The sequence below is a fragment of the Moraxella bovoculi genome (assembly GCF_000988745.2).
In the GTDB taxonomy this organism is placed as follows: domain Bacteria; phylum Pseudomonadota; class Gammaproteobacteria; order Pseudomonadales; family Moraxellaceae; genus Moraxella; species Moraxella bovoculi.
Map to the genome: position 1 here is coordinate 1 of NZ_CP011381.2, position 230,686 is coordinate 230,686.

The following is a 230,686-nucleotide window of genomic DNA, read 5'->3' on the forward strand; positions in this document are numbered from 1 at the left end:
AAAGACTTGTTCTATGGCAGATAATAGAAGTTTATTTGAATCTAATCTTTTGATAGAATAGTTAACCGTAAAAGGTTTGATTTTAGTAGGGCTTTAAAAGTTATCCACAGATTTAATCGGAGTCAATTATTATATTATAAATATAAACATAGTAGATATAATGCGATAAAATTTATGTGGAAAACTCATAAAAAAATATAAAAATCATAAACTTAAATTGTGGAAAAATATGTTAATTAAATGTTTAAAGAATGTGAATAAGTTTAATTTTTAAGTTATCCACAGGATTTTCCATAAAGTTATCCACAGAAAAATTTGCTTTGAAATTTTAAATTTTTGTGCTAATATTCCCACACATTTGAAAAGATGGAAGGATTTTCCATTTGTTCAATTAAAATTAAAAAAATAATTAATTTAACTACATAAAATTTTACTTAAATGATAGTTTAATATTATTTAAGTAAGCCATTAAAGGTTGATCCAGCATGTCACTGTTTGATGAAGATGAGTTGGTGCCTATGAGCGCGCCAAGCCCTTCTGCTGATTTTTGGCAAGAATGTTTAAAAGAGCTGTCTTTTGAAGTTTCAGAGGCGGACTTTTTGCGTTGGTTGTCACCTATACAAGCGAGTGTTGATGGCGATGTGCTGGTGCTCTCTGCGATTAACCAATACTTTATCACGCACATTAAGGACAACTACATCGATAAGATTGAGCTGTTGGTAAAAAAACATGCGCCAGCAGGGATTGAAGGCGTGCGTCTTGAGACGCCCAAGGTGATCGATGTTAAGCCAAAAAGTGAAAAAACAGTCACAAAAAAAGCCAAAACCAATACTCAAATTGAAGAAAGCGAGCAACTTGAAGATAACTACACTTTTGATGCCTTTGTGAAGGGTAAATCCAATGCCTTTGCTTATAATGCTTGTTACGATCTGGGTAAAAAAGGCGGTGACAGCGCTTATCCTTTGGTGTTTTTGTATGGGTCGTCAGGCTTGGGTAAAACGCATCTTATGCATGCCGTGGCGCATCGCTATCAAAAAGCAGGATCAAGGTTCTGCTATATGACCAAAGATCATTTCTTTCGCATCACCAAAGACGCGTTTCGCGACAGAAAAGTTGATCAGTTGGTTAAAAAAATCTGCAAAGCGGATCTGTTAATTATTGACGATATTCATTTGATTAATGGTAAAAGTGCGCCGCACATCTCCGATTTACTCTTAACGATTTTTAGTGATTTTAGCAAAAACAAAAAAAATCGCATCATCTTGGCTTCTGACAGACAGCCGGCCCAGCTTAATAATTTTGATGAGCGATTTAAATCGCGTTTTTCAAGCGGTCTGAATGTATTGATTGAGCCGCCTGACATTGACATGCGCGTACAGATTTTGGAGAAAAAGGCGAGCGTTCTTGGCATGGATTTGCCAAAAGAATGTGCGCTGTTCATCGCGCAGAACGTTGCGCCAGATGTACGCCGTCTAGAAGGCGCGCTCAATCAGGTGCATGCTAATTTTGTCATGTCTGGAGAGCCTGTGACTCTGTCACTTGTTCGCCATGCCATCAAAGACCACATTGAAGCTCGCGCCCGTGCGGTCAACGCTGATAACATTCGTGACTTGGTGGCTCAGTATTATGGTATCTCTGCCAAAGATTTGATGAGTAAAAAACGCGCGCGTAACATCGCAAGACCGCGCCAGATGGCCATGGCGTTGATTCGCGAATTAACTCAAGACAGCTTCCCTGAGATCGGGCAGTTTTTCGGGGGTCGTGACCACACCACAGTCATGCACGCATGTAAGGCAATTGAAGAGCTAAGAGCGACAGATGTTAAGGTGGATAAGGCTTATCAAGCCTTAAAAGCAACATTGGAATTCGAGTGATAATTTTTGATTGAATAACTTGTGTTTGCCAAAAAAAGCAAGTACCATAAGCACATGAAATGACAGGATTATAACAATGAAATTAACCATAAAACGCGATGTATTAATAAACGCCATCAGCCTGGTTGCCAAAGCTGCTGATAAACATCACCGCATTGGACCTATCTTAGCTAATATTAAGTTTGTATTGGATCAAGATGTGCTAACCTTGGTGGCATCTGACTTAGAGGTGGAGCTGACTGCGACGATTGCACTGCCAGCAGGCGCATGCCAACAGACCGGCGAGACAACCCTGCCAGCTGAGAAATTATTCGTTATTTGTAAAGCGCTCTCAGATGAGATGGTGTCTTTGGATGCTGATGAGACGCGCTGTTTTATTGTGAGCGGCAAAGGGCGTTATACTCTAAAGACCCTACCTGCTAAGGATTTTCCAAGTATCGGCGCGCCAAGTGTTGCTGCAGCATTGAACATCAGTCGTGGCACTTTGTATGATTTGATCAGTCATACGCGCTTTGCCATGGCAACCCAAGACGTTCGTCATTATCTAACAGGCATGTTGTTTGAGATCAATGGTGACAAGCTTACCGCCGTGGCGACCGATGGGCATCGCTTGGCAGTGGCTCATCGTGCTCTAGACGCCAGTTATGATGATCGTCGTGTGATTATCCCAGGTAAGGCCGTGGCCGAGCTTGAGCGTCTGTTAGGCGAGCTTGTTAGATCTTCAGAAGATGATGTGGTCGCGCTCGGTTTTGATGATGAATTTTTACAGTTGTCATTAGGCTTTGGCGACGAGAGTGACTATAAAGGCATGCAAGTTGGTATGGTCGCGCGCCTAATTGAAGGTAAGTTCCCTGATTATCGCCGTGTACTGCCACCAAGCTACGATAAAGCTGCAATCTTTAATAAAGATGAAGCGGTAGAAGTGCTGCGCCGCCTGTCTGTGTTGAACAGCAAAGAAGCGCCTGGCGTGTTGTTTGATTTTAAAGAATCGGACAGGGTTCAGGTCAATGTTCGCAATCAGCGTGAACAAGATGAGGCAGAAGAGAACTTGGCGGTAAGTTATGAAGGTGAGCCGCTTGAAGTATCGTTCAATGAAGCCTATCTGCGTGCGGTATTGCGGGTACTAAATGGTGATGTGCGTATCGAGATGACTGAGGCGGTGAAACCTGCACTCATCTACCAAGTGGGCGATGAGATGAATCATCAATACGTCGTGATGCCGATGCGTGTGTAAATGATTCAAGAATTACGCATTCATGCCCTACGCAATATACAGCAAGCATCGTTAGAATTGCAGCAGTGCAATCTTTTTATTGGTAAAAACGGCAGTGGCAAAACATCGCTTCTTGAGGCGGTGTTTTTGCTTTCTCGGGGTAAAAGCTTTCGCCATCATGAACCTAAGCGTTACATCACACATCATGCCAAGACCTGTACTGTCTGGGCAAGGACTCACAATCAGACGCTGGCTATTCAAAAACAGCTTGATGCAGCAAATCTTGCCACCACAACTTTAAAGCTCAATAACAGCACCGTCCCTAGCCAAAGCGCTCTGTCTTTTGCATTACCTACTTTATTGATAGATCCGACCAGTATGGCACTGCTAGAAGAAGGCAGCGGAGTGCGCCGTCAGCTGTTGGATTGGCTATCGTTTCACGTGGAACCTGATTTTTATCCGCAGTGGTTGGCTTATCAAAGGCTGCTAAAACAACGTAATGCGCTTTTAAAATCATCATCTCTTACCCTGCATGAAGTCAGCGCATGGGATCATCAGCTGGCCATTCATGCAAAGGCGTTGCATCATTATCGCTTGGTGGTGTTTAATGAGTGGCAGGTGTTGTTTGATGAGATGCTTGCGCGTCTATTACCTGCTTATGAAGGTCAGATAACTTTGAGCTATAGTGCTGGCTTTGATACCCAAGCAGGCTTATTTGAAGTACTACAAAATCGCTTATCGCAGGACAAAGAGCTGGGCTATACCCGTGTTGGCGCGCATCGTGCGGATGTTGTGGCATCCTTGAAGAATATCAATGACAACGGCGATAAGTTAAGAGAACAGGCGGTGAACGTTCTATCACGCGGTGAGAAAAAACTACTGATTACCGCACTTAGACTCTCGCAGTTACGGATGATGTGCGCTAGGCTGCCTGACATCGAACCTGTGGTGTTGATTGATGACTTGGACGCTGAGCTTGATGATAGAGCGATTGATATTTTGCTTGATACACTTTTGGTGTTGCCATGCCAATTATTCATCTCAAGTTTGCAGACAGACACCATTGGCAAAATACAACAAAAAATGACTGTTTTGAATAATAATAACGATGCCTTAAAAGTGTTTCACGTGGAACAAGGAAAAGTTGCTGAACCGCTGTCATCAGCTCACTAAAATATTGATTTGATGGGCGTTTTCATGTTTAAATTTATGACTTTTTATAAAAAAAATGCTATAATAATGTGTAATTTTATCAATTAATTGCGCATTAAATTCTTAGTTGTGCGCAAGTTCTAAGGAAGTTTCATGACTGAGCAGGCGCAACACGACGAATCCGTTGATAACCAAAATAGCGAATACAGCTCAAAAAATATCCGAGTTTTGCGTGGACTTGAAGCGGTTCGCGTACGTCCTGGTATGTATATCGGTGATACCGATGATGGCACGGGCTTGCACCACATGGTGTTTGAGGTCGTGGATAATGCCATTGACGAAGCGCTGGCAGGTCATTGTGATGAGATTAACATCATCATCCACGAAGACGAATCGGTCTCGGTCATGGATAACGGACGTGGCATCCCTGTAGATATCCACCCAGAAGAAGGCGTATCAGCCGCGCAGGTCATCATGACGGTGCTTCATGCTGGCGGTAAATTCGACGACAATTCTTATAAAGTATCGGGCGGCCTGCATGGCGTGGGTGTGTCGGTCGTTAATGCGCTGTCTAAGAAACTAACCTTGAACATCTGGCGTGATGGCTATGAACACACCCAAGATTATACCGATGGCGTGCCTGACTTTGAACTAAAACGCTTGGGCGAGACTGACAAGACAGGAACGCAGGTCAGATTCTATCCAAGTCCTGAGATTTTTAGCGGGACGATTTTTGATTACGACATCCTTGCTAAGCGTTTGCGTGAATTATCTTTCCTAAACTCTGGTGTGCGCATCGTCCTAACCGACGAGCGTGATGATCGCGTACAAGTCTTTGAACACAAAGGCGGTCTGTCCGAGTTCGTTACTTTCATCAATGAAGGTAAGCAAACCTTAAACGACATTTTTCATTTTACCGCCCAAGGTTCAGATGGTATCGGTGTGGAAGTTGCCCTACAGTGGTCAGACAGCTATAACGAAAAAGTGCTGTGTTTCACCAATAACATCCCCCAAAAAGACGGCGGTACGCATTTATCAGGATTCCGTTCGGCACTAACTCGCTGCTTAAACCACTACATGGAATCTGAAAATATTGGCAAAAAAGAAAAAGTACAAGTCACGGGTGATGATGCTCGCGAGGGCTTGGTTGCCATTGTCTCAGTGAAAGTTCCTGATCCGAAATTTAGCTCACAGACTAAGGATAAGCTGGTATCTAGCGAAGTAAAAAGTGCGGTAGAGACCACCATGCATGAGCGTCTCAACGAATATTTGCTAGAGAATCCAGGTGCTGCCAAGTCGATCGCAGGCAAGATCATCGATGCTGCGCGTGCTCGTGAAGCTGCTCGTAAAGCACGTGAAATGACACGCCGCAAGACTTCACTAGACATCGCAGGTCTGCCGGGTAAGTTGGCAGACTGCCAAGAAAAAGACCCTGCTCTGTCAGAACTTTATATTGTCGAGGGTGACTCTGCGGGCGGTTCTGCTAAGCAGGGACGTAATCGTAAGATGCAAGCAATCTTGCCGCTAAAAGGTAAAATTCTAAATGTTGAGCGCGCTCGCTTTGATAAGATGTTATCGAGCGCTGAGGTCGGCACACTGATCACGGCGCTTGGCACGGGCATTGGCGCAGATGAATACAATGCGGATAAACTTCGTTACCACAAGATCATCATCATGACTGATGCCGATGTTGATGGCTCTCACATTCGTACACTGCTTTTGACTTTCTTTTTCCGTCAAATGCCAGAACTTATCGAGCGTGGTCACATCTATATCGCACAGCCACCGCTTTATAAAGTCAAAAAAGGCAAGCACGAATTATACCTAAAAGACGATGAAGCGCTCAAATCCTATCTGCTGTCATCGACCATTGATGAAAATCAGCTGTTCTTACACAAAGATGCACCCGCAGTAACTGGGGTTGCGCTTGAAAAACTGCTTAATGATTACAACCAATCACAGGGCATCAAGTCTCGCCTTCAGAATAAATACCCTTCTGAGCTGCTGGATGCGCTGACTTTCATTCCAAAGTTTGATGCAGAATTTCATGATAAGGCGGCTTTGCAGGCTTGGGCAGATTCATTGCAAGCTAAGCTGAACGAGCTGGCAGAGCATCTATCGCCCAAGGTTGAGCTTGTTGAAATAACTGGCGGCGATGAAGCGGGTAAGCAGCAATGGTTACCACGCGTGACGATTTTTGTGCATCGCTTGCCTCAGTATTATACATTAGATGCCATGTTCCTAAGATCATCAGAATACGCTCGTCTGCTTAAACTCTCTGGCGAGTGGAATACCATCTTAGGCGCGGATGCATTCTTGCGCCGTGGCGACAAAGACATGGCGATTAAGGATTTTCATCATCTGTGGACTTATATGATGAATGATGCACGCCGTGGCATGACGGTTCAGCGCTATAAGGGATTAGGCGAGATGAACGCTGATCAGCTGTGGGAGACGACAATGGATCCAGAGAATCGTCGCATGCTTAAAATTACTATTGAGGATGCCATCGCTGCCGACCACCTGTTCAACTGTCTGATGGGTGATGAAGTTGAGCCGCGTCGTATCTTTATTGAAGAAAATGCGCTCAACGCAGACATCGATACTTAAATAAAAGCAGGCTCAGCCCTGCTTTAACTCTTTTTGTTTTTGCGCTTAATTGCGTTTATTTTATTGGTTTTTTAACTGGAATAGCCATGACCAACATTACCCAAGACCGTATTTTAATCCTTGATTTTGGTTCGCAGTACAGTCAGCTTATCGCGCGCCGTGTACGTGAAGCAGGCGTATATTCTGAGATGTATGCTTTTGATATGTCTGATGAAGACATTCGCGCCTTTAATCCTAAAGGTATCATCCTATCTGGCGGCCCTGAGAGCGTTCATCAAGAAGGCAGTCCACGCGCACCAAAAGCGGTATTTGAATTGGGTGTACCTGTGCTTGGTGTGTGTTATGGTTTTCAGACGATGGCAGAACAGCTGGGCGGTAAGGTCGAAGCTGGTGATGTGCATGAGTTTGGTTATGCCAAAATTGACATCGTTCAGAATGACAAACTGCTAAATGACATCTCAGATGCCAATAACCAATCACAAGTATGGATGAGCCATGGCGACAAAGTATCGCGTCTGCCTGAGGGCTTTGTGACCACATCGAGCACGCCAAGCTGCCCATATGCCTCTGCCAGTGATGAAACACGTGGTTTTTATGGTGTGCAATTCCACCCAGAGGTCACCCATACAGAAAAAGGCGTTGAGTTTATTTCTAACTTCGTACATAACATCTGTGGCTGTGGCAACGCATGGAACTCTGAGAATATCATTGAGATGCGTATCGCCCAACTAAAAGAGCAGATCGGCGATGAAAAAGTACTACTAGGCCTGTCTGGCGGTGTTGACAGCTCAGTGGTGGCAGCACTACTGCACAAGGCGATTGGCGATCAGCTGACCTGTGTATTTGTGGACAATGGTCTGCTTCGTCTGAACGAAGGCGATCAAGTCATGCAAATGTTCGCTGAGAATATGGGCATTCGTGTGATTCGCGCCGACAGCGAGGATCGTTTTTTGGGCGCACTAGCAGGTGTTACCGATCCAGAGGCTAAGCGCAAGATCATTGGACGCGAATTCATCGAAGTGTTCTCTGAAGAAGCTCGTAAATTAGACGGTGTAAAATTCTTAGCCCAAGGCACCATCTATCCTGACGTGATTGAGTCAGCAGCAAGCAAGCAAGGCAAAGCGCACGTCATTAAGTCACACCACAATGTGGGTGGCTTGCCTGAAGATTTGGCATTTGAATTGGTTGAGCCGCTGCGTGATTTGTTTAAGGATGAGGTGCGCAAACTTGGCGTCGCGCTTGGTATCCCGCATCACATGATCTATCGTCATCCATTCCCAGGTCCAGGTCTAGGCGTGCGTATCTTGGGCGAAGTCAAGAAAGAATATGCCGATATCTTGCGTGTGGCAGATGATATCTTCATGCAGGAGCTGCGCGCATCTGGTTGGTATGATAAGACCGCCCAAGCCTTTGCAGTGTTCCAACCTGTAAAATCAGTTGGTGTGGTGGGCGATGGTCGCCGTTATGCGTGGGTGATTGCCTTGCGTGCGGTTGAGACAGTGGACTTTATGACTGCTCGCTTTGCTCATCTACCATATGATCTGGTGGACAAAATCTCAACTCGCATAATGAATGAGATTCGTGACGTATCTCGTGTGGTCTATGACGTATCGAGTAAGCCACCTGCGACCATTGAGTGGGAGTGATAAACGGCTAAAATAAATCCCCTATCAAGACATCTAGGGGATTTATTGTTTGGGGTGTTATTGCTGTAAAATTTCTTGTAAACGACTTTCAAATTCGGCTGAATTTTTTATCACCCCTTGCTCTATCAGTTGAATCAATTCTTTATCATTCAAAAAATCTGCCATCACATTATTAAGTAATTGTGATGCAATGTGAACCTCTTTCGCAATGATGCTTTGGCCAAGTGGCGTGTCATAAAATTTGATTAAGGCATCCACTTCTTCTTGATTATAATACTTCTTGGCAATCAGTAAATAATTGTCTACCACTTGTTGTGGTAGAGCACTGGTATCAACTTCCGCCCAAACTTTTTCGGCAAATTCTTGTGTCAGGGCTTCAAGCTGTGCCTGCTTGTCTTCTGACAAGCTTCGAAACATGGGGTTGTTTAGATTGTTCTGCGTAAATGAATTGATAAAACCAAATTTCATTCCTTCTTGAATATTTTGTTCTGCATTAACTATTTTTACTAACTTGAGTAAAGAGGCATCATTTGGAACTTTTGCTAGTGAGATATTTGATCCAAATAAAAGAGCAGTAGTCAAGCAGCCAGTCAGAATGCTTTTTTTTGATTTTCATGAGTTATCCCTAATTTGAATGATAATTATTATATGTTATCATTAAGGATTTTGACTGTCAAGTTGCTTTAAGAAAGCAGGCGAGATGATGTGTTAATCGGTATTTCATATAAAACACAATGTCATTTAAATTCCATGCCATGAATTTACTAATAAGTTTTGGCCATGTGATAAATTCAGATTATGTTATGATTGATGATTGGGGTGAAAAAGAAATTGCTAGATCGCACATGGTGAATAAGAAGGGGGTTGTGATGTTATTCATTGCACTTCCCCACGGAAACAATCAGAATTTCATTATTTATCAAATGGCAGCAGTGACAACAATTTCTACAAGCCAGTTTGGGTTGACTAGGTTTGCTTGTACTGTTGCACGAGTTGGCGGTGTGATCCCTGCCATCCATGCTGCATATTCATCATTGAATTGCTCAAAATCTTTCAAGTCTTTAATGAATACTTGGGCGGTGAGTAGTTTTGACTTGTCTGTGCCAGCTTTGGCGAGTGCCTTATCAATATTGTTCAATACTTCGCGTGTTTGTCCAATAATATCCAAGTCATCATTGTCTGGTACTTGACCTGCCAAATATACCACGCCATTATGGATGGCGATTTCGCTTAAGGTGTCGTTACTGTCTAGTTTGATGATGTTAGCCATGATGATTCCTTAGTGGTGATGGATGATTAATGATACCGTGCCAACGACAACCCGTCAAGGCTGATGTCTGGCGCGCGCTTGGTGATGATGTCCGCAATCAATTTCCCAGAACCGCACGCCATGGTCCAGCCGAGTGTGCCATGCCCTGTATTGATGAATAGATTGTTGAATTTGGTCTCTCCGATGATTGGTGTGCCGTCTGGTGTCATGGGGCGAAGACCCGTCCAGAAAGTCGCATTCGGTAAGTCGCCACCTGTGAATAAATCACGTGTAACCATCTCAAGCGTGGCTCGGCGAGCGGGATTTAACTTTAGATTAAAACCGCTTAATTCTGCCATGCCGCCCACACGAATACGATCATCAAAGCGTGTGATGGCAATCTTGAAGGTCTCATCTAACACGGTCGAGACGGGCGCATTATCAGGATCGATAATGGGCACAGTCAGAGAATAGCCTTTGACGGGATAAACAGGTAAATTAAGCCCTAAAGGCTTAGCAATGTCACGCGAGTAGCTGCTAAAGGCCAGCACATAATGATCAGCGGTAAGTAGCTCGCCATCAGCCAGAACGCCTGTGATGGCATTACCATCATGCTGAATTTGTTGCACGGTTTTATTAAATAAGAACTTCACGCCCAGATCTTTGGCGAGCGCGGCGAGTCTTTTGGTGAATAAATTACAGTCGCCCGTTTCGTCATTGGGCAGTCGAAGTCCGCCTACAAGTTTGTCCTTGGCGTGAGCTAGGGCAGGTTCGACTCGCGCTAGCTCATCTCTGCCAAGCAGTTCGTAAGCCACGCCGCATTCTTTTAGAACTTCGATGTCACGACCCACCACATCCAGCTGAGCTTGTTTTCGGAATAATTGTAATGTGCCTTTGGTGCGGTGTTCGTATTGAATTCCCGTCTCTTGGCGCAGATTTTGTAGGCAATCACGGCTGTATTCTGCGACTCGCATCATGCGTTCTTTGTTAAGAGCGTAGCGATCGGCATTACAGTTGGCGAACATCTTGGCTGCCCACTGCGCCTGCCAAAGGGATCCATCGGGACTGATGGCAAAGGGTGCGTGTTTTTGAAGTAGCCATCTGGCGGCTTTTAGTGGGATGCCTGGGGCTGCCCAAGGGGTTGAATAACCAGGGGAGATTTGACCCGCGTTGCCAAAGCTGGTCTCTTCGGCGACATCGTTTTGGCGTTCGATGACGGTGACATCTACGCCCAATTTAGCAAGATAATACGCTGACGTTACACCAATGATGCCGCCGCCAAGTACGATTGCTTTCATAACTGACTGTCCTTGAAAGTAATGATATAAACAATCGCTTATGATAACAATCGCTTGAATGAATAACAAGCGACATTCATGAGGTATGAAAATATTTTATGATAATGCCCAAAAAATGTTTTGCTTTGTTTGGATAAAAGCTGTGTTATAATGTTACCAACTTGACGGAGTGCAACCCAAAGTTGCCGAGATTGTGGTTATGCCACAAAATCCGTTGAACCTGATGCGGTTCGTACCGCCGTAGGAAATCAAGTTTTCAAAATCTTAAGAATTCTGTATATTATTGATTTATATCAATAATTCTTTTTCATCATAAGATTTTTGATGGCTTGATTTGTTTATTAGCCATTTAAAAAGGATATTATGATGAGCCAAATCGCAAATCAACCCCACACCCATTCCCCACAAGATGCCACAACCACAGAAGTTGGCTGGATATACGATAAAAACGAGCCAAGTTGTACAAATAGTACTACGAGTGAGTTTGACGAAGTAGAGCAAGCCAAGTTCGCAGGTTGTGAACAAGACGCCAAAGATTTAACTCGCATTCTACCTGCGTCCAAAAAGGTCTATGTGCAAGGCTCACAAGCCAACATTCGTGTGCCGTTTCGTGAGATTACGCTCACCGACACGCCCATAGGTCTTAGCCATGGCAAACAGGATGGTTTTGAGAAGAACGAGCCGATTTTGGTGTATGACACATCAGGCGTTTATACCGACCCGAGCGTTCACATTGACCTAAATCAAGGCTTGCCTAAACTGCGTGAGGCGTGGATTGCCGAGCGTGATGACACGGATGTTTTGGACGGTTTGACATCGGATTTTGGTAAGGCACGGCTTAACGACATTCGCACGGCGGACATTCGTTTTGCTCACATTGCCAGACCTAGACGAGCCAAGCGTGGCAAAAACGTTACCCAAATGCACTACGCCAGACAAGGCATTATCACGCCTGAGATGGAGTACATCGCCATTCGTGAAAATGGCAAGCAGCGTGATGGCGTGGATTTACGCCAACATCAGGGGCAAAATTTTGGGAAAACAGTGCGTAAGATTACCCCTGAATTTGTGCGTAAGGAAGTGGCAGAAGGGCGAGCGATTATTCCTTGCAATATCAATCACCCAGAGAGCGAGCCGATGATTATTGGGCGAAATTTTTTGGTGAAAATTAACGCCAATATCGGCAACTCCGCCCTAGGCTCGTCCATTGATGAAGAAGTGGCGAAGATGACGTGGGCGACACGTTGGGGGGCGGATACGATTATGGATTTGTCCACAGGCAAAAATATCCACGAAACACGAGAATGGATTATCCGCAACAGCCCTGTGCCGATTGGGACGGTGCCGATTTATCAGGCTTTGGAAAAGGTAAATGGTGTGGCGGAGGATTTGACGTGGGAGATTTTTAAGGATACGCTCATTGAGCAGGCAGAGCAGGGCGTGGATTATTTTACCATTCATGCAGGGGTGCTACTTCGTTATGTGCCACTCACCGCCAATCGCTTGACGGGCATTGTCTCTCGGGGTGGGTCAATCATGGCACAGTGGTGCTTGACTCATCACAAGGAGAATTTTATTTATGAGCATTTTGATGAGATTTGTGAAATTGCCAAAGCCTATGATGTGGCGTTTAGTTTGGGCGATGGACTAAGACCGGGCTGTATCCAAGATGCCAATGATGAAGCTCAATTTAGCGAATTAAAAACGCTTGGCGAGCTGACCAAACGTGCGTGGGAGCATGACGTGCAAGTGATGATAGAAGGACCCGGGCACGTTCCGATGCACATGATTAAAGAAAATATGGATATGCAACTCACGCATTGCCACGAAGCTCCGTTTTATACGCTAGGGCCTTTGACGACTGACATTGCCCCTGGCTATGACCATATCACAAGTGCAATAGGGGCAGCGATGATTGGGTGGTATGGTACGGCAATGCTGTGCTATGTTACGCCAAAGGAGCATTTGGGTTTGCCCAACAAAAAGGACGTAAAGGACGGTATCATCACTTACAAAATCGCCGCTCACGCCGCCGACCTTGCCAAAGGACACCCACTCGCCCAAGTGCGTGATAACGCCTTGTCTAAGGCACGGTTTGAGTTTCGTTGGGAAGACCAATTTAACCTTGCCCTAGACCCTGACACGGCAAGGGCAATGCACGATGAGACCATGCCAAAAAAAGCCCATAAATCGGCTCATTTTTGTTCTATGTGTGGCCCGAAGTTTTGTTCCATGAAAATCACGCAAAACGTTAGGGAGTACGCCAAAGGTCTGGAATATGAACAGCAGGCGGGCTTTGATGAGATGCGCCAAAAATACCACGAGACAGGCGCCAAGCTCTATCATCCATTGTAAATTCAATCAAAAACCGCACCCATGGTGTGGTTTTTTATTCTGTATCAAAAACCTTACCCATCAAAAAGCACCCTCAAAATCTGCTATAATAAGCAAATTTTTATAATAATTGTGAGTAGCATGTCTTTATTTTCTTATTTTGAACGCAAGATTGACCCTTATCCAAGCAGTACCATGCCTGTGATGACTCGTGGTAAATTGTTGTCGTTCCTGTGGGCATGTACCAAGGGTGCGCGTGGTTGGATTTTTGTTCGTATTGTGCTGTCAGTACTGCTTGGGGTGTTTGGTTCGTTGCTCTTTGCTTGGGCGGGGGATGTGGTTGATTGGCTAACCATCTACACACCAAGCACGCTTTGGCAAGAAAAAGGACAGACCATCATGATGATTTTGGGTCTGTGTGTCTTGTCGATTTTTGCAGAATTTTTTGGTAATTTGATTCGCTTTCAAGTGCTTCAAGGCGTTCTGCCAATGCGACTTCGTTGGTGGTTCCATAAGCACATGCTGGGACAGTCGATGCAGTTTTATCATGATGAGTTTTCTGGACGTGTCTCTGCTAAGGTCATGCAAACGGCGCTGGGTGTGCGTGATACGATCATGACGATGGCGGAGATGGTGTCTTTTGTGTCGGCATATCTTATTACCAGTGGCGTGATTTTGCTTGGGCTTGATTTTTGGTTATTTGTGCCGTTTGGGCTGTGGCTGATTACGGTTGTGGTGGTGATGAAATTTTTCTTACCAAGACTTAGAAAAACCGCCAGTGATCAAGCCGATGCTCGTGCACTGATGACAGGTCGTGTGACAGATGCTTATGCTAACATCAGTGCGGTGAAGCTGTTTAGTCACTCAAACCGTGAACTTGGCTATGCCAAATCTGCCATGAGTGAATTCATGACGACCGTGCATGCACAGATGCGCTGGGTGTCGCTGTTGGGCACGACGACCGAGACCATCTCGCTCATCATGATCGTTGGTAGTACCGCGATTGGCGTGTATCTGTGGATGGCAGGCGAGGTTACTGTGGGTGCGATCGCCATTGCCTCGGGCATCGCGCTTAGATTAAAAGGCATGATTCAATGGATCATGTGGGAGATGGCAAGTTTATTTGAGCACATCGGCACAGTCCAAGATGGCATGAGCACGCTGACCACACAGCACGCCATCGTTGATGATGCGGATGCAACTGAGCTTGTCGTGACCGAAGGCAGTATTGTCTTTGATGATGTGTCTTTTAATTATGGTAAATCAGATTCGCCAATCAAGCTGTTAGAGCAGTTTAATTTATCCATCAAAGCAGGCGAGAAAGTTGGTCTGGTTGGTCGAAGTGGTGCGGGTAAATCTACGCTTGTGAATCTACTGCTTAGGTTTTATGATGTTGATGGCGGTAAAATCTGTATCGATGGTCAGGACATTAAGCGCGTAACTCAGAACTCTCTTCGCCAAAACATCGGCATGGTCACTCAAGATACTGCGCTGCTACATCGTACCGTGCGTGAGAACATCGCTTATGGCAAGCCGAACGCCACAGATGAAGAGATCATCGCCGCTGCCAAAGCCGCACATGCGTGGGATTTTATTCAGACATTGCAGGATAAGTATGGTAATGTGGGACTTGATACGCAGGTGGGTGAACGTGGTGTGAAGCTCTCAGGTGGTCAGCGTCAGCGTATCGCCATCGCGCGCGTCATGCTAAAAAATGCGCCAATTCTACTGCTTGATGAGGCAACTTCTGCACTAGACAGTGAAGTGGAATTCGCCATCACCCAAAGCCTAGATGACATGATGTCTGGTAAGACGGTCATCGCCATCGCACACCGTCTATCTACCATCGCAAGTCTTGACAAGCTTGTGGTCATGGACAAAGGTCAGATCAGTGAGATCGGCAGCCATGATGAGCTCATCATCAAAGGTGGTGTGTACGCGCACCTGTGGGCGAGACAGTCTGGCGGCTTCTTAGGTGAGATGGACGAGTAACAAAAACCCCAAGTGATGAGCTTGGGGGTTTTTATTTGGCGTGTTTTAGCCTTTTTTGGCGATGACTTTGCGCACTTTATCGCGGGCGCGGTCTTGTTTGAGACGTGATAGATAATCAACGAATACGATGCCTTTTAGGTGGTCTAATTCGTGCTGAATGCACACCGCCAAAAGACCATCCGCCTCCACACTAAAATCTTCCCCATTCTCATCTTTAGCCTCGATGCGCACGCGAGCAGGACGCTCCACGGTGTCATAGACCTCAGGAATGGACAGACAGCCTTCTTGGTAAGGTGCCAGCTCTTCGGTTAGTGGTGTTACCTTAGGATTGATATATACTTTAGGCTGTGGCTCCTCACCTTCTTTGGCTAGATCCATGACCACCACCTGAACATGTCTGTCCACCTGGGTGGCAGCCAGCCCGATGCCACGAGCGTCGTACATGGTCTCGAACATGTCTTCGATGAGCGTTTTGATGGTGTTGTCAATCACTTCCACTTCTTTGGCGACGGTGCGCAGGCGTGGATCTGGATAATGCAAAATTGGTAAAATTGCCATAAATTTCTCATACTTTTGTTAAATTTATCACCATTATAATTCAAAGCCCTTTTAATGGCAAAATTTATGCAAAATAGGGCGGCTTTTTTGCCAAAATTTCCCCAAAAGCAACCAAATTTTGTGTAAAATGGTGTTTTTGTCTTTGAATCGCTGCGCTAAACCCAAGGAGAAGCCATGACCGCCCCACGTATCGCACAGATTAGCCGAAATACTGCCGAGACACAGATTTTTGTTTCTATTAATATTGATGGCACTGGCATCAGCAAGCTTGACACAGGTGTGCCATTTTTGGATCATATGCTTGAGCAGATTACACGTCATGGACTGTTCGACCTTGAGATCAAATGTACGGGCGATACGCACATTGATGATCATCACAGTGTTGAAGATGTTGGTATTGCGCTTGGTCAGGCGCTAAAGATTGCACTTGGCGACAAAAAAGGCATCCGCCGTTATGGGCATTTTTATGCGCCGCTTGATGAGAGCCTAAGCCGTGTGGTGGTGGACATCTCAGGTCGCCCAAGCCTTCACATGGACGTGCCATTTACGCGCGCATATGTGGGTAAGCTTGATGTGGATTTGTTCAGCGAATTCTTTTATGGACTGGTGAATAATGCTGCCATCACGCTGCACATCGACAACCTAAAAGGCAAAAACAGCCACCATCAGATTGAGAGTGTATTTAAGGCGTTGGCGCGAGCACTGCGTATGGCGTGTGAGATCGATGAGCGCGCAGGCGGTGTGCTACCATCGACGAAGAATGTACTATAAGGTTTTGATTGTATTATGAAAATTGCATTATTGGATTATGGCGTCGGCAATTTATATTCTGTCGCCAATGCCCTAAAAACCGTCGGTGCTGACGTCATCATCACCAATGAGCCTGATAAAGTCGCTGCTGCTGACAAGGTGCTGCTGCCAGGTGTTGGCGCGATCGGTGATGCGATGCACCACATGAGAGCGGCAGGCGTGGATGTCGCTGTCAAGCAAGCCTTAAAGGACAAGCCTGTGATGGCAATCTGTGTTGGCATGCAGGCGATGTTCGACTATTCTACCGAAGGTGGTCGAGTAGAATGTCTGAGCGAGATTGCAGGTGTTGTAGAGCGTTTCGATGAATCTTGGGTAGATAATAATCAGCCCATCAAGATCCCGCATGTTGGTTGGAACGTGGTGAAGACTGACACCGATCATATGCTATGGCTGGGCTGCGCGAATAAGCATTTTTATTTTACCCACAGCTATTACTGTAAGCCCGACATGACAGATGCGCGCAATGACGGCATCATCGTGGCGACGTGTGATTATGGTGTGGAGTTCTGTGCGAGCGTCATTAAGGATAATCTGTTCATCACTCAGTTCCATCCTGAAAAAAGCCATGAAGCAGGATTACAATTGCTATCTAATTTTATCAATTGGCAAATCTAATCCATCTTTGATGTATTATGTTCCACGTGAAACAAAAAAGCACGCTTATCAAAGCGTACTTTTTAATGGGATTAGTTTAGTCTTGCCAACGACCAAATACCAAGCTGCCATTCGTACCACCAAAACCAAAGCTGTTCGAGATGGCATAATTAACATTATCCACCTTACGGGCGGTATGAGCGATGTAGTCTAGCGTGCAACGCTCATCAGGGTTGTCTAGGTTGATGGTTGGGGGTAGCGTTTGGTTCTGTAGAGCGAGCACAGTGAAGATCGCTTCGATCGCTCCCGCTGCGCCCAGTAGGTGGCCTGTCATTGACTTGGTTGAGCTCACCAGAATGTCATCACCGAATAAACTCTGAATCGCACAGCTCTCAGCGACATCGCCTGCTGGTGTGCTTGTGCCATGTGCGTTGACGTAGCCGACTTGGTCGGCATCTAGACCTGCATCACGTAGCGCATTTTGTATCGCGCGGCGCGCACCTTCACCATCTTCTGGCGGGGCAGTGATGTGACTTGCGTCATCACTCATGCCAAATCCTACCAATTCAGCCAAGATGGTTGCGCCACGAGCTTTGGCGTGAGCTAAGCTTTCAAGCACCAGAGCGCCAGCACCATCACCCAGAACGAAGCCGTCACGATCTGTATCGAAGGGGCGGCTTGCACGTGTGGGTTCATCATTGCGTGTCGATAGGGCATGCATCGCGCCAAAGCCTGACATGCCCAGCGGTGTAGACGCTTTCTCGCTACCTCCGACTAGTACCGCATCCAGGTCGCCATAAGCGATGAGTCGAGCACCAAGTCCGATGGCGTGAGTCGATGTGGTGCAGGCTGTGGCTGTGGATAGGTTTGCGCCTTTTAAACCATGACGGATGGCGATTAGACCTGCAGGCATGTTCACGATGGCGCCTGGGATGATGAACGGCGAGACTTTCTTTGCGCCATGGGCCTTTAAGGTGTCTCGACTGCTCTCAATGGTTCCGATGCCGCCAATGCCTGAACCCATCACCACGCCAAATCGTTCACCATCGACATTAATCGGCAAACTGTCGCCTTTGATGTCATCAATCAGACCTGCGTGATGTAGAGCTTGTGCGGCTGCCACTTGCGCATAATGCACGAATTCATCATAGCGACGAACTTCTTTTGGGTTTAGGTAGTTTTTGGCATCGAAATCTTTAACAAGACCTGCGATTTGTGAGCGAAATTCAGCTACATCAATGTCATTACCAAAACTCTCAATCTTGGTAATGCCGCTTTTGCCATTGGTTAAATTCTCCCAAATGGTTGCAAGGTCGTTACCTACAGGTGTAATTGCGCCCATGCCTGTAATGACAACGCGTTCATGGTCTGGTCTTTGATGGTGAATGGGTTTTTGAGTCATGGTATCATCCGTCAATTCGTGCGAGCGCACATTTATTTTTTGTTACAAATTAAGCTATCTTAACATGATTTTTTCAGGATGAAAAGTTTACAACTGTATTTTTCTTGATTTGTGTTGCTTTGCCTGCAAGCTATGGCGATTATGTATATCTTATAAACACAAAATATATAATTTACCACGTGTGCTTATTATGATTTTTGCTTATGATTAATTCATAACATACCATAAATTTTAACTTTGTTTTATTTTTGGGGATTTCCCATCAAAATCATGATGCCAGTAATTTTAGTTGTTGCCTTGGCATTGGCAGGTTGTGCCACTAATAATGTCAGCGATGTTAAAGTACCAACTTCAAGCACTTATCAAGTACATTCTTCGAACTTCATCTGTGCAAATGGCATGACGCCAAAGCTGACTTATATTAATGAAAACCAAGCCCAGTTGATGTTAGAGGCACAACCACGACGCTGATGCTAGATACTGCTGGATCAGGCGAGCGCCATGTTTCACAAAATGGCATCTTAGGCCATGGCGGTGAATGGCATCAAAAAGGCGATGTAGCGACATTCGCTTATAAGAATATTCACGGTGTTCCTGCCGAAGTATCTTTTGAAGCTGAATAATTTATTTCAATAACAAAACCGCATTGATTTGCGGTTTTTGTGGGCGGATTTATTTAAGGAAAGCACACTTGCCCTAGTACGACCGATCTATCCGCCCCTGTAACGCTTGGTAAGTTACCTACTTGTGATAGCATGGTCTGACGAGCAAGCCAAGCAAAAGCCAAGCTCTCTACTAATGTCGGCGGAACACCAAGTGTGTCAGTTGATTGAACTTGCCAAGCAGGCAGATGATGTGATAGACGCGTCATGAGGTAGTCATTTAACGCGCCGCCACCGCAGACGAATAATTCACCGTCATCGGCTGAGACTTGAGTTAATGCATCAGCGACGCTTACAGCAGTCAGATCGATGAGAGTCGCTTGTACATCTTGTGGTGTGTACTCACTGTTATGCTGCGTACTGAACTTGGTTAATTCTGTATCCAGCCATTCTAAGTTAAACTCTTCACGGCCCGTGCTTTTTGGGTAAGGTTTTTTGAAGAAAGGGTGGCTTAATAGCTGCTCTAATAAAGATGTGATGATTTTCCCAGACTTAGCCCACGCACCATCTTTGTCAAAATCAGCACCGGTATGGCGTTTAGTCCAGCCATCTAGCAGAAGATTGGCACAGCCTGTGTCAAAGCCAATGACCTCGCGTTGACCATCAGATAGCAATGTGATGTTGGCGATACCACCCAGATTCAGAACGGCTTTGGTGCGTTTGTCATCAAAATCATTAAAGATGGCTTCGTGAAATGCTGGCGCAAGCGGGGCGCCCTGTCCGCCCACAGCCATGTCGCGGCGGCGAAAATCACTAACAACCGTGATGCCAGTACGCTCAGTCAGTACATTGGGGTCGAGCAGCTGTAAGCTAAATCGCCAATGTGGGCGATGGCGCACAGTTTGCCCATGACAGCCGATGGCGCATACTTCTTCGCTACTAATGCCTGATTTATCCAGCAGCTCTAACACAGCTTGAGCGCATAACTCACCATAAAACACACTCGCCCAGCCAAAGACATCAAGCTCACTTTCAAAGCTTAGCTCATTATCCTTAATATAGTCATCCGTGCCATTCGGCGCAGTTAAGGCAAGTAGCGCAGCTTTTAGATCATGGGGAAAATCAACGCCGTGGCTGGCAATAACAACAGGCTTTTCATCGTCAAATCGGCATAATACAGCATCAAGCGCATCGAGACTTGTGCCGCTCATCATGCCAATAAAATACGGCGCTTCTTCATTTTGCAATTCAAAATCATCAAAATTCATAATGTTCTTAGTCAAAAAATACAATATAGAATAGCAGAGTTTGAGAAATTTGTAACGACTTAAACTAAATGCAATAAAATATGTCGATAATTTGATAAACACAACTTATTCTCAAAAATAGCAACATATGATCATTTTGATGCTTGGCTATAATTTACTCATGGATTAATGTGATTCATATTTCATTAACCAAGCAATAAGAGAATAATAATGAAAACATTAAAATTAATAGCACCACTATTCGCTCTAGGCATCGGACTGTCTGTCGCTGCGCATATACAGGCTACCACCGCCGACAAAACCGCAGTTAAAGTTAGTCAAGTAACTTCTAAATGCACCACAGGCGGAACAACCAAGTTGACTTATGGCTTTAATACGCAAAAACTTCAACATATGCCGAGGCTAACCTAGGGTAAGACTTGCTTCCTGCCGATCAACATAGACCGATCTGATGTCGCAGGTATGTCCTTTGAAGATGAAGAAAGCTAGTAGATCAGTTCAGATGCACGAACGTTGGGTAATTATCATAAGTCTGATGTAGTGATTCAAGACCTATCAGCCAATACAGCTTATAAAGGCTGCAAAGTCTCTAAAGTGAAACGCATCAAAGGCTAAATTGATACTCAATATACAATAGACAAAAGCCGTGCGAAATGCACGGCTTTTATTATATGTATAATAGTAGATAAGAAGGCCGCAGAAGAGGGGGTAGTAAACTTATAAATAAAGATAAATAAAAATCCCCCACCAAATCAACCACTTACAAACTTTCTAAACTTTTTCTTAAATTCCCCCTTGACCAACCTCATTCCTCCCCCTATAATACGCACCACTCAAGCACAGCAAGTCATAAAAAACTTGTTTAAATTCAATAAGTTAAAGAATTTGAGACGAGAATTAACAAATCTCAAAAAAACTTTAAAAATTTTGAAAAAAACGCTTGACATTAAATTTTAAAAGCGTATAATACGCACTCATTCGCTGGACGACAGACGAATACACTATTTAAAATCCAAACTAAAGAACAACTTGTGTGGATTTTTGTCAATACAAGATAATTCAATAAATAATATATAAATATTCATTTATTAGTTATTAAGACAAAAATACTCAAAGTTAATTCATTTACACGATGAGCGGATGCTTGTTTCTTAATTTAATAAATTAAGTCATTAAGTATCAAATTTTGCTAGTAATATAATAAATGAGCCAAGTCCTAACTTATCTTAGTTTACTAAGATACTTAATAGGCATCTTAAAAAGATTAAACTGAAGAGTTTGATCATGGCTCAGATTGAACGCTGGCGGCAGGCTTAACACATGCAAGTCGAACGATGACTATCTAGCTTGCTAGATATGATTAGTGGCGAACGGGTGAGTAATGCTTAGGAATCTGCCTATTAGTGGGGGATAACCATCCGAAAGGATGGCTAATACCGCATACGTCTTACGAGAGAAAGGGGGCTTTTAGCTCTCGCTAATAGATGAGCCTAAGTCGGATTAGCTAGTTGGTGGGGTAAAGGCCTACCAAGGCGACGATCTGTAGCTGGTCTGAGAGGATGATCAGCCACACTGGGACTGAGACACGGCCCAGACTCCTACGGGAGGCAGCAGTGGGGAATATTGGACAATGGGCGAAAGCCTGATCCAGCCATGCCGCGTGTGTGAAGAAGGCCTTTTGGTTGTAAAGCACTTTAAGTGGGGAGGAAAAGCTTGTGGTTAATACCCACAAGCCCTGACGTTACCTACAGAATAAGCACCGGCTAACTCTGTGCCAGCAGCCGCGGTAATACAGAGGGTGCAAGCGTTAATCGGAATTACTGGGCGTAAAGCGAGCGTAGGTGGTCATTTAAGTCAGATGTGAAAGCCCCGGGCTTAACCTGGGAACTGCATCTGATACTGGGTGACTAGAGTAGGTGAGAGGGAAGTAGAATTCCAGGTGTAGCGGTGAAATGCGTAGAGATCTGGAGGAATACCGATGGCGAAGGCAGCTTCCTGGCATCATACTGACACTGAGGTTCGAAAGCGTGGGTAGCAAACAGGATTAGATACCCTGGTAGTCCACGCCGTAAACGATGTCTACCAGTCGTTGGGTCTTTTAAAGACTTAGTGACGCAGTTAACGCAATAAGTAGACCGCCTGGGGAGTACGGCCGCAAGGTTAAAACTCAAATGAATTGACGGGGGCCCGCACAAGCGGTGGAGCATGTGGTTTAATTCGATGCAACGCGAAGAACCTTACCTGGTCTTGACATAGTAGGAATCCTGCAGAGATGCGGGAGTGCCTTCGGGAATCTACATACAGGTGCTGCATGGCTGTCGTCAGCTCGTGTCGTGAGATGTTGGGTTAAGTCCCGCAACGAGCGCAACCCTTTTCCTTAGTTACCAGCGACTCGGTCGGGAACTCTAAGGATACTGCCAGTGACAAACTGGAGGAAGGCGGGGACGACGTCAAGTCATCATGGCCCTTACGACCAGGGCTACACACGTGCTACAATGGTTGGTACAAAGGGTTGCTACACAGCGATGTGATGCTAATCTCAAAAAGCCAATCGTAGTCCGGATTAGAGTCTGCAACTCGACTCTATGAAGTCGGAATCGCTAGTAATCGCAGATCAGAATGCTGCGGTGAATACGTTCCCGGGCCTTGTACACACCGCCCGTCACACCATGGGAGTTGATCTCACCAGAAGTGGGTAGCCTAACGCAAGAGGGCGCTCACCACGGTGGGGTCGATGACTGGGGTGAAGTCGTAACAAGGTAGCCGTAGGGGAACCTGCGGCTGGATCACCTCCTTAACGATATTATCTGATTGGCAAGAATTCACAACAAGTTGTTCTTTAGTAAGATGTTTAAAACGGGTCTATAGCTCAGTTGGTTAGAGCACCGTGTTGATAACGCGGGGGTCATAAGTTCAAGTCTTATTAGACCCACCATTAACAAATGGGGTTATAGCTCAGTTGGTAGAGCGCCTGCCTTGCACGCAGGAGGTCAGGAGTTCGACTCTCCTTAACTCCACCATTATTAAACATCAAAAGCATACATAAGCAATTTAAATAAGATTTCTTATTTATGCTTTAACTTTATAAACTGACGAAGTTTATATCACTATTTAACAACGTATATATGAGTCTGGGTTAATTATTTAATTCCAACAAATAATTAACCATGGTGATTGTACCCAATACAATCACCTAAAGTAAAGAGAACTGAATCAAGCGTAAACATAGGTGAATCGTTACACATTACCCATACATTAAAGACCCTTTGGGGTTGTATGGTCAAGTAATGAAGTGCACATGGTGGATGCCTTGGCAGTCAGAGGCGATGAAAGACGTGATAGCCTGCGATAAGCGTCGGTGAGGTGGCAATATCCTGTGACCCGGCGATTTCTGAATGGGGAAACCCAGCCAACATAAGTTGGCTATCCTAACCTTTGGTTAGGAGGCGAACCGGGAGAAGTGAAACATCTCAGTACCCCGAGGAAAAGACATCAATAGAGATTCCCCAAGTAGCGGCGAGCGAACGGGGAGTAGCCGATCAAACTTGTAGTAGCAAAATGGCGTGGGAAAGCCAACCATAGTAGGTGATAGTCCTGTATGCGAAACTGCAAATGCGACATATTAAGTAGGGCGAGACACGTGAAATCTTGTCTGAAGATGGGGGGACCATCCTCCAAGGCTAAATACTCCTGACTGACCGATAGTGAACCAGTACCGTGAGGGAAAGGCGAAAAGAACCCCTGTTAGGGGAGTGAAATAGAACCTGAAACCGTGTGCATACAAGCAGTCGGAGCCCACTTGTTGGGTGACGGCGTACCTTTTGTATAATGGGTCAGCGACTTATATTCTGTAGCAAGGTTAACCGTTTAGGGGAGCCGTAGGGAAACCGAGTCTTAATAGGGCGAATTAAGTTGCAGGGTATAGACCCGAAACCGAGTGATCTATCCATGAGCAGGTTGAAAGTGCCGTAACAGGCACCGGAGGACCGAACCCACTGTCGTTGAAAAGCCAGGGGATGACTTGTGGATAGGGGTGAAAGGCTAATCAAACTCGGTGATAGCTGGTTCTCCCCGAAAGCTATTTAGGTAGCGCCTCGGACGAACACCATTGGGGGTAGAGCACTGTTTCGGCTAGGGGGTCATCCCGACTTACCAAACCGATGCAAACTCCGAATACCGATGAGTGATATCCGGGAGACAGACGGCGGGTGCTAACGTCCGTCGTCAAGAGGGAAACAACCCAGACCGCCAGCTAAGGCCCCAAATTCCTAGTTAAGTGGGAAACGATGTGGGAAGGCACAGACAGCTAGGATGTTGGCTTAGAAGCAGCCATCATTTAAAGAAAGCGTAATAGCTCACTAGTCGAGTCGGCCTGCGCGGAAGATGTAACGGGGCTCAAACTAGGAGCCGAAGCTGCGGATTTAATTGTTTCAATTAAGTGGTAGGGGAGCGTTGTGTAAGCCTGTGAAGGTGTATCGTAAGGTATGCTGGAGGTATCACAAGAGCGAATGCTGACGTGAGTAACGACAAAACGGGTGAAAAGCCCGTTCGCCGGAAGACCAAGGGTTCCAGTCCAACGTTAATCGGGGCTGGGTGAGTCGACCCCTAAGGCGAGGCCGAAAGGCGTAGTCGATGGGAAATCGGTTAATATTCCGATACTTGTTTATGATGCGATGGAGGGACGGAGAAGGTTATGTCAGCCTGGCGTTGGTTGTCCAGGTGGAAGGATGTAGGTAGGTTTAGTAGGCAAATCCGCTAGACTATTACTGAGATCTGATAGCAAGCCAGTTTACTGGCGAAGTGGCAAATACCCTGCTTCCAGGAAAAGCTTCTAAGCGATAGTCATAAACAAATCGTACCCGAAACCGACACAGGTGGTCAGGTAGAGAATACCAAGGCGCTTGAGAGAACTCTGCTGAAGGAACTAGGCAAAATGGTACCGTAACTTCGGGAGAAGGTACGCTGCCGATGGTGATGGAACTTGCTTCCTGAGCTGTTGGCAGTCGCAGATACCAGGCTGCTGCAACTGTTTATTAAAAACACAGCACTCTGCAAACACGAAAGTGGACGTATAGGGTGTGATGCCTGCCCGGTGCTGGAAGGTTAATTGATGGGGTTAGCGTATGCGAAGCTCTTGATCGAAGCCCCAGTAAACGGCGGCCGTAACTATAACGGTCCTAAGGTAGCGAAATTCCTTGTCGGGTAAGTTCCGACCTGCACGAATGGCATAATGATGGCAGCGCTGTCTCCAGCAGAGACTCAGTGAAATCGAAATCGCAGTGAAGATGCTGTGTACCCGCGGCTAGACGGAAAGACCCCGTGAACCTTTACTACAGCTTTACATTGAACTTTGACCTAACTTGTGTAGGATAGGTGGGAGGCTTTGAAGTGGCGACGCCAGTTGCCATGGAGCCATCCTTGAAATACCACCCTGGTTATGTTGGGGTTCTAACTTGAGATTAACAGATCTAAGGACAATGTATGGTGGGTAGTTTGACTGGGGCGGTCTCCTCCTAAAGAGTAACGGAGGAGTACGAAGGTGCGCTCAGAACGGTCGGAAATCGTTCAAAGAGTATAAAGGCAAAAGCGCGCTTAACTGCGAGACCCACAAGTCGAGCAGGTACGAAAGTAGGTCTTAGTGATCCGGTGGTTCTGTATGGAAGGGCCATCGCTCAACGGATAAAAGGTACTCTGGGGATAACAGGCTGATACCGCCCAAGAGTTCATATCGACGGCGGTGTTTGGCACCTCGATGTCGGCTCATCTCATCCTGGGGCTGAAGCAGGTCCCAAGGGTATGGCTGTTCGCCATTTAAAGAGGTACGCGAGCTGGGTTTAGAACGTCGTGAGACAGTTCGGTCCCTATCTACCGTGGGCGTTGGAAATTTGAGAGGATCTGCTCCTAGTACGAGAGGACCAGAGTGGACGAACCTCTGGTGTTCCGGTTGTTTCGCCAGAAGCATCGCCGGGTAGCTACGTTCGGATGGGATAACCGCTGAAAGCATCTAAGCGGGAAGCCCACCTCAAGATAAGATTTCCCTAAAGAGCCGTTGTAGACTACGACGTTGATAGGTTGGGTGTGGAAGCATGGTGACATGTGTAGCTAACCAATACTAATTGCTCGTTTGGCTTGACCATACAACACCCAAGTGGTTTAGTATGAGATAAGTGTAAAGATTTTACCTAACAAGCTTGAATCAATCTTGAATAAAAACAAAACAACAGACTCATAAACAGCGTTGTTAATCCTTTTACGCTGACGACAATAGCAAGATGGAACCACCTGATCCCTTCCCGAACTCAGAAGTGAAACGTCTTAGCGCCGATGGTAGTGTGGTTCGCCCATGTGAGAGTAGGTCATCGTCAGCATCTTATTTGAGGCCACCCCTGTCATTGATAGGGGTGGTTTTTTAAGTTACAATTCATTACTTTAAACTTACTAAAACCCTACTGAATTTTGCTCAAAAATGGCTTATAATATACCATTAAATACTGAGGTATCGTTTTTTATTCATTTTATTGTATAGGATTCTAACTATGTCAATCTACACAACGAAAGCCAGACGCCCATCATGGCGTGGTATCCTTGCAGGACTTTTAATGGGTCTTGTGGTGTCTATGATCATGCTAGCATTGGCACTGGTGCTAAGCTCATTCTTGTCGCTAGACTTGCGTGGTGCTGGTATTGCAGCAGGTATTTATGCAGCGGTAACAGCATTGTTGAGCGCTTTTGTGGCAGGTTTTTTTGCTGTCAAAGCATCAGCGCCAGAAGCATTATTTGGTGATGGTACGGACATTTTGCCAAAAGACGCCGCATTGACTGGTATCTTGACAGCCGCCGCCATCGTGGTCATCACTTCTGTTTTTGCCATGAACAGCGTGTCAGGCATCGTAAGAACAGCAGGTAATGCGGTTGGCACGACAGCGAGCGCCATCGGTGGTGCTGCCAGTGCTGTAACCTCTACGGCAGCGACAGTAGCAGGTGCAGGTGTGGCAGCTACTAATTCTGACGGTGTCAATATTACTGACCGCGCCCAAGAGCTTTACCAAAAAGCGACTGGCAACATCAGCCGTCAAGACATCGAAGCGTGGGTGGCTAAAAATAACGACACCTTTGACCAAGCGCAAATCGGTGCAACAGTAAATGTGCTAGAAGGCATGCTTAACGAAACTAAAGCTGATTTGGCAGAGATGGATTTTACTAATCTAGACACCTGGAAAAACATTGACCAGTATGCTAAGCAGCGTGCTGACGAAGTTGAGGGTGTTTTGAAAGATCAAGAGCTTGTTAATCGTCTACAAGCTGAAGGTCTAAGCCAAGCTCAGGCGGTTGAAGTGCAACAAGAAACTTTGGCTTCTTATCATGAATACCGTGCAGCCACCGAGCAAGCAGTTGCTGATGCACGAGTAAAAATGGAACAAACACTACAAACTGCCGAAGAAACTGCTCGCAAAGCGGCTTTGTATTCAGGTCTGTTCTGGTTAATCAGCACGCTACTGACTTTCTTGGCGAGCATCGCTGGCGCACGCACTGCCGCTGCTAACTATCGCTTGGCTGCCGCACCAGTCGTACTGCGTGATGAGCACAAGTAATCAATTTTAAAATTGATCAAAAAACCTGCCAGCTGGCAGGTTTTTTTGAATTTAAATACAATGAAATTAAATTAAATCGAAAAGGACGAACCGCAGCCACAAGTGGTGGTGGCGTTGGGGTTATTGACCACAAAGCGAGAGCCTTCTAGCCCTTCGACATAGTCGATGGTTGACCCGTGCAGATATTGATAGCTTAAGCTGTCAACAACCAAGACTGCATCGCCATTTAGGAAAGTTGCGTCATCCTCCTCCATGTCTTCAGCAAAATCAAAGCCATAAGAAAACCCTGAGCATCCGCCGCCTGTCACATACACGCGCAGCATCAGCGCCTCATTGCCTTCGGCGGCTTTTAGCTTGGATAGTTTTTTGGCGGCATTATCGGTGAGAGTCATTACATTGTTCATTGTAGTCTCTTGATTTTATTTTGTTATTACAGTGATTATACCATAATTGGTGCAAATTTTATTTATGCAAGGGGTAGGTCTGCTATAATATGCAAATCTTATTCTTGGAAGATTTGTCGTGATTGAATTTAAAGATGTGGCGGTGCGCCGAGAAGGGCGATTGCTGTTTAGCGAAGTAAATTTACAACTTCACAAGCCACAAAAAATTGGTTTGACGGGTAATAACGGTACGGGAAAATCCACCTTGTTCGCCACCATCTTGGGTGAGCATCAGACGGATGTGGGTCAAATCGAAATGCCTAGTAATTGGCAAATTGCTCACATGGCGCAAGAAGTGCACGCCACGCAGATGCGCGCCATTGATTATGTATTATCTGGTGATGGCGAGTGGTATGAGCTTAATCAAAAGCTACAAAACCAAGACGAGCTTTCCGAGAGTGAGATTGCGCCGATTTATGGGCGTTTCGAGGAAATTGATGGTTTTCGTACGCCAACCAAGGCGGCGCAGATCTTATCTGGGCTCGGTTTTGGTGGAGATGAGCATAAGCGTGTAGTAGCGACATTCTCTGGTGGTTGGCGAATGAGGCTTAACCTGGCTCGCACACTCATGCACAGGGCTGATGTGCTGCTGCTGGATGAGCCGACCAATCACTTAGATTTGGATGCGATCTTGTGGCTCGAAGAATGGCTGTCGAAATTCGATGGGCTTATCATGCTGATCAGTCACGATCAGGAATTTTTGGACGTGGTTTGTGGGCATATTTTACACATTGAACATGGTAAGATCACACTATATACAGGTAACTACAGTCAATTTGTCCGTACGCGCAGCGAAAGGCTAGCACAGCAGCAGCAAGCCTTTGAAAAACAGCAAGCAACTCGGGCGCATCTAGAAGATTATATTCGCCGTTTTCGTGCGAAAGCAACTAAGGCAAAACAGGCTCAGAGTCGTATTAAGCAACTATCGCGTATGACTGAGCTGGCGCCTGTGATGGCGGACAGCGCATTTAGCTTCCAGTTTTATCCGCCCAGCCATATGGCAAGCCCATTGATTAGTCTTGAGAATGCATCGATTGGCTATGATGATAAAGCGCTGATTACCAAGGTTAATCTGCAGATTACCCCTGATGTTCGGCTTGGTATTCTCGGGGCAAATGGTGCGGGCAAATCAACCCTGATTAAGGCTTTGGTGGGTGAATTGCCGCTCATAGATGGTAAGCATAAAGTATCCGAAACCTTAAAGCTTGGCTATTTTAATCAACATCAGATGGATTCATTAGATGATAATGCTACGCCGATGGTCATGTTAAGACGTTTGGCAGGTGCGACTTCGGATGCAGATTTGCGCGCATTTTTGGGGAGTTTTGATTTTCGTGGTGATAAGATTGACACGGAATGCTGTCTGTTCTCAGGTGGTGAGCGTGCACGACTGACATTGGCGCTCATCGTGTGGCAGCGCCCTAATGTGTTGGTGCTTGATGAGCCGACGAACCATCTTGATTTACAAATGCGAAATGCGCTGATGCTCGCCTTGCAGAACTTTGAGGGTGCGCTGATTTTGGTATCGCATGATCGTGGATTGATTACATCGGTGTGTGATAGCTTGATCTTGGTTGCAAATGGTCGCGCTGATGAATTTACAGGCGACATGGCAGACTATGCTGAGCATCTAAAACAAGCCCGTCTTGAAAAACAAGCGCGTAGCAATGCTGTCTCTGAGAGTAAGCCTCCTAACGATACCAAAGAGCTGTCAAAGGAAGAAAAGCGCAAGCTTGCCGCCCAATATCGCAATAAAACCGCACCGCTGCGCAAACAGATTGACAAGCTCGAAAAGCAGCTAGTAAAACACAGCGAAAATTTGGCAAATATCGAGGTACAATTGTCAGATCAAAGTCTGTATGACGATACGAATAAAGATAAGCTGTTGGCGTTGTTAGCTGGGCAAACCGACGCCCAAAAACAGCTGGCAGAAGTTGAAGAGTCGTTACTCATGGCGCTGGATGAGCTTGAGAATCTGGAAGCGTCTTTGGAGATCTGATGTCAAGGCAGTCTGATTTGGTTGATTATTATCTGGTGCTTGGTGTCTCTAAGTCGGCAAGTCTGCCCGAGATTAAGCGCGCCTACCGTAGGCTTGCGCTCATCCATCATCCTGACAGACAGGGCGATCCTGCCCAGATTGTGCTGATTAATGAGGCTTATGCCACCTTAAAAGACACCCAAAAACGCGCCAAATATGACGTGATTCACGCCGTGCATTTTAGTGCAATGGGGCAGGTGACTGCCAAGGCCATGACACGCATCCGATCATCGCAGACCATCATGACTGGGCTTAGAAAATTTGAGTCTCATGCGCGAGCTTTGTCTAACTTTGCTCAAACACAACTACAAAAGAACGACGGCCAGCTCCTAAAAAATGCCAAAACCTTGCTGATGAGAATCAATCAGCTGTCCAAAATGGCAACCAATCAGATGCCAATCATCGCCATGGATGCCAAGATTGCCAGCCAAGGTGGCGATATTTATTTTAATCATCATGGGCAGATGGTGCGTGCAAGCTTGCCGGCGGGGCTGAGCGATGGCGCAAAAATTAAGCTGATGATTAAAGGTGAGCCCGTTTGGTTTGTAATTAAGATAAGAAATAATGAATAAAAATGAGAGAGCGTCATGAAAGAGAATCAATTTTTGCCACCGCTGTGGCTAAAAAATCCACATTTACAGACAATTTTACCGCGTTATCTGGTGAAATTTACACCAAATTATCAGCGCAAGCTATTAAAGGACTCTCTTGATGAGAGTGATGTGGCTTTTGACTTTCTGCCGATGGATGATAAACGTGGCGAAGATGGTCGATTAGCCACGCCGATCGTGGTTTTATTTCATGGCATGGAAGGCTCAAGCCAAAGCCACTACGCCAAAACACTTGCCAAAAATGTGCAGGCAGCGGGGTTTCATTTCGTGGTGGCGCATTTTCGCTCCTGTGGTGGTGTGGCAGTTTCTGGCAAAGTGTTTTATAATGCAGGCGACACGGCCGAAGTGCATCATTATTTAAAAAATCTAAACAAGGAATATCAAACAGTCTATGCCATCGGCGTGTCGTTGGGCGGTAATGCATTGGCCAAATACATGGGTGAATATGGTCACGACGCCATCTGCCAACGTGCGGTCGTGGTCTCTGCGCCGGTGGATCTGGCAAGTGCATCCATCGCCATGGAGCGATTGCTCGGCAAAAGAATCTATACCCCATATTTATTAAATCCGATCATCAAAAAAGCCTTAGAGAATCGCTTGACTGATGCAGAAATTACCGCATTAAAAGCTGCCAAACGAATGGGTGATTTTGATAATGTATTCACCGCACCAAGGCACGGATTTCATTCTAAGAATGACTACTACCGTCAAGCATCTGCATTGCCTTATCTTAGATCAATCAATAAGCCAACCTTAATTATCACCGCCAAAGATGATCCGTTTTTGGGTGTGACGGCAGAGGCGGGCGATGTGTCAGAGGATGTGAAATTGCTCGATACAGCCTATGGCGGGCACATCGGCTTTGTGGGTTATGATTATGCCACGCGCACGTTTGATTTGGATTTTGTGGCGAATCAAGCCCTAAGATTTTTTGGGGAAGGCTGATGCGTATTGTATTTATGTTAATCACGGTTGCTTTGTTTCAACTGTGTGCCTTTATGGTGGGTCGTGGGATATTTTGGTTGATCCAGCCTTGGCTGCCTAATGCGCGAACGTGGGTGGTGATTGCCACCTTGGTGGTGAGTAATCTATTTTTGGCGACGTTATTCCTTGGGCAATTTCGCATTGCGCTGGGTTATTTATCGGTGCTTTGGCTTGGTGTGCTGACCATTGCCGTGATTTGTGTGATGAATGTATTATGCCAGAAGCTAAGCCTTGCAAATGCGCAAGTTTATGACGTGGGCATTCGAGCGGCTGCGCTGTGCGGTTTCGTTGGGCTGATTGGCATGTCGCTTTATAATGCCTATACGCCGACAGTGCGCCATCTATCAATACAAATTGATAAGCCAATGGCTCATCCTGTGCGTCTGGCATTGGCGTCCGATCTGCACCTAGGGAGAATGTTCGGGGTGAATCAGCTTGAGCAGTTGGCGAATATTCTAAAGCAAGAACGTGCCGAACTACTCCTAATGCCAGGGGATATCATGGATGATAATACCCATGTGTATGAAGCGCAAAACATGCGTCCCGCCTTTGGTTCCGTAGTCTCTGCTGCCAGTAGCGGTGTGGTGGCGAGTCTTGGCAATCACGACCTGTATGATGTGTCATCTCGCCGCGCCATTGCCGAAGCGGTACGTGCCACAGGTGCGGTATTATTGGATGATCAGGTGGCTGTCATCAATGTAGGAGGTGTGCTGTTGTCCCTGATTGGTCGCTTTGATGATCATAAGACAGACAGAAAAACAACCGAGCAGCTATTGGCAGAACTACCCCAAGAAGCCCAAGAGTATCCTGTCATCCTGTTGGATCATCGCCCAAGTCAGGTTGATGAGAATGTGCAGCTGCCCATCGATGTACAGGTGTCGGGACACACGCATAATGGTCAGATTTTCCCTGCAAACTTCATCGTAAAAATTCTCAATCGAGTCAGCTACGGACATAAAGAAATTAACAATACGCACGTCATCGTATCGTCAGGCTATGGCTTTTGGGGGATTCCTTTTAGGCTTGGTTCGCAGTCGGAGGTTTGGGTGATTGAATTATCGGGTAAGAAATAATTGGAATCATAAAAAAAGCGTTCATTGAGAACGCTTTTTTTATTTGACTTAATTTAAGTCTTTAGACCTAGCACATCCTGCATGTCGTACAGTCCAGCAGGCTGACTGCTTGCCCATACGGCAGCACGGACAGCACCAGCTGCAAAGGTCATGCGGCTCATCGCCTTATGGGTGATCTCGATGATCTCGCCATCCATGATAAATCCAACCGTATGCTCGCCCACGATCTCGCCACCACGAATCGCATGCATGCCGATTTCGCCTGCGGTGCGCTTAGATTCACCTTGTCTTCCGTGTACGAGCGCTGTTTTTAGGCTTTGATTGCGGGCATCGGCGACAGATTTTGCCATCATAAGGGCGGTGCCTGATGGCGCATCAATCTTGTGCTTGTGGTGATGCTCGATGATCTCAACATCCGCATCCATACCAAGCACCTTGGCGGTGGTAGCAAGAAGATTTAGGCTCAAATTCACGCCAGTGGAGAAGTTGCCCGCATAGACGATCGGGATGAATTGACTGGCTTCTTTTAGCTTGGCTTCTTGATCTTCGGATAAGCCTGTTACACCCATCACCAGCGCAACTTTATTGATGACGCATTGCGCCAGCACTTCATCAAGCGCTTCTGGTAGACTAAAATCAATCAGCGCACCCAATTCTGCGACATCTAACGTCGATAATGCGATGCCATTTTTGTCAGAGCCGATAAATTCGCCTGCATCCACACCGATAAGGCTCGAGACACTACGCACGAATGCGCCTTTGAGGGTGGTATGTGGATTATCCAGCGTGGCTTGTAATAGCATTCTACCCATGCGACCTGATGCGCCCATGATACCGATGTTGATGCTGCTCATGATGATCCCTTATTACCAATTAAAAGTTTGTGAATTCACTTTGATTATACCCAAAAATTTCACAAATGAAAATGCAAAAAGCACGGCAATGATTTACCGTGCTTGTTTTGGGCGTGTTTGATTAATCAAAAAGGTCTTTTACGTCGTCTTTGATTTTGTCAAAAAAGCCTTTTTTCTTGGCAGAGGCTTGATTGTCTTTACCAAGGCTGGCTTGGAATCGACGCAGTAGCTCTTTTTGTTCGTGGGTCAGGTTGGTTGGTGTCTCAACGATGATGCGGCAGATCAGATCGCCTTGCATTCCGCCACGAACCGTGGTTACGCCTTTGCCACGCACGCGCAGCAGTTTGCCATTTTGAGTACCTTCAGAGACTTTAATCTTGAGGCGACCATCCAAAGTAGGCACTTCAACTTCATCGCCAATGGCAGCGGTGGCGATATCCACAGGAACATCCATGTGTAGATCGGCACCGTTACGTGTGAAGATCTCGTGCGGTTTGACATGGATTTCTACATACAGATCGCCATTTGGCATGCCTGCATCACCCGCTTCGCCTTTGCCTGATAGGCGCACGCGGTCGCCATCGTCCACACCGGCAGGGATGGAGACTTCTAGGGTTTGAGATTTTTGTTGTTTGCCTTCGCCGTGGCAGTCTGGGCAAGGGTTTTTGATGGTCTTGCCAGTGCCATGACAGTCTGGGCAAGTCTGCTGCATGACAAAGAAGCCTTGCTGCATGCGAACCTGACCTTGCCCATGACAAGTGCTACAGGTGGTGATGTCAGCGTCTGACTTCGCGCCTTTGCCGTTACAGGTGCTACAGCTGACTGATGAGCTAAATTGAATCTCTTTTTTGCAGCCTTTGACAGCCTCTTCTAGGCTTAGGCTTAGGCGATAAAGTAAGTCGGAACCCTTGCTGGCACGAGCGCGTGATGAGCGAGATCCACCAAAGAAGTCGCCAAATCCGCCACCAGAACCGCCGCCGAATGCCTGACCAAAGATGTCACCAAAGATATCGCCAAAGTCGCCATGGAAGCCACCAGCGCCGCCGAATCCGCCATTATTCATGCCTTGTTCAAAAGCATCATGCCCCATGCGATCATAGCTGGCGCGTTTTTGGGCGTCGGAGAGCACCTCATAAGCCATTGTCGCTTCTTTGAATTTCTCTTCAGCGCTTGGGTCGTCTGGATTTTTGTCAGGGTGGTACTTCATCGCCAAACGGCGGTAGGCTTTTTTGATTTCTTTTTCGTCAGCCGACTTGTCCACACCCAAAACGGTATAAAAATCTCTGCTCATATTAATTCCACAGTGTCAAAATAGTTTTGCCTTTTATGGTGGTTTTGCCTTATTTATCAAGTTAAAAGCGCCGAAAAATCGCAAATTTTTCTAAGGCTTTCACCAATTTATGGCAAAATAATGCATTCATTGTCATTTTGGATTTGTTTATGAAAACTGCCCTAAAAATAAGCCTTTTTCTGCTCGTTATTGTCTTGATCATCGCAGGCGTGTCACCGTATTATCGACTTTATCAGCTCAATCAGGCTTATGAGAGAGGTGATTATCTGCCCATTGTGCAGGCGGTGGATTTTGATACTCTGCGCAGCAATCTAAAGACACAGCTTTATACCAATGCGGATAACCTTGCTCAAGAAGTGCCAAAAGAGCTTGAATTTCTAGGAATTAATCAAGAAAAACTTAACAATATAGCTAAGACTATGATCGATGGTAGTATTGACAATGTCATTACATACGATAATGCCATTCGTCTAAGCAAGGGCGAGATACAAGCAACTGATGCCAGCATTGCTGATTTGGTCGTATTGGGCGATGCGTGGCAGTCATTGGATGATAGCGAGCCAAACCAAGCGACAGATGTCGATCAGAATAATGATAAAAATCATCAGCTTGGCTACCGCGGCATCAACTGCTTTTCTGTAAAGACAAGCGTGCAAGGCAAGGATGTCGATGTTCGACTGTCTCGGCATGGGCTGACGCAGTGGAAGATAGATAATGTTATCCTACCTTAATGGCAAGTATGAATGGACGGTAAACCTTGAGTAATTTACCGCCCATTTTTTCTATTTAATATTTAGAAATTCTAAAAATTCTTCGCCATTAAAATCACCTTGGAACAGCTCGCCTTGATCGTTGAAGATGGCAGGTGTGGCAAATATCGCCAAAGACTGTGCGGCGAGCTGGTTGTGGGTAAGGTTATTCTCGTCGCCTTGGCAGGTTGCTCTGATGCGGATGCCACGCATGGCTGCAGAGAGTAGAGAGGCGCGTTTGGTATTGTCGCTTTCGCACCAAATTTGTCGCATCGGTTCTGGTGATTCATCATAGACAGGGTAGCCGATCGCCTTAATGGTGATTCCTTTATTATTGAACTCATTGATTTTACTATGGAAAATCTTGCAATACGGACAGTTGATGTCGGTGGCAATATAGACCACAGCGCGCTCGGTGCCTTTGGCGGGGTAGATGGCTAAGGTTTCTTGATCGAGCTGGCCTAGGGCATGGCGATTCTTGGCGTATTCAAAGTCAGTGTCTAGACCTGCAAACAGACCATCTTCGATGACTGAAATCTCCCCATTGATGAAATAACGTCCATCACTGCTCACCAAAAATGGCGTTCCACTGGCAGAAACGCCCCACAGCAAGCCATCAACATTCGTGTGGTAGAAGGCGGCTTGTTGATCGATGTTTTTTAGAACTGTCATGTTGGCAAGCAGATCAGCCTTATGAGCATTCGTGATGGGTGTGCCGGCTTTGGCCTTTGGGTGGTTGCCTGTGGCTGCTTTTGGGCTTGGATTGGGCTCGATGTTGCCTTGAATGACATAGTTTAGGTCATGTGTGATGAGTAGGGGCTCTTGACCTTGCCCAAGGCTAAGCAGCAACAAGGAGCTGATCGGGCTCGGCTGTATGCTCTCAACAGGAATGCTAAGACCAGCGCCGTTAAGGGTGGCGCGAATCTGCGCTTCGTTAATGTTGGCGTGCGCCGTACCCAAAGATAGAATAACGGCTAGACTTAAAGATTTTAGTAAAGTTTTCATATTTTTGGTTCTTTAAAATTAAATGATAGCAATCTTAAAATTGCTCGATTTCATCAGCTGTTAAGAATCGGCTCTCACCCATCTCAAGCCCATCAAGTGTAATGCTACCAATACTGGCTCGGTGGAGCTCTACGACTTTATTGCCAAAATAACCCATCATGCGCTTGACCTGATGGTATTTACCTTCGGTTAGTATCAGCACAGCATGAGTCTCATCGATGAATGATAGCTCAGCAGGGCGCGTCTTTTCAGTATCGCCTTCTAACAATATCCCGTTGGCAACTTGTTTGATTGCGTGGGCTTGTTCGTCTGCGTTCATCGAATTGGCTAGAGTGATTTCGTAGCGCTTGGGTTGATGGCGCTTGGGGCTGGTCACACGATGCAGCCATGCGCCATCATCGGACAGCAGCAACGCACCTGTGGTATCTACGTCCAGTCGTCCTGCGATGCGAAGGCTGCCAATCTCTGGCACAGCGATGAGATCGGTGACGATGGGGTATTCTTTGGCTTTTAGAGTGCATTCAAAGCCATCTGGCTTATATAGTAGGATGTAACGATTCCCCTCTGCCACGCTTAAAGGCTCTCCCGCCCACAGTACTTCATCATCGGCTTGTATGTGTACGCTACCGTCTTTGATGATCTCATTATTGACGGTGATTTCGCCTGCATGCAGGACTTTTTTGGCTTCTTTACGAGACAGTTCAGTGGCTTTGCTTAGGAATTTATCTAATCTCATGTGTTGTCTTCATTTAAAAATCATGGCGTTTAGTGTATCATATTTGGCTTATTATATGAAAAAATTTCACATGAGCTACCATACCCTAGCCGCGCCATGCGATGCGGCTTATGAAATCAAAAAAAGCGAATTTCTTGCTTTTGCCTATCCGATCAACATCAAAGAAGACGTGATGTTTCACGTGGAACAATTAAAATCACGCTATCCAGACGCGCGCCATCACTGTACGGCCTACATCATTGGCGATCCACATAATACCACGCGCGCAGGCTTTGATGATGATGGCGAGCCCAATGGCACCGCAGGCAGAACGATTCTAAATGTCTTACAGCACAAGGGCATTGGCAATGCGTTGGTGGTTGTAGTTCGTTATTTTGGCGGGATTAAGCTTGGGGCAGGTGGTCTGACCCGCGCCTATGCGACAGCCACGCAGATGGTCGTGGATAAGATGGATTTGGTGGAATTTATCCCAAAATCTGTGGTGAAAGTGAGCACGGACTTTGCTAACGAAGCCCAAATACGCTATCTGGTGGGACAGGCGAGCGGTGAGATATTATCAGCAGAATACTCTGATAATGTGACGATGTCGGTGCAGCTAGACAGTGAGAAGGTTCAGGCATTTAGCGAGAGTCTAGGCATCTATGGAGAGATGAGCGAATAAACACAAACGATAAAGCCCTAACATCAGTTAGGGCTTACCGTATGGGGGTTTTGCTACTTGCGCTATCCTTAAATTCTATCCATAATATCAGCGTTCATCCATGTTGGCATATCCATTCGCCGTATTCCTTGCTGATGGGTGTATTATGCCAAGTTCTAGCAGGGATGAAAATACGCCAACCTCTCAAATGTGTGTAAGACATTGACTACAAACTTGTACCTATCCCACATCTATGTAAAAATATTATTCCAAATAAGAATAAAGAAACCTCTATGCCCGATTCATGACAGTGTTAAAATACCCCAAAGATTAACCAACCCGAGGTTCTTATGAATTTTACCAAGCACAGCACCACCGCATTGGCATTAGGTGTGATGTTAGCACTCACAGGCTGCGGTAATAAATCCGCCACAGACACCGCCACCAAAACAGACAAAACCACGCTCACCATTAACAATGGCGCTGAGATCAGCTCCTTAGATCCGCATAAGACAGGCGGTGTACCGGAGTCGGGTGTGGCGCGTCAGCAGTTCGTGGGGCTCACGACAACCGATGCTGATGGTAAGCTCATCGCAGGCATTGCTGAGAGCTGGGAGACTAGTGATAATATCACGTGGATCTTCAAGCTGCGTGATGCGAAATGGTCAAATGGCGACGCCGTCACTACCCAAGACTTTGTTTATAGTTTTCAGCGTATGGTGAATCCAGAGACTGCTGCCAACTTCGCCAACTTCGTGGCAGATGCTAAGTTCTTGAATGCTGGCGATATCATCGAGGGTAAGCGTAAGCCTGCAGAGCTGGGTGTCAGAGCGTTGGATGACAAGACCTTACAAATCACGCTGTCTGAGGCGGTGCCATATTTACCGCAGATGCTTGCTTATACCGCAATGCGTCCTGTTCCCCAAAAAGTCGTAGAAGCGCTTGGCGATGCTTGGGCAAAACCTGAGAACATTGTGGTTAATGGCCCGTACATCATCAAAAATTGGCGCGTGGGCGAGAGAATGAATTTCGTTAAAAACCCTCATTATTATGATGCGGATAATGTCGCCATTGAGAATTTGGTGCTGTTACCGATCGACAGCGGCCCTACGGATTATGCGCGTTATCAGGCGGGCGAGATTGATGTGACTTATACCGATGTGCCAAGCGACATTCTGACATCTGTCAAGGGTGATGACGTGAAGACGTCGCCATCGTTCTGTTCGTATTATTATGAGATGAACGTGAATAAGCCGCCATTTAACGATGTTCGTGTTCGTCGTGCCATGACCTTGGCGCTAGACCGTGAGACCATCGCCGAGAAAGTCGCCGCCCGTGGCGAGACGCCTTCTTATCAGATGACCCCAACGGTGGTGTCGAATAACCCAAATTACACCCCAGAGTGGCAAAAACTTGATAAGGAAGCGCGCATCGCAGAAGCCAAGCGTCTGTTAAATGAAGCAGGCTATAATGAGCAAAACCCGCTAAAATTCGACCTGCTGTATAACACCAGTGAGAACCATAAAAAAGTCGCCGTCGCAGCACAGTCTTTATGGCAAGAGGCGTTAGGCTTTGCCAAAATTACCCTTGTCAATCAAGAATGGAAAGCATATCTGGCCAGCCGCCGTAATCACGAACATCAGATGGCGCGTGCGGCATGGTGCGGTGATTATGACGATCCCGCAGCGTTCTTAAACGTCATGCGTACAGAGGGTTCGGGTAACTATGGCGATTATTCTAGCCAAGAATATGACAACCTATTAAAGACGTCTTTGAACAAGTCAGACGATGCTGAGCGTGCCAAGGTATACCATCAGTTAGAGGCGATCTTGGACAAAGATGTACCGAACGTTTGGGTGTATTATCAAGTGAATGCTCGCGTGGTTAAGCCTTACGTGGCAGGCTATTCGACTAACGACGCCTTGGGCAATTGGCAAGCCAAATATTGGTCGATTAAATAATCGAACGATTCATAAAAAAGACTTGGTGTGCGCCAAGTCTTTTTTTTACCCGTCAGAGTAGAACTATTGACCTCAATATAAAAAGACCGCAATTAATGCGGTCTTTTTAGGTGGGAGGGTTGTTACTACTTAACTACTTGTTGCATCATCCTTAACTTCTATCCATAAGCCACAGCATTCATCCATGCTAGCGCATCCATTTGCCGTCTTCCTTGCTGCTTGGGTGTATTATGCCAAGTTCTAGCAGGGATGAAAATACGCCAACTTCTTAAAATACTGTAAGTTTTAGCTTACATGCTATATCGAACGCACAACGTCAGCGAACAGCTCGTAGGAGTATTTTTGTTTGGCTTTGTCATGAATGTAGCTGACTGCCATTAGCTCATCTGCTTGAATGCGTGATTGTAGCTCTTCGATTTGTTCTTTGGCAGTGGCAGGCGAGCCAATGATGCTGCACGCCATCATGCTTTTTGCCATGTTTAGAACGTGAGGCGGCACATGACTTTCGATGTCCGCAACAGGTGGCTTCATGCCGGAGCGATCGCCCGTTACTACATTCAAGAAGAACTGAAGACTTGTCGTGGAGAGCAGTTCGGCTTCATCATCACTGTCTGCGATGATGGCGTTGATGCCTACGATGACCTGCGGGGCGTCGAGCACGGCAGATGGCTTAAAGTAGTTGCGATAAATGTCCAACGCCTGAGTCAAGAATCTCGGTGCAAAGTGAGAGGCGAATGCATAAGGTAAGCCCAATTCCGCCGCCAAATAGGCGCTCTCGGTGCTTGAGCCTAGGATATAAAGCGGCACATTAAGCCCCTTGGCAGGGTAGGCGCGAACCTTTTTGCCCTGATCATCATCGCCAAAATAAAATTGAAGCTCCTTAATGTCGTTAGCAAAGCTCATCGCGAAGTCATCTTGATGGCGACGAATCGCACGCGCGGTCTGAGGATCTGTACCCGGTGCACGACCAAGCCCTAGATCGATACGGTTCGGGTATAGGCTTGCCAGCGTGCCGTATTGCTCTGCGACGATGAATGGCGAATGGTTGGGTAGCATGACGCCGCCCGAGCCAACTCGGATCGTGTTTGTTTTATCAAGCACGCGCTGAATCAGCAGGCTGGTCGCTGAGCTTGCAAGATAGGGCATGTTGTGATGTTCGGCGATCCAGTAGCGTGAATAGCCTAGCTTCTCAGCGCGCTGCGCCAGATCAACCAAGTCGTCCACGGCGTCGGTAAAGGTCTCACCATCGCGAAATGGCGCTAGGTTTAGGATGGATACGTCAGTCATAATGGTTCTCTTATTTGTAAAATTTATAAATATCTATCAATATAGATATGAGCGATAAAGGTTTCTTTTCAAGGAAATATAAGCTTTGGGTAAATTTGGCTTAGCGATACTTTTGTTAATTTAGCTCATGTGTGATTTGGTGGATAAAATCACGCACGCCTTGAGCGCGATATCGATAGTAGGTCCATTTGCCTAGTCGTTTGCTCTCTATCAGTCCCGCATTCTGTAGATTGGCCAAATAGCTTGAGATGACCGACTGGGCCAGTCCTGACTTATCAGCGATCATGCCCACACAGATGCCGCCATCAAAACCTGTCTCAGCGCAGCGCAGTGCATCAGCACCGAAATGGGTCGCAGGGTCTTTTAACCACAATAGAATCTGGTAACGGCAGTCGTTGCCAAGCACCTTAAAAATCTCAGTTGATTTCATATATAAAATAACCAAATCTAAACTTACATATCATTATATCTGTAATTTTAGATATGTCAAGTTATTGGCATTAGATAAGTTCGAGACTAAGCAGACAATCATGCTACAATGCACATCCATCCTTAGCCATGACAATTAAACCCAGCCATGTCAGATTTTGTTCCGCCGATGATTGCTGGCGTATCACCAAGCACGATTTATCTTGAGAAATTGGTCAGTCCGCCTGTCGATTTATTTACTTTTTTATGCCAAAAATTCCCCCATGTGGGCATTTCGGAATGGCGCAGACGCTTTGATGATGGGTTGGTATTTTGGGAGGATGGCGAGACTACCACCATAGATGCGCCTTATTTACATGGGCGTTCGGTGTATTATTATCGATTTTTGGAGGATGAGGTTGTTGTGCCTTTTGCTCATGAGGTGCTTTATGAGAACGACAGATTCATGGTGGTGGACAAGCCGCATTTTTTGGCGGTGACGCCAGGCGGTGAGTACGTTCGTCAGACGCTGCTCACTCGGCTAAAGCAGCAGACCAATAATCCTGACCTCTCGCCCATTCATCGGTTGGATCGTGAGACGGCAGGGTTGATTCTGATCAGTAAAGATGTAAAGACTCGCGGTATCTATCAGTCGCTGTTCTCAGATAATGCCATTCATAAAATTTATCACGCCATCGCACCCTGCAATGCCGATATGACATTTCCTATGGATGTTCACTTACATCTAACGCGCGGCGAGCCATTTTATACGATGCGTGTCGATGTCAATACGCCACCGAACTCGCACACACTCGTTCATCAGCTGGAGACCCAAGGCGACTGGGCAAAGTATGAGCTGCACCCCACGACAGGCAAGCTGCATCAGCTACGAGTACATCTAAACCATCTGGGCATGCCCATCAAGAACGACCCCTATTATCCGCAGGTTAAGCACAAAGCGCGTGGCGAGTTCGATGCACCGCTACAGCTGCTCGCCAAATCGCTGTCATTTATCGATCCTGTCACGGGCGAGCAGATTGATTTTCATTCAAGGCGAAATCTTGATTTTTGATGGCGTGTGTCAGCTTTCGCGAATTGACAAATCAGGGCGAGAATGCTATTTTTGGTGAGATTATATCCGTTAAAGCCAATCGTTAGGCTTATCATCATTGAACAAGGAGTAAAAAATGAGCGAATTTGTAACCTGTGACCTGTTGGATGATAATGCGGATAAAGACATTCAGGTGGTCAGCCCAAGCATGGATGGGAAGTTTTTCCGTAGTTTTGGCGGCAAAAAAGCATTCGGCGGGCAGGCAGTTACGGTCAAGTGCTTCGAGGATAATTCACGTGTCAAAGAGCTACTTGCGACCGATGGTGCTGGCAAGGTGCTCGTCGTAGATGGTGGTGCCTCGATGCGCTGTGCGCTGCTTGGTGACATGATCGCTGAGAGCGCGGTCAAATATGGTTGGGCAGGCGTGATCGTCTATGGCTGTGTGCGTGATGTCGATGCGTTGACCGAGCTGGATTTGGGTGTGCATGCGCTCGGCTGCATTCCCCAAAAATCCACCCGCAAAGGCATCGGTGAGACAGGCGTGACGCTAAATTTTGGCGGGGTTAGCATCAAAGATGGCGCATACGTCTATGCTGATAATAATGGCATCTTGGTATCAGATACTGCTTTGATCTGAATGCAGCTGCTATATAAAAGCGTCCTTGGCGGGCGTTTTTTTGTGCTGATATGACTGTTGGTTTGGCTTAGGGCAACTATTTTACATGAATTGAATGCGAGAAATCGACTATAATTAATGCAGCTTTTATGGTCTTAAAACTTACTCAGATGTAAAGACTTTGTTTCCAATATTGCAAAAATGCTAGATTTATGGGCGATAAAAGTGGTATAGTAGAACAATTTTTAATTAAATTTTAAGCATTATCAATCATTATTTAACAATTTAGGAGTCTGTATGCGCTCGTTGGTGAATGCATACCTTAAAGCCGGATTGGTGCCGATGATCATCGCGGCGCTGATTTTAGGTGCGATTGTGGGCGCGCTGTTGCCGTCTGTAGGTATTTCTGTTGGTATTTTGGGTGCGATTTTTGTGGGCGCGCTAAAAGCGGTTGCCCCGATTTTGGTGTTTGTACTGGTGATTGCGGCGGTGACGTCTTATCGTGGCGGTGGCGATCTTCGTATCAAGCCAGTTTTTATTCTGTATCTATTTGGCACCTTTACCGCGGCACTGACGGCTGTGGTGGCGAGTTTTACTTTCCCAACGGAGCTTGTACTGGTGGCAGCAGAGAACATCGAACAGACACCGCCACAGGACCTAAAAGAAGTACTGACCACGCTGCTCATGAATCTGGTGGCGAACCCTGTTAAGTCATTGGCAGAAGCCAATTACATGGGCATCTTGACGTGGGCGGTGCTAATTGGTCTGGCGCTTCGCCATGTGAGTGAGACCACACGCCAAGTCGCAACAGACCTAAGTGCTGCCATCACCAACGTGGTGAAGTGGGTGATTGCCTTTGCACCGATTGGTATCTTTGGTCTGGTGGCGGCGACCGTCGCTGAAACTGGTCTGGATGCACTGCTGGGCTACGGTCATCTACTAATGGTATTGGTGGGCTGTATGCTGTTCATCGCGCTCGTGGCGAACCCTATTATCGTGCTTGCAATTACTCGTAAAAACCCATACCCACTGGTATTGGCCTGTCTGCGTGAGTCGGGCGTGACGGCGTTCTTTACGCGTTCATCAGCAGCCAACATTCCTGTCAACATGAACCTTGCGCGTAAGCTGGGTCTGAATGAAGAGACTTATTCGGTGACCATTCCGCTGGGCGCGACGATTAACATGGCGGGTGCGGCGATCACCATTAACGTGTTGACCCTGGCAGCGGCGCATACGTTGGGTCTGGATGTATCGTTCGGTTCGGCGTTATTGCTTGCCATCATTGGTAGCTTGGCAGCGTGTGGCGCATCAGGCGTGGCAGGCGGTTCATTGCTACTGATTCCGATGGCGTGTAGTTTGTTCAGCATTCCTAATGACATCGCCATGCAGGTGGTGGCGATCGGCTTCATCATCGGTGTCGTACAAGACTCGGCGGAGACCGCGCTAAACTCATCAACTGACGTGCTATTTACCGCAGCAGTCGATCCAAAATACGCCTACAAGGGCTAATATAAAAACCATCAAAAACCGATTTCTTAGGAAGTCGGTTTTTTATTGGCTGACGGTATTTGGTTGAATAATAAATACTTTGAAGTTCGATGTTATCTATTTGGTAGCTTCAATCAAATCATTGATATTTTTTAACTTTTTGCATATTCTCAATCTACAAACAGTAGAAATTAGTGGTGTCGTTAGACGGCTAAAATTATAACACAACACGTCATAAAATGATATTTTTATCATATAGTATATTCTCATAAAAAATATTGACAAGACAAATCGCCTTTCATAAGATACAACTGTACCAAAACAGCACCTAGCCACCACCAAACGGAGATTTTTATGTTGTTTCAAGACTTTACCCATTTATATCCCTTATCAAAAACCGTGCGTTTTGAATTAAAGCCCATTGGCAGGACATTAGAGCATATCCATGCCAAAAACTTTTTGAGCCAAGATGAGACCATGGCGGACATGTACCAAAAGGTGAAGGTGATACTCGACGATTATCATCGTGATTTTATCGCTGATATGATGGGCGAAGTTAAGCTAACTAAGCTGGCAGAATTTTATGATGTGTATTTAAAATTTAGAAAAAATCCCAAAGACGATGAATTGCAAAAACAGCTAAAGGACTTGCAAGCAGTTTTAAGAAAAGAGAGTGTGAAGCCCATCGGTAATGGCGGAAAATACAAGGCGGGTCATGACCGCTTGTTTGGGGCAAAGCTCTTTAAGGACGGCAAAGAGCTTGGTGATTTGGCAAAATTTGTCATCGCCCAAGAGGGTAAGTCATCGCCAAAGCTTGCTCACCTTGCCCATTTTGAGAAGTTTAGCACTTACTTTACTGGTTTTCATGATAACCGCAAAAACATGTACAGCGATGAGGATAAACACACCGCCATTGCCTATCGTCTGATACATGAAAACCTGCCACGTTTTATTGACAACCTACAAATACTGACAACCATCAAACAAAAGCACTCGGCGTTGTATGACCAGATTATAAATGAGCTGACTGCGAGTGGCTTGGATGTGTCGCTGGCAAGTCATCTGGACGGCTATCACAAGCTTTTAACCCAAGAGGGTATCACGGCTTATAATAGGATAATAGGTGAAGTGAATGGTTATACGAATAAGCACAATCAAATTTGCCACAAATCCGAACGTATCGCCAAATTACGCCCCCTACACAAACAAATCCTAAGCGACGGCATGGGTGTGTCATTTTTGCCAAGCAAATTTGCTGATGATAGCGAGATGTGTCAAGCGGTCAATGAATTTTACCGCCATTATACTGATGTTTTTGCCAAGGTGCAAAGCTTGTTTGATGGGTTTGATGACCATCAAAAGGACGGCATTTATGTTGAGCATAAAAATTTAAATGAACTATCCAAGCAGGCATTTGGTGATTTTGCCTTGTTGGGTCGGGTGCTGGACGGCTATTATGTGGATGTGGTGAATCCAGAGTTTAATGAGAGATTTGCCAAAGCCAAAACCGACAATGCCAAAGCAAAACTGACTAAAGAAAAAGACAAATTCATCAAAGGCGTGCATTCCTTGGCAAGCCTTGAGCAGGCGATAGAGCATCATACTGCTAGGCATGATGATGAGTCTGTGCAGGCGGGCAAACTTGGACAGTATTTCAAACACGGTCTGGCAGGCGTGGATAATCCAATCCAAAAAATACACAACAACCACAGCACCATTAAGGGTTTTTTGGAGCGTGAACGTCCAGCAGGCGAGCGAGCATTGCCCAAAATTAAGTCAGGCAAAAACCCTGAAATGACGCAGTTAAGACAGCTAAAAGAGCTGCTAGACAACGCCCTAAACGTGGCGCATTTTGCCAAGTTATTAACGACCAAAACCACGCTAGACAACCAAGACGGCAATTTTTATGGTGAGTTTGGGGTGTTGTATGATGAGCTTGCCAAGATTCCCACGCTTTATAACAAAGTGCGTGATTATCTGTCGCAAAAGCCATTTAGCACCGAAAAATATAAATTAAACTTTGGCAATCCGACATTATTAAACGGGTGGGATTTGAATAAAGAAAAAGATAATTTTGGGGTTATCTTACAAAAAGACGGCTGTTATTATTTGGCGTTATTAGATAAAGCTCATAAAAAAGTATTTGATAATGCTCCAAATACAGGCAAAAGTATTTATCAAAAAATGGTTTATAAGTATCTAGAGGTAAGAAAACAATTTCCCAAGGTGTTTTTTTCCAAAGAGGCTATTGCTATTAACTATCACCCTTCAAAAGAATTGGTGGAAATCAAGGATAAAGGCAGGCAACGTTCTGATGATGAAAGGTTAAAATTATATAGATTTATTCTTGAATGTTTAAAAATACATCCGAAATATGATAAAAAATTTGAGGGGGCTATTGGTGATATTCAGTTGTTTAAAAAGGATAAAAAAGGTAGAGAGGTTCCCATATCAGAGAAAGATTTGTTTGATAAGATAAATGGGATATTTAGTAGTAAACCAAAGTTAGAAATGGAAGATTTTTTTATTGGGGAATTCAAGCGATACAATCCAAGTCAGGATCTTGTAGATCAATATAATATCTATAAAAAAATAGATTCGAATGACAATAGGAAAAAAGAAAATTTTTATAATAACCACCCAAAATTCAAGAAAGACCTAGTGCGTTATTATTACGAATCTATGTGCAAGCACGAAGAGTGGGAAGAATCGTTTGAATTTTCTAAAAAATTGCAAGATATTGGTTGTTATGTTGATGTAAATGAATTATTTACAGAGATTGAAACTCGTAGACTGAATTATAAAATCAGTTTTTGTAATATCAACGCCGATTATATTGACGAGTTGGTTGAACAAGGTAAGTTGTATTTATTCCAGATTTATAATAAGGATTTTTCGCCCAAGGCTCACGGTAAGCCCAATTTGCATACTTTGTATTTTAAGGCGTTGTTTAGCGAAGATAACCTTGCCGATCCAATTTATAAATTAAATGGCGAGGCACAGATATTTTATCGTAAGGCGTCTTTGGATGTGAATGAAACCACCATTCATCGTGCAGGCGAGGTATTAGAAAATAAAAATCCTGATAATCCAAAAAAGCGTCAATTTGTCTATGACATCATCAAAGATAAACGCTATACCCAAGATAAGTTTATGCTACATGTGCCTATTACCATGAATTTTGGTGTGCAGGGCATGACGATTAAAGAATTTAATAAAAAAGTTAATCAAAGCATACAGCAATATGATGAGGTGAATGTCATAGGCATAGACCGTGGAGAGCGACATTTGCTATATCTGACCGTGATTAATAGCAAAGGTGAAATCTTAGAACAGCGTAGTCTCAATGACATCACTACCGCATCGGCAAATGGTACACAAATGACCACGCCTTATCATAAAATACTGGACAAGAGAGAAATAGAACGCCTAAATGCTCGTGTCGGTTGGGGTGAGATTGAGACCATAAAAGAGCTAAAATCGGGCTATCTAAGCCATGTGGTACATCAAATCAGCCAGCTTATGCTTAAATATAATGCCATTGTGGTGTTAGAGGATTTAAATTTTGGGTTTAAGCGTGGTCGCTTTAAGGTGGAAAAACAAATTTACCAAAACTTTGAAAACGCCTTAATCAAAAAGCTAAACCATTTGGTATTAAAAGATAAGGCAGATGATGAGATTGGCTCATACAAAAATGCCCTGCAATTGACCAATAATTTTACTGATCTAAAAAACATTGGCAAACAAACAGGCTTTTTATTCTATGTGCCTGCATGGAATACCAGTAAAATAGACCCTGAAACGGGCTTTGTGGATTTGTTAAAACCACGTTATGAAAATATCGCTCAGTCGCAAGCGTTTTTTGGTAAATTTGATAAGATTTGTTATAACGCAGATAAGGATTATTTTGAATTTCATATTGATTATGCCAAATTTACTGACAAAGCCAAAAACTCTCGCCAAACATGGACGATTTGCTCGCATGGCGATAAACGTTATGTGTATGACAAAACCGCCAATCAAAATAAAGGAGCGACCAAGGGTATTAATGTTAATGATGAATTAAAATCGCTATTTGCTCGTCATCACATCAATGACAAACAGCCAAATTTGGTCATGGACATTTGCCAAAATAACGACAAAGAATTTCATAAATCGCTGATGTATCTATTAAAGACATTGCTTGCATTACGATATAGTAACGCCAGTAGCGATGAAGATTTTATTTTATCGCCTGTGGCAAATGATGGGGGTGTGTTTTTTAATTCGGCATTGGCGGATGACACACAGCCACAAAATGCGGACGCCAATGGGGCATATCATATCGCATTAAAGGGCTTATGGCTATTAAATGAACTAAAAGACAGCGATGATTTGAATAAAGTCAAACTTGCCATTGATAATCAAACATGGCTAAACTTCGCTCAAAACCGCTAATCGCTAAAAGCTCAGTTTCGGCTGGGCTTTTTATTTGGGAGATGGCATGGAATATCATACATTAAACATCAGTCAATTAAATGATTTTATTTTTTGTCCCTATTCTATTTATCTACATAACGTCTATCAGACATTGGACGATGATACATATCATGATACGCCACAAGTCAAAGGCAAAATCGCTCATAAGGGCGTGGATAATGGCACATACAGCACCAAAAAGACCGTTATCACTGCCATGGCGGTGCATTCGGATAAATATGGCTTGACAGGTAAAATTGACCAATATTTTGCCGATAGCAAAAAACTCATCGAACGCAAACGCACGATTAAAACGATTTATGATGGTTATAAATTGCAGCTTTATGCCCAGTATTTTTGTTTGATAGAAATGGGGTTTGAAGTGGATTATTTGGGTTTTTATTCGATGACGGATAATAAAAGCCATGCTTTGGCTTTGCCTGATGATAAGATTATTGATTGGTTTGAAAATCATTTGTATAAGATACGCCATTATAATCCCATGACTGATGATATTTACATTAATGCCAATAAATGCACTCATTGTATTTATCAGCCTTTGTGTGATAAGACGGACTAAATAAGGACAATCTATGCTTAGCATTTCGGACATCAAAGAAAAACAGATGATATTATTAAATAACTTGGAGGGCGGCTATCATCTTTGTATCTCGCAAGGCAATATCATCATCAAAAACAAAGACAGCGATGAGACATTAACCAAAATCACCCGCCATAAAGCCATGGCTCTGATGATTATTGGGTATTGTACGCTGACCAATGTGTTGATTGAATTTTGTCAAAAATATGGCATTGCCTTGATTTTATTAAATTCAAGATTAAGACCGATTTTATTTGTCAGCTCTTTTGGTGAGGCAAATTATCTATTAAGACAAAGGCAATATGCCATTGGCGATAATCAAGCCTTGAATTTTGCCAAACATTTCATAGAACAAAAAGCCAATAATTCTATCACTTTATTAAAAGGCATTCGTAAAAAAGACGATGAATTACGCCAAATGATAGAGACATTGGCTGATTATCAAAGACAGATTGATCAAACCAAACGTTTGGATGAGTTAATGGGCATAGAGGGCAATATTGCCAAAAGTTATTTTAAATATCATTTTGGGCAATTAAAACATACCTCTTGGCAAGGCAGAAAACCACGCCTAAAAATAGACCCTGTTAATGTTGTTCTGGATATGGGCTATACGCTATTATTTAATTATATAGAGATAAATTTGAGATTATTTGGTTTTGATGTTTATAAAGGCATGCTTCATCAGCTTTGGTATAAAAGAAAATCTCTGGTATGTGATTTGGTTGAACCATTTCGCTGTATCGTGGATAAGCAGGTATTAACATCATTTAATCTTGGGCAATTTAAAACAGAGCATTTTAATCAAATAAAAATGCAATACCAACTAAAAACTGAACATCAAAGAATTTATAACGCCATTTTAATGCAGGCAATCATCGCCCATAAAGTGCCAATATTTGTTTATATCAGGGATTTTTATCGTGCCTATATGAAATATGCTGATAAAGATATGGCGTTTGATGAATTGGTTTTGATGTTGCCAAGCTTTGACATACAAGCAAATGGAGAAGATGTATGATAATCGTCAGTTATGATATCAGTGATAATAAAGTGCGTGGACGATTTGCCAAATTTTTAATGCAATATGGCGATAGATTGCAATATTCGGTGTATGAAATCCAAAACAGCGAACGCATTTTAAATATCATCACCGAAAAAATAAAAGCAGAATTTGAGCCTTTATTTACAGGGGCGGACAGTGTCATTATCTTTCGATTTACAGAACGTGAAGTATTAAGGTTTGGCCATGCCAAACATCGCAATGAGGATTTGTTGATTTTATAAAAAGTCTTGGAAAAAATGATGAGGTTTGTTATAATAAGAGAGCTAAAGCACGCTCAAATATTTACTTTGCAAACCTCAGTCTTAATGCGTGATTTATCATGTTTTGTCGGTAAAAATGATTATTTTTTGTGCAAAAAACTTGCTAATCTCTCAAAAAATCATTAAAAATACCCCAAAACGGGTCTAACGACCTTTTAAATTTCTACTGTTTGTAGATCCGTTAACGTCTATATCCAAAAAGCCCAGTCTAACGACCTTTTAAATTTCTACTGTTTGTAGATGGTAACACAGGTTACTTTCTCGGATGGTGTCTAACGACCTTTTAAATTTCTACTGTTTGTAGATCGTGTGTAAGCTTGATTGCTGCCGACGTGTCTAACGACCTTTTAAATTTCTACTGTTTGTAGATAATGAGCATTGAAAGTTTTTGCGCCACTTCGTCTAACGACCTTTTAAATTTCTACTGTTTGTAGATCCATTTTTAACTGTTATCAGACAAAAGTCTAACGACCTTTTAAATTTCTACTGTTTGTAGATTTATCGGTAAGTATGCTCTGCTCGTGTGTCTAACGACCTTTTAAATTTCTACTGTTTGTAGATCAGAAAAACGGAATTGCCAAGGATGGGTCTAACGACCTTTTAAATTTCTACTGTTTGTAGATTGATGTATGTTGGGGTTTTAAGCTCGCTCGTCTAACGACCTTTTAAATTTCTACTGTTTGTAGATGCATGAGCGATGGCATTTTCTTTGCTTGTCTAACGACCTTTTAAATTTCTACTGTTTGTAGATAATATTTATTTATCAGAATCGATGGTTCGTCTAACGACCTTTTAAATTTCTACTGTTTGTAGATGTAAGCCACGCCGTTGTCACAAAATCAGTCTAACGACCTTTTAAATTTCTACTGTTTGTAGATATGGCGATTGGGCGATACCAGCCAAGCGGTCTAACGACCTTTTAAATTTCTACTGTTTGTAGATATTGTCATTTTTTGGTGTTGCTCTAGGCGTCTAACGACCTTTTAAATTTCTACTGTTTGTAGATACGAAATAAGCGATGACGACGAGCTAAGTCTAACGACCTTTTAAATTTCTACTGTTTGTAGATAAACCTGTAAAATTTGTCCGATTTAGCGTCTAACGACCTTTTAAATTTCTACTGTTTGTAGATTGTAGTATGTCTGCTATTGGGTTGTACGTCTAACGACCTTTTAAATTTCTACTGTTTGTAGATATAGAGATTAAACCTACCCATGAAGATGTCTAACGACCTTTTAAATTTCTACTGTTTGTAGATAAGGGCTTTTTATGTATTGGCTCTTATGTCTAACGACCTTTTAAATTTCTACTGTTTGTAGATGAGATTAATGACATTACCGCCAAGAGTCTAACGACCTTTTAAATTTCTACTGTTTGTAGATAGGATTGTATTTGCTTAGCTTCTTAACTAGTCTAACGACCTTTTAAATTTCTACTGTTTGTAGATTGAGACCCCAATCAGTAACAAAAAATGTCTAACGACCTTTTAAGTTTCTACTGTTCTTCTAAGGTATGAGAATTTAAATGGCTGCGAAGATCAAAAGGCATTATTTCATTAAAATCCCAAAATCACAGATTTATTTTTCTAAAACACTTGTATCTTACGAATTATGATTTATAATATTAACTTATACATATATTACTAGGATTTATAATCGTGAGTACTACGCTGCGCCAGTTGCGCGCTTTTGTGTTGGTAGCTGAGCAGAACAGCTTCACAAAGGCCGCTGAGACATTATGCCTGACGCAATCCGCCTTAAGCGGTCTGATCAAGGAGCTTGAGCAGAATTTAGACGTTAAGCTGTTCGACCGCACCACACGAAAATTGCACCTATCCGATGCGGGCATGCGCTTATTGCCGCAGGCGCGCCGTGTGCTCAATGAGATGTCCGTGCTTAATGAAAAGGTCTCCAACCTAAAGTCCTTGCACCAAGGACACATTCGTCTGGCGGTCTCACAGCAGCTATCCGCATCGACGATGCCTAAGTTCATCGCTAAGTTCTGTGAGCTGCATCCGCACATTCAGGTCACGCTAACTGACTGCTCTGTGGATGATGTGGTGGAGCACATTGAGAATCTCGAGGCGGATTTGGGTGTGGCGCCTGAGCGTGTGCATTCTGATGACCTAAAGACCGATACACTATTTCGTTCACCGTTTTATCTAGTACTACCTAGCACGCACCCCTTCGCCAAAAAAGACGTGGTGCGCTGGGCGGATCTGTTGAACGAACGCCTGATTACCCTGAACGGACCTTTTATTAAGTCTTTGCAAAATGAGCTGCCTGCGAACATCTCGAACCGTATTTTCCACCCTGATTTTGAGATTAATTTCTTATCGACTGCGCTTGGCATGGTGCGCATGGGTCTGGGCGTGACGGTGTGTCTGCTGTATGCGGCAGAATGGGTAGAGCAGAACGGCTTGGTCATGCGCCCGATCGCAGAGCCTGTGGTGGAGCGTAATTTTTTACTTTACACCCACAAGAATCGTTCGCTGTCGCCTGCTGCGGTGGCATTTAAAGAATTTTTGATTGAGAATGCGCACGAATTTTTGGTGAGCAACCCAAAATAGATCGCATTTGATATATTTATCTGCACAAGGTGCGGATTTTCGGCTATACTGTCTTTGTTTTTAACGGCCTTTACTAACCTAAGGAAAATTGCCATGTTTAATCATGTTGAACACTATGCGGGCGACCCGATTTTAGGGTTGATGGATAAATTTGCGAACGACCCACGCACCGACATTAAGGTGAACTTGGGTGTGGGCGTGTACTACACCGAGGATGGCAAATTGCCTGTGCTTGAGTGTGTAAAAATGGCCGAAGCTCAGATCGCCAACCCACCACGACCACGTGGTTACCTGCCGATGGATGGTTTGGCCGGCTACAAAAAAGCATGCCAAGATCTATTGTTCGGCAAAGACAGCCAAATCGTCAAAGATGGACGTGTCGCCACCATCGCAACTTTAGGCGGCTCTGGTGCATTAAAAGTGGGTGCAGACTTCATTCATGAATGGTTCCCAAATGCCAAATGCTACGTGTCAAACCCAACATGGGCGAACCACATCAGTATCTTTGAAGGTGCTGGCATCGAAGTGGCAAAATACCCATATTATGATGCCCAGACGATCGGTGTAAAATTCGATGAAATGTGCGAATTCTTCAAAGGTCTGAACGAAAATGACGTGGTGCTACTGCACCCATGCTGCCACAACCCAACCGGTGTGGATCTGACCAATGATCAATGGGATGTGGTACTTGATATTGTCAAAGACAAAAAACTCATCGCGTTCATGGACATCGCCTATCAAGGCTTTGGCGAAGGCATGGAAGGCGACGTGTACGCCATCCGCCGCGCTGTGGACATGGGCTTGCCGATCTTTGTATCAAACTCATTCTCAAAAAACCTATCGCTATACGGTGAGCGCGTTGGTGGTCTGTCGGTGGTTGCACCATCAAAAGAAGAAGCCGACCGCGTACAAGGTCAATTAAAATTCACCGTACGCCGCATCTATTCAAGCCCACCATCACACGGCAACAATGTCGTGGACATCGTGATGAACGATGAAGCGCTGTTCGAGCAGTGGGTTGGCGAAGTGTATGAGATGCGTGACCGTATCCGTGAAATGCGCCAAAAACTACAAGACACTCTAACCGCCAAGCTGCCAGAGCGTGACTTTAGCTACTTTACCAAGCAACGCGGCATGTTCAGCTTCACCGGTCTGACCGCTGAGCAAGTCGTACGTCTACGTGATGAATTCGCGGTGTACATGGTTGAAAATGGCCGCATGTGTATCGCTGGCCTGAACAACAAGAACGTTGAATATGTTGCCAATGCAATGGCGGAAGTTCTAAAATAAGTCTAAATTAGCTCAACAAAAAGCCGCTTATGATTAAGCGGCTTTTTATCGCTCATCGTTAATTTGCCATAGTGGCAATCAGCGATTAGCTTATTATCAAAATAAAGAAAACGCCCACATCATACGGGCGTTTTCTTTGGATGGTTTATTGATTTTCTTGAGATTTTAGGAATTGTACCAGCATTGGTACAGGGCGACCTGTTGCGCCTTTATTTGCACCACTAAGCGATGCGGTGCCTGCGATGTCAAGGTGCGCCCATGCTTGACCTTCTTTGATGAAGTGCTGCAAGAAGCATGCTGCAGTGATAGAGCCGCCTTCGCGTCCACCGATATTCTGCAGGTCGGCGAAGTTTGATTTTAGTTGGCTTGCGTATTCATCATCAAGCGGCATCTGCCACAGTAGGTCGCCTGTATGTTCGCCAGCTGATTCTAGGGCGAATAGCGTATCTTCATCGTTACTGTACACGGCTGAACGCACGCTACCTAGAGCGATGACGCACGCGCCTGTTAAGGTTGCTGCATCCACGATGGTACGCGGCTTGTAGTTATCCTGAACATAGCACAAAGCGTCGCACAGCACCAAGCGACCTTCGGCATCGGTGTTTAGGATCTCGACGCTCGTGCCATCCATCGCATTTACGATGTCGCCTGGGCGGGTGGCTTTGCCTGATGGCATGTTCTCTGCGCAGGCGAGCACTGTTACTAGATCAATCTCAAGGCCTGCTTCGCATACTGCTTTAGTAGTGCCCAACATGGCAGCAGCGCCACCCATGTCGAACTTCATCTCGTCCATGCCAGCGCCAGGTTTTAGTGAGATGCCACCTGTATCGAAAGTAATGCCTTTACCGACCAAAGCGATCGGGTTGTCCAGCTTGGCTTTTTTGCTGCCTTTTTTGTTCTTGCCGTAGTATTCGATGACCACCAATTGACCTTCTGCGTCGGAGCCTTGGGATACCGACATAAAGCAGCCCATGCCCAGCTTGGTCATTTCTTTTTCGCCTAGGATGGTTACTTTGACTTTATCGCCGTATTCTTTGGCAAGCTTTTTGGCTTCTTTGGCAAGCGCCACTGGATTTAGATTGTTTGGTGCCTCATTTACCAAATCACGGGCGAAGCTTTGACCTGCGAATGTGGCTTTGGTCAGATCAAGTGCTGCCTGATAGTCGTCTTGGCTGTCTTTGTTGTTGATGAAGCTTAGGAAAGCCAATTTGTCGGCCTCTGCTTTTTTGGCGAAATAACGATCGAAGCGATAACTGGCTGCCAATAAAGACAGCGCAAATTGTGAGAAGTGTTTTTGACAAATCACATCGCCCCAAACGATGGCGGCTGATTTATGGTTTTTGATGGTTTTGTAGGTTGCCGCGCCAAGCTTTTGGATGTTTTTGGCAAGTTTTTCTGATTTGCCTGCGCCAATGATAGTGATGCCTACGCCATCATCTGATAAGGCGTAATCGCTCACCACGTCACACAGCTCACCCTTGAACCCTGATTTTTTGATAAGGTTTTCTGCGCGGGCGGTGTGTTCGCTTTGGGTGTTGCCAAGAAGTTTGCCTTCATTGTTGGCGAAGAATACCAGCTGTGGTAGTGGGTTGGATTTGGTGGCTTTTTTTAGGGTAATTTCTGAATGAACCGATAATTGAATTGACATGATCTTTCCTTGTGGGTTTTGTTGATGAATAAATAATGGTGTAAGCGGGCTTACAACAAGATTAGTTTAGCATATTTGCCATGCTTAATATATAGTGCGCAATGACAAAAAACAAGCCAAAACTACCAAAATCGCCTAAACATTTTGTTTAAAAATTCATTCAAAAGAAGCTCAAAATCCTCGCATCATCGCTAATCTTCGCCATGTTTTTTTGATATAATGAGAGGTTAATTTTCCTGGTTTTGGATGACGTCTTGATTTTACGCCGCTATATGATACGCGAGGTTGCTACGACCACAGCCCTGGTACTTGGGTTCTTGGTGGTGATGCTGCTTGGCGGGCGTTTGATTCGCTATTTTGGCATGGCGGCAGAGGGTGGGCTGGATGTGGGCGTGCTATTTACGCTCATCGGCTATAACCTGCCTTATTTTTTGGAGCTGATTTTTCCGCTGTCGTTTTTTATCGGGCTGATGCTTGTTTTTGGTCGGCTGTATGCTGATCATGAGATGGCGGCACTAAACGCCAGTGGCATCAGTCGGGGGCGCGTGTCGCGGCTGCTCATACCGCTTGTGTTGGTGGCTTTTTTGGCTCAAGGATTCATCACGCTTGTCGCCAAACCATGGGGTGTGGCGAAGGCAGCGAACATCTGGCAAGAGCAATCAGTCCTTGAGATCTTTGACATCATCACCCCAAGAAAATTCATCAGCAGTGGCGAATATCACCTCTATGTCGGTGAGATTGGCGAGAATCGTGAGTATCTACAGGATGTCATCGTCATCCAAATGGCGAAAAACCCTGACTCTAGAAGCGCCGCCAGCATGAGTGACATCGCTCATCAAGATGACCAAGCGGACAATGCCCAAAAAGCACAAGAAATCGCCACCAGAATCCCCCAAGAACTCATCTTTGAAAAAGACACCATCATCTTTGCCAAGTCTGCAACCCAAGTGGACACTGATGATGGGGTAATACGGCTCGATCTGCATCAGGGGCGGCGCTATGAAGTTGATGCCACCAGTAAGAAATACAGCCAGATTGGATTTGAGCGATATCGCATCAGTCTGGCAGCTAGCAGTAACGAAGACCTAAAACCCTTAAAGATCGAAGGTTGGCGGACTCAAGATTTGTTTGCAAACATGGATATGCCCAATCAAACTCCAAGTTCCCAAGAGATTCATGCTGAGCTTGGTTATCGATTCAGCTTGCCATGGCTGATCTTGATTGCAGCGATTTTGGCAGCACCATTGGCTCAGGTGAAGCCGCGCCAAGGCAGATGGTTAAAGCTTATTCCAGCGTTATTTATCTTCGTGGCGAATGTGCTGATTTTGATTTCCCTGAAGGAAACCATCGCTAAGGGTAAGGTTGGAGATTGGGCATATCCTGTGGTTCTTGCGGTGCTGTTTGCGGTGGCGATATACATCAATTATCATGAACGCATGATGGCAAAACTGCGTCTAAATCGTCAAGGAGGCGCGGCATGAAGTCACATATTTTAGCCAAATATGTCATCCGAGCGGCATTCTTGGCGATGCTTGGTGCGGTGCTTGGGTTGTGGTTGTTGCAGCTAATTTTTTCTTATTTAAATGAGCTTGAGGATCTAAACGACACTTATACGGTGATGGACGCGCTCAAATTCATCCTGTATCGTTCGCCGTATTTTTTGGTGCAGTTCATTCCAACCGGCGCGCTGCTTGGTGCGGTTGTGGGCTTGGGACTATTGGCGGGCAACAGCGAGCTTGTGAGTATGCAGGCGTCGGGCGTGAGCAAATATCGCATCATCAGCTGGGCGATGATCCCTGCCAGCGTGTTCGTGGTGTTGTCGCTTGCGGTGAATCAATACGTACTACCCATCACCAACCAAAAAGCCGAAGCCATTAATACGCGCACCCCTGAGACTAAGCTTGTGTCCGTGAATGGCTACTGGTCCGTGAATGAGCATGATGGTGGGCAAGACATCGTCCATATCAGCTATGCCGACAGCGATGGGGTGCTTGGCGAGACCAAGCGTTATACGCTAGATCAAAGTAGCAACCTAACAGGGGCGATGCGCGCATCGTCAGGCGTGTATGATGCCAAGAGCAGTGATGATCGCTATTCGTGGCAGCTGTCAGACATCGATGTGGTAAATATTAATGCATCAGGCGTAAGCCGCACCCATGAGAATGCGAAGATTCTGACACTACCCATCGCGCCCACTGATGTGCATTTATTGACCCGTGAGCCTGAGGACATGTCGCTGACTGACCTGTATGCCCATGGTCAGCTCATGAATCATCAAGGTTCATCATCAGCACGTCATGAGTTAAAATTCTGGCAAAAGCTGCTATCACCTTTTGCGGTGCTGTCCTTGGTATTGGTGGCATCGTCATTCGTATTTGGATCGCTGCGCTCCCAAGGTCTGGGGCTTCGCATTGTGTTGGCGTTATTGACAGGGCTTTTGTTTAGTTATCTGACCGATCTGACTGGCTTTATTGCCTTGGCTGCTAATTGGTCGCCATTTGTCATGGCGCTGTTACCCATCATCATCAGTGCGCTGGCAGGCGTCTATCTACTACAAAAACGGCAATAATAGAATAAATAAAAAGCAGGTAATAACCTGCTTTTTTAGGTGAAGCCGATTAATTAGCTCTCCGCACCGTCTGGAACGAACACATAGCCCACGCCCCATACGGTTTGGATGTAGCGTGCTTGAGATGGGTTATCTTCAATCAGGCGGCGCAGGCGAGAGACCTGCACATCAATCGAGCGCTCCATCGCACCCCATTCACGACCGCGGGCCAGATTCATGAGCTTGTCGCGAGTTAGCGGCTCTCTTGGGTGCTGTACTAATGCTTTTAATACGCTAAATTCACCCGTGGTTAGCGTGACGACATTACCATCGCGTTTCAAGGTGCGCGTTGATAGATCAAGTGTCCAAGGGCCAAATTCAACCACTTCTATCTGCTGTGATGGGGCGCCTGGAAGCTCACGGTTTTGGCGGCGTAGGACTGCTTTAATACGAGCCAACAACTCTTTTGGGTTAAATGGCTTAGGCAGATAGTCATCCGCTCCCGCTTCTAGGCCTGCGATGCGGTCAGCATCAGAACCTTTGGCGGTCAGCATGATGATAGGAATGTCAGAATTTTCGGTGCGTAGGCGCTTGCAGATGCTGATACCATCTTCATCAGGCAGCATCAAATCAAGCACGATCAAAGAGAAGATCTCGCGCGCAATCAGCTTATCCATCTGCTTGCCATCATGCGCTACTCGCACGACGAAGCCATCATCTTCTAGAAATCTTTGTAATAAGGTGCGCAGACGTACGTCATCGTCCACAACCAAAATGCGATGGGCAATATTTTCGTTAGTTTCTGTCATGGTTTATCCTTAGGTGATTACCACTGATTATTATTGTTAGTGTACAACATTGCACAAAAAAATGTAACAAATTTTTGGCTACTTTGCAAAATTTTTCAACCTCTCATCCTTATCATACCATGCCCGCGCCATGAATAAAGCAAAATTTGCAAACGATAACAAATTTTAACTCAATTTCGCCGTTTGGATGAATTTTGCGGTTTTTATGGCTTGGCGACTATGGTAAAATGATAACTATTTTAAGTTCCCATTTTGGATTTTTAAAGAACAAGCCTATGACAGACATCGTCCAAACCCCGATCGATCATGCCGCCATCTATGACAAACTTGCCAAAGAGCACGGTGTAAAGCCAAATCAAGTGGCGGCATTTGCTGAGCTATTTGATGAGGGTGCGAGCGTGCCATTCATCGCCCGTTACCGTAAGGAGCAGACAGGCGGTCTGGATGATGCCTTGCTGCGCGCATTGGAAAAAGGCCTGGTGCTACAGCGTGATTTGGCAGCCAGACGCATTAAGATTATTGAGCTTTTGACCGCTCAGAATGCACTGACTGATGAGCTCGTTACTCGCATTGAGGCAGCGAATACTAAGCTTGAATTAGAAGAGATCTATCAGCCTTATCGTCCACGTCGTCGTTCGGTGGCTGCCCGCGCCAGACTGGCAGGACTTGAACCTATCGCACAAGACATCCTGGCGGGTGCAGCACCTAGCGAGGCTTTGGCAGGATTTAGCTGCCCTGAGACTCTGACTGATGAGACCGGCGAGACCTTTGAAGCTGACTTTAAAGACTTTGATAAGCAGCTAGCAGGCGTGCAGGCGATTATCTTAGATACTTGGGCGCAGTCTTTGGATCTGCTTGATGAAGTGCGACTTGGCTTTAATAAGGCGGCCAGCATTCGCTCGGAGCTTGTCGGTGAAGAAAAGCGAGAGGCAGGCGAGAAATTTAAAGATTATTTTGAGCACAGCGAACCATTTGCCAAGCTGTCGAACCATCGTCTGCTTGCCATGCTGCGCGGTCGTCAGCAGAATGTGCTGGTGCTACACGTTGATGGCGAAGATGAGCCATTTGTCCAAAAAATCAAAAGCCACTTCGGTGTTGATCAGTCAGCGGTCAACGGCGAATTTTTGGCAGATACGGTCGATAAACTTTGGCATGCCAAGTGGCGCAGCCAAATCGAGCACCGCCTATTAACCGAGCGCCGTGTGGCCGCAGAGACCGATGCGATTGGTGTGTTCGCCGAGAATCTAAAGCATCTACTGATGACAGCACCAGCAGGGCGTAAGGTGATTTTGGGCGTGGATCCAGGCATCCGTCACGGTGTGAAGATGGCGGTGATCGATGCCACAGGCGATGTGCTCGCCACCGACACGGCTTATCCATTCGAGCCTTACAATAAAGTCGATGAAGCGCGCAAGATGATCGCAGGTCTGATCAGATCGCATGACGTGGAGCTGGTCGCCATTGGCAACGGCACCGCAAGCCGCGAGAGCGAAAGTTTGGTAAAATCTATCATCGATGATGACAAACTGTCCATCAAAGCGTTGGTCATCTCTGAGGCAGGTGCGTCTGTATATTCGGCAAGCGAGATTGCAAGCAATGAGCTGCCTAATCTTGATGTGTCCGTTCGCGGCGCCGTATCGATCGCTCGCCGTCTTCAAGATCCGCTGTCTGAGTTGGTAAAAGTTGAGCCAAAGGCGATCGGTGTTGGGCAATATCAGCATGATGTTAACCAAACCGAACTAGAATCTAGCCTCGATAAGGTAACCGAGGACTGCGTGAACGCTGTGGGCGTGGACGTGAACACAGCAAGTCCTGCCATTTTGGCGCACATCGCAGGTCTAAATAAAAATGTTGCACAGCAGATTGTTGATTATCGTCGTACCAATGGCGCCTTCAAAAACCGTGAAGAGCTAAAAGCCGTACCGCGTCTGGGTGTGAAGACCTTTGAACAGGCGGCAGGTTTCTTGCGCATCAAGGATGGCACGGAGCCATTGGATGCTACTGGCGTCCACCCAGAGAGTTATGGACTGGTGTATGAGATTTTACGTAAAGCGGATAAATCATTAACAGACGTACTAGGTAATGAGGCGGTCGCTAAATCGCTCAATGACAGCGCTGATAATTTTAGCCAACTTGCAACCGTCGTCGCTGAGCTTGCCAAGCCTGCACACGATCCACGCGGAGAATTTAAGACGGCGAAGTTTCGCGATGATGTAAATTCTATCAAGGATCTGACGGTGGGCATGGTGCTAGAAGGTGTGGTGACGAACGTGACTGCCTTTGGCTGCTTTGTCGATGTTGGCGTACATCAAGATGGTTTGGTTCACATCTCAGAGCTTTCCGATGGCTTCGTGGACAATCCTGCGGCTGTCGTTAAGCCTCAGGACATCGTCTGGGTGCGGGTAATCTCAGTTGATGAGGCTCGTGGCCGTATAGGTTTTAGTATGAAATCAGAAGCTGCCAAGGCGGACAAAAAAGCCGATAAGTCAAAAGAAAAAGAAGATCGCAAACCTCGCACATCAGACAAAAAAGTGGATAAGACCAAAGATCGGCGCAGCGAGCGTCGCCGTTCTGATAAATCAGACAAACCAAAAGCTCAAGACAATAAAGTCGGCAGTCTAGGCGCATTATTAAAGCAAGCAGGTCTATAACTGATAAGATAAAACCACAATAAGCCATCAGACGATTCTGGTGGCTTATTTTATAGGTCTTTAAAATTGATACTGGTGCCAGCTGCAAGCAGGCTTAACCAGAGTAGATATTTGGTGTTGCCGACTTGAATTGACAAATCAAAAAAATCCCCCGAATTTCGGAGGATCTTAGTAGATGGAAGATTATTTACGATCTTCGATCTTAACGAATTCACGGTGCTTCTCACCAGTGTAACGCTGACGAGGACGACCGATTTTGAATGGTTCTGAGTGCATTTCAGTCCAGTGTGCGATCCAGCCAGCAGTACGCGCTAGTGCGAAGATTACTGTGAACATAGACGTTGGGATACCGATGGCTTTTAGGATGATGCCAGAGTAGAAGTCTACGTTTGGATATAGCTTACGATCGATGAAGTATTGATCAGACAAAGCGATTTTCTCTAGTTCCATCGCCAGTTGTAGCTTAGGATCGTTCACGCCTAGTGCGCCCAATACCTCGTCACAAGTTTCTTTCATCACTTTGGCACGTGGGTCAAAGTTCTTATAAACACGGTGACCAAAGCCCATTAGCTTAGCTTCTTTAGTCTTAACTTTTTCCATGAATGGCGCAACGTTTTCGATTGAGCCGATTTCATCTAGCATGGTAAGAACTGCTTCGTTCGCACCGCCGTGTGATGGTCCCCATAGAGCAGCGATACCTGATGCGATACACGCATATGGGTTAGCACCGGTAGAACCAGCAAGACGCACGGTAGAAGTTGATGCGTTTTGTTCGTGGTCGGCGTGTAGAGTGAATATTTTGTCCATTGCTTTAACTAGCACAGGATTTGGCTTATAATCTACATCGCCTGGGGTTGCGAACATCATGTATAGGAAGTTTTCAGCATAGCTGAAGTCTTTACGTGGATACAGGAACGGTTCGCCGATTGAGTATTTGTAGCTCATCGCTGCCAAAGTGGGAACTTTAGCGATCAAGTCTACCGCAGTGTCATCACGGTGTGCTGCATCAGAGATGTCTAGGTGGTTGTGATAGAATGCAGATAGCGCACCAACCACACCGATCATGATTGCCATTGGGTGAGCGTCACGACGGAAGCCTTCGAAGAACTTACGCAGTTGATCGTGTACCGCCATGCGGTCATTGATGCGTGCGTAGAATTTTTCTTTTTGTTCAGTGGTCGGTAGGTCGCCGTATAGTAGCGCGTAGCAGACTTCTAGGTAGTCAGCGTTGCCTGCCAAATCATCGATGGCATAACCACGATGTAGTAGCTCGCCTTTGTCGCCGTCGATATAAGTTAGTGCTGATTCAACAGGTGCAGTTGCCATGAAGCCTGGATCATAAGTCCAAAATCCTGCTTTAGCCACGGCGCTCACGTCCAAAACTGGGCGACCAAGCGTGCTTTCTAGCACTGGCATTTCGTATTCTGTGCCGTCAACGACGAGTTTTACATTTGACATAATAGACCTCTCTTGGGTTGGTTGCGTCCTTGAACTGTATTCATACCGTGGGTGATTGACTATTTTCCTTCACAGACTGACCGGTCCTACAAATACAGAATATCAGACGGGCGTCATCGCATCTATGTTAAGCCTTTAAGCATGGACGCGACATCCTTGTTTAGCTTTATAAAGGTGCACAAACTTAAACAGCGCACACGATTTGGTTGCGATGATAATACAAAAACTTTCACCAACTTACAAGCCTAAATCAAGAAATATTTATCAAAAAATCATTTTAGCGTGATTTGATAAATAAGATTAAGCCGTCAGCGAAAACAGTTGTGCATTAAAACGCAACTATGATTGTAGGGATAATTCACGAACTTGACAAGCTATTTTGGGCTGATGACATTATTTGTAACAATATAAATGCTTACTTTGATAATTTGATAAGTTAAGGATTTGTATAAATATAAGTTTGTTGCTTTTATAACCATGATTTTGTTTAGGTTGAGCTTTGTGCATGTTTTACCATGATATTGCGATTATTTTTTATTGGTTACAAAAAATTGCCCCTATTTTTACATAAAATGGGGAAATTTATTTGTAAAATTCTCCTAAGCGTTTTATAATTCCAATATTTACCAAACCGCTTTTATAAATGATAATCACTTGCACTGCAAGGCTTTGGGCGATATTGGCTGTTCTTATTTGCCCAAACTAAAGAAACTCGTCTGTAAAAGTTTATTTTTTGATGGTGTTCGCTGTGTTAGAGTGTCAAAAAATCTCAAAACGCAGATTTGTTTTGCTTTATTAAATACAATCATTAAAAAGTTTAATGGTAAAATCGAACTTTTTAGGGATTTAATAACCCAAAGTAAATGTGCGCCAGGGCAATTGACATACCCTTCAGCCAGCTCTCCTTGCCCTTTTCGGCGTAAATTAGATAAGGATGCCCGCTGTGAAAAGCAACCGACCGATTAACTTACCTCTAAGCCAAGTGATTGCGGTGAACTCAAAGTCGCCAATTGCCATGGCTTCTATTTTGCACCGTGTTTCTGGCATTGTGCTATTTTTACTTGTTCCTGTGATGTTGTGTATTCTGCAGACGTCACTGTCATCACCTGAAGGCTTTGCTTCTGTGTTTGACAATGTATTGCTTCGTTTCGTGGCTTGGATTTTTGTGGCGGCGACAGCATACCACTTCGTGATGGGTATCAAGCACTTGCTTGCTGACCTTGGCATGAATGAAGAATTTAAGTCTGGTAAGACTGCTGCTGTTATTAGCTTTGTGATTGCGGCGATCTTGATTGTGGCTTCGTTTGTATGGGTGATGTTCTAATGGCTAGAAATAATTCAGGTGTTAAAAGCGCAACAGGTCTTACCGGTTCAGGTTCGCGCGATTGGATTTTGCAGCGTATCAGCGCAGTAGTTTTGGCAGTTTATGCTGTTGTTGTGATCGGATTTTTCTTGTTCAATCAAGTAGATTACAACGCGTGGCATGGTTTTATGATGAGCCTGCCAATGAAGCTGTTTAGTCTTGTGGCGATTTTGTCATTGGTGTTTCATGCGTGGGTTGGTATGTGGACAGTATTTACCGACTATGTTAAATCATCAGGTCTGCGCATCGTACTGCAAGCGGCGGTTATCGTCGCTGTTTTGGTGTATCTGTTCTGGGGTGTGATGATTTTTTGGTAATTTACCATTCATCAACGTTTGACAAATTCATAAAATTCTAGGATTTAACATGGCATCAGCACAAGATAATACAATTAATAACATCCCCACGCTAAACTTTGACGCTGTCATCGTCGGTGGCGGTGGCTCTGGTATGCGTGCATCTTTGCAGCTTGTAGAAGGCGGCATGAAGGTGGCGGTACTGACTAAAGTTTTCCCAACTCGTTCGCACACTGTTGCTGCTCAAGGCGGTATTGGTGCATCTTTGGGTAACATGAGTAATGACAACTGGCACTTCCACTTCTATGACACCGTAAAAGGTTCTGACTGGTTGGGTGACCAAGACGCAATCGAATATATGTGCCGCGAGGCACCAAAGGTTGTATATGAGCTAGAGCACATGGGTATGCCATTCGACCGTAATGCAGACGGTACAATCTATCAGCGTCCATTCGGCGGTCACAGTGCTAACTACGGCGAAAAAGCTGTTCCACGTGCCTGTGCTGCAGCTGACCGTACAGGTCACGCGCTGCTGCACACACTATACCAAAAAAACCTTGAGAAAGGCACCCAATTCTTCGTTGAGTGGATCGCTCTTGACCTGATCAAAGATGCTGACGGTAACATCAATGGTGTGGTTGCGCTAGATCAAGAAACAGGCAACATCTCTGTATTCCAAGCTCAAACTACCGTACTAGCGACAGGTGGTGCAGGTCGTATCTTCCGCGCTTCTACCAATGCCTACATTAACACAGGTGATGGTCTGGGCATGGTTGTGCGTGCAGGCATCCCGCTACAAGATATGGAATTCTGGCAATTCCACCCAACAGGTGTGGCAGGCGCTGGCGTACTATTGACTGAAGGCTGTCGTGGTGAAGGTGCAATCCTTCGTAATAAGCACGGCGAAGCGTTCATGGAGCGTTATGCCCCAACTCTAAAAGACCTTGCGCCGCGTGACTTCGTATCACGTTCTATGGACCAAGAGATCAAAGAAGGTCGCGGCTGTGGTCCCAATGGCGACTACATTGTGATGGACATGACCCACTTAGGTCACGCCGAGATCATGAAGCGCCTGCCTTCTGTATTTGAGATCAGTCATAACTTTGCGAACGTTGACATCACCAAAGAGCCTGTTCCTGTTGTACCTACCATTCACTACATGATGGGCGGCATCCCAACCAACATCCACGGACAAGTAACTGTACCTGTTCTAGATGGTAACGTTGATGAACAAGGCCTATACACTGAAGGTCGCGTGATCAAAGGTCTGTATGCGATCGGTGAGTGTGCGTGTGTGTCTGTACACGGTGCGAACCGTCTAGGTACGAACTCACTACTTGACTTGGTGGTATTTGGCCGCGCAGCAGGTCAGCACATCCTTGATGAATTCGCGAAGTCTGACCGCGGTTACAAGCCGCTAGATCCACGCGTACTTGACTACACTCAAGGTCGTCTTGATAAGCTACAAAACTCAACCGAAGGCTACAATGCCCAAGAAGTTGCTGATGAGATCCGTTCTATTATGCAATCACACGCAGGCGTATTCCGTACCCAAGCGTTGATGGACGAAGGCGTAGAGAGAATTTTAGCTCTGGCACCAAAAGTTGAGCAAATCCACCTAAAAGACAAATCAGCTGTCTTCAACACCTCACGTATCGAAGCGCTAGAAGTGGCGAACTTGTATGAAGTTGCTAAGGCGACCATGCTATCAGCTGCTCTACGTCACGAGTGCCGTGGTGCGCACAGCGTACTAGATTATGAGCGTCCTGCTGATGACGACTATGCACCGCTGGGACGTAATGACCACGAATGGATGAAGCACACGCTTTGGTACTCTGAAGGTAACCGTGTGATTTATAAGCCAGTTCGCAAGAAGCCTCTAACTGTGGATTACTGTGAGCCACGCGTTCGTACGTTCTAATTTTTAACAATTAACAAAACGCTTGGGCAAAAGCCAAACTGCCAGACGCCCAAGCCAATTGCGGAGAAAGACAATGAGTCGAGGCAAGCGCATTGTAGAGATTTATCGCTACGACCCAGACAAAGACAACGCCCCATACATGCAGACTTACGAAATCGAACTTCTAGATTCTGATCGTATGCTTCTTGATGTTCTGCTACGTCTTAAAAAAATCGACGAGACCCTAACTTTCCGTCGCAGCTGCCGTGAGGGCATCTGTGGTTCTGATGGTATGAACATCAACGGTAAGAACGGTCTTGCATGTCTGATCAACATGAACACCTTACCAAATAAAATCGTCGTACGTCCACTACCTGGGCTACCAGTGATTAAAGATTTGGTGGTAGATATGAACCAATTCTACGCTCAGTATGAAAAAGTTCATCCGTTCTTGATCAACGATCAACCTGCACCACCAAAAGAGCGTTTACAATCACCAGAAGATCGTGAGAAACTAAACGGTCTATATGAATGTATTCTATGTGCATGCTGCTCAACCTCATGCCCATCATTCTGGTGGAATCCTGATAAGTTCCTGGGTCCATCGGCACTACTGAATGGCTATCGTTTTATCATTGACAGCCGTGACAGCGACACCCAAGCTCGTTTGGCACGTCTGGATGACCCATTTAGCCTGTTCCGTTGCCGTGGCATCATGAACTGTGTGTCTGTATGTCCTAAGGGTCTAAACCCAACTAAGGCAATCGGACACATCCGTAACATGCTGCTTGATGTGGCGGGCTGATCATCATTTGCCCAAAAGCCCTGCCATTTGGTGGGGTTTTTTGTTGCTGATAAAGTTATTGATGGCAAGAGGTGTAAAATGTACATTTGTCCAAACAACCTTGATAAATCAAAAAACAACTATAATACCACGCAAGTCAGCACAATCGTACTCTATCAAGTCTTGCTGATGGATAAGGCTTGTATTTTTATGTTAAGGAAAATCTCATGAAAAAAATTCTCAATCCTTGCACTGACTGCAACCACTGCCATTACTCCTGCTTTTGCAGAAGTAAACTCTTATGCCACACCAAGCGTTACACAATCTACCGTTTCACTTGATGTTATGGATACATCAGCCACCACTTCACAAGCGGATTTGTCTTTTGCGTTTGATGATGTAGAAAACTTACAAACTGTTGCCATGACAGATAAGTAGATGGCAGAGATGGAGGGGGCTTTTATACCCATTATTTTGAATGTGGGAGGTCGTTTTGTTACAAATCAACTAGCTAAACATTATATTAGTAATGCTGGTTTGGTTTATGGTACATATACTTGGGGTAAAAGCCAAGGTAATAGTAATAAAGGTAAGTAGTTGTACTGCTTGTTTGTTGAGTAGCTTGGTAAGACTTAATCTGCTTATTTGTTTAAAACAGGCAGGTTAAGTTTAATTATTTTTTCTTTGCATCATAGTTAATATAATTGGATTATTATGAATTTTATAAAAAAACAATTAAGTTGTGATAAAAATTGTATAAACAACTTAGAGCATCAGTCTAGATGTATTGATTGTGAAAAAAAGTTACAGATATTGGGATATTTTCTGTTAAGTTTGTTGATTGTGATTGTCTTGGTTGGTGCTTACTGGCAAAATACGGTTGTATCTTTATTTGGTTTTATAGCGATTTTATTGTATAAATTATTTTCTTATCAAATTGAGCGTTTATTTTATAGTTTGGTTGTTAAAAAGTTATCAAAAGATAAAAATCAAACAAACTAAATAAAAATTATAAAAAACACCTGACATATACAACTGTGTTTTTTGCTATCGTACACAATAACTACACTAAATATACTACATTAGTGTAGTTATTGACTATCAGTGCCATACTGATAGCTTTTCCTAATGTTAATAAAGAAAAGTTTTATGAAAAAAACTATCAATCCTAGCACTAAGTGCTACTATTATTAGCGCCCGTGTTTTTGCAGAAACAACTGTTTGTCTATACCAAGTACTGCCCTAAGTGTAGAATTATCTAGTCAAACGACTCAAGCAACCGACCTATCGTTTGCTTTTGAGGATATCCAAAACTTACAAGCAGTCGCAATGACTGATAGCGAGATGCAGGAGACGGAGGGGGCGGTTGCTCCTATCTATGCACTTGGTGTTTTGCAATGAATACAGGTAGGTTTATTGCAACACGCTATGTTTCTAGAAGTATTGCTGTAAATGCGGCACGCAACGGTTGTAATCTCATGTGTTAGGTACATCACAACAGGCGAAAAGTTTGGCAAATTAGGCGTACGGCAAAAGCAATGTTACTCGACATGGACCGAGTGGACATCGAAAACATGTTGATTATTCTCATTATCAACCGACAATACGAAAAATAAATGGCATGGAAAATAAAGGACATATTTTTTTATGGCAATCAATATCGTAGATGATTTTGAATGGTTATTTATTGATGGTATTTTTGAGGCATAAAATGTTTTTTGAGATACAACCTTTTGAGAGTATGGAAAAGCACTCTTTTCGTCTGGCCAATCATTACCTATCAAAAGATGTAAAAAATAACAGTCTTACTGGCTGGGCTTGGGAATTGAGTGATTGTCAGACCATCATTGATGGAGAATTGCTTAATGATAGCCTGCCCAAAAAACAGCTCAAAGATATCTATAAGGACATACAAAGAGGAAAGATTATTGCCAAATACCAAAGATGTCTAAATCAAGATGGGGAATTATTTTTGCATGATGTTTTTGATAAGGTTGGTAGTTTTACATTTTTTATTTATGAGGAAGATAGCAGACCGTCTAATATTGCCAAAAAGATAAGCATAAAAGACTTAAGAGCGGGTTTTGTCATAGATACTGGTGTTGTCTTATTGGTGGCATAGGATGGGCAAGGTCCACTCTGCTTGATTGGTCAAAGCATATTATTTATGGAAATCCAAAATGAAAGTTAATAATTTATTATCTATTGTGCTTATTTCTCCACTCATCGCCCACGCCGACCTACCCCTCACAATAGAAGATATCTTGGCGGATAAAAGTCGCTGAACAATAAATACAGAAATAAAAGCAATGAATTTTAACCAGTAAAAAATCACAAGAAGTGTTTGACAAAGCAAAAGAATACTATAGTGTCATTCAAATCAGAACAACTGTACTTTAACAAGCCTTGCTGACGGCTGGGACTTGTAATTTAAGGAAAAATATTGTGAAAAAATTTTCAATCCTAGCACTAAGTGCTACTATTATCACCGCCCCTGCTTTTGCAGAGACGACTGTTTATCAAGCCATACCAAGTACTACACCAAGCGTAGAGTTATCTACCCAATTTAATGAAGCAACCGACCTATCTTTTGCTTCTGATGACACCCAAAACTTACAAGCAGTCGCAATGACTGATAGTCAGATGCAGGAGACGGAGGGGACGGTTGCTCCATTGGTGGCAATAGGGGTGATTCATGGTGGGCGTTTTATAGCACAAAGATGGGTAACGCAGAGAGTCGCTGGTGCTGCTCTATCAAAAGGTGCGAATATCTACGCGAGAAACTCTCAACAAGCCAAAGCAATTGCAAATCAAGCATGGGGACGGCAAAATATTATTCGGCATGGAAAAAAGGAGTTGCACTCTAATTATTCGCATTACCAGCATACAAACCAAAAATACAGAGGTCATGCTTTTTATGGAAAACGACATAGATAAATTAAGATAAAGAAGATGTTTTTTGAAATTGCCTGTGCAAAGTCTAATAATAAACATTGCCTTTTAAGGGAAGCAAGATTTTTTTTACAATGTGAAAAAAATAATCATCTTTATTATAGAAAAACGGTCAATAATGAAGATGGTATAATACAGAAATGTTTTATTATTGAAGACATGATTGTTACGCACTCATCGAATCCAAAACTTTTTAACAACTGCATAAAAATGGACCTAAGAAATAAATTTATTTATCCATCGATGTTTTTGTTATCAAACAGTATTATCAATATATTAAAAAAATTACAAGAAGATAAAACTTTTTTATCTTTTTCTTACTCTGAAGATTTTGCAAATATGCAAACTCATAAAATAGGCATGATAAATGAAAAAGCTATTTTTGTAGAGTTCAATAATTTATATATCGTTTGCGAATGAGCAAACTGGATATCGACTTTGATATTGTAATCCGCCTAAATCATCAGCGACTGTGCAGCTTTGAGCGATAAGTTGATTCACTAAGAAATGATTGATATAGTGGATTGGTTTAAAAATACAAGTGCAGTATCAAACCTCTTGACAAAGCAAAAAAATTACTAATATCATGCAAGTCAGTACAACTGTGCTTTAACAAGCCTTGCTGACGGCTGGGACTTGCAATTTAAGGGAAAAATATTGTGAAAAAATTGTCAATCCTAGCACTTACTGATACTATCGCCACCGCCCCTGCATTTGCAGAAATAACTGTTTATCAAACTATACCAAGCACCACACCAAGCGTAGAGTTATCTACCCAATTTAATGAAGCAACCGATTTATCGTTTGCTTTTGATGACACCCAAAACTTACAAGCTGTTGCCATGACTGATAGTCAGATGCGGGAGACGGAGGGGGCATGGGTTCCTTATGCGGTTGGAGGGGCAATAGGCGGTTTTAGCTATATATCGGGCTGTGCTTATACAAAGTGCACTGCGGCAGGTCTAGGTAAGTCTGTTGTTGGAGGTGCGTTGGTGCCTGTGCGTGGTGCTCAAGCCATATATGGCGCATCTAAAGTAGCATTTGCTGGAGGTATAATTAATGGTGCTGGAAACCGCAAAGGCTGGTGGTAACTTTGTTGAAGGGTAAAATCCTAAAGAAAGCTAGAAATTTGGTTAAGTACTTAACCAAATTTCACGCTTTTTTAGTTGTCTTAATTTTATTTTCTTATCGCCCCTGCGATGATGATTTGGCTTCGAGTTTTTTATTGTCAATACTGTTGGTGTTTTTAATCGGCTCTTTTTTTATAAAAGACTATTTTAAAAGCCCTATGTTTTTTACCATTCAGACGGAAAATTATATTGAAGATTTTTTACTGAATTATTCTTTGTTAATCGCTATTATCTTAACTCCGCTTGTTAGATTGGTAGTCTTTAATGATAATAATGTATTGTGCTAATCTTTTAGAATTTGATTCAAAGGTAGTGGTTCAAAAAGTATGCTGAACTAGGTTTTCCGTTGACCCTGAGCCTATCGAAGGGTAGGACAACCGTTAGGTTTCCCAAGCTCGCCACGAACGGTTTTCCTTGTAGCATACTTTTTGAACCAGAGCTGAAAGTAATTGTTTGTTATCTTATTTTAAACATATTGCCATATTTTTTATAAGATTATTGATTGACTTGTTAAGCTTAAATTAATTTTAGGATGTAGTCATGATTATTAAAATCAAACCGCTTAATGGTCATGTTGTAGCCACATCGTTTTTTGTAAATGGTCATTACTTGGCAAAAGACAAAAAACAATGCTTTTGTTTGTGCTGCTACGGATTTGCTAAAACATGAATTAAAATCCATTTTTGGCGATGTGCTTAATTTGACTTGGCATAAAGCGATAAAAGAAATAAAAAAAGGTACTGCATATTCTGAATATGCATTAAAGCAAGAAAGTGTGGCTTTGTTAAAAGATATCCATAGGTATTATGGAGCTTTTGAACTGACTTTTTTTGAAGAAAGCAAAAAGACACTAATTTATCAATCAAAAGAATTAAACATTAAGGATATTGATACCAATTATCCCATAAAGATAAATAGTGTAATTAGGATATTTTGAGATGATATTATGAGATTGAAACTTTTATTGCTAACTTTAACCATATTGCCACTCATCACCCACGCCGACCTACCTCTTACGGTTGATGACATTTTGGCGGATAAAAACCGCTTTAAATTGGATACCGAACTTAGCTATTTTAATCAACAAAAAACATCGGCGGTAGCACAAGGCTTTAACAGCGTAGACTTAGGCGGTGGACGAACCATTTATTTGCCCAATATTGGTGAGAGCAATACCAATACCGATAGCCTAATTGCATCTTTTGGAGTGCGTTATGGTGTGAGTGATAGACTAGAAATGGGTATTAAGGCTAACGGTGTCTATCGCAATGACCGTCATCAAAATGGTGCGGATTTATCAAAATCAAGCGATACAAGCCTAAATGATGTGAGCCTAGCCACCCAATACCAAGTCATCAAAAACCATAAAACCTTGCCTGATAGCTTAATGTTTAGTGAATTATCCGTCTATGACAACACACAAGGGCTCAAAAATAAATCGGGCAGCTCGGCACTTGTGGGTTTGAGCGTTTATACCGTCAATGACCCGATTGTGCTAAGTCTTACAGGCACTTACCAACATCAAACAAAGCGTGAATTACAAAATGGCGGTCGCATTCATTTGGGCGATACAGCGATGTTAAACGGTACGGTAGGTTTTGCGGTCAATCCTGATATTACGCTGACAGGCGGTGTGAGTGTTCGCCACAAATGGGCGGACAAAAACGACTTTGGCAACATAGAAAACAACCAAACACAAACCTCTTTAAATCTTGGTTTGGCTTATGCACTAAGCGCAAGAAGTAACTTGACTGCCAATGTTCGCACACCAATTTCAGGAGCTAGCGGTAGTACGGTATCGGTCGGATTGACCACCAAGATTGGGGAGTTGCCACCGCCTTTATCACAAAAATATCGCCAAGCCCAAAAACAAAATGCCAAATAAGGCTTTAATGGCTAAGATTGTAATCGTAATGAAAAAAGCTCTTTTATTTATAGTTGCTTTTAGCATAAATTTGGCTTATGCAGATTGGCATACACCCAAAACACTTAGCACAAAGACCACTTACACCGATATTAAAAATAGCAAAGTTACCAAGCAAGATGTGGATTATTCTTGCGGTGCATCATCGCTTTCTACCATTTTAACTTACTTTTACCAAACGCCTAAAACAGAACAGCAGATTTTGGACGATATGGCATTAGATGATGTGATGTCATCGTTTTTGGATTTGGCAAAGGTCAGTGAAAAATATGGTTTTACTGCTCGTGGTGTAATGATGGATTATGACACACTTGTCAAGCTTAAAATCCCCGCCATTGTTTATGTCAATCACAAACGAAGCGACCATTTTAGCGTGGTGCGTGCTATTGATGAGTACAATGTCTATTTGGCGGATAGTAGCTGGGGTAATCGCACCCTTACACGCCGTCAGTTTGAAAAGATGTGGCTTACCACCGACAATCAAAGTAAGGGTAAGGTTGTGTTAATCTTACCCAACACCGACACCCAAAAAAATCTTGCCGATACCACTTTTACTGCTATCGTTGATACCCAAAAACAACTCAAACAAACCCCTGCGTTATTTTGGCGGTTCTTGTAACTTGGGCTGATTTTTGATGTTTTTGGTATTTTTAGAGTTTGTCATTACGCTTGTATTAGTATTTAAACCTAGCAAAATTTTTTTTGCTATATCGCAGTTTTTGGACAAGTTTTCTAAAAAATTTCCCTTATTCACATTTTAAAACTCTTTGCAACTTGTTATGTTTTGTCAAATGGCGTAAACTATGCACAGTATGGTATTTTTTTATAAATTCGACAGTTTGATTGGCTTTTTGAGTGATGATTTAAAAAACTAATCAAGAAAACACCATTGACTGAGAGTGTTAAATTATGACAAAAAGTAGCAAAGATACGGTGGCTTATCAAAGCACCGAACTCACCGCAGATGGTGCAGCGTATGTTGAGGCGTTGTACGAGGACTATTTAGCGGATAAGGCAAGTGTGAGCATCGAGTGGCAAAAATACTTTGCCGATTATGAGCAAGCAGGCGATGCCCCGCACAACGCGATCAAAGAGCAGTTCTTGCTACTTGCCCGCAACCAAACAAACGCCCGTCCTGGTCAAGCCCAAGGCGTCAGCACTGACTGCGACCCTAAACAAATGGCAGTTCAGCAGTTGATCTCTGCTTATCGTCGTCGTGGTCATCGCAAAGCTCAGCTTGACCCATTGGCACTACAGCAGCGTGCACCTGTTGAAGATTTGACCTTGGCTTATCATGGTCTGTCTGAAGCAGATCTTGACACGACTTTCCCAACCAGCGATCTTGCCATCGGTAAATCTGAAGCAACCCTACGCGAGATTATTGAGATTCTAGAGCGTGTGTATTGTGGCAGTATTGGCTATGAATACATGCATGTATTCACAGCGACCGAGAAACGTTGGTTCGAAAATTACATCGAATCAAACCACGGCCATATCCGCTTCGATAAAGACAAAAAACTAGAAGTCTTTGACCGTCTAACCGCTGCCGAAGGTCTGGAAAAATACCTTGCGCGTAAATATACCGGCGTGAAGCGCTTCGGTCTAGAAGGGGGCGAGAGCTTCATTCCTGCTGTGCACGAGATGATTCAGCGTGTTGGCGGCTATGGCGCCAAAGAAGTCGTTATTGGCATGGCACACCGCGGTCGTCTGAACCTACTTGTGAACATCATGGGTAAGAACCCGTCTGTACTGTTTGATGAATTTGACGGTAAGATCCAGCCTACCGTTGGTTCTGGTGACGTAAAATACCACAACGGTTTTAGCTCGAACGTCGTTACCAAGGGTGGTGAGCTGCACTTGGCATTGGCGTATAACCCATCGCATCTAGAGATCGTCTCTCCGGTGATGCTGGGCTCAGTGCGTGCGCGTCAAGCTCGTCGTTCTGAAGGATACGGCTATGACATCGATAACAGCACGGTGATGCCAATTGTGGTGCACGGTGATGCTGCGTTTGCCGGTCAAGGTGTTAACCAAGAAACTTTCCAAATGTCACAAACTCGTGCCTACAAGACAGGCGGTACGCTGCATGTTGTGATTAATAACCAAGTTGGCTTCACCACATCACGCCCAGAAGACGCGCGTTCTACTGAGTACTGTACTGACGTAGCGAAGATGGTTCACGCACCTGTTATCCATGTTAATGGTGACGATCCTGAAGCGGTGGTATTTGCCTCTCAGCTATTGGTAGATTATCGCCAAGAATTCGGTCGTGACATCGTGCTTGACATCGTCTGCTATCGTCGTAACGGCCACAACGAATCAGATGAGCCGTCAGCCACTCAGCCATTGATGTATCAAATTATCAAAAAACTACCAACCACTCGCACCAGATATGCTGAGCAGTTGACAAAAGAAAACGTACTGACCAAAGAAGAGTCAGCACAAATCGAAGATAACTACCGCGTGGCACTTGACAACGGTCAAGACGTGGCCCAAGGTCTGGCGACAGAACCTGATACCAGCCTATTCGTTGACTGGACGCCTTATGTGGGTCACAAGCTAGAAGACGACTGGGAAACTGGCGTTGACATCGAGAAGCTAAAATCTTATGGTCAAGCCATGGCAAAAGTGCCAGAAGGCTTTGAACTACAGCGTCAGGTCGCCAAAGTTCTAGCACAACGTCTTGCCATGCAGACAGGCGAAGAGCCACTAAACTGGGGCGCTGCTGAGACATTGGCATATGCATCTTTGGTTGATGAAGGTCTGCTTGTACGTATCACAGGTGAAGACGTGGGTCGTGGTACATTCTCGCACCGTCATTCTGAACTTTATAACCAAAAAGACGGCAGCATGTACATCCCGCTCCAGCACATCCGCGAAGGTCAAGCACGTTTTGCTACCTATAACTCGCTACTGTCAGAAGAAGCAGTACTTGCCTTTGAATACGGCTATGCGACCACAGTGCCAAATGCACTGATCGTATGGGAAGCGCAGTTTGGCGATTTTGCTAACGGTGCTCAGGTTGTGATTGACCAGTTCATCGCAAGTGGTGAGACTAAGTGGCAGCGTCTGGCTGGCTTGACCATGCTATTGCCGCACGGCTTTGAAGGTCAAGGCCCTGAGCACTCATCAGCACGTCTAGAGCGTTATTTGCAACTGTGTGCTGAAGACAACATGCAAGTGATTACACCGACCACACCAGCACAGATCTTCCATGCGCTACGCCGTCAGGTTATCCGCCCTGCGCGTAAGCCATTGATCGTAATGTCACCTAAGTCATTGCTTCGTCACCCGCTTGCGACATCGACGCTTGATGAGCTTGCAAATGGTAAGTTTGAAACTGTACTGCCAGAGATCGATGCATTGGACAACAGCAAAGTAACTCGCCTTGTGCTATGTGGTGGCAAGGTATACTACGAGCTTCTGGATCAGCGCCGTAAACTGGGTCTAGATCACGTGGCGATCGTACGTATCGAGCAGCTATATCCGCTACCAGAAGCGCGCATCTTATCAGAGTTCGCGAAGTATCCAAGCCTAGCTGATGTCGTGTGGGCGCAAGAAGAGCCACTAAACCAAGGTGCTTGGTACTATCTATTGCCTGAGATGTATCGCATCATGGCGACTCAGTCAGCCAACTTGGCAACGCCTGCAACACGTCCTGCAGCGGCAGCACCTGCGACCGGCTCTCCGAAGATCCACAATGCTCAGCAGCAAGCCCTAATCGCTGATGCGCTAGGCGTGACAGTAGAACAATTGCAATAATTCATCAGCCAAACTGACCAAAGGTAGTCGGTTTGGCATTATTTATGATTTTTATATTAAAATTTGACATAAACGTAGGAGTTTATCATGGCTGAAATTAAAGCCCCAGTATTCCCAGAATCGGTACAAGACGGCACCATCGTAGAATGGCACGTTGCCGAAGGCGAGCAAGTATCACGTGACCAACTGCTTGCAGAAATCGAGACCGATAAAGTTGTTCTAGAAGTCGTTGCACCTGATGATGGCGTTGTAACCAGCATCGTAAAAGGCGTAGATGACACCGTACTATCTGCTGAAGTTATCGCGCAATTCGAAGCGGGTGCAACTGCTGAACCCAAAGCAGGTAATGCAGAAGAACTATCAAAAGAAGAAGCTGATAAAGGCACCACCATTGATCCTGCAAGTGTTGCTGCACCAGTACAGCCAAAAGGCGCTGAAGGCGACTTTAAAGATCAAAGCCCAGCCGTTCGTAAAGCTGCCAAAGAAACTGGCGTAAATCCTGCTGATGTAGAAGGCAGTGGCCGTGGCGGTCGTGTGACTAAGTCTGACATGATCAACCCAACGCTAAAAACCACTTCTGGTAGTGTTATCGCGACAGCTGTTGGTGAGCGTGCTGAGACTCGCGTACCGATGACTCGTCTACGTAAGCGTATCGCTGAGCGTCTATTGTCTGCTACTCAAGAAACCGCAATGCTAACTACGTTCAACGAAGTGAACATGAAACCGTTGATGGACTTGCGTGCCAAATACAAAGACCAATTCGAAAAACGTCACGGCGTAAAATTGGGCTTCATGTCGCTGTTCGTTAAAGCAGCTACCGAAGCATTGAAGCGTTTCCCTGCGGTTAATGCATCTATTGATGGCGATGACATTGTGTATCACGGCTACTATGACGTGGGCGTGGCGGTGTCAAGCGACCGTGGTCTGGTTGTACCTGTTCTACGTGACACTGACAGCATGGGTCTTGCCGACATCGAAGGCGGCATCCGTGACTATGCGGTTAAAGCGCGCGAAGGTAAATTGGCGATCGAAGAGATGACCGGTGGTACATTCACCATCACTAACGGTGGTGTGTTCGGTTCACTATTATCTACACCAATCATCAACCCACCACAAACTGCCATTCTAGGCATGCACGCCATCAACGAACGCCCGATGGCGGTAAATGGCGAAGTGGTTATCTTACCAATGATGTACCTAGCTCTATCTTATGACCACCGTCTGATCGATGGTAAAGATGCGGTTCAATTCTTGGTAGCCATCAAAGAGTTGATTGAAGACCCAGCGCGTCTAATCTTAGATCTATAATAAAAACAATGCCTATCACAAGGTAGGCATTTTTCATTAAAAAAGAGAGAACAATCATGAAAAATTCATACGACTTAGTTGTAATTGGTGGTGGACCTGGTGGCTATGAAGCTGCCATCCGTGCTGCTCAGCTTGGCTTTAGCACCGCTTGTATCGAAAAACGCATCCACAAAGGCGAACCTGCACTTGGTGGTACTTGCCTAAACGTGGGCTGCATCCCATCAAAAGCACTGCTTGACAGCTCGCATCGCTATGAGGCGACCCGCCACGAACTTGCCGAACACGGTATTACCACAGGTGACGTGGCGATCGACGTCGCTAAGATGCTAGAGCGCAAGGACAGCATCGTGAAAGGCTTGACCGCAGGTGTGGCAGGTCTATTAAAAGGCAATGGTGTGGACTGGCTACAAGGCGTGGGTACACTACTTGATGGTAAGGCTGCTGAAAAGCAAGTGAAATTCACTGCTCATGACGGCACTGAAACAACCATCACTGCTAAGTACGTTATCCTAGCGGCAGGCTCCGTGCCAATCGAAATCCCAGTTGCCAAGACTGACGGTGAGCACATCGTAGACTCAACTGGCGCGCTAGAGTTCAAAGAAGCACCAAAACGTCTTGGTGTGATTGGTGCTGGCGTGATTGGTCTTGAGCTTGGTTCAGTATGGCGTCGCTTGGGTTCTGAGGTGGTGGTATATGAAGCCATGCCAGAATTCCTAGCGGTCGCTGACAAAGACATCTCAAAAGAAGCCGCTAAGCTACTTAAGAAACAAGGTCTAGACATCCGTGTAGACACCAAAGTTACCAATGCTGAAGTGGTCAATGGCGAAGTAGTAGTTACTACTGACGTTAAAGGCGAAACTAAGACTGAGACCTTTGATAAGCTGATCGTCTGCGTGGGTCGCCGTGCATACAGCGAAGCACTACTGGCTGATGGCTGTGGCATTGAGCTGACAGATCGTGGTTTGGTAGCAGTAGATGATCAATGCAAAACCAATCTGGATGGCGTGTATGCCATTGGTGATTTGGTGCGTGGACCGATGCTGGCTCATAAAGCGATGGAAGAGGGCATGATGGCGGTGGAGCGTATTCATGGTGAAAAAGCTCAAGTAAACTATGATGCCATCATCAGTGTGATTTATACGCATCCTGAGATTGCGTGGGTGGGCTTGACCGAAGAGCAAGCAAAAGCCCGTGGGCATGAAGTTAAAACTGGCTCGTTCAGCTTAGCTGCTAACGGTCGTGCGTTGGCACAAGGTGAGGGTCAAGGTCTCATTAAGGTCGTGGCAGACGCCAAAACCGACCGATTGCTTGGTTTGCATATGGTGGGTGTTGGTGCAGGCGACATCGTTCATCAAGGCATGATTGCTCTTGAATTTGTATCTAGCGTTGAAGATTTGCAGCTGATGACCTTTGCGCACCCAACCGTATCTGAAGCGGTGCATGAAGCGGCGTTGTCGGCTGATGGCCGAGCGATTCACGCCATCCAACGCAAAAAACGCTGATTGACTTTCTCAATAAAAAAACACCCATCATAGGGTGTTTTTTTATGGCAATTTTTTAAGATGCTCAAATCGCTGGACGAAGTTTTGCTTTCACTGTCAATCCCAAACGCATTTTAATAGGGTCTAAAAGGTAGTTTGGTATGTTATTTTGAGTTGGTTTGGGTACCAAAGTGCGTGAAATTACATTTGACATAAAAAAAATCGCTCAATGATGAGCGATTTTTTTTCATGCAATGATCGTGGATTATTTCCAGCGATAGCCTGCACCAGCGCCAAAAGTACCAGAGCCAGAGGAATTTACTGAGCCACCGATCTTATAGGTAAAGGTGCCAGTCTCACTTGCACCAGTAAGACCAACTGCTAAGGCCTTTTCACCATTATAGAAGCCTGTGCCACCAGTGATGTAATGGCTACCAGCAGCCGGTGCTGGCATCATGGCAATGGCCACAGCACCAGCCACGCCTGCACTTAGCTTGTCATCAAGCTTGTTGATCTTGTCATTAAGGCTGTTATCCAATGCGCCGATCTTGTCATTGATGGGCTGTAGATCAACTGCCGCTGGCGTTCTGCTCATCAACGTTGTAATGTCCGCTTGATTCTTGGCAATGTTCTGAGCATTTTTTGCAGTTTGTTCAGCTGTTTTTTGAGTGGCAGTGATGTTGTCTGTTACCACTTCTGCCAACTTGTCAATATCACCGATATTGGCTACGATTTGCTCACGATTCTCAGCGATTTCGTCGATTAATACATGAGATGCGGTGGTTAAGGCATCAACAGTTTCAGTATCAGCTTTATCGGCAACAGCAGTTTCTAGATTATTAACCTTGCCTTGAGTGGTGCCTGCAAGGGATGCAAGGTAAGTATCGAAGCTTCTCATTGCATCGACAACGCTCTTGTCTGCTTTTTTAGCCAAGGCTTGCTTGTTCTCTGCAATCTTGCCGTGGTTATCTCTGATCTGTGCACGGTTGTTTGCCACTTCGTCAACAGTGGTTTCAGAGATGACAGCAAGCTTACCGATGTCATTGGTGTTGTCAGCGATTTCGTCGATAAGGACATCAGATGCGATGGTTAGAGCATCGATTTTATCATTGATTGGTGCTAGGTCTGCTATCTGACCATTGGCTGCGGCTTGTTTTAGATCGGCAATTGCGTTGTTATGGTCGATAATTTGAGCACGGTTCTTAGCCACTTCATCAACAGTGGTTTCAGAAATCACAGCCAATTTACCGATGTCATTGGTATTGTCAGCGATTTCGTCGATGAGTACATTAGATGCGGTGGTTAGCGCATCAATTGTTGCTTTATTATCTTTGATCTGTGCACGGTTCTTAGCCACTTCATCAACAGTGGTTTCAGAGATGACAGCAAGCTTACCGATGTCATTGGTGTTGTCAGCGATTTCGTCGATGAGTACATTAGATGCGGTGGTTAGTGCATCGGCGACTTCTTTGTTGTATCTGATCTGTGCACGGTTCTTAGCCACTTCATCAACAGTGGTTTCAGAGATGACAGCAAGCTTACCGATGTCATTGGTGTTGTCAGCGATTTCGTCGATAAGGACATCGTCTGTTGCGTCCAAAGCACTAACAATATCACCCACGCCATCAAGAGCAGCATGGTGGTCTCCAATTGTCTCATAAGCTAGTTTAAACCATTCTGAAAGGTTATCAAGATCGGTGCTTGTTTCTTTTGCAGCAACCTCTAAATTTTCTATTCTTTCATAGTTCAATTCACTAAGGTTAGCCAGTTCCGTAGTACTTTCTGTATAGTGCGATTTAACTTGAGCAACCGCTTGACCAGCTACCGTACTTGCCACAGCCAATGCTAACGCAGAGGCAATCACACGACCTTTTGAACGAGAAGTGGCGATTTCTGAGCATACCACCGATTGACCAAGCGAGTTGCGCTTGACTTTAAAGATTTTATTCACAAGATAACTCCTATCTGATTTGTGATGGAAAGGTAAATAAGAGCCCAGTGTGTAGCTTTTGGGCACCTATCGCCATATGTTTTAACACTGTTTTGCTTTATGGTAACAAGGCATCGCTTTTGTGTCAAATATATTTTAGTAACACTTGAAGCCTTGCTATAAAATTTTTTGTTCTTTTTTGGATTTTTTGGGGTTGTTTTGTCAATTATTATGTGTGGCGATTGGCGTTTCGTCGCATCCCTCATTGTGCTTCCAGTCAGCGTCTGCTGGGAATGGATGTCGTTTGAATGCTGGGATGTCGCTGTGTCTGGGGCGCATAAGATGAGCGGATGTATTATTGGCAAGATAGGTCATTTGCCTGCATTGTCATTGTGCGATGTGTGTTATAATCGAACATTGATTGAATGTCATGAGGTTGAATGGTCATGATGGAGCATTTGGCTGGTCTGATGCTCAAGGCGTCATGACTTTTTTTGAATTGCTGTTATTTAATCATAGTAGCCGTTGTAGATGTGATAGGTAGTTTAGATGAAATCAGTAACTTATGCCATCATTCCTTGTGCAGGCTTTGGCACACGGATGCTCCCGCTTTCAAAAGCCATCCCAAAAGAGCTGTTGCCACTTGGCAATCGCCCAAGCATTCATTATGTGATTGATGAAGCGATCAAAGCAGGCATTAAAAACATCGTGCTGGTCAATCACGCCCAAAAAAGTGCGATAGAAAATTATTTTGACATCAATGGCGAGCTTGACAGTCAATTAAGACGTAAGGGCAAAAATGAGCTGGCTGACAGTCTAAACTTTTTGCCAGATGACGTGGTGATTGCCAGCGTGCGTCAAGGCAAGCCTTTGGGGCTTGGGCACGCTGTGCTACAAGGGCGTGCGGTGGTGGGCGATAATCCTTTTGCGGTGCTTTTGCCTGATGTGGTGCTTGACCCATTTGACACAGATTACACACGTCAAAACTTGGCATTTATGCTAAAGGAATTTGAAAAAACGGGTCGCTCACAAATCCTTGTCAACCCTGTGGCGGTGGCGGACATTGACAAATATGGCATTGCTAAATTACAAAATGCCCAAACCCTTGAAAAATCACGCCAAAACCAAGTGCTGCCTGTTACAGGTTTTGTAGAAAAACCAAACGCCAAAGACGCACCGTCAAACCTTGCGGTGGTGGGTCGTTATGTGTTTGACAATGCTATTTTTGAGCATCTTGCCAACACTGCCCCAAGCGTGGGCGGTGAAATTCAGCTGACCGATGCGATTGATGCACTGATTGGCACACAAGGCGTGGATGTAACAACAATGGTGGGTAACAGCTTTGATGCTGGCGATATGACAAGTTATATGCAGGCTTTTGTTTATTTTGCTGAGCATATTGGTGAGTCATTTTAAGGATTTGCCATGAATCAAAGTCCCACTTGGCAAACTCTACACGTCCTTGCCCAAACCGAGCGCACCTTAACCGAGCTGTTCAAAGATGACAAACGTGGCGAGCGTTTTGGCGTGTCGGCTTGTGATATGTACATGGATTTTAGTAAGCAAGCGATTGACGATGAGATTTTATCAGCGTTATTGAGCTTGGCGGACGATTGTCAATTATCCAATAAAATCAATGATTTATTAACAGGTAAAAAAGTAAACGACTCTGAAAACCGTCCCGCCTTGCACACCGCGTTACGCTTACCAAAGGGCGAGTCGCTCATCGTGGACGGTACGGACGTAAACGCCCAAGTCCACGACAGCCTTGCCAAAGCCGAGACGATTGTTAGCCGTATCCGCACAGGCGTGTGGCGTGGCTATGCAGGTCATGCCATGAAGGATGTGGTCAATATCGGTGTGGGCGGTTCGGATTTAGGGCCCCTAATGGCAACGACTGCCTTGTCCGAGTGGGCAGACACGTCCATTCGGGTGCATTTTGTCTCTAACATGGACGGCACTCAGCTTGACAGTCTGTTAAAAGTGTTAAATCCCCAAACCACACTATTTATCATTTCATCAAAGTCATTTGGTACGATAGACACGCTCTCCAACGCCAAAACCGCCTTGGGTTGGCTGTTGTGCGCCCATGACAACAAACCCACGATTTTGCGTCGTCATTTTATTGGCATTTCCACACGCCCTGACAAGATGAGCGAGTGGGGGATTCATGAAAACAATCAGTTGCTACTGTGGGACTGGGTCGGCGGTCGGTTTAGTATGTGGTCGGTCATCGGACTTGCCATTGCCATAAAAATCGGCATGGACGGCTTTTATGAGCTACTGTCAGGGGCGAACGACATGGACAGGCATTTTGCCACAGCCGATTTTGCCCAAAATATGCCCGTCCTGCTTGGACTGTTGGGCGTGTGGAACAGCACTTTTTTGGGGATTAACGCCCACACCGTGCTACCTTATGACGGCAGATTGTCACATTTTCCCAACTATCTGACCCAGCTTGAAATGGAGTCCAACGGCAAATCGGTCGCCAGAGATGGTCAGCAGGTCGGCTATGACACTTGCCCGATTTTGTGGGGCGACATTGGTTCTAACGCCCAGCACGCTTTTTATCAGCTCCTTCATCAGGGCACGCAACGGGTCTCTTGCGACTTTATCACGCCCATTCATCGCTATCATCAGCACCAAACTGCCAATGCTCATTTGTCCGAACAGCACAAGCTTTCCTTGTCAAACTGCCTTGCTCAGTCGCAGGTGTTGGCATTTGGCAATCACGCCTTGCCTAATGAGTTGCAAAAAAATGACGATGATTTTGCCCAATTTAAACAATATCGTGGCAATCAGCCGTCCACAACGCTTTTGCTTGACAGCCTAACGCCAAAAACGCTCGGCTCACTCATCGCTCTATATGAGCATAAAGTTTATGTGATGAGCGTGATTTGGGGCATCAACCCGTTTGACCAATGGGGTGTGGAAGTGGGTAAAGTCATGGCAAATCAGGTCTATGACGTATTGTGCGACAAACAAAGCGTGGGGGCGTTTGATTCATCAACCAATACGCTGTTAAATAAAATTAAAGGTAAATTTTAAAAAGTATTTTTAATAAAAATTACGGTAAATGATAATGAAAACACACGATACGGTCTATATCATCGGAGCAAATCATGAAGCGATTAACGCAGGGATTTTGTTTGCCAGTTTAAATAAAAAAGTGCATTTGTTAAGTGTTAAAAATGCCATTGATGAGACGTTGTTTCATTACCATTTTGACCGTCAAATTAATGCCTTATGGTCGCTGTATGTGAATGAAAATAAAATCATTCATCATCACAAAAATAGCCGTGATGATACACTTGATTTTATTAAACAATCCCAAGGCAGTTTAATCTGGCTATTTGTTGATGACATGAGTGATGAAGAATTGGCATTATTTACCGAAACACAGGATAATCCGCACAGTCAAATTATCCTAAGTGGTATTGATACCATTGGCAAAATGGAGCAAATTGCCGATGAAATGATTAGTAAATGGGTGTATTATTTGCCGTTTGTTTTTATGAAAGACGGGGCGAATTTTAGTAGTTTTTATCAATCGGATTTGGTATTGATTGGTGAAAAAACAGGAAATAGCGTGGCAAATTGTGAGATTATCTCGTTTATCAAATCCCAAGCCAAAAAATGTCAAATTGACACCATTAAAACCATAGAATTTGCTCGCAGTGCGATTATGGCAATGCTTGCCACTCGCTTGTCGTTTATGAATGAAATGACACGCCTTGCCGATAAGGAAAACGTCAATATCAAGCACATTGAGCGGATTATGGGGTCGGACAGTCGTATTGGTTCGGCATATTTGGGAGCAGGTTGGGGGTTTGGCGGAAAGACCCTGCCCAATGAATTGACTTTATTAAAAAGTCAATTTGACAATCAAAACGTCAAATCGGATGTGTTAAATGCCGTGATTGATGTCAATGATGACCAAAAAGAGCTGATTTTTAGAAAATTTTGGCGATATTTTAATGGCTTTATAGAAAATAAAACCGTGATGATATGGGGGGCAGGTTATCGCATTGGGGCAGGGCTTAGTACCAATAGTGCCATTCATCCTTTATTAAAATTGTTGTGGTCGTATGACATAAAAACGATGGTTTATACCAATAATACCACGATTGAATTACAAACGATGTATGAAAATGAGCGGTTATTTTCAATCACAAATGACCCTTATGAATTAAATGAGATAGACGGTTTATTTATTATTAATTGGTCGGGATTAACACCGCCTGATGTTTATGAATTAAATAAATACAATGTACCGATATTTGATGCCAAAAATATTTTAAGTGATGATGAGATTAAAATTTTAACCAGTGATTATATTGGTATTGGTCGCAAAAATCACTAAGCCCATTTTTAAAAGAGTATGACATGAAAAATCCTAGTAATAGGCGGAGCAGGCTATATCGGCTCACATACCTTGATTGAACTCATCAAGGCAGGTTATAAGCCTGTGGTGTATGATAATTTGTCCAATTCTGGCCCTGTGGCGATTGGGTGTGTACAAAAAATTGTCGATATGCAGATGGCATTTATCAAGGCGATGTCTTAGATAAGGCTCATTTGGAGCGGGTGTTTGATGAACATGATTTTTTTGGTGTGATTCATTTTGCAGGGCTAAAAGCGGTGGGCGAGAGCGTGGCAAAACCACTTAAATACTACCAAAACAACGTAACACGCACGCTAAATCTCTTAGAAGTTATGAAAGACAAGGGCGTAACCAACTTTATCTTTTCATCATTGGCAACCTTCTATGGCGACCCCAAAGTGTTGCCCATTACCGAGACCGCCAAACGCTCATGCGCCAATCCTTATGGGCAGTCCAAGCTCACGGTGGAGTATATCCTAGAAGATTTGGCAAAATCCGCCAAGGACAGCCAAGTGTGGAATATCATCTCCCTACGTTACTTTAACCCCATTAGGGCGGACTTATCAGGGACAATCGGCGAAGACCTAAGCGACATTCCCAACAGCCTTATGCCTTACACCAGCCAAGTGGCGGTGGGTAAATTAGAAAAATTATCCGTGTTTGGCAATGATTATGACACGGTGGACGGCACAGGGGTGCGTGATTATATTCATGTGGCGGATTTGGCAAAAGGTCATGTGTCGGCACTGGATTATATCGCCAAATGTGAGACGGCTTTTGGCTTTGGGTCGATTAACCTAGGCACAGGCAACGGCACAAGCGTACTACAACTGGTTAATGCCTTTATCCACACCACAGAGCAGTCCGTGCCATACGTCATCGCCTCAAGACGAGCAGGGGAGATTGCCACTTGCTATGCCAGTAGCGATAAAGCCAAAAATTTGCTTGGCTAGATGGCAGAATACGACATCGAGCGTATGTGCGTGGACACATGGCGTTGGCAAAGTCAAAATCCCAGAGGGTATCATGCCTAAAAAAACCGCCCAAAGGCGGTTTTTGCGACATTATGACAGTCATGTCCTATTCACTATGTTTCTTAACCTGTTCAATCCGCTTATCCGTCTTGGGGTGCGTGGACAGTACCGACCAATGTCCTTGACCATTGCCATCTTCTTTTTTCATTTTCTCAAAGAAGTTGGCAAGGTGCATGGGCGATATGCCAAGGCGTTTTAACTCATCGATGGCAAATTTATCTGCTTCCATCTCCGCATCTTGGGAGTATTGGGTGGCAGCGAGCATGGTGGGTAGGGCGAGTATCAAATCAGATGCATCGCCTGTGATGACGATGATCAGCACCCCCACACCAATACTGCTAATCGCCTGCTCTAAGCTATGACGATGCACCAGATGCCCCTGTTCATGGGCAAGCACGGCTAGGATCTCGTTGTCATCCCCACTAAGCTCGATGAGCTCGTCCGTGATGACGATGGTGTTATTGGGAATGGCCAGTGCATTGGCGCCGATGTCCCCGCCACTTCTGACGATGATTTTGGCTTGTGGGTTGGCATCTAGCTTATCATACAGAGCCTTGATCTCATCTTGGCGCGCCTTAGACAGGGCGCTGGGCCCGGTCATCTCCATGACGTATTCCTCAGCATGATTGCCTGCCTCCATAAGAACATCGCTGGGCAGTCTTTGGGTGATGTGGTGAGATGCCATCGGAATGCCAAAACGAAACAACCCAAAGACAAACACGCACAATATCATCAACCCCGTTCCGATCCACGCCCAGCGGTTCTCCATCTTGGTGATGTTATCGAATAGTGAACGATGCTGCAGCTCGATCCAATCGGGTGGCGAGCCTAGAAATTCTATGCGCGCGCCATCGGACAGCATGATGGCGTGTGGTGAATTATCCACGCTGGGCAGGTATTCACAATTCTTGGCAAAATAACGCTTCTGTTGGTGTGTGTTGTCGGTATTTCTCCAGACAACCACAAGACCATCCGCTTGACCCTGGTAAAATACAGGATGAATTTGAGCGTCGTGCGCTTTACTGATTTGCCCATCAAAATACCGCACGGTCACAGCTTGATTCATGCTAGACTCACTTACCAAGACACATCAAAGTCGAACACGTCGCTGATCTCTTCTGCCAGAGGCGATACGTTGTCCGCGCTCGGCGTGGTCAGCGCATCGAAGTCGTCCACCACAGACATGGCGAGGGTTTCGGTCTTGTAGCGGTGCATTCTCACCGCTGCCCAAGGGTGTAATAAGCCTACGCTTAGGACGGTTGCGATGACATTGGTTAGGCTGATGAAGGCGAATTTTAATGGGCTAAAGTTCACCAAGACGAAGCGATTATCCCCCAAGGTTAATTTGCCCCAGATGGCGCGATGGATGTAGCCTTGCATGAGTGGAAAAATAAGCAGCATCACAGCGTAGATGATTGCGATGATGCCTATTGCCACAGGTGGTAGCGACCCATCGGGTGAGGTCATCGTCTCTACTTGGCTAAAGATAAAACCAACACCCAGCAACATCACGACGAAAAATGCAAGTAACGGCAGAATCATCGCCTTATACATGTCCCAGACGCTGGTGTTGAAGTTAAATTTAAGTTGTCCAAAATACGTATTGTCAAATTGATAGCGCTTAAACAACCAAATCGTAAATGGTGTTAACAGACCGAAGCTTACGAAGTTTAAAGCCACAATCAGCAACATCACCACATAAGCCGCCGCGAGCGTACCACCAAAACCAAAGCGAACATTATTAAATTGGCTGTTTCTCGCCATAAAACGCAGCGTCGAGCGCAGCATCCAAGGGAAAACCAAGAATAGTAATATCGCCCCTGCAAAAGCAATCTCAGGCGAGAACTGACCAAAGACGCTGATGGCGACATAGATGGCGATGGCGATCAGGCGCCCGATTAAGATGCGCTTGGGGTTGGCGGTAAAATCAAAACTCTTGCCATCAAGGTGCGTATTGCCATAAAAATAACGTAGGCGACGCACTTTCGCCCATGGTGAGTAGATGCCCAGCGTAACGATGGTCAGCACCAGATTGACAATCCAAATCCTAAAATAAGCCATTGCTGTACCACCAAAGGTAAAGCGATGAGTGGTCGGCTTAGGCTGCAAGGTAGGCAGTGGAGGTGGCGCGGACGAAGCCGGCAATACATCGCTGCCCACGTCGGTGTAGATATTATTTAACATGAAAATACTTTATTATTGAAAATGATTATTAAATGATAAACAACAGCATTGTATCAAGAATATTGCCAAAAAGAAACTTAAGCTTATATTAGGCTTGCCTGAGGGGTTTGCGGATGACAGCATTCGCTGAGTGTTTAGGATGATTATCCGCTGGGCTTAATTATGCTACAATAACAGACCGATAATTAGGAGATTTAAATCATGCAAACCATCGTTCTAGCCAGTAACAACAAAGGCAAATTGGCTGAATTTCAGGCGCTGTTCGATCAGGCGAATCTGGGCATTAGCATCATCCCACAAGGTGAGCTTGGCATCACAGACGCTGATGAGACAGGATTGTCATTCATCGAGAATGCCATCATCAAGGCGCGCCACGCAAGTGCTGCCAGCGGACTGCCTGCTTTTGCGGATGACAGTGGGCTATGTGTGCCTTCACTTGGCAACATGCCAGGGATTTATTCGGCCAGATACGCAGGCGTGCATGGCGATGATCAGGCAAATAACATCAAGCTACTGACAGAGCTGGCACCGCTTAGGGGTGATGCTCCCATCGCCGGTAAATTCGTCTGCGTGCTTGCTATGGTGCGCCACGCCGATGACCCTTTGCCAATCATTGCTCAAGGCGAATGGGTGGGCGAGATCTTGGATGCGCCACGGGGTGAGAATGGCTTTGGTTATGATCCGCTGTTCTATGTGCCAAGCCTTGACAAATCTTCCGCCGAGCTTGAAAAGACAGTCAAAAATTCGCTTAGTCATCGCGGACAGGCTTTGCAGACACTCATCAATCAGCTCAAATAAAAGGCATTTGATGGGGAATGCAGCGTTTTTGGTTGTAATTTTAACCGCTTAGCGTTATACTGTGATGCTTTTAGGTGTTTTGATGCCTAAATCGTGTTATGATAACACCCAAATTTTATGCTTGATGGAAGTCAAGCCGTTTTTCATATTTTAAAAGGTAATTACCATGAGCAATCTAGACATCGCAGTCAATGTACTGTCAGACAAAGAAACCCAATTGACCGTAAAAGTGCCAGTTGGTACCATCCAAGGCAAAGTAGAAGGTCGTATCCGCAGCCTAGCTAAAACCGCTAAGATTGACGGTTTCCGTAAGGGCAAAGTGCCTGTGTCGCACATCCGCGCCCAGTACGGTGCTGGCATTCAGCAAGAAGTCATCAACGACGTGATTCGTGACACCGTATTTGAAGCGATGAACGAGAAAAAAATCCGCGCAGTGGGCGTGCCGAACATTGATGACGTGAAGCTTGAGAATGATTTCTTGGTATATCAAGCCACGGTTGAAACTTTCCCAGAAGTGGAAGTAAAAGGCGTGAGCGAGATCGAAGTTGAGCGTCAAACAGCTTCTGTGTCTGACGAAGACGTAGACGTGATGATCGAAAACCTACAAAAACAACGCCAAACGCTAGAGACCAAAGACGGTGCGCTAGAAGATGGCGATGAAGCGACTTTTGACTTTGAAGGTTCTATCGATGGCGAAAAATTCGAAGGCGGCAGCGCTGAGAACTATCGTCTGGTGATCGGTTCTGGTCAGATGATTCCAGGCTTTGAAGATGGCATGAAAGGCATGAAAGCTGGCGAAGAAAAAACCATCAAAGTAACTTTCCCAGAAGATTATCAAGCCGAGAACCTAAAAGGCAAAGAAGCTGACTTTAAAATCAATGTTAAGGAAGTTAAATCACCAAAACTGCCTGAGCTAAACGAAGAATTCTTTGAGCTATTCGGTGTAAAAGAAGGCGGTCTTGACAAGCTAAAAGCTGACGTTCGTAAGAACATGGAGCGCGAAATTAAGAACGCAGGTCGCAATCAAGTAAAACAAGCTGCATTTGACGCGCTACTTGAGAAGAACGAATTTGACGTGCCAAAAGCCATGCTAGAGCAAGAAATCAACCGTCAGCGCGAACAAATGCTACAGCGTTTCGCTCAGCAGTTCGGTGCCAACCCTAATACTTTCGGTGCTGACATGCTACCAAATGAGCTGTTCGAAGATCAAGCACTACGCGCGGTACGTCTTGGCGTATTGGTTAGCCAAATCATTGACAAAGAGAAAATCGAAGTTGATCAAGATCGCGTGACTGCATTCATCGCAGAAGCGGCTGAAAACTACGAAGATCCACAAGAAGTTATCGACTACTACACCAACGACAAGCAGCAACGCGCTGGCATCGAGTCTGTGGTTCTAGAAGATCAAGTGGTTGATTATCTACTGGCTCAAGGTAAAGTAACTAACAAAGAAGTTAAATACCAAGACCTACTAGCAGCAGCTCAACAAGCTCAGCTATAATCTTGGCTTACAATAAAACCATAAAAATACCCCAAACAGTGTTTGGGGTATTTTTTAATTAATGGTAAAATAAGCGATATTTTCAAAAACTAGGAAATCACAATGCAAAACATGAAACACAATCCTTTTTATGATCAGTTGATGGACAGCTATCACGCGCCCATTGCACCACAAAACGCCCTTGTGCCGATGGTGATTGAGCAGTCTGGTCGTGGCGAGCGTTCATTTGATATTTTCTCACGTCTTTTGCGTGAGCGTGTGATTTTCTTGACGGGTCAGGTTGAGGATAACATGGCGAACCTGATTGTCGCTCAGTTGTTATTTCTAGAGGCTGACAATCCAGAAAAAGATGTACATCTATACATCAACTCCCCTGGCGGCGTGGTTACTGCGGGCATGGCGATCTATGATACGATGAACTTTATTAAGCCGGATGTCTCGACCATCTGTATGGGTCAGGCAGCGAGCATGGGCTCGTTCCTATTGTCGGCAGGTGAGAAGGGCAAGCGTTATGCTCTTGCCAATTCACGCATCATGATTCATCAGCCGCTAGGCGGTTTCCGTGGTCAGGCATCGGACATCGAGATTCACGCGCGTGAGATTATCCAGCTGAAAGCCAAACTAAATCAGCTGCTTGCTGATCATACAGGTCAGCCAGTCGAGCGCCTAGAGAAAGACACCGACCGCGATAACTTCATGAGTGCAGAAGCAGCGCGCGAATATGGCTTGGTGGATGTTGTGCTTGACAAGCGTCCTGCTGGGCTATAAGGATTGATGATGAGTAATTTAGAAAATACCTGTTCGTTCTGTGGTAAAAAGAAAGCCGAGGTCAAAAAACTCATCGCTGGCGATGCAGCTAATATCTGCAATGAGTGTGTGTCACTGTGTGGCGACATGCTAAGAGAAGCAGGCATCGGCGTCAAACCATCCAAGGCTAAAGCTGATAAGCCAACAAAACAGACCACCGAAGAAGCCACGTCTTATGACCATCAAGAAGAGGCTGACGATTGGGCGAATGCTAAGCTGCTTACGCCAAAAGAGCTGCGCGCGCACCTAGATGAATATGTCATCGGTCAAGACGCTGCCAAAAAAGCACTGTCGGTTGCGGTCTATAACCACTATAAGCGCTTAAAGTCTGCCCAAAAAGACGACACGCTAAATGGCGAGAAAGTTGAGTTGGCTAAGAGTAACATTCTGCTCATCGGACCAACGGGCTCGGGTAAGACTCTATTGGCGCAAACTTTGGCGCGACTGTTGGATGTGCCATTTGCCATGGCAGACGCCACGACCTTAACCGAGGCAGGCTATGTGGGTGAGGATGTTGAGAACATTGTTCAAAAGCTGCTACAAGCTGCTGACTATGACATTGAACGCACCCAAAAAGGCATCATCTACATCGATGAGATCGATAAAATCACCAAAAAAAGCGAAAACGTCTCAATTACTCGTGACGTATCGGGTGAGGGCGTTCAGCAGGCACTACTAAAAATCATCGAAGGTACGGTTGCCAGTATTCCGCCCCAAGGTGGCCGTAAGCACCCACGCCAAGAGATGATTCAGGTGGACACCAGCAACATCCTAATGATCGTCGGCGGTGCATTCGCAGGGCTTGATAAGATCATCCAGCAGCGCACCGAGACCACGGGCATGGGCTTTAATGCAGTGGTCAAAGCCCAAGAAGAGACCAAGATTAGTGAGCTGTTCCGTGAGGTTGAGCCTGAGGATTTGGTGAAGTTTGGTATCATTCCAGAATTTATTGGTCGTCTGCCGGTCATCGCGACGCTTGATGAGCTTGATGAAGAGGCGTTGGTACAGATTCTCACCGAGCCCAAGAACGCGCTGACCAAGCAATATCAGTACCTGTTCGAGATGGAGAGCGCCAAGCTGTCATTCGATAAAGATGCATTGGATGCCATCGCCAAAAAAGCCATGAAGCGCAAAACAGGCGCGCGCGGTCTGCGCTCTATCATCGAGAATGCGCTGCTTGATACCATGTATGAGCTGCCAAGCATGGACGATGTCAAAGAAGTGATCGTTGATGCTGATGTCATCAACGATGGCAAAGCACCAACTATTAAGAAATAATCAGCCATGGTAAAAATCCCTGTCATTGCACGGGGATTTTTATTGCATGGTCATAAATGATCGCCGCCAAAAGATGACCAGTCGGTCAAATTTGCCCAAAATTCTGTACTTATTTTCGCTGATGGCTTATGTTATAGTAAGATTGGATGTGCAAATTATCCCAAACATAAGCAATAGGAGTACATATGATCTATCAAGGAAAATCCATACAAGTCAGCCGACTAGACGGCGATATCGTCAAATTTCATTTCAATAATGAAAATGAATCAGTCAATAAATTCGATCAAGCCACGAATGCTGAGTTCAAAGAAGCGGTAATCGCACTCGAGAACGACAGTACCATCAAGGGCGCCATTGTCACATCGGGCAAAAAGGTCTTTATCGCAGGGGCGGATATTACCGAGTTCATTAGTTATTTTAAGCGTCCACAGGATGAGCTAGAGACGTGGCTGCTTGATATTAATGACACCTTTAACCGTTTTGAAGATTTGCCATTTCCTAAGGTTTGTGCCATTAATGGCGCAGCGTTGGGTGGCGGCTGTGAGATGACCTTGGTCTGCGAATACCGCATCATGGGGCAGTCGGGACAAGTAGGATTCCCTGAGACTAAGCTGGGGATTTTCCCCGGTTTTGGTGGGTCGGTGCGTGCGCCGCGTATCATTGGGGTGGATAATGCCCTAGAACTCATCGCTACGGGCAATTCATTAAGACCTGCCGATGCGTTGAAGGTTGGTTTAGTGGATGCCGTCGTTGCTGATGACATCTTGGAGCAATCAGCGATTGATCTGGTGCACAAGTGCATCAGCGGTGAGATCGACTGGCAAGCCAAACGTGCCGAGAAGTTAGAATCTGTTAAATTAAATAAAACCGAGCAAGCCATGGCGTTTAATTCTGCCAAAGGTGTGATTTTTGCTAAGGCGAACCCTAAGCATTACCCATCCATCGCTTTGGCGTTGGATGCGGTTGAGCGTCATGCCAATCTGGGGCGTGATGAAGCGGTTAAGATTGAGGCGACTAATTTTGCCAAATCCGCCAAAACCCCACAAGCGGCTGCTCTTGTCGGTGTATTCCTAAACGACCAGCTTGTCAAAAAACGTGCTAAAGACCAATCCAAATCCGCCCACGACATCGATGAAATGGCGGTGCTTGGGGCCGGGATTATGGGCGGTGGTATCGCTTATCAGTCGGCGGTCAAGGGCTTGCCTATCATCATGAAAGACATCAAGGCAGAGCAACTTGATCTGGGTATGAATGAAGCGAGCAAGCTTCTTAGTAAAGAAGTAGAACGTGGCAAAATCAGCACCGCCAAAATGGGCGAAACCCTATCCAAAATCCGCCCAACCCTAAACTATGGCGATTTTGCTACGCCTGACATCGTCATTGAAGCGGTGGTGGAGAACGAAAAAATCAAAAAATCGGTGCTTGCCGAGACCGAAAGCCTGATTAAAGACACGGCTATTCTTGCGTCCAACACGTCCACGATTAGCATTACCGAACTTGCCAAATCGCTAAAACGCCCCGAGAATTTTGTGGGTATGCACTTTTTCAACCCTGTTCATCGTATGCCCCTTGTGGAGATTATCCGCGGCGAGAAGACGAGCGATGAAGCGGTGGCGACTACGGTTGCCCTTGCTCAAAAAATGGGCAAAACGCCAATCGTGGTGAATGACTGCGCAGGATTTTTGGTAAACCGTGTGCTGTTCCCTTATTTTGGGGCGTTTGATTTACTCATCAAACATGGGGCGGATTTTGTCAAGATTGATAAAGTCATGGAAAAATTCGGCTGGCCTATGGGACCTGCCTATCTGCTTGACGTCGTAGGTATTGATACAGGCGTGCACGCAAGTAGCGTTATGGCGGACGCATTCCCCGAGCGTATGAACCCTGATTATAAGAGTGCCACGACTGTCATGTTTGAAAATAACCGTCTAGGTCAAAAAAATGGCGCAGGCTTTTATAAATATGAGCTTGACAAAAAAGGCAAGCCCAAAAAGAGTGTGGATACGACCACTTATGAGCTGTTAAAGGCGGTGCAAGACGGTAATGCCGATTTTGACGAGCAAGAAATCATTGACCGCTTAATGGTGGCGTTTTGTACCGAGACGGTACGTTGCCTAGAAGATAGCATCGTGGCAAGTGCAGGCGAGGCAGACATGGCGATGCTGATGGGGCTTGGCTTCCCACCGTTCCGTGGCGGTCCGTGTCGCTACATTGACCAAGTGGGTGTAAAAGAGTTTGTTGCTTTGTGTGATAAATACGCTCATCTGGGCAAGGCGTATGAAGCTCCGCAAATGCTACGAGACATGGCAGAGCGTGGCGAGAGTTTCTATCAATAATTAAAATTTTAAGGAAAAAATTATGACAACATTAAATCCAACAGACGTGGTCATCGTCGATGGCGTACGCACCGCCATGGGCAAATCCAAAAACGGTATGTTCCGCAATGTGCGAGCCGAGACTTTATCGGCAGAGCTGATGAAAGCCCTAATCAAGCGAAATGATTTTGACCCTAATGACATCGAGGACGTAATCTGGGGCTGTGTTAATCAAACCCTAGAACAAGGCTGGAACATCGCTCGCCACGCAAGCCTGTTGGCAGGCATTCCAAAGCACGTCGCAGGACAAACGGTGAACCGCCTGTGTGGCTCGTCCATGCAAGCCCTGCACACCGCCGCCGCCCAAATCATGACCCACCAAGGCGACATTTTTATCATCGGGGGCGTGGAACATATGGGGCATGTTGCCATGATGCACGGTGTGGACATCAACCCCAGTAGCTCAAAGCACATCGCAAAAGCGTCCAACATGATGGGGCTGACCGCCGAAATGCTTGGGCGTATGAATGACATTACACGAGCCGAGCAGGACGAATTTGCGCTAGGCTCACATGTCAAGGCAACCAAAGCCACCCAAGAAGGACGGTTTGATAAAGAAATCGTGGGCGTGGAAGGGCACAATGAGCAGGGTAATCTGCAATTATGCAAGGTGGACGAAGTCATTCGTTTTGATGCTAATATTGAGAGTCTGCAAAAACTCAGACCCGTATTCGACCCTGCAAACGGCACGGTAACGGCAGGTTCATCGTCTGCCCTATCAGACGGTGCTTCCGCCATGCTCGTTATGTCGGCAGGTAAAGCTAAGGAGCTGGGGCTGACCCCACGAGCAGTCATCCGCTCCATGGCGGTGGCAGGGTGTGATGCGGCGATTATGGGCTATGGTCCTGTCCCTGCCACACAAAAGGCGCTAAAGCGAGCAGGGCTGTCTATCGGCGACATTCAGACGGTAGAGCTAAACGAAGCATTCGCCGCCCAAGGCTTGTCGGTGCTAAAAGGCTTGGGACTGTATGATAAGCAAGACATCGTCAATCACAATGGCGGAGCGATTGCCCTAGGACACCCGCTGGGCTGTTCTGGTGCGAGAATTACCACGACCTTACTCAATGTCATGGAGCAACAAGATACTCAAATCGGACTTGCCACCATGTGTATCGGATTGGGGCAGGGGATTGCGACCATCATCGAACGCGTATGATACGGAGCCTTAAAACCAAAACCCAAGCGAACAGTTTTGCTTGGGTTTTTATTGCGCCTAATAAAGATGCTATTAAGCTGCTAGCAATTTAGCATAGTGAATGTAAACAATTGAAAAAATCATACACAGCGGTGTAATTTACGATACAATTCGATGCATTTTGGGCGTAGAATCATGGTATCATAGGGCAATTTTAGACATGATTGAACTTTTATTTTATTTAGACATGATTGAACTTTTATTTTAAAAGAAGGAATGACGCATGAGACTACGCAGTGCACTATTGGCAACACTGGCGATGACCGCAGCATCTGCACAGGCAATGTTACCAACCCCGGAGAATCCACAGCCGACAGAGGCTACTGAGCAGCAAGTAGCCGCACCGAAGATTGACACCAAGCTAAACGCTTTCGTGGTTCGTAAAGACGAAACCGGTGCTGAGAAGCTAGAACTGCTGACCGTTGGCGACAGCGTTACCAAAGGCGAAATCGTGGAATACCAAGGTCTATTCACCAACCAAGACACCAACCGTGTGCGTAGCATGAATGCCACATTGAACATCCCTGAGGGTGTTGAGCTGGTGGGTGATGTGAGCCCTGCCATCGTTAAGGCGAGCATTGACGGCAATCGTTTCGTGCACATGCCAATCCGCGCAACCCTAAATGGACAAACCCAAGAGCTGCCACTAAGCTACTACAAGGCATTGCGCTGGACGATTGAAGATTTGGGCATTGGTGCGACCGCTGTCGTGAAATACCGCGCTCAAGTTAAATAATCTCATGCTACTCCATAAAGCCGAACTCATATGTTCGGCTTTTTTATGCTTTAATTTGCTGATTTAACAAAAAACATTCTCATTATCATTGATATTTGTGAGAAAATTTTATATCATAGTGTGATGCTTTATATCTTTATAAAAACCATGGAGTTTGTATGAAAATCACTCAGATGATGCGTCCTGTTAGCCTAGGCGTTATTGCAGCACTAAGCTTATCATTGATGGCATGTAGTCAAGACAAGCCAGCCGACACCAAGAGCGAAGCACCTGCTGCCAATGCCGACCAAAAAACAGAAACCACTGCTGATAATGCAACCCCTGCCACAGGCGATGTTACCATTAAGACCGCCACAGGCGAGCAGGCCATCCCTGCCAACCCAAATCCCATCGCCGTCTATGACATGACCGCCCTACAAAACCTAAAAGCGTTGGGCGTGGCGGTGCAAGGCATGCCGTCAGCCGAGATGACCGCCGAGCGTATCGCTACCCTAAACCTAAAAGCGGACGGCACGCCAGACGGCACAAGCGTTGGTACGCTATTTGAGCCAAATTTAGAAGTATTGCACAGCCTAAAACCACAAGCGATTTTTGTGGGTTCTCGTATGGCAGAAAAGAGCGAAGAGCTTGGCAAAATCGCCCCAACGTATAACCTAACCATTGACACCAACAACGTCTATGAGTCAAGCAAACAGCAGATTACTGACTTTGGTAAAGTGTTTGGTAAAACTGCCGAAGCCGACAAACTCATCACTGACATTGATACTGCCATCGCCGAGACCAAAAAAGCGGTAGAAGGCAAGGGCAATGGGCTTGCCATTCTTATCAACGGCAACAAAATGAGTGCCTATGGCAAAAACTCACGCTACGGCTATCTACACACCACATTCGGCATTCCTATGGCGGACGCTGACGTGAACAAAAACGAAGAGCGTCATGGTCAGCCCATTAGCTTTGAATATATCCAAAAAATTGACCCTGATTGGCTGTTTGTCCTAGACCGCACGTCGGCGATTGGCGAAGAAGGCGTATCGGCTAAGGAAGTGCTAAATAACCCACTCATGCACAACACCAAAGCCTATAAAAATAACCAAATCGTCTATGTCAGTCCAGATTCTTATCTTGCCTTTGGGGGTTATTACCAATGGCTAAAAGATGCTAAGATTGTTACCGATGCGTTTAATGCAAAAACAGCTCAGTAATTGATGTTGGGTGTAAAAAAAGGGGGCGGATTTTATTCGCCCTTTTGCTGATTTTTATTAGCATTGTTAATTGATTGTGTTTGTAGTGAATTTGCAGGGGTAAGTTACATTTGCCCTGTACCATAAGTGTCTTTTAGACGTTGCATTCGCCCCTACACACCCAAATTTTAAACATGCTTATTTAAATTCAGAATATACCAAAGGGCGTGGAAAGCACGCCTCTACAAAGGCATTATTTTAAAAATGCAAATTGGGGCGTATATTTTGATTTGATCATATCAATTTATCATACACTCTACAAAACGAAAGAGTACTACAGTTTTTCGTTCGTGGTGAGCCTGTCGAACCATGACGAAAACCGACCCGCAGCCAAGCTTGTGGCGAACAGTTTTTGTAGTAAGATTCAATTTTGTTGGCTGTATAAACCCATTTTAAATTATAAACCCCTTCGCCTCACCATGCACCTTAGGAATTATCACTTGGGAATCCTATGACCACAGCGACACTCTCTACCCTGAAGTCCGCCCCAAAATCTCGGTGGTCGCCAGCATTTGTCAATGTTGGCGCGTTTTTGCTTTTGTTTGTTTTGATTGTCATCAGCATTTCGGTGGGGGTGGCGGATTTTTCATGGGCAAAACTCTTTGACGACACCGACAACAGCTCACAGCTTTTTTTGGTGAGCCGTCTGCCGCGTACGCTCGCTTTAATTTTGACAGGGGCGAGCATGGCGATAGCGGGCATGATGATGCAGGTCGTGCTAAAAAACCGCTTTGTTGAGCCGTCTATGGTTGGGGCGACACAGTCGGCGGTGCTTGGGATTTTGCTCACAAGCCTTTATATGCCAACCTTGCCCCTTTTGGGTAAGATGAGCGTGGCAACGGTCATGGCGTTTGGCGGTATGATGATTTTTATGCAGATTATCAAACGTTTACCGCCCACCGATTTTCTCATCATTCCGCTTGTGGGGATTGTGTTTGGGGGGATTATTGATTCGTTTACGCTGTTTTTGGCGTATCAGACCGAGACGGTGCAAATGCTGTCGGTGTGGCGGTTTGGCGATTTTTCTAGCGTGCTGGCAGGGCGGTATGAGACCTTGTGGCTGGTGGGGATTTTGTCCGCAATTGCTTATATCATGGCAGACCGCTTGACGATTATCGGGCTTGGGGACGGTATCGCCAAAAATTTGGGGGTCAATAAAGACGCTGTCATGTGGCTTGCCATTGGCATGGTGGCGATGATAAGTGCGGTGGTGGTGGTTACGGTGGGGGCGATTAGCTTTGTGGGGCTTGTCGTGCCAAATATCGTGAGCCGTCTGGTTGGAGACCGCCTACGAGTGTCGCTCCCTGCGGTGGCGTTGCTTGGTGCGTCTTGTGTCCTTTTGTGCGATATTATTGGGCGTGTGATACGCTATCCCTTTGAAATCCCTGTCTATGTCGTCTTTGGCGTGCTAGGGTCGGCACTGTTTTTATGGCTTTTGTCAAAATCAAAATAGGGGCGTGTGATGAATTTTATAAAAAAATTGTTGGGCAATCCTATTTTGTTGGCGTTTATCGTGCTTGTGATTGGCTGTGGGCTGTATTTGACCTTAAATGTCATCAGTTGGGATTTTGCCTTGCCCCTGCGTACTCGCAAACTCATTGCTTTTTTGGTGGTAGGCTATGCGGTGGGGGTATCTACGCTCTTGTTTCAAACGCTTACGCATAACCCCATTTTAACGCCAAGTCTTTTGGGCTTTGACTCTTTATATGTGCTAATACAGAGCTTGCTGTTGTTCTTTTTGGGTATGCTAAGTTATGTCACCTTGCCAACGGTGGGCAAATTTGCCTTTGAAGTGGCGGTCATGATGATGCTGTCGGTGATTTTGTTTCGTTTTTTGTTTACCAAGCACAATCAGGATTTGACACGGCTTATCTTGGTAGGCGTGATTTTTGGGACGTTGTTTCGTAGCCTATCCTACATGGTCGCTCGCATGATAAATCCCGATGAATTTGTTACCGTACAAGCCCAAAGTTACGCCAGTTTTACCGCCGTCAATGTCAATCTGCTCATCACCAGTGTGGTGCTGTCGGTGGCGACTTTTATTTATGTGTGGCGACAACGGTTTGCGTTGGACGTATTGCTACTTGGTAGAAATTGTGCCATTTCGCTTGGCGTGCCGTATCATAAGCTGTCTCTTGGTATTTTGATGACAATCTCGCTACTCGTATCCATGGCAACCGCCCTTGTGGGTCCGATTACGTTTTTTGGGCTACTTGTGTGTGCTTTGACCAATCGGTTTTGCACCAAAATGGCTCATGGCGAGAGGCTGATTTTGGTGACGCTCATCGCCAGTAGCACGCTCATCGTGGGACAGGCGGTGTTTGAGCATGTCTTTAAAATGGCAGGCGTGCTTGAAGTGGTAATTGAGCTGTTTGGCGGGGTGGCGTTTTTGCTACTGATTTTTATGCAATATAGCAAACAACGTACAATGCAATAATTCTTAATACATAAAATTTAATCTATAAATTTAGGTTGTTGAATGACAAATAAATTAAAATCATTGCACTTATTTGATGTGGTTATTTTGGCGATTATCTTTTTTGGCTTTGCCATTTATAGTTCCAATATGCAGTTTTTTGAATTGATAAGCCATGAGCAGGTTGCTCCCGAGACTTTGGAATTCAACAGTTCAAGTAACTGGTCGGGGATTTTGAGTGAAATTGTGGCATTATTGGTGGCGTTTGGGTATTTGACCTATCGTAAATTTGATTTTACACAATTAAATTTTAGTGTCAATCGCTGGACATTGCCAAAAGTGGTGCTATACATTCTCATTGCAGGAACGGTGGCATCTCTTTATGAGTATTTGCAATACTGGGCTTTTCCCGAGCTTTATCCAACCACGGAGGCACATTATGGGGCAAGCGAGCATTTTAGTATGTGGTCTGTTTCCTTTATTTTATTTGCCCTACTAAATGGCTTTTATGAAGAAGTATTTTTTATTGGATTGGTGGCATTGACCACAAAAAAACATTTGCCCCTTGCCATTGTGTTTACTTTGTTTGTGCGATTTGCCTTTCATACCTATCAAGGATTGGCAGGAGCATTAACCATTACCACTTTGGGGATTGTGTTTTTGTTATTACGCTATAAAAGTGATGAACTGGTGCCATTTACTTTGGCACATTCATTTTTTGATTTATTTGGGCTTGGCTTGCCTTTGTATTTGTTGGAATAATTGGGGTATTTATGATAAAAGTAAAAAACGTTAGCCACAACATCGGCGATTTACCCATTTTAAAAAACGTAAACTTTGAGCTACCCACAGGGCAAATCATCGCACTCATCGGAGCGAACGGGGCGGGCAAAAGTACGCTGTTTAGCCTGATGGCTCGCATGAATCCTTTGCAGGACAAATCCGCCTGTATCAGCTTTGATGGGCATGACATCAGCACCGCCACAGATAGTGATATGGCAAAAGTAGTCGCCATGCTCGCCCAAGAAAACCATATTCAGGGGCGACTGCGTGTGCGTGAGCTACTCATGTTTGGGCGTTATCCTTATCATCAGGGCAGACCCACACAGGCGGATAAGGATAAGGTGGAGGAGATGATTACAACCTTTGAATTAGAGACGTTGGCGGAGCGGTTTTTGTCCGACTTGTCAGGCGGTCAGCGTCAGCGTGTGCTGATTGCCATGGTGGTGTGCCAAGATACGCCGTATATCTTGCTTGATGAACCGCTCAACAACCTAGATATGTACCACGCAGGGCGACTCATGCGACAGATGAAGGTGTTGGCAAGTCGTGGCAAAACGGTGGTTATCGTGCTACACGACATCAACCAAGCGTCCCAATTTGCCGATACGGTTGTGATGATGAAAGGGGGCGAAGTGGTGTCGGTGGGTACGCCAAAAGACGTGCTAACCGCTCAAAACATGAAAGTGCTGTATAACTTGGACGTAACGGTACTAATGCACAATGGCAAGCCGATTGTGGTGGATGCAGTGTGAAAAGGGGGCGAGTGTTCGCCCTTTTTAATATTAAACTGAACAGCATTGTTTAATAAAGAGATATTTTAAAATTTGGGCATGTAGGGGCGAATTACATTCGCCCAAAAATCAACATGTTATCACAAGGCAAATGTCATTTGTTCCTACAAATCTACCCAAAGGTATGGTTGATTAACAATGCTAATGATAAATGGTGTCTATGAGTCGCTCCAAGATATAGAAAATCAACCTAAATCCCCACTAGTTCCACATTTAAAAGATATTTTGTAGGATTGGCAGGGCGTGTTCAACACGCCCCTACACGTCCATATTGCAAAAAATATCTTAATTGAACAATATTACTTCTTGAAAAAACCAAACCAACATCACGCCTTTTTTATCTCCCCCACCTTATTCCCCACCAAAAATGCAACAAGCCCAATCACCAACGCAGGCACAACAGGGTGCAAATCCCATAAGGCGATTTTAAAATAGGCAATGATGACATAGCTCGTCAGACCTGCCACCATAGACCATATCGCCCCTGTGGCATTGGCTTTTTTGTAATACAGCCCAAACACTAGCACCCATAAGAAAGTCGCCTCTAACCCACCAAAGGATAATAAGTTTAGCCAAATGAGCATATCTGGCGGATTTAGCATGGCAACGACCGCCAAAATCATGGTAAAGCCAAGCGTGAGCGTGGTGGAGTAGCGTTTGATTTTGGCTTCGTTGTGGATAGCGTCAGGCTTGATAGATAAATACAAATCCTTAATCAGCGTGCTTGACGACTGTATCAGCATCGAGTCAATGGACGACATAATCGCCGCCATAGGTGCCGCCAAAAATATCCCTGCCACAAAGGGCGGTAGCACCGTCATCATGAGCGTGGGAATGACCTTGTCAGGCACATCAAGCTCAGGCACGACTGCACGAGCCAAGACCCCTGCTAGGTGCATGCCCAAGACCAGCACCGTCATCACCACCGTTCCCACAAGTACCCCACGGTGTAGCGAGCGACTGTCCTTATACGCCATCGCCCTTACCGCCGTATGGGGCAAGCCAATGAGACCAAAACACACCAGTACCCAAAACGACAGCATAAATGTTGCCGACAGCTTATCATCAACGCCTGTGGGGGTCAGCAGGCGTGGGTCAATGGCGTGCAGGGTGGTCATGGCGTTCTCCATGCCCCCTGTGGCGACAAGCGTTGCCCCAAGTAGGAGCATCGTGCCGATGAGCATGACAAGCCCCTGCACGGTGTCGGTCAAAACTACCGCACGAAAGCCCCCAATAAAGGTATAAAGCCCAATCACAAGGGCAAACACGCCAATCGACCATTCATAAGGCAGACCCAGTGTCGTTTCAAGCAGACGACCTGCCCCAATAAACTGCACCACCATCATGCCAAAAAACGCCAGTAGGAGCGAGACACACGCAAGCCACACCACGACTTTATTTTGATAACGGGCAAATAGCAGGTCATTGATGGTAATACTACCTGTTTGGCGGGCAAGCATGGCAAACTTCTTACCAAGCGTGCCAAGCGTGAGCCAGATTGCAGGCACTTGTATCATGGACAGTAGCACCCAGCCCAAGCCAAATTTATACGCCGCCCCAGGCCCGCCGATGAATGAACTTGCCGAGACGTAAGTCGCCACCGTGGTCATCGCAAGTACAAATCCGCCCATGGAGCGTGAGCCAACATAGTATTCATTTAAAAATCCGCCCGTTTTGCGTTTTTGATAAGCGTGCCACGCCACCCCAAACACAAAAAACAGATACAGAACAAGAGGGATTAAAATTTGAATATTTAAATTCATGCGTCGTCCCCTTTGTCTGATGTCAAATCAGTGTCCAAATCTACTTCCTGATAAACCGCCTTTAACACCGCCATACTGATTAAAATAAAAATCAGGGGCAAAAAAATACAGCTTAACTCAAACCACAACGGCAAGCCCAAAAGCCCCGTCCCTGCTGGCATAAAATACGCAAAAATCACCCAACCTGCCATGTACAGGAGCGTGAGATACAAAGACCATTTGGCTTCACGGCTGAGTTGATGGCTAAGGCTTGATTGGGTGTGGGTAGGTTTGGGCGAATTGGAGGTGCCAGTCATAGCATTACCTCGTCTTAAAATTGGCATCAAAGGGAAAAATTGCATTAGTGTATCACAAAATTTTACGGCAAAAGTTAAAACTTTACGATAAAATAGCCTGAATTTTAAGATTAAAGATTTTAGCTTTTATTCATTTATTGGACATGAATTAAGGATGTGGTATGAGTTTGCATGACATATTAAGCCATCGTCGTTCCGTGCGCGATTATTTGCCCGTTGCTATTGACGAAGCACTGGTGAAACATTGCCTTGAGCTTGCCACGCTGGCGCCAACGAGCTCGAATATGCAGCTGTACGAATTCTATCATGTAACGGATAAGACGCTATTGGCGAAGCTTGCCAAGGCGTGCCTATCTCAAGGTGCAGCGACCACTGCCGATCAGATGGTGGTATTCGTGATTCGCCCTGATCTGCATCGTGCGCGCGCCAAAGCGGTGTTAAATTTTGAAAAATATAACGTCAAAAACTACAGCCCCGCCCATAAAGTACCTAACCGCACCAAGCGATTCGAGCATTATTATAATCGCCTGATGCCGCTCCTATATAGTCAAACCAAGCTTGTGCCGACCGCACGCCAGATGCTTGCTCGTACGATTGGGCAATTTCGTCCGATTCAAGCAGACGTGTCTTTTGATGATATGCGTGTTGTCATGCATAAGAGTTGCGGTCTGGTTGCGCAGACGTTCATGCTTGCCATGAGCGAAAAGGGGCTTGACACCTGCCCGATGGAAGGCTTTGATGGCAGAATGATCAAGGATCTCTTGGATTTGCCCGAAGAATGCGAGATTAACATGGTCGTCTCGTGTGGTATCCGTAGCGAGAAGGGTGTTTGGGGCGAGCGTTTCCGCGTGCCGTTCAATGATGTATATCGCAAGTTATAAGGATTCTTATTGGTTACATAATCCTACATAACTCTTGGAGTTTGGGCTTTTTTGGGTTGGGTTTTTTGTTATAATGAAATGACTAGGCAGGCTAAAAGCCCACTGAGCATTAAGACAAGAGGACAAAAATATGACAACCATCACCGCCAATAAAGACATCTTTAGCGCATTGATCGCCAAGCATGACATCCAGCGCGACCTATGTAAAAGCTTCCAAAAGCACGTCGATGCCAAAGACAGAAACAAGGCAAAAGAAGTGTTCTTAGAATTAGAAGAAGAATTAAAGGCGCACGCAGCCGCCGAAGAGCGTCATCTTTATGTGCCTGTGATGGCATTTGATGAAGGACTTGAGCTATCTCGCCACGCCATCGCAGAACATCATGAGATGGATGAGCTGATGGCAACTTTGGGTGATGGTCGTACCGGCGATGACAGATTCTTTGAAACGGCGAACGCACTCATCGAAGAGACCATTCACCACCTAAAAGAAGAAGAGAATGAATTCTTTAAAGAAGCCAAAAAGCTGCTCGATGCCGACACCCAAAAACGCTTAGGCACGCTTTATCAAGCTGAACATGATGCCTATGAGGCCAGACACGAAGACTAAGCTGCCAGCAGATAATAAAATACCGCCAATGATGCATTGTGCGGTATTTTATTATCACCATGAAACTGTGATGAGGTAAGCGGTAGCGTTTATTTTTTCTTTTTGCCACCTTGTACCGCTTTAAAGCGTGGATTGGATTTACAGATGACAAAGGTACGTCCACGGCGACGGACGACTTGGCAGTCTTTGTGACGGGTTTTGGCAGATTTTAGGGATGATAGTACTTGCATGGAGAACCTCGCATGGTTATTTGAGTAATTATTTAAATGTTATAATATAACTTTAAATAAATTATACGCCTCCCTATTCCCTTTTGCAAGCAATAATTGAAAATAATTCTTAAAAAGGTTCGCAGCTAAACATCATGCATTAGATTGGATTAACGCTTGGATGATGTCATCTTTGTTTTTTAGGCGTTTGATGGTATGCCAAAGATGCTCAGCTTCAGCATAGCCTTTGGTGAGCATGCCCAGCCATTGTTTGTAGCGTCCGATGAGTCCTGATTGATTGTCCGTATCGTCATGTAGGAATTCGATTTGATGAGTGATCAGCTCATCCCAAGACAGTTGGATGCTCTCATCATGGATGCGCGCGATCAGATCGGGGCGGGTGACCGCGCCGCGCCCGAGCATCAGATGCGTTGTGCTCGCCTGTGCCGTACAGCGACGGGCATCGTCAGCCGTCCAGATTTCGCCATTGGCGATGATGGGCATGCCAAGATTATTAAATGGCGCAATGAGCTCCCAGTAGGCGGGCGGTTTATAGCCTTGGGTCTTGGTGCGGGCATGGACTGTTAGCCAGCTTGCCTTGGCGGTGTGCACCGCATCACCAATCTCGCTCATCTTAGAGGTGTCGGTGTAGCCAAGTCGAATCTTGGCACTGACAGGAATGTGCGCAGGTACGGCTTGACGAACAGCGAGAATAATGTCATGAACCGTCTCAGGTTCATCGAGTAATACAGAGCCGCCTTTGTGGCTATTCACAGTCTTGGCAGGACAGCCAAAATTTAGATCAATCGCACGCGCCCCAAGCTCTACGGCCGTGAGTGCGCTCTGACCCATGGTGCCTGGGTTGTTACCAAGCAGCTGCACGTGAATGGGCGTGCCACTGGCGGTCTTGCCATCGGTGTGTAATTCTGGCACGAATTTATAGAATACATGTGCAGGCAGTGGGTAGTGTGTCACCCGAATGAATTCGCTCACCGACCAATCATAAGGACGACCCAGATCACTGGCAATCCGTGTAAGAATCCGGCGCATTAGCGGATCGGTCAGGCCCTCCATCGGGGCGAGCAGACGAACGGGATGATTAAAAAAATGGCTAAAATCAGTCATAGAAAAGGTGGTCTTATTTTATTTATAGATGAGCTTCTTGTCATCGAGGACGATCGATGCCAATAGGTCGCTGATGTGGTGTACATCGAGGATTTCTTTGGCGCGAGTGCAGGCGACATAGAGCAGGCGCAGCTCTTCAGGGGTAATCTTGATGCTCTGGCGATTGATGTCGTATAAGAAGTCATCGCTGATCTGCACGCGATTCCATTCAAGGCCCTTTGCCTTGTGGGCGGTAGAGACGACATAGTCGGCATGGCTTTGGGTGGTGAGGCTCTTGATGGCGCTTGAGATGGTCTGCGTGCCGTGTTCTTCGATGAGCTTTACCCAGGTTTTGAGGTCAGAGCCTTCACCTGTTTCGCTAAATTCCTGCACTTCCCCCCAATGCTTAAAAAAAGCCAATTCGGGCACGCCATAGGCGGATTTTCCTGTTTTTAGGCTCTCGGCAGCATGACAAAATCTTAAAATCCGATCGCTGTCGGCTTGTAGAGCGACTTTATGCCCTGCTTTAAGCCCTGCTAATAGATGACTTATGGCAGTGGCGTTGGTGCGGCACAGTATAGCGTCTTTTTTGCCATGGGCGAGCAATTTGGCGATGCGGCTTGCGGTGTTTGGATTGCCCTTTAATGGGATGGTTTCTTGTAATGCGGTCAAAAAAACATTGGCCACCTTGGCGATCTCATCACCGAAGCGAAACGACTGTGTGAGCAGCGTCTGCGGATAGGGTAGGCGTTTCATGGCGTTCAGTGCGCCGCGCCATTCGTAGATCTGCTGATGTGCATCACCCACGTAAATGGTTTGTTTATCTTGGCGGATGAGCGCGCCCATCATGAGCGGGTCGGCATCTTGGGCTTCATCGAATAAGATGAAGTCAGCAGGAATGATGGGGTTGGATAGCGTCCAGAGTTTTAGGTAGATGTCGTGCCCGATGCCTGACTGATGACGGGGATCGATCGACTGTAACCAGCGCATCTCAAGGGCGGGGTATAGCAGTTCTTGGAGTCTCTCGCTGTCTTTCTCATCCAACCAAGATGGCGGGGTGATGTGCCTTGGCGCAGGGTAAGCGCTCGATGTTTTACAAAAATTGGTGATGCCTTCTGAGACGATGTTGGCAAGCTTGGCAGGGGTGAGTGTGATGGATCTTTTGATGCCATCGACTTTGCGCTCTACTTGTATGGCGGATAGATTTAGCTCATTTGCCAGTCGGCTTGGCGTTAGGCGTGGCAGGCTGATCTTTGCGGTCACATCACGATTGACATGACGATAGGCAAGCGAATGGAAAGTCTGGCAGCGTACGTTTCTTGGGAATTTTCCTTGCGCCTCGCTGGCGATGGCTTTGTTGAATGCCAAATACAGACCACGCCCTTGCATGTGCTCGCTGATGAGCTTGAGCGTGGTGGTTTTGCCCGCGCCAGCATAGGCGACGATCTTGAAGGATTGACCTGTCATCGCCATGCTCAGGGCGTTGATTTGCTCATCGGTGGGTGCAGGTGTGGTTATCTGATTCATGGGCAAATTTAGCAATAAAAACAGCCAAGTATAACACAATTAACATTGCTTTGTTCGCAAGATGGTGTTTAGTCGGTGACGGGATTATCAGTGCTTTCTTCTTTGATGAGAAGTCTTGCCATGAATAATCCTGCCTCGAAAAGCAGGCACATTGGGATGGCAAGCATCAGCATGCTGGCACCATCAGGCGGGGTAACGATGGCGGCGATGAAGAAGCAGCCCACGATGATATAGCGGCGTTTATCAGCCAGTGATTGAGGGGTGACGATGCGCATCAAGACCAGCAGTAGCGTTGCCACAGGAATCTCAAACATTACGCCAAACACCGCAAACAACTTAATGACAAAATCAAGATAGCTTTGGATGTCGGTCATCGGCAGGACGTTGTCGGGTGCGAACATCACGAAGAATTTTAGCGCTGGGACAAGCACCACGAAGTAAGCAAAAGCCACCCCGACATAAAACAGCACAATCGCAGATAGCAGTAGCGGCAGAGCGGCACGCTTCTCGTGCTTATAGAGTGCAGGCGAGACAAAGCCCCAAATCTGAGCAATGATGAACGGCACGGTGATGAACAGCGCCACGAAGAAAGTCAGCTTAATTGGCGCCAAAAACCCCGATGCGACATCGGTTGCGATGAGGCTGGCTTCACTGGGCAATAGCGCAACCAGAGGGTTTGAAATCAGATCGTACAGCTCACGACTAAACCCCACCAAAGCCAAAAACACCACAATCACCGCCGCAAAAATACGGATGAATCGCGTCCGCAATTCAGCAAAGTGTGCCATCAATGGCATGTCGGCGTCATTATCTAATCGCTGGCTCATGATGTCGTCGTATAAAGTAAGGGATCTGCCTTGTAATTAGGCATGAAGGGCGCTTGGGGAAGGCGGCGCTTTTTATCATAATCGCCCAGCAGGAACCAATGATTCACCATGGGTAGGTTAAATGCAGTCTCCAGCGCGGCCGCTTGATGAAAGTCTTGATTGCTGGTGTCTTTTGAAGGGTTGATATCTTGATGCTCGCCATCATCGGCGTTGTCCTGCCAAGCATCTAAGATGTGTTGTTTATTTGCCTTGGCAACTTGTTCGGTCTTATTGAGGCTTTGTTGGAGCTCTGCCATTTGCGCTTTCATCTTGGCTTCGGATTCGCGAATTTTGGCAAGCTCGCCTTTGAGCTCTTCTTGAACTTCCAACAGCTGCAATTCGCTGACGAACTCACTTTGTAGGCGCGTTGATAAGCGGCGAAATTTGCCGTACCATTTGCCAAGCGTGCGCGCTGCCACGGGTAATTTCTCAGGCCCAAGCACAATCAGCGCAATCACGCCAAACAGCGTTAATTCAAAAAAACCAAGATTTAGCACGAAGCGATCCGAACTTATTAAGTGTCAGTTTTTTCAGCTTGTTCGGCTTTTTTGACTTCCTTGACATCGGCGATGATGGGTTTGTTTTCACCGTCAGACAGTTTAGGCTTGTCTTCGTCTTTGACCGCATCTTTGAAGCCTTTGACGGCAGAGCCTAGGTCTTTGCCTGCGTTTTTAAGTTTGGATGTGCCAAAAATAACCACAACCACAACCAATAAAATCAGCCAATGCGTTAATGAAAATCCGCCCATAATTACCCTTTTTATTTAACCATTAGATTGTAGATATTTTAGCACAGATTAGTTTGTGCGTGAATTTTTCTCATCGATACCCGACAGCCCAAAGCGTCTGCCAAGCTCAGCCAGCACGTCATCGCTCGATAGCCCCAACTGATGCAAGGCGACCAAGCTGTGAAACCACACATCCGCCACTTCATAGACGACGTCAGCACGAGCTTCATTGTCATCTTTGGCAAGTGCACGAACAAGCTGTAGCTCTTTGGCAGCGATGATTGCTTCGGTGGATTCTTCACCGACCTTCTCTAGGATTTTATTTAGACCCTTGTGATACAGGCTGGCGACATAAGAGCTGTCTTTGTCAGCGCTCTTGCGCTCATGCAGAATCTTATCAAGCTCGGCCAAGACTGTCTGTGCAGACGTGCCTTGCGCCTTAACGGCAGGACAATTGACGGTGTCATGCGTGCCATAAATCTCATCAGGATTTTTGATTACCTCGTCAACAGCCAGCCATTCACCACGTTCGACATCAAGCTTTTGATAAAAGCAGCTTTCACGCCCAGTGTGGCAAGCGATGCCGCCAATCTGAGTGATGATGAGCGTGATGACATCAGCGTCGCAGTCGGTGCGAATCTCGTGCACGATCTGAGTGTGCCCACTGGTTTCGCCTTTGTGCCATAGCTTGCCACGGCTGCGACTATAGTACACGCCTTTACCTGTCTTGGCGGTGAGCTCGAGCGCCTCACGGTTTTGCCACGCCATCATTAAGATTCGCCCCGTGCTTTTGTCTTGGGCGATGGCAGGGATGAGCCCGTTTTCGTCGAATTTTAAAGTGTCTAGCCAGTGCATCATGATAATTGTCTTTTGTTACTAAATGATGAAATAAACCTAAAAATCAGCCCTTAGCGCACGCTAAAGCCATTGGGCTGTAGAATAATGGTCAGCGTGCCAAGCACGACCAATGCTGAGCCCACCATGTCCCATGAGCTAAGCGTAACTTTACCCACAAAATGCAGCCAAACCAATGCAGTGCAGACATAAATACCGCCATAAGCTGCATAAATCCGTCCTGAGGCGGCAGGGTATAACGTCAATAGATACACAAATACCGCCAAGCTCAGCGCGGTCGGTAGCCACAGCCACGCGGATTTTTGTTCATTTAAAATCAGATATGGCAAATAGCAGCCGACAATCTTTGCACTGCCGTCTCGGCAAATAAGATAAGTGTATAGAGTAGCTGCTGAATATTCAGGGGTGCGCCATCGTTGAATGGCTTTATTGTAGCGCGGTTGGGGGTGCAAGTAAAGGTATTTAATGGCTTGCATGGCGCAATAGATTTTGTTATAATGCGCATCCCACCTTCAGCCTATCCTAACGGAGTGTGGCGAAAAGGTTCGTCAAGTCGCAAGACTTATGATTAATAAAGAGGTCATTATGAAACTTAAAACCAAACGTGGTGCTGCAAAGCGTTTCAAAAAAACAGCAAACGGCTTTAAGCGTAAGCAAGCGTTCAAACGCCACATCCTAACCAAAAAATCTCCAAAGCGTATCCGTCAATTGCGTGGTTGCGTAATGGTTCATGCATCAGACGTTGCTTCTGTACGTCGTATGTGCCCATACATCTAATCAATTTTTGGATATTTTAGGAGAATAAAATGGCTCGTGTAAAACGTGGTGTACAAGCAAATCGCCGTCATAAAAAAGTTCTAGCTCGTGCAAAAGGCTACTATGGTGCACGTTCTCGTGTGTATCGTGTTGCCGTACAAGCGGTAATGAAAGCTGGTCAATATGCATACCGTGACCGCCGCAACAAGAAACGTTCATTCCGTCGTCTATGGATTGCTCGTATCAACGCTGGTGCGCGTCTAAACGGTCTGTCTTACAGCCGTCTAATCAATGGTTTGAAAAAATCAAACATCGATATCGACCGCCGTATCCTAGCTGACATCGCCATGCATGATGCAGCAGCATTTACTGCCATCTGCGAAAAAGCAAAAGCTGCATTGGCATAATTTAGTTTTTACTAAATAACCAAATCCAAAACCGCAATGCGTTTCGTATTGCGGTTTTTTATGATGTGAATAATCTTGACGAATGACTCATAAAATAACCCACCTTGACGAGGCGGGTTATTTTATCAGGAAGTGCTATGTTAGAAATCGTAACGCAGACCCATCTCTAAACCAAATCCATCTTTTTCTGAGCGAATTAAGTCATTATGAACGACATTATTATCCGTTCTTTCTTTATAAGAATGAGAAACTTGGTCAAGATATGACAGCGAGCCAAAGGTGCGCAGACGAACACCGCCATCACGCTTCAACCATTTGATAAGACCAACACTGGCTTTGGTTAGCTCACCATCTTTGAAGCCTTGATAGTTATTTGCATGACCTACTTGTGCATATACATCAGTCATCTTATCCAAGGAGTATAGTCCGCTTACAAGTGCACCAAGCTCTTTGTTGCCACTGTTGTAGTCGGTTTGTTGAGCGATGACGCCAACGGTTAGTTTTTCATTTGGCTTGTAGCTGACCATGCCACGCAACGCACTAAACTCTCCAGCATGAGTATAGGATATTCCTGCGTCATATTTTGTATCTTCATGCAAAATGTGACCTACGATCATATCGCGCTCTTGTTTTTTTGTTACACCATCATGAAAGGTGGTAAATTTGCCACCATGATTGTTATCAGAATTTTCATCCATGGCGTAATGCAGTTTGATTTGTGTTTTTCCATTGTTGAATTTTGGGGAAATGTATTGAATGGTGTTATTCGTGCGTTGACCACCGTAGCTAAATGGTAATCCGTTGCCAGAAGCATACAGATAGCTTTGATCGACATAATCAATATCATCATCTGGGGTAAAGATTCGACCCACGCGTACAGTACCGTAGTCATCATGCTTAAACCCTAGGTAAGTGTTACGAGCAGAGAAGTTTTTACCCTCGCCGTCATTGTCCAAGAAAATCGAATATTCCAACCGATACTCTAAATCGATGTCTTTTGTCAACTTTTCTTCACCAGTCAGACGAACACGAGATCCAGCAGAATTTAAAGAAAGGCGGTCGGATTTGGTATTCGAAATGGTCTGTGTGACGGTGTTATGCTCTTTGTTATCAATATTATCGTACAACGCAGACAGATAGAGACGACCAGAGATTTGGGGAGCTGCAAAAGTTTCTGCGGTAAGTGTTGCGATGGCAAGTGTGGCGGTTGCTTTGATGGCGGTATTTAAAAATGAGCGTTTCATAACAGATTCCTTAGAAGGCTGATGTTCCATGTATCATCAAGGTCTTTATCTTATCAAGACATAATGATGCGACAGCTAATATTTGCAATCCTGCAATAAATTGCTAAGAATGCAACGAAAATATACATAAAAACTAAATGCATAGCAATAGTTATTTCGAGAAATTTACAATTTTTGTGAAAAATTTTGATATTTTTCTTGAAACTTTAACAACTCTGCGTGCAAGCCTGATTAAGATTGCGATTTTTCCAATAGAATTGCTAATAATCTGAATCGCTTATTTACATTTGAAAATGAATTATTTACAATAAGTCCTTTATATTCCTAAGAAAATTAATGAAAGTTGCTCTTTTATGACTACAATACCCACCTTAAATCAGCCATTGGCATCGCTAAGCGAGCAGGATTTTTTGGCATTCGCTGATGCGGCAAGCACACTTATCAATAACGCCCAGAGCGAAAGCGAGCTTCAAGAACTAAAAGTAACCCTTCAAGGTAAAAAAAGCGACATCACTACACTATCTAAGCAGATGGGCAGCCTAGATACGGATGGCAAAAAAACCTACGGTGCATATCTGCACGAGCTCCGTACGCGTCTGACGGCCGCATTTGATGCACGTGGGGCAGCACTGGCAGAGCAGGCACTTAATGCCAAGCTTGCCAGTGAGCAGGTGGATATCAGCTTGCCCGCTCGTGGTGTGGCATCAGGTGGCCTACATCCAATCACGCACGTCACCGAGCGCATGAAGCAATTCTTCACACAGGCGGGCTTTAGTGTGGCGACAGGACCTGAGGTTGAGAGCGACTATTATAACTTTGAGGCGCTGAACATCCCTGATCATCATCCTGCGCGCGCCATGCATGATACTTTTTATTTTGATGCGCATTATCTACTGCGCACGCACACCAGTGGGGTGCAGATTCGCACCATGGAGAAGAGCGAGCCGCCGCTACGCATCATCTGTCCGGGTCGCGTATATCGCTGTGACAGTGACCAGACGCATTCGCCAATGTTCCATCAGATGGAAGGGTTGATGATTTCAAAGTCATCGAACTTCGCTGAGTTAAAAGGCGTGATTCATGAATTTTTGAACGCTTTCTTTGGTAAGGAGATGACCGTTCGTTTCCGTCCTAGTTTCTTCCCATTTACTGAGCCATCTGCCGAAGTGGATATTTTGTCTGATAATGGCAAATGGCTAGAAGTGCTGGGCTGTGGCATGGTACACCCACAAGTTCTGCGTAACTGTGGCATCGATCCTGATGAATATACAGGCTTTGCGTTTGGGCTTGGCATTGAGCGTTTCGCGATGTTGTACTATGGCGTGAACGATCTGCGTCTGTTCTTCCAAAATGACTTGAGATTTTTAAAGCAGTTTGCTTGATAAACGACAATTATTAAAAAATAGAATCTAGAGAATATTATGAAAATCAGCGAAAACTGGCTAAGACAATGGGCAAATCCTGCCAACACCTCGGATGAATTGGGTCAGCAGCTCACCATGGCGGGGCTGGAGTTAGACGGTTCAGACACGGTTGCGCCTGAATTTAGTGGCGTGGTGGTCGGCGAGGTCATCACCTGTGAGCAGCATCCAGATGCGGATCGCCTGCGTGTTACTACGGTTAATATCGGTACAGGTGAGAACCTACAGATCGTCTGCGGTGCGCCAAATGTCCGTACAGGCCTAAAAGTTGCCGTCGCGACTGTCGGTGCGGTGCTGCCACCGATTGATGGTAAGCCATTTAACATCAAAAAAGGCAAGCTTCGTGGCATCGAGAGCCAAGGCATGCTGTGCGGTGCTTCTGAGATTGGTCTGGCTGATGAGATTGATGGTATATTAGAGCTGCCTGATGATGCGCCGATCGGCGTTGATGTGCGTGATTATTTGGGCTTAGATGCGATGATCTTTGACATCGCCATCACGCCAAACCGTGGTGATTGCTTTAGTGCTTTGGGTCTGGCTCGTGAGATTAGCGTGATTAATCGCCTACCGCTAAGCCGCCCAGAGATCAAAGTTATAACCCCAAACACCGACAAAAAAGTCAATGTTAATGTGCTTAATGATGAAGCCTGCCCGCGTTATCTTGCGCAGTACATCAGTAATATCGACCGTACTGCCAAGAGTCCAAAATGGCTGGTGGATAATCTGATGGCATCAGGCATGCGCACACACAACTTCTTGGTGGATGTGACGAACTATGTATTGCTAGAGCTGGGTCAGCCACTTCATGCCTTTGATGCGGATAAAATTCAAGGCGACATCGTTGTACGTCTGGCGAATCAAGGTGAGACACTAGAACTACTTAATGAGCAGACCATCACGCTAACAGGCGATGAGCTTGTGATTGCTGATGATGTAGGCGCGCTGGCATTGGCGGGCATCATGGGTGGCATGCGCTCGTCAGTGACTGACGAGACGACGAACATCGTGTTGGAATCTGCGCATTTTAATCAGCTTGCCATCGCCGCACGCGCCAGACGTTTTGGTTTGCATACCGATGCCAGCCAGCGCTTTGAGCGTGGTGTGGACTTTGAATTGCCATTGATGGCGCTTCATCGCGCGACCGCTTTGATTCACGAAGTGGCAGGTGCAGAAGTCGGGCAGATTACCACCGTAGAAAATCTTGATAAACTACCAAAACGCAGCCCAATCCATCTACCATATGCGAAGATCGAGCAGCTATTGGGCGTGGCACTGCCTAGCGATGAAGTTGTCGATATTCTAAATCGTCTAGAGATTGCCACGCAGTTTGATGGTGATAAATTCATCTGCCAGCCGCCAAGCCATCGCTTTGACATGAATATCGCAGAGGATCTGGTTGAAGAAATTGCGCGTATCCACGGCTATGATCACATTAAGCCGCGCTTGCCAGAATTTGCTGTGGACATGAGCTATGACGACACAGCAGATCTAACGCATGAACTCAAACTAAGCCTAGCGGCATCGGGTTACTTTGAAGCGGTGAGCTTTAGCTTTAGCGATGCTAAGATCGAAGCGCTGTTTAATGATGACAAGCTTGGGGCAGTATTGCCACTTGCCAATCCGATCTCAGCAGACTTAGCGGTAATGCGCCGTACGTTATTATCCAGCCTGCTACCTGTGGTGTCCTATAACCTAAACCGCCAACAGCCTCGCGTACGTCTGTTTGAGACAGGTTTGTCTTTTGTGGGTCAGAACGTTGACAACCTAGTGCAGACCCCGAGCCTTGCGATGGTTGCCACCGGCTTGGTTGCTGAAGAGGGCATCTATGATAAGCGCGTGATGGACTTTTTTGATCTAAAGCGCGATGTTGAAAGCCTACTGCCACAACATCTAAATAAGACCAGCCTAAGCTACGAGCGCGCTGATTTGGCGTTCTTACACCCTGGGCAAAGTGCTTATCTTGTGGTAAATGGTGTGCGTCTCGGCTGGTTCGGTCAGTTACACCCAAGCATCGCCAAAGCGCTTGATCTGCCGGCTGTTTGGGTGGCTCAATTTGCCATCGAAGATCTCATCGATCTGCATCGCGCGACCAACGCCATCACCGCCCCGAGTAAATTCCCAAGCGTGCGCCGTGACTTGGCATTCTTGGTGGATAAATCGGTAGAGTGGCAAGATTTGGTTGTGGATATTCGCGCGGCAGCGGGTAAATATCTGACCGATCTTTGGCTGTTCGATGTCTATGAAGGCGACAGACTGCCAGAGGGCAGAAAATCACTGGCTTTTGCCATGCTTTTCCAGAATGCTGATGCCACATTAGAAGATGATGTCATCAAAAAAGCGATGGATGATGTCGCCTCTAGATTGAGCGACAAGCACGGCGCAAAACTAAGAGACAGTTAATCCAAATGCCACTTCGGTGGCTATTGACCTAACATAAGGACACATCATGAGTGCATTAACCAAAGCTGACATGATAGACCGCTTAACGATTCGTCTGCGCATCACTCGCCAAGATGCCAGACGGATTGTGGATAAATTTTTTGAAGAAATTAGCCAAAATCTCGCTGACGGCAAGGAAGTCAAGATCTCTGGATTTGGTAATTTTGAATTAAAAGACAAAAAATCCCGCCCAGGGCGTAACCCAAAGACAGGCGAGAGCATTCCTGTTAAGGCGCGCCGCGTGGTAACATTCAAGGCAGGTCAAAAATTCCGCACGCGCATCGAGATGGAGAATGATCCGCGTTAGTCGGCAGACTGCCGTTAATTTCAATGAGCTGATTTGCTAAATTTGCTTGAATAGTTGGTGGTGTTTTGCTAAAATATCGGCTCATTTTTCCCATCTAAGTGGGCTAATGTGTGAAAACATGGTGCGGTATGCCAAAGTTGGTTGGTGATGGCGTGGCTATGTTCGGCTGTAATGGCATTTGCCAAGGCAGTATATATTAGTGCTTAGATTTATTGGACGATCATCATGCGTAAAGACATCCACCCAGAATACAAAGAAGTTCTATTCCATGACACCAATGCTGACGTGTACTTCCTAACTCGCTCAACTGTTGCGACTAAGACTACTCGTGAATACGAAGGTCAAGAATACCCATATTTCCCACTTGATATTTCAAGTGCGTCGCACCCATTCTACACTGGCGAGCAACGTAAAGCATCTAACGAAGGTCGTGTTGCTAGCTTCAACAAGCGTTTTGGTGCATTCGCAAGCCGTGGCAAAAAAGCCTAACTTGTCCACCAAAAGCAATGAAGCTTTTGATGAAAACCGTCCTGTATGGACGGTTTTTTTTATTATCCATCACAATGAGTTGAGCGACTTTTGAACAGTTTTTATCAAAAGAACATTAAGCTGTTCAAATTCATAAAAATAATTGCCAAAAATATAAAACTTGGCCCAACAAATAGATGACGAATTTGGCACATCGTGATAGACTATGAATAATTTATTTGTATCAGCCATCAGTTGATGATGATGTTAGATTTTTTAAAAGAATATTTGGGGTAGATATGGATCAGAGTGTTTGGCTGTTGCTTGCAGTGCTTGCGATTGTACTCGGATGTATTTTGTTGGTGCCTGCCATTTTGCGCGCCATTAATAGCAAAAAACAAATCGATCATGCTGGCGATGTACATCACAAAGATGGTTTACCGATCACGCCAAGAGACGAGCGACTGCTGACTCATGATGATGCGGTTGCATTGCCAAGCGACGACGCACCTGATGCGTTAACCAGCATGGCGGCGGTGGCAGCTTCATCCCCTGTGGTGAGCGCATCAGATCGACCGACTATTAATCCTGAGCCCAATAAGCCTGCTGAAAATGCTGATGAGGCGATCGCGCCGAGCGATGCTGCGCACGAAGAGAGCGAGCAGCTGCGCGAGCTTAATGGTAAATTTGAGCAAAACTCCCCAATCCTAGATAAGCATCTGTCTGACCAAGAAAGCTTCGATCAGAATAACAGCCCACTGTTGAATGCCACAGATAACATCGCTGTGGTGATCACACCACGTAACGCCTACACGGGACTGTCAGGCAAAACCGTACTGAGCTTGGTGCGTGAATACGGCTTAAAGTATGGCGTGATGAACATGTTCCACCGCTACGAGCATGAGAATGGCACGGGCGATCTGTGGTTTAGTATGATGGGCGTCAATAACGAGGGTGTTCAGCCGTTTGACTTGAATGTACTTGCTGAGAGTCGTTTTAATAGCATTCTATTGTTCTTATCACTGCCGCATCCACATGCCTTGCGTGGCTTTGACAGCATGGTGTCAGTGGCGCAGATGATCGCTGATGACCTAGAGGCTGACATATATAACGAAGAGGGCTACACGCTCGACGATGCAGAATTTGCCAAATTGCGTGCCCACGCTGCCAGCCATCAATAAGTTTATGCCTTCTAAAAACCGTCTTTGCTAAGGCGGTTTTTTGTCTGATTTTATAGTTGTTTAGAAGTTAAAAATGACCGATTTATTTGATTTTACCCAAGAGGATTTAGTAGCCAACCCCAAAGATGATCACATCGTTGGCCAAATGCGTAATCTGATTCAAGCGCTAAAAAAACACAATCACGCCTATTATGTGCTTGATAACCCAACCATCGCTGATGATGAGTACGACAGTCTAAGATCTAAGTTGGTTCAGCTTGAACAAGCGCATCCCAATTTAAAACAACCTGACAGCCCGACCGACAGCGTGGGCGGTGAGCCGCTACCTGCTTTTAATCAAGTGGCGCATGATTTGGCGATGCTCTCCTTGGGAAATGTGTTCGATGAAGAAGAGCTATTAAGCTTCGTTCGCCGTATCAATGACCGCCTTGATGATAAAAATAAGCAGCCAGAATTTGAGATGGAGCTTAAGCTGGACGGTTTGGCAGTATCCTTAAAATACGTGAATGGCGTATTTACTCAAGCCATCACGCGTGGCGATGGTCGCTTGGGTGAGGATATTACGCATAATGTCAGAACCATCCGCAACTTACCGTTGGTGCTACCAGGGTGTGTCGATATTGATTTATTGGAAGTGCGCGGCGAGGTGCTCATGCCAAAAGCGGGCTTTATGAAGTTAAATAAAGACAGTGAACTGCGTGGTGAGAAGACTTTTGCCAATCCTAGAAATGCCGCCGCGGGCAGTCTGCGCCAACTTAATCCTGCCATTGCAGCAGCACGACCTTTGGCGTTTTTTGGGTATTCGGTGAATCAGGGTTTGCCAAGTCACATCAAGACCCAAAGTGGTGCATTGGAATATCTGCGCACTTTGGGATTTGATACTGCGCCTTTTGATACTGCAACCACCCCTAAGGGTGTGCAAGAATTCTATGATAATATCGCCAATACACGCGATCAGCTGCCCTTTGAGATTGATGGGGTGGTAATCAAGGTGAATTCGTTAGCGTTGCAGAATGATTTGGGGTTTTTGAGCCGCGAACCGAGATGGGCGACGGCTTATAAATTTGCCGCCCAGAATGCCATCACGCGTCTTTTGACGGTAGAGTGGCAAGTAGGGCGTACAGGACAGCTGACCCCTGTGGGTAAATTGGAGCCTGTTAATGTCGGTGGGGTGACGGTCAGTAACGTGACACTGCATAATTTTGGTGAGATTCAGCGGCTTGGCGTTATGGTTGGCGACATGGTGAGCATCCACCGTGCTGGTGATGTTATTCCGAAAGTCTCGGGAGTGATGATGGAGCTGCGCGATGAGAATGTCAGCTCGATCACACTACCAGAGACTTGCCCTGTGTGTGATTCTCATGTCTCCTTGCCCGAGGGTGAGGCGCTGGCTCGCTGCACGGGCGGATTGTATTGTCCTGCTCAGTCTAAGGAGGCACTGATTCACTTTGTGTCGCGCCGCGCGATGGATATTGATGGCTTGGGTGGGCAATGGCTGATCAAGTTCTTTGAGATGAATCTGATCAAGACAGTTGCTGACATTTATACTCTAAAAGACCATCAAAAACATCTGATGACCTTGGAGGGTCTCGGTGAAAAATCTGTCGCTAACATGCTGTCCGCCATTGAAAAATCCAAAAGCACAACCCTGCCAAGATTTATCTTTGCACTAGGTATTCGTGGGGTGGGTGAGACCACTGCGCAGAATTTGGCAGAGAGTTTTGAGAGTTTTGATGCATTAAGACAAGCAAGTGCTGAGCAGCTGCTTCATGTGCCAGACATTGGCGACATCACGGCGGTTAATATCATGGAGTTCTTCCAAAGTGAGCATAACAATGAAGTCATCGACGGCTTGATTAATGCTGGCATTCATTGGGATGCAGTGACAAAAAACACAGGCGATGCACCATTAGATGGGCAGACTTGGGTGGTGACTGGCACACTATCAGCGATGGGGCGAGATGAAGCCAAGGCGCATCTACAGGCATTGGGCGCAAAAGTCTCAGGATCAGTATCTGCCAAAACCAGCATGCTATTGGCAGGCGAAAAGGCAGGCTCCAAGCTTGATAAAGCGCAAAGCTTAGGCGTGCAAGTGATGGATGAGGCGACATTTATGGCACTATTGACAGAGCATGGGCGAGCTTAATTGCTCTATGACAGCCTAATGATTGACTTTGCTTGTGCTCATGATAAACCACCAAAGCCAAAATTAAGCAATAGATTAAGAATATCCATGACGATAAGTAACACACGGCCAAAGAGCAAGAGTGACCTGTTCTCCATGTTTGGGCTATTGGTTGGTTGTATCTTATTCGGACTGGGTAGCCTGATCGTCGCACATATTGAGACGGTCGGTGCGTATGCCATGGCATTTTGGCGGTTGCTCATATCGACAGGGATTTTTTTGGTGCTTGCAAAGATTTTTGGTCAGCATTTCCCCACCAATAAAAAAGCCATTGGATTTGCGCTGATATCAGGGGCTGCACTTGGTTTGGATTTGGCGCTGTGGCATGAGAGTATTTATGCGATCGGGCCGGGTATTTCTACTTTATTAAACAGCTTGCAGATTTTCTTTTTGGCATTCATTGCGTTTTTGTGGTTTGGTGAGCGTCAGACCAAGATGCAGCTTTTGAGTCTTGTAATGGCATCGGTTGGAGTGGCACTCATCGCAAGCCCTGAGTTTGCGCACAATGATGCTGCGCTGTGGGGCTTTGTCTCTGGGATTGCCTCTGGGGCATTCTTGGCGATCTCCATGGCGTATATTCGGCGCACCCATGAAGTCGTTCGTGTGCCGATATTGCCAATGATGACCATCGTGGGTGCAGGCGGTGCGCTGACGATGCTGCCGATGATGCTCTTGTGGAATTGGGGTCAGATCATGCCTACCACCATGAGTGAATGGGGCTGGGTGTTCGTATACGGTGCGGTCATGCAGTGCATGGCGTGGGGGCTTATTGCTTATTCTATTCCTAAGCTTGCCTTGTCGATGACAGGTCTGCTCTTGCTGTCAGAGCCTGTGGCAGCACTGCTGATTGATTATTTTTGGCTGCATAAGGCGATCAGTGGGCTTCAATGGGGCGGTGCGTTTTTGGTGATGTTCGCCATCTATCTAGGCTCATTAAAGGCAAGAAATTGATTAACATTTAGCTAAAACAAAAAAGGATTGAATGTCATGTTCAATCCTTTTTTATTTGGTTGTCTTATTTGGCAGGGCGAATCTCAATCGGCAATACCAGGCCTTCCCCAAACTTGTCCGCAAAGACGTATTCATGCTTGTCAGCGACGACATTATCCTTGGTGTGAATGATGAGCTTCATGTCGGCGCCATCGGTGAGTTCATGGCCTTTATAGCCGTCTTCTAACTGATCGAGAATCTTGCCCAGTGCTTCGGGTGCTGCCATGCTAACGACGATGCTGTGCTGGGCCTGTTGATCGCTGATGTTGTAGGCTTTGGCATAGTTTTGCACCGCTTGACTGCCAATGTCGATGGGGTATTGATAGCTATTGATATCGGCCTTTTGGGTGTTGGTGTCGATGAGCCTCCAGTTGATCTGGATTTTACCATCGGCGGTGATGATTGGCTGAATCTCGGGACTGTCAATATCGACGCCATCAGCTTTTAGGGTGTCGGTGAGTGCTTCAATGCTGTGTGGGTTGTGCGATTCGATATTATCGGCAGTGTCTGCGCTGTCGCTGGATTGGGTAGGCTCAGCAGGCTTAGAGCAGCCGATGAGCAGGCAAGCAGACAGTGTAAGCGTTAGGATGGGGGACTTCATGAGTAACCTTCTAAAAATAATTGCCTATTTTAGCGTAATTTTGGTGCCAGATTTAATAAAATTCATCACAAATTGACTGTTAAAGTGATTGACATTATTTTCACTGGTCAATAGGCGGCGTGTAAAAGCGTGATAGTCTTGCATGTTTTGGCTAGTCACCATCAGCACAAAGTCATAATCACCTGAGATCTCATAACACATCATCACCTGTGGCTCGGATGCCATGACCCGCTCAAACCGCTGCTGCATGGATACGCTCGACGTTGCCATCTTGATCATCACCAGCACTGTGAGTGTGTAGCCGACCTTGGTGGGGTCGATGATGGCGACTTGCTTTGCGATGATTTTTTGATCGATGAGCGTGCTGATGCGTCGCTGTGCCGTGGCGATAGAGATACCCGCTCGTTCGGCGACGCTCTTTAGTGGGAGTGTCGCATCATCTTGTAGGAGATTTAAGATGATTTTATCGGTGTCATCAAGTGCGTGTGTCATTAGATTACATGATTTAGTTAATTATGAGAAATTTTATCAAAATTACCTATTATATGCAAAATAAAACTAAATGATTAACTTTAATCGTGCTTTATTCTCATGATTTTTATTTAAAATGTGCGAAAATTATTTGAATAGACAAATATCATGAATGCGAACATTTCTGTAACCAATTCTAGTGTACTCATCGCGCCACAAGACACCGCCAAAGCTCGGGCGCGCCGACAATTCATGTGGGGAATTGCGCTTGTCGTACTTGCTAACTTATTATTTGGGGTGCTGTACACGTATGGCAAATGGTTGTCGCCTTTGACCGGCACGAGCGTGTTTTTGTGGCGCATGGTGATGATCTTGGGCTGTTTATTGGTGTTTTTGGTGGTTAGTGGGCAATCAAAAACCATCATCAATGATCTAAAAGCCATCAAGGGCGTAAAGTCTTGGTTTTGGCTGTTGCTGCCGACACCGATTTTTGCCAGTCAGCTGTGGCTCTTTATGTGGGCACCACTGAACGATCAAGGCGTACAGACAGCGATGGGCTATTTTCTTTTCCCATTGACGATGGTGTTGTTCGGCTGTGTATTATTTAAAGAAAAGCTAAGCAAGGTGCAGTGGCTTGCGGTTGCCTTGGCGGGGGTAGGCGTGGCAGCGGAGATCGTGCGCACAGGCGAGCTTAGTTGGGCGACGTTTTGGGTGTGTGGTACTTATCCGATTTACTACATCATGCGCCGCGTTCAGAAGGTGCGTGCTGTGACAGGCCTGTTCATCGATGCGCTCATCATCGCACCCGTGTGCTTGATTTGGCTTATCATGACTGACATGGATACAGTCAAGACGGTGCTAACGGATGGTTGGCTGCTTCTTAAAGTCGTGGGTCTTGGCGTGGTGAGCATCCTTGCGCTGCAGTCGCATCTTGAGGCGAATCGCCTGCTGCCTGTCAGTCTGTTCGGTTTAATGGGATATATCGAGCCTGCGCTGTTGTTCTTGCTTGCGGTGACGGTGCTTGGCGGAACATTTACGATGGACATGCTGGGCAGCTATGGGCTGATCTGGGCGGGAATTTTGTGCTTGGTACTGCAAGGTGTCGTCTCGTATCGCAAGAATAAAGGTGAATCAGCATCAAGCCAATAAAATAAAAAGGTCAATATCACATTGACCTTTTTATTTTGATGATGGGAATTATCGCAAATCCGCCTTGAACCCGCGTTTTTTATCCATTTGCCAATCGCGTTCTTTTAGGGTGGCGCGCTTGTCGTGGAGTTTTTTACCTTTAGCTAGGGCGATTTCGCATTTGACGCATGAAGATTTCCAGTAGCAAGATAATGGCACGACCGCATAGCCTTTTTGGTTGACCATGCCGAATAATTTGTCAATCTCGCGGCGATTAAGAAGTAATTTGCGCGTGCGAATGTTGTCTGGATTGATGTGCGTTGAGCTGGTCAAAAGCGGCTGAATGTGCGCACCGAACAAGAACGCTTCGCCATTTTTGAAAATGACATAAGCGTCAGTGATCGCCATTTTACCTGCGCGGATTGCTTTGACTTCCCAGCCCTCCAGGGCAAGGCCAGCTTCAAAGGTCTCTTCGATAAAATATTCGTGGCGTGCTTTTTTATTGGCACAGATTTGATTGCTTGGTTTTTTTGCCATGAGTTTTTGTCCTATTTTTTATAATGCTTGGTATTATAACAAATTATGACAGCCGATAAAGTAGTGCATCTGTTAATTTGCCTAATTGTCAATTTTTGCGAAATCGATTTGCGTTTGAAGGCGATAATTGATACTATGAACATGATTTATCCATATTATCTACACAAGGAACAACCATGCTAAATAGTGCTCCTACCATTGAGACTCTATTGAACCACCGCTCTGTGCGTAAATACACAGGCGAACCGATCTCTGATGAGATGCTGCAGGCGATCTTGGAAGCAGGGCGTGCGGTATCGACGTCCAGCTTTTTGCAGGCGACGAGCATCATTCGTGTGGTTGATGGCGCTAAGCGTACCCAGCTGCGTCAGATCTCGTGCAACATGAGCGAGGCGGATTATAATGAAGCGTTTGCCAATGGCGAGCGTTTGGGCCATGGCTATGTGGAGTCTTGTGCTGAGTATCTGATTTTTTGTATGGATGCTAAGCGCCATAACCAGCTGGCGGATGTGCAGACTGACTGGACAGAGGTGATGCTAATTGGTGCGATCGATGCCGCGCTCATGGCGCAAAACGTACTGGCTGCGGCCGAGAGTCTTGGCTTGGGCGGCGTATTTATTGGCTCTCTTCGTAATGACATCGAGCGAGCAGGCGATATCTTAGGCTGTCCTAAGCACGTCGTCCCATTATTCGGTCTGTGCTTAGGTCATCCTGATTGGGAGTCTAAGATTAACCAATCACAGCGTCCACGTCTGCCGCTAGACGTGCTTGTCTCTACCGACGCCTACCAAGAAGCTGATGAAGCGTCCTTAAATGCGTACAACGAACAAGTGCGTGAATATTACCAAGGGCGCAAGCTTGATCTAGACTGGCGCGCTCAAATCGCCCAAACCTTCGGCGGCGAAGTGCGTCCCTTCATGCTAGAATACCTACAAAAGCAAGGTTTTGCTAAGCGATAACCTTTAGCATTCAGGCCTTTCGTTCCATATTGCAGGCGCGAAAGGCTTTACAATATTGACGCGAATACGTTATAATTTTTTGAATTTTTTAGTCGGGGTGCTGTCCTTGTGATGGCTGAGATAATACCCGTGAACCTGATTCAGTTAATACTGTCGTAGGAAACTAAACCATGCCCACTCCATCATTTCTACTGTCATGCTAGAGGGCGTATGCACCACGTCAGCATAGACGGTCTGTCGCTGAGATTCGGCGAGCAGCAGATTTTTCATGATTTTAATTTTCAATTGCCCAAAGGTCGCTTTAGCAGTCTATTGGGTGGCTCGGGTGTGGGCAAATCCACCTTGCTGCGCATCATCGCAGGACTGGAGAAAGGCTATCAGGGAGAAGTTAGCTTCCTAGACGATGCCAATATCGCCTACATGGCTCAGCACGATGCGCTGTATCCTTGGCTATCAATCATCGATAATGTACAGCTCTATGCGCACCTATCAGGTCGCAAATCCCCCAAGATACACGCCAAAGCACTGCAACTACTCACCCAAGTAAAGATGAGCGATCACACTCATAAAAAAGTCCACGAACTCTCAGGCGGCCAAAGACAGCGTGTTGCATTGGCGCGCACGCTCATGATGGATACCGATCTGGTGCTGATGGATGAGCCGTTTTCTGCATTAGATGCCGTGACACGCCATGAATTACAGGCTTTGGCGTATGAATTGCTACAAGACAAAACCGTCCTGCTCATCACTCACGATCCCCAAGAAGCTCTTCGACTTAGTGATGATATTTATGTCCTAAAACACCAGCCCGCCACCATATCCCTAAAAATCACGCCAGATGATAGACCCATTAGGGCGCTCACTCATAGCGCATTTGGTGAGCTACATGCACGGCTCCTTGCTGAGCTTGGGGGGATTGTCTGATGCGATGGCTCAAGATACCTTCGATTACCTTGGTTTTGTTATTGATTTGGCAGGTGATCGTGTCGCTTGGTGAGTTACCGCACTACATTCTACCAAGTCCTTTGGCGGTCTATGAATCATTCTTGGTGCATCATGAGCTTATCTGGGAGCAAGCCAGAATTACGCTGATTGAGATTTTGTTTGGGCTTGGCATTGGCACGACCTTGGGTGTGGCGTCAGCATTGATATTAAGTGCGTCGCGCAGATTGTCCTCGGTGCTGTTACCTATACTGATCATCTCGCAGGCGATTCCTGTATTTGCCATCGCGCCATTGCTCGTGCTTTGGTTTGGATATGGGATCGCCTCGAAGATTGTCATGACGGTGATGATTATTTATTTCCCTGTCACGGCAGCGTGTTTTGATGGGCTGCGCCAGGCTCAGAATGCGTGGCTTGACATTGCTCAAACTTATCGCATCTCGCCCATGCAGATGCTATTAAAGGTTAAACTGCCTGCTTCGCTACCTGCCCTAGCATCAGGGCTTCGCATTGCCATCTCGATCGCGCCAATTGGGGCGGTGGTTGGCGAATGGGTCGGCTCATCGCACGGCTTGGGTTATCTCATGTTGCATGCCAATGCCAGAATGCAGGTTGATTTGATGTTTGTGGCGTTATTTGTACTCGTCATTATCGCACTTAGTCTGTATTTTTTGGGTGATTATTTATTAAAACGCCTAATTCCTTGGGCATCCTATGCACGTTAATCACACAACCAACCATAAAAAGGAGAATTTATGACTTTATCGAAATTTATCAAAGGTGCGCTTATCGCCACCGCTGCGCTGATTTTATTGGCTTGCGCGCCAAAAGAACAAAATGCTAAAGACAGCGCGCAAGACGTTCAAAAGCTAACATTGCTACTAGATTGGTTCGTAAACCCGAATCACGCAGCCATCATCATCGCTAAGCAGCAAGGGTATTTTGATGAGCAGGGGCTTGATGTTGAGATCACAGAACCCGCCGATCCATCCATGCCGCCAAAACTGGTCGCCTCAAATCAAGCAGACATCGCGGTTGATTATCAGCCGCAGCTACAACAAAGCATCGCCCAAGGTTTGCCACTTGTGCGCATTGGCACAGTGATTAATACGCCGCTGAACAGCTTAGTCATTCTAAAAGACAGCAACATCACCAAGCTAGAAGACCTAAAAGGCAAAAAAATCGGCTATTCGGTGAGCGGGTTTGAAGAGCTATTATTAAAGACCATGCTGCAATCAGTCAATTTGACCGACAAAGACGTACAAATGGTGAATGTAAACTGGTCACTTTCGCCTTCTTTGCTTAGCGGTCAGGCGGATGGCGTGATTGGTGCGTTTCGTAATTTTGAACTTAATCAATTACACATCGAAAAACATGAAGGCGTGGCGTTCTATCCAGAGGAGCATGGGGTGCCCGCCTATGATGAGCTGATTTTCGTGGCGAACAAGAACGCTATTCAAGACGAAAAATTGGTTAAATTCATGAATGCCATCACTCAGGCGACAGATTTTATCAAACAAAATCCTGATCAAGCATGGCAGTCATTCGTGGCTTATAAGCCAAAAGAGCTTGATAATGAGCTGAACAAGCTGGCATGGGCGGACACCTTGCCGCACCTGCCAAATAACCCAAAAGCGCTGGATATTAACCGCTATCAAGCCATGGCGGATTTTATGTACGCCCAAAACCTGACCAAAAAACTACCGAATGTCAGCGAATACGCCATCGAACTGCCTTAAAGGTCATTAAAAAACGCATCCAAAATGGGTGCGTTTTTTAATTTAAATCAGCAAGGCAATTCTAAAATCACAAACAGGTTTAAAAAATTAGCAAAATTTGATAGCATACCCAGTTATTTTAGCCAGATTTAAAAAGCCAATGACCTCACACACCCCGAAAAAAGCCCTATACCCTGGCACATTCGACCCCATTACCAATGGGCACATCGATCTTGTTAAGCGCACATTGAAACTGTTTGATGAAGTGATCATTGCCGTTGCTTTCGCCCATCACAAGAAGCCACTGTTTAGCTTCGATGAGCGTGTGGCGATGGTGGAATCGGTATTTAAAGATGATCCACGTGTGGTGGTGGTTGGCTTTGAAGGGCTTTTGGTGGATTTTGCCAGAGAGCAAAACACACAAGCGGTCATTCGTGGTCTGCGCGCGGTGTCGGATTTTGAATATGAATTTGGTCTTGCCAACATGAATCGTAGTTTGGATGAGAATTTTGAGGCGGTATTTTTGACGCCATCTCAAGAATATTCCTTTGTGTCATCTACATTGGTGCGTGAAGTGGCACGACTTGGTGGCGATGTCTCAAAATTCGTTCCACCTTGTGTGCTGACAGGCTTTGACAACAAGTTTGCGGTGAACTAAATGGCGTTAATTATTACCGAAGAATGCATCAACTGCGATGTCTGCGAACCTGTCTGCCCTAATGAAGCCATCAGTGCCGGCAATGACATCTATGTGATCGACCCGAATTTATGCACAGAATGCGTGGGCCATTACGATACGCCGCAGTGTGTAGATATCTGTCCTGTAGATTGTATTCCAAAAGACCCAAATCATGCCGAGAGCGAAGAAGAGCTTTTGGCGAAATTTCATCGAATTACTGGATAATACGGATAATTTATAAAGCAATCAAAGATTGTATCTTAAGCCAAGAAAATTATGATATAATAGCCATCTTGGCAGACCAGACAATCGCCGTCCAAACTTTGGAGGGAGGAAAGTCCGGGCTACATAGGGCGACGTGCTAGCTAACGGCTAGGAGGCGAGAGCCTACGACCAGTGCAACAGAGAGCAGACCGCCTATTATATAGGTAAGGGTGAAAGGGTGGGGTAAGAGCCCACCGCATGACTGGCAACAGTTCATGGCATGGTAAACTCCACGTGTAGCAAGACCAAATAGGTGTCCAACGAGTTGCCCGCTTGGGACACGGGTAGGTTGCTTGAGCGTATCAGTGATGATGCGCCTAGATGAATGATTGTCCACGACAGAACCCGGCTTATCGGTTTGCCATAATATTTTAAAAAATTGCAGAATTATTGAAAAATGTCATTGACAGCAGATGAATTCATCTGTATAATTCGTACCCTGTAACGGCGATGTAGCTCAGCTGGTTAGAGCGCACGACTCATAATCGTGAGGTCAAGAGTTCAAGTCTCTTCATCGCCACCAATTATAAAATAATTTGAAAAAAGTTCTTGACTTCAATTCAAAATATAGTATAATTAAATTTCTGCTAACGAAAAAGCATTTTTAAAAATTATCAAGTAAAAATAAATTTTAAAAATTGCTTGACATCACAAAATAATGTGATAAAATGGTCAGCCTTGATTAATGATAATGATGCAGACGATGTATCATACACTATTTAAAATCCAAACTAAAGAACAACTTGTGTGGATTTTTGTCAATACAAGATAATTCAATAAATAATATATAAATATTCATTTATTAGTTATTAAGACAAAAATACTCAAAGTTAATTCATTTACACGATGAGCGGATGCTTGTTTCTTAATTTAATAAATTAAGTCATTAAGTATCAAATTTTGCTAGTAATATAATAAATGAGCCAAGTCCTAACTTATCTTAGTTTACTAAGATACTTAATAGGCATCTTAAAAAGATTAAACTGAAGAGTTTGATCATGGCTCAGATTGAACGCTGGCGGCAGGCTTAACACATGCAAGTCGAACGATGACTATCTAGCTTGCTAGATATGATTAGTGGCGAACGGGTGAGTAATGCTTAGGAATCTGCCTATTAGTGGGGGATAACCATCCGAAAGGATGGCTAATACCGCATACGTCTTACGAGAGAAAGGGGGCTTTTAGCTCTCGCTAATAGATGAGCCTAAGTCGGATTAGCTAGTTGGTGGGGTAAAGGCCTACCAAGGCGACGATCTGTAGCTGGTCTGAGAGGATGATCAGCCACACTGGGACTGAGACACGGCCCAGACTCCTACGGGAGGCAGCAGTGGGGAATATTGGACAATGGGCGAAAGCCTGATCCAGCCATGCCGCGTGTGTGAAGAAGGCCTTTTGGTTGTAAAGCACTTTAAGTGGGGAGGAAAAGCTTGTGGTTAATACCCACAAGCCCTGACGTTACCTACAGAATAAGCACCGGCTAACTCTGTGCCAGCAGCCGCGGTAATACAGAGGGTGCAAGCGTTAATCGGAATTACTGGGCGTAAAGCGAGCGTAGGTGGTCATTTAAGTCAGATGTGAAAGCCCCGGGCTTAACCTGGGAACTGCATCTGATACTGGGTGACTAGAGTAGGTGAGAGGGAAGTAGAATTCCAGGTGTAGCGGTGAAATGCGTAGAGATCTGGAGGAATACCGATGGCGAAGGCAGCTTCCTGGCATCATACTGACACTGAGGTTCGAAAGCGTGGGTAGCAAACAGGATTAGATACCCTGGTAGTCCACGCCGTAAACGATGTCTACCAGTCGTTGGGTCTTTTAAAGACTTAGTGACGCAGTTAACGCAATAAGTAGACCGCCTGGGGAGTACGGCCGCAAGGTTAAAACTCAAATGAATTGACGGGGGCCCGCACAAGCGGTGGAGCATGTGGTTTAATTCGATGCAACGCGAAGAACCTTACCTGGTCTTGACATAGTAGGAATCCTGCAGAGATGCGGGAGTGCCTTCGGGAATCTACATACAGGTGCTGCATGGCTGTCGTCAGCTCGTGTCGTGAGATGTTGGGTTAAGTCCCGCAACGAGCGCAACCCTTTTCCTTAGTTACCAGCGACTCGGTCGGGAACTCTAAGGATACTGCCAGTGACAAACTGGAGGAAGGCGGGGACGACGTCAAGTCATCATGGCCCTTACGACCAGGGCTACACACGTGCTACAATGGTTGGTACAAAGGGTTGCTACACAGCGATGTGATGCTAATCTCAAAAAGCCAATCGTAGTCCGGATTAGAGTCTGCAACTCGACTCTATGAAGTCGGAATCGCTAGTAATCGCAGATCAGAATGCTGCGGTGAATACGTTCCCGGGCCTTGTACACACCGCCCGTCACACCATGGGAGTTGATCTCACCAGAAGTGGGTAGCCTAACGCAAGAGGGCGCTCACCACGGTGGGGTCGATGACTGGGGTGAAGTCGTAACAAGGTAGCCGTAGGGGAACCTGCGGCTGGATCACCTCCTTAACGATATTATCTGATTGGCAAGAATTCACAACAAGTTGTTCTTTAGTAAGATGTTTAAAACGGGTCTATAGCTCAGTTGGTTAGAGCACCGTGTTGATAACGCGGGGGTCATAAGTTCAAGTCTTATTAGACCCACCATTAACAAATGGGGTTATAGCTCAGTTGGTAGAGCGCCTGCCTTGCACGCAGGAGGTCAGGAGTTCGACTCTCCTTAACTCCACCATTATTAAACATCAAAAGCATACATAAGCAATTTAAATAAGATTTCTTATTTATGCTTTAACTTTATAAACTGACGAAGTTTATATCACTATTTAACAACGTATATATGAGTCTGGGTTAATTATTTAATTCCAACAAATAATTAACCATGGTGATTGTACCCAATACAATCACCTAAAGTAAAGAGAACTGAATCAAGCGTAAACATAGGTGAATCGTTACACATTACCCATACATTAAAGACCCTTTGGGGTTGTATGGTCAAGTAATGAAGTGCACATGGTGGATGCCTTGGCAGTCAGAGGCGATGAAAGACGTGATAGCCTGCGATAAGCGTCGGTGAGGTGGCAATATCCTGTGACCCGGCGATTTCTGAATGGGGAAACCCAGCCAACATAAGTTGGCTATCCTAACCTTTGGTTAGGAGGCGAACCGGGAGAAGTGAAACATCTCAGTACCCCGAGGAAAAGACATCAATAGAGATTCCCCAAGTAGCGGCGAGCGAACGGGGAGTAGCCGATCAAACTTGTAGTAGCAAAATGGCGTGGGAAAGCCAACCATAGTAGGTGATAGTCCTGTATGCGAAACTGCAAATGCGACATATTAAGTAGGGCGAGACACGTGAAATCTTGTCTGAAGATGGGGGGACCATCCTCCAAGGCTAAATACTCCTGACTGACCGATAGTGAACCAGTACCGTGAGGGAAAGGCGAAAAGAACCCCTGTTAGGGGAGTGAAATAGAACCTGAAACCGTGTGCATACAAGCAGTCGGAGCCCACTTGTTGGGTGACGGCGTACCTTTTGTATAATGGGTCAGCGACTTATATTCTGTAGCAAGGTTAACCGTTTAGGGGAGCCGTAGGGAAACCGAGTCTTAATAGGGCGAATTAAGTTGCAGGGTATAGACCCGAAACCGAGTGATCTATCCATGAGCAGGTTGAAAGTGCCGTAACAGGCACCGGAGGACCGAACCCACTGTCGTTGAAAAGCCAGGGGATGACTTGTGGATAGGGGTGAAAGGCTAATCAAACTCGGTGATAGCTGGTTCTCCCCGAAAGCTATTTAGGTAGCGCCTCGGACGAACACCATTGGGGGTAGAGCACTGTTTCGGCTAGGGGGTCATCCCGACTTACCAAACCGATGCAAACTCCGAATACCGATGAGTGATATCCGGGAGACAGACGGCGGGTGCTAACGTCCGTCGTCAAGAGGGAAACAACCCAGACCGCCAGCTAAGGCCCCAAATTCCTAGTTAAGTGGGAAACGATGTGGGAAGGCACAGACAGCTAGGATGTTGGCTTAGAAGCAGCCATCATTTAAAGAAAGCGTAATAGCTCACTAGTCGAGTCGGCCTGCGCGGAAGATGTAACGGGGCTCAAACTAGGAGCCGAAGCTGCGGATTTAATTGTTTCAATTAAGTGGTAGGGGAGCGTTGTGTAAGCCTGTGAAGGTGTATCGTAAGGTATGCTGGAGGTATCACAAGAGCGAATGCTGACGTGAGTAACGACAAAACGGGTGAAAAGCCCGTTCGCCGGAAGACCAAGGGTTCCAGTCCAACGTTAATCGGGGCTGGGTGAGTCGACCCCTAAGGCGAGGCCGAAAGGCGTAGTCGATGGGAAATCGGTTAATATTCCGATACTTGTTTATGATGCGATGGAGGGACGGAGAAGGTTATGTCAGCCTGGCGTTGGTTGTCCAGGTGGAAGGATGTAGGTAGGTTTAGTAGGCAAATCCGCTAGACTATTACTGAGATCTGATAGCAAGCCAGTTTACTGGCGAAGTGGCAAATACCCTGCTTCCAGGAAAAGCTTCTAAGCGATAGTCATAAACAAATCGTACCCGAAACCGACACAGGTGGTCAGGTAGAGAATACCAAGGCGCTTGAGAGAACTCTGCTGAAGGAACTAGGCAAAATGGTACCGTAACTTCGGGAGAAGGTACGCTGCCGATGGTGATGGAACTTGCTTCCTGAGCTGTTGGCAGTCGCAGATACCAGGCTGCTGCAACTGTTTATTAAAAACACAGCACTCTGCAAACACGAAAGTGGACGTATAGGGTGTGATGCCTGCCCGGTGCTGGAAGGTTAATTGATGGGGTTAGCGTATGCGAAGCTCTTGATCGAAGCCCCAGTAAACGGCGGCCGTAACTATAACGGTCCTAAGGTAGCGAAATTCCTTGTCGGGTAAGTTCCGACCTGCACGAATGGCATAATGATGGCAGCGCTGTCTCCAGCAGAGACTCAGTGAAATCGAAATCGCAGTGAAGATGCTGTGTACCCGCGGCTAGACGGAAAGACCCCGTGAACCTTTACTACAGCTTTACATTGAACTTTGACCTAACTTGTGTAGGATAGGTGGGAGGCTTTGAAGTGGCGACGCCAGTTGCCATGGAGCCATCCTTGAAATACCACCCTGGTTATGTTGGGGTTCTAACTTGAGATTAACAGATCTAAGGACAATGTATGGTGGGTAGTTTGACTGGGGCGGTCTCCTCCTAAAGAGTAACGGAGGAGTACGAAGGTGCGCTCAGAACGGTCGGAAATCGTTCAAAGAGTATAAAGGCAAAAGCGCGCTTAACTGCGAGACCCACAAGTCGAGCAGGTACGAAAGTAGGTCTTAGTGATCCGGTGGTTCTGTATGGAAGGGCCATCGCTCAACGGATAAAAGGTACTCTGGGGATAACAGGCTGATACCGCCCAAGAGTTCATATCGACGGCGGTGTTTGGCACCTCGATGTCGGCTCATCTCATCCTGGGGCTGAAGCAGGTCCCAAGGGTATGGCTGTTCGCCATTTAAAGAGGTACGCGAGCTGGGTTTAGAACGTCGTGAGACAGTTCGGTCCCTATCTACCGTGGGCGTTGGAAATTTGAGAGGATCTGCTCCTAGTACGAGAGGACCAGAGTGGACGAACCTCTGGTGTTCCGGTTGTTTCGCCAGAAGCATCGCCGGGTAGCTACGTTCGGATGGGATAACCGCTGAAAGCATCTAAGCGGGAAGCCCACCTCAAGATAAGATTTCCCTAAAGAGCCGTTGTAGACTACGACGTTGATAGGTTGGGTGTGGAAGCATGGTGACATGTGTAGCTAACCAATACTAATTGCTCGTTTGGCTTGACCATACAACACCCAAGTGGTTTAGTATGAGATAAGTGTAAAGATTTTACCTAACAAGCTTGAATCAATCTTGAATAAAAACAAAACAACAGACTCATAAACAGCGTTGTTAATCCTTTTACGCTGACGACAATAGCAAGATGGAACCACCTGATCCCTTCCCGAACTCAGAAGTGAAACGTCTTAGCGCCGATGGTAGTGTGGTTCGCCCATGTGAGAGTAGGTCATCGTCAGCATCTTATTTGAGGCCCCTTCATCAGATGATGGAGGGGGTTTTTAATAAATCTACTTTACCAATGCATGCCTGATGAAAAATATGTATGCCACCTAATGTATTGGGTACTTTGGGTATTTCATTGGTAGGGGTTTTTGGTTATGTGAATTTTTTTTCCTTATTAAAACTGTGAATTTTTAAATCTATTATAATAAATCTATCCATACTCTTGTCAGAGTATGGATAATATTATTTCAGATAAAGTTTTGCTTGAGGAAAGCGTTTATGTTACAAAAGCGATTACTAGGGGTTTTTCTTGGAGGGCTGGTGTTGTCTAATACCGCGTTTGCAGGTTTTTCTGGACTTCTGGGAAAATTAAATGATTTGGTTAATGAAATTAAACTGGTGGTAACTGCTGACCGTTATCAAGGCTCGATCGCAGTTCAGGTGGCAGGTGCGCATCGTGGTAATGGTGCGGTGATTTGACCTTATGGTGCTCGATTAAAAGATGTGGTGGTGCAGCTTGAACCTTCAAGTTTGGCAAATGTTAATAATCTAACCATCTATCGTGAGTCGGTTAAAGTCCAGCAAAAAGAAGCGAACAATCGCGCGCTAGACCGCCTAGAAGAGATGACGCTTGCGACGCAATCAACCACAAAAGAAGAAGCGTAGCTGCGTTCTGAAGATGACAAATTGGTTGAGCAGTTCATCGCAAAAGCAAGACGCATAGAGCCTGCTGGTCGCGTAGTTGTGGTGCCAAACTCTTGGCGGGACATCATCCTAGAGCAAGGTGATGTGATCTATATCCCATCAAAAACATCAGTCATCACGGTCAATGGACAAATTCGCACACAGGGCGCACTTACTTATGATGCGCATTTGACCGTAGGCGATTACATTGCAAAATCATGGGGCGTGCACTCTATGACATCAAGGGTCTTCTGATCAGAAGTCATTAGACGCATTTTGGGCGAACCCTGTCGCGCCCAATCGTAAATTTTATCTAAAATTCCGTGAATATCTCATCGAGCAAACCCAGCTCAACGGCTCATTCCATGGCGCGTCACCTTGGACGATCGCCTATCTTGATGACAAAAGTAACTAAACCGTCACTAATTATCAAAAAATCCCTTAAATCATTCAATTAGCAGTGTTTTTAAATTAAAAAACTGCTACAATATCCTGCTATTATTTTATTTTTTAATTGCACTTATGACCGATCTAACTCACATTCGTAATTTCTCGATCATTGCTCATATCGACCATGGCAAGAGCACTTTGGCCGACCGCTTTATTCAAGTCTGCGGCGGCTTGTCCGACCGTGAAATGCAAGCGCAAGTCCTAGATAGCATGGATATTGAGCGTGAGCGCGGCATCACGATTAAGGCTCAGTCGGTTACACTGTACTACAATCACCCCAATGGTGAAAAGTATCAGCTAAACTTCATCGACACGCCAGGTCACGTGGACTTTAGTTACGAAGTATCACGTTCATTGGCGGCTTGTGAAGGTGCGCTACTGGTCGTTGATGCTGCACAAGGCGTTGAGGCTCAGTCAGTGGCGAACTGCTATACAGCGGTGGAGCAGGGACTTGAAGTGCTGCCTGTGCTTAATAAAATTGATTTGCCTCAGGTGGAGCCTGAGCGCGTAATCGAAGAGATTGAAGACATCATCGGCATTGAGGCGGTAGAAGCGCCACGCGTCTCGGCCAAGACAGGCTTGGGCATTGACGAGTTACTCCAAACACTGGTGGAGAAAATCCCTGCGCCCACAGGCGATCGCGATGCGCCATTACAGGCATTGATTATCGACTCATGGTTTGATAATTATCTAGGTGTGGTGTCATTGGTGCGTGTCCGCGAAGGTCAGGTAAAAACCGGCGATCGTATTTTTGTAAAATCGACAGGCGAGTCGCATCTGGTAACATCTATTGGTGTCTTTACCCCAAAACGCTTAGAGACAGGGATTCTACAGGCGGGCGAAGTTGGCTTTGTGATTGCGGGCATTAAAGACATTCAAGGCGCGCCTGTGGGTGATACCATTACGCTTGCCAAGACGCCAGAAGTTGAGAACATTCCAGGCTTTCAAAAGGTAACACCGCAGGTCTATGCAGGGATGTTCCCAATCGACTCAAGTGACTTTGAAAAATTCCGTGAAGCCTTACAAAAACTACAAATCAATGATGCGGCGCTGTTCTTTGAGCCGGACACTTCTGATGCGCTGGGCTTTGGTTTTCGTTGTGGCTTCTTGGGCATGCTTCACATGGAGATTATCCAAGAGCGACTTGAGCGCGAATACGACCTTGATTTGATCACCACCGCACCGTCGGTAATTTATGAAGTGGTCAAGAAGAACGGCGACATTGTCTATGTGGACAACCCATCGCGCCTGCCAGATGTGGGCGTCATTCAAGAATTCCGTGAGCCGATCGCTCGTTGTCATATTCTTGTGCCTCAAGAGTACTTGGGTAATGTGATTACTCTTGCCATTGAGCGCCGCGGGGTTCAGGTGGACATGAAGTTCATGGCGCGCCAAGTTCAGGTGATCTTTGATATCCCGATGGGCGAAGTGGTGATGGATTTCTTTGATAAGTTAAAATCAGCATCGCGTGGTTTTGCATCACTCGATTATGCATTTGAACGTTATCAAGCAGATAAACTGTCTCGTGTGGACGTGCTTATTAATGGCGAGAAAGTTGATGCGCTTGCCATGATTTGTCACCAAGAGCATGCGCGCCGCCGTGGCGGTCAGCTGGTCGAAAAAATGAAAGAGCTGATTCCTCGTCAGATGTTTGATGTGGCAATTCAAGCCGCCATCGGCAGCCAAATCATTGCACGTTCGACCGTTAAAGCGATGCGTAAAGATGTACTTGCCAAGTGTTATGGTGGTGACGTAAGCCGTAAGAAAAAACTGCTAGAAAAACAAAAAGCAGGTAAAAAACGCATGAAGCAAGTTGGCTCGGTGGAAATCCCACAAGAAGCGTTCTTGGCGGTGTTAAAAGTCGATAGCTAATTGATGAATTAAATAAAGGGTAGCGTTGTGGAATTTGATATTAATCTTGTGCTTGTGCCGGTGACGTTGGTGCTGCTTGTGGTTTGGCTTGTTGATAAGTTCGCCCTAAAACAGCATCGCGTGGCAAAAATTGCCAACAAAAATCTACTCACGGCACAGCAGCAGCTAAAATCAAGCCAAAATAACCTACAAACCGCCCTAGAACAACATCAGCTAAATGGCGATGTTGATACATTGATTGTCACGGATGCCACGCCCCAAGCTGTCAAAGACGCACATCAAGCCTACCAAATCGCCAAACGTGATGCAATGCTTGCCAAGGTTAATCAAGAAACTGCGGGCGAGAATGTGCTTATACGCTGGGCGTATGAGTTTTTACCGATTCTGCTGATTATCGTGCTTGTGCGCTCGTTTGTGATTGAGCCATTTAACATTCCATCTAGCTCTATGGTGCCGACATTGTACACGGGCGATTTTATTGTGGTGAATAAGGCATCTTATGGGCTTCGCCTGCCCATTACGCACACTAAGATTGTCGATACTGGCAGCCCTGAGCATGGGGATGTGGCGGTGTTCCGTTACCCGCTTGAGCCGAAACGTTACTACATTAAGCGCGTGATTGGCTTGCCTGGCGATACGGTATCTTATAATGATGGTGTGCTATCCATTAACGGCGAAGCTGTCACCACAGAGCAGACCAGCTACAGTATGGATGAGCCTTTGGTGAATAAGCTGTTGCCAGCGCAAATCGGCAGCCATGTATTTAGCGATGAAGAGCGTGCAAGATTCGGTCAAGAAGAAGAAAATTACGCGCGCTATTACCAAGAGAGCCTAGGCAGTCATCGTTATAACGTCCGCTATATTGGCGATTTAAATTCATCAGCAGGCGGTCAATTCTTGCAAGATAACTCGCCTGATGTCATCACAACAGAGGGAAGACAGTGGACGGTGCGCGTGCCTGAAGGTCAGTACTTTGTGCTGGGCGATAATCGCGACAGTAGTCAAGACTCTCGTTATTGGGGTTTTGTGCCTGAAGACAATCTTTCAGGTAAGGCAACTTATATTTGGATGCATAAGGAACCTGGCTTTAAGCTGCCAAGTTTTGGTCGAGCAGGTGCGATTGATTGATGTTAATTTCGTTGGATGAAAAATGACCAACCCAAATAAATCATCCCCTAAGGGAAATACAACCATGCTGGATAAATTGCCTCATTTTGCCAATTTTGAGCAGGGGTTGCCAGTGCTGTCTGAGAAGCTAAATTATCAGTTTCGTGATATTGGCTTACCACGTCGTGCTTTGACGCATCGTTCTTATAATCCCAAAGAAAGCTATGAACGTCTTGAGTTTTTGGGCGATGCTTTACTTGGGCTCATCATTGCAGAAGCCTTGTTTACGCATTTTCCGCGCCATGATGAGGGCAAGCTTACGCGCATGCGTGCCACTTTGGTGCGTCAAGAGACGCTGGTTCAGATCGCTGAGAAGCTTGAATTATCACGCCATCTAATCTTGGGCGTGGGCGAGCGTAAGGGCGGCGGTCGTCATCGCGCCTCAATCTTGGCAGATGCTGTTGAGGCGCTGATCGCAGCGGTCTATCTAGACAGTGGCGACATGAATTTGGTCAAAGAGCTTGTCAAGGTCTGGTACGAATCATTAATCCTAGAAGTGGGCGAGGAAAAGGTGTTAAAAGATGCCAAATCTCGCCTTCAAGAGTGGCTACAGGGCAATCGACTGTCCTTACCGACGTATGAGCTTGACGAAATCATTGGCAACGCACCGAACCAAACATTCGTCGTAACCTGCCGAGTGAATCTAGACGGCATTAAGCCCATCACTCAGACAGGCGAATCGCGTCGCATAGCAGAACAAAAATGCGCCGAACTGATGATAAATCAGCTCAACAAAACTCAAAAATCATAATATTCAGCCTAGTCAAATTACCAAATCCGCCTTTAAAAACGGGCGGTTTTGTGTTTTAATAGGCTATTAAATATCTAAAAACAAGGTAACACATGACCGATAACAACCAAGCGCCAGAACCTGCCAATGATGATATGATCACGGCATTTTTTGAAAATAGCGCACCCACCATCAGCGATGATTTTAAATCAGGCTTTGTGGCGATCGTTGGTCGCCCGAACGTTGGCAAATCAACGCTCATGAACCACTTACTTGGGCAAAAATTATCCATCACGTCGCGCAAGCCTCAGACCACGCGCCACCGTATCCACGGTATTTTGACTGATGATGAGATGCAGATTGTGTTCGTTGATACCCCAGGCATTCACAGCAAGGAAGTAAAAGCCATCAATGAGCGCATGAATAAAGCTGCGGTATCGGCCTTATCTGATGTTGATTTGGTGCTATTTGTGGTGGATGGCTTGCAGTGGCGCGAAGATGATCTATTGACGCTAGAGAAATTGTCAGCGACCAATCTGCCCGTCGTGCTGGTCATCAATAAATCCGACACTGTCAAAGACAAAACACAGATGCTGCCATTGATCGAAGGATTTAGTGAGAGTTTTGATTTTGCAGATATTGTGCCGGTGTCAGCATTACGCGGGCATAATTTGGACAGATTAAAAGAAGTGATCGGGCAGTTTTTGCCGGTGCGTCCGCCGATTTTTGACCCTGAGCAGATCACCGATCGTTCCGAGCGCTTCTTGGCAAGTGAAATTATCCGCGAGAAAATCATGCGTGCATCAGGCGATGAAGTGCCGTATGATTTGACTGTACAAATCGACACCTTTAAAGACGAACCCGCGCATAAAGATCCCGAGACGGGCAAATGGCGTAAAGCAGTGACCTTCATCGATGCGACCATCTTTGTCGAACGTGCAGGTCAAAAAACCATCATCATTGGCGATAAAGGCTCAAGAACTAAACAGGTCGGCATCGATGCACGCAAGGACATGGAGGCGCTATTTGACCGCAAGATTATGCTGACGCTTTGGGTAAAAGTCAAAAAAGGCTGGTCCGATGATGAGCGCGCCTTGACGAGCTTGGGGTATTAATTCTCTTGCGCCAACAACCACTGACAGGTTATATTCTGCACGCCAGAGCTTATCAAGAAAAACGCGCAATTTATCAATTTTTTAGCAGCGAGTTTGGTGTGGTGAGCGGTGTGGGTACGCGAGGCATGCCGTCTTTTGTGCCGGTGACCCTATTCGCCACAGGCAAGAATGCGCTGAAATCTTTCACCCAAATACAGCCATCGCCAGAAGTTAGCCTTACACCCATCATGGGTCAGACTCAGTATGCGCTACTTTACATGAATGAGGTTTTGTCTCGACTGCTAGTGCCTGAGAGTCCTTGCGAGGTGCTTTGGCAGGTTTATCATGATGAGATCATGCAGCTTCGGGAGCTTGGTGTGATTGAAGCTTGCGATTCTCTTAGTGATCTAAAACAGGCACTCAGACGGTTCGAGAGGGCGTTATTTGATGAATTGGGTGTGAGTCTTGATTTTGAGTGTGATGGTTTGGGTGAGAGTATCGACACCGATGGTTATTATCGTTTCGTGCCTGAAGTTGGCTTTGTGACAATTGGATCGACATTGATTAATGAAGCCAACGATGAAGGTAAAAAATTAAGCCGAGTATCATACCTAGGTTCAGATCTATTAGAGATGGCGCGTGCGCAGAGTAATCAGGATTTGTATGTCAAGCATCTACAATCGTTTAGTCAGTTACAGCGTGATGTGATGGACTATCTATTAGAATATAAGCCGCTGCACAGTCGTAACTTATGGCGACAAAGCTTGCAATATCAGTCTGTATAATTTGATTTAAAAGGAAAAACTATGTCTAAGCCACTGCTTGGGGTGAATATCGATCATGTAGCGACACTAAGAAATGCACGCGGCGTACATTATCCTTGCCCGATCGAGGCGGCGCTCAGCTGCGAGCAGGCGGGTGCGGACGGCATCACGCTGCATTTGCGTGAAGATCGCCGCCACATTAAGGATGTAGATGTCTATGCGATGAAAGATAAGCTTAAAACCCGCATGAATCTGGAGATGGCTGTCACGGATGAGATGCTTGCCATCGCTCTTGATGTTAAGCCTGCTTGGGTCTGTCTGGTTCCCGAAAAGCGCCAAGAAGTGACCACAGAAGGCGGGCTTGATGTAACTAACTTGCCACAGCTACCTCAATTCATCAAAAAACTACAATCAGCGGGTATTTTAGTGTCATTATTTATCGACCCTGATGTGCATCAGATTGACGCCGCCATATCATGCGGCGCCGACGCGATTGAACTTCACACAGGTGCGTACGCACATGCAGATTTGGATAAGGATGTGCAGACGCTTAACCGCGAATTAGACCGTATTCGCGAAGCGGTGGCGTATACTAAGTCAAAAACGGATAACATGCTTATTAATGCAGGACATGGATTAACCAGAGATAATGTCGCAAATATCGCTCAGATAGACGGCATCCATGAGCTGAACATCGGCCATTCCATTATTGCAGATGCCGTATTTATGGGGATTGAACGAGCAGTCAAAGAAATGCGAGCCGCATTTGTGGTGTAATTGACAAAATTGTAAGCAAATGTGTTATAATAACACCGTGAGTTCCGCTTAATCTTGAATAATAAGCGTTTGAGTTTCTATTCATGATTAAGCGGCGATTTGTAAAAAATCAATATCTTTATGTAACATTGTGTAGCTATTGCAAAAAAAAGGCTTGTAAAATCCTTAAAATGCCGTTAAGCTACCCATATCTATCAGAAACAAATATTGCCTTACTGCGGTAAATTATGGTTGGCAGAGGCGATTAGTTAATGGTAGAATATGACATGGTAATGTTGTGTTACGCATTCTGAAAAACCAACCGTTCCTTTGGAGGAATTTATGAAACTAAATAAAATCGCTCTAGCAGTACTTGCTACTGCAGCGACCGCTGCTTCTGCTGGTGTAACTGTAAGCCCAGTACTACTAGGCTACCACTATAATGATGAAGCGCATGACAAGCAACGAGAAGTATTACGCACTGGCAAGCAATTAAACCCAGATCATCAAGTAAAAGATGGTGTTGCTCTTGATAGCGATCTGTGGATTGGTGCAGGTCTTGGTGTAGAACTTACCCCATCTACCCAATTACAAGTAGAATATGCTGTTTCTAACAGCGACGCAAAAGCTTCTGATCGCTCATTCAATCTAGACGCTGCTAATCGTTTTGACTCTGAGCAACAAACCATCAGCGGTAACTTCCTAATCGGTACTGAGCAGTTCACTGGCTACAATGCTAACAGCAAGTTCAAGCCTTATGTATTGATCGGTGCTGGTCAACAAAAAACTAAAATTGAAAACCAAGCAGCCTATGAAGCAGATAATGCTAATGCACCATATGGCAAAATTGCTAAAGATCAGAAAGTGACTGCTGGTACAGAAGTAACCACTTCAAAAGACACCATTGGCAACATTGGTTTGGGTGCTCGCTACCTAGTAAATGATGCACTAGCACTGCGTGGTGAAGTTCGTGCAATCCACAACTTCGACAATAAATGGTGGGAAGGTCTAGCCCTAGCAGGTCTGGAAGTAACTCTGGGTGGTCGTCTAGCGCCAGCAGTTCCTGTAGCTCCTGTAGCGGAAGTTGCTGAACCTGTAGTTGTTGTTGAACCTGTAGTTGTTATTGAACCTGTAGTTGTTGAAGACAATATCGTTGACAGCGACAATGACGGTGTTCCCGATCATCTAGACGCTTGCCCAGGCACTCCTACAAACGTAGTTGTTGATGCACGTGGCTGCCCAGTACAGGTTAACGTAAACGAAGAACTACGTCGTGAACTGCGTGTATTCTTTGATCGTGACAAGTCTGCTATCAAACCACAATTCCGTGAAGAAGTAGCGAAAGTTGCACAATCTATGAGAGAATTCCCGAACGCGACTGCTGTAATTGAAGGTCACGCATCTAAAGACAGCAATCGTTCAAGTGCTAAATACAACCAACGTCTATCTGAAGCACGTGCAAACGCTGTTAAGTTAATGCTATCTAACGAGTTCGGCATTGCTCCTAACCGTCTAAACGCTGTTGGTTATGGCTTTGATCGTCCAATCGCGCCTAACACTACTGACGAAGGTCGTGCGCTTAACCGTCGTGTAATCGCGGTTATCTCTGGCAACAGAACTTCTACTGTAGAACAAACTAAAGACATGGTTGTACAATAATCAGCCCTTTAGTAAGTAGTAAAAAAAGAACCGTCAATTGGCGGTTCTTTTTATTTGTGCTTGCTTTTACTATAGTGTGAATTATGCTATAATAAACGGTTGCTTTTATTTCATATCAGTAAATAAGAGCTATCCAAGAGTATCCTCTTTCATTTAATTTTGCTAATCAGCAACCCTATTAAAAACGAGTATTTATGGCAAACGACATTAAGCATTTGCGCAATATCGCAATTATTGCTCACGTTGACCACGGTAAAACCACCCTAGTTGATAAACTATTACAACAATCTGGCGCGCTTGGCGAGCGTTCAGGTGAGATTGAGCGTGTGATGGACTCTAACGCACTCGAAAGCGAGCGCGGCATCACCATTTTGGCAAAAAACACTGCTATTAAATGGCTGGACAAACGTACCAATACAGAATATCGTATCAACATCGTCGATACCCCGGGACACGCCGACTTCGGTGGTGAGGTTGAGCGTGTTATGTCGATGGTAGACTGCGTTCTACTGCTGGTGGATTCTCAAGAAGGCCCAATGCCACAAACGCGCTTCGTAACTCAAAAAGCATTCGCGCGTGGTCTTAAGCCCATTGTCATCATTAACAAAATCGACAAACCTGCAGCACGTGCTGACTGGGTAATTGATCAAGTTTTTGATCTATTTGACAGCTTAGAAGCGACTGATGAACAGCTTGATTTCCCGATTGTATATGCGTCAGGTATTAATGGCATCGCTGGTCTTGAACCTGATGATCTTGCATCTGACATGACGCCACTATTTGAGACTATTGTAGACATCGTTGAGCCACCAAAGGTTGACGTTGATGGTCCATTCCAAATGCAAATCTCAAGCTTGGATTATAACAGCTTTGTTGGTGTGATCGGTGTTGGTCGTATTCAGCGTGGTTCAATCAAGACGAACACACCTGTGACTGTGATTGACAAAGACGGCAATAAGCGTAATGGTCGTATCCTAAAAATCATGGGCTATCACGGCCTTGAGCGTGTAGATGTGGATTCTGCACAAGCAGGTGACATCGTGTGTGTGACCGGTCTTGATAATCTAAACATCTCAGATACCATCTGCGATCCTGCCAATGTTGAAGCTCTGCCTGCTTTGTCAGTAGATGAACCAACAGTTTCGATGACTTTCCAAGTTAATGATTCACCGTTTGCAGGCAAAGAAGGTAAATTCGTCACATCGCGTAACATTCGTGAACGTCTGGATCGTGAATTGATCCATAACGTGGCGCTTCGTGTTGAAGATACTGACAGTCCTGAGAAATTTAAAGTGTCAGGTCGTGGTGAGCTACACCTGTCAGTATTGATTGAGAACATGCGCCGTGAAGGCTTTGAACTTGGTGTGTCTCGTCCTCAAGTCATCATGAAAGAGATTGATGGTGTGATGAGCGAACCTTATGAGAATGTGACTTTTGACGTAGAAGAGCAGCACCAAGGCGCAGTCATGCAAGAGATGGGCGAGCGCAAAGGTGAGCTGACTAATATGGAAGTTGATGGCAAAGGCCGTATCCGTATTGAGGCGACCGTACCATCACGCGGCCTAATTGGCTTCCGTTCGGCATTCTTGACCATGACGTCAGGTACTGGCATCATGACATCAAGCTTTTCGCATTATGGACCTGCCAAAGAAGGTTCGGTGGCAAAACGTCAAAATGGTGTTCTGATCTCTATGGTGACAGGCACTTGCTTGGGTTATGCGCTATTTAGCTTGCAAGAACGTGGCCGTCTATTCGCTAAGCCACAGCTTGAAGTTTATGAAGGCATGATCGTAGGTATCAACTCGCGTTCTGATGACATGGTAGTTAACCCAACCAAAGCCAAGCAGCTAACGAACATTCGTGCTTCTGGCTCTGACGATGCCATCATCCTAACTCCCGCGCTAGAATACACGCTAGAGCAAGCGCTTGAATTTATCGAAGATGATGAACTGGTTGAAGTAACACCAAAATCAATCCGTATCCGTAAGCGTTATTTGACAGAGAATGAGCGTAAGCGTTTCGGTCGTAAAAAAGATTGATAGTCATTTACAATATTTAACAATAATAGCATACAAAAAACATTTTTTTGCTGCGACTATTGTTATAATAGGGCTAAAGTATCTGTCAATATAATTAATACAGACCTAATTTAGGTCTGTATTTTTATAGTTTATTCAAAATAGAGATTCCCTCATGGGTATGATTTAAGAATTTAAAGAATTTGCCCTAAAAGTCAACGTGATCGACCTAGCAGTGGGTGTGATCATTGGTGCTGCTTTTGGTAAAATCACCACTTCATTCGTTGAAGATATCATCATGCCAATCGTTGCATTCATCGTTGGTGATGACATTGATTTCAAAAATATGTTCGTTCTATTCGGCGATCTACCAGCAGGCGTACCGATGACTTATGATGCACTTAAAGAGGCGGGCGCGCCAATGCTTGCTTACGGTAGCTTCTTAACAGTGGTTATTAATTCATCATCCTAGCATTCATCATCTTTATGAGGGTTAAAGGCATGAATAAGATGCGCCGTAACTCAGAAGAAGAGGTGGCACCTGAAGAAACGTCAGAAGAAGTGGTATTACTTCGTGAAATCAGCGCAAAGCTGGGCGAACGTAAGTAACCAGCTTTAGGTAATAAAAAACACCTTTCTAAAAGTTGTTCTTTATTACCTAAAGCTTGCCTTTTGGTAAAAATATTATATAATAGCAAACGTTATTAAATTTTATAACATTCTATCCATAGAGAGTAATCATGAAGAAACTAGTATTCTTAGGTGTATTTGCCGCATTAAGCACAGGTTGCGCTACTCAAACGTACCTACTATCCAATCAATCCCAGGCTACACCAAGTGTTGATAAGGCTCAGACTTTCTTTGTTAGCGGGTTGGCTCAGCAGCGAGAAATTAACGCAGCTGAAGTTTGTAATGGCGCGAACAATGTTGCTAAGGTTGAAACTCAGCACAGTTTCCTAAATGGCGTTCTAGGCACGATTAGCTCGGGCATCTATACTCCGCGCCAAGTACGCATTTATTGCAAATAAACAATCATTAAGGAATATCAATGAAACACATTATCGCTTGCCTTGGCTTGTTTGCTCTAACTGGCTGTGCTACCCAAACTGCATTTATCCAAAATGGCGCAAAAGTAGAACCTACTTTCAGTAAGTCACAAAGTTTCTATATCTCAGGCATTGGTCAACAAAAGACCGTTAATGCTGCAGAGGTTTGTGGTGGTGCTGATAAGGTTGCTAAAGTTCAAAGCTTACAAAAACCAAAAGACATTGGTTTAACAGTACTAACTTTGGGTATCTACACGCCACACACTGCTGAAGTTTTCTGCAAATAAAGCGTGAACAAAATAAAAAACACCTTTTTTAAGGTGTTTTTTATTTTTTATGTGAAATTTAAATTAAATGGGCTGGCAATTGGGGCAGTAGACACTAGCCCGTCCGCCGATTTTTTGATTTTCAAGAATGGTGCCGCAGATAGTGCAGGGCTTACCATGATTGCCATACGCCAGCAGAGTCTGCTGAAAATAGCCTGTTTTACCATTGCCCACTGTGAAGTCGCGTAAGGTTGAACCGCCTTTTTCGATGGCTTTGGCTAGAATGTTTTTGATGTGATGTACAAGCTGTTCGATTTGGATTTCGTCCAGTTGATTGGCAGGTTTTGCTGGGTGAATCCCTGATAAAAATAAGCTCTCGGCAGCATAAATATTGCCCACACCAACGACGACTACCTGATCCATGATGAGGGTCTTGATGGGCTTGGTGATGGGTTTGGACTTCTTGCCACGGCGTTGAATATGCCCATATAGATAGGCAGCATTGAAAGTCTCATCAAGAGGCTCAACACCCAGATGATTCAAAAATCGATCGCGCGCATTGTCTTTATCATCGATATGATCGTCATTATCTGCCCACAGAATGATGCCAAAGCGTCTGGGGTCGTGATAGTGTAGCGCAATATCACCAAAGCATATGATGAGATGGTCGTGCTTTCTAGGCTCAAGCACATCATTAATAGGATGCTGCTGGAGGCTGCCTGACATGCCAAGATGTACCATGAGCACCTTTCGGCTGTTGTCTGTTTCGTGATAAAAATGCAACAGCAGATATTTGGCGCGGCGTTCTAATTTATCTAAGCAAAATCCCACTAAGCTATCCAAGTCATTCGGCATCATGTAGCGAAGTTTTGGCTGATAGACGTGAACATTAGTCACGGCATGATCCAGTAGGGGTTCTAGGCTTTTTTTGGTAGTTTCAACTTCGGGTAATTCAGGCATAAGCTTCTTAGTTGGTGCTGCGTCTGGCGTGTAGAACGTCTGGCTGCTGTTCAATTTTGGCAAGGAGGCGTGATAAGTGAGCCAGTCCCGCCACCTCAACATAAAACTTCATGTGACTGACTGATTCGTCAGTGCTGACGGTCTCGGCGCGATGGATGTTCACTTTTTCTTTGTCGATGATATTGACGAGATCTCTTAGAAGACCGCGGCGGTTATTGGCCTCGACATGAATTGTGACGGGTTGATAACGGCCAAAACTTTCCTGCCAGTTAGCACTCACTTGACGCTCTGGCTCGCGCTCGATCAGTCGCAGATATTCTGGGCACTTGGCGTTATGAATGCTAACGCCATGCGATAGCGTGACGAAGCCAGCAATTGGCTCACCATGCACAGGCGTACAGCAGCCCGCCAGATGGATCTCGACATTATCAAAACCATCTAGATCAATTTGATATTTATTGGGGCGAGAAGGCGTCTTAATCTCAATGCTGTCTTCATCAACCGGCGGCGTACCTAGGTTTAGCTTATTGCTGATTTTGCCGACCAGTTGCAGCACACCGACATCACCCATGACCAAAGACAAAAATAGTTCATCTTCGTTCTTGGTGTTAAACTCTTCTAGATGGTCATTAAGATTGACTTGGTTTGGGCTGATGGAGAGTCTGTCCAGCTCGCGAAAGAACATGCCTCGACCCATCTCGATGTTTTTATCACGGTCTTGTTTGTTAAACCATTGGCGTAATTTTGATTTGGCACGGTTAGTGTGAATATAGCCCAGCGATGACACGAGCCAATCGCGATTAGGTTCGCGATTCGACTTAGTGATGATTTCAACTTGATCGCCTGTCTTGGGCTGGTGAGTAAGCGGCACATAGCGACCATTGACGCGCGCGCCTTGAGCTTGGTTGCCAACTTCGGTGTGCACATAATAAGCAAAGTCCAGCACCGTTGCGCCCTTTGGTAGCTCAGTAATATCGCCATCACGGCTGAACACATAAATGCGTTCTGCATTGTCTAGATCAAGATCGTCTTCGGCTTCTGCGCCATTCTCGGGCTTATCATTGGCGAGCAATTGACGTAGTGAACTGATTTTTTGGGTAAGGTAGTCGTCTTTTTTGGCTTTTAGACCTTCTTTGTAATTGACGTGCGCTGCCTTGCCAAGCTCGGCCTCAAAGTGCATGTCAAAGGTGCGAATCTGCACTTCTAGCGTGCGGTGATTGGCGATGACGGCGGTGTGCAGTGATTTATAGCCATTGGGCTTAGGGTTGGTGATGTAATCGTCGAACTGCTCTGGTATGTGCCGCCAAAGTCCATGCACGATGCCAAGCGTGTAGTAACATTGCGCATTGCTGTTCACTAAAACGCGCAGCGCACGGATGTCATACAACTGATCAAAAGACAGATTTTTCTTTTTCATCTTACGCCAGATGGAGTAGATGTGCTTGACGCGGCCAGATACTCCTGCGTCGATGCCTGCTTTTGCCAGTGCTTGGCTTAGGTCTTCTTTGACGATGTCAATATAGGCTTCACGCTCGCTGCGCTTCTCTGAGAGTAGACTTGCGATTTTTTTGTATTCATCGGGGGCAAGGTAGCGAAACGCAAGGTCTTCTAATTCCCATTTTAATTGGGCGATAGACAGGCGGTGCGCCAGCGGTGCGTAGATGGTCATCACTTCGCGAGCGACGCGTTTTTGGCGGTCGGGCGGGGCGAATGACAGCTCGCGCATGGCAAAGGTGCGCTCGGCAAGCTTGATAAGTACCGCTCGCACATCGTTGGTCGTGCTGATGAGCATGCTGTAAATGGTGGAGAGCTGATCGCGTTGTTCGCTTTCAAAGTAGTCTTCTAGGCGCTTATTCCCTTCGATGCTCTCTGAGAGTCGCCCCATGGCAAGCGTATCTTCAACCAGATGTGCGATGTCTTCACCAAAATTATTCTTGATGGTATCAACGCTAACCACTTCGCGGCGCGCCGTACGATACAGCATGGCGGCGACCAAGGCATTCTCGTCCTGGAATAAATAAGCCAAAATATCCGCCATGCCAATCCCTGTGGCATAAGCACCTGAGCGGCTGACGTGGGGTTTGTTGGAATGGACTTTGACGAATTCACACGCACGGCGCAGTAGGGGTAGATCATCCTTGCCAATGCGAGCCGCAACACTCTCAAGCCATGTCTCGACATCGATGTCTGACTCGCTGATGCTGGCAGGGGATTGGCTTTGATTGGAATAATCAAGCGTGGTGGTAAGCTTGGGGTTATTAAGCTGAGCCTTAAAATCGGGGTGAAGCTCCTTGGCGACCATGCTGGCTGCCAAAGTTGCGCTGTCGGTGTCGCTGTTCGCCCCGCCCAAAAGTGGCAAGCCTTCACGAATTTGTACCACGAGATTTCCTTTTGCCCTAGGTTATTATCATCTGCTGGAAGTATCGGATATTATGGCATTTTCTGCGTGTTTTTTAAAGCAAAATCACCAAAATCCTTGTGCCTTGATGGTAAAAATATTTTAAAAAATTTACCTTGGTGATTGCTCGTTATTGTGTTATAATCTTAAGCTTACTATCTTGTAGGCTAATCTTGCCAAAAAGATAATTTCTAAGATGACATCGCATTTTTGATTTGAGTTGTATATGCGTGTTTGGACAATTAATTGTCAGAAAAACACACTTTATCTGTGCCGTGTGGCAGACTTCCTTTCCTAAGCCGCGATGATTTTGAGGGCGACTTGCCCATTTTTTACCCCGACAAAATGCCAAAACGTTCAGCCTTAAACTCGCCAGTTATTTGGCGGCTTGTGTTTTTTCTCATCTCGTGGTCTTAATGATAAAAAGGTAAATTATGACTCATCATATCGATGCCGCCATCCAAGACGATGCGCAGCCAAGCCACTGTGCTGCCACAGAAAATGACACCGCCAATAGCGATGCCATCACTTTTGAAGATTTGAAGCTAAACAAACCCATCCTAAAAGCCCTAACCAAAAGCGGCTATACCAATCCAACGCCCATCCAAGCAGGCGCAATTCCGCATGCGTTAGACGGTCGCGATCTATTGTTATCCGCTCAAACAGGTTCGGGTAAGACAGCAGCGTTCGTGTTGCCGATCTTGGACAAATTAAGCCGTGAAGAACGCCTAGAGAAGAATATTTATGCGCTTATCCTAACGCCAACGCGCGAACTTGCTCAGCAGGTGCATGACAGCGTGCGCGGCTATGGTGCGAATGTGCGTGGTCTTTATAGCATTCCTTTGGTGGGTGGCGCGCCTTATAGTGGGCAGATTCGCGCACTAAGAAAGGGCGTGCAGATTGTCATCGCAACCCCTGGCCGTCTGATCGACCACATGAATGAAGGTCGTGTCGATCTATCGAAACTGGACGTATTGGTTCTAGACGAAGCGGATCGCATGCTTGACATGGGTTTTGCTGATGACATCAAAACCATCCTAGAAAATGCACCACAAACTCGTCAGACGGTCATGTCTTCTGCGACGTGGGACGGTGCGGTCGGTAAAATCGCTGAGAGCTTTACCGTTAATCCTGAGCGTGTGTCTATCAAGGTTGAGAGTGCGCACATTGAAGAATCTGTGTATTTTTGTGATGATTTCCATCACAAAAACAAGATCCTACTTGAACTACTTAACGACCAAGACATCAATCAAGCAGTGATCTTTACCGCTACCAAGCGCAGCACCGAGCAGCTGACCGAGACGCTTACCGATGCAGGTCTAAAGGCGCGTTATCTGCATGGCGATCTGCCACAAGGTAAGCGCAATCGCATCATCAGTGATGTCAAAAACGGTAAATGCGACTTTTTGATCGCAACTGACGTGGCAGCGCGTGGTATTGATATTTCTGCGATTAGCCATGTTGTAAACTACGACTTACCGCGCCAAGTTGAAGATTATGTGCATCGCATCGGACGCTGTGGTCGCGCTGGCCGTACGGGTGTGGCGATGAATCTGTGTAGTTTTGATGATCGTGGGCAACTACGTAACATCAACCGCTACCTAAAGCGCAACATGAGCGAGGCGGTGGTCGAAGGTCTAGAGCCAAAACGCGCGCCATTCGAGCAAGAAGAACGCCGCAAAAAAGGCGGTAGAGACGGTCGCGGTCGTCAAGATCGCCGCGAAGGGCGTCGCCGCTTTGAGCGTCGTGATGACCGTGGATTTGGCGCTCGTGCTGAGCGCTCAGAGCGTCGTTTCGACGATAAGCCGCGCTATAATGAACGTCGTGATGATCGCTTTGATCGTCGTGATCGCCATGCTGATGCTGGTTTTGAGCGTCGTGGCGAGCGCAATTATAATGATCATCGTGAGCGCCGCTTTGATGATAAACCGCGTTTTGAGCGTGAACCTTATCGTGTTGAACGCCGCTTCGATGAAGAGCTTGGTTACTATCGTAATGACCGCCCAGAGCGCCAAGGTGGCGAACGTCGTTATGGCGATCGCCAAGATCGTGGCTATGGCGAATATCGTCCGCGTGAGCAGCGCAGCTTCGATCGTCGCGATGACCGCCGTGATGATAGATCTGACAGACCGCGCTTCGACCGTGAATCACGTAGGGGCTATGATGCAACGCGTCACGATCGCCTTGATGATCGCCAAGGTGATCGCAGTCGCCGTGAATTTGGTGGTGGCCGCACTGAGCGCCAGTTCGATAAGCCAAAATTCGACAAAACTGACAAGCCGCGCGGCTACAAGAAACCTAAGCCAGTTGAAGAAGTATTCTTCGCCAAGCGTCAAGCAAAAAAAGAAAAACGTCGTTTTGGTGAGATTGACTGATTCATTTAAAAACACGCCTTTGGGCGTGTTTTTTGTGATGATAAAAAAGACCGCCCAGCTTGGCGGTCTAATTAACGCTGTAAATAAAGGATTATTCTGTCACGTTGTAGATCTTGCAGATGACACGCTTAAAGTAAGCAAAGGCATCATCAGCAACTTTCATCGTGGCTGCACGATCTTCATCTGTGAGCGGTAGCTCATCGATCTTGGCTTTGGTGTCGCGCCAGTGCGGCATACGACCATCGGCGTGTGACGCCAGATGAGATGCACCAAAGTCGTCTTTTTAGATCGATTTTACCTGATTCTTTATACAAAATTGCAGCGCCGACATTAGAGCCTTCGACGCAATATAGCCATCCGATGGCTTCGCTGCCTGTGATGACAGAGGTTTCTACATCTTTGCCATAGGGTTCAACCTCCAAGTCTTTCATGTCGGATTTTACGCGGTCAAGGCGAGCAAGATCTGTCAGACCATCAAACTGACCTGCCAATTGAGCGTCTTGATAGATGGGGTTTACGGTGCTGTGAAATTCGTATTGTGCCTGTAGGAACTTGCGATAGTTGTCATGGCTAGCGAATGGATTCATGCTCATGAGCAGATAATCCACCGCATCATGTGTGGTGCCGGAGTGTTCTTTTAGGGCTTCGGTTAGGGTAAGTTGGCTTATATTTCACCTATTTTTATGATAAAAGCGGTCAAACCGCAGAAAAACTGTCCAAAAAATCGCAAAATTGACTTATTATTTAAAAATAAAGATAATCGTTTCTATTAAATGCGATACTTTGTGCTATCATAAGTAGTATTAATTTGATTGTTGACAATCATTAATAAAATCAGTACTCATGACACAACGATCTGGGATCTAATGGTGTTACAATATCCCCATAATTATAGGCTATTGCTGATAATGTTCAAATAAACTTGGTACTTATTTTCATTTAGATTGTTAATACATGCAAGATTCGTTCGATAACCCGTCATCTGACACCAAAAAACACACCGTACACGCCAATAGGCTGGTTCGTTGGGTGTTCTTTTTGCTTGGATTTGCTTTTGTGGGATTGGCGATTTTGGGCGCGGTATTGCCTGGCATGCCAACGACAGTATTTATCTTGCTTGCGGGGTATTGCTGGGCGAAGAGTTCGGAGAGGTTCTACGGCTGGCTCATGCACCATAAGATCTTCGGAAAGATGCTAAGAGACTGGGAAGAGCGTCGTGCGATGCCACGCTTTGCCAAGTATCTGGCATGGAGCATGATGACGGCGTCGTGTGTGTTTATGTATTTTAAATTACCACCTGACAAGATGTGGGTCACTATCCTAACAGCGGCAATCTGCGCCGTAACGGCGATATGGATGGCAAGATTGCCCGATGCGTGATGTTTTGCTAATTTGGCTAGAATGAATAATAAATAAAAATATCCGCGACATGGCGGATATTTTTTATGTGTGGATACAGATTACAGCTGTTTTGTGCCAAAAATCTTATCACCAGCATCGCCCAGACCTGGGATGATGTAGCCGTTCTCATTAAGGTGGCTGTCTAGGGCGGCGGTGTAAATTTTAACATCCGGATGCGCTTCATTGACCAAGCGAACACCTTCGGGCGCAGCGACCAGCACCAATGCTTTGATGTTCGTGCAGCCGTGTTTTTTTAGCATGTCGATCGTGGCGATCATACTGCCGCCAGTGGCAAGCATTGGGTCTAGGATAAGGGCAGGACGTTTGTCGATGTCGCTGACAAACTTTTCAAAAAAAGGCACAGGCTCAAGCGTCTCTTCGTCGCGCTGTAGTCCGACCACAGAGATTTTTGCGGTAGGCAAAAGGTCGAGCACGCCATCTAGCATACCAATGCCAGCGCGCAGAATCGGCACTAAGGTAACGGTTTTACCTTTAATCTGTTCGCCATCGATCTCGCCGCACCAGCCTTGTATCTTGAAAGTCTCAATTTCAAAATCGCGACTCGCTTCGTATGCCATGAGTCTGCCAAGCTCTTTGGTCAGAGTGCGGAATTTGTAGGTGCTGCACTCAGCGGCGCGCATGAGTGATAGCTTGTGACGAACCAGTGGGTGGTCGATGATGTGGACATTTAGGGTCATGAGTTTGCCTTATGATGGATAATTTTTAGGTTGCGTATGATAGCAAGTTTGTGTTTAATTTTAAAATAAATTTTATCAAATGGCGATACTTAATTGCGTACTGCTAAGTTTAGGCTTCAGGGAGCTTGAGATCGCCATCTTTGATCATGCCGCGGCTGCGCATGACTTTTGCAAATATGAGCGTTAAAATGGCAGGCAGCACGACATGAAACAGTGCGATCAGCCCAATCGTATAAATGCTAACCCCCATGGCATCGAGCGTGCCAACCTGACCAACCAGACCTGATGTGCCCATGCCTGCACCGATGGGAATGTTCGTCATGCCAAAGATGACCGTGGCAAAAGGTGCCAAAACCGCCCCTGCTAGGGTGGGCGGTAGCCAGACTTTAGGGTTTTTTAGGATGTTTGGCATCTGCAGCATACTGGTGCCAAGCCCTTGAGCGACCACGCCTGAGATGCCGTTATCACGATAGCTCATCACTGCAAAGCCAATCATTTGTGCTGCGCATCCCACCGTCGCCGCACCTGCTGACAGCCCTGACAGCCCTAGACTGATGGCAATCGCAGCACTAGAGATGGGCAAAGTTAGAAGCGCTCCCATCGTGATCGCAATGATGATACTCATTAGGATGGGTGATAATTCCATCGCCCATCCGATGAACTGCCCTAGACTGGTCATCAGGCTTGCGATGGCGGGTGCGATGGCGTACGCTGCGCTCATGCCTGCACATAGTGTAATGGCAGGCGTGATGATGATATCAACGGGTGTGGTCTTATGGACGAATTTACCAAGCTCTGCACCGATCACACTCGCCACCAGCGCGCCCACCACGCCGCCAAGCTCTGCACCAACCAGACCAGTTGCCATGCTAGAAAACAGCACCAAAGGCGGTGCCTTTAGCCCAAATGCCACACCCGCGCCGATCGCCGTACCCACTGCCGCCTGAGCATGACCACCTGCCGTGACTAAGGGTGAGAAGTGCGTCCATGTGCCGATGTTTTTTAGGATAAGACCAATAATGAGCGAGCTAAATAGGCCCAGCGCCATGCCATTTAAGGCGTCAATGCCGTAGCGTTGCCATGAGAATACGATGTTTTGTCTATTAAGATAGGCTTTTAACATGAGTGTTCCTTTGATGTCAAACCACAGTTGATGACCTACCACAAAATCAACAGTCAGATAATTACCATAAAAAATTGGCGTGCTTTGAAATCGCCACACACCAATCTTAAATTTGATACACTATATCATAAATCTTGGGGATCTGTTATGCCTTCTTGGTCGGACGTGCCCAGCTGTCGATGGTGCTTTGCTTGCTGCGAGCTAAAGTTAGCTTATCATCAGGCGTATCTTTGGTAATCACAGACCCCGCCCCAATCGTGGCATTTGCTCCAATCTTGATAGGGGCAACCAGCGAGCTATTGCTACCCACAAAGGCATTATCACCAATGTGCGTTTTAAATTTATTCACGCCGTCATAATTACAAGTAATCACCCCTGCCCCAATATTAACATCATGCCCCACATCAGCATCGCCAATATAGCTTAGATGACTTACTTTCGCCCCTTGGTTTAATGTAGATTTTTTGATTTCTACAAAATTGCCAATTTTGACTTTATCTTTAATATCCGCTTTTGGGCGAATATGGGCGAAAGGACCGATGGCAACATCCGCCCCAATGGTGCTATCATCAAGCACGCAATTTGGCTTAATGTGGGTATTATTACCAATTGTGCAATTAGAGATGACATTGCCCGCATCAATTTGTACATTATCGCCCAATACCACATCGCCCATAAATACGGTGTTAATATCAATAAACACATCGCTACCGCATTTTAATGAGCCACGAATATCCACACGATTGGGGTCGGCAAATTGCACGCCATTTAATTGTAACTCGTGAATCAGATGAGCTTGATAAGTGCGTTCTAAATTGGCAAGTTGAATGCGGTCATTCACGCCGTCTATTTCAAATTCGAACGTTGGGCTAATGGTGTTAATCTCAATATTATCCGCCACCGCCATTTTGATAATATCCGTCAGATAATATTCACCTTGTGCGTTGTTATTATCGAGCTTTGGCAAATATTTATGCAATAGAGCATTATCCACGCAATAAATACCGCTATTAATTTCTTTAATTTGTCTTTGGGCGTCGGTGGCGTCTTTTTGTTCGACAATGGCGATGACTTTATCATCTTGGCGGACAATTCGCCCAAGCCCAAAAGGATTGTCCACACTCATCGTCAGCATGCTAATGCCATGCGTGTTTTGTTCAATAAGATTTTGCAGAGCATCCAATCTTGTCAATGGCACATCGCCATACAAAATTAGGCTTTTGCCGTCTTTTGGCAAATGGGGCAATGCCATTTGCACCGCATGACCTGTACCGAGCTGTTCGGCTTGCTCCGCCCATATTAAATCGCTGTCGGTAATCTCATCTTTGACCATTTGACCGTTATAACCATAAATCAAAATGGTATTATCAGCATTTAATGCACGGCAAGTATCTAATACATGGCGAAGTAGTGGTTTGCCCGCTAAGGTTTGTAATACTTTTGGCTTAACCGACTTCATGCGAGTGCCTTTGCCACCTGCTAAAATGATGATATTTAACATGAGATTTCCAATGTGAATGATGAATAAAATTGGTGTATTTTAGCATATTCGTCGCAGGCGTTTAAGAGGGTGTGTTAAGATTGGTTAAAAATGGTTGGTGGATTGAGGTGGTGCGTCATGCTGTTAGTCATTGATCAAAACTCATCATAATCATAAAAAATAGTCAATTATCCGATCGGTGAGTTATGATAAAATGAGCAAAATTTCACCACAAGCCTAATTCATAAGATCATGACCTACCCGCACAGCAGCGAAGAATACCCAACATCTCGACCGCCCAGCAACAAGCTTTTGGGCGGCAGTCATTTTGCGGCAGGGTATAGTGCTGAGCACGTCGCGGGCGGCGAGTTCGTGGTGGGGGCTGCGTTCGCTGCATGGGGTGCGTCTCCGTCGGCGGTATTGATGGGGCTGATCATCGGCAATCTGTTGGCGGTGCTCAGCTGGGCATGGGTGTGCAGTCCTGTTGCGGTGCGCGCCAGATTAACCTTATATGAATATTTGTCACGCATGGCTGGCGTGGGTTTTGTCAAGGTGTTTAACGTCGTTAATGGCATCATCTTTGCGGTGATTGCCGGTGGGATGCTAACCATCAGCGCGCAGGCATTACATGTTGCGCTGGGGCTACCTGCTCAGACGAACTGGTATTCTGACAGTCCTGCCTTCATTGGGATGGTTGCGCTAGTGGGCATGTTGGTGATGATGATTAGCACTTTGGGTTTTCATCGACTCACGACTGTCGCTCGTTATTTGTCGCCTTATCTATTGACGATATTCGTGGTGTGTGGTTTGGCGAGCTTGCCGCTGCTTTGGCAGATGGGCAGAGCAGAAGGTCTGGGATTTTGGCGGATTTTTGAGGTGTATATCTGGACGGGCAGAACACCTGATGGCAAAGAGCCTTTTAGTATCTGGCACATTGCAGCTTTTGCGTGGGGGCTTAACCTTCCCCTGCATCTAGGCATGGGCGACATGAGCACGCTTAGATTTGCCAAAAAATGGCAGTATGGTTATCATTCAGCTTGGGCAACCTACGGCGGTCACTTCGTGGCGTGGGTAGGTGCAGGAATGCTGGGTGCGACCAGCGCACTACTGATGGGTGTACCGATTGGCAATCTAGATATTGGTGGTGTGGTGGTGCCAGTGCTTGGCGTGGCAGGCGTGACGGCCGTTGTGCTGGCGTCCATCACGACAGCTGTCCCCAGCCTGTACCGAGCGACGCTGGCATTCGATGGTGTATGCCGAATTGGCTTTGTGAAGATGACAGTATTCTTGGGCACGATAACAACCATCATTGCTTGCTTTCCGCTGATATTCCTGCGCTGGCTGGACTTGATGGCGTATTTTAACATCATCATGGCACCTGTAGGGGCGATGATTGCGGCGGAGCACTTTATCCTGCCAAGAGTTGGCATTCGTCCGCTATGGCGAGTTAAGAATCACATCAATAAAAGCGCCATCATCACATGGCTGGCAGGGCTAATGCTGGCGGCTGGCTTATTAATGAGCGGCGTGCATCTGTTTTTCGTGTTTGTACCGGTGTGGTTGGTGTGTGTCGCTCTGTATGCGGTGTGCGGTTATCATGAAGCTAAGAGGTATCGGCAGGACGCATCATTAGGGGCTTTGTATGAATCATCCTACGGGCATGATGGGATTACGCAGCAGACACGCCAAATCCAGTCTTTGTCAGGCAAGAAAACCTTATCAATAATTCTCATTGCCATGCTGCTCGCCTGCTTGCCATTATATGGCGATGACCCTGCGTCGATGCTTGGTGTATTCCAGCTGCTGCTGATTGTGTTGACGGTGTTGTATTTCTCGGTAGTGGTGATTATTAATGGATGGCAATTGCTTAGGTAGCTTCGATCATAGCGCGATAGACATAATGACCAGCATAACCACCGCCGACATCACCCCTGCCAATATATCATCAATCAATATGCCAAATCCGCCAGAGACGTTTTTATCCACCCATTTAATCGGAAAAGGCTTAATAATATCAAAAAAACGAAATAGGATAAAAGGGATAATCAAAAATAAAATTAAACTTGGGTGCCAATATGCCAATCCGCTTTTATCATCCGGTATACCTATCAACAACCAAACGCTTGGTAATAATGCAATCCACATTCCCACCCATTCATCAAAAACAATATGCGGATCATCGTGAGTATTCATTAAATCAGACGTTTTGCCACAAATATAACTGCCAATCAGACAGCCAATAATGGTAATTATCAAAAATCCCCAAAATCCCAATAAAAGCATGGGTAAAGCAATCATGGCTCCGCCCACCGTCCCCCAGGTGCCAGCAGCTTTTTTGGGCAGACCAGAACCTAAGCCAATCCCTAGCCAATATACGCATTTTTCAAAGGCGGTGGCGGTGGGCGGATAGGGCGGACAAGGGTTTGATTTACGAATGTCGGGTTTGTGGTTTTGCATTTAAGTTACTCTTTGGTGCTGTGCAAATTTTTTTGTTCTCGCTGATTAAAAAATCCAATCTTATCAATCGGCTTATTCATTGCTTTTTTAAAGGCATTGTTGTTTAATAATTCTTGCAAAGTTGTGATATTAAGCGTGCGATTTTTGATATTAGAAATTTCCACCTTATGATAATTAACATCAATATGACGAGCAAAAGAAAACGGCGAGAAAGCATGTACCGCCAAATAATAGTCTTGTCCGTCTATCATATAGATATAAAAATTTGGTTTGCCGTCTGGGGCATATTGTGGGTCATAATATTCATCAATGGTTCGCCCCAAGCCTTTTTCTAACTCTTGTACGAAATCTTTCATGGATTTTATTGTTGCAGGTGCAGGCGGTTTATTACCGTTAAAGAAACTTTGCTGTAATGGCGTGGCAATCTCCACATAAATGGGGTGTTTTGATTGATTAGCAAAAGGATAATATCCCATTTTTTGATGATATTCATCAATCAATTTACCCCAATAAACCAAATGATTTAGACGAATAATATCAGCATTGGTCTGAAAGTCAACATAAGCACTTTTTTGAGCATCTGTCATCGCCTTTTGGGTGTTTTGAGCGATAGCGTTTATATTAAACAGGTTAAGAGATAATAAGATTGCCAAAATAAATTTATTCATGATTAACGCCTTTTGATTGGCAAACATTTAATTAAAAATGCTCCCATCCTTTCACCAATAAATCCACTTCTTTTTTATTGCGCAAAAACACCAACCTTTTATCCGCCACAATGTGCCCAATGGGATAAATTGGCATATCAGGATTTTGCTGTTTGAATAAATCAAGTTTAGCAGAAGGCATGGTAAAGCACAATTGATAGTCGTCTCCGCCATTGATTTGATGTTGCCATTTTTGGGCGTGGGGCAAGGCATCAAGCAGGGCATGGCTTGGTATGGCATCAAGGTCAATCACCGCCCCCACGCCACTTGCCCTCAAAATATGCCCCAAGTCCTGCCCCAGGCCGTCCGAGACGTCAATCATGCTGCTTGCAAAGCCGATGAGTCGCCCACCAAGTGCCACCTGTGGGGCAGGGTATTGCAGGGCTTGGTGTAAGTCGTGGGGCAGAGTGTCTGGCGGTCGGTTGGCGTGACCGTCCCCGTTCAAATCGTCCAAAATCCGATGCAACCCAAGGCTTGCAAGCCCCACCGTGCCACTCATGCACACCACATCACCCACGCACGCTCCTTGCCGTGTGATTGCTTGATTTGACGGAACAAAACCCAAAGCCGTAACCGAAATCGTCAAAACAGGCGAGCCTGTGGTATCGCCCCCAATCAGCTCCACGCCAAAGGGCGTGCAAACATCCGCCAAACCGTGTGCAAATGCCTTGCAAAAATCATCATTCGCCATAGCTTTTGGCAAGGATAATCCCACCAAAATGGCGTAAGGTGTCGCCCCCATGCTGGCAAGGTCGGACAGATTGACCGCCACCGCCTTATAGGCAATGGCGTGCGGGCAGGTCTCATGAACAAAATGCCGTCCTGCCACGAGCGTATCCACACAGCTGACAAGCTGGCTATTTGGCGGAATGTGGCTTATCGCACAATCATCGCCAATGCCCAAAACGGTGCTTGGGTGGCGTGTAGTGGCGTGTTTAAAATGGGTGTAGATCAGGGAAAATTCGGACATGGTTATTTATTTGATGATTTTAAAAAAGGGCAGAATTATCCACCCTTTTAATTACTCGCTTTCTTTTTTGGCTTTTTTCTCAGCTTTGTTCGCTTGATATTCCAATTCTCGCACGTCTTTGGCATATCTGTCTAGGATGGCATTGATGAATTTATGTGCATCGGTTGCCCCAAAATGGGTGTTCAATTGCATGGCTTCATCCAGCACGACTTTATAAGGAATGTGCAGGCTGTGCTTAAGCTCATAAGCACCAATGAGCAAAATCGCCTTCTCAATGGTGTCTAATTTATCAAAACTGCGTTCAAGATAGCGGGTGATGTCCACGATGAGCTCACCTGCCTTCATCGGAATCTCACGCATCAGCTCGTGATAGTAGCCAAGATGTACGGTGTGCATGGCGTTCACGCTGCGAGTGCGCGCAACGATGGTGTGCGGTTCGTTACCGCCCAGGAGATCTCGCTGCTGAGTGGCGAAGCGATAATCGGTCATCAGCCATTCATAAAGCCCCTGCACGGCAAAACGACGTGCCTTACGAATGGCGGTATAACTGGTCTTATAGCCTGTTTCGTTAATGTCAAAAGATTGGTCAGAAGTCGGAGTATTCATGTCAAAGCCTTGTCATTAGGTAATTTATCATAACAAAAAATCGCGAAGATCTCATCTTTTTACGTTGTTGTGTGATAATGACCGATTATGCTGTTAAATAATAAAAGGGCAAATTGCGTAAATTTGCCCTAGAGTGTGAGGTCAAATTATAGCGCTTTTAGGACGCTTGCCATCTCGATGGCGGTCATGGCAGCTTCGTAGCCTTTATTGCCTGCCTTGGTGCCGGCACGCTCGATGGTCTGCTCAATGTTCTCGGTGGTTAAGATGCCGTTAATCACAGGGATGTCGTGATGTAGCGCCACGTGCGATAAGCCTTTGGCAGACTCGCTTGCCACGATGTCAAAATGCGGTGTCGCACCACGAATGATCGCACCAAGTACCACGATCGCATCATATTTACCAGAAGTTGCCATGCGCTTTGCGGTCAGTGGTAGCTCGAACGCACCTGGCACACGCACAACGGTGATGTTCTCGCCTTGTACACCGTGACGAAGTAGGGCGTCCAGCGCGCCTTCAACCAAGCTCTCTACTAAAAAACCATTAAAACGACCAACCGCGATACCAATGCGAAGACCTTGGTTCTGGTCAAGTGCGCCATCTAGATGGGTAACGGCTGATTTTTGGTTGGTGTAATTCATGTTCTCGCCTATTTTTATGAGTGAAAATCATCGTTTATTTTAGCATATTTTGCCATGGAGTGGGCGATTTTCATGCCAAATTGATGCGAAAATTACCAAATGAATTCTAATAGAATTACAGTCGTACAGGAATGCCTTGGGCTGCCATGAATTCTTTGGCCTCGCGTATCGTGTGATCACCGAAATGGAAGATGCTCGCGGCAAGCACAGCATCAGCTCCGCCTTGTAATATGCCATCGGCCAGATGTTGTAGGTTGCCAACACCGCCTGATGCGATGACGGGAATGTTGACTAGCTCGCTGATGGTCTTGGTGAGCAGTAGGTCGTAGCCTTGGCGTGTGCCATCGCCATCCATGCTGGTCACTAACAATTCGCCTGCACCGCGTTTGGTCATCTGCACCGCCCAGTCAATGGCATCGATGCCTGTGGCTTTACGCCCGCCATGAGTAAAAATCTCAAAGCCAATACTGCCATCTGGTCTGGTGACGCGCTTGGCATCGATGGATACCACGATACACTGACTGCCAAAGCGTGAAGCGGCATCATTAACAAGATCGGGGTTGGTGATGGCAGCAGAATTAATACCAACCTTGTCAGCGCCTGCATTAAGCAGATTGCGAATGTCATCGATCTTACGTACGCCACCGCCAACGGTCAGCGGGATAAAGATATTCTTGGCGATCTGCTCTACCATGTGATAGGTCGTATCTCGACCATCAGAGGTGGCAGTGATGTCCAAAAAGGTAATCTCATCGGCGCCTTCATCATTATAACGAGTGGCGACTTGTACAGGGTCGCCTGCATCTTTGATGTCCACGAAGTTCACGCCTTTGACGACACGACCATTTTCAACATCAAGGCAGGGGATTAGGCGTTTGGCTAGCATGATTTTCTCTTCATTTTTGGCTGATATTATGTTGCGATATTATGACAATAAAGACCGTTTTATACAACCTAAATTCTTTATATTTATGGCGACAATGCTGAATGTAGCGCACCTTACGTGTGTTGATATGAGCAGTCGTGAGTTTTCTGAGCTGATAAGGCAGGGTTTGCCAAATAACTAAAACCCAAAAATTCCAACAAAGTGTTCGTAAAATCAGTAAAAACCCTTTAAAATATGCACTTTTGATAAAAGCAGGAAAAGTCCATGTCCGTCTATACCCACCTATCCGATGATGAATTTTTTGCATTTTGTGGTTTGTTTGGCGTAAAATTTAAAAAAGCCATTCCCATCGTGCAAGGTGTCAAAAATTCCAACTGGTTCATTCAGAAGGACAGCGACGTGGGCGATGAGTTTAGCTATGTGTTTACGCTATTTGAAGAGCGTGTGCCTGCTGATATTATCAAAATGGCAACCGTCATGCACGCCCTAAAAGACAAATTGCCAATCGCCCCGCCGCTTGTCAAGCTTACCGCCAAAGGCGATGACATCGGCACCGACTGCGTCATGCGATACGAAAACAAGGCAATCCTAGTCGTGCCAAAGCTAGAAGGTAGGCACCCCACCAATACAGACACCGCCATGTGCCACACTATGGGACAAGCGTTGGCGACACTGCACGAGACCTTACAAACCCTGCAACCTGCCGAAAACTATGGCGTGCCACTGTACGACTGGGCAAGAGTCAAAAAGCGTGAAACCGCCTATATGCCCACCGATGAAGCCCGCCTGATGAACGACATCTGGACAACATATGCCAATCTGCCCGATGATTTGCCAAAGGGGCTTTGTCATTTGGATATGTTTACTGATAATACCTTGTGGGATTTTTCGGGGGATACGGCTACACTTACGGGGCTTTTGGACTTTACCGAAGTATCGGTTGAGCATTATTTGATGGACATTGCCATTACCATTAACGATTTTTGTACGACTTGGGGCAATGCGACAGACGGCGAGAGCGTGAATTTTAACACCGACAAAATGACTGCCTTTATAGACGGCTATGAGAGCGTCCGCCCCTTGACCGACAACGAAAAAACTGCCCTGCCTGTCATGCTTGCCTACTCTGCCACGATTTTTTGGCTACTGCGTCTAAACGTCATCTGCTATAACCGTGAGCAAGGGCGGACGGGCGATGACATCATGGTCAAAAATCCTGATTTGATGAAACGGCTGGCAAGCTATCACTGGAATAAAGTCAAACCCACCAATTAATAAGTGAATTTACAATGTGCCAACTACTTGGAATGAATTGCAACACGCCAACCGACATCGGTTTTAGCTTTGCTGGCTTTCGTCAGCGGGGCGGTGGAACGGATCATCACGAAGATGGCTTTGGGATTGCGTTTTTTGAGCGCAGTGACTCGGGTAGGCTAGGCTTGCGTCAATTTCATGACAACAAGCCAAGCCATCTGTCGCCTGTCGCTGATCTGATCAATCATCATCCTATCAAGGCGATGAACGTGATTGCGCATATTCGTAAGGCAACCACCGGCGAGAAAAACAGCCTTGCTAATACGCATCCCTTCGTCCGTGAGGTATGGGGCGAGCAGTGGGCATTTGCGCATAATGGGCAGATGACAGACAGCTTCATTCGTCGCACCCAAAGGCTGCATGACAATGGCAACGCAGAACATTATTCGCCTGTGGGTATGACTGACAGCGAGTTAGCGTTTTGTTATCTATTAAACCGCTTAAAATCAACCTTTAAATCTCGCCCATCAGACGAAGCGTTATTTGCCTTTTTGACCGCACAATGCCGCTATCTGTCCGCTAATGGGTTGTTTAATTGTCTGATTTCGAACGGTCATTGGCAATTGGCGTATGCGGGCAGCCTTTTGTTTTATCTGACTCGCAAGGCGCCATTTGGCGAAGCGCATCTGTCTGATGGCGAGATGAGCGTGAATTTTGGCGATTTGACCACCGATAAGGACAAAGTGACCATTCTTGTAACCATCCCTTTAACCAAAAACGAGACGTGGCAACAGATCGCGGTGGATGAATGCTTGGTTTTCCAAGATGGTGATGTGGTGTTTAAAGATACACCGAGCAAAAAAACCTATCTGTCCATCGAAGATGGCATCGCCTTAGCCCGAAGTGTGGGTGCGAGCGTCTAGCGTTTGACCGCGACCACATAGATGGCATCATAAGTCAAAGGATATCGCCATTTTCCATCGTTGAAAATGGCGAATTTTTTGCGGTAATTTTCATAAAATTGTGCCAATGACGACTTCGTCCATCCTACGCTGCCCACAGATACGCCCGTTTCTTTGATGTGGCGTAGAATCTGCTTTGGCTGATCAAAATATAGCGTGTAAGGCGTCTGTTCGGTATGGATGACATCAAATCCAGCCTCAGACAGCATCTGTATGATGTCATCAAGACTGTGATAATCAAGCCCGATGCCTGTCAGCGTCTTCATCTCATGCAAATTATCCTGTCCGAATGTGGCAAAGGCGAACGTGCTAGCATCTGACAGTGCGTGATGAATGCGATGGCACAGGGTGGGTAGATCCTTCACCCACTGCAATGCTGAGCTTGATAGCGCCATATCCACCCTAGGTAGATCGATGTGTTCAATGTCGCCGATGATAAGCTTAGCGCGGTCAATGGCAGAATGCACATCGTACAGATCATTCAGATAGAGCTCATCTATCTGCCATAGTGGGTGATAAAGTTTGGTCAGATTGCCCACGCCGCAGCCGATCTCTAGGATGGACTTGGGCGATGCATCGGGCAGGCGTGTCTGGATGAGTGTGATAAGATGCTGACACATCTGATGCTGAACCAATGCAGACTGATCGTAAGTGGCATGTGCTTTTTTAAAATTATGCGCGATGAATTCTGTACTGATGTCGGCATTTAACATCGTGTCAATTCCTCAAGTGTTCGGCAGAATTCATCAATCTGATCTGTGGTAATGCCTGCGGTCAGACACATGCGAATGCGTGCTGTGTTCACAGGTACGGTGGGTGGGCGGATGGGCAGCACATAAAAGCCTCTGTCTTGAAGTGCTTCTGCCAAATCAATGGTCTTTTGATTGTCGCCGATGATGATGGGGATGATGTGGCTGTCTGAAGGACATTCATAGTCTAAAGATTTGATTTTATTTCTAAAATATCTGGCATTGTCCAGCAGTGCCTTACGTTGAGTTTGCATCGTGATTGACTGATTGAACACAAAAGCAGACCACAGTGCGTTGACGGGCGGTACGTTGGTGCTGAAAATTAAAGGGCGCATGCTGTTAATCAGTAGCTGCTTGATGATGTCATCACAGACGATGAAGCCGCCCACGCTTGCCCATGCCTTCCCGAATGTCCCCACCAAAAAATCAATCTCATCCATCACGCCCAGCGTCTCTGCCACGCCAAGACCACACTCACCGAACACGCCCACGCCGTGCGCCTCATCGACATATAGCGAGACGTTTGGGTATTGTTGTTTTAGGGTGATGAGTGCCTGCAGGTCGGTCACATCACCATCCATGCTAAATACCGACTCAGTCATGATGATGATGTGGCGATAATTGGCATGGTGCTTATCAATAAGCTGAGCCAGCTGGGCCAGATTTTGATGTGCATAACGGAAGAATTTCGCCCCGCGCTCTTTGGCCAATAAGATGCCATCAATCATGCTGGCGTGCACCCATTTATCCGCCAAGATCAGCGTCTGATCATCCGCAATGGCAGGCAGGATGCCAATATTCATGTGATAACCACTATTAAAGGTCAGCACTGATCGCCCATAGGCAGCTTGCAGGGCTTGCTCTAGCATTTCGTGAGCATCAAAATTACCCGTCAAAAGACGAGAAGATGAAGCACCAAAACAAAAATCGGCGTGGTGCTGATGGGTTCTGATGAATTCATCCTTTAGGTGTGAGCGCGCTAGCCCAAGATAATCATTGCTGGAGAGGTTTAATAAGTCCGTCTGAAGGCGAAAACTGCGGATGTTACCCGCATTCTGCAAGGCGGACAGCCTTTCGTGATAGGGCGTGAATTTATCCATGAGTTGATGTCTTTGTCCTTATAAAGATAGCTATGTTAGGGGAAGTTTGGCACAAATGCAAGTTAAGGGATCAGACTGACATGGATGCGGTAGGCATTAACCCGCTTGTTCCTTATACGAATGCTAATGGTTCAAGCTATCTGGCACGCGCAGCAGGGCGTGAAGGTGTTGAGAATAAAGACGCGGGTCTGCGACTGGCCTATCAGATCAATCCTGATCATGCACTGACCTTTGATGCTGCTTATGGTCGCCAAGGCAATGAATACTCTGGCGATACCCAATACTCCAACCGTGACTCTAGCGCGACAACCACAGGCAACCAAGCCCAAAGCAACGCCTTGCTAAACAGCCTGATTGGCACCGAGACGAACATCATGCGCCAAGACAGCTATTCATTGACGCACGACGGGCTGTATGATTGGGGTGATAGCAAATTTACCCTGCAATATGACCAAACCAAAAACACCCGTCTTGACGAAAGCTTAGCAGGCGGTCCCGAAGGGGTGATACGTTCGGTGAATAATGAGGCGCCGACTTTTGAAGATACTGAGCTAAAAACATGGCGCGCCCACGGCGAGACGAGTATCCCTTTTGCCTTTGGCGTGCCTCACAAAATCACCATCGGCGCCGAATATGTCAAAGATGAGCTGACAGACACCGCGAACATGGATGAAAGTAATTTAACTGGTACAGATGCTAATGCGCTGTATGCTGATGCCTTTGTAACGGGCAATCGAGGCAAAAGCACCTCAAAGATTACTTCAGCGTACATTGAGGATAACTTAGAACCGAACGAGAACACGAATCTTGTGCTAGCATTGCGTTATGATCATCACAACAAATCAGGCTCAGACCTAAGCCCTGCCTGAAACTTAACGCATCATTTGAATGACAACTGGACACTAAAGGCAGGCGTGGCGCGCGCCTATAAAGCGCCAAATCTTTATCAAAGTTCAAATGGCTATCTGTTGGGCACGCGTGGACAGGGTTGTCCGATTTATCTTGTGCCAGCAGGTCAGTGGTGTGTGCTTCAAGGCAATGAAAACCTAAAACCTAAAACCTCATTAAACACCGAGCTTGGCATTCAATATCGTGATGCGATGACTAACGCCAGCTTGACGTATTTCCACAGTGATTATAAGGATAAGATCACCGCAGGTAATACGCTGATTGATAGTGTGACATTGCCCTACACGGCTCGCAGAACTACTAGTGACATGACCTATAACCTGCTGCAATGGGAAAACATCCCTGAAGCCAAAATCGAAGGCGTGGAAGGTAGCTTGACGTGGAATTGGGGCGATGCGCGCTGGACGAACAACGTCACCTATATGATGGAGTCCATTGATAAGCGCAGCGGCAACCCATTGTCGATGATTCCAAATTATACATGGAATCCGATTTTTGGTTATGACATTGATGATAATTGGGATGTGAATTTCACCTTTACCCAATACGGTCGCCAAAAGCCGCGCCAATTTGCCGAGAACAACATCGAAAACTCTGCAAAAGATGACTTATTGCACAACAAAGAAGTTAAAAGCCATAATATTGTCTCACTCAATACCGGCTACCGCTTCAATGATTATCTAAGTGGACGCATCGGCGTGAATAACCTATTTGATAAACAAAAGCTGCGTGACAATACGATTAGCCAAACCTATAACGAGCCGGGAAGATCTTACTTCGCCAGGTTAAAATATGAGTTTTAACCATTAAGAGCGGATTTTTTCCGCTCTTTTTATGACATTGGGTGTCCAATCATGATAAAAAAGTTAGCAGCTGTCAGCTTGATGGCGTTGATGTTCCAAGGCTGTGCGACTAAGCCTGTGAGTGAGCCAGCGACTTGGCAGCCTGCCACAATGCTAAATAGCCAAGAGACGATCATGCATCCATCCTATACAGATAAGGAATATTTGATTCAAGTGGCGACCATTGGTGATAGACCTGCCAGCGGCTATCCTGTCATCTATGTGCTTGATGGCAATGCATTCTTTGCGGTAGCATCATCCATCGCGCAGATGATGCATGGCAAGCCAAGTGAAAAAAATCCCAAATCCTTCATGGTGGTTGGGATTGGCTATACTTCAGGCAAGCAGTTTGACATCCCAAAACGCACGCACGACTACACGCCGCCAGCTGAAGATTATCCAGAGCCAAAAGGTGAGCAAGTGGCTTTTGGTGGTGCTGATTATTTTCATGCCTTTATGGTAGATGAGCTAGCACCCATGCTCGATAAAAAATTTGGCATCAATCCGAATTATCGCACGCTGATTGGTCATTCGTATGGTGGGCTGTTTGGGTTGTATGTGCTATTTTCTCGTAGTGAAAGCTTTGATCATTATGCGATCGCAAGTCCGTCAATCTGGTGGAACGATAAGAGTATTCTGGGGCATAGAAGCGGGCTGATTGATACATCTAATATCAAAAATGTTCTTATCACGCTAGGCGAGCAGGAGCTAACCGCGCGCCATCGAAATCCGAACGCGCCGAGCACAGATCTGCCCAATAGCGACGCGTATTTGATGTATGAGTTTTTGCAGCAACAACTGCCCAATGCCAAAGTTAATTTTGAGTTTAATTCAGGTTATTCGCACGGTGAGAATGCTTATCCGTCCATCATACAAGGCGTAACGATGGCGTATCAGGCATGTAAGGCAGATCAGGACTGCTGATGCGTGGCTGGCTTTTGGCGATATGGATGGGATTGATAGGTGTTCATGCCCACGCTTTTTGCCAAAAAGACAAACAGTATGACTTAATATGCTTGCGCAATCATTATCAAAAGCCCAGCAGCCAATGGCATCCACCAACGGTTGATGAGGGTGTGGTATGGTTGAAGCTTGCGCCGATTGTTATTGATGATAAACCGCCTACGCCAATTGCCATTCTGGGTGGGCAGTTATTTTTTTGAAACCGCATTATCATCAGATGGGCGGGTTGGATATGTCAATTGTCATGATCCACTTTATGGGTTTTCAGACCCAAGGGCTGTTTCGATTGGCGTGTATGGCAGGCAAGGCAGTCGTAATAGCCAGTCTTTGATACACCTAGGATTAAGTTCTAAGTCACAAGGATTTTTTTGGAATGAGAGGGCGCGCAGTCTGTCTGAGCAGGCACTCATGCCCTTGACTGCTCCTAACGAAATGGACATAACGCTAGAAAGTGTGCCAATGCGCTTGAATCAAAAAGGCTGTCTGCCGAAGTTTAAATTAGTATTTGGTGAGACATTGACCGCTATTGAGATTGACCAAGTTGCTCAGGCTTTGAATGCATATCTCATTACTCTTACGCCTGTACGTACCTGATTTGATGAATTATTTGGGTGACAGTGCGGCATTATCCGGCAGTGAGCTTTTGGGATTGTATGTATTTCTTACCAAAGGCAGATGTATGAATTGCCAGTTTGGGATGGCAATGAGCGATGATAAATTTCATAATCTAAATCAGACTCTAGCAGGGCGGCCGCGTCAAGATTTTGGTAAGTGTGCTGTCACGACAGATGCTAAGGATTTTGGCAAATCCAAAACACCATCTTTAAGAAATCTATACAGCTCAAAGCCTTGGTTTCATCATCGACTATTTACAAATTTACGGGGTGTGGTGGCAATCTATAATCAGGCATGACAATCCCACCCATCAAAAATGCACCCGCCATTGCTCACAAGAATCACTTAGATCCACTCATCAAGCCTTTGGCGCTAAACGATGAAGAGATGGGCGCTTTGGTGGATTTCTTGATGGCGCTTTAATTAGTGGCAAACCATCACATCAGGCTTATCACCATTTATCAGATAATCAACCACCGCACCATCGATGCAAGCATTGGCGCCTGATAAGCTGATGGTGTGACCGAAATATGGCGTATAAATCAAGTAATCACCAAAGCGATTCGCCATGTTCTTGGCGTTCGATAATGGTGTGGCGAAGTCATGCGCCTGCGCCACGAACAGTAGTGTTGGCGTGGCATCGCTGATAAGATTAGCATCTAAGTCATCCGCACCATCAAAAGGCCAATAATAGCAAGCATCCAGCAGCTCATCATCGCTGCGCTCAATGTCGTTGTAGGCGGCGATTTTGCCGATGGCTTTTGTCCTGTCTAGGTAGTTGCTACGATCTTTTGGGGCGGAATCTGCACAGTTAATCCCGACAAAGGCATCTTGGCTAAAATCCTGCTCGCCAAATTCTTGAATGAATAGCAATTCGTTATATTTGCTCGTTTTGCCATGACTTAATTCATCAAGCATGACATACATCTCCGACCAAGCCAGCTCATCACCCAGATTATTTTCAATCATGCCTAGAATGGCTCGCTCATCGATAGGATCGTTGTTCTTATCGGTGAGTTTTTGGGTGGCAAGTTTGGCGATTTTTGTCAAAAATTCACGATTTTGTTCATCAGATTGACCAAAGATACAAGATTCATCTTGATGGCAATTTGACATGAATCGATAAAAAGCAATCTGAGCGCCTGTCTGCTGATTCGCCCAAATCGTAAATAAATCCTCGCTTGTGTCCACCACGCCGTCTAATACGCCTGCTCTTAGGTGCGACGGGTAATATTCGGCGTACTGGGCGACGATTTTTGTGCCGTAGGAGTAGCCAAGCATCGACCAGCTGTCGATATTTAGCTTGGTGCGTATTTTATCTAAGTCGTGTACGGTGTGGATGGTGCTGATGGACTTGATAAAATCCAGTCCTGAATGCGCCACGCACGCATCAACATAGGCTTTTGCGCCATCTTCTTCGAGTGCGCCACCGCAGTCGATCGCAGTGGATGGCTTCACACCGCGCTGTGCGACGCCTAGAACGTGAAAGCTGTCCTTTAGGGTGCGAGTGTATTCATCATCAGACAGCCAGCCGATCATGTCAAGGCTGTGACCACCGGGTCCACCGCTTAATAACAGCAAGTCTTTGGCATCGGCATTGGCTGATGGCAGGCGCGTCATGGCGATCGTGATGGTTTTGTCTTGGGTATCGTCTAAGGGCAACTCAATGGCAGCACACTGTAGCTGTGCGGGCGGTGGCAGGCTAAACCATGACCAAAATGTCGGGCGATAGCAGGACTGCCATGAGACTTCCCCCTGTGTCTGCTCTTTGGATAATAAATATCCAAAGCCTAACGCTGCCGCCACTAATATGATAATAACAAATGACAGCAGTATTTTAAATATAATCTTAAACACTTTTTTCACGACAATACATTAACCAAAAATTAAGTTATATTGTAGCATGATTTTTGGGCATCTTTTTGGGATTTGCCTTGAAAAGCAAGAAAACGACCCTATTTTTTTGGGTAGATTTTTAACATCTTGGAGAGATCATGAGCGACATTAACCAACATCAATTTGAAGCCGAAGTGGCACAGCTTTTGCATTTGGTGACGCATTCTTTGTATTCTAATGCGGATATTTTTGTGCGTGAATTGGTATCGAACGCGTCTGATGCGTGTGATAAATTACGCTTTTTGGCGACATCGGACGACAGTCTGTATGAGAATGATGGCGAGCTTGCCATCAAGATCGACATCGATAAGAACGCCAAGACCATCAGCTTTAGCGATAATGGCATTGGCATGACAGAAGAAGAGGCGATTGCCAACCTAGGCACCATTGCCAAGTCAGGCACCAAGGCATTCTTGGAGCGTCTGTCTGATAATGATAAGAAAGACGGTAATCTCATCGGTCAGTTTGGTGTGGGATTTTATTCAGGATTTATCGTGGCGGATCAGATTGTCGTTGAGAGTCGTAAGGCAGGCGAAGCACATGATGTTGGCGTGCGCTGGGTGTCTGACGGCACGGGTCGATTCACCACACAGACCATCACCAAGCCAAACAAAGGCACGACCATCACCTTGCACCTAAAAGACGACTACAGTACAGGCGAGCAGGATTATACCAATGAATACACCATCAAATCACTGGTAAATAAATACTCTGATCATATCAGTCTACCCATTCAGATGTGCAAACAAGTCTGGCAAGATGAGCTGGATGATGCAGGCGAGCCGACGGGTAAGGGCGAATATGTCCTAACTGATGAATACGAGACCATCAACAAAGCCACTGCGCTGTGGACACGCACGCCTAGCGAGGTGAGCGATGAAGAGTATGCGGATTTTTATCAGAATTTGACGCATGATTTTGATGCGCCATTGACGTGGTCGCATAACCGTGTCGAAGGTCGTGTGCAGTACACTCAGCTCCTCTATATTCCCAAAAAAGCCCCGATGGATCTGTATGCGCGCGAGCAGCAGCGTGGGTTAAAGCTGTATGTAAAACGCGTCTTCATCATGGATGATGCCGAGCAGCTGTTGCCAATGTACCTGCGCTTCGTGAAAGGTGTGATTGATACGGCGGATCTACCGCTGAATGTCAGCCGTGAGATTCTTCAAGAGTCGCGCGACACCAAGTCTATCCGCGAGGGTAATGCGCGCCGCGTACTTACCATGATTGCAAGCCTTGCCAATTCTGAAGATGCGGATAAACAAGCCAAATTCGCTGATTTTTACCGTGAGTTTGGCGATGTATTAAAAGAAGGTCTGGGTGAGGACATCTCAAACCAAGAGCGCATCGCTAAGCTACTACGCTACGCCACAAGCACAGATGATGCCTTGAATACAGGCTTTGCTGACTATAAAGCACGCATGAAAGAGGGTCAAAAGGCGATCTACTATCTGACCGCTGACAACCTAGCCGCCGCCAAGAATAGTCCGCAGCTGGAGTTATTTAACAAAAAAGGCATCGAGGTCATCTTAATGACGGCGCGCGTGGACGAGTGGGCGATGAACTTCCTGACCGAATTTGACGGTACGCCGCTACAGAACATCGCCAAAGGTGCGGTTGATCTGGGTGATCTGACTGATGAAGCCGAAAAAGAAGAAGCTCGCCAAGCCGAAGAGAGCCTAAAGCCAGTCGTTGAGAAGCTGCAAGGCGCCCTGGCTGATCGTGCCAAAGAAGTACGCGTGTCGAGCCGTCTGGTGGACAGTCCTGCTTGTCTGGTCGTTGGTGATGGCGAGCTGACGCCGCAGATGGCGCAGATGTTAAAAGCAATGGGGCAGCCTGTGCCTGATGTGAAGCCCATCCTTGAGATTAACCCGACGCACCCACTCATCGAGCGTCTAGAGACATCGAGCGATTTCGATGATCTGGCGCAGGTGGTGTTCGATCAAGCACTCTTAGCAGATGGTGGTCAGCTTGACGATCCAGCAGGCTACCTAAAACGCATCAACAAACTGCTGCTGAAATAATCAATATCAATAAAAACGCTCACAAGTTGGGCGTTTTTTATTGATTAAGAACATGGCGAAATCAGACCGAACGTTGTAAAATAAACGAATAACGATAACGAACCATTGATTATGAGTGACTTTATTTCTGTCTTTAAGAGCATCAACTTGTCCGCACCTTGGCTTATGCCTTATCTGGGCATACATCAGGCTTTCAATCAGGATTTGCCAATGGGTGAGCTTGCCGACTGGCTAAATAGCTACTTTAAAAATCATGCCATCAAGCCGACATTGCATAATTCGAATAATCCTCTAACATTCGTCAATCAAGATGATCTACCACACGGCATAGCGTACGAGGCGCATATCCATGCAACTGCTAATATCCCAACACGCAATAATCTGCACGACTGGTTCGGTGCGTGCGTGTGGTCAGTATTTCCAAAATCAAAGTCGGTATTAAACCACGTTCACATCCGCGAGATGGCAAAGGGCGCTAATGAGCATAATGGGCGCAACCGTGTCCGCGATGCGATTACGGTCTTTGATGAAAATGGCGCGATACTCATGGTAAAAGATCGCGATATTGGCAAGGCGCTGCAGAATTTTGATTGGCAAAATGCACTTGTCAAGCCGCGCAATCAATGGCATAACCCAGCTCTACCAAGGGCTGATGATGCTGCGCAGATTTTTATCTTTGGGCATGCTTTGCTTGAGCAGTTGATTTATCCGCGCAAGCCACTTTGTAGCCATACACTTATTTTGAGCGTGGATGATGAGTTTTTTGAGCTTGGTTTGGCGGATAGGCTGGCATATGTGGATAAGATTCTTGCGAGCAGATTGGATCAATGGCTCGTTGATGGGGCGACACCAAGAGACCTCTCGCCATTGCCAATTTTGGGCGTGCCGTATTTTTGGGATAATGAAGATGCGTCATTTTATGATGATGCGAATGTGTTTAGATCGGGAAGAAGGGCATGAGTATGCATCAGATGGCATTGATTTTGCACTTATTGGGCGCAAGCATCTGGGTTGGCGGCCATCTGTATTTACTCATTCGCTTGATGCCTGGGTTTATTCGTCATAATGACGTGGCAGGGTTTTTAAAATTTGAAAAAAGCTATGAACCACTGGGCATGAGTGCGCTGGCTGTGCAGGTGATGACAGGACTATACATGATGCATGACATTGTGCCTATCGGTATGTGGGGCGAGCCAATGGGGTTTTTGTCAGCGCTGATTCATGGTAAATTGACATGGCTGGCATTAACGATCATTACCGCATTGCACGCGCGGTTTCGCATCGTTGCCAAGCTTGAACAGGGTATTTATACAGACAGCACTTTAAAGGTGATGGGCGTTCATGTGGCGCTGATCTGTCTGTGGAGCGTGGCGTTTGTGGTGACAGGGGCGATGTTCCGCGGCTAAGCGATGAGCTTTTTTATCACACGCCAAGCATCTTGATAAGGCGGCGCGGTCATAAACAGCCCCGCAACCACTGCATAGAGAGCCAGATATTGCAGTGGTTTTTTTATCTCAAAAAATTTAAATGCCGTACCTGCGGATTTTTTGAGTCGAAGCCCTAGTACATTGACGCTATAAATCTCATCAAGCGCCAAGTGAATGAGTGCGCCTAAGAACAAGAATATCCCAAACACCCAACTGACAAAAGCCGTCAGCTTAAGCCCGTAGAATGCACCATGCACCACCAAGAGCCCAAATACCGCCATATAAGGCACAGAATGCACCACCCCACGATGTACCGTCAAGCGGCTAAATGCCTCAATGATCACAAAGCGAATGATGATAAAGCTGATCCCCCATAGGATTAAAGAGTCTAAGATCAGCTCATTTTGCCGGTAGGCATTGGCATACGGTATCACAATGAGCATGGAGGTGATGAGGCTACCCAAGAAAAACCCTCGCTTGGCAGGGGTGGAGTGATCTAGGTCAATGTCAGGCAGTAATCCGCCAATCGTGCCAATGATGGCGCACAGCACGCCTGTTGTTAGTCCGAATAATTTGGCGTACACACCGCAGGCAGCGAGCACAGTGCTGGCCGCTGCCGCGACGGTGAGATGGGTGCGAAAATTTGCCATGACGGACCTTAGTTATTAAAAAATCGCGCTATTTTAGCACACTGCTGACTGACTTCAAATTTAAATAATGCCGCCCAGACCTAAGATGGCATCAATGAAAAAACGCCTTGATCTGTCAAGGCGTTTTTGTGAGCGGGACATTACTCGATATCAAAGACTTTACCACGGTTCATAACCCCATTAGGGTCAAACACCGCCTTGATGGCTTTCATATACTCAATCTCAGCAGGCGAACGGGTATAATCCAAATATGGCTTTTTGGTCATGCCCACGCCATGCTCGGCAGAGATTGAGCCTTTGTATTTTTTGACCGTTTCAAAGACGTATTTATTGACCGTTTGGCACTTGGCAAAAAAGTCGTCTTTGGTTAGGTTGTCAGGTTTTAGGATATTTAGGTGCAGGTTGCCATCGCCAATATGCCCAAACCAGCAAATCTCAAAATCAGGGTAATTGTCCTTGACAATCTGTTCAATGTCATTGATAAAATCGCCCAAATGTGTAATCAGCACCGACACGTCATTTTTGTAAGGGGTGAACACCGAAATCGTCTCGGAGATGCTCTCACGCAATTTCCAAAGCTCGTGCAGTTGCCCCACGCTTTGGCTCATCACACCATCTTCTATCAAGCCATCTTCGGCACAGCTTTCAAACACATTCATGGCGGTGTCTAACACGTCATCGGACACCGCTTCAAATTCTAACAAGACATAAAAAGGCGTGCGGCTGTCAAACGGCGCTTTGGCGTGTCCTGCCGTCAGCACCTTATCGATTGCTACGCTGTCAAAAAATTCAAAAGCAGTTAAGTTTAACGCCTTACCAAACTTATCAAGCAGTTTTACCACCGACCCAAAATCAGGCACACCCAATACCATTGCCGTTAAATTAACAGGCTGCTTCTCAAGCTTAATCAACGCACGAGTTACAAAGCCTAAAGTACCTTCTGCTCCGATAAACAAATGACGAAAATCATAACCTGTGGCATTCTTTAACATACCGCCGTTTAATTCTAAGATATCACCTTTACCAGTAACGACAGTTAATCCTAGTATTTGATTTCTTGTCATGCCATAACGAATGACTTTAATGCCACCTGCGTTGGTACCAATATTACCGCCAATCTGACTTGATCCAGATGAAGCAAAGTCTACGGCGTAGTATAAGTTCTTAGATTCAGCAAATTCTTGCAAAGCCTTAGTCACCACGCCAGCTTCTACTTCTACCATACGATCAGCTTCATAAAACGTCCCAATGGCGTTCATCTTATCAAAACTTACCACCACCTCACCATTACTGGCAACAGCACCTGCTGATAATCCTGTACGTCCACCACTAGGCACCAAACATACTTGATACTCATTAGCAAGCCTTACAATCTTAGCCACTTCCTCTGTCGTCTTAGGAAACACCACCGCACTCGGTGCAGGGGCAAAATGCTTCGTCCAGTCTCTACCCCAGTTGTCTAGGCTGTCGGGGTCGGTTTTGATTTGGGTGTTGTCAAGAATCGCATCTTGGCGTAGCTGTTCTACAAATGGCGTGATATTCATGGTTACTCAACATTAAAATCAATAAAAATAGAGCCGTTATTATAGCAGAAAACAGAGGTTGGTCGGCGAAAATTCACCAAGAAGGCAAACATTTTTATGCGAAGTTAGTGCAAAACGAAAAGAAAAAAGCCAGTCATGATAGACTGGCTTTTTTAGAATATTGGCACTCCATAGGGGATTCGAACCCCTGTTACCGCCGTGAAAGGGCGGTGTCCTAGGCCTCTAGACGAATGGAGCGCAAGTACAAAGTTTTGCAACTTCAAGAATGTAAGATAAATGCCTAGGTGCTTACATTCAAACCTTAATCAATCTTTGGTGGAGCTAAGCGGAGTCGAACCGCTGACCCCTTGCATGCCATGCAAGTGCTCTACCAACTGAGCTATAGCCCCTTTGTTAAGGTGGGCGTATTATATAAAAGACCCTAAGCCTTGTCAAATACTTTTTAAAATAAGATTTAAAAAAACCGATAACTTATTGAAAATTATCGGTTTTTAGTTAACTTATTCTTGATTTAAAAAGTTTGGCAAAGTTTTATTTACTTCTTCCAATTTTTTCAATTTCTTTTTACCAAGTCCGCCCAAGACTTCACAAGCATGGCGTAGTCGTGATAAGGTCATGTCCGCACCGATGACATACATGGAGTTCATCACAGGCGTGCTAGCCGTTGAGCCTGCAATCGCCACAAAAAACGGTTGCATAAAGTCTTTTAACTTAATCTCAAAATGTCCTGCCAAGCCTTTTAGGGTCTGATAAATGTTATTCTCGCTCCACTCGGGCAAGGCTTCTAGTTGCCATGTGGCAAGATAGAGAATTTCAAGTAATTTGTCGTTATCCAGCGTTTTATGGGCAAAATCGTCTGGTGTAACGTTTGGCAAATTTTGAAAATAAAACCCTGCCCAATTTACCGCATCAGACAACACATTAATGCGTGGCTGAATGGCTTTGGCAATGGCGGTCAGCTTATCATCATCGCTTGCCCACGCCAAAATCTTCGCCTTCAACTCGTCCGCACTCATCGCACGCAGGTATTCGCCATTGAGCCAGTAGAGTTTTTCAATGTCAAACACAGGTCCACCCAGAGAGACACGTTTAATGTCAAAGCTTGCGATCATCTCATCCAAGCTAAATTTCTCCGCTTCATTTGGCAAGCTATACCCCATACGCCCCAAATAGTTAATCAAGGCTTCGGGCAACACGCCTGCGTCCTTATAATAGGTGATTGACGTGGGATTTTTGCGTTTTGAGAGTTTGGATTTGTCGGGGTTACGCAGTAGGGGCATATGGCACAATACAGGCATTTCCCAGCCAAAATATTCATACAAAAGTTTGTGCTTGGGGGCGGAGTTGATCCACTCTTCGCCACGAATGACATGGCTGATTTGCATTAAATGGTCGTCCACAACATTGGCAAGATGATAAGTCGGCAAGCCGTCTGTTTTTAGTAGAACCTGCATATCGACCGTTTCCCACGGAATGCTAATCTCGCCACGAAGCATGTCATGAATCACGCACTCGCCGTCGGTTGGCACACGCATACGAATGACAAAGGGCTTACCGCTCTCGGCAAGTTTATCGCTCTCTTCACGGCTCAGATTGGCATAACGTCCGTCATAACGCACGGGCAAGCCTTGGGCTTCTTGCTCTTTACGCATTTGGTCTAGCTCGTCTGTCGTGCAAAAACAGCGAAAGGCATGACCTTTGTCCAGTAGTTCTTGGGCGTATTTTTTGTAAATCTCGGAACGCTCGGACTGGCGATACGGGGCGAACTGTCCGCCCACGTCAGGACCTTCGCTCCATGTCAAACCTGCCCATTTTAGGGCGTTTAAAATCATCTGCTCACTCTGAGCGGTAGAGCGGACTTGATCGGTGTCTTCAATGCGTAGGATAAACTCGCCCCCTTGCGATTTGGCAAAAACCATATTAAACAAGGCAATATAAGCCGTACCAACGTGCGGAAAGCCTGTTGGGGACGGGGCGATACGGGTGCGAATGGGTTTGGTGGTTTGAGTGCTCATGAATTGCTCGTTATTGAATATTGTGTCAAGTTAAATGCAAAGTGAATGATATAAAAGCATAAATCTGTGGCTATGATACCAAAATGTGCTTGATTTTTGTAGTGGAAAGTGCGCAGGGCTTTAAGATTTTGGCAACAATTACCACACAAAAACGGATTGGATTATCAAAAAATCCTTGATAGAATAATTAGTTAAGTATTTTTTATGGTGTTATTTTGTTTTTCTATTAACTTGTTGTGATTTTTTTACAAAAAATTAGCGCAAATGATGGAAATCACTTGACTATACAGCAGGGATTGAGATAATACACGCTGAAAAAATCTTGCGCAAAATCTAGCTTTTGCCACCTTTTGGAAATCATCATGAGCCAACCCGACGCACTCCAAACTTTCACCCACGAAACCGTCCTATTAAAAGAGACGGTGGCGATGCTATTGGGCGTAAAAAACTTAGATGATGTCAAAAAAGGAACATTTGATGGCATCTATGTGGATGCAACCTTTGGACGGGGTGGCCACAGTCGGCTATTATTAGAATATCTAAGAGATGATGCCTGCTTGTTGGTGTTTGATAAGGACGTTGAGGCGATCGCTGTGGCGACCGAACTTGCCAATGCTGATGCTCGCGTGACCGTAATTCATGACAGCTTTGCTAGTCTGAATGAGCAATTAAAGACACTTGGCATTGACCACGTCGATGGCATCATGGCAGACCTTGGCGTGTCTAGCCCGCAGCTTGATGACGGTGCGCGCGGATTTAGCTTCATGCGAGATGGTGCGGTTGATATGCGCATGGACACCACGCGTGGCGAACCTGTTAGCGAATGGCTGATGCGGGTAGATGCTGATACTTTGGCAGATGTGCTGTATGAATATGGCGAGGAGCGCCATAGCCGTAAGATTGCACGCGCCATCAAGTCGATGGAAAGTTATGATTCGACGTTGGCATTGGCAGAAGTCATTAAACAGGCTCATCCAGCATGGCAAAAAGGCAAACATCCTGCTACTCAGAGCTTTCAGGCGATGCGTATTTATATTAATAACGAGCTTGGCGATGTGGATGATTTTTTGGTGCAGAGCTTGAGCGCACTCAAAGCTGGCGGTCGTTTGGCGGTGATTAGCTTTCATTCATTAGAAGACAGACGTATCAAGCAGTTTTTGAATAATCACAGTCGTGGTCGCTGGGAAGGTGATGACAAGCTACTCATGCCGCCTGTGCGTACGAAGTATTTTGGCAAGGCGCTTAGAGTCTCCCCAAGCGATGCAGAAGTTAAGGTCAATCCGCGTGCCCGAAGTGCATGGTTGCGTGGGGCTGAGCGCACCGACGCTATGTATGTTTGATTTTAGATTATTTTAGGTTTTTTAAGTTTAGGTTATTGCAATCACATCATGAACGATAAACACGCCCATCTTATCCCACAAAAAACCCAATCCGACAGCAGTGTCGGCATGATTGGGCTGTGTCGCCTGATTCTGGGACTGCTTGTCGCTGCCATCATATGGACGGGCGTGAGCATTTCTGTACAGACTCAGGCGCATCATGAAGCTTATCGCAACCTTCAAAAACTCAAAAAAGAACTGACCGCCATGCAAGTAGAAGAGCAGCGCCTACTCATTGAACAGCAGACCTTTAGTGCCACGCCTCAGGTTGCTCGCCGAGCGGTGAGTGAATTGGGTATGTTCTTCCCTGCCGGTGATTCACGCCGAGTTATCGCACCAACCACGGCTGCCACCCAATCGAATAAGGCGGCTCGGTGATGAAAAAACCTGATCAAAAACAAGGCGCATCATCTAAAGTCACGCCACCACTGCGCAAAAAAACCACCAAAAGCAAAGCCAATCCTGCCCAATCCTACCAAGAAGGCCCATCAAGATTAGGGTCATTGTTCGGTGGATCTGGCAAGAAACGCCGCCAAAAAGCCGCCACCATGTTGGGCGGGTTACAAGACGTTGGGCGTTATAAATTCGCTTGGGCTATTGCGGCTGTCTGTTTTGCCATTTTATTTGCTCGGGCGTTTTATTTGCAAGTTATTAACTCATCATTTTTGATTGAGCAAGGCGAAAAGCTCATCACATCGAAGCGCTCGGTGCCTGTATATCGTGGCATGATTACAGACACGACGGGCGCACCACTGGCGGCGAATGCGCCTCTATCGACTGTAGTATTTAGCCCATATGATTACGCGGTGGAGTACTACAGACTTGATAAAATCATCAAAACCAGCCAAAACGCCAAAACCATCGCTAGGGCCAGCGAAGACCTTAAGCAGATGGATTTGGTGAAATTAGCAGCAACAGCGAATTTCCCACTAGAAAAACTTCAAAATGCCGTCGCAATCAAACACGACCTTGATCTAAGCGATGAAGAGGCGGTAAATGCAGCACTGCCAAAAGGTGCAGGTTCACGCCGTCTGATCATATTACCAAAGGCACCGCCTGAGATCGTTAAGCCGTTGATGGCGCTTGATTTTGTTGGGATTAGTGAAGAGAAGTTTTTCCAAAGATATTATCTACAAGCCGAGCCATATGCGCAGATTCTAGGCTACATGGCGCAATCTAGCGATGAAAAGAATGGCGGTTATGTGGGTCGTGCAGGTGTTGAAGCTAAGTATGAAAAACAGCTGGCAGGTGAGCGCGGACAAGTTCTCATCCTAAAGGACGCCCGTCAGTCTGCCATCAAAGAAATCAAAGAAATCAAACCGACCGTTGAAGGTCAAGACATTCATCTGACCATCGATTCGCGCTTGCAGTATGTCCTTTATAAGGAGCTTGAGCAAGTAGGGCGCACTCAGTCGGCGCGTTCAAGCTCGGGCATCGTGGTGGATGTCTTGACCGGAGATGTGTTGGCATTGGGTTCTTGGCCATCATTTAACTCAAATAATCTGTCAGAGCGTACCGGTGCTAATGAGCGTAATCGCCCTATGCTAGATACCTTTGAGCCGGGTTCTGTGATGAAGCCATTCACGGTGGCGGCAGCATTAGAGTCGGGCAAATATTCTACCAGCTCTTTAATTAATACCTCGCCAGGCAGCCTATATGTGGGCGGATACACCATTCGGGACAGCGGTGATTATGGCGCCATTACGCTTGCCAAGCTGATCCAAAAATCCAGTAACGTCGCTTCTGCCAAGATCGCACTTAGCTTACCTGCCAATGCCATCTCTGACATGCAAAGACGCTTTGGTTTTGGTCAAAAAACAGCTTTAAATTTCCCAGCCGAAGCCTCAGGTGGTGTTAGCGACCCTAGCGAAAAAGAATATTCTCGCCGTGCAACCCTAAGTTATGGTTATGGTCAGACGGTGACACTTGCTCAAGTTGTCCAAGCTTATGCTGCCTTGGCAAATAACGGCATGCTAAGACCGCTGCGTTTGGTAAAAGAAGACGAGCTGCCAGAGCCCACCCAAGTCATTGAGCCTAAGAACGCCCAAGCCATCGTGAAAATGATGGAGCTGGTCACCGAACAGGGCGGTACAGCGCGCGCGGCAGCGATTAATGGCTATCGTGTGGCGGGCAAGACAGGTACGTCACGCCGGACTAACCCGAATGGTGGTTATTATACCAATCAGTATCGTACGACTTTTGCGGGCATTGCACCTGCGTCGAATCCACGTTTTGCCATTGCGATATTGGTCGAGGATCCACGTCGTCAATTCTACGCAGGTCAAGTCTCAGCACCAGTATTTCATAATGTCATGAAAGAGGCGCTGCGTCTGTATAATGTACCGTTTGATAAGCCGTTACAGCTAAATTGATTAACTTGATGAATACAAAAGCATCATAAGGAATGAGTCATGAAACCAATTACCTTAGCCCAGCTGTTCGATGATTTGCAGTTGCAGATGCTTGATGAGATCGCTCAGAGTGTCGCGCATGTGCCTTTTCATCGTTTTTGCTTGGATAGTCGCAAGGTGTCTGAGGGTGATGCGTTCGTGCTTTTGTCCAGCTTTAGCCATCAAGATGATGCGCTAGAGCGAGCCAATCAATACCTAACATCTGTAGAGGATAAAGCTGCGTTTGTGTTGTCGCAGATTGACCCTAAGCTGCTTGATGTGAGATTTAGTAAGCCAATCGTCTATCTGCCAACGATTCGACATTATTTGGGAGATTTGATCGCGGCGCGCTTTCAGGCGGATAAGCCCGCCAAGCTGCCGACGGTGGTCGCGGTGACAGGAACCAATGGCAAGACAACAGTCAGCCAGTTGGTCGCGCAGCTGTGCGAGCTGTCAGGCGCGCCTTCTGCCATCATGGGAACAGCAGGCAATGGACGCCTGCACGCACTTGTGCAGTCGGCGAACACGACAGGCGATGTCTTGGCGGTGCATGAATTCTTATATCAAATGGCGCTCGATGGTGTAGAAGTGGTAGCGCTTGAGGCGAGCAGTCATGGCCTGCATCAGCATCGACTACAGGGTGTGCCTGTACAAGTGGCGATCTATACCAACCTGTCGCATGACCATCTGGATTATCATGCCGACATGGAGGAGTACCGCGCTGCCAAGGCAAGACTGTTCGATGAGGGGTATTTTAGTACATTAACCTGTGGCATCATTAATCAAGATGCTAACTATCCTTTATTGACCAAGAATCACACCGGCAATTATCAGCTGCTTACGTACAGTCAGCAGGATGATGGTGCAAATTATTTTGCCAAAGAGATTGCGCCCAGCCTTGATGGTTTAGGTATTGAGCTTGTCGCTCAAGGCGAGCACATTACCCTAAAGAGCCCGCTCTTAGGCTTATTCAACGTCGATAATCTGATGGCGGCAGTTGCGGCATTTTTGGCGCTGTTTCCTGACAAGCGAGCCGAGCTGCCTGAACTGGTCGCCCAATTACAAGGTGCGCGCGGTCGCATGCAGCGCATCCCTTCTAAGGCAGGGTCTTTTATTGTGGATTATGCGCACACGCCAGATGCACTGGAGCAGGTGCTAGTCAGTTTGCGCAAGCATTGCACGGGCAAGCTAATCGCGGTGTTCGGATGCGGTGGCGATAGAGACAGAACAAAGCGCCCCATCATGGCAAAAGCAGGCGTCACCCATGCCGATGTGTCGATATTTACCGCGGATAATCCTCGCTCAGAAGACCCTAATGCCATCTTAAAAGATATGCAGATCAATCTTACCTGCCAAGAGCATTATAAGGTCATCATCGAGCCTGATCGCAAGAGCGCCATTCGCCAAGCAGTACAGATGGCAGGCGAGAATGACATTGTTGTGATACTCGGCAAGGGGCATGAGACCTACCAAGAGATTAACGGTGTTCGTCATGATTTTGATGATGCGGCAGTGCTTGCAGAATTGCTAAATGAGTGATGATTAATTCATCATTACCAGCGTAACAATAGAATATTTAAGAATAACACAAAGAGCATTATGACCTCCTATATTTGGCAAAAAGACAATCTACAAGCCGCCACTCAAGGCGTCTGGCAGGGCGAATTTAGCACCCAAAGCACGCGCATCACAACTGACACGCGTAAGATTGAGCAGGGTGATATTTTCCTTGCCATCAAAGGCGATAACTTTGACGGTCATGATTATGTTGAGACCGCCAAGGAGTTGGGCGCGGTCGCTGCCATCGTGAACGAGCCTGTGGTAAGCAATCTGCCGCAGCTGATCGTAGGCGACACTAAGAAAGCCTTAGGACTATTGGGCAAATATCGCCGCGATGTGCATTCTGATTTGACCGTGGTGGCTTTGACAGGTTCGTCTGGCAAGACCACCACCAAAGAGATGATTGGTAGTATTCTGGGTCAGATTGCGCCAACGCTCATCACTCGTGGCAACTTAAATAACGATCTGGGTGTGCCAATGATGCTGCTGGAATTGACAGATGAGCATCGATTTGGCGTGATGGAGCTTGGGGCAAACCATGTGGGAGAGATTGCATATACGAGCAATTTGGTGCGTCCTGATGTGGCGTGCGTGTTAAATATCGGTACAGCACATCTGGGCGAGTTTGGTGGACGTGCCAACATTGCTCGAGCCAAGGCGGAGATTTATTCATCGCTGACGGCTGAGGGTGTGGCCGTTGTTCCGTTTGGCGATGAGTTTTTTGAATTTTTGGGCGAGAGCGTCTGCCAGTTTACGGATAAGATTTTAAGCTTTGGCGAGCAGAGTGTGCCATTATCACAGGCAGGTCTGTCGGATGAGGATGTGGCAGAACTGTCTGCGCAAGGCGTCACGTCTGTGCTGATGATGGGCGACCTGTTCGCCGATGACATCGAAGCCATGCCAACACATAGCACATTTAGCCTAAATACCAATCTTGAGATTGATGAAATCGAAAGTTTGCCTGTAACACTGCCATTCATCGGTGAGCATAATGTTGCTAACGCATTGGCCGCCGCCGCTTGCGCTTATGCGCTTGGCGTACCGCTTGAGGTGATCGTGCAAGGCTTACAGAATGCCGTCGTACCAAAAGGTCGCCTAACTCGCATTGCCTTGGGTGAGCATACCTTGATCGATGATACCTATAATGCCAATCCGACCTCCATGATTGCAGCGGCTAAGGTGCTAGAGCAAGAATCGAATGCCAAGATATTGGTGTTGGGCGATATGTTTGAATTGGGCAGTGCGGCAGATGACGAGCATTATCAGCTTGGTCAGGACTTGGCAGCTTTTGAGATTGATGTGGTCTTAACAGTAGGCGATCACATGGTGCACACTGCTCGCGCGGTGAATGAGATTCGTGACATCGCAGTTCATTTTGATGACAAACAAGCGCTACTGGCCGCTCTTAAAGCTCATCTTAATAATGGCGTATCGACCGTGCTATTCAAAGGCTCGCGTGGCATGAAGATGGAAAGTCTGATTGATGACTTGATGAATGCCTAAAATTATCAGATAATTTAAAAAATTAACGGTACGAGAGTGCCGCAAGGGTTTTAATAATGCTTTATTGGCTATTTCAACACAGCGACATTGCTATCTCATCGCTGACATTGCGTGCGTTATTTGCGGTTATCACGGCGCTGCTTATTGTGATTTTTGCGGGTAAGCCTGTCGTTAAGTATCTGCGCACGCTTAAATATGGTCAAGCGGTGCGTGACGATGGTCCAAAGACGCACCTTGTCAAGCAGGGAACGCCTACGATGGGCGGTGTGCTGATCCTGGTTGCGATCGCAATCTCAACATTGGCATGGGCAGACTTGTCCAATCCTTATGTTTGGATCTTGATGGTGGTAATGGTCATCTTTGGCGCGGTTGGCTGGGCTGATGACTGGCTAAAAATCAAGCATAAAAACCCACAAGGCCTGATCGCCCGTAAAAAATACTTCTGGCTGTCAGTAGGTTCGCTGTTCGCAGGCGGCTCATTGTACTACATCGCACTACAACAAGATGCCGCCACAGCTACCGCCATGCAGGATGTATTGGTACCATTGTTCAAAGACTGGATCATTCCCCTGTCAGCGATTCCTTTTGGTATTGGCTTTATTATTCTGACTTATTTTACTATCAATGGTTCATCGAACGCGGTGAACTTGACAGACGGCTTGGATGGCTTGGTAATTTTGCCTGTGGTGTTGGTTGCGGCAGGGCTTGGCGTGTTCGCATATATTTCAGGTTCGATGAATTATGCTGCTTACATGCACGTGCCTTATATCGCCTATAATGCTGAGGTCATCATCGTCTGTGCATCGATCATTGGTGCAGGACTTGGCTTCTTATGGTATAACGCGGCGCCTGCCGATGTCTTTATGGGTGACGTGGGTGCGCTAAGCCTTGGTGGTATGCTTGGTACGATGGCGGTCATGACGCGTCAAGAGCTCGCCTTTGTGATCATGGGTGGTATCTTTGTGGCGGAAGCGGTGTCGGTCATCCTACAGGTCGGCTCTTATAAGCTGCGCAAAAAACGCATCTTCTTGATGGCACCATTACATCATCATTTTGAGGAAATGGGTCTAAAAGAAACCAAGGTGGTCGCGCGTTTTTATATCGTGTGCATCATCTTGGTCGTGCTGGGTCTGATGACCCTAAAGCTTCGCTAATACTTATTCATCATTCATAAAATCAAGGATGATTTATGACCTCACCGATTTTAATCACCAAGCAAGACGGCATTGTCACCATCACCTTAAATCGCCCTGACAAGAAAAATGCCATGAGCTTTGAGATGATGCGTGCACTCATCGAGATTGCAAAGGACATTCGCAAGGATAAGACGGTGCGTGCGGTGATCATCACGGGTGGTGCGGACTTTTGTAGTGGACTTGATTTGTCGGTATTTGGTGCGCCTAGGCAGATGGCCTGGGCGATGACACAGCTGATTAAGCCTGCACCTAGTTTATTTCAAGAAGTTTGTCTAATTTGGCAGAGTCTGCCTGTGCCAGTGATTGCGGTCATTGATGGTGTGTGCTTGGGCGCAGGATTTCAGCTTGCTCTGGGTGCGGACATACGCATCAGCACATCGCGCGCTAAGTTTGCCATCCTAGAGGTGAAATGGGGTTTGGTCGCTGACATGGGACTGACCCACACCGCCAAGCTGATGCGCGCAGATCACCTAAAGGAGCTGGCGATGACGGCGCGTGTGATTGGCGCGGCAGAGGCTGGAGACTATAAGCTTATCACACACATCGATGACGAACCCATGGCAAAAGCCCAATCAATCGCTAAAGAAATCACTACCCGATCACCCGATGCTGTCTATGCCGCCAAAGCGCTTATCAATGGTATGATGCCTAAGTCTCATCGTAAGCTCTATCAAGAAAAACTGTGGCAAATCAAGCTCATCCTAGGCGCTAATCGTAAGCTTGCCATCAAAAAGACCAAAGACGACGGTGTCGAATTCCTAAAGCGGCAGTTTAAATAGTCCTTGATATTAAGCCCATCCTAAGACTTTAAAACTCCACTTATTATCAAAAAACCCTAGTATTATCATGGGTTTTGTTGTTTTTGCTGCCAAAAATTCGTCAGAATAAAGTAGGCGCTTTGTGTTAAAATATCCCCCTAAAAACTAATAACAAAATGAATAAACGACGAAATTAGAGAATAGAATGAATCAGAATCAGTCCGCACACGAAAAACCATTCCCCACCGTTTGGATCTTAATCCTAGGTATGATGATCGCCATCGGTCCTTTGGCGATTGACATGTATCTGCCTGCATTGCCGAGCATGGCGGATGAGTTTGGGGTGAGTACGACGAATGTAGCGCGTTCGGTGCCTGCGTACTTTGTCGGGTTGGTGTTCGGTCAGCTGTTCTATGGGCCTTTTTCTGATCGGGTAGGGCGAGTCAAGCCCATGTATATCGGCATGACGATTTTTGTGATCGCATCAATCATATGCGCCACCACGAATCACGAATATGTCTTGTTCGCTGCTCGTACCTTACAGGCTCTGGGTGCGTGTGTGACGGCTGTGGTAACGCGTGCTGCGATTCGTGACACATTAAACCCAGTGCAGTCAGCGCGCGCATTTAGCTTGATGGTGCTGGTCATGGGTGTTGCGCCAATCCTAGCACCGACCTTGGGCGCAGCGATCCTTCAGGTGGCTAATTGGCACATGCTATTTTGGTTGTTGGCAGGCTATGGCGTTCTAAACATAATCCTGACGAAACTGTTCTTAAAAGAAACCCTAGCACCAGAGAATCGCAACACTCGACCGATGAGCGAGACTTTTTTGGGTTATGTTGATCTTATGAAGGATAAGACCTTTACCGTGCCTGCTGTGGCAGCGGGGCTACTACAGGGGTCGTTCTTTATTTATCTGTCCATCTCAAGCGTCTTGTTCATGGAGAATTATGGACTGTCAGAGAAACAGTTCGCCATCGCATTTGGGGCGAATGCGTTTGGCTTTATCGCTTTGACACAGGCGAATCAATTCTTAACCAAGCGATTTAGATTGGTGTGGCTACTGCGCTTTGGTGCGCTCATGCAGGTGATATCGGCGCTTTGCTTGCTTGTTTTGGGGGTGGTATTTGGTGGAGAAGCTTATTTTGCGGCGGTATTTTTGGCGATATTTTGCTGCATTGCAGGACTTGGTTTTACTCAGCCGAACGCAGCCGCCATTGCGCTCGCCTTTCAAAAGAAACGTGCAGGCATGGCAGCAGCGATGCAAGGCGCACTTCAATTCTCGGTGGGGATATTTGGCGGGCTTTTACTAAGTCTGTTCGATGTCAGCCCTGTGCTAAAGCTTGGCATCACGATGAGTGTGCTGACCGCTATTGGAACGTATTTGATATACCGATTAAATCCTAGACTTGATCTGTCCAAGATGGATTGATTGATAATCAAAAAAAGCAAGTCGTAAAGGCTTGCTTTTTTTGTATTAGCCTTAGCTTAGCCGCCACGATGGTAGGGATGGTTGTTAATGATGCTCATCGCGCGATAAAGCTGCTCGATTAAGATCACTCGCACCAACGGATGTGGCAACGTCAAGTCTGACAAAGACCACTTAAAATCTGCCACTGACAGCACTTCTGGCGACAGACCATCCGCGCCACCAATCACCAACGCGACATCCGCGCCATCTTGCATGGCATCGCTAAGCTTATCAGCAAGGCGCTCGGTAGAGAGCATCTTGCCTTTGACTTCAAGCACCCACAGGCGTTCTTTTGGGTGGCGCGCTGCCAAGATGGCTTGACCTTCTTGGTGTTTGTATTTATCAATCTCAGCAGCAGAAGGGTTCTTGGTGCGCTTAGCGGGGGCGATGTCGATGATCTCGGTCGTCATCATGGGCTGAATGCGCTTAAAATATTCATCAACACCCGTCTGTACCCAAGCGGGCATCTTATGCCCAACGCTTAAAATTCTTAATTTCATGTAAGTATTCCTTAATATTTTTGTATATTTTAAAGAAAAACAGCAAAAAAATCTCGTTTATTTATCCCAAAAAAATAGCGTAAATTCAAAAACTTTGCTATGCTAAGGCAATTTTGATCATCTTGATTATTTGTCAAAATAGTCATAGCTATAAGGTAATTACCATGACACAATCGCTGACGCAACACCCTGCACATAACGACACCATTTATGCGTATGCAGGGTTTTGGGTTCGTTTTTTTGCGCAAATTATTGACGGTATTCTGTTTTTGTTAATCACGCTGCCGGTATTGTATTTGATTTATGGTGAGGCTTATTTCACCACTGAACCTGCGATGGGATTGCTATTTTATGGGACGGCAGATGTGCTGGTTTCTTTGGTGTTTCCTTTGGTGGCTTGTTTATGGTTCTGGATGCAAAAAGGCGCAACCCCTGGCAAGATGCTGCTAGGTCTTAAGGTGTTAGATGCCAAGACGGGTAATTTACTTACTCTTGGTCAGGCACTGCTGCGTTATGTGGGCTATATTTTATCATCATTGATATTCTGTCTTGGCTACATTTGGGTGGGCTTTGATAAGAAAAAACAAGGCTGGCACGATAAGATGGCCAAGACCGTCGTTGTACGTGAAGCACGCTAATATCTGTTGTGAATACCAAAGCGACAACCAAATCAATTGGTGATTTTTATGAAAATCGCGCGGTTGATTGGATTGAGTCAGAGCACCTAACTGTCATCGCGCGCAACTACAATGTGCCTAAGGTGGGTGAGATTGACATCGTTGCTGAGTGCATTGATGCTCTGGCGAGCGGTAGAATTCGTAAGACTTTGGTGTTTATTGAGGTGCGAGCCCGCAAGCGTGGGCAATTTGCAAGCAGTGCAGAGAGTATCACGACCGCCAAGCAGTATAAAATCATCCATGCAGCGATGCATTTTTTGCAGGAATTTGATGAATTTAATGAGTATGATTGCCGGTTTGATGTGATTGTATTTGATTATGCGGATGGTGAGGATGCCAGAGGCGAATGGATTAAGGCGGCATTTCTTGCGTGTTAGACACGCGAATGAATTGATGAATCGAAGATGATAAGATTGGACACGACGATTGATCTTATTTTCATATTTTAGGATTTAGTTTTTAGGATTCAATAAGGTGGCTTAATATGAAAAAACTATCTTTAGTGGCGCTAGTCGCTGCAGCGATGGTGCTTAGTGCATGCAGCACGCTGGATGCTAGTAATGATGCGAACCATAATTTTGGTGCTTATGAGATGGGGCGCAGCATCCCTGAGCGCATCAGCGATGAGAGCATTGAGCTGACCGCGCGTAAGAATCTGACGCGCATCGATGGGGTGAATGAGAACTCTGTACGCATCGCAATTGACAGCTTTCGCCGCGAGGTGCTCGTGACTGGCGAGGTGCCAAACCAAGCCATCAAAACCAACATCGAATCCATGTTAAAATCCATGAAAGACGTGACAGTGGTCTATAACTATCTGACCGTCGCTGATACGCCAAAGAGCCAAAGTCACACCGTACATGAAGGCTACCTAAAGTCTAAAATCAACGCACGCCTGATTACCAATACGGCCATCAAGTCATCGCAGTATAAGATCGTCGTACGTGACCGCACCGCTTATGTACTGGGATATATGACGCCAGAACAGCAAAGCTATGTACTAGATGCGATTCAGAACACCTCTGGCATGGCATCTGCGGTAACCTTGACCACCCTAGTCAATGGCGACACCAGCATGATCAATACAGCCGACAGCGCAAATGATGCGACGACCGATACCGAGGGTGTGATCTATGGCGGCGTGGTGACAACAGAAGCACCAAACGACCCATACGCATTACAAGAGATCTACACGCCAGACGCCAATGTCAATGCGCCAAACAACACCTCGCCAGTCTATAAACCGCGCGGTTCAGGCACCAGCGGCTATGTGCAGCTGTATCAAGGCACCAATAGCCCATAATCTGTCTCATTGACAGTCGCCGCCATCTATATCAAAATGGATTGATGGCGGTATGTTATTTTATATAAAACGCAAAATTTTCACCATAAACAGCCAAGATTTTTGGTATAATGGATTATTTTTTATTGCTATTAAGTTTATTTGGACAAACCCATGAATGCTGATGATTTAATCGAATTATTACGTCCCCATTTCCCTAATGCCGAGATTCAAGCGGCCAACCAAGGCAACAAGTTCGAAGTGTTGATTGTTGATGATGCTTTTGAAGGTAAGCGCTTGGTTGCGCGCCAGCAGGCCGTCTATGCCATCGCCAATCCGCATATCCAAAGCGGTGCGATGCACGCATTAACCATACATGCGCTAACGCCTGCAGAATATCAAAGCAAAACCTAAGGCTAATCGCGTAAGGACACACCATGGATAAATTTAAAATCATCGGTAAAAGCCGTATCGCAGGTGAAGTAACCATCTCTGGCTCAAAGAACGCAGCCTTGCCATTATTAGCGGCCATGCTACTGCCAAATGATGAAACCATCTTGCACAATGTACCAACATTAAAGGACACTGAGACGCTTATTAAGCTCATCGCGGGCACTGGCGTTAATATCAAAAAAGAAGGCAATACCGTCATCGCCGATTCTCGTACTGTGACCGATTATTACGCGCCTTATGATTTGGTACGTACCATGCGTGCATCTATCTTGGTGCTAGGTCCATTGCTCGCTCGTTTTGGTGAGGCGGAGGTCTCGCTTCCAGGTGGCTGTGCGATTGGCTCACGTCCTGTGGATCAGCACCTAAAGGCGATGGAAGCACTAGGTGCAATCATCAGTGTAGAGAATGGCTATATCAAGGCGAAAGCGCCTGCTGGCGGTAAGCTGATCGGTTGTGATTTTACGTTTGATATGGTGACCGTAGGCGGTACTGAGAATGTCATTATGGCAGCGTCTCTAGCCAAGGGTGTAACACGTTTGGAGAATTGTGCGTGTGAACCTGAAGTTGTCGATCTGGCGAATATGCTGGTCGCCATGGGTGCCAAGATTGAAGGTATTGGCACGCCAACGATGGTCATCGAAGGTGTGGACAGTCTGCATGGCTGTGAGTATAGCGTGATTGCTGACCGCATTGAGACAGGTTCGTATCTGGCAGGCGCACTCATGAGTAAGGGTGATGTCTTAACCAAGAATACCTCAGCAGAGTTTTTACACCCTGTATTAAAGAAATTCGAAGCGATGGGCGCAACCATCACCACAGGCGATGACTGGATTCGCGCAGTGATGAAGGGCAGACCAAAGGCGGTAGATATCCGCACTCAAGTGCACCCTGGCTTTCCTACCGACATGCAGGCGCAGCTGATGGCCGTCTGCTGTCTGGCTGAGGGCACGAGTACGATCATTGAGAATATCTTTGAGAATCGCTTCATGCATGTGCCAGAGCTGCAGCGTCTGGGTGCGAACATCAAGGTTGATGGGCATACCGCGATTGTGGTTGGTGTGGATACGTTCACACCTGCGCCAGTCATGGCGACAGACCTCCGCGCATCTATGTCATTGGTGATGGCGGCGGCATGCGCTGAGGGTGAGAGCATCATTGATCGCATTTATCACATTGACCGTGGCTATGATGATGTCGAAAATAAACTTAAATCGCTTGGTGTGAACATCGAGCGGATTAAGGGCTAGTTGTGACGCACCGCAGTTTGTGGTGCGTTTTTACTTTGTTGGAATTTGTAGTGACGATAATTTCACCGATAAAGAAAATGATGATGACTGATAATTTTAATGGCTTGACGATTGCCTTATCTAAGGGGCGAATTTTGGATGAGACACTACCGCTTTTTGATAAAGCAGGCATCCGTCCAACCGATGACATGAACAAATCACGTAAGCTGATTTTCCCAACGACCGACCCTAATGTGCGTTTCTTATTGCTTCGTGCCTCTGACGTGCCGACCTATGTTGAGCATGGTGCGGCGGACATCGGCGTCTCGGGCAAAGATACGCTGCTAGAATATAATGCGCACGTCTATGAGCTCATTGACCTAAACATCGCCAAATGCCGTCTGATGACCGCAGGCGTGAAAGGGGCGAGCCTACCAAATCGTCGTCTGCGCATTGCGACCAAATACGCCAACGTTGCACGCGAATATTTCGCTTCTCGTGGCGAGCAGGTGGACATCATTAAGCTGTATGGCTCTATGGAGCTTGCGCCATTGGTGGGGCTGGGTGATCTGATCGTGGACGTGGTCGATACGGGCAACACTTTGCGCGCTAATGGCTTAGAGCCGATCGATGAAATCTGCAAAGTGTCATCACGCCTCATCGCCAATCCAGTCAGTTATAAGCGCAAACTTGAGCGGTTGCAGCCGATTTTGGATATTCTAGAAAAAGCCGTTAAAGATAATCAATAAAACAGGTGAATCATGCCAAATCTAACCGTATTAAACAGCCAAGATGCTGGATTTAAGGATAAATTAGCCCAATTACTTGCCTTTGAAACCGTAACCGATGCCAGTCTTATTCAGACGGTGGACGACATCATTGCCCAAGTGCGAGCAGATGGCGATGCGGCGGTTTTAACTTTAACCCAAAAGTTTGACAAGCATCCAGCGACCACGATTGATGAACTATTCATCTCATCAGAACAATTAAAATCAGCATTCGACCAACTTAATGATGAAGTTAAAGAAGCGTTGGAGCTGTCCGCCAAGCGTATCTTTGATTTTCATCAACACCAAAAAGAAGACGGCTTTCGCTTTGTAGATGGCTTGGGTAACACCTTAGGGCAAAAAGTTGCGCCACTTGATCGTGTGGGTATCTATGTGCCAGGTGGTTTGGCGAGTTATCCTTCTAGCGTGCTTATGAACGCCATCCCCGCCAAGGTTGCAGGAGTGGGATACATCACGATGGTCGTCCCTGCACCTAATGGCGAGCTAAATCCTCTGGTGCTGGCAGCGGCGCATCTATCAGGCGTGGATAGCGTCATTACCATTGGCGGAGCGCAGGCGATCGCCGCCTTGGCATACGGCACGGCGAGCATTCAGCCCGTCGATAAAATCACAGGCCCAGGTAATAAATATGTCGCCGCTGCCAAGCGAGCCGTCTTTGGGCAGGTAGGCATTGACATGATCGCAGGGCCGTCTGAGGTGTTGGTGTATGCCGAAGGTGAGACATGCGACAATGCCGACTGGCTTGCCATGGATTTGCTCTCCCAAGCCGAGCATGACACCGTGGCACAGGCGATTTTTGTGACGACTTGCCCAAAACAGCTTGAAGATGTCAAAAACGCCCTAGACAAAGCCCTTGCCATTTTGCCAAAAGCGGACATCGCAAAACAAGCATTAACAAGCCGTGGGGCGTTGATTTTGGTCAAAGACCGCACCGAAGGCATTGAAGTCATCAACCAAGTCGCCCCCGAGCATTTGGAGCTGTCGCTTGATGACCCCGAATACGTAGAGCAACACGTCCGCCATGCAGGGGCAATATTTTTGGGCAGACACACCCCCGAAGCCATCGGCGACTACTGCGCAGGCTCAAACCACGTTCTACCCACATCAGGCACAGCACGGTTTAGCTCACCTTTGGGAGTGTATGATTTTACCAAAAAAACATCGCTCATCTACTGCACACCAGAAGGCAGTCGGTTACTGGCGAAGACGGCAGATGTTCTGGCGGTGCAGGAGAACCTAGACGCTCATGCCTTGTCAGCGCGCTATCGTCATGGCGTTGTGAATTTAGATTAACTTAAAGAATAAACCGAGATTATCATGACTGTTGATACACGCTTATGGAGTGATAAAATCCGCAATCTCACCCCTTATGTGGCAGGTGAGCAGCCTAAGGCGGATAATCTGTGCAAGCTAAACACCAACGAGAATCCATTTCCACCAAGCCCCAAGGCGATTGATGCCATGCAGCAAGTTTTGGTGCGTGGGGCGGATCTGCGCCTGTATCCTGATCCTGAATCAGAGGATCTATGCCAGACATTGGCAGATTATTATAAACTTGACCGCTCTCAGGTATTCGTGGGTAATGGCTCGGATGAAGTGCTGGCGTTTATTTTTGCATGTTTTTTTGTTAAAGATCGCCCACTATTAACTCCTGACATCAGCTATAGTTTCTACCCTGTCTATGCGCAGACCTTTGATGTGGATACTAAAATCATTTCCTTGAAGGATGACTTTAGTGTTGATACATCAGATTATAATAAGTCGTGTGGCGGCATCATCATCCCAAATCCAAATGCGCCAACTGGTGTGCTATTGGCACTTGATGACATCAAAAAACTTGCCAATCAGCATCCGAATGCGGTGATCGTTATTGATGAAGCGTACATCGATTATGCGGATAAATCAGCCTCTGCCATCTCGTTGATTAATGAGTTTGATAATATTCTGGTCGTTCAGACGTTCTCAAAATCGCGCGCTCTGGCGGGCTTGCGCGTGGGCATGGCGTTCGGCCACGCCAATCTTATCAGCGCGCTTAACACTTATAAGAACAGTTTTAACAGCTATCCCATCGATCGCGTGGCACAGGCAGGCGCAGTTGCCAGTATTTTGGATGAAGAGTACTTTGAACAAAAGCGCCAAGCAGTAATAGCACTGCGTGATCGCCTGACGGATGATTTGGCTGATCTTGGTTTTGACGTATTGCCATCGGCGGCGAATTTTGTGTTTGCCAAGCCTAATCACAGCGTGCTCTCCACCCAAGAGATCTTTGAGAAACTAAGATCGCAAGGGGTGATCGTACGCCACTGGAATAAGCCACGCATCAGTGATCATTTGCGCATCACGGTTGGCACGTATGAGCAGAACACAAGGCTTATCCAGACTCTAAAAGAGATTTTGGCGTAGATTTAGGTTTTTGCTTAAAAATACCCAAAAATAGTGCTACAATGCACCCACTTGGGCAAATGTAGATTGCCCATTTTATAGCCAGTTATCGCTTCGCGATTTACCAGCCAATAAGGAAACTTATGACCATCATCAAAAAAGACGACTTTATCCAGTCTATTGCAGACGCATTTCAGTACATCAGCTACTATCACCCAACCGATTATATCGAAGCCCTGACCGAAGCCTTAGAGCGTGAAGAAAACCCTGCCGCCAAAGATGCCATGACTCAAATTTTGGTAAACAGCCGTATGTGTGCCGAGGGCAAACGCCCAATCTGCCAAGACACAGGGATTGCGACTGTATTTTTAAAAGTTGGCATGAACGTAACGTGGGAGTCCGACATGAGCGTGGCGGACATGGTTAACGAAGGCGTTCGCCGTGCCTACAATCACCCTGATAATACCCTGCGTGCGTCCGTACTTGCCGACCCTGCAGGCAAACGAGTGAACACCAAAGACAACACCCCTGCTGTCATTCACATGGAAATCGTGGCAGGCGACAAGGTGGAAGTTACCTGTGCTGCCAAAGGGGGCGGTAGCGAGAACAAATCCAAACTTGCCATGCTAAACCCGTCTGACAGTATCGTGGATTGGGTGTTAAAGAGCGTTCCTGAGATGGGTGCAGGGTGGTGCCCCCCTGGTATTTTAGGCATTGGTATCGGTGGCACGCCCGAAAAAGCAACGCTTTTGGCAAAAGAATCATTGATGAGTCACATTGACATTCACGAGCTAAAAGCCAAAGCCGAAAGCGGAGCAGAGCTATCCACCACCGAGAGCCTACGCCTTAAACTCTTTGAAAAGGTAAACGCACTAGGTATCGGAGCTCAGGGCTTGGGCGGATTAACTACTGTACTTGATGTCAAAATCCTAGATTACCCAACGCACGCTGCCTCTAAGCCTGTGGCGATGATTCCCAACTGTGCTGCCACTCGCCATGTGGAATTTGAGCTTGACGGCACAGGAGCGGTAAACCTAGAACCGCCAAGCATGGACGTGTATCCTGACATCACTTATAGCCCTGACAGCGGTAAGCGTGTCAATGTGGACACCCTAACCAAAGAAGAAGTGGCGACATGGCAAACAGGCGATGTGCTACTGTTAAACGGTAAAATCTACACAGGGCGAGACGCCGCTCACAAACGCATGACCGATATGCTAAATAATGGCGAAACCTTGCCTGTGGACTTCACTAACAAGCTCATCTACTACGTTGGACCTGTTGATCCTGTGCGTGATGAAGTGGTAGGGCCAGCAGGACCGACAACCGCCACTCGTATGGATAAATTTACCCGTCAAATGCTAGAACAAACAGGTCTTTTAGGCATGATTGGTAAATCCGAGCGTGGTAAAATCGCCTGTGAAGCCATTGCTGATAACAAAGCAGTCTATCTCATGGCGGTGGGCGGTTCGGCATATTTAGTGTCAAAAGCCATTAAAAATGCCAAAGTGGTCGCTTTCCCTGAGCTTGGCATGGAAGCGATTTATGAATTTGAAGTCAAGGACATGCCTGTAACGGTGGCGGTAGATAGCAATGGCGTATCGGTACACGCCACCGCCCCGAAAATCTGGCAAGCCAAAATCGGTAAAATCCCTGTGGTAGAAGCCTGATATTGAGCTCATAAAAACCCAGCCTAGTGCTGGGTTTTCGTTGATTGATACAAATGTAAGTGTATCAATCTGGCAACTCAAATCAGCGAATTTGGGTTGGACATAAAAAAGAGAGCATCTGCTCTCTTTTTTATGAATCTGACTTACTCAGTTTTTTGGTCACTATCAGACTTGGCGGCTGCGACCTTTGAGCCTGCTTTACGCACTTCAGATTTTGGTTTGTTATCGCCTTTGGTGGCGGTCTTTCTGATGCGTGTTTTTGCAGGCTTCGGCTGTGCAAGGTTTAGAATGCCTACCTGTGGCAATAGCTGACCTGCGACGTTTTCGATCATGTCTTTGTAGCTGTTTGCACTGGTTTTTGACTTCTTGGTAGGTTCATTCTTGCTAGGTGCTTCTACTTCATCTTCTGATGATGATTCATCTTCGGTCTCTAGCAGTTCTGCAACCTTATCACTTATGGTCTGCACGGCAACTTCCACATTCTCCTTGACTTGCTCAAGCAGAGTTTCAGAATCTGCTGACTTTGAAGTTTCTGCATCTTCTGTTTTCACTGAGTCATCGACTGGCTCGACTTTGACAGTCTCAGCAGGATCTGCCTTTGATGATGCCTTGTCCTGCTCGGCGATCTCATCACTGTTGTCAGTATTATCAGGCGCTGTATCGCTTGGTGCGATGTCCTGTGCCTCGACACTTGTATCGGCATCAGTAGATGTATCAGTCTGTTGATCGACATCAGCTGGTTGTGCGATTGCTGCTTTTTGCTCTTGAGCGATGGAGATATCAACCAAATCCAAAGCCTCATCCTGAGATGATGCTTGGCCATCGGTTGCAGACGCCTCCTCATCTGCTTCGTCTTTGAAGTCAGGGTGCTGACCGCGTGGATCGTTGGCTGCGCGACGTGCGATTCGTGGCGCTGGTGCTTCTGATTTGCCTTGTGGTGAGCTGATGCGTGATGCGACGCTGGTCTGCTTATCAAATTCAGCAAGATAAGAGTCGTTCAGCGGCGCATAGCCATAATTGGCAAAGCTAAACTCAGCCACAGGCGCGCGATATTTGGCAACGGCTTGGATGAAGTTTTGTACGAAGTTATCACCTTTACTATCGCCTAGGACATTGGCAATAAAATCACCTGCCGTGCCAAAGATGGCGCTTGGTGCGCTGTTGGCAGCGATGACCACGCGTGGATCGTTGACAGCCTTATTCATTTGACGTGCAAGCTCGGTTAGGCGTGTATTGTCAATGATAGGCGTATCATTATCCCTAACGTCGTTTTGCTCGGCTGCCACTTGAGTTTCGGCGATTTGCTCTTTGGTTTGTTCCGTTATTTTGATGCTATTATCGGTAGCGGCAGGTTCAATAACATCGGCGGCGATATTCGTCTCTACTGATGTGTCAGCTATTGGCGCTTCTTCGATCTTGGCAAGCTGGTTATTCGGCTGCTTGGTCGAAAGAGGTTTACTGCCATCAAGTGACAAATGAATGGTCTCGCTTTGTTTGGTTTCTTTGGCGATCGGTGCGACACTCACCACCACTTCATTTGGATTGCTTGGACGAGTGCGCTGTTTGTCTGCTTTTTTGGCGGGGCGCTCGTCTTTTTTGTCCGCTTTATCGGCGGTGTTGCTTGGGGTTAGTGTCTCACCGCGTACCACTTCACCGCGAGGCTCGCGACGTGAACCGCTTTCACGTTTTGGATAAATAGGTTCTTCCTTTTTAGCCTTTTTATCCGTTTTGTCGTTTTTGATTTCTTCGGTGACGGTTGCGTCTTTCTTAGCAGACTTTCTATTTCTTTGGCGACGTTCTTGAACTTCTTCGCGTGGTTCGCGTTCGCTTCTTTCGCGTGCTGGACGATGCTCTTTATTCACATCTTTTTTGTCTTCGCTAGGGATGACTAGGTTGGCAATGCCGCTCGCGCCAAGGCTAATGCCGCCTGCATTGACGATTGATTCGATGGCAGCGGCAGCGTTATTGTTGTTTAGGTTGCCTGCCAATTGCGCTTGTGGTTTTGGCGCGAACAGGTTGGATAGCCAAGCAGCGACTTGTGGTTCAGGCTTCGCTTCAGGAGTGGCTTGTTTGGCTGCAGGCTTGGCGACAGGTTTATCCTGCTTATCGCTTGAGCTTGCTTTTTGCCAGCGGCTGTTGCTGTCCTGCTCTGCGTGCTCATTTTGGGTTTGCCAGTTGACATCATAACCGCGATCGCCCATTTCTTCTTCTTCGGCATTTACGATGCGCTCATAGCTTGACGGTGCAAAGCCGTCCGGGTTGAAGTGTAGGCTAAAGTTAGGGCTTTCTAGGTGTGCATGTGGCAAGACAGTGATGCGTGTGCCAGAGTCTTGTTCTAGGTATACCAAGCTTTCGCGCTTTTCGTTCAATAAGAAAGCGGCGATCTCAGTTGGAACTTCTGCTTGGATCTCGCCCATGCGCTCTTTTAGGGCGATCTGTTCGATCTGACGCATGATTGATAATGCCAAAGAGCGCAAATCGCGAATCATGCCATTGCCATGACAGCGTGGGCAGATGTAGCCGGTGGCTTCTTCTAGGCTTGGGCGTAGGCGCTGACGGCTCATCTCCATCAGACCAAATTTACTGATCTCAGCGAACTGTACACGAGCACGGTCGTGGCGCGTGGCTTCGATCAGGCGTTTTTCGACGTCTTTTTGATGACGGGCATCAGCCATGTCGATGAAGTCGATGACAATCAGTCCGCCCATGTCTCTTAGTCGAAGCTGGCGTGCGATTTCGTCCGCTGCTTCTAAGTTAGTGTGATAGGCAGTCTCAGAGACGTCAGAGCCTTTGGTGGATTTTGATGAGTTGATGTCGATGGACACCAAGGCTTCGGTCTGATCGATGACAATCGATCCGCCAGATGGCAGGCGAACTTCGCGCTGATAGGCGGTTTCGATCTGGCGTTCGATGCCAAAACGTGCAAACATCGGCTCGTATTCGGTGTATTTGCGCAGCTTGTCAAGTTGGGCTGGCATCACGGCGGCTATGAAATTGGCGGCTTCATTATAAGCGTTCTCGCTGTCGATCCACACTTCGCTGATGTCATCACGCAAGTAATCACGCACGGCACGAGTGACGACCCCTGCCTCTTGGTGAACCAAGCAAGGACTTGGGCGTTTTTTGTTTTGGTCTAGGATGGATGTCCAGATGTCTAATAGGTGATTCAGATCGTTTTGTAGGTCTTCAAAACCCTTACCAAGTCCTGCAGTGCGCACGATGACGCTCATGCCTTTTGGGATGGACAGGCTTGCGATGATCTGTTTCATCTCTTCGCGGACTTTGCCTGAGATTTGGCGGCTGATGCCACCTGCCTTGCTGTTATTTGGCATTAATACCAAATAACGACCAGCCAGCGAGATGTAAGTTGATAGTGCCGCGCCTTTGTTGCCGCGTTCCTCTTTTTCGACTTGGACGATGACCTCATCACCTTCTTTTAGAAGTTGTTTGATGTTGTCTTCGCGTAGATTGCCGTGTAGATATTCAGGTGCGATTTCACGCAGTGGCAAAAAGCCTTGACGCGCTGAGCCATATTCGACAAAAGCCGCTTCTAGTGATGGCTCAACTCGAGTGATGTGACCTTTGTAGATGTTGGCTTTCTTTTGTTCGCGGGTGCGATTTTCTAAGTCAAAATCGTAAAGGTGATTGTCTTTACATAGCGCCACACGAATCTCTTCGTTGTGCGTGGCGTTGATTAGGATGCGTTTCATGATGTTCCTTAAAAAATATGGGATTGCTCCCGATTTAAGCAACATCGTTTGAGTGTGTAGTTTACATTATGTAGATAATCTAAACAATGTTAATAAAGATTATTGTGTCATATTTGCTAATATCTGGCATTTATGAATGCCTTGATTATCAAATAACTAGCCAAATTTCAATGCTCAGATATATGAGCACGATATAGAAGATTTTGGGTTAAACAGAGCTTAGCCATAAAAAGCAATCATATTTAACGACTCACTGCTTGCACCAATGATCTGTCTTGGAGGTGTGTTAGCGATGATTGGGGATTGTCTTGTCAGAGGCAGTGTTTGTCTTGTGCCAACTGAGCCAAAAATTCGCTTAACATCTCAAAACAATTTATAAAAACTTAACAATGTAGCCGCATGGAATTCTAGATTCAAATGAACTGCGACCGTCGATAACCTTTTTTCATCTCAAACGGATGTTGCGTGGCATGTGCCAAAAAATGCATTGAGGGGCTGCTAAATATAAACCTAAGTCGGTGTGTCAGACCGTTTTTGCTGCTGTGGCAGTTATAAAATCAGGCATCATTGACCGATATTTTATAAAGGTTTAGGGATTTACAAAGGGCGGTTGTAAGAATTTCGCCTTTTTGTGTGCAACGTGATAAACTATACCAAATATTTATCAATTTTCCTACAAAAAAATTAGTCATTTTTAATAAAATCATGAAAAAAACCCAAAATTTCCCCAAAAAATCTACAAATCCCATCAAAAACCCCGCCCAAAAACCGACAAGCAAAAATACGGACGCCAAGCGTACACCTAAGCCGCTGAGCGCTGATGATGTTGTTGATGATTTTAGTCGTGTCAATTACATCACGGTCACGCCGAACCAAGACGGTCAGCGTATTGACAACTTCTTGCTGGCGCGCCTAAAGGGTCTGCCGCGCTCACATCTATATAAGCTTATCAGAGACGATGAGGTTCGCATCAATAAAAAACGTTGCAAACCGCATGACCGCGTCAATACCGGCGATGTGGTGCGCATTGCTCCCGTGCGCCTGTCGGTGCGTGATGAGCCCGTGGTGTCTGATGATTTTGCCAAAGGATTACTTGGTAGAGTGGTGTTCGAGAATGAAGGGCTGATCGTGCTAAATAAGCCGCATGGACTGGCGGTACATGGCGGCAGCGGCGAGAGCTTTGGGGTGATTGAAGCCATGCGCGTGGCGACGGGCAAAAAATACCTAGAGCTGATTCATCGCATCGATAAAGACACGTCGGGCTTGCTGCTCATCGCAAAAAAACGCAGCACCTTAAAAGATTTACAAGAGCAATTTCGAGAAAAAACCATCCAAAAAAGCTATCTGTGCCTAGTGGTGGGTCATGTCAAGTCAGACAAGCAAACCATCAATCAGCCTATGCTAAAATACACGCTGCCAAGTGGCGAACGCCGTGTCAAAATCAACAAACAAGGCAAGCCAAGCCAGACCAAGATTGAGGTGTTGGCGCGCTTTGAGATTGATGGCAGGGCGGTAAGTTTGGTGCGCGCATCGCCTTTGACAGGGCGCACGCATCAGATTCGTGTGCACATGGCGAGCATTGGGCACGCATTGCTTGGCGATGATAAATACCTAAGACAGCCAGCACCCAGTGTGCCACGCTTATGCCTACATGCATGGCAACTGAATCTGGCGGGTGACAGCGATGCGCCCAAGCAGTTCGTGGCGGATGTGCCGTCCGACATGGCAAATCTATTCCCAAAAGAATGCGAATTTTTAATCACGCATAAAAAATCTTAAGCGTTGATTGACTTTTGAGCCGATTTGTAAAAATATCTTGTCAGTTGGTTAAATTTACCGTACATTAAAGTTCTGTTTGCCGATGTCTTTTTATTTGGCAAATTTACACATCTACACGACGATTTTATTGAAAAAATTTAGGAATCCTTATGAAAACAGTCCAGGTCGATACCGCCGCCCGTCACGAACAAATCGCCAAATCCATCCACGAGACAGGATTGTCACGCGATGAGCTGATCGGCTCGATTGACTTAGGTTCGAACAGTTTTCATTTGGCGATCGCACGCTTGGATCATGGCGAAGTGCGAAAAGTCGCTTCGATCTCTGAGAAGGTTCAGCTGGCGGCAGGTTTGGATGAGAATAATGTCCTGTCAGAAGAAGCAATGCAGCGTGGATTGGACTGTCTGCACCGCTTTGCCCAACATTTGACCGAGGTAAATCCTAACCTGCTGCGTGTGGTCGCGACCAATGCGCTGCGTAAGGCGGTCAATGCACAAGAGTTCATTAAGCGCGCCAATCAGCTACTGCCAAAACCCATCGAGATCATCTCGGGGCGTGAAGAGGCGCGTCTGATTTATCTGGGTGTGTCGCACTCGAACGCCAGTACGGACAAGCGATTGGTGATTGACATCGGTGGCGGCTCGACTGAGTTTATCATCGGTCAGGGCTTTGAGCCGCTTGAGATGGAGAGCCTGCAGATGGGCTGTGTGGCATTCACCAAGAAGTTCTTTTTTGATGGTAAGATTGACGAAGAAGCCTTTGATCAAGCCATGAGAGCTACCAAGACCGAGCTGCTCTCCATCGAAAAACGCTACAAAAAAGTAGGCTGGGATAATGCCATCGCCTCAAGCGGCACCGCCAAAGCAGCATTGCTCGTGCTCCAAGAGCTGGGATTGGCGGATGAGTTCATCACTCTAAAAGGCATGGAGAAGCTAAAACGCCATCTGATTAAGCTTGGCGCCATTGATAAGATTGACTTTGAGGGTGTTAAGTCGCACCGTCAGGCGGTATTCCCTGCAGGCGTTGCCGAGCTGTTTGCGATCATGCAGACCTTTGGGATTGATCAGCTTGGCTATTCAGATGGTGCGCTGCGCGAAGGCGTAATGTATGATATGCTGGGTCGCATCAGCAATGAAGATGTTCGCGACCGTAGTGTGATGGCGATGGCAGAACGTTATTCTGTGGACATCAAACAAGCCGGTCGCGTAACGACCACGTGCGCACGACTCTTCGATACGGTCAAAGACAGCTTAGGGTTTAGCGACGAAGATCGTGACCTGCTACGCCGTGCGGCGAATCTGCATGAGATTGGCCTTGCGGTTGGACACAGTCATTACCAAAAACACAGCGCTTATTTGCTTGAGTTCTCGGACATTGCAGGGTTTTCGCAGATTGGTCAAGCGATGATGGCGCAGATCGCTCGTAACCATCGCCGCAAACTAAAATCTGACGCGCTGGATGTTGCAGAGAGTTTGGGCGGGCGAAAGCTGGTTTGTCTGTGCTTGATTTTACGTCTGGCTGTACAGGCCAATCAAAGCCGTACCACCAAGGCTGCGCCCATCCATCTGGAGGTGATAGAGGCTGATCGCTGGCAAGTCTCGGTGGGCGATGGTCTACATGATGAGCTGATCCGCTCGCAGCTAAATTCTGATGTGGCTCAGTTTGCCAAGTGGGGTATTCACTTATCTGTGCTGGGCGCTCAAGGTTAAGTGATTGGTTGGATGTCTTGTGTGACATCGCTATAAATATTTTTGATTAAAAATATTTAGCAAAATCAAAAAATATGTTAAACTGACTAAGTTTACATTTGTTCATTAGGATAATAACATGAGTACAGTTTGGGAAAGCGTTCAGCTTGCTCGTCACGCGAAGCGTCCATTATTTTTGGATTATGTGTCGGCCTTATTCACAGAATTTGATGAATTGCATGGCGATCGTGCCTTTGCGGATGACCGAGCGATCTTGGGTGGCTTGGCGCGTTTTAATGGTGAGCCTGTGCTTGTGGTGGGTCAGCATCGTGGACGTTCAACCAGAGAGCGTATCGCCCATAACTTCGGCATGGCGAACCCAGAAGGTTATCGTAAAATCATCCGTCTGGTGCAGCTTGCTGAACGTTTTGGCTTGCCTGTATTTACCTTTATTGATACTCAAGGCGCCTATCCTGGCGTGGGTGCAGAAGAGCGCGGTCAAGCTGAGGCCATCGCTAAGTCTATCGCTGTATTTAGTAGTTTAAAGACGCCAGTCATCGCCACGGTGATTGGTGAAGGTGGTTCGGGTGGCGCGCTTGCCATTGGTGTGGCTGATAAGGTTAATATGCTTGAAAATAGCATCTACTCTGTCATCTCGCCAGAAGGATGTGCGTCTATCCTCTGGAAGACCGCCGAAAAAGCCCCTGATGCTTCAGAGGCATTAAAATTAAACGCCAATAACCTGCATCAGCTGGGCCTGATCGACGAAGTGATCGAAGAAGGGGCGGGCGCGCATGAGGATTCTGAGCTTGTGATGAAGTCACTCAAGCAGCTGCTAACTCGTCAGCTGGATGAGCTTAATCAGCTGCCTATCGATGAGCTGCTAGAGCAGCGTTATCAGCGTCTGATGGCGTTTAATTCGACCGTATCGCTATAAGCAATGCTGTTAAAATCCTGCCAAAAAAGCTAGAATACACATTCTGGCTTTTTTATTTACCTAACAACCATGCTGAACACGCTAACCCAAGCCTTTAACCACCAAGCGCAGAAGCTTGCTAATCGCACGCTGTATCTGGCGTGTAGTGGTGGGCGTGATTCTTTGTCATTGGCATACGGCTGTTATCTGCTGCATCAGGCGGGCAGGATTGAGCAGCTTCCGATATTGCTGCATGTCCATCACGGTTGGCAAGAGGCTAATGATGATTGGGCGCAAGCTGTGGCGACGTGGGCGGATCAGTTTGGGTTTGATTGTCGGATTCTGCCCATCAAATTACCCAAAAATAGCGAAACCCACGCCAGAGAAGCGCGCTATACTGCCCTGATGTCAGTCATGAACGATGGTGATGTGCTGATGCTTGGACATCATCAGCACGATCAAGCAGAAACCATGCTCATGCGACTGGTGAATGGCTCAGGCGTGTCAGGGCTGGCTGCGATGCGACAATGGCAGCAGATGGGCGATAAGCGCATTCAGCTGTGGCGACCACTGTTGGGCGTGTCGCGTGATGATATCAGTCGCTTTGCTGATGAACATCATCTGCCTTATGTGGATGATCCGACGAATATCGATGATGATCATGCGCGCGGTAAACTTCGCAATCACATACTACCAAGACTTGGTGAGCTAAACCCAAAAGCTGTACAAAACATCACTCGCACAGCGCTATTATTGGCACAGGCGAGCGACATCATTGATGAGCTGATCGATGAGAAATTGGCGGATGTGACAGACTGTCTAGCACAATCTGCGTATTACCAAGTGCTGGATATTAATCAGCTCTTAGCACTCTCATTAGCTGTGCAGTCAGCGCTTATCCATCGATGGCTGGGGTTGTCAGAGCCTATACCGCCGCCCAAGAGATTGGTGGATGATGTTCTTTATTTGGCGCATCGCACCGATGGCGATCATCAGACGCAGCTTCTATGGCAGGGCAGGCTAAATTATGTCATCTGTCGTTATCAATCTAAGCTGTATCGCCATCAAGAAGATGCATGGGCATGCCTAATGGCGCAGAATTATCCAAATGTGATTTATCATGATGATAAAATTGTCCTAAAGAGCCATAAGGGGCTGTCCATCGTTTGGCAGATTTCGCGGCAGTTTGCCAATATCAGCGCTGAACGCGTCCTTAGACAGACCAAAGTTAATATCAATCACAAGCAGCTGCATGGCAAAAAACTGGCGCAGAAGCTTGGCATCCCAACATGGCTTCGCTCAAACCTATGGATCATTAAGTCTGATAATCGACCAGTGCTGCTGATCACAGTAGGGCGGGCTTGGCGGCTTGTTGGTGCTAATACTGACATAGAAAATATCGGCGCATACTTTGCGTGATGCGCGCGCATGGTGTACAATGCGTTTATTTTATGATTGTTGAGATATAAAAGGGGTGTTATGAGCATTTTGTCAAGAAAGACCATCAGCTTTATTGGTGGCGGCAATATGACATCAGCGATTGTTGATGGTCTATTAAAACTAAAAGAAGACATCGGTGTTGATTTTGAGATTTGCGTGTCTGACCGTAACCCACCCAAGTGTGATGCTTTTACCGCCAAAGGCGTAACGGCAGTATCTCCGGAGCAGGCGCATGAGATTATCAGCCGTGCTGACGTGGTTGTGCTGTCGGTCAAGCCGCAGGTGATGGCTGAGGTCTGTCAGGATGTGGCGCCGCATTTATCTGATCAATTGGTTCTGTCGGTGGCAGCAGGGCTGTCTGTACGAACGCTTAGCGACATACTCGGTGGCTATCGGCGTATCGTGCGCAGTATGCCAAATCTACCATTGGCGATCGGGCTTGGGGCGACAGGGCTATATGCGGCAGGTGTCAGCGCTGAAGACAGAAAGTTGGCGGATGCCATCATGCGCGCCTCGGGAATCACGACCTGGGTGGATGATGAAGAGCTCATGCATGCGGTGACGGCAGTAGCAGGCTCTGCACCGGCTTATTTCTTCTACATGCTTGAGCACATGATTGCGCAGGCTTCTAAGATGGGTCTGGATGCGCATGATGCCAAGGCGTTCGCCATTCAGACGATAATCGGCGCAGGTGAGCTTGCCAAGACAGGCGATCCATCCACTCTACGCGAACAAATCACCTCAAAAGGCGGCACAACCGCTGCCGCATTGGCTGTATTTAATGAGCAGAACATGGGGCAGACCATCCAAGATGGCATGGCAGCGTGCGTTAATCGCAGCCGTGAACTTGGTGAGATGCTAAGTAAATCCAACTGATTGATGATGCTTTATTTTTATGAATAATCCTATTTTTATTATCACCAACATGGTGATTAACTTTGCGCTGATTGTGCTATTTGTACGTTTTATGATGCAGTTGGCAGAAGTAGATTCAAACAGTCCTTATATGAAAGCGACTAAGCGGATGACTGGCGTGGTTGATGTATTCTCACGCATCTTCCCGAATGTGGGCACAGGGCGTATCAGTGTGGCAGCCGTCGTGCTTATGCTGCTGTTGTACTGGATCAATACGGCAGCTAATGCCTTTATCTTGCAAGAGTCAATCGATGCATTGACGCTGTTCTTTGCAGGCACTTTAAAGGCGATCATTCAGTTCCTGGCGATGCTTCGTTATATCATCCTTGGGTCGGTTGTGGTCAGCTGGGCTATCATGTTATTCAACGTGTCGCATCCTGCGGTCCTATTAGTCGTGCAGCTGTCTGAGCCGATCATTGCGCCATTTCGTCGCATTATGCCAAATCTTGGCATGCTTGATTTATCGCCGATTTTGGCTCTGTTTTCTTTGCTGCTCGCGGAGAAATTTATTGCCATCATCGGTGCGAACATTCTCATGAAATTGTAATTTATAATAAATAAAAAAGCGCATGGCGATAACCACGCGCTTTTTTATTTAACGGCTTAAATGAACCGATTGGGAATGAGCTGAGCCTTTGGGTTGTTCGGGTGTGGAACATCAGCGTGTTGCAGGGTTTTGATGATCCATGCGTCGGCATTGGTAACAGCTTCGATGAGTGTGTCACCCATAGCCAATCGACCTGCGATGTGGCTGGCGAGTGAACAGCCAGAGCCGTGAAATTCACCCTCGAGGCGGGTAATGATGCTGGTGTGAGCGATTGCACCATCGACATATAGAAACTGTTCGATGTCGCCGCTCTCAAAGTCGTGCGATGTCTTGACAAGGACCGCCTTTACGCCTTTATCGTTGAGTTTTTTGGCGCAGTCATGCAGATCATCCAGCCCAGCTAAGCCGCGTAGCTCATGCGTGTTGGGTGTGATGAGCGTGGCATAAGGTAAAAGCTGCTCAAACGCTGCTACCAGAGTCTCTTTATTGCCAAGACTACCACCAGAGTTGGCGACCAGCACAGGATCGAGCACAAATGGCATGCCAGCTGCGATCTTGCCTGAGGCGAACAGATTGGCGAGCGCCTTGATGTTATCTACTGTGCCTAGCATGCCTGATTTGATGGCGGCAACAGGTAAGTCGTCGAGTACCGCAGCTGCCTGCATGGTTAATAACTCGCTGGATGTCGGCTCAAAGCCAAACACCGCTTGAGAGCTTTGAACGGTGATGGCAGTGCATGCCACGGCAGCGTGCGCACCTGCTGCACCTATCGATTCAATGTCGGCTTGCAATCCTGCACCACCAGAAGGATCAAGCCCCGAGAAACAAAGCACCGTCGGACGCATCTGATGTGTCATGTGAGATTCCTTATATGATTAGTATGAGATATATCATAGCAAATTTTAATAAGCCTGTGACAGAATTATCCCAAAATCCATATCCAAATATCAAAATGCCCACGTCACGATCGTTTTTTATAAGATTTTTGGAAATTTTAATAAAAACTACTTGCAAAAGCCCAAAACTTTGTTATAATTATCGCCCACAACGTTCGGTGATTTATCACTGATAATTGTAGACGGTGACGTGGGTGAGTGGCTGAAACCACATCCCTGCTAAGGATGCATACGGGAAACTGTATCGAGGGTTCGAATCCCTCCGTCACCGCCATTTATTTTTTAAGCCATTAAAAATTTAAAAAATAAATAAAAAATCGCTTGACATACTAAAATTATCTAGTATAATAGCCGACCATCAAGACAACAGCAAATAATCTTGATAACACATGCACCCGTAGCTCAGTTGGATAGAGCACTTGGCTACGAACTAAGGGGTCGGGAGTTCGAATCTCTCCGGGTGCGCCATATTAAAGAATCATCAAAATCTTAAGGTTTTGATGATTTTTTTTGCCTATTTTTTGCATGATTTTTGGGTGGTTCTTTGGGCGGTTTTGTCACTAGGTAAACCTATCAAATCATGATAAAATAAGCAAAAAATTTTGATGATAACGCCATGACCAAGTCTATAAAGCCCACCAAAGCTCCAAAAATCGCCACACAACGTGATGAGCCTGTTGTCATTGCATCGCCAATGGCGCGATTGATGACCATGCTGTATGATGGGATGCTGATTTTGGCGATGCTTTTTTTGGTTGGGTTGATTTTATCGGTGGTGGGCACGATGATGTTCGTGGATGTCGGCGCCACTGCCCAAGATGCCAAGGAGCTGCCCAAATGGTATCAAAATGGTGTGATGACGCCTGCATTTGTGCTGACGCTTGTGGGATTTTATGGCATATTTTGGCGAAAATCGGGTCAGACTCTGGGCATGCAGACATGGCGACTAAAAACCGTCAATGCAGATGGGTATCTTCTGACTTGGGGTGATAGTTTTAAGCGCATCATTGGCGCGTGCCTGTTGCCTTTGCTTTGTGCTTTGGTTGGTGCACTCATTCATGGTTCGCGCTTGGCGGTATTGTTTAGTGCGTTTGTCGGTTTGTTATTCAATTATGCGTTTTGCTGGTTCAACCGTCGTGGTTTGGCCGCGCACGATATTCTGTCGAATACCATGACCCTAAAAGTGCCAAAATACGAACATGAAGGCATTTTCTCATCACTAAAAAAGAAAACTAAAAATTAATCTAACACATAAAAAAGGGCGTTTTTGCCCTTTTTTATGTTAAGCACTAAATTACCTTCGAGAAGCGGTTGGCGTGTTTTTTGGCAAGGTATTCATCAAATACCATGGCAACGCTACGCCCCAAGATACGACCCTTGGGTAGAATCTGTACGCCCGTGTCGTTGATGCTCACCAGTCCGTCTGCTTGCATGTCATCTAGCTTCGCCAGCTCATCTTTAAAATAAGCTTTGGCATCGATGTCAAATCTGTCGCTAACGTCCTTGAAGTCCAATCGGTCGTGGCACAACAGATTCATGATGACATAGCGGCGCAGCTCATCCTTAGGATCAGATTCAATGTGCTTAACCGCAGGCAGGGAGCCATCATCAATCATGCGCTTATATTCGTTCAGGTCGGTGTGATTTTGTAAGATGTGGCGGCCAATCTGACTGATGGACGACACCCCAACCCCAAGCAAATCACACTCGCCAAGCGTCGCATAACCCTGAAAATTGCGGTGTAATTTACCGCTGCGCTGAGCAATCGCCATCTCGTCATCAGGACGCGCGAAATGATCGATGCCGACGTATTGATAGCCTGCTTGGGTGAGTGCATTGATGATGTTGCCGAACATGGTTAGTTTGTCAGCGGGGCTGGGCAGGTCTTCTGCCTTGATGCGACGCTGCGCGGTGAAGCGCTCTGGTAGATGAGCATAATTAAACACTGACAATCTGTCAGGCGCGATGTCGATGATACGCGCCACCGTGTCCGCCATGCTCGCCACCGTCTGATGTGGCAGACCATAGATTAAGTCAATATTAATAGATCTAAAGCCCAGCTTGCGCGCATCTATCATCACCTGTCTGATCATCGTTTCAGGCTGTACGCGGTTTACAGCGATCTGAACTTTCTCTTCTAAATCCTGCACGCCAAAGCTAAGACGATTAAAGCCAAGCTTGCGCAGAACGGCTAAGGTGTTTGGTCTCAATTCGCGCGGGTCAATTTCTATAGAATAATCACCATCGGCGGCGAATTGGAATTCTGATTGTAAAAAATTCCATAGCTGTGCTAATTCGTCATCGCTAAAAAAAGTTGGCGTGCCACCGCCCAGATGAAGCTGTTTAACGATGGGTGTGCCACGAAGCAGGGATTTTTTGTGTTTAACTTCACGAATGAGGTAATCCAGATAGTCACCAGCATCGCTATTCTTCTTAGTGATGATCTTATTGCAGCCACAGTAGTAGCAAAGATGACGACAGAATGGTACATGAAAATACAGCGACAGAGGTTTGCTCTCATCCCATTGATTTAAGATGGTGTGCTCCATGCCCTCAGCGATGGGCGTAAATTCAAGCGCGGTGGGATATGAGGTGTAGCGAGGACCTTGGCGGTTGTATTTGTGAATGAGTTGTTCATCGAAGCGAACACCGCTAAAATGTAGCGGCTCTGGATTGGCATAAGGATTCATAATGCACCTTGGCGACGGCTAACAGGTTTGGGATATTATACCTGTTGTGTGTAAAATTTGCCAATCAGCCACTTGGTGTATCTAGGATGTTTGCTAAATTTATCATGTGATGATGACTTTTGCATGTCATCCCAAAACAAATGAACCGCCCAAATGAGCGGTTCATTTATGGGTCGGTCATTGGTTTATGCACCCAAGGCGCTCATGGCAAGCCAAGCGCTATAACCGACAAAGCAAGTGATGAAGCCGACACCAACCCCGCGCCCTAGTTTGCCATTGCCTTTTAGGGCGAATGCGCACAGAAGGAGAAGTGCAGCGGTAATGGCACACATCACCATGACATCGCGGTTAAGTACTTCAGCTGCGACCACCACGGGTTCAATGGCGGCAGCGATACCTACGACAGCCAACGTGTTAAATAGGTTCGAGCCAAGCACGTTGCCCAAAGCCAGATCAAATTCACCACGATGAGCGGCGATGATGGAAGAGACTAACTCAGGCAGGCTGGTACCGATGGCAACGATGGTAAGCCCAATGATTAAGTCCGACAGACCCCACAGTGTGGCAAGTTCAACTGCGCCCCACACGATCAGACGTGAGCTACCAATCATGACGAACAGCCCAACGATCAATCTAAATAGCGACTTACCGACATGCACTTCATCAGGATCAGGCAGTTCATTATCTTCTTCCGCCTCTTCCTCTGCTTCCTCGTAGGCGGCGAGTATCGAGCTTTCTTTGGCGGCTTTGGCGTATGTCTTGGCGACGTAGATCTGAGTAGCAATATTAACGAACATGACCGCCAATAAGATAATCGCGTCCAATCTGCTAAACTGCCCGTCCAGCATCAGCACGACGCTGAGAATGGTTGCACCGATTAGCCAAGGGAAGTCAAGTTTTAGAGCGTCTTTTTGAATGGCGATGGGTGCGATGAGTGCTGTCACACCAAGCACAAGCGTGATGTTCACGATGTTTGAGCCATAGGCATTGCCCAATGCGATGCCAGGGCTGCCTGACAATGCTGACAGTGCTGAGACAACCATCTCGGGTGCTGACGTGCCCACGCCGATGATGAGCGCACCGATGAGCATTTTAGGCATGTGGTATTTGGTGGCGATGCCAACCGCGCCATCAATGAATGCATCGGCGCTAAAGATAAGCAGTACTAAGCCCAGAGCGACCGCCAATAAAGAAAGTATCATAAAAATTCCAAAAATCAATCAAAATATCAGCTGATGCCGCAGTGGGATTAGCTAAGTTTAAATCCGTTGATGGCGTTTCTTGCCTTGTCGAAGTCGCCTGCCATGATGAGATTAAGATTATCCAAGGCGCAGTCTAGTGCCTTATCAATGTTGATACCATCATCGCTGCTTGGCTTAGACAGCACCCAGCCGCTGACTTTGCTGGCGTGACCAGGGTGCCCGATGCCGATACGCAGGCGATGAAAATCTGCACCGATGTGGGGCAAGATGTCTCTTAGACCATTATGTCCGCCATGCCCGCCACCTGTCTTTAGGCGAATACTGCCAGGCGCGATATCAAGTTCATCATGCGCGATGAGAATCTCGGTGGGCGCGATGTTATAAAACTTCGCCAAAGGAACAACCGCAAGCCCTGAGCGGTTCATGAACGTATCGGGCTTTAGTAGGCGAACGTCTTGACCAAAGATCGTACCGCGACCCACATCGCCATGGAATTTCTTGTCATGACTTAGGCTGATGCCGAATTGCTCGCTGATTTTATCAACAAACCAAAAGCCCGTATTATGGCGCGTGTCTTTATATTCGTTACCGGGATTGCCAAGTCCTACAATGAGTTTGATGGTCATGTTGATTGATACTGGTGAAAATTGATGGTTATTATAGTCAATTTTTATTCAAATAGAAAGAAAAGGACAAAAAAGCCAGTAACGGTTTACTGGCTTTTGAGAGATGATCATAAAAAACATTATTCTTGATCTTCTGCGTCAGCACCGCTCTCTTTGGTTGCTTCTTCTGCGTCAGCTTCTTCAGTTGACTCTTTAACTTCTTCAACGGTTGGTGCTTGCATGCTGACAATCGCATTTTCCAGTTCGCTGTCGTCTTGCAATACCAAGCTTAGACCTTGAGGTAGTGTCACATCGCCCAAGCGGATGTTATCACCCACTTCCAGTTTGGCAACATCAATCTCGATGAATTCAGGCAAATTGCGTGGCAAGCAAGTCACTTGAATGTCATTGACAAGCTGAGTAAGAACACCGCCAGTTTTCTTACCAGCTGATTCTTCTTCATTGATGACACGCACAGGCACGCTAAAGTTCATTTCTTGACCACGAACGATGCGTTGGAAATCGGCGTGTAGTGGGAAGCCTTTTGATGGGTGGCGTTGTAGTGCTTTGATGATGACTTCTTGTTTTGTGCCATCTAGCTCAATGCCGATGATGCTAGAAAAAAACGCATCTTCTGAAATGGCTTTAACCAACTCGTTGGTCTTGACACAGATAGAAACCGCTTCACTTTCACCGCCATAGATGATGGCAGGGATTAGGTTTTCTTTACGCAGGCGGCGGCTCGCACCTTTGCCCTGCTCTTCTGCAGAACGTGCTACAGCATTTAGAGTATAGCTCATGATGATTCCTTAAAGTGGAAAGTAAAAATAAATTCAGACTTGCGACCAGTCTGTCATTTCCTATTGCTTAGCATTAGAAAATTAGCGGATAATTATACTAAAAATTCACCAAAGTAGCAAAGGATTTTGGTGTGTTTAAGGTAATAGGCGCTTAAAAAATTGTTCAAATACACAAAATTTTGCATATTTTAGGCTTATTTTTCATTAATTGAGATGAATTCTCAATTAATACTATAACTTTAGTAGCATTTTGTTATATAATAGACACGTTTGTTACAAAACGTTATGCCATCATTCGATTATTTAATAAATCATTGTAATGATTTAAGATGGCGCTGATAATTTTTATTTTTTGAAGGAGAGTCCCATGAGTTCGGTGGCGACTGGTGTATGGATTTCTTTGGCGATTTATTTTATGTTGATGATTGCCATCGGGGTGTACGCCTATTTTAAACAACAAAACAACGTCGAGGGCTACATGCTTGGCGGTCGTCAATTAAGCCCTGCGGTAGCAGCATTGTCAGCAGGCGCATCTGACATGTCAGGTTGGCTGATCTTGGGTCTGCCTGGTTATATGTATGCTTCGGGCATCGTAAGTCTGTGGATCGCTGTCGGTCTGACACTGGGTGCGTTCGTGAACTATTTACTGGTGGCGCCGCGTCTGCGTGTATTTACTGAGATTGCAGATAATGCATTGACTCTGCCTGACTATTTCTCAAACCGCTTTAATGACACGTCTCATCTGCTGCGCATCATGTCAGCAGTGGTAATCATTGTGTTCTTTACCGTCTATACTGCAGCAAGTCTGGTCGGCGGTGGTAAGTTGTTTGAAAGCTCGCTGGGGATGTCATACGATCTGGGAATCTGGCTAACAGCAGGTGTGGTTGTGGCTTATACGCTGTTCGGTGGCTTCTTGGCGGTGTCTTTGACCGACTTCGTGCAAGGTGTGATCATGCTGGTTGCGATGCTGCTTGTGCCGATCGTAGCATTTAGTGAGATTGGCGGTCTGTCAGCAGGCATCGAAGTGGCACGCTCTGTGAATCCAGAGCTATTTAATATCATGAGTGGCGTGACTGTTATGGGTGCGATTTCGCTGGCGGCATGGGGTCTAGGTTACTTCGGTCAGCCGCACATCATTGTGCGCTTCATGGCAATCCGCTCGGTAAAAGACGTACCAACTGCTCGTAATATCGGCATGAGCTGGATGATAGTCAGCTTGATCGGCGCGCTGATGGTTGGTCTGTCTGGCGTTGCTTACATTCATAATCACAACATGGAGCTGGCTGATCCAGAGACGATTTTCTTGGTGTTCTCACAGCTACTATTCCATCCTTTGATCTCAGGTTTCTTGCTTGCGGCGATTTTGGCGGCGATCATGAGTACCATCTCAAGTCAGCTATTGGTAGCATCAAGTTCATTGACGCGTGACATCTATAAGCTGTTCTTGGATAAAGATGCATCAGAAGCTCGTCAAGTTCTGGTGGGTCGTATCTGTGTTGTGGCGGTTGCGCTACTTGCCATCTTCATCGCAGGCAACAAAGACAGCTCTGTACTAAAACTGGTCTCGCACGCGTGGGCAGGTTTCGGTGCTGCATTTGGTCCGTTGGTACTGCTTAGCCTAATGTGGAAGCGCATGAACCGTAACGGTGCTTTGGCGGGTATGATCGTTGGTGCGTTAACGGTCATCGTATGGGTATATGGTGGCTTTGAGATCAATGGTCAGCCTGCTAATGATGCGATCTACTCGATCATGCCGGGCTTCCTATTAAGTGCGATTACAACTGTCGTGGTGAGTCTGATGACCGCACCACCAAAAGGCTTTATTGTAGAGCGCTTTGAAAAGATGGAACAAGGTTTAAAATAAAACCTGCTACCGTCAAAAAACACCGTCAATAGGCGGTGTTTTTTTATTGCTGTGCATTAAGCGCACATAATAAAGCCCACCATAGGCGGGCTTTAATGGTCAAACGTTATCTAATCATACATCGTAGTCGAACAGGGCGCTGATAGATTCTTCGTTATTGATACGACGCAGACTTTCTGCCAGTAGTGAAGCAATGCTTACTTGGCGAATTTTTGGGCAAGTCTTGGCATTTTCTGACAATGGAATGGTGTCAGTCACCACGATCTCATCTAGGGCAGAATTGCTGATGTTGTCGATTGCCTTGCCTGATAGGACAGGGTGGGTGATGTAGCCCACCACGCGACGTGCGCCGTTGTCTTTTAGGGCTTGAGCGGCTTTGCACAGCGTGCCTGCAGTATCCACGATATCATCAATGATGACACAATCACGACCATCGACATCGCCGATGATGTGCATCACTTGAGATTCGTTCGCACGAGCGCGACGCTTGTCGATGATGGCAAGGTCAGCATCGCCAAGTAGCTTTGCCATTGCGCGTGCACGCACCACGCCACCTACGTCAGGTGATACCACCATTAGGTTGTCGTAGTTTTGTTGTTTTAGGTCGCTTAGTAGAACAGGGGTGCCGTATAGGTTATCGACAGGTACGTCGAAGAAGCCTTGGATTTGGTCGGCGTGCAGATCCACGACCATCACGCGGTCGATGCCTGAGATTGATAGCATGTCTGCCACGACTTTGGCAGAGATTGGCACACGAGCTGAACGTGGGCGACGGTCTTGGCGAGCATAGCCAAAATATGGAATCACTGCTGTGATACGACCTGCACTAGAGCGACGAAGCGCATCAGCAAGCAGTACCACTTCCATCAAGTTATCATTGGTCGGTACGCAAGTAGGCTGTAGGATGAATACGTCCTTGCCGCGCACATTTTCTTTGATTTCAATGGCGATTTCCCCATCAGAAAAGCGCGTGATGTCGGCTTTGCTTAGTGGGATATGTAGATGGTCGGCGACAGTCTGGGCAAGCTGTGGATTAGCACTACCTGAGAAGATGGCCATATATGACATACGTGGTTCCTATAAAATGGCTAAAAGAATAGAACGTGCATATTTTAGCATTTTTTGCGGAAATTTTGCAGGTTTTTGGCGATTTTTCTTGTAACTGCTTTGGAGGTTCGGACGGAATTATATAACAAAAAAGCCAATTCCGAAGAACTGGCTTGATTGCTCATGTTAGCAAGCTAACTGAATATGGCAGAGGTAGCTGGACTCGAACCAACGAATGTCAGGATCAAAACCTGATGCCTTACCAACTTGGCGATACCCCTAGAAAGTTTTAAAAAAAAACTTTAAAAAATGGCAGAGGCGGCTGGACTCGAACCAACGAATGTCAGGATCAAAACCTGATGCCTTACCAACTTGGCGACGCCCCTATATAGGCGGATAATTATACCGAATTTTTTGGAAGATGCAAGCGTTTTTTATAAAAAATTTAAAAATTTTCAATCTTTTAAAAAACACCCGCAGTCAGCCCTGCGTGCCATATAGACTATGGCAAGTAATGGCACGACAAGGTGCGCCCTGTCGCCATCTGGTGGCGTGATCCAAATCTTCTGTGCTGAGTGGTAAAAAAACAGCGCTGCCCGTGCCTGTCATGCGCGGCGTTGATTGGCTGGGTAGACTGTGTAGATAATCTAGCGCGTCTTTGACAGATGGGCTATCTTCGGCAGCGATGGCTTCAAAGCAATTATGAAAAGGTGCGATTAATGATCTTTCAAAACTTGCTTGTTTGGACTCAAGCCCATCCATCAAGGGTGAGTCTTTGCTAAGCTTAGCATGCTTAAAAAAATGCGCGGTGGCAAGGTGCGCATCAGGCATAAGCAAAAGATAAGCCCGTGATGGCAGGGTGATGGACGATAATATCTCGCCAATGCCTGTGGCGATGGCATCCGAGCGATGTGCATGCGCAAAAATAAAAAATGGCACGTCTGCGCCCAGGCTTGCACCGACATCAATCAGTTCTTTGGTGGATAGGTCCAGCTGCCAAAGTTTATTTAAAGCGATGAGTGTGGCGGCGCAGTTCGATGAGCCACCGCCAAGCCCTGCGCCTGTGGGGATGTGTTTGTCTAGGGTGATTGTTATGGGTGTTGTGCGCTCAGGATGTATCTTGGCGAGGGCATGAGCTGCCTTAACGATGAGGTTGTCATCAAGACTTGAGGTTAGGTGATCAGCGCCTAAGAGCGTAACCAGCTGATCACCATCTGTGGGTTTAATCTCAAGATAATCGCCAAAATCAAGTGCGCGAAACACACTTTGTAAGTCATGATAACCATCTGTGCGCACGCCTGTGATGTGCAAGAACAGATTGATTTTAGCAGGTGAAAAAATACGCATCATTGCATATGAGCCATCGTCATCACCACGCGATGACCATCGGTGTGAGTGATGCGTAGACGGTTTGGCGTGCTGCCTTTATATTCAAAATTCGCTGTCCAGTCGCCATTGGTCGCGCTAAGCAGACGTCCTGTACCATCGCGGCTGTGCTCGCTGTCGCTAGGAGCAGCGCGCCCAACGATCCAATAAGGCAGCTGACTGATCGGCGCTTGCCAACCTGTGGCGCGCAGCAGCAGCTCTTCTGGGGTTGATGCACTGATCTCGCCTGTGCGTTCACTGGTCAGCGTGGCAGTTCTGCCATCAAAACTGATCGATGTAGCACCAATACCAAGCGCGCCTGTCAGGTCAATGGCGAAACGTTCAGCATCCTGCGCCCAAGCATAAAATGCGGTACCGGATTGATTACCTTCAGTAGATACGCTGGTGATGCCAATCTTACCGCTAATGCTAAATTTAATCGGTGCACTGACGGTCTGAGTCGGTGTAGGTTGTGTCTTTGGCAGTGTTTGACAGCCGGCTAATGCAGCAACTGCAGTGGTGGCAAGAAGAATTTTGGTATTCATGGCAATCCTTGTGGGGTTAATAGCTTTGAGTTTCGGTGCTGGTTGGCGCTTCACTGTCTTGATTCAAATTATACTTGTTCTGAAGCTCTGTGAGTAGTCGCTGTACTGTGTCATCATCACCTAAGCCTTGATAAGCGCGAAGCAGTAAGATGCCAGCATCTAAGTCGAGTGAGACTTCATAGGGTGCTTGTAGTAAGTTGATGATGGTTTTGTAATCCCCTTTGACAAGTGCGTTCTCGCTCAGTACGATCAATGCCTCTAGCTGTAGATCCTTGTCATACAGTGGGTCATCAGCGCGAATAGTACTGATGCTCTGCGCGGTGGCCAGCGCCTGCTCATCATTAGGGTTCTGTATGAGTGCTAACTTTGCTGAGGCGAGCTGATAATTTGGGTTATGCTCATCTAGGCTTAGCAGATGATTGATGGTGAGGCGTTTCTCGGTATCATCCAGATCATCTTCTAACAGCTGATAACTGGTAAACAGCAGCCTGTCATCGTCAGGGTATTGACGATTGGCGGTCATAAGTATGTCTCTGGCAGACTGAATATCGCCTTGGCGCAGGTGAATTTCGGCTTGCAGAATATAACTGTCGGCAGCATAGATTTCGTATTCGTCGCGCAGGCGCACCAAGGTGGACATCGCGGCTGAGACATTATTATCAAGCAGGTAGAATCCTACGACCTTGGTGCGTGCGTCCAGAACAAAGTCGTCATTTTTTACACGTTCATAATGGTATCTGGCGCGCGCCAAATCGCCCAATCTCTCATTAGCAATGCCTAGATAATAGTGCGCCTGACTGGCAAAGTCAGTATTTTTGGTGAGCGGGGTTAATAATTCTACCGCCTTTTGATATTCGCCAATATCAATCCCAACCAAGCCCGACAATAGTATCACATCGGGGTCTTGGGTGTTTTTGTGCGCAGTCAATAGAAGTTGCCATGCGTCTTTTAGGTTACCCATATTGATGAAATGGCGAATTTCATAGAGATATAAGGAAGTCTCTTTGGGTAGTAGGCGGCGCTTGGCGTGTAAGAATTTCCACAGCTCATCCATGCGATTCGCGGCGCTTAGAATGTCTAGCTTTAGGTTGATGAATGCAAGATTCTTGGGTTCGGCTTTTAGCGCATCGTTGATGTACAGTAGTGATGCATCATATTCATCTAAGCGCATGAGCAGACCTGCGCGCAGTACCGCAACCGATGCATTGATGCTGTCGATGTTCTGTAGTGCGTAGAATAATTCGCGCTGATCGACAGGATTGTTCGGGAAAATACTGCCAAAAATCAGTGACAGATCCGCCTTGGAATCATATTCCAATATCATCGCGAGCATCTGCACCGCTTGATTGTAGTCGCGCGCTTTTAATGCCAGATGTGTGACGTAGAACCATGCAGGGGTGTGATCTGGGTTTTTGGCTTGCCATGCGGTAGCAAAAGCAAGTGACTCAGCAGGCGTGTCGTATTCGATAGATAGGCTAAGCGCACGCTCAAAGACAGCCGTCGCATTCTGCTTAAAAGACTCTGCCTTATAGATGGCAAGTGCCGTCTCGACATCACCACGATCAGCTGAGAATTCAGCGGATAACAGCGCATATAAATCAGGCGCACCAAGCATCGGCTCGCTGTCGTCAGCCAGTAGCGTGTCACCAAATAGAACGCTGGGCAGATCGGCAGCGTTTGGCTCGTAATGCTCATCATTACCATCATCAGCAAGCTGTACTGGCTCGTCATCTTCGGCGATATCAGAGTGGGTGTCTTGGGTGATTGGGTGTTTATTGTCTTCGTTGCTTTTATAGAAAGGGAGTATTATCTTTAATAATGGGTCAAATACGCCTGCCTGCGCAGAATGCATGTGCGACATCAATAGGGCAAAGCATAGAAATAACGCCAGTCGTTTTTTGTTGGTTTTTTTGGCGTGCATGACACCTAAAGAGGACGCAGGGCGACTCTTTTTGGTGGGGTGTTTGCAAGTCCAAAATAAAATGTTCATAAACAGCGTTTTTCACCCCGATGGGCAACAAAAATAATGAATAACTGACTTATTATAAAAGGATTTTTAATAAGTTCAAGCCCTTAGGTGTTATTGCGTTGTTTTTTCGCTAAGTGGATGCTTTTGTTGGTAATCTTGTCACAAATTATCCAAAAGCTGTTATAATAGACAATTTATGATTAATTTTTGATAATTTAAATCAATAACATTCATCAAAAATCCAGCTTTTTTAGAGTTGTAATGAAATTAGCCGTCGTCGGAGTCAATCACAAAACCGCGCCCGTCGAGCTTCGTGAGAAGTTATCGTTCGGGCAGGATTTGTCGTGCGCCATTGATGAGTTAAAGGCGATTACGGACGGCTCTGTCATCGTCTCAACCTGTAACCGCAGTGAGATATACGTCAAGCTGCCAGATGATGCCGTGTATGATGACGAGCTTGAGATTAGTGATGCAGCCCAGAGAGTTCGAGCTTGGCTTGCACAGTTTAAGGGTCTGAATCTTGACGACATTGCGCCATTTCTATACATCTATGAAGACAATCGTGCGCTGAATCACTGGTTACGTGTCGCGGCTGGGCTAGATTCGATGATTCTGGGCGAACCACAGATTCTAGGGCAGATTCGCCAAGCGGTCGCTCAGTCGCGAGAATCTGGCGGCATGGGGCGCGGGTTTGATTGGCTGACTCAGCAGGTATTTGCTGCAGCGCGTGCGGTGCGCCGAGATACCAAAGTGGGTGCGCAGGCGGTGACGCTTGGCTTTGCCACTGCCAAGCTGGTTACGCAGATTTTTGATGAGCCAAGCCGCTTAACCTTCATATTGGTGGCGGCAGGCGAGATGAATCGATTAGTTGCGCATAATGTCGCTGCGCTTGGCATGGGGCGCATCATCATCGCCAACCGCAGTAAAGAGCGTGCTGAGAACTTAGCAGCAGAGCTGCATGAGATGGCAAAAGCGGCCAATCGCAGTGTGCAGATTGACCTTGTGCCACTGACTGAATTGGGTGTGCACATCGCTGATGCAGACGTGATCAGTAGCTGTAGCGGTAGCATGGATGCGCTCATCACACATGGCATGGTAAAGGCGGCGCTAAAAGCCCGCCGACATCGTCCCATGCTAATGGTTGATTTGGCGGTGCCAAGAGACATTGAGCCGAGTGTAGGCTTGTTTGATGATGTTTATCTATATTCGGTGGACGACCTGCAACACGTCATCGCAGGCAATCTAGAAGAACGAAAACAAGCCGCCATCGAGGCTGAACTGATGGTCAGTCAGCTGGTGCTAGATATTGAGCATCAGATGCAGGTGCAGACCGCTCACACTCAGATTACCGCCTATCGACAAACCGCCGAAAACCATAAAGAGCGCTTACTAAATACCGCCTTAGCTCGCCTATCTGATGGCGATGATGCTGCCGAGGTCGTCAAAGAGCTTGCTCGCACGCTGACGCAGACACTGACCCACGCACCCTCTAAGCTAATCCGCCACACTGCCCAAAACAGCGAAGCTGATGTGCTTGAGATGGTGACGCACGCCCTAAATCACGCTTATCGCGACTAGCATCCTTTACTTTCTCCTCGATTCTGCCAATTATCACGAAGCTCAAGCATTTAGTGTGCTTGGCAGTTGATTTTTGCGCCTAAGATTGGTACATTGATGCAAAAGTTTGGTGAAACCAAGGAGAAAATTATGCCTGCTTTGAGAGATGATATCGATCCTAATGGACTTTTGGAATATTCAGTGGTCTATACCGACCGCGCACTGAATCACATGTCAAAGGTATTCCAAGAAGTCATGCGTGACTTATCCGTAGAATTAAAATCACTATATAATGCCGATGCAGTCGCCATCGTTCCTGGATCTGGAACGTCTGGCATGGAGTCTGTGGCGCGTGCTTTGGCTAAGGATAAGGACTGCCTGATCATCCGAAATGGTTGGTTTAGCTACCGCTGGACGCAGATTTTGGATGCAACAGGCGTGGCTAAGTCAAGCGAAGTATTCTGTGCAAGCCACACCAATGACGAAAAAGCCGTATTTGCCCCTGCTGATATCGAGGCGGTGACAACAGCGATCCGCAACCAAAAACCTGCCGTGGTGTTTGCTCCGCACGTCGAGACAGCCTCTGGCATGATGCTAAGTGATGAGTATATCCGCGCACTAGGTGAGGCGGTGCACGAGGTGGGCGGACTTTTGGTGATTGACTGCATCGCCTCAGGCTGCATCTGGCTTGACATGAAGGCGGTGGGCATCGATGTGCTGATCAGCGCACCACAAAAGGGTCTATCTAGTACCCCGTGCGCTGGTCTTGTGATGATGTCTGAAGATGCTCGTGAAGCGGTACTAACCAGCACGCCAAGCAGTTTTGCGCTGGATCTAAAAGCATGGCTAAACATCATGACAGCGTACGAAAATGGCGGACATGCCTATTATGCCACCATGCCAACCGATGGACTTAAGCAGCTTAGAGATGCACTGCTTGAGGCGAAAGCTGTTGGCTATGATAAGCTAAAATCTGCACAAGTTGAACTTGGTAAAGGCATCTTGGCGGTTCTAAATGGTAAA

At 46.2% G+C, this 230,686-nt stretch carries 196 protein-coding genes, 11 tRNA genes, 6 rRNA genes, 1 other RNA gene, 5 pseudogenes, 1 CRISPR repeat array and 2 riboswitches (1 of these 222 cut by a window edge); of the genes and pseudogenes, 151 read left to right on the forward strand and 68 right to left on the reverse strand.

Annotated features, from left to right (window positions below; genetic code table 11):
- Positions 1 to 485 precede the first annotated feature (485 nt).
- From dnaA to guaA, 5 genes are all read left to right on the forward strand, one after another.
- Complete coding sequence (dnaA, locus tag AAX10_RS00005) at positions 486 to 1,874, forward strand: chromosomal replication initiator protein DnaA (RefSeq protein WP_036363774.1); 1,389 nt, start codon at positions 486 to 488, stop codon at positions 1,872 to 1,874.
- 76 nt (positions 1,875 to 1,950) lie between these two features.
- A complete protein-coding gene (dnaN, locus tag AAX10_RS00010) occupies positions 1,951 to 3,108 on the forward strand; it encodes a DNA polymerase III subunit beta (protein ID WP_046699503.1) in 1,158 nt (385 codons plus the stop codon).
- Complete coding sequence (gene recF / locus AAX10_RS00015; RefSeq protein WP_046699504.1) at positions 3,109 to 4,260, forward strand: DNA replication/repair protein RecF; 1,152 nt, start codon at positions 3,109 to 3,111, stop codon at positions 4,258 to 4,260.
- A gap of 132 nt (positions 4,261 to 4,392) precedes the next feature.
- Positions 4,393 to 6,849: a DNA topoisomerase (ATP-hydrolyzing) subunit B gene (gene gyrB, locus AAX10_RS00020; protein WP_046697632.1), complete on the forward strand. Its 2,457-nt coding sequence runs from the start codon at positions 4,393 to 4,395 to the stop codon at positions 6,847 to 6,849.
- Positions 6,850 to 6,935: 86 nt separating this feature from the next.
- A complete protein-coding gene (gene guaA / locus AAX10_RS00025) occupies positions 6,936 to 8,495 on the forward strand; it encodes a glutamine-hydrolyzing GMP synthase (protein ID WP_046699505.1) in 1,560 nt (519 codons plus the stop codon).
- Positions 8,496 to 8,552: 57 nt separating this feature from the next.
- Here the strand turns inward: guaA and AAX10_RS00030 are convergent, their stop codons facing one another.
- The 3 genes from AAX10_RS00030 to AAX10_RS00040 all read right to left on the reverse strand — a co-directional run bounded on the left by AAX10_RS00030 (position 8,553) and on the right by AAX10_RS00040 (position 11,042).
- Positions 8,553 to 9,077, reverse strand: coding sequence for a DUF2059 domain-containing protein (locus AAX10_RS00030; RefSeq protein WP_149038811.1), 525 nt, complete (start codon positions 9,075 to 9,077; stop codon positions 8,553 to 8,555).
- Between the two features lie 337 nt (positions 9,078 to 9,414).
- Positions 9,415 to 9,765, reverse strand: a complete 351-nt coding sequence (locus AAX10_RS00035) for a RidA family protein (protein ID WP_046699506.1) — start codon at positions 9,763 to 9,765, stop codon at positions 9,415 to 9,417.
- Positions 9,766 to 9,791: 26 nt separating this feature from the next.
- Positions 9,792 to 11,042: a D-amino acid dehydrogenase gene (locus tag AAX10_RS00040; RefSeq protein ID WP_046699507.1), complete on the reverse strand. Its 1,251-nt coding sequence runs from the start codon at positions 11,040 to 11,042 to the stop codon at positions 9,792 to 9,794.
- Between the two features lie 155 nt (positions 11,043 to 11,197).
- Positions 11,198 to 11,307, forward strand: a riboswitch (TPP riboswitch).
- A 95-nt stretch (positions 11,308 to 11,402) separates the two neighbouring features.
- On the opposite strand from AAX10_RS00040, the gene thiC reads away from it, so the two are divergent.
- Complete coding sequence (gene thiC, locus AAX10_RS00045; RefSeq protein WP_226997825.1) at positions 11,403 to 13,397, forward strand: phosphomethylpyrimidine synthase ThiC; 1,995 nt, start codon at positions 11,403 to 11,405, stop codon at positions 13,395 to 13,397.
- 120 nt (positions 13,398 to 13,517) lie between these two features.
- Complete coding sequence (locus AAX10_RS00050; RefSeq protein ID WP_036363908.1) at positions 13,518 to 15,368, forward strand: ABC transporter ATP-binding protein; 1,851 nt, start codon at positions 13,518 to 13,520, stop codon at positions 15,366 to 15,368.
- 45 nt (positions 15,369 to 15,413) lie between these two features.
- Here AAX10_RS00050 and def read toward each other — a convergent pair whose 3' ends face one another.
- Entirely contained in the window at positions 15,414 to 15,926 is a 513-nt protein-coding gene (gene def / locus AAX10_RS00055) for a peptide deformylase (RefSeq protein WP_036363750.1), read from the reverse strand.
- 174 nt (positions 15,927 to 16,100) lie between these two features.
- Here def and hisB point away from each other — a divergent pair, with 174 nt between their 5' ends.
- Positions 16,101 to 16,697 carry an imidazoleglycerol-phosphate dehydratase HisB gene (hisB, locus tag AAX10_RS00060; protein WP_036363747.1) on the forward strand — a complete coding sequence of 199 codons (597 nt, stop codon included), beginning with the start codon at positions 16,101 to 16,103 and terminating at the stop codon, positions 16,695 to 16,697.
- A gap of 15 nt (positions 16,698 to 16,712) precedes the next feature.
- Positions 16,713 to 17,351: an imidazole glycerol phosphate synthase subunit HisH gene (gene hisH / locus AAX10_RS00065; RefSeq protein WP_187648936.1), complete on the forward strand. Its 639-nt coding sequence runs from the start codon at positions 16,713 to 16,715 to the stop codon at positions 17,349 to 17,351.
- A gap of 76 nt (positions 17,352 to 17,427) precedes the next feature.
- Here hisH and fabF read toward each other — a convergent pair whose 3' ends face one another.
- A complete protein-coding gene (gene fabF, locus AAX10_RS00070) occupies positions 17,428 to 18,732 on the reverse strand; it encodes a beta-ketoacyl-ACP synthase II (RefSeq protein ID WP_036363743.1) in 1,305 nt (434 codons plus the stop codon).
- A 273-nt stretch (positions 18,733 to 19,005) separates the two neighbouring features.
- Between fabF and AAX10_RS00075 the strand changes: the two genes are divergently transcribed.
- Complete coding sequence (locus tag AAX10_RS00075) at positions 19,006 to 19,203, forward strand: hypothetical protein (RefSeq protein WP_149038812.1); 198 nt, start codon at positions 19,006 to 19,008, stop codon at positions 19,201 to 19,203.
- Positions 19,203 to 19,355: a hypothetical protein gene (locus tag AAX10_RS10005; protein WP_155399837.1), complete on the forward strand. Its 153-nt coding sequence runs from the start codon at positions 19,203 to 19,205 to the stop codon at positions 19,353 to 19,355. The genes AAX10_RS00075 and AAX10_RS10005 overlap by 1 nt, the downstream gene beginning before the upstream one ends.
- Before the next feature lie 53 nt (positions 19,356 to 19,408).
- Here the strand turns inward: AAX10_RS10005 and AAX10_RS00080 are convergent, their stop codons facing one another.
- The gene (locus AAX10_RS00080; RefSeq protein WP_046699508.1) at positions 19,409 to 20,602 is read right to left on the reverse strand and encodes an anhydro-N-acetylmuramic acid kinase; all 1,194 of its coding nucleotides are present in this window, start codon (positions 20,600 to 20,602) and stop codon (positions 19,409 to 19,411) included.
- A 210-nt stretch (positions 20,603 to 20,812) separates the two neighbouring features.
- On the opposite strand from AAX10_RS00080, the gene AAX10_RS00085 reads away from it, so the two are divergent.
- From AAX10_RS00085 to AAX10_RS00115, 7 genes are all read left to right on the forward strand, one after another.
- Positions 20,813 to 21,013 carry a hypothetical protein gene (locus AAX10_RS00085; protein WP_036363739.1) on the forward strand — a complete coding sequence of 67 codons (201 nt, stop codon included), beginning with the start codon at positions 20,813 to 20,815 and terminating at the stop codon, positions 21,011 to 21,013.
- A gap of 855 nt (positions 21,014 to 21,868) precedes the next feature.
- Positions 21,869 to 23,399, forward strand: a 16S ribosomal RNA gene (locus tag AAX10_RS00090).
- Positions 23,400 to 23,460: 61 nt separating this feature from the next.
- Positions 23,461 to 23,537: transfer RNA gene (locus AAX10_RS00095), tRNA-Ile, on the forward strand.
- A 9-nt stretch (positions 23,538 to 23,546) separates the two neighbouring features.
- Positions 23,547 to 23,622: transfer RNA gene (locus AAX10_RS00100), tRNA-Ala, on the forward strand.
- Between the two features lie 258 nt (positions 23,623 to 23,880).
- Positions 23,881 to 26,739, forward strand: a 23S ribosomal RNA gene (locus AAX10_RS00105).
- A 117-nt stretch (positions 26,740 to 26,856) separates the two neighbouring features.
- Positions 26,857 to 26,970, forward strand: a 5S ribosomal RNA gene (gene rrf / locus AAX10_RS00110).
- The 16S, 23S and 5S rRNA genes sit together here with 2 tRNA genes alongside, the layout of an rRNA operon.
- 168 nt (positions 26,971 to 27,138) lie before the next feature.
- Positions 27,139 to 28,194: a hypothetical protein gene (locus AAX10_RS00115; RefSeq protein ID WP_036361799.1), complete on the forward strand. Its 1,056-nt coding sequence runs from the start codon at positions 27,139 to 27,141 to the stop codon at positions 28,192 to 28,194.
- Positions 28,195 to 28,265: 71 nt separating this feature from the next.
- On the opposite strand, the gene erpA is transcribed toward AAX10_RS00115, so the two are convergent.
- A complete protein-coding gene (gene erpA / locus AAX10_RS00120; RefSeq protein WP_036361802.1) occupies positions 28,266 to 28,598 on the reverse strand; it encodes an iron-sulfur cluster insertion protein ErpA in 333 nt (110 codons plus the stop codon).
- 118 nt (positions 28,599 to 28,716) lie between these two features.
- Here erpA and AAX10_RS00125 point away from each other — a divergent pair, with 118 nt between their 5' ends.
- Genes AAX10_RS00125 through AAX10_RS00140 form a run of 4 tightly spaced genes read left to right on the forward strand, consistent with a single transcriptional unit; the run spans position 28,717 to position 33,343 of the window.
- Positions 28,717 to 30,636: an ABC-F family ATP-binding cassette domain-containing protein gene (locus AAX10_RS00125; RefSeq protein ID WP_046699509.1), complete on the forward strand. Its 1,920-nt coding sequence runs from the start codon at positions 28,717 to 28,719 to the stop codon at positions 30,634 to 30,636.
- Entirely contained in the window at positions 30,636 to 31,247 is a 612-nt protein-coding gene (locus tag AAX10_RS00130; RefSeq protein ID WP_036361807.1) for a J domain-containing protein, read from the forward strand. The genes AAX10_RS00125 and AAX10_RS00130 overlap by 1 nt, the downstream gene beginning before the upstream one ends.
- A 15-nt stretch (positions 31,248 to 31,262) precedes the next feature.
- Positions 31,263 to 32,231, forward strand: a complete 969-nt coding sequence (locus tag AAX10_RS00135; protein WP_036361811.1) for a YheT family hydrolase — start codon at positions 31,263 to 31,265, stop codon at positions 32,229 to 32,231.
- Positions 32,231 to 33,343, forward strand: coding sequence for a metallophosphoesterase (locus AAX10_RS00140; protein WP_036361814.1), 1,113 nt, complete (start codon positions 32,231 to 32,233; stop codon positions 33,341 to 33,343). Before AAX10_RS00135 ends, AAX10_RS00140 begins: the two co-directional genes overlap by 1 nt.
- 53 nt (positions 33,344 to 33,396) lie before the next feature.
- On the opposite strand, the gene dapB is transcribed toward AAX10_RS00140, so the two are convergent.
- Positions 33,397 to 34,197, reverse strand: a complete 801-nt coding sequence (gene dapB / locus AAX10_RS00145) for a 4-hydroxy-tetrahydrodipicolinate reductase (RefSeq protein ID WP_046699510.1) — start codon at positions 34,195 to 34,197, stop codon at positions 33,397 to 33,399.
- Between the two features lie 121 nt (positions 34,198 to 34,318).
- On the reverse strand, positions 34,319 to 35,488 hold the full coding sequence (dnaJ, locus tag AAX10_RS00150; protein WP_036363706.1) for a molecular chaperone DnaJ: 1,170 nt from the start codon (positions 35,486 to 35,488) through the stop codon (positions 34,319 to 34,321).
- A gap of 149 nt (positions 35,489 to 35,637) precedes the next feature.
- On the opposite strand from dnaJ, the gene AAX10_RS00155 reads away from it, so the two are divergent.
- Positions 35,638 to 36,219, forward strand: a complete 582-nt coding sequence (locus tag AAX10_RS00155; protein ID WP_046699511.1) for a DUF2939 domain-containing protein — start codon at positions 35,638 to 35,640, stop codon at positions 36,217 to 36,219.
- A 51-nt stretch (positions 36,220 to 36,270) separates the two neighbouring features.
- Here AAX10_RS00155 and AAX10_RS00160 read toward each other — a convergent pair whose 3' ends face one another.
- The gene (locus AAX10_RS00160; protein WP_036363699.1) at positions 36,271 to 37,242 is read right to left on the reverse strand and encodes a DsbC family protein; all 972 of its coding nucleotides are present in this window, start codon (positions 37,240 to 37,242) and stop codon (positions 36,271 to 36,273) included.
- Between the two features lie 34 nt (positions 37,243 to 37,276).
- Positions 37,277 to 37,978, reverse strand: coding sequence for a pseudouridine synthase (locus AAX10_RS00165; RefSeq protein ID WP_036363696.1), 702 nt, complete (start codon positions 37,976 to 37,978; stop codon positions 37,277 to 37,279).
- A gap of 70 nt (positions 37,979 to 38,048) precedes the next feature.
- Between AAX10_RS00165 and AAX10_RS00170 the strand changes: the two genes are divergently transcribed.
- On the forward strand, positions 38,049 to 38,639 hold the full coding sequence (locus AAX10_RS00170; RefSeq protein ID WP_036363724.1) for a YigZ family protein: 591 nt from the start codon (positions 38,049 to 38,051) through the stop codon (positions 38,637 to 38,639).
- Positions 38,640 to 38,968: 329 nt separating this feature from the next.
- Positions 38,969 to 40,579 (forward strand): peptide ABC transporter substrate-binding protein, encoded by a 1,611-nt coding sequence (locus AAX10_RS00175; RefSeq protein WP_036363692.1) that lies wholly within the window; start codon positions 38,969 to 38,971, stop codon positions 40,577 to 40,579.
- Positions 40,580 to 40,876: 297 nt separating this feature from the next.
- Here AAX10_RS00175 and AAX10_RS00180 read toward each other — a convergent pair whose 3' ends face one another.
- Positions 40,877 to 41,866 carry an LLM class flavin-dependent oxidoreductase gene (locus tag AAX10_RS00180; protein ID WP_046699512.1) on the reverse strand — a complete coding sequence of 330 codons (990 nt, stop codon included), beginning with the start codon at positions 41,864 to 41,866 and terminating at the stop codon, positions 40,877 to 40,879.
- 115 nt (positions 41,867 to 41,981) lie between these two features.
- Positions 41,982 to 42,296: an ArsR/SmtB family transcription factor gene (locus AAX10_RS00185; protein ID WP_046697652.1), complete on the reverse strand. Its 315-nt coding sequence runs from the start codon at positions 42,294 to 42,296 to the stop codon at positions 41,982 to 41,984.
- A 147-nt stretch (positions 42,297 to 42,443) separates the two neighbouring features.
- Here AAX10_RS00185 and AAX10_RS00190 point away from each other — a divergent pair, with 147 nt between their 5' ends.
- From AAX10_RS00190 to AAX10_RS00230, 9 genes are all read left to right on the forward strand, one after another.
- On the forward strand, positions 42,444 to 43,346 hold the full coding sequence (locus AAX10_RS00190; protein WP_080946944.1) for a pseudouridine synthase: 903 nt from the start codon (positions 42,444 to 42,446) through the stop codon (positions 43,344 to 43,346).
- A gap of 115 nt (positions 43,347 to 43,461) precedes the next feature.
- The gene (rraA, locus tag AAX10_RS00195; protein ID WP_046697653.1) at positions 43,462 to 43,962 is read left to right on the forward strand and encodes a ribonuclease E activity regulator RraA; all 501 of its coding nucleotides are present in this window, start codon (positions 43,462 to 43,464) and stop codon (positions 43,960 to 43,962) included.
- Positions 43,963 to 44,238: 276 nt separating this feature from the next.
- Positions 44,239 to 45,450, forward strand: coding sequence for a serine/threonine transporter SstT (gene sstT / locus AAX10_RS00200; RefSeq protein ID WP_046699513.1), 1,212 nt, complete (start codon positions 44,239 to 44,241; stop codon positions 45,448 to 45,450).
- 333 nt (positions 45,451 to 45,783) lie between these two features.
- Complete coding sequence (cas12a, locus tag AAX10_RS00205) at positions 45,784 to 49,866, forward strand: type V CRISPR-associated protein Cas12a/Cpf1 (protein ID WP_080946945.1); 4,083 nt, start codon at positions 45,784 to 45,786, stop codon at positions 49,864 to 49,866.
- A gap of 46 nt (positions 49,867 to 49,912) precedes the next feature.
- On the forward strand, positions 49,913 to 50,467 hold the full coding sequence (cas4, locus tag AAX10_RS00210) for a type V CRISPR-associated protein Cas4 (RefSeq protein WP_080946946.1): 555 nt from the start codon (positions 49,913 to 49,915) through the stop codon (positions 50,465 to 50,467).
- Positions 50,468 to 50,480: 13 nt separating this feature from the next.
- A complete protein-coding gene (gene cas1 / locus AAX10_RS00215) occupies positions 50,481 to 51,509 on the forward strand; it encodes a type V CRISPR-associated endonuclease Cas1 (protein ID WP_080946947.1) in 1,029 nt (342 codons plus the stop codon).
- Entirely contained in the window at positions 51,506 to 51,775 is a 270-nt protein-coding gene (gene cas2 / locus AAX10_RS00220; protein ID WP_029104087.1) for a CRISPR-associated endonuclease Cas2, read from the forward strand. The genes cas1 and cas2 overlap by 4 nt, the downstream gene beginning before the upstream one ends.
- 181 nt (positions 51,776 to 51,956) lie before the next feature.
- Positions 51,957 to 53,323: direct repeats of the CRISPR family, unit length 36 nt; unit sequence GTCTAACGACCTTTTAAATTTCTACTGTTTGTAGAT.
- Between the two features lie 148 nt (positions 53,324 to 53,471).
- Positions 53,472 to 54,383, forward strand: a complete 912-nt coding sequence (locus AAX10_RS00225; RefSeq protein ID WP_036363671.1) for a LysR family transcriptional regulator — start codon at positions 53,472 to 53,474, stop codon at positions 54,381 to 54,383.
- Positions 54,384 to 54,476: 93 nt separating this feature from the next.
- Positions 54,477 to 55,673 carry an amino acid aminotransferase gene (locus tag AAX10_RS00230; RefSeq protein ID WP_046699514.1) on the forward strand — a complete coding sequence of 399 codons (1,197 nt, stop codon included), beginning with the start codon at positions 54,477 to 54,479 and terminating at the stop codon, positions 55,671 to 55,673.
- 145 nt (positions 55,674 to 55,818) lie between these two features.
- Here the strand turns inward: AAX10_RS00230 and AAX10_RS00235 are convergent, their stop codons facing one another.
- Complete coding sequence (locus AAX10_RS00235) at positions 55,819 to 57,321, reverse strand: leucyl aminopeptidase (protein ID WP_046699515.1); 1,503 nt, start codon at positions 57,319 to 57,321, stop codon at positions 55,819 to 55,821.
- A gap of 254 nt (positions 57,322 to 57,575) precedes the next feature.
- Here AAX10_RS00235 and AAX10_RS00240 point away from each other — a divergent pair, with 254 nt between their 5' ends.
- Together AAX10_RS00240 and lptG are read left to right on the forward strand one after the other, a co-directional pair.
- Positions 57,576 to 58,802, forward strand: coding sequence for an LPS export ABC transporter permease LptF (locus AAX10_RS00240; RefSeq protein ID WP_226997780.1), 1,227 nt, complete (start codon positions 57,576 to 57,578; stop codon positions 58,800 to 58,802).
- A complete protein-coding gene (lptG, locus tag AAX10_RS00245) occupies positions 58,799 to 59,890 on the forward strand; it encodes an LPS export ABC transporter permease LptG (RefSeq protein ID WP_046697658.1) in 1,092 nt (363 codons plus the stop codon). Before AAX10_RS00240 ends, lptG begins: the two co-directional genes overlap by 4 nt.
- Positions 59,891 to 59,943: 53 nt before the next feature.
- Here the strand turns inward: lptG and ompR are convergent, their stop codons facing one another.
- Positions 59,944 to 60,678, reverse strand: a complete 735-nt coding sequence (gene ompR / locus AAX10_RS00250; protein ID WP_036363656.1) for an osmolarity response regulator transcription factor OmpR — start codon at positions 60,676 to 60,678, stop codon at positions 59,944 to 59,946.
- Positions 60,679 to 60,953: 275 nt separating this feature from the next.
- Between ompR and AAX10_RS00255 the strand changes: the two genes are divergently transcribed.
- Entirely contained in the window at positions 60,954 to 63,329 is a 2,376-nt protein-coding gene (locus AAX10_RS00255; protein WP_046699517.1) for a helix-hairpin-helix domain-containing protein, read from the forward strand.
- Between the two features lie 183 nt (positions 63,330 to 63,512).
- On the opposite strand, the gene gltA is transcribed toward AAX10_RS00255, so the two are convergent.
- Positions 63,513 to 64,787 carry a citrate synthase gene (gene gltA / locus AAX10_RS00260; protein WP_046699518.1) on the reverse strand — a complete coding sequence of 425 codons (1,275 nt, stop codon included), beginning with the start codon at positions 64,785 to 64,787 and terminating at the stop codon, positions 63,513 to 63,515.
- Between the two features lie 934 nt (positions 64,788 to 65,721).
- On the opposite strand from gltA, the gene sdhC reads away from it, so the two are divergent.
- From sdhC to lpdA, 16 genes are all read left to right on the forward strand, one after another.
- On the forward strand, positions 65,722 to 66,111 hold the full coding sequence (gene sdhC / locus AAX10_RS00265; RefSeq protein ID WP_080702176.1) for a succinate dehydrogenase, cytochrome b556 subunit: 390 nt from the start codon (positions 65,722 to 65,724) through the stop codon (positions 66,109 to 66,111).
- The gene (sdhD, locus tag AAX10_RS00270) at positions 66,111 to 66,467 is read left to right on the forward strand and encodes a succinate dehydrogenase, hydrophobic membrane anchor protein (protein WP_036363646.1); all 357 of its coding nucleotides are present in this window, start codon (positions 66,111 to 66,113) and stop codon (positions 66,465 to 66,467) included. The genes sdhC and sdhD overlap by 1 nt, the downstream gene beginning before the upstream one ends.
- 49 nt (positions 66,468 to 66,516) lie before the next feature.
- Positions 66,517 to 68,367 (forward strand): succinate dehydrogenase flavoprotein subunit, encoded by a 1,851-nt coding sequence (sdhA, locus tag AAX10_RS00275; protein WP_036363643.1) that lies wholly within the window; start codon positions 66,517 to 66,519, stop codon positions 68,365 to 68,367.
- Positions 68,368 to 68,440: 73 nt separating this feature from the next.
- Entirely contained in the window at positions 68,441 to 69,151 is a 711-nt protein-coding gene (locus AAX10_RS00280) for a succinate dehydrogenase iron-sulfur subunit (RefSeq protein WP_036363641.1), read from the forward strand.
- 693 nt (positions 69,152 to 69,844) lie between these two features.
- A complete protein-coding gene (locus tag AAX10_RS00285) occupies positions 69,845 to 70,132 on the forward strand; it encodes a hypothetical protein (RefSeq protein ID WP_036363638.1) in 288 nt (95 codons plus the stop codon).
- Positions 70,133 to 70,351: 219 nt separating this feature from the next.
- Positions 70,352 to 70,531, forward strand: a complete 180-nt coding sequence (locus AAX10_RS00290; protein WP_046699519.1) for a hypothetical protein — start codon at positions 70,352 to 70,354, stop codon at positions 70,529 to 70,531.
- A 271-nt stretch (positions 70,532 to 70,802) separates the two neighbouring features.
- On the forward strand, positions 70,803 to 71,252 hold the full coding sequence (locus AAX10_RS00295) for a hypothetical protein (protein ID WP_149038813.1): 450 nt from the start codon (positions 70,803 to 70,805) through the stop codon (positions 71,250 to 71,252).
- Positions 71,253 to 71,575: 323 nt separating this feature from the next.
- Positions 71,576 to 72,067 (forward strand): hypothetical protein, encoded by a 492-nt coding sequence (locus AAX10_RS10200; RefSeq protein ID WP_080946948.1) that lies wholly within the window; start codon positions 71,576 to 71,578, stop codon positions 72,065 to 72,067.
- Positions 72,068 to 72,082: 15 nt separating this feature from the next.
- Complete coding sequence (locus tag AAX10_RS00305; protein WP_046699521.1) at positions 72,083 to 72,502, forward strand: hypothetical protein; 420 nt, start codon at positions 72,083 to 72,085, stop codon at positions 72,500 to 72,502.
- Between the two features lie 239 nt (positions 72,503 to 72,741).
- Positions 72,742 to 73,173 carry a hypothetical protein gene (locus tag AAX10_RS00310; protein ID WP_046697663.1) on the forward strand — a complete coding sequence of 144 codons (432 nt, stop codon included), beginning with the start codon at positions 72,742 to 72,744 and terminating at the stop codon, positions 73,171 to 73,173.
- Between the two features lie 637 nt (positions 73,174 to 73,810).
- Positions 73,811 to 74,149: a hypothetical protein gene (locus AAX10_RS00315; protein ID WP_046699523.1), complete on the forward strand. Its 339-nt coding sequence runs from the start codon at positions 73,811 to 73,813 to the stop codon at positions 74,147 to 74,149.
- A 9-nt stretch (positions 74,150 to 74,158) separates the two neighbouring features.
- The gene (locus tag AAX10_RS00320; protein WP_046699524.1) at positions 74,159 to 75,097 is read left to right on the forward strand and encodes a transporter family protein; all 939 of its coding nucleotides are present in this window, start codon (positions 74,159 to 74,161) and stop codon (positions 75,095 to 75,097) included.
- Positions 75,098 to 75,167: 70 nt separating this feature from the next.
- Complete coding sequence (locus AAX10_RS00325) at positions 75,168 to 75,755, forward strand: C39 family peptidase (protein ID WP_158580270.1); 588 nt, start codon at positions 75,168 to 75,170, stop codon at positions 75,753 to 75,755.
- A 290-nt stretch (positions 75,756 to 76,045) separates the two neighbouring features.
- Entirely contained in the window at positions 76,046 to 78,898 is a 2,853-nt protein-coding gene (locus AAX10_RS00330; RefSeq protein WP_046699525.1) for a 2-oxoglutarate dehydrogenase E1 component, read from the forward strand.
- An 87-nt stretch (positions 78,899 to 78,985) separates the two neighbouring features.
- Positions 78,986 to 80,206: a 2-oxoglutarate dehydrogenase complex dihydrolipoyllysine-residue succinyltransferase gene (odhB, locus tag AAX10_RS00335; RefSeq protein WP_036363613.1), complete on the forward strand. Its 1,221-nt coding sequence runs from the start codon at positions 78,986 to 78,988 to the stop codon at positions 80,204 to 80,206.
- A gap of 56 nt (positions 80,207 to 80,262) precedes the next feature.
- Entirely contained in the window at positions 80,263 to 81,708 is a 1,446-nt protein-coding gene (gene lpdA, locus AAX10_RS00340; protein WP_046699526.1) for a dihydrolipoyl dehydrogenase, read from the forward strand.
- Positions 81,709 to 81,952: 244 nt separating this feature from the next.
- Here lpdA and AAX10_RS00345 read toward each other — a convergent pair whose 3' ends face one another.
- Both AAX10_RS00345 and AAX10_RS10010 read right to left on the reverse strand, forming a co-directional pair.
- Positions 81,953 to 83,638, reverse strand: coding sequence for a YadA-like family protein (locus AAX10_RS00345; protein ID WP_046699527.1), 1,686 nt, complete (start codon positions 83,636 to 83,638; stop codon positions 81,953 to 81,955).
- Positions 83,639 to 83,839: 201 nt separating this feature from the next.
- Complete coding sequence (locus AAX10_RS10010; RefSeq protein ID WP_158580272.1) at positions 83,840 to 83,992, reverse strand: hypothetical protein; 153 nt, start codon at positions 83,990 to 83,992, stop codon at positions 83,840 to 83,842.
- Positions 83,993 to 84,166: 174 nt separating this feature from the next.
- On the opposite strand from AAX10_RS10010, the gene AAX10_RS00350 reads away from it, so the two are divergent.
- The 4 genes and pseudogenes from AAX10_RS00350 (at position 84,167) to galE (ending at position 89,035) form a co-directional block, all read left to right on the forward strand.
- The gene (locus tag AAX10_RS00350; RefSeq protein WP_046699529.1) at positions 84,167 to 85,033 is read left to right on the forward strand and encodes a UTP--glucose-1-phosphate uridylyltransferase; all 867 of its coding nucleotides are present in this window, start codon (positions 84,167 to 84,169) and stop codon (positions 85,031 to 85,033) included.
- Between the two features lie 9 nt (positions 85,034 to 85,042).
- Complete coding sequence (gene pgi / locus AAX10_RS00355) at positions 85,043 to 86,665, forward strand: glucose-6-phosphate isomerase (RefSeq protein WP_046699530.1); 1,623 nt, start codon at positions 85,043 to 85,045, stop codon at positions 86,663 to 86,665.
- Between the two features lie 34 nt (positions 86,666 to 86,699).
- Positions 86,700 to 87,980, forward strand: coding sequence for a UDP-glucose 6-dehydrogenase (locus AAX10_RS00360; RefSeq protein WP_149038814.1), 1,281 nt, complete (start codon positions 86,700 to 86,702; stop codon positions 87,978 to 87,980).
- A gap of 30 nt (positions 87,981 to 88,010) precedes the next feature.
- Positions 88,011 to 89,035 (forward strand): annotated as a pseudogene (gene galE, locus AAX10_RS00365) (UDP-glucose 4-epimerase GalE).
- A gap of 46 nt (positions 89,036 to 89,081) precedes the next feature.
- On the opposite strand, the gene AAX10_RS00370 reads toward galE, so the two are convergent.
- Complete coding sequence (locus tag AAX10_RS00370) at positions 89,082 to 90,101, reverse strand: M48 family metallopeptidase (protein ID WP_046699532.1); 1,020 nt, start codon at positions 90,099 to 90,101, stop codon at positions 89,082 to 89,084.
- 11 nt (positions 90,102 to 90,112) lie between these two features.
- The gene (locus AAX10_RS00375) at positions 90,113 to 91,219 is read right to left on the reverse strand and encodes a YjgN family protein (protein ID WP_046699533.1); all 1,107 of its coding nucleotides are present in this window, start codon (positions 91,217 to 91,219) and stop codon (positions 90,113 to 90,115) included.
- A gap of 201 nt (positions 91,220 to 91,420) precedes the next feature.
- Here AAX10_RS00375 and rdgB point away from each other — a divergent pair, with 201 nt between their 5' ends.
- The 12 genes from rdgB to AAX10_RS00435 all read left to right on the forward strand — a co-directional run bounded on the left by rdgB (position 91,421) and on the right by AAX10_RS00435 (position 105,101).
- On the forward strand, positions 91,421 to 92,017 hold the full coding sequence (rdgB, locus tag AAX10_RS00380) for an RdgB/HAM1 family non-canonical purine NTP pyrophosphatase (RefSeq protein WP_046699534.1): 597 nt from the start codon (positions 91,421 to 91,423) through the stop codon (positions 92,015 to 92,017).
- Positions 92,018 to 92,183: 166 nt separating this feature from the next.
- Positions 92,184 to 93,518: a trigger factor gene (gene tig / locus AAX10_RS00385; RefSeq protein ID WP_036366749.1), complete on the forward strand. Its 1,335-nt coding sequence runs from the start codon at positions 92,184 to 92,186 to the stop codon at positions 93,516 to 93,518.
- A 141-nt stretch (positions 93,519 to 93,659) separates the two neighbouring features.
- Entirely contained in the window at positions 93,660 to 94,286 is a 627-nt protein-coding gene (clpP, locus tag AAX10_RS00390) for an ATP-dependent Clp endopeptidase proteolytic subunit ClpP (protein ID WP_036366801.1), read from the forward strand.
- A 9-nt stretch (positions 94,287 to 94,295) separates the two neighbouring features.
- Positions 94,296 to 95,603: an ATP-dependent protease ATP-binding subunit ClpX gene (gene clpX / locus AAX10_RS00395; protein ID WP_420812459.1), complete on the forward strand. Its 1,308-nt coding sequence runs from the start codon at positions 94,296 to 94,298 to the stop codon at positions 95,601 to 95,603.
- 185 nt (positions 95,604 to 95,788) lie between these two features.
- On the forward strand, positions 95,789 to 97,939 hold the full coding sequence (gene fadB / locus AAX10_RS00400) for a fatty acid oxidation complex subunit alpha FadB (RefSeq protein ID WP_046699536.1): 2,151 nt from the start codon (positions 95,789 to 95,791) through the stop codon (positions 97,937 to 97,939).
- 22 nt (positions 97,940 to 97,961) lie between these two features.
- Entirely contained in the window at positions 97,962 to 99,134 is a 1,173-nt protein-coding gene (fadA, locus tag AAX10_RS00405) for an acetyl-CoA C-acyltransferase FadA (protein ID WP_046699537.1), read from the forward strand.
- 262 nt (positions 99,135 to 99,396) lie between these two features.
- Positions 99,397 to 99,909, forward strand: a complete 513-nt coding sequence (locus AAX10_RS00410; protein ID WP_226997781.1) for a hypothetical protein — start codon at positions 99,397 to 99,399, stop codon at positions 99,907 to 99,909.
- Positions 99,910 to 100,067: 158 nt separating this feature from the next.
- Positions 100,068 to 101,111, forward strand: a complete 1,044-nt coding sequence (locus tag AAX10_RS00415) for a siderophore ABC transporter substrate-binding protein (protein ID WP_080946950.1) — start codon at positions 100,068 to 100,070, stop codon at positions 101,109 to 101,111.
- A 490-nt stretch (positions 101,112 to 101,601) separates the two neighbouring features.
- On the forward strand, positions 101,602 to 102,603 hold the full coding sequence (locus tag AAX10_RS00420; RefSeq protein WP_080946951.1) for an ABC transporter permease: 1,002 nt from the start codon (positions 101,602 to 101,604) through the stop codon (positions 102,601 to 102,603).
- A gap of 9 nt (positions 102,604 to 102,612) precedes the next feature.
- Positions 102,613 to 103,587, forward strand: a complete 975-nt coding sequence (locus tag AAX10_RS00425; protein ID WP_046699538.1) for an iron chelate uptake ABC transporter family permease subunit — start codon at positions 102,613 to 102,615, stop codon at positions 103,585 to 103,587.
- Between the two features lie 42 nt (positions 103,588 to 103,629).
- On the forward strand, positions 103,630 to 104,328 hold the full coding sequence (locus tag AAX10_RS00430; RefSeq protein WP_046699539.1) for a CPBP family intramembrane glutamic endopeptidase: 699 nt from the start codon (positions 103,630 to 103,632) through the stop codon (positions 104,326 to 104,328).
- 11 nt (positions 104,329 to 104,339) lie between these two features.
- Positions 104,340 to 105,101, forward strand: a complete 762-nt coding sequence (locus tag AAX10_RS00435; RefSeq protein WP_046697685.1) for an iron ABC transporter ATP-binding protein — start codon at positions 104,340 to 104,342, stop codon at positions 105,099 to 105,101.
- A gap of 365 nt (positions 105,102 to 105,466) precedes the next feature.
- On the opposite strand, the gene panF is transcribed toward AAX10_RS00435, so the two are convergent.
- Together panF and AAX10_RS00445 are read right to left on the reverse strand one after the other, a co-directional pair.
- Positions 105,467 to 106,903 carry a sodium/pantothenate symporter gene (gene panF, locus AAX10_RS00440; RefSeq protein WP_046699540.1) on the reverse strand — a complete coding sequence of 479 codons (1,437 nt, stop codon included), beginning with the start codon at positions 106,901 to 106,903 and terminating at the stop codon, positions 105,467 to 105,469.
- Entirely contained in the window at positions 106,900 to 107,199 is a 300-nt protein-coding gene (locus AAX10_RS00445; RefSeq protein ID WP_046697687.1) for a YhdT family protein, read from the reverse strand. Before AAX10_RS00445 ends, panF begins: the two co-directional genes overlap by 4 nt.
- A gap of 161 nt (positions 107,200 to 107,360) precedes the next feature.
- Here AAX10_RS00445 and AAX10_RS00450 point away from each other — a divergent pair, with 161 nt between their 5' ends.
- Positions 107,361 to 108,080 carry a nitroreductase family protein gene (locus tag AAX10_RS00450; protein ID WP_046695883.1) on the forward strand — a complete coding sequence of 240 codons (720 nt, stop codon included), beginning with the start codon at positions 107,361 to 107,363 and terminating at the stop codon, positions 108,078 to 108,080.
- Positions 108,081 to 108,210: 130 nt separating this feature from the next.
- Positions 108,211 to 108,687 carry a hemerythrin domain-containing protein gene (locus AAX10_RS00455; RefSeq protein ID WP_036366771.1) on the forward strand — a complete coding sequence of 159 codons (477 nt, stop codon included), beginning with the start codon at positions 108,211 to 108,213 and terminating at the stop codon, positions 108,685 to 108,687.
- Positions 108,688 to 108,776: 89 nt separating this feature from the next.
- Here AAX10_RS00455 and ykgO read toward each other — a convergent pair whose 3' ends face one another.
- The 8 genes and pseudogenes from ykgO to AAX10_RS00495 all read right to left on the reverse strand — a co-directional run bounded on the left by ykgO (position 108,777) and on the right by AAX10_RS00495 (position 114,372).
- A complete protein-coding gene (gene ykgO / locus AAX10_RS00460) occupies positions 108,777 to 108,917 on the reverse strand; it encodes a type B 50S ribosomal protein L36 (RefSeq protein ID WP_046699541.1) in 141 nt (46 codons plus the stop codon).
- Between the two features lie 132 nt (positions 108,918 to 109,049).
- Positions 109,050 to 110,021 (reverse strand): tRNA dihydrouridine synthase, encoded by a 972-nt coding sequence (locus AAX10_RS00465; protein ID WP_046699542.1) that lies wholly within the window; start codon positions 110,019 to 110,021, stop codon positions 109,050 to 109,052.
- A gap of 18 nt (positions 110,022 to 110,039) precedes the next feature.
- Positions 110,040 to 111,527 (reverse strand): UvrD-helicase domain-containing protein, encoded by a 1,488-nt coding sequence (locus AAX10_RS00470; RefSeq protein WP_046700522.1) that lies wholly within the window; start codon positions 111,525 to 111,527, stop codon positions 110,040 to 110,042.
- Between the two features lie 68 nt (positions 111,528 to 111,595).
- On the reverse strand, positions 111,596 to 112,354 hold the full coding sequence (tatC, locus tag AAX10_RS00475; protein ID WP_046699543.1) for a twin-arginine translocase subunit TatC: 759 nt from the start codon (positions 112,352 to 112,354) through the stop codon (positions 111,596 to 111,598).
- Complete coding sequence (tatB, locus tag AAX10_RS00480; protein ID WP_036366779.1) at positions 112,351 to 112,890, reverse strand: Sec-independent protein translocase protein TatB; 540 nt, start codon at positions 112,888 to 112,890, stop codon at positions 112,351 to 112,353. The genes tatC and tatB overlap by 4 nt, the downstream gene beginning before the upstream one ends.
- A 17-nt stretch (positions 112,891 to 112,907) precedes the next feature.
- Complete coding sequence (gene tatA / locus AAX10_RS00485; RefSeq protein ID WP_046697688.1) at positions 112,908 to 113,141, reverse strand: Sec-independent protein translocase subunit TatA; 234 nt, start codon at positions 113,139 to 113,141, stop codon at positions 112,908 to 112,910.
- A gap of 48 nt (positions 113,142 to 113,189) precedes the next feature.
- Complete coding sequence (gene hisIE, locus AAX10_RS00490; protein ID WP_046700523.1) at positions 113,190 to 113,975, reverse strand: bifunctional phosphoribosyl-AMP cyclohydrolase/phosphoribosyl-ATP diphosphatase HisIE; 786 nt, start codon at positions 113,973 to 113,975, stop codon at positions 113,190 to 113,192.
- A 53-nt stretch (positions 113,976 to 114,028) separates the two neighbouring features.
- Positions 114,029 to 114,372, reverse strand: a pseudogene (locus AAX10_RS00495) (YnfA family protein).
- 185 nt (positions 114,373 to 114,557) lie between these two features.
- Between AAX10_RS00495 and rpmI the strand changes: the two are divergent.
- The gene (rpmI, locus tag AAX10_RS00500) at positions 114,558 to 114,752 is read left to right on the forward strand and encodes a 50S ribosomal protein L35 (protein ID WP_036366807.1); all 195 of its coding nucleotides are present in this window, start codon (positions 114,558 to 114,560) and stop codon (positions 114,750 to 114,752) included.
- 29 nt (positions 114,753 to 114,781) lie between these two features.
- Positions 114,782 to 115,138 (forward strand): 50S ribosomal protein L20, encoded by a 357-nt coding sequence (gene rplT / locus AAX10_RS00505; RefSeq protein WP_046697689.1) that lies wholly within the window; start codon positions 114,782 to 114,784, stop codon positions 115,136 to 115,138.
- A gap of 140 nt (positions 115,139 to 115,278) precedes the next feature.
- On the opposite strand, the gene AAX10_RS00510 is transcribed toward rplT, so the two are convergent.
- On the reverse strand, positions 115,279 to 116,382 hold the full coding sequence (locus tag AAX10_RS00510) for a porin (protein WP_046699544.1): 1,104 nt from the start codon (positions 116,380 to 116,382) through the stop codon (positions 115,279 to 115,281).
- A gap of 353 nt (positions 116,383 to 116,735) precedes the next feature.
- Between AAX10_RS00510 and pheS the strand changes: the two genes are divergently transcribed.
- The 7 genes from pheS to AAX10_RS00545 all read left to right on the forward strand — a co-directional run bounded on the left by pheS (position 116,736) and on the right by AAX10_RS00545 (position 125,334).
- Positions 116,736 to 117,764 (forward strand): phenylalanine--tRNA ligase subunit alpha, encoded by a 1,029-nt coding sequence (gene pheS, locus AAX10_RS00515; protein WP_046699545.1) that lies wholly within the window; start codon positions 116,736 to 116,738, stop codon positions 117,762 to 117,764.
- A 39-nt stretch (positions 117,765 to 117,803) separates the two neighbouring features.
- The gene (gene pheT / locus AAX10_RS00520) at positions 117,804 to 120,203 is read left to right on the forward strand and encodes a phenylalanine--tRNA ligase subunit beta (RefSeq protein ID WP_046699546.1); all 2,400 of its coding nucleotides are present in this window, start codon (positions 117,804 to 117,806) and stop codon (positions 120,201 to 120,203) included.
- A gap of 46 nt (positions 120,204 to 120,249) precedes the next feature.
- A complete protein-coding gene (locus AAX10_RS00525; protein WP_036366788.1) occupies positions 120,250 to 120,549 on the forward strand; it encodes an integration host factor subunit alpha in 300 nt (99 codons plus the stop codon).
- A gap of 225 nt (positions 120,550 to 120,774) precedes the next feature.
- Positions 120,775 to 121,038: a type B 50S ribosomal protein L31 gene (locus tag AAX10_RS00530; protein ID WP_036366789.1), complete on the forward strand. Its 264-nt coding sequence runs from the start codon at positions 120,775 to 120,777 to the stop codon at positions 121,036 to 121,038.
- Positions 121,039 to 121,316: 278 nt separating this feature from the next.
- Positions 121,317 to 122,198: a cell division protein ZipA C-terminal FtsZ-binding domain-containing protein gene (locus tag AAX10_RS00535; RefSeq protein WP_046699547.1), complete on the forward strand. Its 882-nt coding sequence runs from the start codon at positions 121,317 to 121,319 to the stop codon at positions 122,196 to 122,198.
- 73 nt (positions 122,199 to 122,271) lie between these two features.
- Complete coding sequence (gene ligA, locus AAX10_RS00540) at positions 122,272 to 124,344, forward strand: NAD-dependent DNA ligase LigA (RefSeq protein ID WP_046699548.1); 2,073 nt, start codon at positions 122,272 to 122,274, stop codon at positions 124,342 to 124,344.
- An 87-nt stretch (positions 124,345 to 124,431) separates the two neighbouring features.
- Positions 124,432 to 125,334: a DMT family transporter gene (locus AAX10_RS00545; RefSeq protein WP_046699549.1), complete on the forward strand. Its 903-nt coding sequence runs from the start codon at positions 124,432 to 124,434 to the stop codon at positions 125,332 to 125,334.
- Positions 125,335 to 125,398: 64 nt separating this feature from the next.
- Here AAX10_RS00545 and AAX10_RS00550 read toward each other — a convergent pair whose 3' ends face one another.
- The gene (locus tag AAX10_RS00550) at positions 125,399 to 125,974 is read right to left on the reverse strand and encodes a hypothetical protein (RefSeq protein ID WP_046699550.1); all 576 of its coding nucleotides are present in this window, start codon (positions 125,972 to 125,974) and stop codon (positions 125,399 to 125,401) included.
- A 24-nt stretch (positions 125,975 to 125,998) separates the two neighbouring features.
- Positions 125,999 to 126,466 (reverse strand): Lrp/AsnC family transcriptional regulator, encoded by a 468-nt coding sequence (locus tag AAX10_RS00555; protein WP_036366792.1) that lies wholly within the window; start codon positions 126,464 to 126,466, stop codon positions 125,999 to 126,001.
- 147 nt (positions 126,467 to 126,613) lie between these two features.
- Between AAX10_RS00555 and rarD the strand changes: the two genes are divergently transcribed.
- Positions 126,614 to 127,594: an EamA family transporter RarD gene (gene rarD / locus AAX10_RS00560; RefSeq protein ID WP_036366793.1), complete on the forward strand. Its 981-nt coding sequence runs from the start codon at positions 126,614 to 126,616 to the stop codon at positions 127,592 to 127,594.
- Between the two features lie 48 nt (positions 127,595 to 127,642).
- Here the strand turns inward: rarD and smpB are convergent, their stop codons facing one another.
- The gene (smpB, locus tag AAX10_RS00565) at positions 127,643 to 128,110 is read right to left on the reverse strand and encodes an SsrA-binding protein SmpB (protein WP_046699551.1); all 468 of its coding nucleotides are present in this window, start codon (positions 128,108 to 128,110) and stop codon (positions 127,643 to 127,645) included.
- Positions 128,111 to 128,286: 176 nt separating this feature from the next.
- On the opposite strand from smpB, the gene nfsA reads away from it, so the two are divergent.
- The 28 genes and pseudogenes from nfsA to AAX10_RS00690 all read left to right on the forward strand — a co-directional run bounded on the left by nfsA (position 128,287) and on the right by AAX10_RS00690 (position 151,265).
- Positions 128,287 to 129,069 (forward strand): oxygen-insensitive NADPH nitroreductase, encoded by a 783-nt coding sequence (gene nfsA / locus AAX10_RS00570; RefSeq protein ID WP_046699552.1) that lies wholly within the window; start codon positions 128,287 to 128,289, stop codon positions 129,067 to 129,069.
- Positions 129,070 to 129,152: 83 nt separating this feature from the next.
- Positions 129,153 to 129,248: riboswitch (TPP riboswitch) on the forward strand.
- A 31-nt stretch (positions 129,249 to 129,279) separates the two neighbouring features.
- A complete protein-coding gene (locus AAX10_RS00575; RefSeq protein ID WP_046699553.1) occupies positions 129,280 to 129,993 on the forward strand; it encodes an ABC transporter ATP-binding protein in 714 nt (237 codons plus the stop codon).
- The gene (locus AAX10_RS00580) at positions 129,993 to 130,736 is read left to right on the forward strand and encodes an ABC transporter permease (protein WP_046699554.1); all 744 of its coding nucleotides are present in this window, start codon (positions 129,993 to 129,995) and stop codon (positions 130,734 to 130,736) included. Before AAX10_RS00575 ends, AAX10_RS00580 begins: the two co-directional genes overlap by 1 nt.
- A 30-nt stretch (positions 130,737 to 130,766) precedes the next feature.
- Positions 130,767 to 131,750 (forward strand): ABC transporter substrate-binding protein, encoded by a 984-nt coding sequence (locus AAX10_RS00585; RefSeq protein WP_080946954.1) that lies wholly within the window; start codon positions 130,767 to 130,769, stop codon positions 131,748 to 131,750.
- A gap of 139 nt (positions 131,751 to 131,889) precedes the next feature.
- Positions 131,890 to 132,387, forward strand: a complete 498-nt coding sequence (gene coaD, locus AAX10_RS00590) for a pantetheine-phosphate adenylyltransferase (RefSeq protein ID WP_046697698.1) — start codon at positions 131,890 to 131,892, stop codon at positions 132,385 to 132,387.
- A complete protein-coding gene (locus tag AAX10_RS00595) occupies positions 132,388 to 132,633 on the forward strand; it encodes a YfhL family 4Fe-4S dicluster ferredoxin (RefSeq protein ID WP_036366799.1) in 246 nt (81 codons plus the stop codon).
- Positions 132,634 to 132,701: 68 nt separating this feature from the next.
- Positions 132,702 to 133,041, forward strand: an RNA gene (rnpB, locus tag AAX10_RS00600) — RNase P RNA component class A.
- A gap of 77 nt (positions 133,042 to 133,118) precedes the next feature.
- A tRNA-Met gene (locus AAX10_RS00605) sits at positions 133,119 to 133,195 on the forward strand.
- A 457-nt stretch (positions 133,196 to 133,652) separates the two neighbouring features.
- Positions 133,653 to 135,183 (forward strand): 16S ribosomal RNA (locus AAX10_RS00610).
- 61 nt (positions 135,184 to 135,244) lie between these two features.
- Positions 135,245 to 135,321 (forward strand) — tRNA-Ile (locus AAX10_RS00615).
- Positions 135,322 to 135,330: 9 nt separating this feature from the next.
- Positions 135,331 to 135,406: transfer RNA gene (locus AAX10_RS00620), tRNA-Ala, on the forward strand.
- A 258-nt stretch (positions 135,407 to 135,664) separates the two neighbouring features.
- Positions 135,665 to 138,523 (forward strand): 23S ribosomal RNA (locus AAX10_RS00625).
- A gap of 117 nt (positions 138,524 to 138,640) precedes the next feature.
- A 5S ribosomal RNA gene (rrf, locus tag AAX10_RS00630) occupies positions 138,641 to 138,754 on the forward strand.
- A gap of 308 nt (positions 138,755 to 139,062) precedes the next feature.
- Positions 139,063 to 139,218 (forward strand): hypothetical protein, encoded by a 156-nt coding sequence (locus AAX10_RS10015; protein ID WP_158580274.1) that lies wholly within the window; start codon positions 139,063 to 139,065, stop codon positions 139,216 to 139,218.
- Between the two features lie 30 nt (positions 139,219 to 139,248).
- Positions 139,249 to 139,404, forward strand: coding sequence for a hypothetical protein (locus AAX10_RS10020; RefSeq protein WP_155399841.1), 156 nt, complete (start codon positions 139,249 to 139,251; stop codon positions 139,402 to 139,404).
- Positions 139,405 to 139,425: 21 nt separating this feature from the next.
- Entirely contained in the window at positions 139,426 to 139,677 is a 252-nt protein-coding gene (locus AAX10_RS10205; RefSeq protein ID WP_046699556.1) for a hypothetical protein, read from the forward strand.
- Between the two features lie 43 nt (positions 139,678 to 139,720).
- A pseudogene (locus AAX10_RS10210) lies at positions 139,721 to 139,837 on the forward strand (hypothetical protein); the annotation flags it as partial.
- Between the two features lie 107 nt (positions 139,838 to 139,944).
- Positions 139,945 to 141,744, forward strand: coding sequence for a translation elongation factor 4 (gene lepA, locus AAX10_RS00640; protein WP_036361899.1), 1,800 nt, complete (start codon positions 139,945 to 139,947; stop codon positions 141,742 to 141,744).
- A gap of 309 nt (positions 141,745 to 142,053) precedes the next feature.
- The gene (gene lepB / locus AAX10_RS00645; RefSeq protein ID WP_420812466.1) at positions 142,054 to 142,872 is read left to right on the forward strand and encodes a signal peptidase I; all 819 of its coding nucleotides are present in this window, start codon (positions 142,054 to 142,056) and stop codon (positions 142,870 to 142,872) included.
- Positions 142,873 to 142,894: 22 nt separating this feature from the next.
- Complete coding sequence (gene rnc / locus AAX10_RS00650; protein WP_046699557.1) at positions 142,895 to 143,662, forward strand: ribonuclease III; 768 nt, start codon at positions 142,895 to 142,897, stop codon at positions 143,660 to 143,662.
- 92 nt (positions 143,663 to 143,754) lie between these two features.
- Positions 143,755 to 144,756, forward strand: a complete 1,002-nt coding sequence (gene era, locus AAX10_RS00655; RefSeq protein WP_046699558.1) for a GTPase Era — start codon at positions 143,755 to 143,757, stop codon at positions 144,754 to 144,756.
- A 5-nt stretch (positions 144,757 to 144,761) separates the two neighbouring features.
- Positions 144,762 to 145,520 carry a DNA repair protein RecO gene (gene recO, locus AAX10_RS00660; protein ID WP_046699559.1) on the forward strand — a complete coding sequence of 253 codons (759 nt, stop codon included), beginning with the start codon at positions 144,762 to 144,764 and terminating at the stop codon, positions 145,518 to 145,520.
- Between the two features lie 21 nt (positions 145,521 to 145,541).
- A complete protein-coding gene (gene pdxJ, locus AAX10_RS00665; protein WP_036361885.1) occupies positions 145,542 to 146,276 on the forward strand; it encodes a pyridoxine 5'-phosphate synthase in 735 nt (244 codons plus the stop codon).
- 321 nt (positions 146,277 to 146,597) lie between these two features.
- A complete protein-coding gene (locus tag AAX10_RS00670) occupies positions 146,598 to 147,914 on the forward strand; it encodes an OmpA family protein (RefSeq protein ID WP_036361881.1) in 1,317 nt (438 codons plus the stop codon).
- 194 nt (positions 147,915 to 148,108) lie between these two features.
- Entirely contained in the window at positions 148,109 to 149,953 is a 1,845-nt protein-coding gene (gene typA / locus AAX10_RS00675; RefSeq protein ID WP_036361878.1) for a translational GTPase TypA, read from the forward strand.
- A gap of 199 nt (positions 149,954 to 150,152) precedes the next feature.
- Positions 150,153 to 150,541 (forward strand): annotated as a pseudogene (mscL, locus tag AAX10_RS00680) (large conductance mechanosensitive channel protein MscL).
- Between the two features lie 131 nt (positions 150,542 to 150,672).
- Positions 150,673 to 150,960 carry a Bor family protein gene (locus AAX10_RS00685; protein WP_036361875.1) on the forward strand — a complete coding sequence of 96 codons (288 nt, stop codon included), beginning with the start codon at positions 150,673 to 150,675 and terminating at the stop codon, positions 150,958 to 150,960.
- A 20-nt stretch (positions 150,961 to 150,980) separates the two neighbouring features.
- A complete protein-coding gene (locus tag AAX10_RS00690) occupies positions 150,981 to 151,265 on the forward strand; it encodes a Bor family protein (RefSeq protein ID WP_046699560.1) in 285 nt (94 codons plus the stop codon).
- Between the two features lie 63 nt (positions 151,266 to 151,328).
- On the opposite strand, the gene mutM is transcribed toward AAX10_RS00690, so the two are convergent.
- Together mutM and AAX10_RS00700 are read right to left on the reverse strand one after the other, a co-directional pair.
- Positions 151,329 to 152,204 carry a bifunctional DNA-formamidopyrimidine glycosylase/DNA-(apurinic or apyrimidinic site) lyase gene (gene mutM / locus AAX10_RS00695; protein ID WP_046699561.1) on the reverse strand — a complete coding sequence of 292 codons (876 nt, stop codon included), beginning with the start codon at positions 152,202 to 152,204 and terminating at the stop codon, positions 151,329 to 151,331.
- Between the two features lie 7 nt (positions 152,205 to 152,211).
- Positions 152,212 to 154,584, reverse strand: coding sequence for a RelA/SpoT family protein (locus tag AAX10_RS00700; RefSeq protein ID WP_046699562.1), 2,373 nt, complete (start codon positions 154,582 to 154,584; stop codon positions 152,212 to 152,214).
- 452 nt (positions 154,585 to 155,036) lie between these two features.
- On the opposite strand from AAX10_RS00700, the gene AAX10_RS00705 reads away from it, so the two are divergent.
- Positions 155,037 to 156,977: a DEAD/DEAH box helicase gene (locus tag AAX10_RS00705; RefSeq protein ID WP_046699563.1), complete on the forward strand. Its 1,941-nt coding sequence runs from the start codon at positions 155,037 to 155,039 to the stop codon at positions 156,975 to 156,977.
- 91 nt (positions 156,978 to 157,068) lie between these two features.
- Here the strand turns inward: AAX10_RS00705 and AAX10_RS10215 are convergent, their stop codons facing one another.
- Positions 157,069 to 157,212, reverse strand: a complete 144-nt coding sequence (locus AAX10_RS10215; RefSeq protein ID WP_226997782.1) for a hypothetical protein — start codon at positions 157,210 to 157,212, stop codon at positions 157,069 to 157,071.
- Positions 157,175 to 157,585 (reverse strand): biliverdin-producing heme oxygenase, encoded by a 411-nt coding sequence (locus tag AAX10_RS00710; RefSeq protein WP_267284329.1) that lies wholly within the window; start codon positions 157,583 to 157,585, stop codon positions 157,175 to 157,177. Before AAX10_RS00710 ends, AAX10_RS10215 begins: the two co-directional genes overlap by 38 nt.
- 346 nt (positions 157,586 to 157,931) lie before the next feature.
- Here AAX10_RS00710 and AAX10_RS00715 point away from each other — a divergent pair, with 346 nt between their 5' ends.
- A complete protein-coding gene (locus tag AAX10_RS00715; protein ID WP_036361863.1) occupies positions 157,932 to 158,357 on the forward strand; it encodes a YbaN family protein in 426 nt (141 codons plus the stop codon).
- Positions 158,358 to 158,437: 80 nt separating this feature from the next.
- Here AAX10_RS00715 and upp read toward each other — a convergent pair whose 3' ends face one another.
- The 3 genes from upp to glmU form a co-directional block, all read right to left on the reverse strand.
- On the reverse strand, positions 158,438 to 159,076 hold the full coding sequence (gene upp / locus AAX10_RS00720) for a uracil phosphoribosyltransferase (RefSeq protein ID WP_046697708.1): 639 nt from the start codon (positions 159,074 to 159,076) through the stop codon (positions 158,438 to 158,440).
- Between the two features lie 109 nt (positions 159,077 to 159,185).
- Positions 159,186 to 160,298, reverse strand: coding sequence for a PTS sugar transporter subunit IIC (locus tag AAX10_RS00725; RefSeq protein WP_226997783.1), 1,113 nt, complete (start codon positions 160,296 to 160,298; stop codon positions 159,186 to 159,188).
- Between the two features lie 46 nt (positions 160,299 to 160,344).
- Entirely contained in the window at positions 160,345 to 161,700 is a 1,356-nt protein-coding gene (gene glmU / locus AAX10_RS00730; protein ID WP_046699564.1) for a bifunctional UDP-N-acetylglucosamine diphosphorylase/glucosamine-1-phosphate N-acetyltransferase GlmU, read from the reverse strand.
- Positions 161,701 to 161,931: 231 nt separating this feature from the next.
- On the opposite strand from glmU, the gene AAX10_RS00735 reads away from it, so the two are divergent.
- Complete coding sequence (locus AAX10_RS00735) at positions 161,932 to 163,554, forward strand: purine-cytosine permease family protein (protein ID WP_046699565.1); 1,623 nt, start codon at positions 161,932 to 161,934, stop codon at positions 163,552 to 163,554.
- Positions 163,555 to 163,560: 6 nt separating this feature from the next.
- Here the strand turns inward: AAX10_RS00735 and AAX10_RS00740 are convergent, their stop codons facing one another.
- The 6 genes from AAX10_RS00740 to hisF form a co-directional block, all read right to left on the reverse strand.
- Complete coding sequence (locus AAX10_RS00740; RefSeq protein ID WP_046699566.1) at positions 163,561 to 164,136, reverse strand: phosphatidylglycerophosphatase A family protein; 576 nt, start codon at positions 164,134 to 164,136, stop codon at positions 163,561 to 163,563.
- A gap of 5 nt (positions 164,137 to 164,141) precedes the next feature.
- The gene (locus AAX10_RS00745) at positions 164,142 to 164,804 is read right to left on the reverse strand and encodes a hypothetical protein (protein ID WP_149038815.1); all 663 of its coding nucleotides are present in this window, start codon (positions 164,802 to 164,804) and stop codon (positions 164,142 to 164,144) included.
- A 31-nt stretch (positions 164,805 to 164,835) separates the two neighbouring features.
- Complete coding sequence (gene thiL, locus AAX10_RS00750; RefSeq protein ID WP_046699568.1) at positions 164,836 to 165,813, reverse strand: thiamine-phosphate kinase; 978 nt, start codon at positions 165,811 to 165,813, stop codon at positions 164,836 to 164,838.
- A gap of 51 nt (positions 165,814 to 165,864) precedes the next feature.
- A complete protein-coding gene (gene nusB / locus AAX10_RS00755; protein WP_046699569.1) occupies positions 165,865 to 166,419 on the reverse strand; it encodes a transcription antitermination factor NusB in 555 nt (184 codons plus the stop codon).
- A gap of 146 nt (positions 166,420 to 166,565) precedes the next feature.
- Positions 166,566 to 167,057 (reverse strand): 6,7-dimethyl-8-ribityllumazine synthase, encoded by a 492-nt coding sequence (gene ribH, locus AAX10_RS00760; RefSeq protein WP_046695929.1) that lies wholly within the window; start codon positions 167,055 to 167,057, stop codon positions 166,566 to 166,568.
- A 115-nt stretch (positions 167,058 to 167,172) separates the two neighbouring features.
- Positions 167,173 to 167,943, reverse strand: a complete 771-nt coding sequence (gene hisF, locus AAX10_RS00765) for an imidazole glycerol phosphate synthase subunit HisF (RefSeq protein WP_046699570.1) — start codon at positions 167,941 to 167,943, stop codon at positions 167,173 to 167,175.
- A 264-nt stretch (positions 167,944 to 168,207) separates the two neighbouring features.
- Here hisF and AAX10_RS00770 point away from each other — a divergent pair, with 264 nt between their 5' ends.
- Together AAX10_RS00770 and AAX10_RS00775 are read left to right on the forward strand one after the other, a co-directional pair.
- Positions 168,208 to 169,218: a homoserine kinase gene (locus tag AAX10_RS00770; protein ID WP_036361836.1), complete on the forward strand. Its 1,011-nt coding sequence runs from the start codon at positions 168,208 to 168,210 to the stop codon at positions 169,216 to 169,218.
- A 14-nt stretch (positions 169,219 to 169,232) separates the two neighbouring features.
- Complete coding sequence (locus AAX10_RS00775; protein WP_046699571.1) at positions 169,233 to 170,120, forward strand: class II glutamine amidotransferase; 888 nt, start codon at positions 169,233 to 169,235, stop codon at positions 170,118 to 170,120.
- On the opposite strand, the gene bioC is transcribed toward AAX10_RS00775, so the two are convergent.
- Together bioC and AAX10_RS00785 are read right to left on the reverse strand one after the other, a co-directional pair.
- Entirely contained in the window at positions 170,117 to 170,872 is a 756-nt protein-coding gene (gene bioC, locus AAX10_RS00780; protein ID WP_046699572.1) for a malonyl-ACP O-methyltransferase BioC, read from the reverse strand. The genes AAX10_RS00775 and bioC overlap by 4 nt on opposite strands.
- A complete protein-coding gene (locus tag AAX10_RS00785; protein ID WP_046699573.1) occupies positions 170,866 to 172,008 on the reverse strand; it encodes an aminotransferase class I/II-fold pyridoxal phosphate-dependent enzyme in 1,143 nt (380 codons plus the stop codon). Before AAX10_RS00785 ends, bioC begins: the two co-directional genes overlap by 7 nt.
- A gap of 80 nt (positions 172,009 to 172,088) precedes the next feature.
- On the opposite strand from AAX10_RS00785, the pseudogene AAX10_RS10220 reads away from it, so the two are divergent.
- From AAX10_RS10220 to AAX10_RS10470, 5 genes and pseudogenes are all read left to right on the forward strand, one after another.
- Positions 172,089 to 173,720: pseudogene (locus AAX10_RS10220) on the forward strand (FepA family TonB-dependent siderophore receptor).
- Positions 173,721 to 173,771: 51 nt separating this feature from the next.
- The gene (locus AAX10_RS00800) at positions 173,772 to 174,683 is read left to right on the forward strand and encodes an alpha/beta hydrolase (protein ID WP_080946958.1); all 912 of its coding nucleotides are present in this window, start codon (positions 173,772 to 173,774) and stop codon (positions 174,681 to 174,683) included.
- A 168-nt stretch (positions 174,684 to 174,851) separates the two neighbouring features.
- Positions 174,852 to 175,316 (forward strand): cytochrome-c peroxidase, encoded by a 465-nt coding sequence (locus AAX10_RS00805; RefSeq protein WP_149038817.1) that lies wholly within the window; start codon positions 174,852 to 174,854, stop codon positions 175,314 to 175,316.
- Positions 175,279 to 175,635, forward strand: a complete 357-nt coding sequence (locus tag AAX10_RS00810) for a hypothetical protein (protein ID WP_149038818.1) — start codon at positions 175,279 to 175,281, stop codon at positions 175,633 to 175,635. The genes AAX10_RS00805 and AAX10_RS00810 overlap by 38 nt, the downstream gene beginning before the upstream one ends.
- Positions 175,632 to 175,760 (forward strand): hypothetical protein, encoded by a 129-nt coding sequence (locus tag AAX10_RS10470; protein ID WP_257791629.1) that lies wholly within the window; start codon positions 175,632 to 175,634, stop codon positions 175,758 to 175,760. The genes AAX10_RS00810 and AAX10_RS10470 overlap by 4 nt, the downstream gene beginning before the upstream one ends.
- Here AAX10_RS10470 and AAX10_RS00815 read toward each other — a convergent pair whose 3' ends face one another.
- Positions 175,761 to 177,203 (reverse strand): alpha/beta hydrolase, encoded by a 1,443-nt coding sequence (locus AAX10_RS00815; RefSeq protein ID WP_046699577.1) that lies wholly within the window; start codon positions 177,201 to 177,203, stop codon positions 175,761 to 175,763.
- A 128-nt stretch (positions 177,204 to 177,331) separates the two neighbouring features.
- Here AAX10_RS00815 and htpG point away from each other — a divergent pair, with 128 nt between their 5' ends.
- The 3 genes from htpG (at position 177,332) to AAX10_RS00830 (ending at position 180,663) form a co-directional block, all read left to right on the forward strand.
- On the forward strand, positions 177,332 to 179,257 hold the full coding sequence (gene htpG / locus AAX10_RS00820) for a molecular chaperone HtpG (protein WP_046699578.1): 1,926 nt from the start codon (positions 177,332 to 177,334) through the stop codon (positions 179,255 to 179,257).
- Between the two features lie 111 nt (positions 179,258 to 179,368).
- Positions 179,369 to 180,217 (forward strand): DUF3025 domain-containing protein, encoded by an 849-nt coding sequence (locus AAX10_RS00825; protein WP_046699579.1) that lies wholly within the window; start codon positions 179,369 to 179,371, stop codon positions 180,215 to 180,217.
- Positions 180,214 to 180,663, forward strand: a complete 450-nt coding sequence (locus AAX10_RS00830; RefSeq protein ID WP_149038819.1) for a hypothetical protein — start codon at positions 180,214 to 180,216, stop codon at positions 180,661 to 180,663. The genes AAX10_RS00825 and AAX10_RS00830 overlap by 4 nt, the downstream gene beginning before the upstream one ends.
- On the opposite strand, the gene AAX10_RS00835 is transcribed toward AAX10_RS00830, so the two are convergent.
- From AAX10_RS00835 to gltX, 5 genes are all read right to left on the reverse strand, one after another.
- A complete protein-coding gene (locus AAX10_RS00835) occupies positions 180,660 to 181,334 on the reverse strand; it encodes a metal-dependent hydrolase (protein WP_046699581.1) in 675 nt (224 codons plus the stop codon). The genes AAX10_RS00830 and AAX10_RS00835 overlap by 4 nt on opposite strands.
- A gap of 140 nt (positions 181,335 to 181,474) precedes the next feature.
- A complete protein-coding gene (locus AAX10_RS00840; protein ID WP_046699582.1) occupies positions 181,475 to 182,878 on the reverse strand; it encodes an FAD-binding oxidoreductase in 1,404 nt (467 codons plus the stop codon).
- A gap of 161 nt (positions 182,879 to 183,039) precedes the next feature.
- Positions 183,040 to 183,115: transfer RNA gene (locus tag AAX10_RS00845), tRNA-Glu, on the reverse strand.
- A 76-nt stretch (positions 183,116 to 183,191) separates the two neighbouring features.
- Positions 183,192 to 183,267 (reverse strand) — tRNA-Ala (locus AAX10_RS00850).
- A gap of 111 nt (positions 183,268 to 183,378) precedes the next feature.
- Complete coding sequence (gltX, locus tag AAX10_RS00855) at positions 183,379 to 184,893, reverse strand: glutamate--tRNA ligase (protein WP_046699583.1); 1,515 nt, start codon at positions 184,891 to 184,893, stop codon at positions 183,379 to 183,381.
- A 362-nt stretch (positions 184,894 to 185,255) separates the two neighbouring features.
- On the opposite strand from gltX, the gene rsmH reads away from it, so the two are divergent.
- From rsmH to AAX10_RS00895, 8 genes are all read left to right on the forward strand, one after another.
- Positions 185,256 to 186,233 carry a 16S rRNA (cytosine(1402)-N(4))-methyltransferase RsmH gene (gene rsmH / locus AAX10_RS00860; RefSeq protein ID WP_046699584.1) on the forward strand — a complete coding sequence of 326 codons (978 nt, stop codon included), beginning with the start codon at positions 185,256 to 185,258 and terminating at the stop codon, positions 186,231 to 186,233.
- Between the two features lie 48 nt (positions 186,234 to 186,281).
- Entirely contained in the window at positions 186,282 to 186,650 is a 369-nt protein-coding gene (ftsL, locus tag AAX10_RS00865) for a cell division protein FtsL (RefSeq protein ID WP_046697725.1), read from the forward strand.
- Entirely contained in the window at positions 186,650 to 188,644 is a 1,995-nt protein-coding gene (locus AAX10_RS00870) for a peptidoglycan D,D-transpeptidase FtsI family protein (RefSeq protein ID WP_080946960.1), read from the forward strand. The genes ftsL and AAX10_RS00870 overlap by 1 nt, the downstream gene beginning before the upstream one ends.
- A gap of 39 nt (positions 188,645 to 188,683) precedes the next feature.
- Positions 188,684 to 190,201, forward strand: coding sequence for a UDP-N-acetylmuramoyl-L-alanyl-D-glutamate--2,6-diaminopimelate ligase (locus tag AAX10_RS00875; RefSeq protein ID WP_080946961.1), 1,518 nt, complete (start codon positions 188,684 to 188,686; stop codon positions 190,199 to 190,201).
- A gap of 60 nt (positions 190,202 to 190,261) precedes the next feature.
- Positions 190,262 to 191,725, forward strand: a complete 1,464-nt coding sequence (locus tag AAX10_RS00880) for a UDP-N-acetylmuramoyl-tripeptide--D-alanyl-D-alanine ligase (RefSeq protein WP_046699585.1) — start codon at positions 190,262 to 190,264, stop codon at positions 191,723 to 191,725.
- A 56-nt stretch (positions 191,726 to 191,781) separates the two neighbouring features.
- A complete protein-coding gene (mraY, locus tag AAX10_RS00885; RefSeq protein ID WP_046699586.1) occupies positions 191,782 to 192,879 on the forward strand; it encodes a phospho-N-acetylmuramoyl-pentapeptide-transferase in 1,098 nt (365 codons plus the stop codon).
- 35 nt (positions 192,880 to 192,914) lie between these two features.
- On the forward strand, positions 192,915 to 193,700 hold the full coding sequence (locus tag AAX10_RS00890) for a crotonase/enoyl-CoA hydratase family protein (RefSeq protein ID WP_046699587.1): 786 nt from the start codon (positions 192,915 to 192,917) through the stop codon (positions 193,698 to 193,700).
- A gap of 184 nt (positions 193,701 to 193,884) precedes the next feature.
- Positions 193,885 to 195,111: a multidrug effflux MFS transporter gene (locus AAX10_RS00895; protein ID WP_046699588.1), complete on the forward strand. Its 1,227-nt coding sequence runs from the start codon at positions 193,885 to 193,887 to the stop codon at positions 195,109 to 195,111.
- Between the two features lie 56 nt (positions 195,112 to 195,167).
- Here the strand turns inward: AAX10_RS00895 and rlmH are convergent, their stop codons facing one another.
- Positions 195,168 to 195,650, reverse strand: a complete 483-nt coding sequence (gene rlmH, locus AAX10_RS00900; RefSeq protein ID WP_046699589.1) for a 23S rRNA (pseudouridine(1915)-N(3))-methyltransferase RlmH — start codon at positions 195,648 to 195,650, stop codon at positions 195,168 to 195,170.
- 164 nt (positions 195,651 to 195,814) lie between these two features.
- On the opposite strand from rlmH, the gene AAX10_RS00905 reads away from it, so the two are divergent.
- From AAX10_RS00905 to AAX10_RS00945, 9 genes are all read left to right on the forward strand, one after another.
- Complete coding sequence (locus AAX10_RS00905; RefSeq protein WP_046697728.1) at positions 195,815 to 196,288, forward strand: RDD family protein; 474 nt, start codon at positions 195,815 to 195,817, stop codon at positions 196,286 to 196,288.
- An 8-nt stretch (positions 196,289 to 196,296) separates the two neighbouring features.
- Positions 196,297 to 196,704 (forward strand): YraN family protein, encoded by a 408-nt coding sequence (locus AAX10_RS00910; protein ID WP_158580276.1) that lies wholly within the window; start codon positions 196,297 to 196,299, stop codon positions 196,702 to 196,704.
- Positions 196,705 to 196,811: 107 nt separating this feature from the next.
- Positions 196,812 to 197,630, forward strand: a complete 819-nt coding sequence (locus AAX10_RS00915) for a BON domain-containing protein (RefSeq protein ID WP_046699591.1) — start codon at positions 196,812 to 196,814, stop codon at positions 197,628 to 197,630.
- Positions 197,631 to 197,783: 153 nt separating this feature from the next.
- On the forward strand, positions 197,784 to 198,023 hold the full coding sequence (locus tag AAX10_RS00920) for a BolA family protein (protein WP_036366621.1): 240 nt from the start codon (positions 197,784 to 197,786) through the stop codon (positions 198,021 to 198,023).
- 23 nt (positions 198,024 to 198,046) lie between these two features.
- Positions 198,047 to 199,309 carry a UDP-N-acetylglucosamine 1-carboxyvinyltransferase gene (gene murA / locus AAX10_RS00925; protein WP_036366623.1) on the forward strand — a complete coding sequence of 421 codons (1,263 nt, stop codon included), beginning with the start codon at positions 198,047 to 198,049 and terminating at the stop codon, positions 199,307 to 199,309.
- Between the two features lie 80 nt (positions 199,310 to 199,389).
- On the forward strand, positions 199,390 to 200,037 hold the full coding sequence (gene hisG, locus AAX10_RS00930) for an ATP phosphoribosyltransferase (protein ID WP_149038820.1): 648 nt from the start codon (positions 199,390 to 199,392) through the stop codon (positions 200,035 to 200,037).
- Between the two features lie 12 nt (positions 200,038 to 200,049).
- The gene (gene hisD / locus AAX10_RS00935) at positions 200,050 to 201,369 is read left to right on the forward strand and encodes a histidinol dehydrogenase (protein WP_036366628.1); all 1,320 of its coding nucleotides are present in this window, start codon (positions 200,050 to 200,052) and stop codon (positions 201,367 to 201,369) included.
- A gap of 24 nt (positions 201,370 to 201,393) precedes the next feature.
- Positions 201,394 to 202,479, forward strand: coding sequence for a histidinol-phosphate transaminase (gene hisC / locus AAX10_RS00940; protein WP_036366630.1), 1,086 nt, complete (start codon positions 201,394 to 201,396; stop codon positions 202,477 to 202,479).
- 122 nt (positions 202,480 to 202,601) lie between these two features.
- Positions 202,602 to 204,128 (forward strand): fumarate hydratase, encoded by a 1,527-nt coding sequence (locus AAX10_RS00945; protein ID WP_036366633.1) that lies wholly within the window; start codon positions 202,602 to 202,604, stop codon positions 204,126 to 204,128.
- 143 nt (positions 204,129 to 204,271) lie between these two features.
- Here AAX10_RS00945 and AAX10_RS00950 read toward each other — a convergent pair whose 3' ends face one another.
- A complete protein-coding gene (locus AAX10_RS00950) occupies positions 204,272 to 207,838 on the reverse strand; it encodes a ribonuclease E/G (protein WP_046699593.1) in 3,567 nt (1,188 codons plus the stop codon).
- A 705-nt stretch (positions 207,839 to 208,543) separates the two neighbouring features.
- On the opposite strand from AAX10_RS00950, the gene AAX10_RS00955 reads away from it, so the two are divergent.
- The 6 genes from AAX10_RS00955 to AAX10_RS00980 all read left to right on the forward strand — a co-directional run bounded on the left by AAX10_RS00955 (position 208,544) and on the right by AAX10_RS00980 (position 215,123).
- Positions 208,544 to 209,617, forward strand: a complete 1,074-nt coding sequence (locus AAX10_RS00955) for an RluA family pseudouridine synthase (protein WP_080947174.1) — start codon at positions 208,544 to 208,546, stop codon at positions 209,615 to 209,617.
- 149 nt (positions 209,618 to 209,766) lie between these two features.
- Positions 209,767 to 211,326, forward strand: coding sequence for an exopolyphosphatase (gene ppx, locus AAX10_RS00960; protein ID WP_080946962.1), 1,560 nt, complete (start codon positions 209,767 to 209,769; stop codon positions 211,324 to 211,326).
- Between the two features lie 118 nt (positions 211,327 to 211,444).
- Positions 211,445 to 212,242 (forward strand): acetyl-CoA carboxylase carboxyltransferase subunit alpha, encoded by a 798-nt coding sequence (locus tag AAX10_RS00965; protein ID WP_046697736.1) that lies wholly within the window; start codon positions 211,445 to 211,447, stop codon positions 212,240 to 212,242.
- Positions 212,243 to 212,311: 69 nt separating this feature from the next.
- Positions 212,312 to 213,640: a tRNA lysidine(34) synthetase TilS gene (gene tilS, locus AAX10_RS00970; protein ID WP_080946963.1), complete on the forward strand. Its 1,329-nt coding sequence runs from the start codon at positions 212,312 to 212,314 to the stop codon at positions 213,638 to 213,640.
- 60 nt (positions 213,641 to 213,700) lie between these two features.
- The gene (gene proC, locus AAX10_RS00975) at positions 213,701 to 214,537 is read left to right on the forward strand and encodes a pyrroline-5-carboxylate reductase (RefSeq protein WP_046699594.1); all 837 of its coding nucleotides are present in this window, start codon (positions 213,701 to 213,703) and stop codon (positions 214,535 to 214,537) included.
- 19 nt (positions 214,538 to 214,556) lie between these two features.
- On the forward strand, positions 214,557 to 215,123 hold the full coding sequence (locus AAX10_RS00980) for a YggT family protein (RefSeq protein WP_046699595.1): 567 nt from the start codon (positions 214,557 to 214,559) through the stop codon (positions 215,121 to 215,123).
- 56 nt (positions 215,124 to 215,179) lie between these two features.
- Here the strand turns inward: AAX10_RS00980 and AAX10_RS00985 are convergent, their stop codons facing one another.
- Positions 215,180 to 215,968: a hydroxymethylpyrimidine/phosphomethylpyrimidine kinase gene (locus tag AAX10_RS00985; protein ID WP_046700532.1), complete on the reverse strand. Its 789-nt coding sequence runs from the start codon at positions 215,966 to 215,968 to the stop codon at positions 215,180 to 215,182.
- Positions 215,969 to 216,203: 235 nt separating this feature from the next.
- Here AAX10_RS00985 and AAX10_RS00990 point away from each other — a divergent pair.
- The 3 genes from AAX10_RS00990 (at position 216,204) to AAX10_RS01000 (ending at position 217,262) form a co-directional block, all read left to right on the forward strand.
- Positions 216,204 to 216,293 (forward strand) — tRNA-Ser (locus AAX10_RS00990).
- A 117-nt stretch (positions 216,294 to 216,410) separates the two neighbouring features.
- Positions 216,411 to 216,487: transfer RNA gene (locus tag AAX10_RS00995), tRNA-Arg, on the forward strand.
- Between the two features lie 226 nt (positions 216,488 to 216,713).
- Positions 216,714 to 217,262: an RDD family protein gene (locus AAX10_RS01000; protein WP_046699596.1), complete on the forward strand. Its 549-nt coding sequence runs from the start codon at positions 216,714 to 216,716 to the stop codon at positions 217,260 to 217,262.
- A 46-nt stretch (positions 217,263 to 217,308) separates the two neighbouring features.
- Here the strand turns inward: AAX10_RS01000 and hemN are convergent, their stop codons facing one another.
- The 4 genes from hemN to AAX10_RS01020 form a co-directional block, all read right to left on the reverse strand.
- Positions 217,309 to 218,709 (reverse strand): oxygen-independent coproporphyrinogen III oxidase, encoded by a 1,401-nt coding sequence (hemN, locus tag AAX10_RS01005; RefSeq protein WP_046699597.1) that lies wholly within the window; start codon positions 218,707 to 218,709, stop codon positions 217,309 to 217,311.
- 185 nt (positions 218,710 to 218,894) lie between these two features.
- Positions 218,895 to 219,911 (reverse strand): calcium/sodium antiporter, encoded by a 1,017-nt coding sequence (locus tag AAX10_RS01010; RefSeq protein WP_046699598.1) that lies wholly within the window; start codon positions 219,909 to 219,911, stop codon positions 218,895 to 218,897.
- A 47-nt stretch (positions 219,912 to 219,958) separates the two neighbouring features.
- A complete protein-coding gene (pth, locus tag AAX10_RS01015) occupies positions 219,959 to 220,537 on the reverse strand; it encodes an aminoacyl-tRNA hydrolase (RefSeq protein ID WP_046699599.1) in 579 nt (192 codons plus the stop codon).
- Positions 220,538 to 220,656: 119 nt separating this feature from the next.
- A complete protein-coding gene (locus tag AAX10_RS01020) occupies positions 220,657 to 221,319 on the reverse strand; it encodes a 50S ribosomal protein L25/general stress protein Ctc (protein ID WP_118873265.1) in 663 nt (220 codons plus the stop codon).
- Between the two features lie 364 nt (positions 221,320 to 221,683).
- Between AAX10_RS01020 and putP the strand changes: the two genes are divergently transcribed.
- Positions 221,684 to 223,180: a sodium/proline symporter PutP gene (gene putP / locus AAX10_RS01025; protein WP_046699600.1), complete on the forward strand. Its 1,497-nt coding sequence runs from the start codon at positions 221,684 to 221,686 to the stop codon at positions 223,178 to 223,180.
- 114 nt (positions 223,181 to 223,294) lie between these two features.
- On the opposite strand, the gene AAX10_RS01030 is transcribed toward putP, so the two are convergent.
- The 6 genes from AAX10_RS01030 to AAX10_RS01055 all read right to left on the reverse strand — a co-directional run bounded on the left by AAX10_RS01030 (position 223,295) and on the right by AAX10_RS01055 (position 228,127).
- Positions 223,295 to 224,248 carry a ribose-phosphate pyrophosphokinase gene (locus AAX10_RS01030; protein ID WP_036366655.1) on the reverse strand — a complete coding sequence of 318 codons (954 nt, stop codon included), beginning with the start codon at positions 224,246 to 224,248 and terminating at the stop codon, positions 223,295 to 223,297.
- A gap of 184 nt (positions 224,249 to 224,432) precedes the next feature.
- A tRNA-Gln gene (locus AAX10_RS01035) sits at positions 224,433 to 224,508 on the reverse strand.
- Positions 224,509 to 224,537: 29 nt separating this feature from the next.
- Positions 224,538 to 224,613: transfer RNA gene (locus AAX10_RS01040), tRNA-Gln, on the reverse strand.
- Between the two features lie 94 nt (positions 224,614 to 224,707).
- Positions 224,708 to 225,577 (reverse strand): 4-(cytidine 5'-diphospho)-2-C-methyl-D-erythritol kinase, encoded by an 870-nt coding sequence (gene ispE / locus AAX10_RS01045; protein WP_046699601.1) that lies wholly within the window; start codon positions 225,575 to 225,577, stop codon positions 224,708 to 224,710.
- Positions 225,574 to 226,137, reverse strand: coding sequence for an outer membrane lipoprotein LolB (locus tag AAX10_RS01050; RefSeq protein ID WP_046699602.1), 564 nt, complete (start codon positions 226,135 to 226,137; stop codon positions 225,574 to 225,576). The genes ispE and AAX10_RS01050 overlap by 4 nt, the downstream gene beginning before the upstream one ends.
- Positions 226,138 to 226,153: 16 nt before the next feature.
- Positions 226,154 to 228,127, reverse strand: a complete 1,974-nt coding sequence (locus tag AAX10_RS01055) for a tetratricopeptide repeat protein (RefSeq protein WP_080946964.1) — start codon at positions 228,125 to 228,127, stop codon at positions 226,154 to 226,156.
- Positions 228,128 to 228,367: 240 nt separating this feature from the next.
- Between AAX10_RS01055 and hemA the strand changes: the two genes are divergently transcribed.
- Complete coding sequence (gene hemA, locus AAX10_RS01060; RefSeq protein WP_036366660.1) at positions 228,368 to 229,684, forward strand: glutamyl-tRNA reductase; 1,317 nt, start codon at positions 228,368 to 228,370, stop codon at positions 229,682 to 229,684.
- Positions 229,685 to 229,813: 129 nt separating this feature from the next.
- Positions 229,814 to 230,686, forward strand: the 5' portion of a protein-coding gene (locus AAX10_RS01065) for a pyridoxal-phosphate-dependent aminotransferase family protein (protein WP_036366693.1). It continues 255 nt past the right edge of the window; only the first 873 of its 1,128 coding nucleotides appear in the window; it begins with the start codon at positions 229,814 to 229,816; the stop codon falls past the right edge of the window.

Excerpts from the sequence above, each read along its gene's own strand:
- AAX10_RS00305 (WP_046699521.1), top strand. The coding sequence starts at position 72,083 with ATGTTTTTTGAAATTGCCTGTGCAAAGTCTAATAATAAACATTGCCTT.
- rnc (WP_046699557.1), top strand. The coding sequence starts at position 142,895 with ATGACCAACCCAAATAAATCATCCCCTAAGGGAAATACAACCATGCTG.
- AAX10_RS00545 (WP_046699549.1), top strand. The coding sequence starts at position 124,432 with ATGACGATAAGTAACACACGGCCAAAGAGCAAGAGTGACCTGTTCTCC.
- rdgB (WP_046699534.1), top strand. The coding sequence starts at position 91,421 with ATGCAAACCATCGTTCTAGCCAGTAACAACAAAGGCAAATTGGCTGAA.
- AAX10_RS00450 (WP_046695883.1), top strand. The coding sequence starts at position 107,361 with ATGAGTTTGCATGACATATTAAGCCATCGTCGTTCCGTGCGCGATTAT.
- AAX10_RS10005 (WP_155399837.1), top strand. The coding sequence starts at position 19,203 with ATGCTAGATACTGCTGGATCAGGCGAGCGCCATGTTTCACAAAATGGC.
- AAX10_RS00410 (WP_226997781.1), top strand. The coding sequence starts at position 99,397 with ATGAGACTACGCAGTGCACTATTGGCAACACTGGCGATGACCGCAGCA.
- AAX10_RS00135 (WP_036361811.1), top strand. The coding sequence starts at position 31,263 with ATGAAAGAGAATCAATTTTTGCCACCGCTGTGGCTAAAAAATCCACAT.
- rsmH (WP_046699584.1), top strand. The coding sequence starts at position 185,256 with ATGAGCCAACCCGACGCACTCCAAACTTTCACCCACGAAACCGTCCTA.
- AAX10_RS00425 (WP_046699538.1), top strand. The coding sequence starts at position 102,613 with ATGAATTTTATAAAAAAATTGTTGGGCAATCCTATTTTGTTGGCGTTT.
- AAX10_RS00915 (WP_046699591.1), top strand. The coding sequence starts at position 196,812 with ATGAAAAAACTATCTTTAGTGGCGCTAGTCGCTGCAGCGATGGTGCTT.
- AAX10_RS00785 (WP_046699573.1), bottom strand. The coding sequence starts at position 172,008 with ATGGATAAATTCACGCCCTATCACGAAAGGCTGTCCGCCTTGCAGAAT.
- era (WP_046699558.1), top strand. The coding sequence starts at position 143,755 with ATGACCGATAACAACCAAGCGCCAGAACCTGCCAATGATGATATGATC.
- tilS (WP_080946963.1), top strand. The coding sequence starts at position 212,312 with ATGCTGAACACGCTAACCCAAGCCTTTAACCACCAAGCGCAGAAGCTT.
- lepA (WP_036361899.1), top strand. The coding sequence starts at position 139,945 with ATGACCGATCTAACTCACATTCGTAATTTCTCGATCATTGCTCATATC.
- cas2 (WP_029104087.1), top strand. The coding sequence starts at position 51,506 with ATGATAATCGTCAGTTATGATATCAGTGATAATAAAGTGCGTGGACGA.
- AAX10_RS00470 (WP_046700522.1), bottom strand. The coding sequence starts at position 111,527 with ATGAATCAGATAACCACACCTGCACCCACCGATGAGCAAATCAACGCC.
- pdxJ (WP_036361885.1), top strand. The coding sequence starts at position 145,542 with ATGTCTAAGCCACTGCTTGGGGTGAATATCGATCATGTAGCGACACTA.
- AAX10_RS00285 (WP_036363638.1), top strand. The coding sequence starts at position 69,845 with ATGAATTTTATAAAAAAACAATTAAGTTGTGATAAAAATTGTATAAAC.
- AAX10_RS00320 (WP_046699524.1), top strand. The coding sequence starts at position 74,159 with ATGAGATTGAAACTTTTATTGCTAACTTTAACCATATTGCCACTCATC.
- AAX10_RS00955 (WP_080947174.1), top strand. The coding sequence starts at position 208,544 with ATGAAAAAAACCCAAAATTTCCCCAAAAAATCTACAAATCCCATCAAA.
- AAX10_RS00350 (WP_046699529.1), top strand. The coding sequence starts at position 84,167 with ATGAAATCAGTAACTTATGCCATCATTCCTTGTGCAGGCTTTGGCACA.
- cas12a (WP_080946945.1), top strand. The coding sequence starts at position 45,784 with ATGTTGTTTCAAGACTTTACCCATTTATATCCCTTATCAAAAACCGTG.
- AAX10_RS00775 (WP_046699571.1), top strand. The coding sequence starts at position 169,233 with ATGTGCCAACTACTTGGAATGAATTGCAACACGCCAACCGACATCGGT.
- ftsL (WP_046697725.1), top strand. The coding sequence starts at position 186,282 with ATGAACGATAAACACGCCCATCTTATCCCACAAAAAACCCAATCCGAC.
- AAX10_RS00445 (WP_046697687.1), bottom strand. The coding sequence starts at position 107,199 with ATGACTGGCACCTCCAATTCGCCCAAACCTACCCACACCCAATCAAGC.
- AAX10_RS00735 (WP_046699565.1), top strand. The coding sequence starts at position 161,932 with ATGACCTACCCGCACAGCAGCGAAGAATACCCAACATCTCGACCGCCC.
- AAX10_RS00830 (WP_149038819.1), top strand. The coding sequence starts at position 180,214 with ATGAGTATGCATCAGATGGCATTGATTTTGCACTTATTGGGCGCAAGC.
- dnaJ (WP_036363706.1), bottom strand. The coding sequence starts at position 35,488 with ATGAGCAGAGATTTTTATACCGTTTTGGGTGTGGACAAGTCGGCTGAC.
- hisF (WP_046699570.1), bottom strand. The coding sequence starts at position 167,943 with ATGCTAGCCAAACGCCTAATCCCCTGCCTTGATGTTGAAAATGGTCGT.
- AAX10_RS00420 (WP_080946951.1), top strand. The coding sequence starts at position 101,602 with ATGACCACAGCGACACTCTCTACCCTGAAGTCCGCCCCAAAATCTCGG.
- thiL (WP_046699568.1), bottom strand. The coding sequence starts at position 165,813 with ATGTCCGAATTTTCCCTGATCTACACCCATTTTAAACACGCCACTACA.
- dnaN (WP_046699503.1), top strand. The coding sequence starts at position 1,951 with ATGAAATTAACCATAAAACGCGATGTATTAATAAACGCCATCAGCCTG.
- typA (WP_036361878.1), top strand. The coding sequence starts at position 148,109 with ATGGCAAACGACATTAAGCATTTGCGCAATATCGCAATTATTGCTCAC.
- AAX10_RS00510 (WP_046699544.1), bottom strand. The coding sequence starts at position 116,382 with ATGAAACGCTCATTTTTAAATACCGCCATCAAAGCAACCGCCACACTT.
- AAX10_RS00430 (WP_046699539.1), top strand. The coding sequence starts at position 103,630 with ATGACAAATAAATTAAAATCATTGCACTTATTTGATGTGGTTATTTTG.
- AAX10_RS00035 (WP_046699506.1), bottom strand. The coding sequence starts at position 9,765 with ATGGCTAACATCATCAAACTAGACAGTAACGACACCTTAAGCGAAATC.
- pth (WP_046699599.1), bottom strand. The coding sequence starts at position 220,537 with ATGACCATCAAACTCATTGTAGGACTTGGCAATCCCGGTAACGAATAT.
- lpdA (WP_046699526.1), top strand. The coding sequence starts at position 80,263 with ATGAAAAATTCATACGACTTAGTTGTAATTGGTGGTGGACCTGGTGGC.
- recF (WP_046699504.1), top strand. The coding sequence starts at position 3,109 with ATGATTCAAGAATTACGCATTCATGCCCTACGCAATATACAGCAAGCA.
- AAX10_RS00130 (WP_036361807.1), top strand. The coding sequence starts at position 30,636 with ATGTCAAGGCAGTCTGATTTGGTTGATTATTATCTGGTGCTTGGTGTC.
- fadA (WP_046699537.1), top strand. The coding sequence starts at position 97,962 with ATGACAACATTAAATCCAACAGACGTGGTCATCGTCGATGGCGTACGC.
- AAX10_RS00050 (WP_036363908.1), top strand. The coding sequence starts at position 13,518 with ATGTCTTTATTTTCTTATTTTGAACGCAAGATTGACCCTTATCCAAGC.
- AAX10_RS00985 (WP_046700532.1), bottom strand. The coding sequence starts at position 215,968 with ATGCGTCCGACGGTGCTTTGTTTCTCGGGGCTTGATCCTTCTGGTGGT.
- fadB (WP_046699536.1), top strand. The coding sequence starts at position 95,789 with ATGATCTATCAAGGAAAATCCATACAAGTCAGCCGACTAGACGGCGAT.
- ligA (WP_046699548.1), top strand. The coding sequence starts at position 122,272 with ATGACCGATTTATTTGATTTTACCCAAGAGGATTTAGTAGCCAACCCC.
- AAX10_RS00175 (WP_036363692.1), top strand. The coding sequence starts at position 38,969 with ATGAATTTTACCAAGCACAGCACCACCGCATTGGCATTAGGTGTGATG.
- smpB (WP_046699551.1), bottom strand. The coding sequence starts at position 128,110 with ATGGCAAAAAAACCAAGCAATCAAATCTGTGCCAATAAAAAAGCACGC.
- AAX10_RS00370 (WP_046699532.1), bottom strand. The coding sequence starts at position 90,101 with ATGAATCAAGCTGTGACCGTGCGGTATTTTGATGGGCAAATCAGTAAA.
- lepB (WP_420812466.1), top strand. The coding sequence starts at position 142,054 with ATGCTTGCCAAGGTTAATCAAGAAACTGCGGGCGAGAATGTGCTTATA.
- AAX10_RS00550 (WP_046699550.1), bottom strand. The coding sequence starts at position 125,974 with ATGAAGTCCCCCATCCTAACGCTTACACTGTCTGCTTGCCTGCTCATC.
- AAX10_RS00770 (WP_036361836.1), top strand. The coding sequence starts at position 168,208 with ATGTCCGTCTATACCCACCTATCCGATGATGAATTTTTTGCATTTTGT.
- AAX10_RS00715 (WP_036361863.1), top strand. The coding sequence starts at position 157,932 with ATGCAAGATTCGTTCGATAACCCGTCATCTGACACCAAAAAACACACC.
- sdhD (WP_036363646.1), top strand. The coding sequence starts at position 66,111 with ATGGCTAGAAATAATTCAGGTGTTAAAAGCGCAACAGGTCTTACCGGT.
- hisIE (WP_046700523.1), bottom strand. The coding sequence starts at position 113,975 with ATGCACTGGCTAGACACTTTAAAATTCGACGAAAACGGGCTCATCCCT.
- AAX10_RS00115 (WP_036361799.1), top strand. The coding sequence starts at position 27,139 with ATGTCAATCTACACAACGAAAGCCAGACGCCCATCATGGCGTGGTATC.
- AAX10_RS01030 (WP_036366655.1), bottom strand. The coding sequence starts at position 224,248 with ATGTCATATATGGCCATCTTCTCAGGTAGTGCTAATCCACAGCTTGCC.
- AAX10_RS00980 (WP_046699595.1), top strand. The coding sequence starts at position 214,557 with ATGAATAATCCTATTTTTATTATCACCAACATGGTGATTAACTTTGCG.
- AAX10_RS00080 (WP_046699508.1), bottom strand. The coding sequence starts at position 20,602 with ATGAATTTTGATGATTTTGAATTGCAAAATGAAGAAGCGCCGTATTTT.
- pheS (WP_046699545.1), top strand. The coding sequence starts at position 116,736 with ATGACTACAATACCCACCTTAAATCAGCCATTGGCATCGCTAAGCGAG.
- AAX10_RS00360 (WP_149038814.1), top strand. The coding sequence starts at position 86,700 with ATGAAAACACACGATACGGTCTATATCATCGGAGCAAATCATGAAGCG.
- AAX10_RS00190 (WP_080946944.1), top strand. The coding sequence starts at position 42,444 with ATGTCAGATTTTGTTCCGCCGATGATTGCTGGCGTATCACCAAGCACG.
- AAX10_RS00555 (WP_036366792.1), bottom strand. The coding sequence starts at position 126,466 with ATGACACACGCACTTGATGACACCGATAAAATCATCTTAAATCTCCTA.
- AAX10_RS00040 (WP_046699507.1), bottom strand. The coding sequence starts at position 11,042 with ATGAAAGCAATCGTACTTGGCGGCGGCATCATTGGTGTAACGTCAGCG.
- rraA (WP_046697653.1), top strand. The coding sequence starts at position 43,462 with ATGAGCGAATTTGTAACCTGTGACCTGTTGGATGATAATGCGGATAAA.
- dapB (WP_046699510.1), bottom strand. The coding sequence starts at position 34,197 with ATGAGCAGCATCAACATCGGTATCATGGGCGCATCAGGTCGCATGGGT.
- AAX10_RS00375 (WP_046699533.1), bottom strand. The coding sequence starts at position 91,219 with ATGTTAAATAATATCTACACCGACGTGGGCAGCGATGTATTGCCGGCT.
- AAX10_RS00670 (WP_036361881.1), top strand. The coding sequence starts at position 146,598 with ATGAAACTAAATAAAATCGCTCTAGCAGTACTTGCTACTGCAGCGACC.
- AAX10_RS00945 (WP_036366633.1), top strand. The coding sequence starts at position 202,602 with ATGACCATCATCAAAAAAGACGACTTTATCCAGTCTATTGCAGACGCA.
- ompR (WP_036363656.1), bottom strand. The coding sequence starts at position 60,678 with ATGACAGAAACTAACGAAAATATTGCCCATCGCATTTTGGTTGTGGAC.
- ykgO (WP_046699541.1), bottom strand. The coding sequence starts at position 108,917 with ATGCAAGTACTATCATCCCTAAAATCTGCCAAAACCCGTCACAAAGAC.
- AAX10_RS00685 (WP_036361875.1), top strand. The coding sequence starts at position 150,673 with ATGAAGAAACTAGTATTCTTAGGTGTATTTGCCGCATTAAGCACAGGT.
- dnaA (WP_036363774.1), top strand. The coding sequence starts at position 486 with ATGTCACTGTTTGATGAAGATGAGTTGGTGCCTATGAGCGCGCCAAGC.
- AAX10_RS00330 (WP_046699525.1), top strand. The coding sequence starts at position 76,046 with ATGACAAAAAGTAGCAAAGATACGGTGGCTTATCAAAGCACCGAACTC.
- gyrB (WP_046697632.1), top strand. The coding sequence starts at position 4,393 with ATGACTGAGCAGGCGCAACACGACGAATCCGTTGATAACCAAAATAGC.
- AAX10_RS00170 (WP_036363724.1), top strand. The coding sequence starts at position 38,049 with ATGAGCTACCATACCCTAGCCGCGCCATGCGATGCGGCTTATGAAATC.
- AAX10_RS00690 (WP_046699560.1), top strand. The coding sequence starts at position 150,981 with ATGAAACACATTATCGCTTGCCTTGGCTTGTTTGCTCTAACTGGCTGT.
- hemA (WP_036366660.1), top strand. The coding sequence starts at position 228,368 with ATGAAATTAGCCGTCGTCGGAGTCAATCACAAAACCGCGCCCGTCGAG.
- AAX10_RS00465 (WP_046699542.1), bottom strand. The coding sequence starts at position 110,021 with ATGACTGATTTTAGCCATTTTTTTAATCATCCCGTTCGTCTGCTCGCC.
- hisB (WP_036363747.1), top strand. The coding sequence starts at position 16,101 with ATGACCGCCCCACGTATCGCACAGATTAGCCGAAATACTGCCGAGACA.
- AAX10_RS00415 (WP_080946950.1), top strand. The coding sequence starts at position 100,068 with ATGAAAATCACTCAGATGATGCGTCCTGTTAGCCTAGGCGTTATTGCA.
- AAX10_RS00905 (WP_046697728.1), top strand. The coding sequence starts at position 195,815 with ATGACACAATCGCTGACGCAACACCCTGCACATAACGACACCATTTAT.
- AAX10_RS00180 (WP_046699512.1), bottom strand. The coding sequence starts at position 41,866 with ATGACTGACGTATCCATCCTAAACCTAGCGCCATTTCGCGATGGTGAG.
- AAX10_RS01010 (WP_046699598.1), bottom strand. The coding sequence starts at position 219,911 with ATGATACTTTCTTTATTGGCGGTCGCTCTGGGCTTAGTACTGCTTATC.
- hisH (WP_187648936.1), top strand. The coding sequence starts at position 16,713 with ATGAAAATTGCATTATTGGATTATGGCGTCGGCAATTTATATTCTGTC.
- AAX10_RS00085 (WP_036363739.1), top strand. The coding sequence starts at position 20,813 with ATGAAAACATTAAAATTAATAGCACCACTATTCGCTCTAGGCATCGGA.
- AAX10_RS00165 (WP_036363696.1), bottom strand. The coding sequence starts at position 37,978 with ATGAGATTAGATAAATTCCTAAGCAAAGCCACTGAACTGTCTCGTAAA.
- AAX10_RS00895 (WP_046699588.1), top strand. The coding sequence starts at position 193,885 with ATGAATCAGAATCAGTCCGCACACGAAAAACCATTCCCCACCGTTTGG.
- rplT (WP_046697689.1), top strand. The coding sequence starts at position 114,782 with ATGGCTCGTGTAAAACGTGGTGTACAAGCAAATCGCCGTCATAAAAAA.
- sdhA (WP_036363643.1), top strand. The coding sequence starts at position 66,517 with ATGGCATCAGCACAAGATAATACAATTAATAACATCCCCACGCTAAAC.
- AAX10_RS10215 (WP_226997782.1), bottom strand. The coding sequence starts at position 157,212 with ATGCCGCACTGGCGCGACACCAAAGCCAAGATCGATGAGCTACCGCTC.
- AAX10_RS00745 (WP_149038815.1), bottom strand. The coding sequence starts at position 164,804 with ATGAATAAATTTATTTTGGCAATCTTATTATCTCTTAACCTGTTTAAT.
- AAX10_RS00155 (WP_046699511.1), top strand. The coding sequence starts at position 35,638 with ATGAAAACTGCCCTAAAAATAAGCCTTTTTCTGCTCGTTATTGTCTTG.
- cas4 (WP_080946946.1), top strand. The coding sequence starts at position 49,913 with ATGGAATATCATACATTAAACATCAGTCAATTAAATGATTTTATTTTT.
- rlmH (WP_046699589.1), bottom strand. The coding sequence starts at position 195,650 with ATGAAATTAAGAATTTTAAGCGTTGGGCATAAGATGCCCGCTTGGGTA.
- AAX10_RS00880 (WP_046699585.1), top strand. The coding sequence starts at position 190,262 with ATGACCTCCTATATTTGGCAAAAAGACAATCTACAAGCCGCCACTCAA.
- AAX10_RS00530 (WP_036366789.1), top strand. The coding sequence starts at position 120,775 with ATGCGTAAAGACATCCACCCAGAATACAAAGAAGTTCTATTCCATGAC.
- AAX10_RS00875 (WP_080946961.1), top strand. The coding sequence starts at position 188,684 with ATGAAACCAATTACCTTAGCCCAGCTGTTCGATGATTTGCAGTTGCAG.
- AAX10_RS00810 (WP_149038818.1), top strand. The coding sequence starts at position 175,279 with ATGCATATCTCATTACTCTTACGCCTGTACGTACCTGATTTGATGAAT.
- panF (WP_046699540.1), bottom strand. The coding sequence starts at position 106,903 with ATGAATTTAAATATTCAAATTTTAATCCCTCTTGTTCTGTATCTGTTT.
- clpP (WP_036366801.1), top strand. The coding sequence starts at position 93,660 with ATGGACAGCTATCACGCGCCCATTGCACCACAAAACGCCCTTGTGCCG.
- AAX10_RS00595 (WP_036366799.1), top strand. The coding sequence starts at position 132,388 with ATGGCGTTAATTATTACCGAAGAATGCATCAACTGCGATGTCTGCGAA.
- coaD (WP_046697698.1), top strand. The coding sequence starts at position 131,890 with ATGACCTCACACACCCCGAAAAAAGCCCTATACCCTGGCACATTCGAC.
- AAX10_RS00185 (WP_046697652.1), bottom strand. The coding sequence starts at position 42,296 with ATGAAATCAACTGAGATTTTTAAGGTGCTTGGCAACGACTGCCGTTAC.
- hemN (WP_046699597.1), bottom strand. The coding sequence starts at position 218,709 with ATGAATCCTTATGCCAATCCAGAGCCGCTACATTTTAGCGGTGTTCGC.
- sdhC (WP_080702176.1), top strand. The coding sequence starts at position 65,722 with ATGCCCGCTGTGAAAAGCAACCGACCGATTAACTTACCTCTAAGCCAA.
- AAX10_RS00140 (WP_036361814.1), top strand. The coding sequence starts at position 32,231 with ATGCGTATTGTATTTATGTTAATCACGGTTGCTTTGTTTCAACTGTGT.
- AAX10_RS00740 (WP_046699566.1), bottom strand. The coding sequence starts at position 164,136 with ATGCAAAACCACAAACCCGACATTCGTAAATCAAACCCTTGTCCGCCC.
- hisG (WP_149038820.1), top strand. The coding sequence starts at position 199,390 with ATGATGACTGATAATTTTAATGGCTTGACGATTGCCTTATCTAAGGGG.
- cas1 (WP_080946947.1), top strand. The coding sequence starts at position 50,481 with ATGCTTAGCATTTCGGACATCAAAGAAAAACAGATGATATTATTAAAT.
- AAX10_RS00075 (WP_149038812.1), top strand. The coding sequence starts at position 19,006 with ATGCCAGTAATTTTAGTTGTTGCCTTGGCATTGGCAGGTTGTGCCACT.
- AAX10_RS01055 (WP_080946964.1), bottom strand. The coding sequence starts at position 228,127 with ATGAACATTTTATTTTGGACTTGCAAACACCCCACCAAAAAGAGTCGC.
- AAX10_RS00435 (WP_046697685.1), top strand. The coding sequence starts at position 104,340 with ATGATAAAAGTAAAAAACGTTAGCCACAACATCGGCGATTTACCCATT.
- AAX10_RS00580 (WP_046699554.1), top strand. The coding sequence starts at position 129,993 with ATGCGATGGCTCAAGATACCTTCGATTACCTTGGTTTTGTTATTGATT.
- proC (WP_046699594.1), top strand. The coding sequence starts at position 213,701 with ATGAGCATTTTGTCAAGAAAGACCATCAGCTTTATTGGTGGCGGCAAT.
- odhB (WP_036363613.1), top strand. The coding sequence starts at position 78,986 with ATGGCTGAAATTAAAGCCCCAGTATTCCCAGAATCGGTACAAGACGGC.
- gltX (WP_046699583.1), bottom strand. The coding sequence starts at position 184,893 with ATGAGCACTCAAACCACCAAACCCATTCGCACCCGTATCGCCCCGTCC.
- htpG (WP_046699578.1), top strand. The coding sequence starts at position 177,332 with ATGAGCGACATTAACCAACATCAATTTGAAGCCGAAGTGGCACAGCTT.
- nusB (WP_046699569.1), bottom strand. The coding sequence starts at position 166,419 with ATGAATACTCCGACTTCTGACCAATCTTTTGACATTAACGAAACAGGC.
- AAX10_RS00160 (WP_036363699.1), bottom strand. The coding sequence starts at position 37,242 with ATGAAAACTTTACTAAAATCTTTAAGTCTAGCCGTTATTCTATCTTTG.
- AAX10_RS00800 (WP_080946958.1), top strand. The coding sequence starts at position 173,772 with ATGATAAAAAAGTTAGCAGCTGTCAGCTTGATGGCGTTGATGTTCCAA.
- ppx (WP_080946962.1), top strand. The coding sequence starts at position 209,767 with ATGAAAACAGTCCAGGTCGATACCGCCGCCCGTCACGAACAAATCGCC.
- AAX10_RS00235 (WP_046699515.1), bottom strand. The coding sequence starts at position 57,321 with ATGTCAATTCAATTATCGGTTCATTCAGAAATTACCCTAAAAAAAGCC.
- AAX10_RS00455 (WP_036366771.1), top strand. The coding sequence starts at position 108,211 with ATGACAACCATCACCGCCAATAAAGACATCTTTAGCGCATTGATCGCC.
- AAX10_RS00825 (WP_046699579.1), top strand. The coding sequence starts at position 179,369 with ATGAGTGACTTTATTTCTGTCTTTAAGAGCATCAACTTGTCCGCACCT.
- glmU (WP_046699564.1), bottom strand. The coding sequence starts at position 161,700 with ATGTTAAATATCATCATTTTAGCAGGTGGCAAAGGCACTCGCATGAAG.
- mraY (WP_046699586.1), top strand. The coding sequence starts at position 191,782 with ATGCTTTATTGGCTATTTCAACACAGCGACATTGCTATCTCATCGCTG.
- AAX10_RS00920 (WP_036366621.1), top strand. The coding sequence starts at position 197,784 with ATGAATGCTGATGATTTAATCGAATTATTACGTCCCCATTTCCCTAAT.
- AAX10_RS00280 (WP_036363641.1), top strand. The coding sequence starts at position 68,441 with ATGAGTCGAGGCAAGCGCATTGTAGAGATTTATCGCTACGACCCAGAC.
- nfsA (WP_046699552.1), top strand. The coding sequence starts at position 128,287 with ATGCTAAATAGTGCTCCTACCATTGAGACTCTATTGAACCACCGCTCT.
- tatA (WP_046697688.1), bottom strand. The coding sequence starts at position 113,141 with ATGGGCGGATTTTCATTAACGCATTGGCTGATTTTATTGGTTGTGGTT.
- rarD (WP_036366793.1), top strand. The coding sequence starts at position 126,614 with ATGAATGCGAACATTTCTGTAACCAATTCTAGTGTACTCATCGCGCCA.
- tatC (WP_046699543.1), bottom strand. The coding sequence starts at position 112,354 with ATGAGCCAGCGATTAGATAATGACGCCGACATGCCATTGATGGCACAC.
- AAX10_RS00525 (WP_036366788.1), top strand. The coding sequence starts at position 120,250 with ATGAGTGCATTAACCAAAGCTGACATGATAGACCGCTTAACGATTCGT.
- bioC (WP_046699572.1), bottom strand. The coding sequence starts at position 170,872 with ATGTTAAATGCCGACATCAGTACAGAATTCATCGCGCATAATTTTAAA.
- erpA (WP_036361802.1), bottom strand. The coding sequence starts at position 28,598 with ATGAACAATGTAATGACTCTCACCGATAATGCCGCCAAAAAACTATCC.
- AAX10_RS00840 (WP_046699582.1), bottom strand. The coding sequence starts at position 182,878 with ATGAATATCACGCCATTTGTAGAACAGCTACGCCAAGATGCGATTCTT.
- AAX10_RS00535 (WP_046699547.1), top strand. The coding sequence starts at position 121,317 with ATGGATCAGAGTGTTTGGCTGTTGCTTGCAGTGCTTGCGATTGTACTC.
- def (WP_036363750.1), bottom strand. The coding sequence starts at position 15,926 with ATGGCAATTTTACCAATTTTGCATTATCCAGATCCACGCCTGCGCACC.
- AAX10_RS00575 (WP_046699553.1), top strand. The coding sequence starts at position 129,280 with ATGCACCACGTCAGCATAGACGGTCTGTCGCTGAGATTCGGCGAGCAG.
- hisD (WP_036366628.1), top strand. The coding sequence starts at position 200,050 with ATGCCAAATCTAACCGTATTAAACAGCCAAGATGCTGGATTTAAGGAT.
- AAX10_RS00870 (WP_080946960.1), top strand. The coding sequence starts at position 186,650 with ATGAAAAAACCTGATCAAAAACAAGGCGCATCATCTAAAGTCACGCCA.
- AAX10_RS01050 (WP_046699602.1), bottom strand. The coding sequence starts at position 226,137 with ATGAATACCAAAATTCTTCTTGCCACCACTGCAGTTGCTGCATTAGCC.
- AAX10_RS00835 (WP_046699581.1), bottom strand. The coding sequence starts at position 181,334 with ATGGCAAATTTTCGCACCCATCTCACCGTCGCGGCAGCGGCCAGCACT.
- ribH (WP_046695929.1), bottom strand. The coding sequence starts at position 167,057 with ATGAATTACACCAACCAAAAATCAGCCGTTACCCATCTAGATGGCGCA.
- AAX10_RS00890 (WP_046699587.1), top strand. The coding sequence starts at position 192,915 with ATGACCTCACCGATTTTAATCACCAAGCAAGACGGCATTGTCACCATC.
- AAX10_RS00705 (WP_046699563.1), top strand. The coding sequence starts at position 155,037 with ATGACTCATCATATCGATGCCGCCATCCAAGACGATGCGCAGCCAAGC.
- lptG (WP_046697658.1), top strand. The coding sequence starts at position 58,799 with ATGAAGTCACATATTTTAGCCAAATATGTCATCCGAGCGGCATTCTTG.
- AAX10_RS00965 (WP_046697736.1), top strand. The coding sequence starts at position 211,445 with ATGAGTACAGTTTGGGAAAGCGTTCAGCTTGCTCGTCACGCGAAGCGT.
- fabF (WP_036363743.1), bottom strand. The coding sequence starts at position 18,732 with ATGACTCAAAAACCCATTCACCATCAAAGACCAGACCATGAACGCGTT.
- upp (WP_046697708.1), bottom strand. The coding sequence starts at position 159,076 with ATGACCCTAAATGTCCACATCATCGACCACCCACTGGTTCGTCACAAG.
- gltA (WP_046699518.1), bottom strand. The coding sequence starts at position 64,787 with ATGTCAAATGTAAAACTCGTCGTTGACGGCACAGAATACGAAATGCCA.
- sstT (WP_046699513.1), top strand. The coding sequence starts at position 44,239 with ATGCGCTCGTTGGTGAATGCATACCTTAAAGCCGGATTGGTGCCGATG.
- pgi (WP_046699530.1), top strand. The coding sequence starts at position 85,043 with ATGAATCAAAGTCCCACTTGGCAAACTCTACACGTCCTTGCCCAAACC.
- guaA (WP_046699505.1), top strand. The coding sequence starts at position 6,936 with ATGACCAACATTACCCAAGACCGTATTTTAATCCTTGATTTTGGTTCG.
- pheT (WP_046699546.1), top strand. The coding sequence starts at position 117,804 with ATGAAAATCAGCGAAAACTGGCTAAGACAATGGGCAAATCCTGCCAAC.
- clpX (WP_420812459.1), top strand. The coding sequence starts at position 94,296 with ATGAGTAATTTAGAAAATACCTGTTCGTTCTGTGGTAAAAAGAAAGCC.
- AAX10_RS00315 (WP_046699523.1), top strand. The coding sequence starts at position 73,811 with ATGGTCATTACTTGGCAAAAGACAAAAAACAATGCTTTTGTTTGTGCT.
- AAX10_RS00585 (WP_080946954.1), top strand. The coding sequence starts at position 130,767 with ATGACTTTATCGAAATTTATCAAAGGTGCGCTTATCGCCACCGCTGCG.
- tig (WP_036366749.1), top strand. The coding sequence starts at position 92,184 with ATGAGCAATCTAGACATCGCAGTCAATGTACTGTCAGACAAAGAAACC.
- ispE (WP_046699601.1), bottom strand. The coding sequence starts at position 225,577 with ATGATGCGTATTTTTTCACCTGCTAAAATCAATCTGTTCTTGCACATC.
- AAX10_RS10010 (WP_158580272.1), bottom strand. The coding sequence starts at position 83,992 with ATGACCTATCTTGCCAATAATACATCCGCTCATCTTATGCGCCCCAGA.
- AAX10_RS10470 (WP_257791629.1), top strand. The coding sequence starts at position 175,632 with ATGACAATCCCACCCATCAAAAATGCACCCGCCATTGCTCACAAGAAT.
- AAX10_RS00950 (WP_046699593.1), bottom strand. The coding sequence starts at position 207,838 with ATGAAACGCATCCTAATCAACGCCACGCACAACGAAGAGATTCGTGTG.
- hisC (WP_036366630.1), top strand. The coding sequence starts at position 201,394 with ATGACTGTTGATACACGCTTATGGAGTGATAAAATCCGCAATCTCACC.
- mutM (WP_046699561.1), bottom strand. The coding sequence starts at position 152,204 with ATGCCTGAATTACCCGAAGTTGAAACTACCAAAAAAAGCCTAGAACCC.
- AAX10_RS01000 (WP_046699596.1), top strand. The coding sequence starts at position 216,714 with ATGGCGCGATTGATGACCATGCTGTATGATGGGATGCTGATTTTGGCG.
- AAX10_RS00230 (WP_046699514.1), top strand. The coding sequence starts at position 54,477 with ATGTTTAATCATGTTGAACACTATGCGGGCGACCCGATTTTAGGGTTG.
- putP (WP_046699600.1), top strand. The coding sequence starts at position 221,684 with ATGAGTTCGGTGGCGACTGGTGTATGGATTTCTTTGGCGATTTATTTT.
- AAX10_RS00255 (WP_046699517.1), top strand. The coding sequence starts at position 60,954 with ATGACAGACATCGTCCAAACCCCGATCGATCATGCCGCCATCTATGAC.
- murA (WP_036366623.1), top strand. The coding sequence starts at position 198,047 with ATGGATAAATTTAAAATCATCGGTAAAAGCCGTATCGCAGGTGAAGTA.